This window comes from Noviherbaspirillum pedocola (assembly GCF_016632335.1).
GTDB classification, from domain to species: Bacteria; Pseudomonadota; Gammaproteobacteria; order Burkholderiales; family Burkholderiaceae_D; genus Noviherbaspirillum_A; species Noviherbaspirillum_A pedocola.
In genome coordinates, this window is record NZ_JAEPBG010000007.1 from 1 (window position 1) to 230686 (window position 230686).

Annotated in this window: 212 protein-coding genes, 4 tRNA genes, 1 pseudogene and 3 riboswitches (1 of these 220 cut by a window edge); of the genes and pseudogenes, 109 read left to right on the plus strand and 108 right to left on the minus strand. The window is 61.8% G+C overall.

Annotated elements, in window-relative coordinates:
• The first annotated feature begins 550 nt into the window (after positions 1-550).
• Complete coding sequence (locus tag JJB74_RS16510; RefSeq protein ID WP_200593490.1) at positions 551-1465, plus strand: flagellar brake protein; 915 nt, start codon at positions 551-553, stop codon at positions 1463-1465.
• 3 nt (positions 1466-1468) lie between these two features.
• Here the strand turns inward: JJB74_RS16510 and JJB74_RS16515 are convergent, their stop codons facing one another.
• Positions 1469-1804: a hypothetical protein gene (locus JJB74_RS16515; protein ID WP_200593492.1), complete on the minus strand. Its 336-nt coding sequence runs from the start codon at positions 1802-1804 to the stop codon at positions 1469-1471.
• A gap of 621 nt (positions 1805-2425) precedes the next feature.
• On the opposite strand from JJB74_RS16515, the gene JJB74_RS16520 reads away from it, so the two are divergent.
• Positions 2426-2653 carry a hypothetical protein gene (locus tag JJB74_RS16520; RefSeq protein WP_200593494.1) on the plus strand — a complete coding sequence of 76 codons (228 nt, stop codon included), beginning with the start codon at positions 2426-2428 and terminating at the stop codon, positions 2651-2653.
• A gap of 95 nt (positions 2654-2748) precedes the next feature.
• Here JJB74_RS16520 and JJB74_RS16525 read toward each other — a convergent pair.
• Both JJB74_RS16525 and JJB74_RS16530 read right to left on the minus strand, forming a co-directional pair.
• Positions 2749-2825: transfer RNA gene (locus JJB74_RS16525), tRNA-Arg, on the minus strand.
• A gap of 93 nt (positions 2826-2918) precedes the next feature.
• The gene (locus tag JJB74_RS16530; protein WP_200593495.1) at positions 2919-3209 is read right to left on the minus strand and encodes a hypothetical protein; all 291 of its coding nucleotides are present in this window, start codon (positions 3207-3209) and stop codon (positions 2919-2921) included.
• Between the two features lie 163 nt (positions 3210-3372).
• Between JJB74_RS16530 and ompR the strand changes: the two genes are divergently transcribed.
• Positions 3373-4125 carry an osmolarity response regulator transcription factor OmpR gene (gene ompR / locus JJB74_RS16535; protein WP_200593497.1) on the plus strand — a complete coding sequence of 251 codons (753 nt, stop codon included), beginning with the start codon at positions 3373-3375 and terminating at the stop codon, positions 4123-4125.
• A gap of 20 nt (positions 4126-4145) precedes the next feature.
• Positions 4146-5525, plus strand: coding sequence for a sensor histidine kinase (locus tag JJB74_RS16540; protein ID WP_200593499.1), 1380 nt, complete (start codon positions 4146-4148; stop codon positions 5523-5525).
• Here the strand turns inward: JJB74_RS16540 and ispF are convergent.
• Together ispF and ispD are read right to left on the minus strand one after the other, a co-directional pair.
• The gene (gene ispF / locus JJB74_RS16545; RefSeq protein WP_200593500.1) at positions 5503-5994 is read right to left on the minus strand and encodes a 2-C-methyl-D-erythritol 2,4-cyclodiphosphate synthase; all 492 of its coding nucleotides are present in this window, start codon (positions 5992-5994) and stop codon (positions 5503-5505) included. The genes JJB74_RS16540 and ispF overlap by 23 nt on opposite strands.
• Positions 5987-6688 (minus strand): 2-C-methyl-D-erythritol 4-phosphate cytidylyltransferase, encoded by a 702-nt coding sequence (gene ispD / locus JJB74_RS16550; RefSeq protein ID WP_200593502.1) that lies wholly within the window; start codon positions 6686-6688, stop codon positions 5987-5989. Before ispD ends, ispF begins: the two co-directional genes overlap by 8 nt.
• Positions 6689-6817: 129 nt before the next feature.
• Here ispD and mfd point away from each other — a divergent pair, with 129 nt between their 5' ends.
• From mfd to JJB74_RS16570, 4 genes are all read left to right on the plus strand, one after another.
• Positions 6818-10264 carry a transcription-repair coupling factor gene (gene mfd / locus JJB74_RS16555; protein ID WP_200593504.1) on the plus strand — a complete coding sequence of 1149 codons (3447 nt, stop codon included), beginning with the start codon at positions 6818-6820 and terminating at the stop codon, positions 10262-10264.
• Positions 10265-10288: 24 nt separating this feature from the next.
• On the plus strand, positions 10289-11128 hold the full coding sequence (gene serB, locus JJB74_RS16560; protein ID WP_200593506.1) for a phosphoserine phosphatase SerB: 840 nt from the start codon (positions 10289-10291) through the stop codon (positions 11126-11128).
• Positions 11129-11160: 32 nt separating this feature from the next.
• The gene (locus JJB74_RS16565; protein ID WP_200593508.1) at positions 11161-11523 is read left to right on the plus strand and encodes a DUF4870 family protein; all 363 of its coding nucleotides are present in this window, start codon (positions 11161-11163) and stop codon (positions 11521-11523) included.
• Positions 11524-11679: 156 nt separating this feature from the next.
• Positions 11680-13197 (plus strand): putative bifunctional diguanylate cyclase/phosphodiesterase, encoded by a 1518-nt coding sequence (locus JJB74_RS16570; RefSeq protein WP_200593510.1) that lies wholly within the window; start codon positions 11680-11682, stop codon positions 13195-13197.
• Positions 13198-13384: 187 nt separating this feature from the next.
• On the opposite strand, the gene JJB74_RS16575 is transcribed toward JJB74_RS16570, so the two are convergent.
• The 5 genes from JJB74_RS16575 to phaC all read right to left on the minus strand — a co-directional run bounded on the left by JJB74_RS16575 (position 13385) and on the right by phaC (position 18877).
• Positions 13385-14557 carry a cystathionine beta-lyase gene (locus tag JJB74_RS16575; protein ID WP_200593512.1) on the minus strand — a complete coding sequence of 391 codons (1173 nt, stop codon included), beginning with the start codon at positions 14555-14557 and terminating at the stop codon, positions 13385-13387.
• 12 nt (positions 14558-14569) lie between these two features.
• Positions 14570-14983: a hypothetical protein gene (locus JJB74_RS16580; protein WP_200593514.1), complete on the minus strand. Its 414-nt coding sequence runs from the start codon at positions 14981-14983 to the stop codon at positions 14570-14572.
• Positions 14980-16344 carry a 30S ribosomal protein S12 methylthiotransferase RimO gene (rimO, locus tag JJB74_RS16585; protein ID WP_200593516.1) on the minus strand — a complete coding sequence of 455 codons (1365 nt, stop codon included), beginning with the start codon at positions 16342-16344 and terminating at the stop codon, positions 14980-14982. The genes JJB74_RS16580 and rimO overlap by 4 nt, the downstream gene beginning before the upstream one ends.
• Positions 16345-16418: 74 nt before the next feature.
• A complete protein-coding gene (phaR, locus tag JJB74_RS16590) occupies positions 16419-16985 on the minus strand; it encodes a polyhydroxyalkanoate synthesis repressor PhaR (RefSeq protein ID WP_200593518.1) in 567 nt (188 codons plus the stop codon).
• A 152-nt stretch (positions 16986-17137) separates the two neighbouring features.
• Positions 17138-18877 (minus strand): class I poly(R)-hydroxyalkanoic acid synthase, encoded by a 1740-nt coding sequence (phaC, locus tag JJB74_RS16595; protein ID WP_200593520.1) that lies wholly within the window; start codon positions 18875-18877, stop codon positions 17138-17140.
• A gap of 63 nt (positions 18878-18940) precedes the next feature.
• Here phaC and JJB74_RS16600 point away from each other — a divergent pair, with 63 nt between their 5' ends.
• Positions 18941-19180, plus strand: a complete 240-nt coding sequence (locus JJB74_RS16600) for a hypothetical protein (RefSeq protein WP_200593522.1) — start codon at positions 18941-18943, stop codon at positions 19178-19180.
• A gap of 41 nt (positions 19181-19221) precedes the next feature.
• On the opposite strand, the gene pgeF is transcribed toward JJB74_RS16600, so the two are convergent.
• Together pgeF and JJB74_RS16610 are read right to left on the minus strand one after the other, a co-directional pair.
• Entirely contained in the window at positions 19222-19977 is a 756-nt protein-coding gene (pgeF, locus tag JJB74_RS16605; protein WP_200594007.1) for a peptidoglycan editing factor PgeF, read from the minus strand.
• Positions 19977-21002: an RluA family pseudouridine synthase gene (locus JJB74_RS16610; RefSeq protein WP_200593524.1), complete on the minus strand. Its 1026-nt coding sequence runs from the start codon at positions 21000-21002 to the stop codon at positions 19977-19979. The genes pgeF and JJB74_RS16610 overlap by 1 nt, the downstream gene beginning before the upstream one ends.
• 45 nt (positions 21003-21047) lie before the next feature.
• Here JJB74_RS16610 and JJB74_RS16615 point away from each other — a divergent pair, with 45 nt between their 5' ends.
• On the plus strand, positions 21048-21854 hold the full coding sequence (locus JJB74_RS16615) for an outer membrane protein assembly factor BamD (RefSeq protein ID WP_200593526.1): 807 nt from the start codon (positions 21048-21050) through the stop codon (positions 21852-21854).
• A gap of 15 nt (positions 21855-21869) precedes the next feature.
• On the opposite strand, the gene yaaA is transcribed toward JJB74_RS16615, so the two are convergent.
• Positions 21870-22637: a peroxide stress protein YaaA gene (yaaA, locus tag JJB74_RS16620; RefSeq protein WP_200593528.1), complete on the minus strand. Its 768-nt coding sequence runs from the start codon at positions 22635-22637 to the stop codon at positions 21870-21872.
• A 32-nt stretch (positions 22638-22669) separates the two neighbouring features.
• On the opposite strand from yaaA, the gene JJB74_RS16625 reads away from it, so the two are divergent.
• Both JJB74_RS16625 and JJB74_RS16630 read left to right on the plus strand, forming a co-directional pair.
• Positions 22670-23125, plus strand: coding sequence for a putative toxin-antitoxin system toxin component, PIN family (locus tag JJB74_RS16625; protein WP_200593530.1), 456 nt, complete (start codon positions 22670-22672; stop codon positions 23123-23125).
• A gap of 35 nt (positions 23126-23160) precedes the next feature.
• Entirely contained in the window at positions 23161-24345 is a 1185-nt protein-coding gene (locus tag JJB74_RS16630; RefSeq protein WP_200593532.1) for a pyridoxal phosphate-dependent aminotransferase, read from the plus strand.
• 114 nt (positions 24346-24459) lie between these two features.
• Here JJB74_RS16630 and JJB74_RS16635 read toward each other — a convergent pair whose 3' ends face one another.
• On the minus strand, positions 24460-25116 hold the full coding sequence (locus tag JJB74_RS16635) for a glutathione S-transferase family protein (protein ID WP_200593534.1): 657 nt from the start codon (positions 25114-25116) through the stop codon (positions 24460-24462).
• A gap of 163 nt (positions 25117-25279) precedes the next feature.
• Here JJB74_RS16635 and JJB74_RS16640 point away from each other — a divergent pair, with 163 nt between their 5' ends.
• The 3 genes from JJB74_RS16640 to JJB74_RS16650 all read left to right on the plus strand — a co-directional run bounded on the left by JJB74_RS16640 (position 25280) and on the right by JJB74_RS16650 (position 28757).
• Positions 25280-26059: an oxepin-CoA hydrolase, alternative type gene (locus JJB74_RS16640; protein ID WP_200593536.1), complete on the plus strand. Its 780-nt coding sequence runs from the start codon at positions 25280-25282 to the stop codon at positions 26057-26059.
• 349 nt (positions 26060-26408) lie between these two features.
• Entirely contained in the window at positions 26409-27473 is a 1065-nt protein-coding gene (locus tag JJB74_RS16645) for a phosphotransferase family protein (protein ID WP_200593538.1), read from the plus strand.
• Positions 27474-27494: 21 nt separating this feature from the next.
• A complete protein-coding gene (locus JJB74_RS16650) occupies positions 27495-28757 on the plus strand; it encodes an acyl-CoA dehydrogenase family protein (RefSeq protein WP_200593540.1) in 1263 nt (420 codons plus the stop codon).
• Positions 28758-28867: 110 nt separating this feature from the next.
• Here JJB74_RS16650 and hemW read toward each other — a convergent pair whose 3' ends face one another.
• From hemW to JJB74_RS16675, 5 genes are all read right to left on the minus strand, one after another.
• Entirely contained in the window at positions 28868-30112 is a 1245-nt protein-coding gene (hemW, locus tag JJB74_RS16655; RefSeq protein WP_200593542.1) for a radical SAM family heme chaperone HemW, read from the minus strand.
• Complete coding sequence (gene rdgB, locus JJB74_RS16660; RefSeq protein WP_200593544.1) at positions 30109-30693, minus strand: RdgB/HAM1 family non-canonical purine NTP pyrophosphatase; 585 nt, start codon at positions 30691-30693, stop codon at positions 30109-30111. Before rdgB ends, hemW begins: the two co-directional genes overlap by 4 nt.
• 78 nt (positions 30694-30771) lie before the next feature.
• Positions 30772-31503: a ribonuclease PH gene (rph, locus tag JJB74_RS16665; RefSeq protein WP_200593546.1), complete on the minus strand. Its 732-nt coding sequence runs from the start codon at positions 31501-31503 to the stop codon at positions 30772-30774.
• An 8-nt stretch (positions 31504-31511) separates the two neighbouring features.
• The gene (locus tag JJB74_RS16670) at positions 31512-32453 is read right to left on the minus strand and encodes a PP2C family protein-serine/threonine phosphatase (RefSeq protein WP_200593548.1); all 942 of its coding nucleotides are present in this window, start codon (positions 32451-32453) and stop codon (positions 31512-31514) included.
• 3 nt (positions 32454-32456) lie between these two features.
• Entirely contained in the window at positions 32457-33473 is a 1017-nt protein-coding gene (locus tag JJB74_RS16675) for a serine/threonine-protein kinase (protein WP_200593549.1), read from the minus strand.
• A gap of 165 nt (positions 33474-33638) precedes the next feature.
• Between JJB74_RS16675 and JJB74_RS16680 the strand changes: the two genes are divergently transcribed.
• From JJB74_RS16680 to JJB74_RS16690, 3 genes are all read left to right on the plus strand, one after another.
• Positions 33639-34535, plus strand: a complete 897-nt coding sequence (locus tag JJB74_RS16680) for a YicC/YloC family endoribonuclease (RefSeq protein WP_200594009.1) — start codon at positions 33639-33641, stop codon at positions 34533-34535.
• 157 nt (positions 34536-34692) lie between these two features.
• Positions 34693-35268 (plus strand): biliverdin-producing heme oxygenase, encoded by a 576-nt coding sequence (locus tag JJB74_RS16685; protein ID WP_200593552.1) that lies wholly within the window; start codon positions 34693-34695, stop codon positions 35266-35268.
• Entirely contained in the window at positions 35265-37451 is a 2187-nt protein-coding gene (locus JJB74_RS16690; RefSeq protein ID WP_200593554.1) for an ATP-binding protein, read from the plus strand. The genes JJB74_RS16685 and JJB74_RS16690 overlap by 4 nt, the downstream gene beginning before the upstream one ends.
• 30 nt (positions 37452-37481) lie before the next feature.
• Here JJB74_RS16690 and JJB74_RS16695 read toward each other — a convergent pair whose 3' ends face one another.
• Positions 37482-38123 (minus strand): response regulator, encoded by a 642-nt coding sequence (locus JJB74_RS16695; protein WP_234484240.1) that lies wholly within the window; start codon positions 38121-38123, stop codon positions 37482-37484.
• A gap of 137 nt (positions 38124-38260) precedes the next feature.
• Here JJB74_RS16695 and gmk point away from each other — a divergent pair, with 137 nt between their 5' ends.
• From gmk to JJB74_RS16710, 3 genes are read left to right on the plus strand one after another with little or no spacing between them, the layout of a single operon-like run.
• The gene (gene gmk, locus JJB74_RS16700) at positions 38261-38905 is read left to right on the plus strand and encodes a guanylate kinase (protein WP_200593556.1); all 645 of its coding nucleotides are present in this window, start codon (positions 38261-38263) and stop codon (positions 38903-38905) included.
• Positions 38906-38943: 38 nt separating this feature from the next.
• Positions 38944-39147 carry a DNA-directed RNA polymerase subunit omega gene (rpoZ, locus tag JJB74_RS16705; RefSeq protein ID WP_200593558.1) on the plus strand — a complete coding sequence of 68 codons (204 nt, stop codon included), beginning with the start codon at positions 38944-38946 and terminating at the stop codon, positions 39145-39147.
• Positions 39148-39184: 37 nt separating this feature from the next.
• Positions 39185-41455 carry a RelA/SpoT family protein gene (locus tag JJB74_RS16710; RefSeq protein ID WP_200593560.1) on the plus strand — a complete coding sequence of 757 codons (2271 nt, stop codon included), beginning with the start codon at positions 39185-39187 and terminating at the stop codon, positions 41453-41455.
• A gap of 102 nt (positions 41456-41557) precedes the next feature.
• Here JJB74_RS16710 and greB read toward each other — a convergent pair whose 3' ends face one another.
• The 7 genes from greB to rraA form a co-directional block, all read right to left on the minus strand.
• Entirely contained in the window at positions 41558-42124 is a 567-nt protein-coding gene (gene greB, locus JJB74_RS16715) for a transcription elongation factor GreB (protein ID WP_200593562.1), read from the minus strand.
• A complete protein-coding gene (locus JJB74_RS16720) occupies positions 42121-43044 on the minus strand; it encodes a 23S rRNA (adenine(2030)-N(6))-methyltransferase RlmJ (RefSeq protein ID WP_200593564.1) in 924 nt (307 codons plus the stop codon). Before JJB74_RS16720 ends, greB begins: the two co-directional genes overlap by 4 nt.
• A gap of 75 nt (positions 43045-43119) precedes the next feature.
• Positions 43120-43479 (minus strand): winged helix-turn-helix domain-containing protein, encoded by a 360-nt coding sequence (locus JJB74_RS16725; protein WP_200593566.1) that lies wholly within the window; start codon positions 43477-43479, stop codon positions 43120-43122.
• A 62-nt stretch (positions 43480-43541) separates the two neighbouring features.
• On the minus strand, positions 43542-46217 hold the full coding sequence (locus tag JJB74_RS16730) for a bifunctional diguanylate cyclase/phosphodiesterase (RefSeq protein ID WP_200593568.1): 2676 nt from the start codon (positions 46215-46217) through the stop codon (positions 43542-43544).
• Positions 46218-46472: 255 nt separating this feature from the next.
• On the minus strand, positions 46473-46772 hold the full coding sequence (locus JJB74_RS16735; RefSeq protein ID WP_200593570.1) for a hypothetical protein: 300 nt from the start codon (positions 46770-46772) through the stop codon (positions 46473-46475).
• Between the two features lie 356 nt (positions 46773-47128).
• On the minus strand, positions 47129-48421 hold the full coding sequence (gene aceA, locus JJB74_RS16740; RefSeq protein ID WP_200593572.1) for an isocitrate lyase: 1293 nt from the start codon (positions 48419-48421) through the stop codon (positions 47129-47131).
• A 392-nt stretch (positions 48422-48813) separates the two neighbouring features.
• Positions 48814-49308, minus strand: a complete 495-nt coding sequence (gene rraA, locus JJB74_RS16745) for a ribonuclease E activity regulator RraA (RefSeq protein WP_200593574.1) — start codon at positions 49306-49308, stop codon at positions 48814-48816.
• A gap of 117 nt (positions 49309-49425) precedes the next feature.
• Here rraA and JJB74_RS16750 point away from each other — a divergent pair, with 117 nt between their 5' ends.
• Positions 49426-49833, plus strand: coding sequence for a PaaI family thioesterase (locus JJB74_RS16750; RefSeq protein ID WP_234484241.1), 408 nt, complete (start codon positions 49426-49428; stop codon positions 49831-49833).
• 105 nt (positions 49834-49938) lie between these two features.
• Here the strand turns inward: JJB74_RS16750 and JJB74_RS16755 are convergent, their stop codons facing one another.
• From JJB74_RS16755 to JJB74_RS16780, 6 genes are all read right to left on the minus strand, one after another.
• On the minus strand, positions 49939-50706 hold the full coding sequence (locus JJB74_RS16755; RefSeq protein WP_200593578.1) for an ABC transporter ATP-binding protein: 768 nt from the start codon (positions 50704-50706) through the stop codon (positions 49939-49941).
• A complete protein-coding gene (locus JJB74_RS16760) occupies positions 50706-51734 on the minus strand; it encodes a FecCD family ABC transporter permease (protein ID WP_200593580.1) in 1029 nt (342 codons plus the stop codon). The genes JJB74_RS16755 and JJB74_RS16760 overlap by 1 nt, the downstream gene beginning before the upstream one ends.
• A gap of 9 nt (positions 51735-51743) precedes the next feature.
• Positions 51744-53609 (minus strand): TonB-dependent receptor domain-containing protein, encoded by a 1866-nt coding sequence (locus JJB74_RS16765; RefSeq protein WP_234484242.1) that lies wholly within the window; start codon positions 53607-53609, stop codon positions 51744-51746.
• Positions 53610-53696: 87 nt separating this feature from the next.
• A riboswitch (cobalamin riboswitch) is annotated at positions 53697-53972 on the minus strand.
• Positions 53973-54059: 87 nt separating this feature from the next.
• Positions 54060-54416 carry a hypothetical protein gene (locus JJB74_RS16770; RefSeq protein ID WP_200593584.1) on the minus strand — a complete coding sequence of 119 codons (357 nt, stop codon included), beginning with the start codon at positions 54414-54416 and terminating at the stop codon, positions 54060-54062.
• An 89-nt stretch (positions 54417-54505) separates the two neighbouring features.
• A complete protein-coding gene (locus JJB74_RS16775) occupies positions 54506-55327 on the minus strand; it encodes an IclR family transcriptional regulator (protein WP_407672363.1) in 822 nt (273 codons plus the stop codon).
• 151 nt (positions 55328-55478) lie between these two features.
• Positions 55479-56555, minus strand: coding sequence for an acyltransferase family protein (locus tag JJB74_RS16780; protein WP_200593586.1), 1077 nt, complete (start codon positions 56553-56555; stop codon positions 55479-55481).
• A 224-nt stretch (positions 56556-56779) separates the two neighbouring features.
• Between JJB74_RS16780 and JJB74_RS16785 the strand changes: the two genes are divergently transcribed.
• The 12 genes from JJB74_RS16785 (at position 56780) to JJB74_RS16840 (ending at position 69975) form a co-directional block, all read left to right on the plus strand.
• The gene (locus JJB74_RS16785) at positions 56780-59032 is read left to right on the plus strand and encodes a hypothetical protein (RefSeq protein WP_200593588.1); all 2253 of its coding nucleotides are present in this window, start codon (positions 56780-56782) and stop codon (positions 59030-59032) included.
• A gap of 191 nt (positions 59033-59223) precedes the next feature.
• Entirely contained in the window at positions 59224-60387 is a 1164-nt protein-coding gene (locus tag JJB74_RS16790) for a DUF3182 family protein (protein WP_200593590.1), read from the plus strand.
• Complete coding sequence (locus JJB74_RS16795) at positions 60374-61180, plus strand: alpha/beta hydrolase family protein (protein ID WP_200593592.1); 807 nt, start codon at positions 60374-60376, stop codon at positions 61178-61180. Before JJB74_RS16790 ends, JJB74_RS16795 begins: the two co-directional genes overlap by 14 nt.
• 149 nt (positions 61181-61329) lie before the next feature.
• Positions 61330-61677 carry a hypothetical protein gene (locus tag JJB74_RS16800; RefSeq protein ID WP_200593594.1) on the plus strand — a complete coding sequence of 116 codons (348 nt, stop codon included), beginning with the start codon at positions 61330-61332 and terminating at the stop codon, positions 61675-61677.
• 167 nt (positions 61678-61844) lie between these two features.
• On the plus strand, positions 61845-63611 hold the full coding sequence (locus JJB74_RS16805; RefSeq protein WP_234484243.1) for a methanol/ethanol family PQQ-dependent dehydrogenase: 1767 nt from the start codon (positions 61845-61847) through the stop codon (positions 63609-63611).
• A gap of 213 nt (positions 63612-63824) precedes the next feature.
• The gene (locus JJB74_RS16810) at positions 63825-64367 is read left to right on the plus strand and encodes a c-type cytochrome (protein ID WP_234484244.1); all 543 of its coding nucleotides are present in this window, start codon (positions 63825-63827) and stop codon (positions 64365-64367) included.
• 4 nt (positions 64368-64371) lie between these two features.
• Positions 64372-65388 carry a cytochrome c oxidase subunit II gene (gene coxB / locus JJB74_RS16815; protein ID WP_200593600.1) on the plus strand — a complete coding sequence of 339 codons (1017 nt, stop codon included), beginning with the start codon at positions 64372-64374 and terminating at the stop codon, positions 65386-65388.
• On the plus strand, positions 65385-67301 hold the full coding sequence (ctaD, locus tag JJB74_RS16820) for a cytochrome c oxidase subunit I (protein WP_200593602.1): 1917 nt from the start codon (positions 65385-65387) through the stop codon (positions 67299-67301). Before coxB ends, ctaD begins: the two co-directional genes overlap by 4 nt.
• Positions 67298-67906, plus strand: coding sequence for a cytochrome c oxidase subunit 3 (locus JJB74_RS16825; RefSeq protein WP_200593604.1), 609 nt, complete (start codon positions 67298-67300; stop codon positions 67904-67906). The genes ctaD and JJB74_RS16825 overlap by 4 nt, the downstream gene beginning before the upstream one ends.
• Positions 67907-68026: 120 nt before the next feature.
• Positions 68027-68353, plus strand: coding sequence for a hypothetical protein (locus tag JJB74_RS16830; RefSeq protein WP_200593606.1), 327 nt, complete (start codon positions 68027-68029; stop codon positions 68351-68353).
• Entirely contained in the window at positions 68326-69198 is an 873-nt protein-coding gene (locus JJB74_RS16835) for a cytochrome c oxidase assembly protein (RefSeq protein ID WP_200593608.1), read from the plus strand. The genes JJB74_RS16830 and JJB74_RS16835 overlap by 28 nt, the downstream gene beginning before the upstream one ends.
• A gap of 132 nt (positions 69199-69330) precedes the next feature.
• Entirely contained in the window at positions 69331-69975 is a 645-nt protein-coding gene (locus JJB74_RS16840) for a hypothetical protein (protein ID WP_200593610.1), read from the plus strand.
• Positions 69976-70068: 93 nt separating this feature from the next.
• Here the strand turns inward: JJB74_RS16840 and JJB74_RS16845 are convergent, their stop codons facing one another.
• Positions 70069-71115: a GGDEF domain-containing protein gene (locus JJB74_RS16845; protein ID WP_200593612.1), complete on the minus strand. Its 1047-nt coding sequence runs from the start codon at positions 71113-71115 to the stop codon at positions 70069-70071.
• Positions 71116-71410: 295 nt separating this feature from the next.
• On the opposite strand from JJB74_RS16845, the gene JJB74_RS16850 reads away from it, so the two are divergent.
• Positions 71411-73117 carry a polyadenylate binding domain-containing protein gene (locus JJB74_RS16850; RefSeq protein WP_200593614.1) on the plus strand — a complete coding sequence of 569 codons (1707 nt, stop codon included), beginning with the start codon at positions 71411-71413 and terminating at the stop codon, positions 73115-73117.
• Positions 73118-73137: 20 nt separating this feature from the next.
• On the opposite strand, the gene JJB74_RS16855 is transcribed toward JJB74_RS16850, so the two are convergent.
• The gene (locus tag JJB74_RS16855; protein ID WP_200593616.1) at positions 73138-74934 is read right to left on the minus strand and encodes an ABCB family ABC transporter ATP-binding protein/permease; all 1797 of its coding nucleotides are present in this window, start codon (positions 74932-74934) and stop codon (positions 73138-73140) included.
• Between the two features lie 269 nt (positions 74935-75203).
• Here JJB74_RS16855 and JJB74_RS16860 point away from each other — a divergent pair, with 269 nt between their 5' ends.
• Both JJB74_RS16860 and JJB74_RS16865 read left to right on the plus strand, forming a co-directional pair.
• Positions 75204-76334 carry a protein kinase domain-containing protein gene (locus tag JJB74_RS16860; protein ID WP_200593618.1) on the plus strand — a complete coding sequence of 377 codons (1131 nt, stop codon included), beginning with the start codon at positions 75204-75206 and terminating at the stop codon, positions 76332-76334.
• On the plus strand, positions 76285-79545 hold the full coding sequence (locus tag JJB74_RS16865) for a tetratricopeptide repeat protein (protein ID WP_200593620.1): 3261 nt from the start codon (positions 76285-76287) through the stop codon (positions 79543-79545). Before JJB74_RS16860 ends, JJB74_RS16865 begins: the two co-directional genes overlap by 50 nt.
• Before the next feature lie 98 nt (positions 79546-79643).
• Here JJB74_RS16865 and JJB74_RS16870 read toward each other — a convergent pair whose 3' ends face one another.
• The 6 genes from JJB74_RS16870 to JJB74_RS16895 form a co-directional block, all read right to left on the minus strand.
• Positions 79644-81140, minus strand: coding sequence for a hypothetical protein (locus JJB74_RS16870; protein WP_200593622.1), 1497 nt, complete (start codon positions 81138-81140; stop codon positions 79644-79646).
• 388 nt (positions 81141-81528) lie between these two features.
• Positions 81529-81690 (minus strand): hypothetical protein, encoded by a 162-nt coding sequence (locus JJB74_RS16875; RefSeq protein ID WP_200593624.1) that lies wholly within the window; start codon positions 81688-81690, stop codon positions 81529-81531.
• Between the two features lie 39 nt (positions 81691-81729).
• On the minus strand, positions 81730-82089 hold the full coding sequence (locus JJB74_RS16880) for a hypothetical protein (RefSeq protein WP_234484246.1): 360 nt from the start codon (positions 82087-82089) through the stop codon (positions 81730-81732).
• 76 nt (positions 82090-82165) lie between these two features.
• Complete coding sequence (locus JJB74_RS16885) at positions 82166-83977, minus strand: glycoside hydrolase family 15 protein (RefSeq protein ID WP_200593626.1); 1812 nt, start codon at positions 83975-83977, stop codon at positions 82166-82168.
• 73 nt (positions 83978-84050) lie between these two features.
• Positions 84051-85361: a solute carrier family 23 protein gene (locus JJB74_RS16890; protein ID WP_200593628.1), complete on the minus strand. Its 1311-nt coding sequence runs from the start codon at positions 85359-85361 to the stop codon at positions 84051-84053.
• A gap of 376 nt (positions 85362-85737) precedes the next feature.
• A tRNA-Ala gene (locus JJB74_RS16895) sits at positions 85738-85813 on the minus strand.
• 151 nt (positions 85814-85964) lie between these two features.
• On the opposite strand from JJB74_RS16895, the pseudogene arsC reads away from it, so the two are divergent.
• A pseudogene (gene arsC, locus JJB74_RS16900) lies at positions 85965-86312 on the plus strand (arsenate reductase (glutaredoxin)); the annotation flags it as partial.
• On the opposite strand, the gene JJB74_RS16905 reads toward arsC, so the two are convergent.
• Together JJB74_RS16905 and JJB74_RS16910 are read right to left on the minus strand one after the other, a co-directional pair.
• Positions 86236-87447: an acyltransferase family protein gene (locus JJB74_RS16905; protein ID WP_200593632.1), complete on the minus strand. Its 1212-nt coding sequence runs from the start codon at positions 87445-87447 to the stop codon at positions 86236-86238. The pseudogene arsC and the gene JJB74_RS16905 sit on opposite strands and share 77 nt — an antisense overlap.
• Before the next feature lie 212 nt (positions 87448-87659).
• A complete protein-coding gene (locus JJB74_RS16910; protein ID WP_200593633.1) occupies positions 87660-88106 on the minus strand; it encodes an NUDIX hydrolase in 447 nt (148 codons plus the stop codon).
• A gap of 483 nt (positions 88107-88589) precedes the next feature.
• On the opposite strand from JJB74_RS16910, the gene JJB74_RS16915 reads away from it, so the two are divergent.
• Positions 88590-89981: an MFS transporter gene (locus JJB74_RS16915; protein WP_200593635.1), complete on the plus strand. Its 1392-nt coding sequence runs from the start codon at positions 88590-88592 to the stop codon at positions 89979-89981.
• A 96-nt stretch (positions 89982-90077) separates the two neighbouring features.
• Here the strand turns inward: JJB74_RS16915 and arfB are convergent, their stop codons facing one another.
• The 4 genes from arfB to JJB74_RS16935 form a co-directional block, all read right to left on the minus strand.
• Positions 90078-90482, minus strand: a complete 405-nt coding sequence (arfB, locus tag JJB74_RS16920) for an alternative ribosome rescue aminoacyl-tRNA hydrolase ArfB (RefSeq protein WP_200593637.1) — start codon at positions 90480-90482, stop codon at positions 90078-90080.
• 141 nt (positions 90483-90623) lie between these two features.
• Positions 90624-91910 (minus strand): 4-coumarate--CoA ligase, encoded by a 1287-nt coding sequence (gene pcl / locus JJB74_RS16925; protein WP_200593639.1) that lies wholly within the window; start codon positions 91908-91910, stop codon positions 90624-90626.
• Positions 91911-91913: 3 nt separating this feature from the next.
• Positions 91914-92417, minus strand: a complete 504-nt coding sequence (gene pyp, locus JJB74_RS16930) for a photoactive yellow protein (protein WP_325170137.1) — start codon at positions 92415-92417, stop codon at positions 91914-91916.
• A gap of 237 nt (positions 92418-92654) precedes the next feature.
• Complete coding sequence (locus tag JJB74_RS16935; RefSeq protein ID WP_200593643.1) at positions 92655-92849, minus strand: hypothetical protein; 195 nt, start codon at positions 92847-92849, stop codon at positions 92655-92657.
• Positions 92850-93278: 429 nt separating this feature from the next.
• Positions 93279-93449: riboswitch (yybP-ykoY riboswitch) on the plus strand.
• A gap of 131 nt (positions 93450-93580) precedes the next feature.
• Between JJB74_RS16935 and JJB74_RS16940 the strand changes: the two genes are divergently transcribed.
• Entirely contained in the window at positions 93581-94579 is a 999-nt protein-coding gene (locus tag JJB74_RS16940) for a sodium:calcium antiporter (RefSeq protein WP_200593645.1), read from the plus strand.
• A gap of 15 nt (positions 94580-94594) precedes the next feature.
• Here the strand turns inward: JJB74_RS16940 and JJB74_RS16945 are convergent, their stop codons facing one another.
• The 3 genes from JJB74_RS16945 to JJB74_RS16955 all read right to left on the minus strand — a co-directional run bounded on the left by JJB74_RS16945 (position 94595) and on the right by JJB74_RS16955 (position 99774).
• Positions 94595-96766, minus strand: a complete 2172-nt coding sequence (locus JJB74_RS16945; protein WP_200593647.1) for a putative bifunctional diguanylate cyclase/phosphodiesterase — start codon at positions 96764-96766, stop codon at positions 94595-94597.
• 114 nt (positions 96767-96880) lie between these two features.
• Positions 96881-98845 carry a methyl-accepting chemotaxis protein gene (locus JJB74_RS16950; RefSeq protein WP_200593649.1) on the minus strand — a complete coding sequence of 655 codons (1965 nt, stop codon included), beginning with the start codon at positions 98843-98845 and terminating at the stop codon, positions 96881-96883.
• Positions 98846-99051: 206 nt separating this feature from the next.
• Positions 99052-99774 carry a PIG-L deacetylase family protein gene (locus tag JJB74_RS16955; RefSeq protein ID WP_200593651.1) on the minus strand — a complete coding sequence of 241 codons (723 nt, stop codon included), beginning with the start codon at positions 99772-99774 and terminating at the stop codon, positions 99052-99054.
• A 434-nt stretch (positions 99775-100208) separates the two neighbouring features.
• Here JJB74_RS16955 and JJB74_RS16960 point away from each other — a divergent pair, with 434 nt between their 5' ends.
• The 3 genes from JJB74_RS16960 (at position 100209) to JJB74_RS16970 (ending at position 103580) form a co-directional block, all read left to right on the plus strand.
• Positions 100209-101222 carry a helix-turn-helix transcriptional regulator gene (locus JJB74_RS16960; RefSeq protein ID WP_200593653.1) on the plus strand — a complete coding sequence of 338 codons (1014 nt, stop codon included), beginning with the start codon at positions 100209-100211 and terminating at the stop codon, positions 101220-101222.
• A 387-nt stretch (positions 101223-101609) separates the two neighbouring features.
• Entirely contained in the window at positions 101610-102767 is a 1158-nt protein-coding gene (locus JJB74_RS16965; protein WP_200593655.1) for an EF-hand domain-containing protein, read from the plus strand.
• 261 nt (positions 102768-103028) lie between these two features.
• Complete coding sequence (locus JJB74_RS16970; protein ID WP_200593657.1) at positions 103029-103580, plus strand: hypothetical protein; 552 nt, start codon at positions 103029-103031, stop codon at positions 103578-103580.
• Positions 103581-103909: 329 nt separating this feature from the next.
• Here the strand turns inward: JJB74_RS16970 and JJB74_RS16975 are convergent, their stop codons facing one another.
• Entirely contained in the window at positions 103910-104497 is a 588-nt protein-coding gene (locus JJB74_RS16975; protein ID WP_200593659.1) for a hypothetical protein, read from the minus strand.
• A 353-nt stretch (positions 104498-104850) separates the two neighbouring features.
• Between JJB74_RS16975 and JJB74_RS16980 the strand changes: the two genes are divergently transcribed.
• The gene (locus JJB74_RS16980) at positions 104851-106116 is read left to right on the plus strand and encodes a hypothetical protein (protein WP_200593661.1); all 1266 of its coding nucleotides are present in this window, start codon (positions 104851-104853) and stop codon (positions 106114-106116) included.
• Positions 106117-106207: 91 nt separating this feature from the next.
• On the opposite strand, the gene JJB74_RS16985 is transcribed toward JJB74_RS16980, so the two are convergent.
• The 3 genes from JJB74_RS16985 to acs form a co-directional block, all read right to left on the minus strand.
• The gene (locus JJB74_RS16985; protein WP_200593663.1) at positions 106208-107485 is read right to left on the minus strand and encodes a tyrosine-type recombinase/integrase; all 1278 of its coding nucleotides are present in this window, start codon (positions 107483-107485) and stop codon (positions 106208-106210) included.
• 81 nt (positions 107486-107566) lie between these two features.
• Positions 107567-107657, minus strand: a tRNA-Ser gene (locus tag JJB74_RS16990).
• Positions 107658-107827: 170 nt separating this feature from the next.
• Positions 107828-109810: an acetate--CoA ligase gene (acs, locus tag JJB74_RS16995; protein ID WP_200593665.1), complete on the minus strand. Its 1983-nt coding sequence runs from the start codon at positions 109808-109810 to the stop codon at positions 107828-107830.
• Between the two features lie 302 nt (positions 109811-110112).
• On the opposite strand from acs, the gene JJB74_RS17000 reads away from it, so the two are divergent.
• From JJB74_RS17000 to JJB74_RS17030, 7 genes are all read left to right on the plus strand, one after another.
• Positions 110113-111657 carry a fumarate hydratase gene (locus JJB74_RS17000; protein WP_200593667.1) on the plus strand — a complete coding sequence of 515 codons (1545 nt, stop codon included), beginning with the start codon at positions 110113-110115 and terminating at the stop codon, positions 111655-111657.
• 13 nt (positions 111658-111670) lie between these two features.
• The gene (murI, locus tag JJB74_RS17005; protein WP_200593669.1) at positions 111671-112510 is read left to right on the plus strand and encodes a glutamate racemase; all 840 of its coding nucleotides are present in this window, start codon (positions 111671-111673) and stop codon (positions 112508-112510) included.
• Positions 112511-112585: 75 nt separating this feature from the next.
• Positions 112586-112661: transfer RNA gene (locus JJB74_RS17010), tRNA-His, on the plus strand.
• A 406-nt stretch (positions 112662-113067) separates the two neighbouring features.
• Positions 113068-113292, plus strand: coding sequence for a helix-turn-helix domain-containing protein (locus JJB74_RS17015; protein ID WP_200593671.1), 225 nt, complete (start codon positions 113068-113070; stop codon positions 113290-113292).
• Positions 113293-113722: 430 nt separating this feature from the next.
• Positions 113723-114316, plus strand: a complete 594-nt coding sequence (locus tag JJB74_RS17020; RefSeq protein ID WP_200593672.1) for a PEP-CTERM sorting domain-containing protein — start codon at positions 113723-113725, stop codon at positions 114314-114316.
• Positions 114317-114581: 265 nt separating this feature from the next.
• Positions 114582-115208, plus strand: a complete 627-nt coding sequence (locus JJB74_RS17025; protein ID WP_200593674.1) for a hypothetical protein — start codon at positions 114582-114584, stop codon at positions 115206-115208.
• Between the two features lie 416 nt (positions 115209-115624).
• Positions 115625-115999, plus strand: coding sequence for a hypothetical protein (locus JJB74_RS17030; RefSeq protein WP_200593676.1), 375 nt, complete (start codon positions 115625-115627; stop codon positions 115997-115999).
• A gap of 1317 nt (positions 116000-117316) precedes the next feature.
• Here JJB74_RS17030 and JJB74_RS17035 read toward each other — a convergent pair.
• Complete coding sequence (locus JJB74_RS17035) at positions 117317-117961, minus strand: acetyltransferase (RefSeq protein ID WP_200593678.1); 645 nt, start codon at positions 117959-117961, stop codon at positions 117317-117319.
• 601 nt (positions 117962-118562) lie between these two features.
• On the opposite strand from JJB74_RS17035, the gene JJB74_RS17040 reads away from it, so the two are divergent.
• Complete coding sequence (locus JJB74_RS17040) at positions 118563-119327, plus strand: N-acyl amino acid synthase FeeM domain-containing protein (RefSeq protein ID WP_200593680.1); 765 nt, start codon at positions 118563-118565, stop codon at positions 119325-119327.
• A 286-nt stretch (positions 119328-119613) separates the two neighbouring features.
• On the plus strand, positions 119614-122538 hold the full coding sequence (locus JJB74_RS17045) for a putative bifunctional diguanylate cyclase/phosphodiesterase (RefSeq protein ID WP_200593682.1): 2925 nt from the start codon (positions 119614-119616) through the stop codon (positions 122536-122538).
• Between the two features lie 130 nt (positions 122539-122668).
• Here JJB74_RS17045 and JJB74_RS17050 read toward each other — a convergent pair whose 3' ends face one another.
• From JJB74_RS17050 to JJB74_RS17065, 4 genes are all read right to left on the minus strand, one after another.
• Positions 122669-123706 (minus strand): fatty acid desaturase family protein, encoded by a 1038-nt coding sequence (locus tag JJB74_RS17050; RefSeq protein ID WP_200593684.1) that lies wholly within the window; start codon positions 123704-123706, stop codon positions 122669-122671.
• A 298-nt stretch (positions 123707-124004) separates the two neighbouring features.
• Entirely contained in the window at positions 124005-125390 is a 1386-nt protein-coding gene (locus JJB74_RS17055) for a 3'-5' exonuclease family protein (RefSeq protein WP_234484247.1), read from the minus strand.
• 114 nt (positions 125391-125504) lie between these two features.
• A complete protein-coding gene (locus tag JJB74_RS17060) occupies positions 125505-126644 on the minus strand; it encodes an extracellular catalytic domain type 1 short-chain-length polyhydroxyalkanoate depolymerase (protein WP_200593688.1) in 1140 nt (379 codons plus the stop codon).
• A 35-nt stretch (positions 126645-126679) separates the two neighbouring features.
• On the minus strand, positions 126680-127300 hold the full coding sequence (locus JJB74_RS17065) for a glycine zipper 2TM domain-containing protein (RefSeq protein WP_200593690.1): 621 nt from the start codon (positions 127298-127300) through the stop codon (positions 126680-126682).
• Positions 127301-127682: 382 nt separating this feature from the next.
• Between JJB74_RS17065 and JJB74_RS17070 the strand changes: the two genes are divergently transcribed.
• From JJB74_RS17070 to JJB74_RS17085, 4 genes are all read left to right on the plus strand, one after another.
• On the plus strand, positions 127683-128042 hold the full coding sequence (locus tag JJB74_RS17070; protein ID WP_200593691.1) for a DUF883 family protein: 360 nt from the start codon (positions 127683-127685) through the stop codon (positions 128040-128042).
• A gap of 32 nt (positions 128043-128074) precedes the next feature.
• Entirely contained in the window at positions 128075-128443 is a 369-nt protein-coding gene (locus JJB74_RS17075) for a phage holin family protein (RefSeq protein ID WP_200593693.1), read from the plus strand.
• Entirely contained in the window at positions 128440-128856 is a 417-nt protein-coding gene (locus JJB74_RS17080; protein WP_200593696.1) for a hypothetical protein, read from the plus strand. The genes JJB74_RS17075 and JJB74_RS17080 overlap by 4 nt, the downstream gene beginning before the upstream one ends.
• 167 nt (positions 128857-129023) lie before the next feature.
• Positions 129024-129164 carry an entericidin A/B family lipoprotein gene (locus tag JJB74_RS17085; protein ID WP_200593698.1) on the plus strand — a complete coding sequence of 47 codons (141 nt, stop codon included), beginning with the start codon at positions 129024-129026 and terminating at the stop codon, positions 129162-129164.
• A 206-nt stretch (positions 129165-129370) separates the two neighbouring features.
• Here the strand turns inward: JJB74_RS17085 and JJB74_RS17090 are convergent, their stop codons facing one another.
• The 6 genes from JJB74_RS17090 to JJB74_RS17115 all read right to left on the minus strand — a co-directional run bounded on the left by JJB74_RS17090 (position 129371) and on the right by JJB74_RS17115 (position 133449).
• Positions 129371-129859: a carboxypeptidase regulatory-like domain-containing protein gene (locus tag JJB74_RS17090; RefSeq protein WP_200593700.1), complete on the minus strand. Its 489-nt coding sequence runs from the start codon at positions 129857-129859 to the stop codon at positions 129371-129373.
• Positions 129860-129919: 60 nt separating this feature from the next.
• Positions 129920-130195, minus strand: coding sequence for a hypothetical protein (locus JJB74_RS17095; protein ID WP_200593702.1), 276 nt, complete (start codon positions 130193-130195; stop codon positions 129920-129922).
• Between the two features lie 155 nt (positions 130196-130350).
• Positions 130351-130662: a SemiSWEET family transporter gene (locus JJB74_RS17100; protein ID WP_200593704.1), complete on the minus strand. Its 312-nt coding sequence runs from the start codon at positions 130660-130662 to the stop codon at positions 130351-130353.
• Positions 130663-130691: 29 nt separating this feature from the next.
• Positions 130692-131960, minus strand: coding sequence for a cation:proton antiporter (locus JJB74_RS17105; RefSeq protein WP_234484264.1), 1269 nt, complete (start codon positions 131958-131960; stop codon positions 130692-130694).
• Between the two features lie 97 nt (positions 131961-132057).
• Positions 132058-132999, minus strand: a complete 942-nt coding sequence (locus JJB74_RS17110; RefSeq protein ID WP_200593708.1) for an Hsp20 family protein — start codon at positions 132997-132999, stop codon at positions 132058-132060.
• 120 nt (positions 133000-133119) lie between these two features.
• Positions 133120-133449: a PRC-barrel domain-containing protein gene (locus JJB74_RS17115; RefSeq protein WP_200593710.1), complete on the minus strand. Its 330-nt coding sequence runs from the start codon at positions 133447-133449 to the stop codon at positions 133120-133122.
• Between the two features lie 282 nt (positions 133450-133731).
• Here JJB74_RS17115 and JJB74_RS17120 point away from each other — a divergent pair, with 282 nt between their 5' ends.
• Positions 133732-134271: a hemerythrin domain-containing protein gene (locus JJB74_RS17120; RefSeq protein WP_200593712.1), complete on the plus strand. Its 540-nt coding sequence runs from the start codon at positions 133732-133734 to the stop codon at positions 134269-134271.
• A 194-nt stretch (positions 134272-134465) separates the two neighbouring features.
• On the opposite strand, the gene JJB74_RS17125 is transcribed toward JJB74_RS17120, so the two are convergent.
• From JJB74_RS17125 to dusA, 3 genes are all read right to left on the minus strand, one after another.
• Complete coding sequence (locus JJB74_RS17125; RefSeq protein WP_200593714.1) at positions 134466-134951, minus strand: hypothetical protein; 486 nt, start codon at positions 134949-134951, stop codon at positions 134466-134468.
• Between the two features lie 12 nt (positions 134952-134963).
• Complete coding sequence (locus JJB74_RS17130; protein ID WP_200593716.1) at positions 134964-135140, minus strand: hypothetical protein; 177 nt, start codon at positions 135138-135140, stop codon at positions 134964-134966.
• A 119-nt stretch (positions 135141-135259) separates the two neighbouring features.
• Complete coding sequence (gene dusA / locus JJB74_RS17135) at positions 135260-136327, minus strand: tRNA dihydrouridine(20/20a) synthase DusA (protein ID WP_200593718.1); 1068 nt, start codon at positions 136325-136327, stop codon at positions 135260-135262.
• Between the two features lie 387 nt (positions 136328-136714).
• On the opposite strand from dusA, the gene JJB74_RS17140 reads away from it, so the two are divergent.
• The 3 genes from JJB74_RS17140 (at position 136715) to JJB74_RS17150 (ending at position 138225) form a co-directional block, all read left to right on the plus strand.
• Positions 136715-136909 (plus strand): hypothetical protein, encoded by a 195-nt coding sequence (locus JJB74_RS17140; protein ID WP_200593720.1) that lies wholly within the window; start codon positions 136715-136717, stop codon positions 136907-136909.
• A 90-nt stretch (positions 136910-136999) separates the two neighbouring features.
• Positions 137000-137212 carry a hypothetical protein gene (locus JJB74_RS17145; protein WP_200593722.1) on the plus strand — a complete coding sequence of 71 codons (213 nt, stop codon included), beginning with the start codon at positions 137000-137002 and terminating at the stop codon, positions 137210-137212.
• A gap of 101 nt (positions 137213-137313) precedes the next feature.
• Complete coding sequence (locus tag JJB74_RS17150; protein ID WP_200593724.1) at positions 137314-138225, plus strand: hypothetical protein; 912 nt, start codon at positions 137314-137316, stop codon at positions 138223-138225.
• A 125-nt stretch (positions 138226-138350) separates the two neighbouring features.
• On the opposite strand, the gene JJB74_RS17155 is transcribed toward JJB74_RS17150, so the two are convergent.
• The 3 genes from JJB74_RS17155 to JJB74_RS17165 form a co-directional block, all read right to left on the minus strand.
• The gene (locus tag JJB74_RS17155; RefSeq protein WP_234484248.1) at positions 138351-138779 is read right to left on the minus strand and encodes a ProQ/FINO family protein; all 429 of its coding nucleotides are present in this window, start codon (positions 138777-138779) and stop codon (positions 138351-138353) included.
• Between the two features lie 190 nt (positions 138780-138969).
• Positions 138970-139575 (minus strand): chemoreceptor glutamine deamidase CheD, encoded by a 606-nt coding sequence (cheD, locus tag JJB74_RS17160; protein WP_200593728.1) that lies wholly within the window; start codon positions 139573-139575, stop codon positions 138970-138972.
• A 22-nt stretch (positions 139576-139597) separates the two neighbouring features.
• Entirely contained in the window at positions 139598-140446 is an 849-nt protein-coding gene (locus JJB74_RS17165) for a CheR family methyltransferase (protein WP_200593730.1), read from the minus strand.
• A gap of 343 nt (positions 140447-140789) precedes the next feature.
• Between JJB74_RS17165 and JJB74_RS17170 the strand changes: the two genes are divergently transcribed.
• The 6 genes from JJB74_RS17170 to JJB74_RS17195 all read left to right on the plus strand — a co-directional run bounded on the left by JJB74_RS17170 (position 140790) and on the right by JJB74_RS17195 (position 145310).
• A complete protein-coding gene (locus JJB74_RS17170) occupies positions 140790-141902 on the plus strand; it encodes a sensor histidine kinase (protein ID WP_234484249.1) in 1113 nt (370 codons plus the stop codon).
• Between the two features lie 14 nt (positions 141903-141916).
• Entirely contained in the window at positions 141917-142564 is a 648-nt protein-coding gene (locus JJB74_RS17175) for a response regulator (RefSeq protein WP_200593734.1), read from the plus strand.
• A gap of 179 nt (positions 142565-142743) precedes the next feature.
• Positions 142744-143217, plus strand: coding sequence for a flagellar protein FliT (locus JJB74_RS17180; RefSeq protein WP_234484250.1), 474 nt, complete (start codon positions 142744-142746; stop codon positions 143215-143217).
• A gap of 7 nt (positions 143218-143224) precedes the next feature.
• A complete protein-coding gene (gene fliK / locus JJB74_RS17185; protein WP_200593735.1) occupies positions 143225-144280 on the plus strand; it encodes a flagellar hook-length control protein FliK in 1056 nt (351 codons plus the stop codon).
• A complete protein-coding gene (locus JJB74_RS17190) occupies positions 144267-144560 on the plus strand; it encodes an EscU/YscU/HrcU family type III secretion system export apparatus switch protein (protein ID WP_200593737.1) in 294 nt (97 codons plus the stop codon). The genes fliK and JJB74_RS17190 overlap by 14 nt, the downstream gene beginning before the upstream one ends.
• A gap of 6 nt (positions 144561-144566) precedes the next feature.
• Positions 144567-145310: a flagellar brake protein gene (locus JJB74_RS17195; RefSeq protein ID WP_200593739.1), complete on the plus strand. Its 744-nt coding sequence runs from the start codon at positions 144567-144569 to the stop codon at positions 145308-145310.
• Between the two features lie 48 nt (positions 145311-145358).
• Here the strand turns inward: JJB74_RS17195 and JJB74_RS17200 are convergent, their stop codons facing one another.
• Positions 145359-145685, minus strand: coding sequence for a hypothetical protein (locus JJB74_RS17200; RefSeq protein WP_200593741.1), 327 nt, complete (start codon positions 145683-145685; stop codon positions 145359-145361).
• A gap of 370 nt (positions 145686-146055) precedes the next feature.
• Here JJB74_RS17200 and JJB74_RS17205 point away from each other — a divergent pair, with 370 nt between their 5' ends.
• Together JJB74_RS17205 and JJB74_RS17210 are read left to right on the plus strand one after the other, a co-directional pair.
• Positions 146056-146493 (plus strand): PaaI family thioesterase, encoded by a 438-nt coding sequence (locus JJB74_RS17205; RefSeq protein ID WP_200593743.1) that lies wholly within the window; start codon positions 146056-146058, stop codon positions 146491-146493.
• Between the two features lie 108 nt (positions 146494-146601).
• A complete protein-coding gene (locus JJB74_RS17210) occupies positions 146602-148788 on the plus strand; it encodes a hybrid sensor histidine kinase/response regulator (RefSeq protein WP_200593745.1) in 2187 nt (728 codons plus the stop codon).
• A 769-nt stretch (positions 148789-149557) separates the two neighbouring features.
• On the opposite strand, the gene JJB74_RS17215 is transcribed toward JJB74_RS17210, so the two are convergent.
• A complete protein-coding gene (locus tag JJB74_RS17215; RefSeq protein WP_200593747.1) occupies positions 149558-149767 on the minus strand; it encodes a hypothetical protein in 210 nt (69 codons plus the stop codon).
• Positions 149768-149856: 89 nt separating this feature from the next.
• Positions 149857-150504 carry a DsbA family oxidoreductase gene (locus JJB74_RS17220; protein ID WP_200593749.1) on the minus strand — a complete coding sequence of 216 codons (648 nt, stop codon included), beginning with the start codon at positions 150502-150504 and terminating at the stop codon, positions 149857-149859.
• Between the two features lie 139 nt (positions 150505-150643).
• Here JJB74_RS17220 and JJB74_RS17225 point away from each other — a divergent pair, with 139 nt between their 5' ends.
• Genes JJB74_RS17225 through JJB74_RS17235 form a run of 3 tightly spaced genes read left to right on the plus strand, consistent with a single transcriptional unit; the run spans position 150644 to position 153207 of the window.
• On the plus strand, positions 150644-152422 hold the full coding sequence (locus JJB74_RS17225; RefSeq protein ID WP_200593751.1) for a RecQ family ATP-dependent DNA helicase: 1779 nt from the start codon (positions 150644-150646) through the stop codon (positions 152420-152422).
• A 25-nt stretch (positions 152423-152447) separates the two neighbouring features.
• On the plus strand, positions 152448-152684 hold the full coding sequence (locus JJB74_RS17230; RefSeq protein ID WP_200593753.1) for a hypothetical protein: 237 nt from the start codon (positions 152448-152450) through the stop codon (positions 152682-152684).
• Positions 152685-152703: 19 nt separating this feature from the next.
• Positions 152704-153207, plus strand: a complete 504-nt coding sequence (locus JJB74_RS17235; RefSeq protein WP_200593755.1) for a CinA family protein — start codon at positions 152704-152706, stop codon at positions 153205-153207.
• A 59-nt stretch (positions 153208-153266) separates the two neighbouring features.
• On the opposite strand, the gene JJB74_RS17240 is transcribed toward JJB74_RS17235, so the two are convergent.
• Complete coding sequence (locus JJB74_RS17240; protein ID WP_200593757.1) at positions 153267-153473, minus strand: hypothetical protein; 207 nt, start codon at positions 153471-153473, stop codon at positions 153267-153269.
• 335 nt (positions 153474-153808) lie between these two features.
• Between JJB74_RS17240 and JJB74_RS17245 the strand changes: the two genes are divergently transcribed.
• The 3 genes from JJB74_RS17245 to JJB74_RS17255 are packed head-to-tail and all read left to right on the plus strand — an operon-like array spanning position 153809 to position 157295.
• The gene (locus tag JJB74_RS17245) at positions 153809-154201 is read left to right on the plus strand and encodes a PAS domain-containing protein (RefSeq protein ID WP_200593759.1); all 393 of its coding nucleotides are present in this window, start codon (positions 153809-153811) and stop codon (positions 154199-154201) included.
• A gap of 3 nt (positions 154202-154204) precedes the next feature.
• The gene (locus JJB74_RS17250) at positions 154205-155524 is read left to right on the plus strand and encodes a sensor domain-containing diguanylate cyclase (RefSeq protein WP_200593761.1); all 1320 of its coding nucleotides are present in this window, start codon (positions 154205-154207) and stop codon (positions 155522-155524) included.
• Positions 155525-155540: 16 nt separating this feature from the next.
• On the plus strand, positions 155541-157295 hold the full coding sequence (locus JJB74_RS17255) for a putative bifunctional diguanylate cyclase/phosphodiesterase (protein ID WP_234484251.1): 1755 nt from the start codon (positions 155541-155543) through the stop codon (positions 157293-157295).
• A 23-nt stretch (positions 157296-157318) separates the two neighbouring features.
• On the opposite strand, the gene JJB74_RS17260 is transcribed toward JJB74_RS17255, so the two are convergent.
• The 10 genes from JJB74_RS17260 to JJB74_RS17305 form a co-directional block, all read right to left on the minus strand.
• Positions 157319-157606, minus strand: coding sequence for a hypothetical protein (locus tag JJB74_RS17260; RefSeq protein ID WP_234484252.1), 288 nt, complete (start codon positions 157604-157606; stop codon positions 157319-157321).
• Positions 157607-157875: 269 nt separating this feature from the next.
• On the minus strand, positions 157876-158226 hold the full coding sequence (locus tag JJB74_RS17265; protein ID WP_200593765.1) for a hypothetical protein: 351 nt from the start codon (positions 158224-158226) through the stop codon (positions 157876-157878).
• Positions 158227-158376: 150 nt separating this feature from the next.
• Entirely contained in the window at positions 158377-160917 is a 2541-nt protein-coding gene (locus JJB74_RS17270) for a penicillin-binding protein 1A (RefSeq protein ID WP_200593767.1), read from the minus strand.
• A gap of 248 nt (positions 160918-161165) precedes the next feature.
• Positions 161166-164735: an indolepyruvate ferredoxin oxidoreductase family protein gene (locus JJB74_RS17275; RefSeq protein WP_200593769.1), complete on the minus strand. Its 3570-nt coding sequence runs from the start codon at positions 164733-164735 to the stop codon at positions 161166-161168.
• Between the two features lie 222 nt (positions 164736-164957).
• Positions 164958-165878, minus strand: coding sequence for a phenylalanine 4-monooxygenase (phhA, locus tag JJB74_RS17280; RefSeq protein WP_200593771.1), 921 nt, complete (start codon positions 165876-165878; stop codon positions 164958-164960).
• Between the two features lie 163 nt (positions 165879-166041).
• The gene (locus JJB74_RS17285; RefSeq protein ID WP_200593773.1) at positions 166042-166728 is read right to left on the minus strand and encodes a GNAT family N-acetyltransferase; all 687 of its coding nucleotides are present in this window, start codon (positions 166726-166728) and stop codon (positions 166042-166044) included.
• A 191-nt stretch (positions 166729-166919) separates the two neighbouring features.
• The gene (locus JJB74_RS17290) at positions 166920-168113 is read right to left on the minus strand and encodes a multifunctional CCA addition/repair protein (RefSeq protein WP_200593775.1); all 1194 of its coding nucleotides are present in this window, start codon (positions 168111-168113) and stop codon (positions 166920-166922) included.
• A 7-nt stretch (positions 168114-168120) separates the two neighbouring features.
• The gene (locus JJB74_RS17295) at positions 168121-168834 is read right to left on the minus strand and encodes a glutathione S-transferase family protein (protein ID WP_200593777.1); all 714 of its coding nucleotides are present in this window, start codon (positions 168832-168834) and stop codon (positions 168121-168123) included.
• A gap of 36 nt (positions 168835-168870) precedes the next feature.
• Complete coding sequence (locus JJB74_RS17300) at positions 168871-169830, minus strand: complex I NDUFA9 subunit family protein (RefSeq protein ID WP_200593779.1); 960 nt, start codon at positions 169828-169830, stop codon at positions 168871-168873.
• Positions 169830-171794 carry a lytic transglycosylase domain-containing protein gene (locus JJB74_RS17305; protein ID WP_200593781.1) on the minus strand — a complete coding sequence of 655 codons (1965 nt, stop codon included), beginning with the start codon at positions 171792-171794 and terminating at the stop codon, positions 169830-169832. Before JJB74_RS17305 ends, JJB74_RS17300 begins: the two co-directional genes overlap by 1 nt.
• Before the next feature lie 103 nt (positions 171795-171897).
• On the opposite strand from JJB74_RS17305, the gene JJB74_RS17310 reads away from it, so the two are divergent.
• Complete coding sequence (locus JJB74_RS17310; RefSeq protein WP_200593783.1) at positions 171898-172446, plus strand: 5-formyltetrahydrofolate cyclo-ligase; 549 nt, start codon at positions 171898-171900, stop codon at positions 172444-172446.
• Positions 172447-172469: 23 nt separating this feature from the next.
• On the opposite strand, the gene JJB74_RS17315 is transcribed toward JJB74_RS17310, so the two are convergent.
• The 9 genes from JJB74_RS17315 to gatC all read right to left on the minus strand — a co-directional run bounded on the left by JJB74_RS17315 (position 172470) and on the right by gatC (position 182292).
• Positions 172470-172940 (minus strand): type III secretion system chaperone, encoded by a 471-nt coding sequence (locus JJB74_RS17315; RefSeq protein ID WP_200593785.1) that lies wholly within the window; start codon positions 172938-172940, stop codon positions 172470-172472.
• A complete protein-coding gene (locus tag JJB74_RS17320) occupies positions 172941-175214 on the minus strand; it encodes a hypothetical protein (RefSeq protein ID WP_200593787.1) in 2274 nt (757 codons plus the stop codon).
• A gap of 182 nt (positions 175215-175396) precedes the next feature.
• Positions 175397-176245 carry a methylenetetrahydrofolate reductase [NAD(P)H] gene (gene metF / locus JJB74_RS17325; RefSeq protein ID WP_200593789.1) on the minus strand — a complete coding sequence of 283 codons (849 nt, stop codon included), beginning with the start codon at positions 176243-176245 and terminating at the stop codon, positions 175397-175399.
• Positions 176246-176247: 2 nt separating this feature from the next.
• Positions 176248-176586: a phage holin family protein gene (locus tag JJB74_RS17330; protein ID WP_200593791.1), complete on the minus strand. Its 339-nt coding sequence runs from the start codon at positions 176584-176586 to the stop codon at positions 176248-176250.
• A 95-nt stretch (positions 176587-176681) separates the two neighbouring features.
• Entirely contained in the window at positions 176682-178127 is a 1446-nt protein-coding gene (ahcY, locus tag JJB74_RS17335; RefSeq protein ID WP_200593793.1) for an adenosylhomocysteinase, read from the minus strand.
• A 37-nt stretch (positions 178128-178164) separates the two neighbouring features.
• A riboswitch (S-adenosyl-L-homocysteine riboswitch) is annotated at positions 178165-178244 on the minus strand.
• A 96-nt stretch (positions 178245-178340) separates the two neighbouring features.
• The gene (locus tag JJB74_RS17340; protein WP_200593795.1) at positions 178341-178943 is read right to left on the minus strand and encodes a hypothetical protein; all 603 of its coding nucleotides are present in this window, start codon (positions 178941-178943) and stop codon (positions 178341-178343) included.
• Between the two features lie 82 nt (positions 178944-179025).
• On the minus strand, positions 179026-180489 hold the full coding sequence (gene gatB / locus JJB74_RS17345; protein ID WP_200593797.1) for an Asp-tRNA(Asn)/Glu-tRNA(Gln) amidotransferase subunit GatB: 1464 nt from the start codon (positions 180487-180489) through the stop codon (positions 179026-179028).
• A gap of 15 nt (positions 180490-180504) precedes the next feature.
• On the minus strand, positions 180505-181965 hold the full coding sequence (gene gatA, locus JJB74_RS17350) for an Asp-tRNA(Asn)/Glu-tRNA(Gln) amidotransferase subunit GatA (RefSeq protein ID WP_200593799.1): 1461 nt from the start codon (positions 181963-181965) through the stop codon (positions 180505-180507).
• Positions 181966-181989: 24 nt separating this feature from the next.
• The gene (gatC, locus tag JJB74_RS17355) at positions 181990-182292 is read right to left on the minus strand and encodes an Asp-tRNA(Asn)/Glu-tRNA(Gln) amidotransferase subunit GatC (RefSeq protein WP_200593801.1); all 303 of its coding nucleotides are present in this window, start codon (positions 182290-182292) and stop codon (positions 181990-181992) included.
• Between the two features lie 243 nt (positions 182293-182535).
• Here gatC and JJB74_RS17360 point away from each other — a divergent pair, with 243 nt between their 5' ends.
• The 6 genes from JJB74_RS17360 to JJB74_RS17385 all read left to right on the plus strand — a co-directional run bounded on the left by JJB74_RS17360 (position 182536) and on the right by JJB74_RS17385 (position 189820).
• Positions 182536-183579 carry a rod shape-determining protein gene (locus JJB74_RS17360; protein ID WP_200593803.1) on the plus strand — a complete coding sequence of 348 codons (1044 nt, stop codon included), beginning with the start codon at positions 182536-182538 and terminating at the stop codon, positions 183577-183579.
• A gap of 106 nt (positions 183580-183685) precedes the next feature.
• Positions 183686-184852, plus strand: a complete 1167-nt coding sequence (mreC, locus tag JJB74_RS17365) for a rod shape-determining protein MreC (protein ID WP_200593805.1) — start codon at positions 183686-183688, stop codon at positions 184850-184852.
• On the plus strand, positions 184849-185364 hold the full coding sequence (gene mreD, locus JJB74_RS17370; RefSeq protein ID WP_200593807.1) for a rod shape-determining protein MreD: 516 nt from the start codon (positions 184849-184851) through the stop codon (positions 185362-185364). Before mreC ends, mreD begins: the two co-directional genes overlap by 4 nt.
• A 26-nt stretch (positions 185365-185390) precedes the next feature.
• Positions 185391-187394 (plus strand): penicillin-binding protein 2, encoded by a 2004-nt coding sequence (gene mrdA / locus JJB74_RS17375; protein ID WP_200593809.1) that lies wholly within the window; start codon positions 185391-185393, stop codon positions 187392-187394.
• 8 nt (positions 187395-187402) lie between these two features.
• On the plus strand, positions 187403-188515 hold the full coding sequence (rodA, locus tag JJB74_RS17380) for a rod shape-determining protein RodA (protein ID WP_200593811.1): 1113 nt from the start codon (positions 187403-187405) through the stop codon (positions 188513-188515).
• Positions 188516-188569: 54 nt separating this feature from the next.
• Complete coding sequence (locus tag JJB74_RS17385; RefSeq protein WP_234484253.1) at positions 188570-189820, plus strand: septal ring lytic transglycosylase RlpA family protein; 1251 nt, start codon at positions 188570-188572, stop codon at positions 189818-189820.
• A gap of 121 nt (positions 189821-189941) precedes the next feature.
• Here the strand turns inward: JJB74_RS17385 and rsmI are convergent, their stop codons facing one another.
• Positions 189942-190862, minus strand: a complete 921-nt coding sequence (rsmI, locus tag JJB74_RS17390) for a 16S rRNA (cytidine(1402)-2'-O)-methyltransferase (RefSeq protein WP_200593813.1) — start codon at positions 190860-190862, stop codon at positions 189942-189944.
• Between the two features lie 11 nt (positions 190863-190873).
• Between rsmI and JJB74_RS17395 the strand changes: the two genes are divergently transcribed.
• The 7 genes from JJB74_RS17395 (at position 190874) to JJB74_RS17425 (ending at position 196951) form a co-directional block, all read left to right on the plus strand.
• On the plus strand, positions 190874-192130 hold the full coding sequence (locus JJB74_RS17395) for a penicillin-binding protein activator (protein WP_200593815.1): 1257 nt from the start codon (positions 190874-190876) through the stop codon (positions 192128-192130).
• A complete protein-coding gene (locus JJB74_RS17400; protein WP_200593817.1) occupies positions 192127-192489 on the plus strand; it encodes a YraN family protein in 363 nt (120 codons plus the stop codon). The genes JJB74_RS17395 and JJB74_RS17400 overlap by 4 nt, the downstream gene beginning before the upstream one ends.
• 57 nt (positions 192490-192546) lie before the next feature.
• Positions 192547-193143: a phosphoheptose isomerase gene (locus JJB74_RS17405; RefSeq protein WP_200593819.1), complete on the plus strand. Its 597-nt coding sequence runs from the start codon at positions 192547-192549 to the stop codon at positions 193141-193143.
• Entirely contained in the window at positions 193136-193792 is a 657-nt protein-coding gene (locus JJB74_RS17410; protein ID WP_200593821.1) for a BON domain-containing protein, read from the plus strand. The genes JJB74_RS17405 and JJB74_RS17410 overlap by 8 nt, the downstream gene beginning before the upstream one ends.
• 58 nt (positions 193793-193850) lie before the next feature.
• Entirely contained in the window at positions 193851-194270 is a 420-nt protein-coding gene (locus JJB74_RS17415) for a DsrE family protein (protein ID WP_200593824.1), read from the plus strand.
• A 319-nt stretch (positions 194271-194589) separates the two neighbouring features.
• Entirely contained in the window at positions 194590-196311 is a 1722-nt protein-coding gene (locus tag JJB74_RS17420; protein ID WP_200593826.1) for a methyl-accepting chemotaxis protein, read from the plus strand.
• Between the two features lie 130 nt (positions 196312-196441).
• On the plus strand, positions 196442-196951 hold the full coding sequence (locus JJB74_RS17425) for a TlpA disulfide reductase family protein (RefSeq protein ID WP_200593828.1): 510 nt from the start codon (positions 196442-196444) through the stop codon (positions 196949-196951).
• A 66-nt stretch (positions 196952-197017) separates the two neighbouring features.
• Here JJB74_RS17425 and lipA read toward each other — a convergent pair whose 3' ends face one another.
• From lipA to JJB74_RS17445, 4 genes are read right to left on the minus strand one after another with little or no spacing between them, the layout of a single operon-like run.
• Complete coding sequence (lipA, locus tag JJB74_RS17430; protein WP_200593830.1) at positions 197018-197992, minus strand: lipoyl synthase; 975 nt, start codon at positions 197990-197992, stop codon at positions 197018-197020.
• 26 nt (positions 197993-198018) lie between these two features.
• On the minus strand, positions 198019-198681 hold the full coding sequence (lipB, locus tag JJB74_RS17435) for a lipoyl(octanoyl) transferase LipB (RefSeq protein WP_200593832.1): 663 nt from the start codon (positions 198679-198681) through the stop codon (positions 198019-198021).
• Between the two features lie 14 nt (positions 198682-198695).
• Positions 198696-198965, minus strand: coding sequence for an HP0495 family protein (locus JJB74_RS17440; protein ID WP_200593833.1), 270 nt, complete (start codon positions 198963-198965; stop codon positions 198696-198698).
• A 23-nt stretch (positions 198966-198988) separates the two neighbouring features.
• A complete protein-coding gene (locus JJB74_RS17445; RefSeq protein WP_234484267.1) occupies positions 198989-199804 on the minus strand; it encodes a D-amino acid aminotransferase in 816 nt (271 codons plus the stop codon).
• A gap of 248 nt (positions 199805-200052) precedes the next feature.
• On the opposite strand from JJB74_RS17445, the gene JJB74_RS17450 reads away from it, so the two are divergent.
• Entirely contained in the window at positions 200053-200862 is an 810-nt protein-coding gene (locus JJB74_RS17450) for a hypothetical protein (protein WP_200593837.1), read from the plus strand.
• 60 nt (positions 200863-200922) lie between these two features.
• On the opposite strand, the gene JJB74_RS17455 is transcribed toward JJB74_RS17450, so the two are convergent.
• The 3 genes from JJB74_RS17455 to JJB74_RS17465 all read right to left on the minus strand — a co-directional run bounded on the left by JJB74_RS17455 (position 200923) and on the right by JJB74_RS17465 (position 203130).
• The gene (locus JJB74_RS17455) at positions 200923-202080 is read right to left on the minus strand and encodes a D-alanyl-D-alanine carboxypeptidase family protein (RefSeq protein WP_200593839.1); all 1158 of its coding nucleotides are present in this window, start codon (positions 202078-202080) and stop codon (positions 200923-200925) included.
• A gap of 91 nt (positions 202081-202171) precedes the next feature.
• The gene (locus JJB74_RS17460) at positions 202172-202807 is read right to left on the minus strand and encodes an alpha/beta hydrolase (protein ID WP_200593841.1); all 636 of its coding nucleotides are present in this window, start codon (positions 202805-202807) and stop codon (positions 202172-202174) included.
• Between the two features lie 5 nt (positions 202808-202812).
• Positions 202813-203130: a (2Fe-2S) ferredoxin domain-containing protein gene (locus tag JJB74_RS17465; protein WP_200593843.1), complete on the minus strand. Its 318-nt coding sequence runs from the start codon at positions 203128-203130 to the stop codon at positions 202813-202815.
• A gap of 220 nt (positions 203131-203350) precedes the next feature.
• Between JJB74_RS17465 and JJB74_RS17470 the strand changes: the two genes are divergently transcribed.
• From JJB74_RS17470 to JJB74_RS17500, 7 genes are all read left to right on the plus strand, one after another.
• The gene (locus JJB74_RS17470; RefSeq protein ID WP_200593845.1) at positions 203351-205018 is read left to right on the plus strand and encodes an AMP-binding protein; all 1668 of its coding nucleotides are present in this window, start codon (positions 203351-203353) and stop codon (positions 205016-205018) included.
• 232 nt (positions 205019-205250) lie between these two features.
• Positions 205251-207275, plus strand: coding sequence for an AsmA family protein (locus tag JJB74_RS17475; RefSeq protein ID WP_200593847.1), 2025 nt, complete (start codon positions 205251-205253; stop codon positions 207273-207275).
• A gap of 284 nt (positions 207276-207559) precedes the next feature.
• Positions 207560-208834 carry a cytochrome-c peroxidase gene (locus JJB74_RS17480; RefSeq protein WP_200593849.1) on the plus strand — a complete coding sequence of 425 codons (1275 nt, stop codon included), beginning with the start codon at positions 207560-207562 and terminating at the stop codon, positions 208832-208834.
• Between the two features lie 33 nt (positions 208835-208867).
• Positions 208868-210262 (plus strand): hypothetical protein, encoded by a 1395-nt coding sequence (locus tag JJB74_RS17485; RefSeq protein ID WP_200593851.1) that lies wholly within the window; start codon positions 208868-208870, stop codon positions 210260-210262.
• A gap of 13 nt (positions 210263-210275) precedes the next feature.
• Positions 210276-210809 carry an FMN-binding protein gene (locus JJB74_RS17490; RefSeq protein WP_200593852.1) on the plus strand — a complete coding sequence of 178 codons (534 nt, stop codon included), beginning with the start codon at positions 210276-210278 and terminating at the stop codon, positions 210807-210809.
• A complete protein-coding gene (locus tag JJB74_RS17495; RefSeq protein WP_234484254.1) occupies positions 210806-211630 on the plus strand; it encodes an FAD:protein FMN transferase in 825 nt (274 codons plus the stop codon). Before JJB74_RS17490 ends, JJB74_RS17495 begins: the two co-directional genes overlap by 4 nt.
• Positions 211627-212091, plus strand: coding sequence for a DUF4405 domain-containing protein (locus JJB74_RS17500; protein ID WP_200593854.1), 465 nt, complete (start codon positions 211627-211629; stop codon positions 212089-212091). Before JJB74_RS17495 ends, JJB74_RS17500 begins: the two co-directional genes overlap by 4 nt.
• 108 nt (positions 212092-212199) lie before the next feature.
• Here the strand turns inward: JJB74_RS17500 and JJB74_RS17505 are convergent, their stop codons facing one another.
• Positions 212200-212982, minus strand: a complete 783-nt coding sequence (locus JJB74_RS17505; protein WP_200593856.1) for an exodeoxyribonuclease III — start codon at positions 212980-212982, stop codon at positions 212200-212202.
• A gap of 149 nt (positions 212983-213131) precedes the next feature.
• On the opposite strand from JJB74_RS17505, the gene pyrE reads away from it, so the two are divergent.
• Positions 213132-213797, plus strand: a complete 666-nt coding sequence (gene pyrE, locus JJB74_RS17510; RefSeq protein ID WP_200593859.1) for an orotate phosphoribosyltransferase — start codon at positions 213132-213134, stop codon at positions 213795-213797.
• A gap of 4 nt (positions 213798-213801) precedes the next feature.
• Positions 213802-214416: a DUF4124 domain-containing protein gene (locus JJB74_RS17515; RefSeq protein WP_200593861.1), complete on the plus strand. Its 615-nt coding sequence runs from the start codon at positions 213802-213804 to the stop codon at positions 214414-214416.
• 278 nt (positions 214417-214694) lie between these two features.
• Here JJB74_RS17515 and metK read toward each other — a convergent pair whose 3' ends face one another.
• Complete coding sequence (gene metK, locus JJB74_RS17520; RefSeq protein ID WP_200593863.1) at positions 214695-215852, minus strand: methionine adenosyltransferase; 1158 nt, start codon at positions 215850-215852, stop codon at positions 214695-214697.
• A gap of 171 nt (positions 215853-216023) precedes the next feature.
• Between metK and JJB74_RS17525 the strand changes: the two genes are divergently transcribed.
• From JJB74_RS17525 to hslU, 10 genes are all read left to right on the plus strand, one after another.
• Positions 216024-216899 (plus strand): lysophospholipid acyltransferase family protein, encoded by an 876-nt coding sequence (locus JJB74_RS17525; protein ID WP_200593865.1) that lies wholly within the window; start codon positions 216024-216026, stop codon positions 216897-216899.
• A complete protein-coding gene (locus JJB74_RS17530) occupies positions 216896-217777 on the plus strand; it encodes an LpxL/LpxP family acyltransferase (RefSeq protein ID WP_200594024.1) in 882 nt (293 codons plus the stop codon). The genes JJB74_RS17525 and JJB74_RS17530 overlap by 4 nt, the downstream gene beginning before the upstream one ends.
• A 43-nt stretch (positions 217778-217820) precedes the next feature.
• Complete coding sequence (gene dapF, locus JJB74_RS17535) at positions 217821-218672, plus strand: diaminopimelate epimerase (protein WP_200593867.1); 852 nt, start codon at positions 217821-217823, stop codon at positions 218670-218672.
• Between the two features lie 3 nt (positions 218673-218675).
• Positions 218676-219383: a DUF484 family protein gene (locus JJB74_RS17540; RefSeq protein WP_234484255.1), complete on the plus strand. Its 708-nt coding sequence runs from the start codon at positions 218676-218678 to the stop codon at positions 219381-219383.
• A gap of 6 nt (positions 219384-219389) precedes the next feature.
• Positions 219390-220361 (plus strand): tyrosine recombinase XerC, encoded by a 972-nt coding sequence (gene xerC / locus JJB74_RS17545; protein WP_200593869.1) that lies wholly within the window; start codon positions 219390-219392, stop codon positions 220359-220361.
• A 20-nt stretch (positions 220362-220381) separates the two neighbouring features.
• Positions 220382-221416 (plus strand): CobW family GTP-binding protein, encoded by a 1035-nt coding sequence (locus JJB74_RS17550; RefSeq protein WP_200593871.1) that lies wholly within the window; start codon positions 220382-220384, stop codon positions 221414-221416.
• A 308-nt stretch (positions 221417-221724) separates the two neighbouring features.
• Positions 221725-222177 carry an RNA polymerase-binding protein DksA gene (dksA, locus tag JJB74_RS17555; protein WP_325170134.1) on the plus strand — a complete coding sequence of 151 codons (453 nt, stop codon included), beginning with the start codon at positions 221725-221727 and terminating at the stop codon, positions 222175-222177.
• A 336-nt stretch (positions 222178-222513) separates the two neighbouring features.
• Positions 222514-223788, plus strand: coding sequence for an STAS domain-containing protein (locus JJB74_RS33945; RefSeq protein WP_200593873.1), 1275 nt, complete (start codon positions 222514-222516; stop codon positions 223786-223788).
• 170 nt (positions 223789-223958) lie between these two features.
• The gene (hslV, locus tag JJB74_RS17565) at positions 223959-224495 is read left to right on the plus strand and encodes an ATP-dependent protease subunit HslV (RefSeq protein ID WP_200593875.1); all 537 of its coding nucleotides are present in this window, start codon (positions 223959-223961) and stop codon (positions 224493-224495) included.
• A 46-nt stretch (positions 224496-224541) separates the two neighbouring features.
• Positions 224542-225876, plus strand: coding sequence for an ATP-dependent protease ATPase subunit HslU (gene hslU / locus JJB74_RS17570; protein WP_200593877.1), 1335 nt, complete (start codon positions 224542-224544; stop codon positions 225874-225876).
• A gap of 635 nt (positions 225877-226511) precedes the next feature.
• Here the strand turns inward: hslU and JJB74_RS17575 are convergent.
• The 4 genes in view from JJB74_RS17575 to gspD are tightly spaced (at most 24 nt apart) and all read right to left on the minus strand, a layout consistent with a single transcriptional unit that may run on beyond the window.
• The gene (locus JJB74_RS17575; protein WP_200593879.1) at positions 226512-227204 is read right to left on the minus strand and encodes a type II secretion system protein N; all 693 of its coding nucleotides are present in this window, start codon (positions 227202-227204) and stop codon (positions 226512-226514) included.
• Positions 227205-227223: 19 nt separating this feature from the next.
• A complete protein-coding gene (gene gspF / locus JJB74_RS17580) occupies positions 227224-228444 on the minus strand; it encodes a type II secretion system inner membrane protein GspF (protein WP_200593881.1) in 1221 nt (406 codons plus the stop codon).
• Positions 228445-228463: 19 nt separating this feature from the next.
• Complete coding sequence (gspE, locus tag JJB74_RS17585; protein ID WP_200593883.1) at positions 228464-229888, minus strand: type II secretion system ATPase GspE; 1425 nt, start codon at positions 229886-229888, stop codon at positions 228464-228466.
• 24 nt (positions 229889-229912) lie between these two features.
• Positions 229913-230686, minus strand: the end of a protein-coding gene (gene gspD, locus JJB74_RS17590) for a type II secretion system secretin GspD (RefSeq protein ID WP_200593885.1). 1581 nt of this gene lie beyond the right edge of the window; only the last 774 of its 2355 coding nucleotides appear in the window; the start codon falls outside the window, past its right edge; its stop codon occupies positions 229913-229915.

Here is a 230686-nt window from a genome sequence, read left to right on the forward strand (position 1 = left end):
AAGCCCGCACGCGCACCGCCCTCGACGAGGCGCTCAAACAAGCTATTGACCACATTACCGAGTCCGATGCCAAAAGCTGGTTCCAGCTCTGCGGTTATACCCTACATTAATTCGACAACCGCGCTAGCACTTACAGCGCGCATTCTTTGCGCGAGCAAACTCTTCATGTTCCTTGCCCATCGTCATCCAGTCGAATCGACCATGAACATAGGTCCGGAAGAATTTCCATGACATCGCACGATGCGCTTAAATAAACAGATCTGACAGTTTGATGCTGAAAAGTTACTGCACTCTTCGAGGCATATCGGACCGCCTAGAGGTTACACAGTCGTTTCTTTGGCGCATTACTGTCTCTGCGCTAAAATGCCAACTTGGCAGTGCTCGTTTCTATGTGATTCGAATTGAAGAGCTGTGTTAGCTTTTTATTTAATCTTGGTCAACTTTCGCAGCCAACCATCTTGTTGTTAGCGGGAAAGCTTCGGTGCGGAGCTTGTTCTAGAAAACTTCCGAAACGTGAAGTGCGTCCATTAGAAGGCCGATCGGCTGAAATATGCAAAATAGCAAGTTTATTCCTGTTCCCCGCACTGCACTGCAGCTTGGAAAGCCGCTCGCGCGTTCGATATATAGCGCCACAGGCGACCTTCTGCTATCACAAGGTTATGTTCTAGAAACAGAGGCTCAGATCGAATCCCTTCTCGAAAGTGGTTTTTTCAAACCTGGTACGGCGGGGGCAGCGGATCCGTTAATACAAGACACTAATGTGGTTCAAACGCGTGGACTGGGAAATGCCAGCACTGAGAATGAAGAAGCAAAGGAGCAAAGGGAGCAAAAAGTTGCGATGGATGAAGTACGTTGGCAAATCGGCGAGACCTTCTTCCTTCATCAGCAAGGTTCTGCCGTTCGCTATACTGCTCGGTTCATCGGATATATCAAAAATCGCACGGTACTTGTAACAATGCCACTTGTTGACGACAAGTATGTTTTAATCAGGGAAGGCCAGATGTTTATTGTCCGAGCCTTCTCTGGCAAAAAGGCTTATGCGTTCAGCGCACTTGTAAACAAGTCTGTACACACCCCACATCCTTACTTACATCTATCCTATCCCCGCGAACTTAGTTGTGCCACGATTCGCCACCGTGCGCGCATTCCTGTGAATGTTATCGCTAGTGTCAGTATCGAAGGATCTTCCGAGCCATGTAGCGCAGTCATTTTAGACATGAGTTTGGGGGGCGCCTCGGCAATTATCAAGTACCCATACGGCGAACTTGGTCAGAATGGGCGTATCAAGTTCAAGATCAATGCGGTGGGTGAAACAGTACTTATGGATATTAAGACAATACTGCGCTCAGTTGCTCCCGTTGAAGCGGGTAACGGATGCCGCCATGGATATGAGTTCGTCGACTTGTCTACTCATGATCGCTTGGTACTGTCTGCATTCTTCCACCAAGCCGAGGTTGAAAGATAACTGCTAGCGACAGACCGCCATCATTGAATCAGCAATCTGCTTCTGGTGCTTCGCCCGTTCGGGAAGCTGCGCACGACGCGACATGTCAAGCACCCCCCTGCGCACCAGAAGTCGTCGCAGTGCACGATGCGCACCTTCCGACTCAGGCTTTCCGTCAATAAAAGAATCCATGGCGGCCAGTGCTACATCATCCATTTCATCTTCATTCAACCCGTGATAAATAACCGTTGCCAACGTTTCGATTGACCGTCCGTTTGGATCGACCAGTTTGTCGTTATGTTTTTCAAGGACGATGCGGACATCGTCAGCAGTAATTCCAAAAGCCATTTGCAGCGGCATAAGAGCCTCCAATTCTCTACACAAGATTCTTGTGCAACTAGTGTGAAAAGATCATATCGCTCCGCATTACCTCGGGGCATAGGACAGACTCTTGTGATGATGTAGGAAAATATGAGGTGAACCGTAAGCTTTCCCAACCTCATTTTCGGGAGAACCCGAAAAATTTTGAAGATGGCGTTTGGATATTCGGGGGACGCCTACACCCCATTCAGAACCGTGCATTCACGAGTGATAGCTCTGCCAAGTATCGAGTAGGAACCCATCCCGAGTTGATGCGACTGCCCTACTGATTATGGTCCGCTTCCGGCTTGTCAGTCACGCTCGCTGCGGCGCCTAGTGAACCAAGTGTTGCCTCCTGAGGTCGAACATCTATGGATGAAGATGCACTCCAAGCTATACCGTACTAATCGGGAGAGGCTCGTGAAATTTGGAAACATTTCGCAAATCAATAGAGCGCGTACAAAATATTCGTTGAATGTCCCGATACTTTTATGGGTAGGCGGTCTCGGTGCGTTCTGGACAAGTGTGGCCTACTTCTTTCTCGGTTAGCATTTTTGCGTACCGCTGAACACATCTAAAACACGCCAGTAATTCGTCGCCGTCAGTTATCCGGGGACAAAGATGAGCTTGAACAAGTACGATTTCGACGTCCATCGACAGGCCAAGAAAATGCGTGCCTTGAAGATCGATTTCATCATCATCGTTATGAGTTTGCTTCTGGGCATCTGGATGATGACTGACCATCCACCGCCAGCGGCAAATGCGCCAGCCTTTCATAAAGCCAGCGCGGTCGAAAGAAATATCGACGCACGTAACGTCCAAGAAGTTTTGGCACGCTCTACACCCTGACAACTGATTTCTGCACGACTTAGAAAGTCGCACGCGCCGCGCATATCTAGAAACCAAAAAGGGTTAGATCTTTCGATCTAACCCTTCATGATGTATGGTGCGGCTGGCAGGAATCGAACCCACGACCCCTTGGTTCGTAGCCAAGTACTCTATCCAGCTGAGCTACAGCCGCGAAGCAGCAATTGTATCATCATTCCGAGCCAAGTGGAAATACAGCGACCGCCCTGCCCTACAGGTAATCTTTGAGGCAACTATTAACCACATTTCAATGCTTGCGTTTGTAGAGATCGTGCCCTGCTTCATCAATCTGCCGCCTAAGAGTCTGACGCTCTTCCGGAGTCAGTCGACCTTGCCGCTCATTTGACGCTGAAGCGCCCCGTTGATCTGGTGCCTGACTGCTCTCGGCACGAGAGTTTCGCGCATCGCTTTCAAAGCGACCATTCTCGACCGTAGCCGGTCTACGCGGCTCAGGGACACGATCGTTCTGCGCATGAACACTCATATCTCCTGCGAATAGCGCCAAGACGAGAACGAGCGTATCCAGCAGTTGTTTCATGAGCCTTTCTTTCCGAATAAGCGATGGCCGCGAGAGCACGGATAAAGCTAGTGTATGACGACCAACCCAGAGCCCGAAGCCGAATCCCGTAAAGTATGTAACACTTTGTAATGCCTTGCAGTGCTGGCCGACTGATGAAAGCGACAGACGTTACCATAGCAAAATGAATACGACAAACTCCCCCGGCAAAGCGCCTGCCCAACAGGCCAAGATACTTGTAGTAGATGACGATATCCGGCTCCGCGACCTGCTACGGCGCTATCTGACGGAACAGGGCTTCCAGGTCGTCACTGCAGAAAATGCGCAAGCAATGAACAAGCTCTGGTTGCGTGAGCGATACGACATGCTGGTTTTGGACCTGATGCTTCCTGGTGAAGATGGCTTGTCGATTTGCCGAAGGCTGCGCGGTGCGGGCGATCAGACACCGATCATCATGCTTACCGCCAAAGGGGAGGATGTCGACCGTATCGTCGGTTTGGAAATGGGTGCGGACGATTACCTTCCAAAACCTTTCAATCCACGCGAACTGGTCGCCCGTATCAGCGCGGTGTTAAGACGACGTGGCCCGGAGGAGGCGCCTGGAGCGCCGTCCGAAACACCACAAACATTCAGCTTCGGTGATTTCATTCTCGATCTTGGTACACGTACGCTGAAGAAAAACGGCCAGAACGTGCCCCTGACCACTGGTGAGTTTTCGGTATTAAAGGTATTCGCACGTCATGCGCGGCAGCCGCTGTCCCGAGAAAAGCTGATGGAAATGGCGAGAGGGAGGGAATACGAGGTTTTCGATCGCAGTCTTGACGTGCAAATTTCGCGCTTGCGCAAACTGATCGAACCTGATCCCTCGAACCCTCTGTATATCCAGACTGTGTGGGGCCTTGGCTACGTGTTCATTCCTGAAGGTCAGCCGCGCTGAGCACTGACATCCTGACACGCATGCTTCCGATTTCCGGGCGTTTCGCCTGGCTCCGCAGCGGCCTTTACTGGCGCACCTTCTTCATACTCGCCTGTCTGATTGCGGCGAGCATGGCGGTATGGGTTGAAAGTTTTCGTATTGTCGAACGCACGCCACGCGCTGAACAGATTGCCGCTCAAATCGCATCGATTGTGACGATTACACGTTCTGCTCTACTTCATTCGGCACCAGGTCAGCGGCGTGAGCTGCTCTTCGACCTTGCGAGCAACGAAGGCATTCGTGTTTATCCACGCGAGTCCACAGACAAGATCACGCCGCCCGAAGACAGCACCCTGATGCCTTTGGTCCAGGAGGCGCTGCGCTCGCGCCTCGGCATCGAAACCCGTTTTGCCGGCACCGTGAATGATATTCCTGGATTCTGGATCAGCTTCACCATCGACGACGACGACTACTGGCTCACGCTGGACCGCGAACGCGTCGAGCGCACTTCCGGCATACAGTGGCTGGGCTGGGTAGCGGCGACACTTCTGCTATCGCTGCTGGTCGCCGCGCTGATCAGTCGCCTGATCAATCTGCCGCTTGCACGACTGACGCAAGCCACGCGCGCGATCGGCCGCGGACAGCAGCCCGATCCGCTGCCCGAACGCGGTCCGACCGAGATACGAGAAGCAAACAGCAGCTTCAACCAGATGGTGCTCGACCTGAAACGTGTCGAATCCGACCGCGCACTGATCCTTGCAGGCATTTCGCACGACTTGCGCACGCCGATTTCGCGCATGCTGCTCGAGGTGGAAATGGCTGATCTGCCTCCGGAGGCGCGTAGTGGGATGCAATCCGACCTCGCACAGATGGACGCGATCATTGGTCAATTCCTCGACTACGCGAAACCGGCAAACAGCGAACGCTTTGTGGCGGTGGACCTGAGCGGGATGGTAGTCGACGTTTCGCGCGAGACAGCGCGTCTGCCGGACGTGGAAATCACGAATGACATTGCCGCTGAAATCGAAGTGCTTGGCAATCCGATCGATCTGCGCAGGCTGATCAACAACCTGGTTGAAAACGCGCGGCGTTACGGCAAGACTCCGGGCAGCGATCAAGCCCAGATTCATATCCGTTGCCGACGCGAAGGCGACCGAGCCATGCTCGAAGTCGGCGACCACGGCAGCGGCGTGCCGGAAAGTGAAATGGATTACCTGTTACGCCCCTTTACCCGCCGCGACAGTGCGCGCAGCCAGGCCAATGGCGCCGGGCTCGGACTTGCGATCGTCAAGCGCGTCGTGCAGCGCCATGGGGCCACGCTGTCGCTGAGCAATCGGGAAGGCGGCGGCTTGATTATCCGCATTTTCTTTCCGCCGCTGGCCACCGTGAAGCACGGATTCAGCGCCGGTACAGCAGCGTGACCGCTTCCGCAGCGATGCCTTCCTCGCGTCCGAGATAGCCAAGGCGTTCATTGGTTTTCGCCTTGATATTCACCTGAGTGGGTGCGAGTCCGAGATCGGCGGCGACATTAGCGATCATGGATGGGATGTGCGGCGCCATCTTTGGCGCTTGCGCGATGATAGTGGCATCGATGTTCGCAATCAGATAACCCGCCTCTCGCACCCGCGCAGCAGCCTCGCGCAGCAAAACACGTGAATCAGCGCCCTTGAATTCCTTCGCGGTGTCAGGGAAATGGCGGCCGATGTCGCCAAGCGCGGCAGCCCCGAACAGTGCATCCGTGACGGCATGCAGCAATACATCGGCATCGGAATGCCCGAGCAAGCCGGTGACATGGAGAATCTCAACGCCACCGATGATCAGCTTGCGGCCTGGCACCAGCGCATGGCAGTCATAGCCTTGCCCGATGCGAAACGGAGGAAGCTCAGTCATGCAGGCCTTTCAGATATAGCTCGGCGAGCGGCAGATCGCTCGGATGGGTGATCTTGATGTTGCGCGCGCTGCCGGCGACCATGCGCGGCGCAAGGCCCAGGGCTTCGATTGCGCTGGCTTCATCAGTGACGTCGGCAGCCTGTTCCAAGGCCTTGCGCAGCAGGCCGTAGCGAAACATCTGCGGTGTTTGCGCCGCCCACAATCCATCACGCGGCACCGTTTCCTGCGCCCGTCGTTCGTCATCGACACGCTTGAGCGTATCGACCACCGGCATTGCGAACAGGCCGCCAACGGGGTCTTCACTCAACTCGGCCAGCAGTCTGTCTATCATCGCAACGGTAAGGCCTGGCCGGGCCGCATCGTGTACCAGCACCCATTCGTCGTCAGCGATCTGAGGCCGCATCGCGAGCAAGCCGTTCAATACGGTCTCACGACGCGACGCGCCGCCATCACGCACGATGGTGACGCGACCCGCAAGCGAAGGTCCGCAGCCCATCATGTCATCGACATGGGGATCGGCGCCGCTGACGATGGCAAAGGTATGGGTAATCGCTGGGCAAGCGGCAAAGGTATCAAGCACATGCCGCAGCATGGGCTTGCCGGCCACATGCCCGTATTGCTTGGGCATGGCGCCGCCCATCCGCGCGCCGATGCCGGCAGCAGGGATCAAGGCAAAATAACGCGGAGGAATCATGAGTGGCGGAGATGATGCCGGGCAAACATCGCCGGCGGGAGGGTTCGGCTATAATCGCACCTTGCATTTTTGATGTCAATTCAGCCGCCAGCCGCGCCCTTCTTTCGGCATGCGAGTCGCCACTTCCCGATGTCATTCGACCTGAACACATTTCTCCCCAAACAGGGCACACGCTTTTCCATGCCCGCGGTTCACGGCTCTGCCGATGCCTATGTGCTCGCCCGCGTCGCGGGGCAATTGAAGAAGCAGGACAAGATGCTTGCCATTGTGGTGGCCAACGCCAGCGATGCGCAGCGCCTGCTTGCTGAAATTCCCTGGTTCGGCAACGAAGATCAGCCTGCGCTGCGCTGCCATCTTCTGCCCGATTGGGAAACCCTGCCCTACGATGCCTTCTCGCCACACCAAGACCTGGTGTCGGAAAGGCTCGCCACGCTGCATGAAGTGCGCAATGGTCATTGCGATGTGCTCATCGTCCCGGCAACCACGGCCTTGTACCGCATGGCGCCGCCGTCCTTTCTTGCCGCTTACACCTTCTTCTTCAAGCAAGGCGAAGCGCTCGATGAGGCAAAGCTCCGGGCGCAACTTACGCTGGCCGGCTACACCCATGTGACGCAGGTGATGTCCCCGGGCGAATATTCGGTGCGGGGCGGGCTCATCGATCTGTTTCCGATGGGCGCGGCCCTGCCCTATCGCATCGACCTGTTCGGCGACACCATCGAGACCATACGCACCTTCGATGCGGATACCCAGCGCTCGCTCTACCCGGTGCGCGAAGTGCGCCTGCTGCCGGGTCGTGAATTTCCGATGGATGACGCCGCGCGCACTGCGTTCCGTGGCCGCTGGCGTGAGCGCTTCGAAGGCGATCCGTCACGCTCGCCGATTTACAAGGACATCGGCAACGGCATCGCTTCCGCAGGAATCGAATATTACCTACCGCTGTTTTTCGAAGAGACCGCGACGCTGTTCTCGTATCTGCCCGATGACGCCGCGATCGCGATGATTGGCGACATCGATGGCGCGGTTCAGCGCTTCTGGAACGACACCAAGTCGCGCCACAATTTCCTGAAGCATGATCGAGAGCGGCCCTTGCTCGAGCCTGCGGAACTGTTCCTGAGCGGCGAGGAATTCTTTACTGCGGCCAAGCCGCATGCCCGCCTTGCCTTGCAGGCTGGAGATGCGCCTTCGGAAATGTCGTCATCGCTGCCGGATATCGCGGTCAATCGCCGGCGCGAGGACCCGATTGCAACACTGCGCGCCTATCTGCAAAGGACCGGCTGCCGCGTCATGATCTGCGCCGATTCCAGCGGTCGCAGGGAAACCTTGCAGGCCTATTTCACTGAATACGGCCTGCCGCTGGCGTTGTGCGAGGGCTACCAGGATTTCCTTACCGCGTCCGCACCAGTGATGTTGGGCGTGTCGCCACTGTATGCCGGCTTCGAATTGACGCAGGAAGCTGGTTGCCTGGCTTTCATTACCGAAAACGAGCTGTATGCCGGCAGTGGCCGACGCGCTGGCAAGAAACGCCAGGAGACCGCGACCCAGGTCGATGCGATGGTGCGCGACCTGTCCGAGCTAAAGATCGGCGACCCAGTCGTCCATGTGAATCACGGTATCGGCCGCTACATGGGCCTGATCACGATGGACCTCGGCGAAGGCGAGATGGAGTTTCTGCATCTTGAATATGCAAAGGACACCAAGCTGTATGTGCCGGTATCGCAGCTGCATGTGATCTCACGCTACTCCGGCGCCTCGCCGGAGGACGCGCCGCTGCACACCCTCGGTTCGGGCCAATGGGAAAAGGCCAAGCGCCGCGCGGCCCAACAGGTGCGCGACACCGCGGCCGAACTGCTGAACCTGTACGCCCGCCGTGCAGCGCGCCAGGGTCATGCATTCCAGTATTCCTTCAACGACTATGAGGCTTTTGCTGAGAGCTTCGGCTTCGATGAAACGCCGGACCAGGCGGCTGCGATCAATGCGGTCATCAATGACATGACCAGCGGCCGACCGATGGACAGGTTGATCTGCGGCGACGTCGGCTTCGGCAAGACCGAGGTCGCGCTACGCGCCGCCTTCGTTGCCGTCATGGGCGGCAAGCAGGTCGCGATTCTGGCGCCGACGACACTGCTGGCCGAACAGCATGCGCAGACCTTCGCCGACCGCTTCGCCGACTGGCCGGTCAGAATTGCCGAGCTGTCGCGCTTTCGCAGCGCAAAGGAAGTGTCGCAAGCGATCAAGGGCATGGCCGATGGCACCATCGATGTCGTGATCGGCACGCACAAGCTGTTGTCGGGCGACGTGAAGTTCTCGCGCCTTGGTCTGGTGATCATCGACGAGGAGCATCGCTTTGGCGTGCGCCAGAAGGAAGCGCTGAAGGCGCTGCGCGCCGAGGTCGATGTGCTCACGCTGACCGCCACGCCGATTCCACGCACGCTGGGCATGGCGTTGGAAGGCTTGCGCGACTTTTCCGTCATCGCCACCGCGCCGCAGAAGCGTCTCGCGATCAAGACTTTCGTACGTAGCGAATCGGAATCGGTAATTCGCGAAGCCTGCCTGAGGGAATTGAAGCGCGGCGGCCAGGTCTATTTCCTGCACAACGAAGTGGAAACCATAGAGAACCGCAAGGCCATGCTGGAAGCGCTGATGCCCGAGGCGCGCATTGCCGTGGCGCATGGACAGATGCATGAGCGCGACCTGGAAAAGGTCATGCGCGACTTTGTGTCGCAACGCTTCAACATCCTCTTGTGCACCACCATCATCGAGACCGGCATCGATGTGCCGACCGCCAATACCATCGTGATGCATCGCGCCGACAAGTTCGGCCTGGCGCAGCTGCATCAGCTGCGTGGACGTGTCGGACGCTCGCATCACCAGGCCTATGCCTATCTGCTGGTTTCCGATGTGCAGTCGCTATCGAAGCAGGCGCAGCGCCGGCTGGATGCGATCCAGCAGATGGAAGAACTCGGCAGCGGCTTTTATCTGGCCATGCATGACCTCGAGATACGCGGTGCCGGTGAAGTGCTCGGCGAGAGCCAGTCCGGCGAAATGCAGGAAGTTGGCTTCCAGATGTATTCCGACATGCTCAATGAAGCAGTGCGCGCGCTGAAGAATGGCAAGGAGCCAGATCTTGCCGCCCCGCTGTCTTCCACCACCGAGATCAATCTTCATGTGCCGGCGCTGCTGCCCAACGAGTTCTGCGGCGATGTGCATGAGCGGCTGTCTCTGTACAAGCGCTTTGCCAATTGCGAGACGCAGGAAGACATCGACCATCTGCAGGAAGAGCTGATCGACCGCTTCGGCAAGCTGCCCGACCCGGCGCGCGCATTGATCGAAACGCACCGGCTTCGCATCACTGCCAAGCCGCTGGGCATCGTCAAGATTGATGCGCATGCGGAATCGGCGCTGCTGCAATTCCAGCCGGATCCGCCCATTGATGCGATGCGCATTATCGAGCTTGTGCAAAAGAACCGGCATATTCGGCTCAACGGCCAGGACAAGCTGCGCATCACCGCGAACATGCCGGATCTTCCTGCCCGCGTACAGCAGCTCAAGTCCACGCTGCGCTCGCTGGCCGCCTGACACTTCCATCTTCCCAACCGACCAATGAACCTGATTCTGCAAAGCCGCACCGCGGAGCGCTCCGCCATCGAGAACATCGCAGCAAAAGCGCACGCCATGCGCATCGAAGCGATTCATGCGCACGCGTGGCGCTGCGTCGAAGTTGATCCGGGATCGAAGGAAGCCGTGGAAGCGGCCAGCCTGAAAGCCGGCGTCGACGCCACCTTCATCCGCGCCGGCATGCGGATGTCGGACTTCGGCCTGGTCGCCATGGACATGGATTCCACCGCGATCACGATCGAATGCATCGACGAGATCGCCGACATGCAGGGCTTGAAGCCGCAGGTCGCGCAGATCACCGAAGCGGCGATGCGTGGCGAAATCGAATTCCGTGAAAGCCTGACGCGGCGAGTTGCTCTTCTGGAAGGGCTCGACGCTGGCGCGCTGCAGCGGGTCTATGACGAGCGCCTGCACTTGTCGCCCGGCCTGGAAACCATGCTTGCCACGGCACGCGCGGTTGGCTGGAAAACCCTGCTGGTGTCGGGCGGCTTTACGTTCTTTACCGACCGTGTCCGTGAACGGCTGGGCCTGGACTACAGCCATTCGAACCGGCTCGAGATTGTCGATGGCAAGCTCACTGGCCGGGTCATCGGCGACATCGTCGATGCTGAGGAAAAACGCCGCACCGTCGAGCGGGTCTGTTCAGAACTCGATATGCCGACCTCCCGCGCCATTGTTATGGGCGACGGGGCGAACGATCTGAAAATGATGGCCGTCGCCGGCCTTTCGGTTGCCTATCGCGCCAAGCCCATTGTGCGGGCTCAGGCCGACGTCGCCTTGAATTTCTCCGGTCTGGACGGCATCTTGGCCCTGTTCGAGCAATAGTGCTGAACGTTTCCGCGGAAAGGAAAACCGTCATGGCTCAGGAACTGGTATTCGACGACTATCTGCAATCGCGCAAAGACCTCGCCTGGTGGCTTTACCTTTTCCACGCCGCGAGCCTGGTGTTCTCCCTCGGCGCATTCTCGTGGATACCGCTGATCATCAGTTACCTGAAGCGACCTGACACCGCCGGCACCTTTGTCTATAGCCACCACAGCTGGCAGATACGCTCGTTCTGGTGGTACCTGGTCTGGGCCGTGATCGGCGGTGCGCTGTGCGCTACCGTCGTGCTTTTGCCGCTTGGACTGATCATTCTCGGCCTTGCCTGGCTCTGGAAAGCTTATCGCTTGCTCAAGGGCTTTTTCGCCCTGAATGACAACCGGCCGATGCCAATGTGAAATTGTTAAGCGAGAAGAACATCATTTGCCCGCCCTGTGGCTGTTGCATTTAGAATAAATAACATTTTTGCAACTAATTCGCGCGCATCCTTAGCCTACCTTTCCCTTGGGTAGGTTTTTCACCTCGGTGATGCGCGTCACCGGGAAGCCAAACAGATGGTCTTCGATTTTCGCGGCAAGAGGCGCGCCGACAGCGGCGCGAATGGCATGGAACCGGCACGACGCCTGTCTCACGGTGCCATCGACTCACACGGCATGCTGCATCGCTGCCACGCGCAGGCGATATACAAGCAGTTGCACACCATGTTTCAGGAATGCTTCATTGGCCGGCGCAGAGAGCTGTCTCTGCGCCGAGAAGCAGGTCAGGCACAGTTCCATGCCGAACATGATCCACTGACCGGCCTGCTGAATCGTGATGCCTTTTTACGGCGACTGAATGAAGCCTTGAATCTCGCGCAGCAAGGGGGCGAGCGTGTCGCACTCGCCGTGCTGGACATCGACCGCTTCCGCACCTGGAACGAAGCACTCGGCCATGTCGCCGGTGATCAACTGCTTCGCCTGACGGCACAGCGGATGCAGGCATCGCTGCCGCCCGGAGTATTGCTTGCGCGTACCGGAGGTAATGAATTTGCCGCCTTGCTCGACGACGCGAAAACGCCGCAGCCCATGGTCAGGGCTCGCGCGCTGCTGGATGCGCTGCGCCAGGAATGCACGATCGCCGGAACGCTGGTTCAGCTGAGCGCTCGCATAGGCTTAAGCGTTTTCCCCGAAGATGCCAGTGACTGCGGCGAACTGTTGCGGCAAGCGATGGGGGCATTGCGTGATGCCAAGACCGCCGGGCGCGAACGCTTGCGGCGTCATGCTCCTGCCGCCGCAACCCGCACCGTGGCCTCTGCAGCGCTGGAAAGCAGCCTGCGCCATGCGGCACAGCGCGGCGAGCTCGAATTGCACTATCAGGCCAAGGTGGATGCACGCAGTCATCGCGTCAGCGGCTGTGAAGCGTTGCTGCGCTGGCGCCATCCCGAGCAGGGATTGATGTTGCCCGAGCGCTTTATTCCGCTGGCTGAGGAAACCGGTCTGATTGTTCCACTGACACGGTGGGTGTTGCATACCGCGTGTAGCCAGATGCAGCGCTGGCAAGCTGTGGGACTCGTGCCTGGACATGTGGCAGTCAATCTTTCTGCCGGACCCTTCATCGAGGCCGCTCTGCTCGACGATGTGCGCGAAGTGTTGACGGAAACCGGCATGGATCCAACGCTGCTGGAACTGGAAATCACGGAAAGCATGATGATGGGCTGCGCCGCAGAGTCGCGCGCCATCCTTATCGGATTGAAGACTCTCGGCGTGCGTATCGCCATCGATGATTTCGGCATCGGTTATTCATCACTGTCGCAGTTGAAGAACCTGCCGGTAGACATCATCAAGATGGACCGCTCTTTCATCAACGACGTGCCTGGGGATCGGGTCGATGAAGCGATTGCCACCGCAATCATTGCCATGGGCAAGAGCCTGCGCGCCGCCGTCGTGGCCGAAGGCGTGGAAGCGGTGGAACAACTTGATTTCCTGCGAGGGCTTGGCTGCGATCAGATTCAGGGCTACTACTTCAGCAAGCCATTGCCAGCGGTGGAATTTGAGGAACTGCTGCGCAGCGAGCTCATGCGCGGGGCGAAGTAAAAATTACTAGGCGGCCTCTTTACCCTGATGAATGCAGACTGCGCGGCGCGCTTCATCTAACGTCGAGCATCACACTTGGGTTACCGGCTCCGGGGGATCCGCCTGAGATCGAGCAGGCGCGTGGGCGGCGCCCATCCTACGCCGCTACGCCGTCGTCTCGCAAGATTCGGACGCCTTCACTTTCCGTTCAGGCAAGCTGCTCCAGGGCGCGCTCGATATCGGCAAGCAGATCCACCGGGTCTTCGAGTCCGATGTAAAAACGCACCAGTTGCCCACGGTGCGGCCAGTTTCTGCGTAGACCTGTCATCCGGTACGGCACGGCGAGGCTGGCACTGCCACCCCAGCTATAGCCGATGCCGAACAGCTCCAGGCTGTCGATGAAGCGGTCAACCTGCTCTTCGCTGTAGCACGCATTGAACACGATGGAGAACAGGCCGCCGGCCCCGCTGAAATCCCGCCGCCACAGCGCATGGCCCGGGCAATCCTCAAAGCCCGGATGCAGTACCGCGGCCACTTCCGGCCGGGTCTTCAGCCAGGCCGCCACTTGTAGCGCATGCCGGTCATGCGCTTCGAAGCGCAGTTTCAGTGTTGGCAGGCCACGCAGCACCAGATAAGCATCGTCAGCACCAACCCCGTATCCGAGCCGCATATGCGCGGCCTCGAGCCTGCGATGCAGTTCACGGTCGCGGGTGATCACCGCGCCCATCAACACATCCGATCCGCCGGATTGGTACTTTGTCAGCGCCTGCATCGAGATGTCGCAGCCATGATCGAACGCAGTGAAAGCAATGCCGGCAGACCAGGTATTGTCGATCGCAACCAGCACGCCGGCCGCATGCGCCGCATGGCAGATTGCCGGGATGTCGGGCACCTCCATCGACACGGAGCCCGGCGCTTCAGTCCAGATCAGGCGGGTGTTCGGCTGAATGAGAGCGGCAATGCGTTCCCCGATCAGCGGGTCGTAATAGCGCACCGAAATGCCAAAGGCTTGCGACAGCCAGTTGCCGAGTTCACGGCTCGGGTTATAGACGTTATCCGGCAGCAGCACATCGTCGCCGGACGACAGCAGGGCCAGATCGACCATCGCGATCGCGGCCAGGCCGCTCGGCGCCAGCACGCAGTGATGGCCGCCTTCGATTTCGGCCAGACGCGCTTCGAGCGTGAAGGTCGTCGGCGTGCCATGCAGGCCATAGGTGTAGCCACTCTTGTCCTGCCAGTTGCGCGAGCGCAGCGCGGCTACGTTCTCGAACAGCACGGTAGAAGCATGATGGATCGCGGTCGGAAACGCTTCGAAGCCGGCCGGCGCGGTGTAGTCGCTGTGTATCAGCGCGGTCTGCAGGGACTTGTCGCGTTGCTCCATCTGCGCTCCTGGTCAATGTGCCGGTTTCATCGCGATCGACTCGACCGCCTTGAGGCTGAAGGGTTTGCTGAGCTTGCCATCGCCCGAAGTCCAGGTGCCGGTTACAGTATCGCCATGCTGGCTGCCCTGCCATTGTCCGGAAACATCGACGCCGTTTTCCGACTCCTCCATCAGCAGCACATCGTCCTCGGTTTCACCAGCCAGCACGATCCGGCCGCTGCGACCAAAGGCGAAATACTCACCTTCCAGGCCTTCGTCCGGATCGGACTTCGGCTGCAGGCGCATCTGTATCTGCGCATCGCCAAGCGTGCCGCGCAGCACTACCGGATGCGAGAAGATGCCGTTGGCGGCATCGGACGCGAATACCGCGGGCGTAACGACGCCGAGCGCCAAGACAAAAACGATGCCGCGCAAGCGCCGCATCATGCCTTGCCCCATAGGTCATGCGCATCAGCAGCGGTAATGCTGACATCGGCAAACTCACCGACCTTCAGCTTCAGATGCGGCTCATACGGCGCCTTCACATGCACCACGCCATCGATCTCGGGCGCATCCGCGGCCGAGCGGCCCGTGCCGTTGCCGGCGCGATCAACTTCATCGATCAGCACGCGGAGGGTCTTGCCTATCTTCCGCTGCAGGCGTTCGCGCGAAATGCGCTCCTGCAGCTGCATCACGCGGCCGCGACGCTCCTCGCGCACTTCCTCGGGAACCGGGTTGGCCAATGCATTGGCGGTGGCGCCTTCGACCGGCGAATAGGCGAAGCAACCGAGCCTGTCGATCTGCGCCTCTTCCAGGAAGTCGAGCAGATACTGAAATTCCTCTTCCGTCTCGCCGGGGAAGCCGGCAATGAACGTAGAGCGAATCGTAATTTCGGGACAGAGTTCGCGCCATGCGCGGATGCGCTCGATATTCTTCTCGCCGTTGGCGGGCCGCTTCATGCGCTTCAACACATCCGGATGCGCATGCTGCAGCGGCACGTCCAGGTAAGGCAATACATGTCCGCCATTCATCAGCGGAATCACCGCATCCACATGCGGATACGGATAGACGTAGTGCAGCCGCACCCAGGCGCCATACGACTTCGCCAGTTCGCCGAGCGCTTCCACGAGTTGCGTCATGTGCGTCTTGATCGGCTTGCCGTTCCAGAAGCCAGTACGGAATTTGACATCGACGCCATAGGCGCTGGTGTCCTGCGAGATCACCAGCAATTCCTTCACGCCCGACTTGAACAGGTTTTCCGCTTCGAGCATCACCTCGGCAACCGGGCGCGACACCAGGTCGCCGCGCATCGACGGAATGATGCAGAAGCTGCAGCGGTGATTGCAGCCTTCGGAAATCTTCAGGTAGGCGTAATGCTTGGGTGTGAGCTTGATGCCCTGTGCCGGCACCAGGTCGATGAAGGGCTCATGCGGCTTGGGCAGATGCAGATGCACCGCGTCCATCACTTCGCCAAGCGCATGCGGACCAGTTACGGCCAGCACTTTCGGATGCGCCTTGGTCACGATGTCTTCGCCGCCGGCATCCTTCTTCACGCCCAGGCAGCCGGTGACGATGACCTTGCCGTTCTCGTTCAGTGCCTCGCCGATGGCATCCAGCGACTCCTGCACGGCGGCATCGATGAAGCCGCAGGTATTGACGATCACGAGGTCCGCGCCATCATAGGATTTGGCGGTCTCGTACCCTTCTGCGCGCAATTGCGTGAGGATCTGCTCGGAATCGACCAGCGCCTTGGGACAACCGAGGGAAACGAAGCCAACCTTCGGGGTTGGCGAGGAAACAATGGCCATGGGGGAGTATGCGGGAAGCGGGTGAAAAAGAGTCCGCTATTGTACCCGCAAGCCCATGTTCGCTGCGCCGACCGCTATTTGTCCTTGTTCTCGTTAGCGCCTGTCGTGCCGAAGGGGAAAGTGCCGAACATGGACTTGGTCTGGTTCTGCATCTGCTCCTGCATCTGGATGAACAGCATCTTGCTCTGTTCGATGTAGTTGCTCATCATGCCCTGCATGATCGGCCCCTGTACGCTCATGAACTGGGTCCACATTTCCGGGCTGAACGGTTTGCCTTCGTAAAGGCCCTTCGAGTTCTCGGTCAGCTTGTTCTGGATATCGATGAAAGCCTGGATATTCTTCTCCAGGTAGGAGCCCATCATGCCCTGCATCGCGTGGCCGTAGTAGCGGATGATCTGCGACAGCGCGCCGCTCGAAAACATCGGCACGCCATTGGATTCTTCTTCCAGGATGATCTGCAGCAGGATGCTGCGCGTTAAGTCTTCCTCGGTCTTGGCATCGACAACGGTGAACTCTTCGTTGTTGAGCACCAGCTGCTTCACATCGGCGAGCGTGATATAGGAACTGGTCTGAGTGTCGTAGAGACGGCGGTTCGGGTATTTCTTGATCAGGCGTTCCGCCGTCTTCTTGGCGCTGTTCATTGAATAAGCCACTTTGATACGCTCTTTCTCTCGCTGTATGCCGCTTGCGGACATTGGCCGCCCGCTATCGAATGGAGACCCTGTCGGCCCGGAAAATCAAAGGTTTATACCGTCTTCCCGGGCCCGCGTCCAGTGTTTTCAGCCCACTGCCATCAGGCTGCCTTCGCCTTGACATAGCGTCCCGGCGCCGGCTCGGTGGGCGCGTACTTCGCATTGCCGTACTTGCGCGGCGCGCTCGTTTCACCGCCGCCGTTTTCGGCCAGGAATCGCGCCCATTCAACCCACCAGCTTCCCGGCCTTTCTTCCGCCGAAGCCTTCCAGGCCTGCGCATCACCTGCGCCCTGCGGCGCCACCCAGTAACTGCGCTTGTTCTTCGACGCCGGATTGATCACGCCGGCTATATGACCGGACGCACCGAGCACGAAGCGGTTGTTTTCCGGCTTGCCGGGATTGATCAGATTCACACTGGCATAGGCGGCGGTCCAGGGCACGATGTGATCTTCCCTGGAGCCATAGATGAAGGCCGGTACATCGATGCGACCAAGATCGACCTTTTGTCCGGCCACGGTAAGCTTGCCCGGTTCGCGCAGGTTGTTCTCGAGATACATGTTGCGCAGGTAGTAGCAGAACATTGGCCCTGGCAGATTGGTTGCGTCGGCGTTCCAGTACAGCAGGTCGAATGCGGGCGGCTTGATGCCCTTCAGATAGCCCTGCTCGACATAGTTCCACACCAGGTCATTCGGCCGCAGGCTTGAAAATGCCGCGGTGAAATCCCGGCCCGGCATCAGACCATCCTTGCCGATCGACGCCTCACGCCGCGCGACCTGTGCTTCATCGATATACACCTCGAGCACGCCTGGATCGGAATAGTCGAGCAAGGTGGTCAGCAGGGTCAGGCTGGCCACCGGATTTTCGCCGCGCGCCTTGAGCACTGACAGCGCGGTCGAGATGATGGTGCCGCCCACGCAGAAGCCGAGCGCGTTGACCTGATCCTGCCCGGTGATGGCGCGCGCAACTTCCAGCGCCCGGATCGGTCCCTTTTCGATGTAATCGTCCCAGCCTGCATTACCCAATTCGGGACCGGGATTGACCCAGCTCATCAGGAACACCGTGTGGCCCTGCTCCACTGCATAGCGCACCAGCGAATTCGCGGGCTGCAGGTCCATGATGTAGTACTTGTTGATGCATGGCGGCACCATTAGCAGCGGCCGCTTGTAGACGGTCTTTGTCAGCGGCTTGTACTGGATCAGCTGGAACAGCTCGTTCTCGAACACCACGGCGCCTTCGGTGGTCGCAACATTCACGCCGACCTCGAAGGCGGTTTCATCCGACTGCGAAATGCGACCCTTCTGCATGTCGGCCAGCATCAGCGCAATGCCGTGCACCAGGCTTTCGCCCCTGGTTTCAATGAGCTTCTTCTGCGCTTCAGGATTGGTGACGAGGAAATTCGACGGCGACATCGCATCGATAGCCTGCTGCACCGCGAAGCGTATCTTCTGCCGGATCTTTCCGGTGGCCTTGACCGAGTCGACCATGGCCATCAGGAAACGCGCGTTGAGCAGGTAGGCAGCGGCGTTGAAGGCGTACAGCGAATTGGCTTGCCAGGCTTCGCCGTTGAAACGCTTGTCGCGGATTTCCGGCGGCTTCGCGGAAGCCATGGTCTGCCACAGTTCGCCGAACTGCTTCACATAATCGGCCTGCAGCTTGGTCAGCGTATCCGGCTCGATCAGCATCGCCAGGTCCTGCGATAGCGGTGGCGGCATCATGGCGCCATTGGCGAACTGCGAAAACTGCGTGATGTTCGGTTGCTTCAGCAAGTCCTGCCAGGCATTCGGATCGGCCATCTTCGCCAGCCATGCCGTGCCTGCATCCTGCATCGTCTGCGTCTTCATGCTTGACCCTCGTTTTTCGCGTATGGTTTATGGCTTTAACTCATCGACGCATGCGGGAATACCATGCTCATTGTCGCCATCGGCTGGATTTATGTAGTGCTCATGATGTCGGTCGCGGAAGACACCGCAGTGGCCGGCGTCATGACGTTCGTGTTCTATGGAGTGGTGCCGGTGGCGGTTCTCTTATACCTCAGCGGCTCAGGGCAGCGCAAGCGCAGGCGCGCCGCCCGGGAAGCCGAGCAGCGCCTTGCTTTGACGCAGTCCAAGGAAGATCCAGGTCAGAATGCGCGACCAGGTACGTGAAGTTTGGGAATCAGGAAATCCATGCGGCAGAAGAAAGCCTCTTACGCTTCGCCCGGTATCCAGATCAGCGTAGCCATGCGGCCGGTGACGCGGTCGCGGCGATAGGAATAGAAGCGGTCTTGCTCGGCAACGGTGCAGAATCCGCCACCGCTGATGCGTTCAACCCCGGACGCCTTTAGCGCCAGGCGCGCAAGGGCATAGATATCGGCCAGGAACTTGCCGCCTTCCCTCCGCTGAAAAGCCGTAGCCGCGCGGGCATCCTTCGCCGTGTAGGCTTCGCGCACTTCAGCGCCGACCTCAAACTGTTCAGGGCCGATCGCCGGTCCAAGCCAGGCCATCAACTCGGTGGCGCCCGCTTCGCGCATGCGGCGCACGGTATTCTGCAATATGCCAGCCGCCAATCCGCGCCAGCCGCCATGCGCAGCGGCAACGACCTTGCCGGACACATCGCAGAGCAGCACCGGCAGGCAATCCGCGGTCAGCACCGCGCAAACGACGTCGGGCTGATTGGTGAAGCTGGCATCGGCTTCAGGCACGCCGTCGACCTTCGCCGCATCGACGACTTCCGCGCCATGCACCTGGGAAAGCCATACCGGATCCGATGGCAACAACGAACGCAGCAGCACGCGGTTACGCTCGACATGCTCGCGGTCATCGCCTACATGGCCGCCGAGATTCAGCCCCGGTCCGCCAGCCCCATCGCCATATGCGCCGACGCTGACGCCGCCGGCGCGCGTGGTCGACAACGCGCCTACGGTCGGCGCAGCGCCCTGCCATTCGGGAAGAATGACATCGATCACACCGCCTCCTCGGGAACCGCTATGCCTGCGCGCAGCAGCAGCTGGGCGAAATCCTGCGGCGGCGGAGCGGTCCATGCGCACTCGGTGCCAGTTTGCGGATGAATCAGACCGAGTCGAAACGCATGCAGCGCCTGGCGAGGAAATACCGCGGCGAGATGCGGCTTGCCATACAGCGCATCGCCGACCAGCGCAAAGCCCAGCGACTGCATATGAACGCGAATCTGGTGGGTACGCCCGGTTTCCAGCTGGCATTGCAACAGGCTCACCGGCTTGCCATCGATCATGCCTGTTGCCAGGCGTCGATAATGCGTCAGCGCCGGCTTCGCACTCAAGTTGTTCAGCACCGCCATGCGTATGCGTTCGCGCGGATGACGACCGATTGCGGCATCAACCTTGCCCGATACATTCGGCGTGCCCCATACAAGCGCCAGATAAGTGCGGGAAACGCTGCGCGCCTGCAACTGGCGCACCAGCTCAGTTTGCGCCTCGATGGTTTTGGCCACGACCATCAGGCCGCTGGTGTCCTTGTCCAGCCGATGCACGATGCCCGCTCGCGGCACAGCGCCGATGCCGGGATAGCGATGCAGCAATCCGTTTTGCAGCGTGCCGGACCAGTTGCCCGCGCCCGGATGCACAACGAGCCCGGCGGGTTTGTTGATGACAGCAATGGCCTTGTCTTCATACACCACGTCGAGCTCGATTGCCTCCGGCTGATACGCGTTGGCATCCGCTGCGGCCTGCGGGCTAACCAGCAGCGTCTCGTCGCCATACATGGTGTCCTTGGATCGGGCCGGCTTGCCACTGACCAGCACATGGCCTTCCTCGATCCATTGCTGTATGCGGCTGCGCGAGAATTGCGGCAGGCGCGAAGTCAGCACCTTGTCCAGGCGCAAACCGCAGTCGCTGGTATCAAGCTTCAATTCGATCGGGCTGCTTTCGGCCGCCTCTTCAATATCATCGTCAGCCTCGAAGGCAAGGGCTTCCGAAATCAGTTCTTCATCTGGCGGCACGTCAATTCCCATCGGCTATAATCTGCGATCCGTCAGTTTCCCCGTCATGTGAGTCCCATGTACAAGCACTCGTTCAAGGCCCTGTTGATCGCTTTCATGCTGTCTTTGTCGGCCTGCAGTTTACTTCAAATGGACCCGATCGACGAAACCCGCGACTGGTCGGCGTCGAAACTCTATTCGGAAGCCAAGGATGAACTGAACGCCGGCGGCTACGACAAGTCGATTCAGTATTTCGAAAAACTCGAGTCGCGCTATCCGTTCGGCACCTATGCGCAGCAGGCGCAAATGGAAATCGCCTATGCCCATTACCGCCAGGGCGACCAGGCGCAGGCGCTGGCCGCGGTGGAGCGTTTCATCAAGCTGCATCCGAACCATCCGAACGTCGACTACATGTATTACCTGCGCGGCCTGATCAATTTCAATGACAAGCTCAGCATCTTCGATTTCATCGCGCACCAGGACTTGACCGAGCGCGACCCGAAGGCCGCGCGTGACGCCTTCGATTCCTTCAAGACCTTGATCGAGCGCTTCCCCAACAGCAAGTATTCGGCAGATGCGCGTGATCGCCTGGCTTATCTGGTCAACGCGATGGCGCAGCATGATGTGCATGTGGCCGACTATTATTTCCGCCGTGGCGCCTATCTCGCCGCCGCGAATCGCGCGCAGGTGGTCGTAAAGGATTACAGCCAGACGCCGGTGGTGGAAGATGCGCTGGTCATCATGGTGCGTTCCTACGACGCGCTCGGCATGCCGGAATTGCGCGACGATGCCAAGCGGGTGCTCAAGACCAACTTCCCCAACAGCGATCTGCTTGCCAGCGGCGGACGTCGCAAGGATAAGAATCCCTGGTGGAAATTGTGGTAATCGCAGCGCGGCGCTTCAGCCGCGCCTGAACACCCAGCGATTGCTGTCTGAGGCCGCCGCATCGAAGGCATACCCTTCGGCATTGAATGCCTTCAGGTCTTCCGGATGCTCGATGCCACGCTCGGCCGCATGGCGCGCCATCAGGCCCCGGGCGCGTTTGGCGTGAAAGGAAATGATCTTGTACACGCCGTTCTTGCGCTCCTCGAAAACCGGGGTAATCACTGGCACCGGCAGCAGTTCCGTCCGAACCGCCTTGAAGTACTCCTCCGAAGCCAGATTGATCAGCGCACCCGCTTCCACCGCGTGTACATCCTCAACGATCCTGTCGGTGATGCGACGCCCCCACCAGGCATACAGCGAATCGCCGCGCGCGGTTTTCAGCCGCGTGCCCATTTCGAGGCGGTATGGCTGCATCAGGTCCAGGGGACGCAGCAGTCCGTACAGCCCGGAAAGAATGCGCAGGCGCGACTGCAGGTAGCGCATTGCCTTCGCATCCAGCGACTTCGCCTGCAGACCTTCATACACATCGCCGTTGAAGGCGAGTACCGCCTGGCGCGCATTGGCCGTGTCGAAATGCGGGGACCAGGCGGCATAGCGTTCATGGTTCAGCGCGGCGAGCGGGTCGGAGATCTTCATCAGGCTGGCGATTTGCGCCGGCGAGTGGCGGCGCAGCACGTCGATCAGCGCGGCGGATTCATCGATGAAATCGGGAGTGGTGTGCAGCTCGGCAGTAACCGGAGACGCATAGTCCAGCGACTTCGCTGGCGACAGGACGATCAGCATGGTAAAACAATTTCCTTGGAAAAACGGTGCGTATGATACAGAAACGCCTTGTTCTTGATACGAATGTCGCGCTCGATCTGTTCGTGTTCCATGACTTGCCCAGCAAAGCCCTGCTGGACGCGATCGAGACCGGCGCGGTGGAAGCGGTGACGCGCGCGGACTGCCGCGATGAATGGCTGCATGTGCTGCACTATCCGCATCTGCCGCTGGACGACGAGAAGCGTGAACAGGCGACGATGCGCTTCGATGCACTCATCCGCATTCATGCCGAGGCACCGGGCACAACTTGCCCTCCGCTTCCCAGCTGCAGCGACACGGATGATCAGAAGTTTCTCGAGATTGCGCGCGACAGCGCGGCCGGCGTGCTCATCACCAAGGACAAGGCGCTGCTGAAACTGGCGCGCCGCGTGGCCAAGGCTGGCATGTTTCGGATTCTGACGCCGCAAGCCTGGCTGGCCGAATGGCAGGCAGAGGCTACGCTCCGATAGAATATGGTTTTCATAACAATCGCTTCCGCCCGCCCATGGCCCATCCATCGACCCTTCCGGTTCTCGATTATTCCCGCCTGACTTCGCGTCTGCCCGATGTAGGCACCACCATCTTCACCGTCATGTCCGCCCTCGCCACCGAGAAGGGTGCGGTGAACCTGGGACAAGGTTTCCCGGACTTCCATTGCGATCCGGCGCTGGTGGATGCGGTCGCCGATGCGATGCGGCAAGGCCTGAATCAGTATCCGCCGATGACTGGTGTCCCGGTGCTGCGCGAGGCGGTTGCGGCAAAGGTAGAAGCCATCTACGGGCATCGCTACGACGCCAATACCGAAATCACCATCACTGCCGGCGCCACGCAGGGCATCCTGACGTCGGTGCTGTGCTGCGTGCATCCGGGCGATGAAGTCATCGTCATCGAGCCGGCCTACGACAGCTATGTGCCGGCGATACAGCTGGCCGGCGGCGTGCCGGTGTATGTGCAGATGGAAGTCTCCGCCGCCGGCTATGCGGTGCCCTGGGATGCGGTGGCCGCGGCAATCACGCCGAGAACGCGGATGATCATGATCAATTCGCCGCACAATCCAACCGGCACCGTGCTGCGCCGCGCGGACCTCGACAAGCTGGCCGCCATCGTCGACGGCACCGACATCCTGCTGCTGTCGGATGAAGTGTATGAACACATGGTTTATGACGGGCAGCGCCATGAATCGGTCTGCCGTCATCCCGCGCTGGCCGCGCGCGCCTTCGTGGTATCAAGCTTTGGCAAGACGTATCACGTCACCGGCTGGAAGATCGGCTATGTGGCCGCGCCCGCGGCGCTGATGGCGGAGTTCCGCAAGGTGCACCAGTTCAATGTGTTTACCGTCAACACGCCGGTACAGTATGGCATTGCGCAGTTCATGAGCAATCCGGCGCCCTACATCGAACTGCCGGCCTTCTACCAGAAGAAGCGCGACCTGTTCCGCAATGGCTTGTCGAATACACGGTTCAGGCTGCTGCCTTCGGACGGCACCTACTTTCAGTGCGTGGAGTATTCGGCGATCTCGGACCTGCCGGAAGCGGAGTTCGCCAAGTGGTTGACGACGGAAATCGGCGTGGCCGCAATACCGGTATCGGCCTTCTATCATGAAGCGCGCGAATCGGGCATCGTGCGCTTCTGCTTTGCCAAGCGCGATGAAACGCTGGAGCTGGCGCTGCAGCGATTGGGACGGCTATAAGAATGTGGGGCCTGCAATGTATGCAGGCCCGCTCGCATCGACGCGCCGTCCTCGCATCCCGGGCTTCCATGGCCGCACCGTATCAGGACAGCATCATGGAATACGCCAGCGAATTTATGCCTTGCCTGCGTTCATCGCTTCACGCAGAGCCTGATTGGCCTTGCGGTCGGCATTGACCTTCTGCACCGTGGCGCGCTCGCTCAGCATCTTCGCGTAGTCGCGCACCGGATAATCGGCCAGCACATCCTCGCCATACACCAGCTTGGTCGCCATGCCGATCAAGGGCAGGTGCGCCAGCGCAGCGCAATCGGCCATCGTGAAGCTGTCGCCAGCGATGAAGGGACCGAACTTTGCGATCTTGCCGAAGGCTTTCGCATTGCGCTTCAACAGCTTCTGCACCCGCTCGCGGGTTTCGTCGCTGACGCTGCCGCCGAAGAAGGCCTGCGCATAGATCTCGCGCGCCACCAGTTCCAGATGCAGTTCCATGAAGATGATCAGCTCGCGCACCCGCCCTGCTTCATACGGATCGGCCGGCAGCAGCGGTTGCTGCGGATAAGCGCTCTCGATGTATTCCATGATCACCTGCGACTCGAACAGCGGACCGCGCTCGGTGAGGATGTAGGGAATCTTGCCCAGCGGTGAATTCTGCAGCAGCGCTTCCGAGCGGTCCGGCCAGACCAGTTCTTCCTCGAACGTCACGCCCTTTTCCAGCAGCGCCAGCTTGACCTTGTTGTAGTAGTTGCTGATCGCAAATCCGCACAGCTTGAGCATCGTCTTCTCCTTGCATTGGTATGGTTCTCCGCATTCGTCCAGGGAATGCGAAAGCAGCGCATGGTAACTGCTGCTTTCGCGAAGCACAATGCAGGCAGGCCGCCGGCTTTCCAGTCGCTTGCAGCGCGGTATATGATCCACGCACCTCAAGGAGACCCCCATCATGACCGCAGAATTGCGCGCAACACGTCGCGACGCGACCCTCATTCTCACGCTATCCAATCCCGGCGCCATGAATGCGCTGCACCCCGACATGTATGCCGCCGGCATCGAAGCGCTGTCCACCGCTGACCGGGATGCATCGGTGCGCGCAGTGGTGCTTACCGGCGCCGACCATGTCTTCTGCGCCGGCGGCAACCTGAACCGGCTGCTGGAAAACCGCGCGAAGGATAAATCGGTGCAGGCCGACTCCATCGATCGTCTGCATGCATGGATCGACGCGATCCGCGCCTGCGACAAGCCGGTGATCGCGGCAGTCGACGGTCCTGCTGCCGGCGCTGGCTTCTCGCTGGCGCTGGCCTGCGACATGATCGTCGCGGCGGAAACTGCGAAGTTCGTGATGGCTTATGTGAAGGTCGGACTGACGCCGGATGGCGGCGGCTCCTGGTTCCTGTCGCAGGCTTTGCCGCGCCAGCTCGCTACGGAAATCATCATCGAAGGCAAGCCGGTCGCCGCGCCGCGTCTGCATGCGCTCGGGCTTGTCAACCGCCTGACGCCGGAACGCGGCGCGCTCGATGCCGCGCTGGCCTGGGCCGATGAACTGTCCCTGCTGTCGCCGAATGCAACCGCCCGCATCAAGGGCCTGCTGCGGGATGCGCCCGGCAACAGCCTGCAGCAGCATTTCGAAGCCGAGAAGCACAGCTTCGTCGAGAGCCTGCATCACCGCGATGCTGCCGAAGGCATAGGCGCGTTCCTCGAGAAGCGCAAGCCGAAGTATCAATAGATCGGGGTAGTCGCGGTACAAGAGCATGCGTCGTCTAGCCACTTCACGCGGGCTGTGAAAATCCACGTAGGGTGGGCGCAGCCCACGCGCCTGCTCGATCACCTCGCAATCACCGCGTGGGCTGCGCCTACCCCAAGGATGCGGTACCAATGGATCCATGCGCTAAAGCTTGCAAGCTGTCCCATACACAAGAGAACGGTATCGCGTAGCTCGCATTACCGCATTACCTCTTACCTCAGGAAATCGCGCCCGCCACCAATGATGAAATATCGCCATTGAATAGTACGGCCGTACGATTTTATCGGGTAGAATGGCCCGAAAAATTCTCGACGCAATCCCAGGAGACAGGATGTACGAAGAGTTCATGGGCACCAAGCCGGTGTCGGAACAGCAGCGATTTGATGCCGGCGCGCTGCAGGCCTACCTCAGTCAGCACGTTCCCGACTTCACCGGCGACATGACGGTGGAGCAATTCAAGGGCGGCCAGTCCAATCCCACCTTCAAGCTCACGGTCAACGGCAAGAGCTATGTGCTGCGCACCAAGCCCGGACCGGCGGCGAAACTGCTTGCCTCGGCGCATGCGATAGATCGCGAATTCCGCGTGATGGATGCGCTGAACCGCGCCGGCTTCCCGGCGCCACGGCAATATGTGCTGTGCAACGATGAAAGCGTGATCGGCCGCGCCTTCTATCTGATGGAGTTCGTTCAGGGTCGCGTGCTGTGGGATCAATCGCTGCCCGGCATGACGCCGCAGGAGCGCGCCGCGCACTACGATGAAATGAACCGGGTCATCGCCCAGTTGCACAGCATCGATTACGCGGCCATCGGTCTGGAAAGCTATGGCAAGCCGGGCAATTACTTCGCGCGCCAGATCGATCGCTGGACCAGGCAATACCGCGCTTCAGAAACCGAGCGCATCGAGGCGATGGACCACCTCATCGAATGGCTGCCGCAGCACATCCCGCCCGGCGATGAAACCTCAATCGTGCATGGCGACTATCGTCTCGACAACATGATCTTTCACCCCACCGAGCCGCGCATCCTTGCGGTGCTGGACTGGGAGTTGTCGACGCTGGGCCATCCGCTCGCCGATTTCTCATATCACCTGATGAGCTGGCACATCCAGCCGGGCCAGTTCCGCGGCATCGCCGGGCTGGACCTGAAGGCGCTGGGCATTCCTTCCGAAGAGGAATACATCGCAAAGTACTCGGAACGCACCGGCAAGACGATACGACGCGAGGATCTCGGCTTCTACCTCGCCTACAACATGTTCCGCTTGGCAGGCATTCTGCAAGGCATCATGAAACGCTATGTCGATGGCACCGCCTCCAGCGCCCAGGCGCTGAAGGCAGGCCAGGCCACCCGCCCGATGGCGGAGATGGGCTGGGCCTATGCCTCGGGCACGCGGACTTAAATTACGACCACAGGAGACAACATGGAATTCGACTACTCGGACCGTTGCAAGCAACTCCAGGACAAGCTGCTCAAGTTCATGGACGAGCATATCTATCCGAACGAAAAGGCGTACAAGGCCGAGATCGACCGCAACGGCGTGGAAAAGGGCAACCGCTGGCTGCCGACAAAAATCATCGAGGACCTGAAGCCGCTGGCGCGTGAACAGGGCCTGTGGAATTTGTTCCTGCCGAAATCCAAGCGCGCGCCGGAAGGCTTGTCGAACCTGGACTATGCGCCGCTGTGCGAGATCATGGGCCGCGTCAGCTGGGCGCCGGAAGTGTTCAACTGCTCGGCGCCGGACACCGGCAACATGGAGACGCTGGAGCGCTACGCCACCGAAGAGCACAAGCAGCAATGGCTGGAGCCGCTGCTGCGCGGCGAGATCCGCTCGGCGTTCGCCATGACCGAGCCTGCAGTGGCATCGTCGGACGCGACCAACATCGCCACCCGCATCGAGCGCCAGGGCAATGACTATGTAATCAACGGCACCAAGTGGTGGATCTCCGGCGCTGGCGATCCGCGCTGCAAGATCTTCATCCTGATGGGCAAGACCGATCCGGAAGCGCCGCGCCATCAGCAGCAATCGATGATCCTGGTCCCGGCCGACACCGCGGGCGTGGACATCAAGCGCCCGCTGCCCGTGTTCGGCTATGACGATGCGCCGCATGGCCATTGCGAGATCGTGTTCGAGAACGTGCGCGTGCCGGCGTCGAACATCCTGCTTGGCGAAGGCCGCGGCTTCGAAATCGCGCAGGGTCGCCTTGGACCGGGCCGCATCCACCACTGCATGCGCGCCATCGGCGTGGCGGAACGCGCGCTGGAACTGATGTGCAAGCGCCTGAACAGCCGCGTGGCCTTTGGCCGTCGCATCTCCGAGCAGAGCATCTGGCGTGAGCGCGTGGCCGAGGCCCGCATCCAGATCGACACCGCGCGCCTGTTGACGCTGAAGGCCGCGTACATGATGGACACCGTCGGCAACAAGATCGCCAAGGCCGAGATCGCGATGATCAAGGTACTGGCGCCGAACGTAGCGCAGCAGGTGCTGGACTGGGCGATCCAGGCCTACGGCGCAGCAGGTGTTTCGGATGAGACGCCGCTGGCGACGATGTGGGCGCACAACCGCACGCTGCGCATCGCCGACGGTCCGGACGAAGTGCATCGCAACGCGGTGGCCAAGCTGGAACTGGCCAAGCATATGAGCCTGCCGGGCGAAGACCTGGAATTGCCGGTCACCCGTTCCTGATCGCGGCATCACACCAAAAAAAAATCCCGGCTGCATGCCGGGATTTTTTCATGCGCATTAGGCAATGCCTCGGCACCCTGTCGATGCGCGCTGCATTGCCTTCGCTGTGACTATGCCTGCCCGGGCTCTTCATCCGGCAGAAACATCTCCTGCAGATCGTTCAGAAAGCGCTGCCCGAGTTCTGTCGGCCGGATCAGCTTGTGGTCGCGGTACAGCAGCCCTTTCGCCTCCGCTTCGTTGAGGCCCGCTTCCACCGCATTGATCGTCAGCCCGGTGCGCTCGATGAGCAGGCGCGGATCGAAGCCCTCGGTGAGCCGCAGCGCATTGAGCATGAATTCAAAACCGAGCGCCTCGCGACTGACCTCGGTCTCTTCATGCACCGCATTGCCGGCCATGGCCTTTTCCATATACGTCGCCGGCATCTTGAAGCGTGCCTGCCGGATCACCCGATGCGGAAACGACAGCTTGCTGTGCGCGCCGGCGCCGATGCCGAGGTAATCGCCGAACTGCCAGTAGTTGAGGTTGTGCCGCGCCTGCCGCCCCGGCTGTGCATAGGCCGAGACTTCGTAATGCCGGTAACCTGCCGCAGCCGTTGCCGCGGCGATCATGTCCTGCATCTCGGCCGAGGCATCGTCATCGGGCAGCGACGGCGGATATTTCGCAAACTCGGTATTGGGCTCCATCGTCAGGTGGTACAGCGACAGATGCGGCGGCGCGAAGGACAGCGCCGTGGCGAGGTCTTCGCGCGCTTCGGCCAGCGTCTGCTGCGGCAGCGCATACATCAGGTCGAGATTGAAATTGTCGAAGTTGGCCTGCGCGATCTCGACCGCGCGCTGCGCCTCACTGCCGTCATGAATGCGGCCCAGCGCCTGCAGGTGGCGCGGATTGAAGCTTTGTATGCCGATGGAAAGCCGGTTGATGCCGGACTCGCGATAGGAACGGAACTTCTCCGCCTCGAAGGTGCCGGGATTGGCTTCCATCGTGATCTCGGCCGCGCCATCGAGCGGCAGCAACGCGCGGATATCCGACATCAGGCGGTCCAGTCCCGCGGCTGACATCAGGCTGGGCGTTCCGCCGCCGATGAAGACGGTCAGCACCTTGCGGCCCCAGATCAGCGGCAGCGCGGTTTCCAGGTCGGCACGCAAGGCGTCGAGATAGGCTTGCTCGGGCAGTTCGCCGCCTGCCTGATGCGAATTGAAATCGCAGTACGGGCACTTGCGCACGCACCAGGGGAAATGCACGTAGAGCGACAGCGGCGGTAAGGCGGACAGATTGATGATGCCGGGCGCAAGGTAAGCGTTTGCGGCGCGCGCGGCTTGCTGGCGCACATCGCCGGCTGGCCGTATCGGGATCATCGCAGCTTCTCCACCAGTTGCCGCAGCGCCTGGCCGCGATGCGACCTGCGGTTCTTTTCCTCGGCATCGAGTTCCGCGACAGTTCTGCCGAGTTCAGGCAACAGGAAGAACGGATCGTAGCCAAAGCCGCCCTGCCCGCGCGGCGCATCGACGATCTCGCCATCCCAGCGCCCGTCCGCGATCACCGGCTGCGGATCATCGGCATGGCGCACATAGACCAGCACGCAGTAGTAATACGCAGACTTGTCTGCATGCGCCTTCAGGTCTTGGATCAGCTTCGCATTGTTGCGCGCATCCGATTTCGGTTCGCCGGCATAGCGCGCCGAGTACACGCCCGGTGCGCCGCCCAAGGCATTGACGCACACGCCCGAATCATCGGCCAGCGCCGGCAGGCCGGTCAGCCGCGCTGCGTGGCGCGCCTTGGTCAGGGCGTTTTCAACGAAAGTCGCATGCGGCTCTTCCGCTTCGGGCACATCGAAGTCGCGCTGCGGCTTCAGGTCGAAACCCAGCGGCGACAGCAGCTCGGCGAATTCGCGCAGCTTGCCGGCATTGTTGGAAGCAAGGATGAGAGTCTGGGTCATGATGAAAACGGATAGGGAAAGGGGGCGGAATCACGCATGCCGGGCCATCCGACCCGGCATGATGAAGCGCCGCGGCAATCAGGCGGAAAGGCCGAGCGCGGCGCGCTGCTTGCGGATCAGTTCGGCGATGCCCGATTGCGCCAGGTCGAGCAGGCGGTCCATCGTTGCGCGGTCGAAGGCCTCGCCCTCGGCGGTGCCCTGCACTTCGATGAACCGGCCGGCTTCAGTCATCACCACGTTCATATCGGTGTCGCAGGCCGAATCTTCAAGATAATCGAGATCCAGCACCGGCATGCCCTGCCAGACCCCAACCGATATCGCGGCAACGAAATGCTTCAGCGGCATCACCGAAATCAACCCGGATTCGAGCAGTTTCGTGAACGCATCGTGCGCGGCGACCATGGCGCCGGTGATGGAAGCGGTGCGCGTGCCGCCGTCGGCCTGCAGCACATCGCAGTCGATCTGCAGCGTGCGCTCGCCGAAGGCTTGCAGATCAAAGGCGGCGCGCAGCGAGCGGCCGATCAGCCGCTGGATTTCCTGGGTGCGACCCGACTGCTTGCCGCGCGCCGCCTCGCGGTCCATGCGGGTATGGGTCGAGCGCGGCAGCATGCCGTACTCCGCAGTGAGCCAGCCCTGCCCCTGGCCTTTCAGAAACGGTGGCACCTTTTCCTGGATGCTCGCGGTGCACAGCACGCGCGTGTCGCCGGCTTCGATCAGCACTGAGCCTTCGGCATGCCTGGTGTAATGGCGGGTGATGCGCACTTCGCGCAGCGCATCGCTGGCGCGGCCGCTGGGGCGTGGTTGCAACATGGCTATCCTCATGGTTTCGATGTCAGGCGCGACGTTCTTTCGATGGCATCTCGGATTTCCGCGATGGCCTGCTCGATGTCGCCGTCGTTGAAGCTGTCCATGCTTTCGGCGGCGTCAGGCTCGCCCTGGCGCGGCGCATGGATGGTCGTGGTCACCGCACCGAGCGGCACCAGCGCGGTGGTAATCACGCCGGCCTCGCCGTGCGCGGGACCGGCATCATCCCACATCATCGCCAGCGCCGTCACATTGTCGCTGCTGGCGCCGGCGACGGCTTCGGCCTGTTGCACCAGCTTGGGCACGGCGCGCACCACGCCTTCGGCGGCCAGATGCAGGGCCATCGCTTCGTCGGGCAACGCGTTCCACAAGCCATCTGAACACAAGAGGATGACGTCGCCAGCCTCGAGCCTGGTCGGCTCGCTCATCTCGATGCTTGGCACGCCGGGCGCGCCGAGGCAGTTGAACAGCTTGTTGCGGTCGGGATGTGTGCGCGCGGCGGAGGCGTCAAGCAGGCCTTGCGCGATCAATGATTCAACCCGCGTATGGTCGCGGGTGCGGCCTTGCACGCGGCCGCCGCGCATCCAGTAGAGCCGCGAATCGCCGCAATGCGCCCATTGCGCCACGCCATGCTGCACCAGGCAAGCAACGATGGTGGTGCGCGGCGTTTCGGGCAAGGCATGCAGTGCGCGGTAGCGATGGATTTCACGATGCGCCGCATACAGCGCGTCCTCGAGAAATCCTTCCGGCTTTTTCACATGCGGCACCGCGACTTCCTGAAACAATGCCGACACCGTCTGCAGCGCAATCGTGGCCGCAACCTCGCCCTGGATATGGCCGCCCATGCCGTCGGCCAGCAGCATCAGCAAGGCGTCGCGCGTATAGCAATAACCCATGCGGTCCTGATTCGCGCGGCGCGCGCCTATCGCGGTTTCCTGGCAGATGGAGAATCGCATGGCTTACCTCGTGTCTTCAGAGATGGTCACGGCATCGGGGTCGCGGCGCGATGTGAACAGCGCGCGCAGCCTGCGGGCGAAGCGTCCCAAGCCTTCGGCTGCTTCGGGCGTGGCCTCGGCCTGCGGCACGCTGATGGGCTGTTGCAGCGCGCGCTGCACCTCGAATACGCTCTGCGGCCGCGCCAGCGGATCGAGCATCAGGCACCAGCGCATCACGGCGATGAGCTCCGGGCTGTAGACGCCGTCGAGCTTGCCGAAATGCGCATCCATGCGGTCGCCCTTCTGGCGCACGTCGGCGGGCTGCGGCGGTGCGCCCACCATGCAGGCGAACATCGAGGCGCCGATGGAATAGATATCGGTCCAGGGGCCAAGGGCGGCGTTGCGCTGATACAGCTCGGGCGCGGCGAAGCCGGGGGTGTACATCGGGTACAACTTCGGCGAGTCGGCACGCAGCGTCTGGCGCGCGGCGCCGAAGTCGAGCAGGATCGGCGTGCCGTCGGTGCGCAGATAGATGTTGGCCGGCTTCAGGTCCAGGTGCAGCAGCTTGTTCGCATGCACTTCGCGCAGGCCCTGCATCATCTGGCTGAACACGGCGCGGATGAAACGCTCGGACACCAGCGGCTTTTCACCGCGCTCGCGCCGGCGCAGGATGTGGTCCTGCAGCGAGCGGCCCGATTCATAAGCCATCACCATGTACACGGTGTCGTGCGCGCGAAAGAAATTCAGTACCGACACCACATTCGGATGATTGATGCGCGCCAGCGCCCGCCCTTCCTCGAAAAAGCATTTCAGGCCAATGCGGTAAACCGGCAGGTTCTCCGACGCGATCGCCGGCGCCAGCTCGCCCGGCAGGCGCTGCGCCAACGCGCTCGGCAGATATTCCTTGATGGCGACCGCTTCGCCGGCTTCGTCATAAGCAAGATAGACGATGGAAAACCCGCCCGAGGCAATCTTCTTTACAATGCGGTATCCCGCTACATCCAATCCTTCCGGAAGCGGTGCATTGTTTTGCGCGGCCATTGTTGTCCTGTGGTTCGTGTGTCGATGCGCCGGCCCGATGCTGTCCGGTTCGGCTTGCTGCGGCATGATGCAGATTGCATCGGGCCGTGTCGGCAGGCAAGCAGGATTGTGTGGAGAAAACCCCTGTTTGTAAAGAATCGAGGCCCCAACTTGACCATCAGCAGCATGACCGGCTACGCAAGCGCAACACGCGAATTCGATGCCGGCACCCTGACCCTGGAACTGCGCAGCGTGAATTCCCGCTTCCTCGACTTGCAGTTCCGCATGAACGATGAATTGCGGTCAACCGAGCCGGTGTTGCGCGAAGCGATCATGGCGCGCATCACGCGTGGCAAGGTCGAATGCCGCCTGAGCTTCGGCCGCAAGGCCCCCACCGGCGGCAATGGCATACACATCGAACTGTTGAACCGTCTGATCGAATTGCAGGAACAGGTGTTGTCGCGCCTGCCGCAGGCCGCGCCGATGTCGGTCAATGAACTGCTGCGCTGGCCGGGCATGATGGATGAAGCCGCCGGCGCCGACAATCTGCAGGCCGATGTGGCTGCCCTGGGCCGTGATGTGCTCGACGCCTTCGTCGAGAGCCGTCGGCGCGAAGGCGCTGCGCTGGAAGCGATGCTGCTGTCGCGCATTGATGAGATGGAAGCGATTGTTTCGCGCATCACACCACTGGTGCCGCAGGCTGTGGAGCAATTCCGGCAGAAGGCAACCGAGCGTATGCAGGAAGCGCTCGGCATCGCAGTGCAGAATGGCCAGGCGGGTGCGCAGCCCGCGCTGCCCCAGCAGGAAGTGCTCGAACGCATCCGACAGGAAGTCACGCTCTATGGCATCCGCGTCGATGTGGCCGAGGAACTCGGCAGGCTGGCCGCGCATCTCAGCGAAACGCGTCACATCCTGAAGAAAGGAGGCCAGGTCGGCAAGCGCCTGGATTTCATGATGCAGGAACTGAACCGTGAAGCGAACACCCTTGGCTCCAAGGCCGCAGTGAAGGAGCTTGCCGATGCTTCCATGGCCTTGAAGCTGCTGATCGAGCAGATGCGCGAACAGGTGCAAAACCTCGAATAAGCGTTCTCGTTTGCGGGCTCTGCGCAGGAATCATGCGCAGACGCAATAGCCGGCGCGATCGCGCCGGTCGTTTTCCTTCCCACTCGGATAATCTTTTTCAAATTTGCAGAGGCGCTCCATCCACGTTGCGCCCCTGCCCGCTATCAACTTTCCATACATGTCCGAAGCCTTATCCGCCTTGAGAAACGCCACCCGCGACATCCACGATGAATTCGAGCAGGGACTGAAGCTGGCACGGCCTGACGCCGGCCAGGCCGAATACCTGAATTTCATCAGCGCGATGTGGGGCTGGCTCAAACCTTTCGAACAGGCGCTGTGGCGCGAAGACTGGCCTGCGGATATCGACGCCGCGCAGCGCGCGCGCAAATCCGACTGGCTCCGGCGCGACCTGCTTGCCGCCGGCATGGACGAGCAGGCAATCGCCGCACTGCCGCTATTACAGGAGTCGCCGCCGCTGGATACACCGGCGCAGCGTTATGGCGTGGCCTATGTGCTCGAAGGCGCACAGCTTGGCTCGCAGCTCCTGTCGCGCACGCTGGGCCCGCGCCTGGCGCCCTGGCCGGCGCATTGGCTTGCCGGTTATGGCGATAAGGCCTCGCAGCGCTGGTTATCCTTTCGCAAGCTCGCGGAACGCGATCTCGCCGGCCCGACCGAGCGTGAAGAAGCGGCGCAGGCGGCGCGCTGGGCATTCCGCACGCTGTCATCCTGGTTTCGGGAGCGAGGCGCGGCATGAACGACAGCATGCGTCATCACATGGCGGTGGATCTGACGAACTGCGACCGCGAGCCGATCCACACCCCCGGCTTGATTCAGCCGCATGGCGCGCTGCTTGCCTTTGATGACGAAGGCTGCATGGCAATGATGAGTGCCAATGCGTCGCAGCTGCTGGGCGATTTGCCTGCCATTGGCATGCCGCTCGAGGCTGCGCATCTCAATGAAGAACTGCGCGCCGAAATCCGCGCCGGTCTGGATTCCTTCGACAACATCCTCGGTTCGCTGCACACGCATTTGATGGGGCAGGATTTCGATGCAGTGCTGCATCGCTCCGGCCCTTATCTGGTGCTGGAATGCGAGCGCTCGCCAAGCGGGCAACGGCGCCTGGAAACCTTCGCGCTGTCCGCTCAGAAGGCAATCGAACGCATTCAGCGCCAGCCAGGCATAGAGCAGGTGCTCGAGTTGTCAGTGCGCGAGATTGCCAGGCTCTCCGGCTTTGACCGCGTGATGGCTTACCGCTTCCGCCACGATGACAGCGGTGAAGTGGTGGCCGAGGCGCGCCGCGAAGATCTGGCGCCCTATCTTGGGCAGCGCTATCCGGCCAGCGACATTCCGAGCCAGGCGCGACGGCTGTATGTGCTCAATCCCCTGCGCCTGATCGCGGACGTCAACTATGACCCGGTGCCGCTGCTGCCGAACGCAGGCCCGCACGCCGCGCAGCCGCTGGACATGTCCTCCAGCATCCTGCGCAGCGTCTCGCCCATCCATACCGAATATCTGCGCAACATGGGCGTGTCCGCTTCGATGAGCATTTCCATCGTGGTGCGCGGCCGCCTGTGGGGTCTGTTTGCGTGTCATCACATGCAGCCGCTGCGGGTACCGTATCCAGTGCGCATGTCCTGCCAGGTGCTGTCCCAGATCGTCAGCATGCTGGTGGACCGGGAGCTTACCGCAGGGCATGCAGCGGCGCTGCAGCGCTCGGAAGCGCTGCGCCAGAAAATCCTGCAGCGCGCTGAAGCTTCGGAAGACATCGTGCAGGCCTTGGCCGACGATACCGATCTATTCATGCAACTGCTGGAAAGCGACGGCGTGGCGGCTTCCTTCGAAGGCACCATGCACATCGGCGGTTGCGGCCCAAGCCGCGAAGCGCTGGGCGCGCTGATCTCGTGGCTGGGCGAAGACGACCGGCCTGAAATTTTCGAGAGCAGCAGTCTGCAGCGCGATCTGCCCCACCTGGCGCAGCGTTTCGGCGGCACCTGCGGCGTGCTGGCGCTGCGCATCGATCGCGAGCAGAACGGCTTTGTGTTCTGGTTCCGCAATGAGCAGATCGAACAGGTACGCTGGGGTGGTCCGCCACACAAGGGTGTCACCATCGGACCGCTTGGTCCACGCCTGACGCCGCGCGGCTCCTTTGAGGAATGGAAGGAAACCGTGCGTGGCCAAAGCCTGCCGTGGAGCGAGACCGACATCGACATTGCGCGCAACTTGCGCGGCGGCCTGCAGGAAGTGGCGATGGCGCAGGCCACCGCGCTACGCAAGACGCGCGAGATGCTGCTGGCGACGCTGGGGCATGATCTGCGCGATCCGCTGCAGGCCATCATGATGGCTGCGCAGCTGCTGCACGCCGACGACAACGGCGACATGGGCAACCGGCTTTCGCATCGCATCAGTTCTTCGTCCGGCCGCATGCAGCGGCTGATCGATCAGATGGCCGACCTGAGCCGGCTGCAGGGCGGCATCGGCCTGACGATGCGTGTGCGCGAAGTCGAGCTGGAACCGCTGGTTCAGGAAGTCGTCGAGGAAATGAGGCTGTCGCAGCGCGGCGTGGACTTGGTCGTGAAGACCGAGTCGCTCGGCGTGGCGTGGCTGGATCCGGACCGCATTGCACAGGTGCTGACCAACCTGGTAGGCAACAGTTGCAAGCATGGTTTGCCCGGCTCGCCGGTGACGCTGTGCGCGCGGCAGAACGAGCGCGGCGTGTGCTTTTCCATCGCCAATCGCGGTGCGCCGATTACGCCGGAAAACATCGCTCAACTGTTCCAGCCCTTCAAGCCGGGTTCATCGCACAACAGCCGCAATCGCGGCGGGCAGGGACTCGGCCTGTATATCGTCCATGAAATCGTCAAGGCGCATGGCGGCAACATCTCGGTACGCTGCGGCGACGGCATGGTGGAATTCGAGGTATGGCTGCCGCGGCGTTGAAGGCGGCAAGGGCTGCTTCTGCCCGCCGCGCTACATCAGGATGCCGGTCTCGAGCGCATAACGCGTGAGTTCCACATTGCTGCGGGTGCCGGTCTTGGAAAGTATGCGCGCGCGGTAAGTGGTGACGGTGCTCGGCGACAGATGCAGCATCTCGGCAATACGCACCAGGCTTTCACCGGCAGCGAGCAGCTTCAACACTTCCAGTTCGCGATGCGACAGCGTCTCATGCGCCGCGACCGTGCCATCGGCGATCATGCTCGCAAGCTGCTCGGTCAATGTCGAGCTGACATGGCGGCCTCCAGCCGCCGCCTTGCGCACCGCTTCGGCGATGGTGGCGGCCGGTGTGTTCTTGGTCAGATAACCTGCGGCGCCCAGCTTCAACGCGCGCACCGCATACACCTGCTCGGCATACATCGACAGCATCAGCACCGCGATGCGCGGCTTGGCATTGCGTATGGCCTTGAGCAGATCGAGGCCGTTCTTGTCCGGCAGCGCGATGTCGATCAGCGCGACATCGATGGCCTGGGCATGAACCGCGGCCATCGCCGCTTCCGCGGTCTCGGCTTCGGCAACGACTTCGATGTCGTCCGCAGTGCCGAGCATCAGCCGCACGCCGTTGCGCACGATGATGTGATCGTCCACGATCATGACCCTGATCTTGCCGTTGCGCATTGCTTCGTCTCCCCATGCTCCGCGTATGTACTAGGAAGCCAGCATCATACCTTGCCCAGGCATAGCGAGCCGCCCTCTGGGCAACGCGCTGTTACAATGTCGGCCTGCGTTTTCCGCGTACACATCAAGGTTTTCCCATGCCCCTCAATCCAGCCCCTTCAGGCAGCTTGTTCATGGTGGTCGCGCCTTCCGGCGCCGGCAAATCCACGCTGGTCAATGCGCTGCTTGCGCAAGACGATGCGATTCGGCTGTCCATCTCCTACACCACCCGCGCGCCGCGGCCCGGCGAGCAGGATGGCCGCGAGTACCACTTCGCTTCGGTGGAAGACTTCCTGCAGCGGCGCGAGGCCGGCGAATTCCTCGAATCGGCCGAAGTGCATGGCAACTATTACGGAACCTCGCGCCTGTGGATCCAGGAACAGATGAAAGCTGGCACCGACGTGCTGCTGGAAATCGACTGGCAGGGCGCACAGCAGGTGCGCAAGCAGTTCCCGCATGCGGTCGGTATCTTCATCCTGCCGCCATCAATTGCGGCACTCGAGGAAAGGCTGCACAAGCGCGGGCAGGACGATCATCAGGTCATTACCCGCCGCATCCTTGCTGCAGGCGGCGAGATCGCCCATGCCGCCGAATTTGAGTATGTTATTATCAACCGCGAGTTTGCCATTGCGCTGTCCGAGCTGACTTCCATCGTCAAAGCAACCCGCTGCAAATTCCCGCAGCAAGCGGCACGCAATTCATCCCTGTTCGCCCAGCTGGGCATTCATGCGAATCTCAGCTGAGCAACGCGCCGAACCAAAGAGCATTTTCAGGAGCAACCATGGCCCGTATCACGATCGAGGATTGCCTCGAACAAATCCCGAACCGTTTCCAACTCACCCTGTCCGCGACCTACCGCGCGCGCCAGCTGGTGCAAGGCCATACCCCGATGGTCGAAGCCAAAGACAAGCCGACCGTGCTCGCGCTGCGTGAAATCGCAGCCGGCAAGGTCGGCATTGAAATGCTGAAGAAGGTCCCGAGCTAACACACTGTCATGGACTCGAACGCGCTGATAATCCTTTATGAACCTGAATCCCGCCGATTCGACCACCTTATCAGCCGCTAATCCCAAGCGGGCGGATGCGACGCGTCCGCCCCTGCCGAGCTATCCGCCAAAGACGGAACAGCCGGCTCCCGTACCGGGCGTCGCCTCGGTCACGCATCTCACCAACAAGCTCGCCGAATACCTGACGCCTTCCGAGCTGAAGAAGGTCAAGGAAGCCTACCGTTTCTCCGATGAAAAGCATCTGGGCCAGATGCGCAAGTCGGGCGAACCCTATATCTCCCATCCGATCGCGGTCGCGGAAATCTGCGCCGACTGGAAGCTGGATGCGCAAGCGATCATGGCGGCATTGCTGCACGACGTGATGGAAGACCAGGATGTGGCCAAGGATGAGTTGATCGAGCGTTTTGGCGCGCCGGTCGCGTCGCTGGTGGATGGCCTGTCCAAGCTCGACAAGATCGAATTCCAGACGCAGGTCGAAGCGCAGGCCGAGAACTTCCGCAAGATGCTCCTGGCCATGGCGCGCGACGTGCGCGTCATCCTCGTCAAGCTGGCCGACCGGCTGCACAACATGCGCACGCTGGGCGCGATGGATCCCTCCAAGCGCCGCCGCATCGCGCGCGAAACGATGGATGTGTATGTGCCCATCGCGCATCGTCTCGGCCTGAACAATATCTATCGCGAGCTGCAGGATTTGTCCTTCTCGCATCTGCATCCGCTGCGCTATCGCACGCTGGGCAAGGCGGTGAAGGCTGCGCGCGGCAACCGGCGCGAAGTCGTTGGCAAGATTCTCGAAGCGGTGAAGAACACGCTGGTCGCGACCGGCATCCCGGCCGAAGTCTATGGCCGCGAGAAGACGCTGTTCGGCATCTACCGCAAGATGCGCAACAAGCATCTGTCCTTCTCGCAGGTGCTGGATGTCTACGGTTTCCGCATCGTCGTCGACAGCTTCGCCAACTGCTATGTCGCGCTCGGCACGCTGCATGCGCTGTACAAGCCCATGCCCGGCAAGTTCAAGGACTACATCGCTATTCCGAAGCTCAACGGCTATCAGTCGCTGCACACCACGCTGATCGGCCCGTACGGCACACCGGTGGAATTCCAGATCCGCACCGCCGACATGCACCGCGTGGCCGAGTCCGGCGTCGCGGCGCACTGGTTGTACAAGGACAATGAAGGCAATCTGACCGATTTGCAGCAGCGCACCCACGCGTGGCTGCAATCGCTGCTCGACATCCAGAAGCAGACCGGCGATTCAGCCGAGTTCCTCGAGCATGTCAAGGTCGACCTGTTCCCCGATTCGGTCTACGTGTTCACGCCGAAGTCGAAGATCATTTCGCTGCCGCGCGGCGCCACCGCGCTGGACTTTGCGTACACGATCCACACCGACATCGGTGACCATGCGATCGAAAGCATCATCAATCATGAGCATCAGCCGCTGCGCACCGAATTGCGCAACGGCGATATCGTCGAGATCGTCAGCGATCCGGACTCGCGCCCGAGCCCGACCTGGCTCAGCTTCGTGCGCACCGGCAAGGCGCGCTCGGCGATCCGGCATCATCTGCGCACCATCAATCGGTCCGAGTCCGTGGAACTGGGGCAGCAGTTGCTCGCGCAGGCGCTGACGGCGCACAACCTCAGCCCCGAACTGCCGCAGTTGCTGGCAGACCGACTGCTGAAGGAGTCGAGCGCGCGCTCGCTTGAGGAACTGTATGCCGATATCGGTGTGGGCAAGCGCATGGCCACGCTGGTGGCGCGCCACATCTTCGGCCTGGCGGAAAATGCCACTGGCACCGCGCCGGCGATCAATGCGCAGGGCGAGCTGCTGCCGTCCAAGCTTGATCCGGTGGTGATCAATGGCAGCGAAGGTTCCGCCGTGCATCTGGCGCAATGCTGCCTGCCGATACCGGGCGACAGCATGTACGGCCATTTCCGCCGCGACCAGGGCCTGACGGTGCATGCGGCCGATTGCGATCTGGCCAAGCGTCAGCGCAGCAAGGAGCCGGAGCGCTGGATCGAAGTGGTATGGAGCGGCGAGATCAACCGCCGCTTCGACTGCCGCATCAAGGTGCTGGTGCACAACGAGAAGGGAGCGCTGGCGCGTGTCGCAGCCGAGATCGGCGAATCCGACGCCAACATCGTCTACGTCGTCATGGACGACGAGAAGGATGGATCGATGCAGCAGATCCGCTTCACCATCCAGGTCGAAGACCGGGTGCATCTGGCGCGGCTGATGCGCAATGTGCGCGCGTTGCCGAGCGTGGCGCGGATATTGCGGGAACGGTCCTGATCAGCGTCGGCGCCGACATGGCGCCCGAACAGCTTGCGGCCTGTTTCGCAAGCCGTACGAAGGTCGCAAACACGGCGCAAATGAAAGTTTCAGCTTGGCCGTTCAGGCCTCGCCGGGAAGGGGATAACTTACGTCGAGGATTTCGAGCTCATCCTTTCCCGCCGGCGTGACCAGCGTCACCGCATCCCCAATGCGCGCCTTGGTCAAGGCCCGCGCCACCGGCGACACCCAGCTGATCTTGCCGTGCAGCGGATCGAGCTCGTCGATGCCGACGATGGTCACCGTATGCTCCTCGCCGGCGGCATTGGCATACGTCACCGTCGCGCCGAAGAAGACCTGGTCGCTGCCGTGGTGCACCGAAGGATCGACCACCTCGGCCAGGTCCATGCGCTTGGTCAGAAAGCGGATGCGCCTGTCGATCTCGCGCAGACGGCGCTTGCCGTAGATGTAGTCGCCATTCTCGGAGCGATCGCCGTTCGACGCGGCCCAGTGCACCACCTTCACCACTTCGGGCCGCTCGACATCGATGAGCTGCAGCAATTCGTCCTTGATGCGGCGATACCCGGAGGGCGTGATGTAATTTTTCGCGCCCTGCGGAATCTGCGGCATCGCTGCCGACAGATCGTCATCCTCATCGCCCTCGCCTTCCTTGACGAATGCCTTGTTCATCGTGTCCTCGCGCCCGGTTCACGGCGTATCGCCTGGCCCGTTACCGTCTGCCCCGATTCCAGGGTGAAGCTCGCCTGCGCATCCTGCCCGAGCGCCGCGACCAGCCAGGGCATCAGTTCGCGCAGCATCGGCTCCAGGGTCCACGGCGGATTCAGGATGAACATGCCGCTGCTGCGCAAGCCGCCGAATGCATCCGGCGCCGGCGCAGCAACGGTAAGCCGCACGTCGAGCCAGCCGTTGGCCGGGACGCGCTTCAGGCGGTTCGGCATCTCGCGCGACTCCATGCGCTGCAGCATCGGATACCAGACCGCGTAGATGCCGGTGGCGAAGCGCTTGACCGCATCTTCCAGCGTGTCCTTCACCCGGCGGTAATCCTCCTTGACTTCATAGGGCGGGTCGATCAGCACCAGGCCGCGGCGCGATGGCGGCGGCAGAAGCGCCTTCAGTCCAAGAAAGCCGTCGCCCTGCTGAATCAACACGCGCTTGCCGCGAGCGCCGCCGCGTCCCTCCTGCTCCTCGAGCTTTCTGAAGTTCTCGGCGAGGATGCGGCCGTCGGAAGGGTGCAGCTCGAACAGTCGCAGCCGGTCCTCCGGTCGCAGCACCTGGTTGGCACAATACGGCGAGCCAGGATAGAAACGCAGCTTGCCGTCCGGGTTCAGCGCGCGCACCACGCCGACATAGTCCGCTACCGGATCGGGCAGATCCTTGCGTTGCCATAGCCGCGCAATGCCGCTTTCGAATTCCGCGTTCTTGGTCGCTTCCTTGCTGGCCAGCGCATACACGCCGGCGCCGGCATGGGTATCGATGACCATGTAGGGCGCGTCCTTCTGGGCCAGGTAACGCATCAGCTGGATGAAGACGACGTGCTTCAATACGTCGGCGTGATTGCCCGCATGGAACGCGTGGCGGTAACTGAGCATGGGCTGCCTGATCGTGGATGTCGGAAAGGCCGCCATTGTAGCAAGCGACCCTCGCGCGCATGTCCAGCGTGAGGCCTAGTCTTGCGGCGCTTCGGCCAGCAGCGATTGCAGGTACGCCATGTCGGAAGCCACTGCTTCCTCGGCCCGGCGCTCCATCGCCGCATAGCGCGCCAGCACCCCATGCCCGATCTCGGTGAGCCGGCTGCCGCCGCCATGCGCACCGCCGGTGCTGGTTTCCACCAGCGGTGAACGGAAGCAGCGGTTCATGTCCTCGATCAGCAGCCAGGCGCGCCGGTAGGACATGTTCATGGCGCGCGCCGCGGCGGAGATGGAGCCTGTGTGTTCAATGCCCTGCAGCAGCGCAGCCTTGCCGGGCCCAAAGGCAATTACGTCGTCGACATGCAGCCGCAGCCGCACGGTATGTCTGATAGTCATGCCGGGATTCTAGAGGCTATTGATCCGCATGGCGCTATCGATCGATTTCGGCCAGAACGCCTTCAGGAAGGAAGCCGGGCTTCCCTATGACAGTGCTCCGCCTGCGCACGCAGACGCTCCGGCACCGCCTCGGCGGCCAGCGCGACGCCCACCGCCTTGCCCTGCGCGATGACGCCGCCCATCTCGGCGCGGGCAACGAGCTGTTGCAGCTGGGCGCGCTGCTCGACGCTGTCGACGCCATCAACGATGCTTGCCAGGCCGAGCCGGCTAGCCATGGCGATGATGGCTTCCAGCATCAGCAATGTGCTGCCGCGGGCAGCGGGCATGCTCACCCCGAACGCTTCGACTGGGAGACGCTCCACTTGCCGCAGCGATGCCGCGCCGGCGTCGAAGTCATCGAGGTAGAAGCGCAAGCCCAAGGCAGCGAGCGAACCCAGCTGCGCTTCGCCGCATTCGTCCAGTTGTCTTTGCGGAGTCTGCACGACGCCGAGCTGCAGCCATCCCGGATGCACGCCATGCCGCAGCAGGCAATTCGCGATCCGGCCGTGTACCGCGGCATCGTTTAGATACGGCGCCGGCAGGTTCAGGGCAACGGTAACGATGGGCAGATCCATGTCCTGCCAGCGCGCCAGGCTTGCGCAAACCAGATCCAGCGCGATATCGCAGAATGCGGCAAGCGTATCGCTCGTCTGCGCCTGCGCGTGTATGTCCTGCTCTTCCAGCAGCCCGCGCCATGGATGATTCCAGCACAGCCGCGCCTGCAGTCCCTGCAGCGCGCCGCTCGACAGTTCAACGCGCGGCAGGAAACGCAGGAAAAACTGGCTGCGCTCGGGGGCCGTGCGCGACTCGGCATCCACACTCGCCTCGATAGCACCCTCCTTCTGCATCGCCGCCTGATACAGCTGTTCCCCACTGGCGCCTTCAGCCTTTGCCGCATACATCGCCAGGTCGGCGTTGTGCAGCAGCCGGTCCGCGTCCTGCCCATCGCGCGGGAACAGCGTGATCCCGGTCGACGCGCCGACGCTGTACTGCGCGTTATGAATCAGGTATGGCTCGCTCAGGCTGCGACCGATGCGTCGCGCCGCCTGACGGGCCTCTTCCTCGGTTTCGAGCGTTTCGAGGATGACGGTGAATTCATCGCCGCCAAGGCGGGCCACATGATCTCCCGGCCGTAGCGCAGAACGCATGCGCTGCGCCGCAATGCGCAGCAACTCATCGCCGACATGATGCCCGGCGCTGTCATTGACCTGTTTGAATCTATCCAGGTCGATGAAGAGCAGACCGAACATGCCGTGCCGCCTGTTCGCCCTGTCTATCGCGGCAGGCAAGGCATCATTGAACCACTGGCGGTTGGGCAAACCGGTGAGCGAGTCCTGATTTGCCATGCGCAACAGCTGCTGCTGATGCAGCTTGTTTTCGCTGATATCGCGCACCGTCATTGCGAGGCCGGCATCAGTCACGGCAAGTCGACGATGCAGCCATTGCTGCCGCAGTGGATCGTCGGATGGCACCGGCACATCGGCTTCACGAAAGCCTTCGCGTGCCGCCGCGTCGGCATCGATGAGCAATGCCGCGAAGTCTTCCTCGGGATGCACCACGGACAGCCGGCTTCCCAGCAATCGCTCGCGCACGCCGCGGTACATCGCCGCGCCGCGCTCGTTGCAATCGACAATTTCGAAATCGATTACCTCGACGCCGCTGCGCACAGGCTTGAGCATGTAGAAGCCTTCGTTTGCGCCTTCGGTCGCAAGCCGGTAAGTGCGTCGCACCGCTTCGATCTGCTTGGTGCGCAATCCAAGGCGGGCAGTCATCAGCGCCCATATCGCGCCGAACACGAGCAACACGAGGCTCGCCATCCAGGCAAACAGGCGATAGGTTCGCTCCGATGCGCGATAAGGGGCCATGACTTCCGCCTCGGACAAACCAACGATGGCAATGAACGGATATTCAGGCAGCTTGTGCCAGCCGACATAACGCGGCTTGCCATCGGCAAAGACGCGGCCGTCATCCATGTGCATCGATCCCTCGACCGAGGCAAAGCGCAAGGCGTGGCGAATTGCCGGCGCATCCTGGGTATGCACCGCATCGCCGACACGCGCCGTCCGGGCCAGACCGTCCATGCCGATCATGGCCACCATGCCATCGTTGCCAAGGCTGACATCGTCATAGAACTCGGAAAAATAACTCGCGCCTATCGATACCGCGACTACGCCGCCAAAGCTACCGTCGGGCTGATTCAATCTGCGAGTGAACGGCAGGCGCGCCAGACCGGTGCCGGGCCAGATCACCGGCATGCCCACGCGCGCTGCAGGGCTATCGTTGTCACGGTGATAGATGAAGTAATCGCGCGTGGCCGCGGAAGGCCGCATCGTCAGATTGACCGTGGATGTTACCGGGTAAGCGTCCGCGCCGAGGATGGTTACCGTGATCAGTTGCGGCGCGATCAGCAGACCCTGGCGGCGGAATTCCCGCAGATCCAGCTGGCCCTTCTCGCGCCGCCAGTCGTACTGCACCTGCATGGCGATCTGGTCCATCTGCTCGATGGTGCGGGTCAGGAATTGCGCATAAGCGCCTGACAGGGAAGCCACGGACTTCAGCGCATTCGATTCCAGCGTGTGCCGTTCCTCGGCCAGACGTGACAGCGTGCCCCACCAAAGCAGGATGACAAGCGCCAGACAACATAGCGGACCGGCAAGAATCTTGGCCAGGCTTTTCACGGGAAACTGCGGTATGGACATCGTAGGATCGGGCTTTCTTGACACAGATACGGCAACACTCGTCACGCCATGGCTTGTATCGCGTTAGATATCCGATAAACGTGCCGATACCTTGCGATATGGGTTCGATATTCGACTATTGGAATCCGGGAAAGAGCATAACACGTTGCCAAAAATAAATACTTACCGGAAAGAAAAAAGGACGGCGAATGCCGTCCTTTTTCAGAAAAATTCTCTGGATGCAACAATAAATCGAATGAGACGGCCCGAATTAGATCAGCCTGTCCTATCGTCTGGCTTGGCTGCGTCGAGTATGCAGTGCGGATCACGAATCAGTGGCTGGTCGATGCCCAAACCCACGAGATCCCTCACCATGAACCCCATGCCCTCAAAGCGCCTCGCCCAGCTTTTTATGGTTTCAAAGCCTCCCGGCACAGGAATGTCGGCGTCATGCAGCAAACGATTGTAGAAATAGTCATTCAGGAAAGTTAGCGGCAGGTTTGCCTGGGCTTCCTGTTCCGTCGCGCCGAGAGGCACGGTTTCGATGACGACAGCACGCCCCCCTGGCTTCAGCACCCGTCATCCTTGTGGCCCCGGACGACGCGACGGCAACTCTGCCCTTCGAAATGATGTTTCTGGTATGACTCTGCTGAAGGCGAACCCTGGTGGCGCGGAGCATCAGTTACCTCGCAAAGCAACTGGTGCCGGAGAACCAGCGCAAGTTAGAGATAGGAAGAAAGTAAATCCGAAGATTTCACTTTTTGTTGCAATCGGCACTTCAACCATGTTTCTCGGCAATGCAAGCCTTAACCATTTGATGCAGCATAAATTCACTGAGGCACTCTTCACTCCGGTAAAGCACAGCGCAAAAAAATCCCGCGGCCATGACAGCCGCGGGACCCTGTGCGAAAGCTTTGCGAAGCCTGGGAGGCTTACTTGGCCGAATCGAAGAATTGTTCGTCTTCGGTCGAACCGTGCAGCGCCGTCGTGGACGATTGTCCGCCCTGGATGGTCTGGGTGACTGCATCAAAGTAGCCGGTGCCGACTTCACGCTGATGCTTGACCGCGGTGAAGCCACGGTCGGCGGCGGCGAATTCCGATTCCTGCAGTTCGACGAAGGCGCTCATGTTGTTGCGAGCGTAGCCGTAGGCCAGGTTGAACATCGAGTAGTTCAGTGCATGGAAGCCGGCCAGCGTGATGAACTGGAACTTGTAGCCCATCGCGCCCAGCTCGCGCTGGAATTTTGCGATGGTGGCGTCGTCCAGGTTTTTCTTCCAGTTGAACGACGGCGAGCAGTTGTACGCCAGCATCTTGCCCGGGTGCTTGGCCTGCACTGCCTCGGCAAAGCGCCTGGCGAATTCCAGGTCCGGCTTGCCGGTCTCGCACCACACCAGGTCCGCCACCTCTGCATACGCCACAGCGCGCGACACTGCTTGCTCGAAGCCGGGCTTGACGCGGAAGAAGCCTTCCACGGTGCGCTCGCCGGTGCAGAACGGCTTGTCGGTGTCATCCACGTCCGACGTCAGCAGGTCGGCGGCTTCGGCATCGGTGCGGGCGATCACGAGCGTCGGCACCCCCATTACGTCGGCGGCCAGGCGCGCTGCGGTCAGCTTTTCAACAGCTTCGCGGGTCGGCACCAGCACCTTGCCACCCATGTGGCCGCATTTCTTCACCGAGGCGAGCTGGTCTTCGAAGTGCACGCCAGCGGCGCCCGCTTCGATCATCGCTTTCATCAGCTCAAAGGCATTCAGCACGCCGCCAAAGCCGGCTTCAGCATCCGCCACGATGGGCTGGAAAAAATCGATGTCGTTCTTGCCTTCGGACCATTGAATCTGGTCGGCGCGCTGCAGCGTATTGTTGATGCGCTTGACCACCTGCGGCACCGAATTCACCGGGTACAGCGATTGATCGGGGTACATTTCGCCGGCGGAGTTGGCATCGCCAGCGACTTGCCAGCCAGACAGGTAGATCGCCTTGAGGCCGGCCTTGACCTGCTGCATCGCCTGGTTGCCGGTCAGCGCGCCGAGGCTGTTGACAAAGGGCTCGGTTTCCAGCGACTTCCACAGCTTTTCCGCGGTCATGCGAGCAAGGCTGTGCTCGATTTGCACTGAGCCGCGCAGGCGCACCACGTCTTCGGCGGTGTAATTGCGCTTGACGCCTTTCCAGCGCGGATTCTCGGCCCAGTCTCTCTTCAATGCCTGGATTTGCTCTTCACGGGTTGCCATAGTGATTTCTCCTTTTGCTGAGTCTATCGATGAATTTGCTGCCAAAGTGAGAACCATGGTAAGACCGATTTTGCGGAGCAACAAGGTCTTATATAAGACATGAGACTAAATTTTATTCATTTAAATTCAATTGCTTAAGACATGCATATCGCGATACGCAATGAAATTCCTCTTCATGAAACGCTTCGCTGGTGCTTTGCACAGCCAGCTTTTCATGATCCGAAATGCGGTTTGCAGATAATGAAAATCGAACGAAAGAGCATGAGAACGCACGCGTTCGTCTGCCATAGCGTTATGGCATCGTGCCGCGATGGCGGACAGTGCAATGCGGAGGAGGCATCCGGATACCGGCGTTCAGGTACCCGGATACCGTTCGGAAGGGAAAGAGCGGCTCAATCGAGCTTGTCGCGCGACACCAGCACGCCATCCGCGTCGGCATAAATCCAATCGCCGGGCATCACGGCGACGCCGGCGATCATCACGCGCAGATCGCGCTCGCCGATACCCTTGCGCACGCTGCGCTGCGGATGCGTGGCCAGCGCCCGGATGCCGACATCGCAGGCATCAAGCTCCTCGCTATCGCGCACGCAGCCATGCACAAGGATGCCGGCCCAGCCATTCTTCTCGGCCAGCACGCCGAGATTGCCGCCGACCAGCGCGCAGCGCAGGCTGCCGCCGCCATCTACGACCAGCACCCTGCCGTTTCCCGGCGTCTCAAGCGTGGAGCGCACCAGTACATTGTCTTCAAAGACTTTCAGCGTCGCGGCCGGCCCGCAAAAACGCCGGCGCTTGCCGAACGCGCGCCACACCGGCGGCAGCACGTTCAGCGTGCCGGCGGCAAGACGGTCTTCGTTGGCATCGCACAGATCGCAAGTCGCAAATTCCATGTCAGCTCCGTAATGGGGGTGGAAAAAAAGCCGGCGCCAAACCTGTGCGGTCAGCGATCGGCAATTCATGCCAGAATAGCACGCTCGATTTCTTAACAAACCGACATGGATGCAGGCATGCTCACACCGGCACATTTCAACCAGAAGCAGCAAGGCAGTCTCCCCGGCGAACTCGGGGTGCAAGTCACTGCAGTCGACGAAGTCGGCATCGCGGCGACGATGGAAATCACGCCGCGCCACATGGCGCCGAATGGATTCCTGCATGCGGCATCCGTCGTGACGCTGGCCGACAGCTGTTGCGGCTATGGCTGCATGTCGCGGCTGCCCGAAGGCGCGATCGGCTTCACCACCATCGAACTGAAAAGCAATCACCTCGGCACCGCGCGGGAAGGCAGCATTGAATGCCGGGCAACGCCGGTGCACCTGGGCCGCACCACCCATGTCTGGGATGCCACGGTGACGGCGAACGGCAAGACCATCGCCCTGTTTCGCTGCACGCAGATGATCCTGCGGCCGAAGTCCTGACTGCGCCGCGCAGCGGCGGATGTTCGTAGATGGATTGAAAGTTTGATAGTTGCAGTTTTGCGGGGGGCGGAGCCGCCCGCGTGGAGCCAGCCAACGCTGCGCAACTCAATCCCTGGCCGGTAGAAACACGGTCCGTCCGCCATGCCGCAGCACATCGATGCAATGCCCGAGGCAAGCCGATACTAGCTCCGGCCGCATCATTTCGGCGAAGGTCCCGGCGCGCCATGCGCCATCGCCCATCAGCAGCAGTGCGTGACTGGCCACGCCTTCGACCAGGTTCAGGTCGTGCGCAACCATCGCCACCGCCCTGCCCCGCTCCCGGCACAAGCGCGCCAGCAGCGACATGATGCCGACTTGGTGCGGCAAATCGAGCGCCGCGGCCGGCTCATCGAGCAGCAGCAGCGGCGTGTCCTGGGCCAGCGTCGCGGCAATCGCCACCCGTTGTCTTTCCCCGCCGGATAGCGTGCGCAAATCCCTTTCCGCAAGATGGGCGACGTCAGTCAGCGCGAGCGCCGCCATGCCTCTGGCGCGATCCGCGTCGCTATCCCAGTAGGCCGCTTCCCGGTACGGATGGCGCGCGACCAGCACTGCGTCCAGCACCCGGAAACCGAAAGCATCGCCCTGCGATTGCGGCAGAAAGGCGCGCCGCCGCGCCAGTTCGAGCGCCGGCCAGGCATCGATCGCCCGCCCTTCCAGCTCCACCTTGCCCGCGCGCGGTGGCTGCAGGCCGGCAATGGTGCGCAGCAGCGTGCTTTTTCCGGCGCCGTTCCTGCCCAGGATGACCCAGCATTCGCCAGGGGCCATGCGCCAGTCGAGGCCGCGCACCAGGTCGTGTTCCGATACGCAAAGACGCAGATCATGCGCGCGCAGCATCAGCGTCTCCGCACCTGGTGCAGTTGCGCCAGAAAGGCCGGCACGCCGATCAGTGCGGTCACCACGCCCACCGGCAACTGCTGCGGCGCGACGAGAGTGCGCGCCAGCGTATCGGCAAGAGTCAGAAAGGTGCCGCCGGCCAGCGCTGCGGCTGGCAGCAGCAGCCGGTGATCCGGGCCGAGCGCATAGCGGCAGGCATGCGGCACCACCAGTCCGACGAAACCGATGGCACCGGCGTTGGACACAGCGCCGGCCGTCAGCAAGGCTGCGCAGAAGAACAGGCCCTGGCGCAACCGCGCTACCGGCACGCCCAGCGAGGCCGCATTGCCGGCATACAGCGCCGCCACGTTCATCGCCGGGGCGGCGCGCATGCCCCAGGCGAGCGCTCCCCCCAGCAAGAGCCAGGGCAGCAAGCGGTTCTGGCTGCCCGACAGATCGCCGATCATCCAGAACACCATGCCGCGCAGGGCCGCATCCGGCGCCAGCGACAGCATCAGCGTCACCATCGCGCCGCATCCGGCCGCCACGATGACGCCGGTCAGAATCAGCACCGTGGCGCTGGCATCGACGCCAACGCGCAAATCGCGCCAGGCGAACAGGTACAGCAGGAAGGCCGCGGCCAGCGCGCCGCCGAAGGCCGCCGCATCCACCGCCCAGGCGCCGGCCGCCAGCAGCAGCGCCAGCAGCGCGCCGACCGACGCGCCGCCGGACACGCCAAGCACATACGGGTCGGCCAGCGGATTGCGCAGCAGCGCCTGCATCATCACACCGGCCAGCGCCAGCATCGCGCCAGTAGCAAAGCCGGCCAGCGCGCGCGACAACCGCAATTCGAGCAGGCTTGCCGCCAGCGATGCGTGCTCGCCATGCGCGAGTTCATTGATGCCGGCCAGCCATTGCCGCGGCGCGAGCATCACCGAGCCAACCGCGCCGCCTATGACGAGGCTGGCCAGCGCCGCCATGGCGAGCAGCAGCAGCACGCGCCTTTCCCGTGCGCCCGGAGGCAATGCGGCGCTGGCCAGCCTGAGCATGACTGCTTCCTAGCGCCAGCCGTAACGCAGCGCGACGAAGACGTTCGAGCCGGCGGTGGCGTAGTCCTTCACCAGCTCGTAGTCCTTGTTGAGCACATTGTTCCAGCGGGCGACGACGGTCCAGTCGCGGTTGATCGCATAGCTGCCGACCAGGTTCAGCAATGCATAGCCGCCCAGGCGGACCTGGTTGTCGGGATCGTCGTAGCGCTTGCCGGAAAACTCGGTCTCGACGCCGCCGCGCAGCTTGCCGGACGCATATTCGAACGCGACCACGCCATGCTGGCGCGAGCGGCGCGCGAGCTGCTTGCCGGTGTTCGCATCATGCGGATCCTGCACGTCGAGCGAGCCGCGCACGGTGTACGGACCGAAGCCGGTCGATGCACCGAGCGTGATGCCGGTGATCAGCGCTTCGTTGACGTTGTAGGCGCAGCCGTAGGTGTAGGCATCGGAGATCACCGGGCATGGGAAGGCATTGACGATCAAGTCGGATACCCGGTTGCGGTAGATCGTCGCCGTAGCGGTGTTGCGGCCAGACGCATAGCTCACGCCGGCTTCCAGGTTTCTGCCCGATTCGGGCTTGAGCGTCGGCAGGCCGTAACCCGGGTAGTACAACTCGAAGAAAGTCGGCGCGCGAAAGCTGGTGCCGTAGCTGGCATTGGCCTTCCATGCCTCGCTGAACTTGTAGCCGTAGGCGATGCTGCCGGTGGTCTTCGAGCCGAACTGCGAATTGTCGTCGTTGCGCAGGCTGGCGCTGGCCAGGTGCGCGCCGCGTCGCAGCTGGTAGATCGCCGCGAAGGCATTCGTACCGCGGCTGGCGACAACGCCGCTGGTCGGATCGGTATCGACATGCTCGACACGGCGCTCGGCTAGCAACTGCAGCAGATCGGTGCCCAGCGTGATGTCGTTCTGCCAGGACAGCTGGTCCTGTCGGGTATGGGCGGCGCTGTCGCCGAACGCCAGCGCCTGGGTATCGGTCCGGTCGGTGCTGCGCGCCAGCTGCAGCGTGCTCTTCCAGTTCGGCAGGAACTGGTTACGGCTGGTCAGCGCATACACGCCAACCTTGCTGACGGTGCGGTCGTCGCCATACGGCATGCCGGCGTCGAATTGCCCGTTCAGCCGGCTCTGCAGGAAGGAAAAGCCGAGTTCGTGTCCGGCGGCCAGTCCCAGCGCGAAGCGTCCGCTGGCGCTGTCGCGGACATAGCCATCGCGATCGGGATTGAACGAGGAATACGGGTTGCTCGAAGGCTTGGTTGCATTGAAACCGTCGGAACGCTCGGTGCCGACCTGCAACGCGTAGCTGAACGGATGATCGCCGCCGGTGCCGCCGGACAGGCCGCCACTCAGTTCACGTGTGCGGTAGCTGCCCAGGCCAGCGGAAAGATTCGCTTGCGGCGCGCCCTCGCCGCGCTTGGTGAAGATCTGAATGACGCCCCCGACCGCATCCGCGCCGTAGAGCGTGGACAGCGGGCCGCGCACAATCTCGATATGGTCGATCTGCGTCAGCGGCAGCGCCTGCCAGGTGGCGCCGCCGAAGGCCGACGAACCGACGCGCACGCCATCGATCAGCACCAGGTTCTGATTGTTCGCGGTGCCGCGCAGAAACACCGAAGACTGCGTGCCGGGTCCGCCGGACATGCTCACTTCGATGCCGCGTTGCTGACGCAGCAGTTCGACCAGGCTGGTCTGGCCGGATGCCGCGATCTCGTCGGCGCTGATGACGCTGGTATCGGCGAGCGCGTCGCGCACCGGCTGCGGGGCACGGGCGGAAGTCACTTCCACCCTGGAGAGGGCGGGTTCGGATTGGGCAAAGGCGTGGCAGGACCATGCCGCAGCGACGGCCACGGCCAACAGCCGGCGCGAAGCGACGGCCTTCATTGTTATCGTTGAAGTCATTTCGAGAAGTGATGGAGTCAACCGGCCTGCCTCCCCGCGAGCCGGATGGAACGGAAGGCGGGCTTGCGCCCTCTTCCCCCTGTTCTGGCCGGTATCCGGGCTGACAAGCAGGAGCGTCGCCGCTCTCAGACCTTCCCGCCTTCCCATGCGAACACAGTGGCGTGAATGGATGGTCGGCCGCATTGCTGCGGCGCTTGCCTTACCGTTGCGGGGGCAGCACACGTTGGCCCGTTACCCGGTTTCCCATGCCTGATTGGCTTGCGAACCGAAAGCGCCGGGCGCCGTGTTTCCCGTTTAACTGCGGACGTGGACACATCCGCGGGCACCAGAACGGCGCCATTGTACGGAGGGGATGCGGTTCGGGCAATGTGGAGTTTTTCGCCCGGAGGAAGGGAGCCCGGCGCGAGCAGATGTGGCCGCGCCGGGTTGATGCTAGGCCGCCGTGCCGCCGGCGGCGTGTTTGGCGACAAGATGCGCGATCCGTTCGGCTGGCCCTGGCATCTCGTCAATAGCAGAGGTCGACTGCGGAGCGCCGCTGGAAGTCGCATTGCGCTCGGCACGCTGCTCGGCCGCATACTCGTTCCAGCCAGCGTTGTCTTTCAGATCGGCGGGCTCACCGTTGATATTGCGGATGATTCGCTCCATGACCTTCTTGATCACTCTTTCGGCCTCGATGCCGAGCTCGGCCAATTCAGGGTCCTGACTGTTGGACTGCGGGTTTTGCGCCGGCAACGGCGCCGATACCGTCGATGCGGCCGGGGAATGTGGCATGGAAGCGGGAATTTTCATGGCTGATCTCCTGGATGGCTACCATCGGTTCGATAGGCAGCAGGTTGCGAGTTGAAGCAGCCTTGTGTGACACAGCGCCGTGCCGAGGTTCAACGCAGCGCGCTGCCTTCCAGCCGCTGGGCCAGCTCGATCAATCGCGGCCGCACCTGCTCGAGCAGGAACTCCTGCGACAGATCCACCGACGGCCCGCCGCAGTTGATCGCCATCGCATGATTACCGGAAACCGGCCGAAAACCCACCGCAATGCCATTCACATTCTTTTGCCAATCGCCGAACGAGGTGGTGCAACCGTATTCGCGGTAATCCTCGCGGCCACGCTCGATACCGGTCTCGACAGCGGCATACGCATGCTCGTCGAGATGGCGCGCCCGCTCGAGGATGTCATCGAGTTCCGCCTGCGGCGCGCGCGCCAGGTAAGCGCGGCCTATCGCCGAGGTCGCCAGCGGAATGCGCGAGCCGACCTGCAGCGTCAGCGCCAGCGCGGCCTGGCTGTGGGCGACTTCGACATAAATCATCGACAAGCGGTCGCGAACCGCGATCGCCACCGTCGCATTCGCAAACTCGGCGAGCTCATGCATTAGCGGCCGTGCCAGCTGGCGAATATCCATGCGCGCCAGCGTTGCGCTGCCCAGCGCCAGCGTCGCGTTGCCCAACGCATAGCGACCGCCATCGGGCAACTGCACCAGGTAGCCGAGCCTGGTCAGGGTATAGGTAATGCGGGTGACGGTGGATTTCGGCAGCGCGCAGCGTTCGGCAATCTGCTGATTGCTCAGCGAGCGGTCGCCCGAACGAAAGCAGGCGAGCACGTCGAGGCCGCGCGCAAGCGCCGTAATGAAATAACGGTCTTCGCCGCTGCGCTCGGCGTCGGCGAGGCCGTCTTCGGCATGCGTCGGCATATCGGATGTGGTCATGGCGGGATGGTGCTGCGGCATGGATGCGCGCCTTTAGCGCGGCATGGCCGGATGGGCCGGGTTGGTGACGCACGGAACTTAACACATCGCCAAGCCGCACGGAATAGCGCCCGGAATGCCAATGAGTAACAACATCGTCCACGCGCCGCACTCAAACCGTATTGCGCGCCAGCATCCTGCGATAAAACGGCAGTTGCCGCTCGGTGCAATTGCCGAGCACGAACAGTAGAAACAGAAGCGCCAGCGCGAAAAATGTGGCCGCATGCAGGCCGAGGCCATTCCACAGCAGCACCGCCAGCGGCATATGAAACAGATACGCGGAATAGGTGTACGAAGCCAGTCCGCGCAGTGCCGTGCCTGCCACGCGCAGCGCGGCGAGCATGTCGCCGAGCGCGGCCGCTGCCAGGAAATGCGCCGCCACCGCCAGCCCGAGCAGGTAATCGCCGCCGAAGCGCGCCGATTCCAGTAAGGCCTGCTGCGCGTTTGGCCAATGCGGCTGAAGAAGGGCCAGTGAGGCGCGGCCGAGATCGCACCAGAACACCAGGAATGCAGCCAGCGCGCTGCCCCAGAACAGCGCCAGCGCCGCGTCGCGCGAAAGCCGCAGCGCCGCGCCCTGCGCATGATAGACCGCCACGCCGAGTAGCCAGACCGGCATCAGCAGCAGCGCGCGGGGACCGGCGCACAAGGCCGCGCCCAGCGCCAGGGGCACACGCCAGCGCCGCGGACCCAGGCGCCAGAAACCGTAGATCACGTAGTACCAGACCTCATAGCACAGCGACCAGTACGGCGGATTGTAGGGAGGCAGCAGATCGAGCTTCCAGGACTGGCTGATGAAGAACAGGCTGGCGAAGAGACGCTGCGCGAACTGTGTCGCCGAAAACGTCATCGGTCCGCTGCTGTGCAGGGAATGATCACCTGCCAGCGGCGCGATCACAGCCGACAGCAGCAATGCCGGCAAAGCGACCGACAGAATGCGTGCGGCGCGCTGCTGCGCATAGGTTCGCAGTGTTGCGCCGGGACGATGGGTGACATGCGCAATCATGAAACCCGAAAGCACGAAGAACACGATCACCGCGGAATGGCCGGGCCAGGGCAAGGGGAAACCGGGAAACATCTGCGGCCACAGGTGGTAAAGCAGTACCGCGAGAGCGGCCAGGATGCGCAGCAGATCGAGATACAGCGACAGGCCAGCGGACATCGTCAGCACCGTGTGGTTGGGCCGCGGCATGCGGCATCGCGAGATCATAACGTATTGTTAAGTTTTCTCGGCCGTTCATCGCCCTTAAATGGATAAAACACCTGGGTTCGTGCCCGACAAGTTCCATCCGGCGTTCCCGTCGGCGCGCGCACACGGCATTTGCGGCAAGACAAATTTCCGAAACAGCAAGCTGCAGACGTCGGCAGCACGCCGTATGCTCGCCGCAAGCCAACGATCCAAGGAAAAGACGAACGATGCGACGCAGAGAATTTCTGATCAGGGGTGTGGCGCTGGCCGGCGCCGCGGCCGGCACCGCCCATGGCGCTGAAAAACTCGCCGACAAACTCGTCGGCAAACCTGCCAGCAAGCCCGCCGGCCCGGCCGCACCGGCGCTGACCGCCGATGCGCCGCACAGCTTCGAAGTCTGGGACTGGAGCAATGCGAGCAAGCCCAAGCTCGCCGGCAACGTCACCCTCGACAAGCGCATCGACGACTTCGTGTATGAGGATGCCGAAATGGCGGCCGAGAACGGCGCCATCGCGGTGGTGCAATCCACCGAATCGGCCATGCTTGGCGACATCGAAATCGGCTTCACGCTGCTGGCCGCGGACCGGAGCAACACCGAAACCCGCGACCGCCCGCTGTACCAGGTGCTCGGCGCCTTTGCGCACCGTGGTTCCTGGAAAACCTATCCCGCCTCCGACACCTTCGATTCCAAGAACCACATCACTTTCCCCCGCCCGTTCAAGGTGGTGATGAAGAATGCCGCCGGCAAGACGCTGCATGTGTTCCAGCTGCACGACGGCAAGCCGATCAATGCGCCGGGCCTGAACCAGACCCGTTCCGAAAAGGAGCCGCTGCGGCCGAAATTCACCGTGTTCATGATGCTGCCCTGGCAGAACACCCGGCCGCGCGCCTCGAAGAACCGCGCCAAGTACTATGCCGGCATGACCAAGGACGGCATGCGGCCGTCGATTGCCAAGCAGCATTACAGCGTGCTGTCCTGCGAGCCGCTGGTCACCGGCGGCTACGGCCGCAACTCCTCCAACGGCCTGGCTAACATCTACGGCGCGCCGCAATGGCCACGACCGCTCGCGGTCTACTGGCCCAAGGTACAGGACCCGTATCTGCACAACAGCGAATTCAACCGCAACGGCGGCTCGGCCTTTGGCGCGGCCTGGGTCGAAGGCTGGGATTACGAGCCCGGCTCGTTTTCCTGCCACAACTGGTACACCGGCCCCGGCGGTCCGCGCTTCGACCGCAGCGCGATTCCATCGGTGGTTGCGATCTGGGCCAGCGATCCGAATGGCCGCCGGCTGCAGGAAAACGTGGCGCACCGCGATTGGCTCGATGCCTGGGGCATGGCCTACTTCAATCACGGCAACCACTGGGTGCGCGATGTGAAGACGATGACGCTGATGACCAGCCGCGAAACCATGACCACCCCTTGGGGCACGGTCGGCAATTATTACGGCGGCGGATCGATCGGCCCGCGCTCGATCCGCGTCAATGGCGACCAGCGCGACGGCACCACCGACGCCAATCGCGACAGGAACGGCGACATCTGGGGCAACGGCTGGGCCCGCGACGCGCTGCATTCCTATTGCAACGCCGGCTGGATGGCGCTGCTGTTGAACAGCCCGATGCACGCGATCGGCAGCCGCTTCGATGTCGCAGTGCAGATGATGATGAAAGGCGATCCGCGCGGCGACGTGCGCGAGGAATACATGGTGCGCAGCCAGGCCTGGCACTGGCTGCACTATGTGTTTGCCTGGAAGCTTGCATCACGCCATCCGCTGGGCATTGCGCGCGAGGATGTCGAGGACAGCTTCGCGATGCATTGCGAGGCAATCTATCGGCAGATCTACGTGCCGCAGCTCGTCGAAAAGAAAGACGACCCCTACTTCAACGGCCTGCGCAATCTCGGCCAGCCGATGACGCCTTCCGGCGATGGCAGCAAATGGGTGGCACAGGGCGGGCATCTCGGCTATTACATGGGCCATGTGCTGCAGCTGATGAAACAGACCGGCATGTGGTCGGCGATGATGGACCGCGGCGGCCATGTGCGCGACGCGCTGCTGCTGCAGATCCGGAACATGGATCACTACGCCTTCGGCCTGCATGCCGACACCACCGCTACCGTGGCCGACTACCTGTCCTTTCCCGCCAAGGGCGAATTCCCGAAGAGCATGGCGCATTTCCAGGAACTGTACGGCTCGAAGGACGAGGACATGTACCACGATGCCAAAGGCAACCCGGTCGGCGACCGCGACGTGTCGGTGCATGCGGTGGCGCAGTACATCTATATCCGGCGCGACTATTTCCCCGAGCTGCCGCATCCGAAGCTCAAGGCCGCTGCCGCCGCGCTCGATCGGCGCCTGGCTTCCGTCACCGCCCGCGTCGCCGCGGCCAAGGACCCGGAACAGAAGCGCGAAGCCGACCACACCTACCGCTACCCCGGCCTGGCGCCGATACGGCCGCCGGGGCGCTCGCAGGAAGTGGGCTGACGTTGCAGATATAACGTAGGGCCTGCTGCGCCCACGCGGTGAGCGTACAACCGCGTGGGCGCAGCAGGCCCTACGCACGTCCGCCCCGCTCCCCCCACCAGACCTTGTCCGAATCGAAATCGGCGCTGTAACGATTGGCTAGAATCCTCCGACCGTCAGCACGACGCTGACCGTAACCGGCGAGGAGCGCGATGAAATCCGAGTACCCCGGCGCAATTCAGGCCGCCACCAGCGCTCCGCCGCGCGCCGCCCGACGCGCCGTCGTCATGTATTCGAAGACACCACCCACCAACCCGGACGGTCATGAAAGCTGCAGCCAATCGCGCATTGCCGCCAGGCTGGCCGAGTTGCTGGGCCATGAGTTCGCCGGTGAGCATGAACACGGCCGCGATTACGGCATGCCGCTCTTCGTCGTTCCGCGCGCCACGATTGACGATCCCGGCGAACTGCAAGGGCTTGGCATCCGCGATGAAGCGGATATGTTCGGCGGCGTCGTGCCCTACCCCTTCGTGGCCAGCAAGCTGATCACGCATCCGCTGCCGCATCCAGTCGCCGATGCGCCCACCGGATGGTCGCGCGAATTCGGTGAACGGGTGCGCGAGGTGGTGCTCCCCGGCTATTCGGCCTTCAGCCTGCGCGACGCGCTCGCCGCCGGCCGCGCCCTGCTGTCGAGCGGCGCGGTGCGCGTCAAGAAGCCGAGCGGCATTGGGGGCATCGGCCAGTCGGTCGCACGCAATGAGGATGAACTGCGAGAGCAGCTCGAGGAAATCGGCGAGGACAAGCTGCATGAAGAAGGCGTGGTGCTGGAGCGCAATCTGGATGCGGTGATCACCCGCAGCGTCGGTCAGATTCGGCTCGGCCCTCATCTCGCCACCTATTGCGGCATTCAGCATCTGACTCCCAACAACGCAGGCCGCGAAGTCTATGGCGGTTCCGACCTGCTGGTGGCCAGGGGCGATTTCGAAGCGCTGCTGGCGCTGGATCACGACGACGCGGTGCGCGCCTCCATCGCCCAGGCTGGCGTCTACCATCGCGCCGCGCTGGAATGCTTTCCCGGGCTGATGGCCTCGCGCGCGAATTACGACGTTGCCGAAGGCGTGGATGAGTCCGGCCACAGGCTTTCGGGTGTGCTCGAGCAATCCTGGCGCATCGGCGGCGCCACCGGCGCCGAGCTCGCCGCGATCGAAGCCTTCCAGTCGGATCCATCGCTGCGCGCGGTGCGCGCTTCCACAAGGGAAATCTATGGCGAGGCAGTGAACATACCGCCGGGCGCCACGGTCTACTTTCAAGGCGACGACCGCTTTGTCGGCCTCATTACCAAGTACACCACCCTGGACACCCATGCCCACCCGTGACGATGCCATCGACATTCATGTGGAAGACCGGCAGCTCGCCGGCACCCTGGTCAGCCCTTCGAAACTGATACCCGGCGTGCTGCTGGTGCACGGCTGGGGCGGCAGCCAGGAGCAATACCTGGCGCGGGCGCGGGAAATTGCCGCGCTCGGCTGCATCTGCCTGACCTTCGACCTGTCCGGCCATGCGGCGACCGCGCCGCTGCAGGGAAGCGTGTCGCGGGAAAACAATCTCGCCGACGTGATTGCCGCGTACGACCTGCTGGCAAGCCAGCGCGGCATCGATCCAAGCGGCATCGCCGTGGTCGGCAGCAGCTACGGCGGTTACCTGGCGTCGATACTGACCAGTCGCCGGCCGGTGAAATGGCTGGCGTTGCGGGTGCCGGCCTTGTACAAGGACAGCGGCTGGGAATTGCCGAAGCTGCAGCTGCATCGCGACCAGGACCTCGGCGCCTACCGCAGCCATTTCGTGCCGGCCGAGGACAACCGCGCGCTGCGCGCCTGCCGCGCCTTTCGCGGCGATGTGCTCGTGGTGGAGTCGGAGCATGACGACATCATTCCGCACGCAGTCATCGACAGCTATCGCGAAGCCTTCGTGCAGCCGCGCTCGATGACCTACCGCGTGATTCATGGCGCCGACCATGGGCTATCCGATGAAGCCAGCCAGCGTTCGTACACCACGGTGCTGGTGAGCTGGCTGTCCGAGATGATCATGGGCGCCAGAAGCGGCGACCGGGCGCCTTCGCCAATGACGATTGCGGGAGGAGCGCCTGAAGCGCCGCCGAGGCCTGGATGAAAGTAACGCAGGGTTTCGCGGCGCATGCGTCGCGAAACCCCGCTCCACTCTTGCTCCTACTCATCCCCACCTCATTCCACGCTCGCTTTGGGGAATTTCCCTCTCCCACCCGCGCTCCAACTTCCATGCCACCAACCAAGGAGCCATCCATGAACACCAAGGACGACGCACCGTTGCCCAAGCGCAGCGAGGAAGACCATCATTTCACCAACGATGGCGGCAAGGTATGGCGTGAATCCGGCACCCGTCCGTTCACGATCGACCACAAGCAGGCCAAGGGCAAGGAAGGCGCGCCCTGGCAGCCGAACGACCAGGATGAGGCGGTGGATGGCACGCAGCAGAGCGGCGAGCGGCAGGTAATGCGCCAGGCCTACAAGGACGTCGCCCAGGGGCAACAGGATACCGATGCGCGCGAACAGCGCGGCGTCGAAGCCACCGTCGACAAGCCGTTCGAGCCAGCCAAGGAGCCGCCGGAACAGAAGAACGGACGTACCTGATCCGAACATGCCGCGCGCCAGCGCTTCAGTTGCATGAAATACAAGAAAAACCTGTAGTTCTTACAAGCATGCCGCCCGAACGACGGCGGCATGCGCCCCCCGCCCCGGCACGGCTTTTGCACCGATGTGGAGCAATAGAGTTCGATACCGCAGACGGGGACGGCAGCTTGAAAAGACATGCGGAATACGTGGCGCTATTCCTGTGCGCCATCACATGCGGCACGCCGCCTTGCGCGGCGCAGGACAGGGACGGCGACTGGCCGATGGCGGCGCGCGATTACGCCAACACCCGCTACAGTCCGCTGGACCAGATCAATGCGTCCAACGTCCGGGACCTGAAGCCGGCCTTCACCTTTTCCACGGGCCTCGTGCGCGGCCATGAAGCCGCACCCATCGTGGTCGGCAACACGATGTACATCGTTACGCCCTATCCGCATTACCTGTATGCGCTCGACCTGACCCAACCCGGCGCGACGATGAAATGGCGCTTCGACCCCAAGCCCGACGCCAGCGCGCAGGGCGTAGCCTGCTGCGACGTGGTCAACCGCGGCGCCGCCTATGCCGACGGCAAGGTCTTCTTCAACACGCTGGACGACCAGACCATCGCCGTCGATGCGCAAAGCGGCAAGGAAGTCTGGCGCGCCAAGCTGGGCGACATCAACAAGGGCGAAACCATGACCATGGCGCCACTGGTGGTCAAGGGCCGTGTCCTGGTGGGCAACAGCGGCGGCGAACTCGGCGTGCGCGGCTGGATCACCGCGCTGGATGCGGGTAGCGGCAAGCAGGTATGGCGTGCCTACAGCACCGGCCCGGACCGGGATGTGCTGATCGGCGCGAACTACCAACCCTACTATGCGCAGGAACGCGGCAAGGACCTGGGTGTGTCGAGCTGGCCAGCCGGCGCCTGGAAGATCGGCGGCGGCAATGTCTGGGGCTTCATCTCCTATGATCCCGACGCCGACCTGATCTACTACGGCACCGGCAATCCCGGGCCATGGAATCCGGAACAGCGTCCCGGCGCGAACAAGTTCACCTCGGGCATCTTTGCGCGCCGCCCGGATAACGGCGAAGCGCGCTGGTTCTATCAACTGAGTCCGCACGATCTGCACGACTACGACGGCATCAATGAGAACGTGCTGGTCGACCTGGACATCGCCGGCAAGCCGACAAAGGCGCTGCTGCACCCGGACCGCAACGGCTATGTGTATGTGATGGACCGCGGCAGCGGCCAGGTGCTGTCCGCCACGCCCTTCGTGCCGGTCACCACCAGCACCGGCGTCGATCTCGACAGCGGCGCGCTGAAGTACGACCCGGCCAAGGAGCCGCGCACCGGCGAAGTCATCCGCAACATCTGCCCGGTTTCGCCCGGCGGCAAGGATTGGCAGCCTTCGGCCTGGTCGCCGCGCACGCATCTGCTGTACCTGCCGCACCAGAATTTATGCCAGGACGCCGCGACCTATCAGACCAGTTACATCGCCGGCACGCCCTTCATCGGCGCCGACCTGAAGATGTATCCCGGCCCCGGCGGCAAGCGCGGCAAGTTCAGCGCCTGGGACCCGGTGAACAAGCGCGCGGCCTGGGTCGTCGATGAAGACTTTCCGGTATGGAGCGGCGCGCTGACTACCGCTGGCGACGTGGTGTTCTACGGCACCATGGAAGGCTGGTTCAAGGCGCTGGATGCGAAGACGGGCAAGGAATTGTGGCGGTTCAAGACCGGCTCGGGAATCATCGGCCAGCCGATCAGCTATCGCGGCCCGGACGGCAAGCAGTACATCGCGGTGCTGTCCGGCGTGGGCGGCTGGGCCGGGGCCATCGTCTCCGGCGAACTCGATGCACGCGACGGCACCGCGGCCAAGGGCTTCGTGAATGCGATGGGCGATCTGCCGCAGAAGACCGGCAAGGGAGGAATGCTGTATGTGTTCGCGCTGCCGTGATCCGCGAAAAAGCATGTGGCACGTAGGTTGGGGTGCCAAGCCCAACATCGAACACCTGTCAACCGCGAGGATGCGAACATTCGTAGGTTGGGCTGACAAGCCCAACATCAGGCGCTTGCGGTCCGCGAGCATGTTGGGCTTCCTTCGTCAGCCCAACCTACGCGGCCCTCTGCGTGCATGCGCGCTCGTTGCAGTTCCGATAGGGCCCGCGCAATGAAGCCCCTGCTCCTCGCCATCTCCCTCGCCCTGTTCCTCGCCGGCTGCTACCGCGAAGAACGCCCGCTGCCGACCTCACCACCGGGCGCTTCGCCGCCCGCACCGCTGCGCATGAGCAGCGTGCAGCCGGGCGAAGCGCTGCCCGGCGCCGCGACCTCGAACCCGCTCGAAGAAAACGCCTACGCGACCTCACAGGGCAAGCGCCTGTACAAGCAATACAACTGCAACGGCTGCCACGGCGGCGCCGGCGGCGGCGATTCCGGGCCGGGGCTGATGGACGATAAATGGATCTATGGCCATGAGCCGGCCAACATCTTCGCCAGCATCATGCAGGGCCGGCCCAATGGCATGCCTTCGTTCGGCGGCCATATCCCGGAAGAACAGGCCTGGCAGATCGTCGCCTACATCCGCTCGATGAGCGGGCAGCTGCGCTCGGATGTCGCGCCGTCGCGCAGCGACAGCCCGTCCGCAGGCAAGCCCGAGCAGCGGCATGAGAAGGAAACACCGAGGCCGGTGTCGCAACCGCAGTCGGACAGGTGAACCGATGAAGCGCGCGTTGCCCCTCCTGCTCCAGCTTGCCGCGCTCGGCGTGCAGGCCGCAAGCTTTCAGAGCGCGCTGGAGCCGGCTGGGCCGCAAGCCGAGCATGTGCATCGGCTATGGCATCTCACGCTGGGCCTTTGCACGGTGGTGTTCGCCGCGGTGCTGGCGGCGCTCCTGATCGCGATCTGGCGTGCGCCGCGTAGCAATGCCACTACGCCAGCCGATGCCGGCGCGCTGTCACGCCCCGAACCGCGAGTCCAGCGCAACATCATCATCGCGCTCGGCGCATCGATCGCCGGGCTGTTCGTGCTGATCGTCGCGGATTACCGCACCGACCGCGCGCTGATGCGGCTGCCATTGAACGATGCGGTGCATATCGAGATGACCGCGCATCAATGGTGGTGGGAAGCGCGTTACGACGATGCCGACGCCTCGAAGATATTCAATACGGCTAACGAATTGCACATCCCGGTCGGTCGCCCGGTGATCATTACGCTCAAGGCTTCGGATGTGATCCATACCTTCTGGCTGCCGAACCTCGCCGGCAAGAAGGACATGATCCCGGGCCGCACCGCGCTGATCCAGTTCCGCGCCGACAAGGCCGGCACCTATCGCGGCCAGTGCGCCGAGTTCTGCGGCTTCGAACATGCGCTGATGGCCTTCGAGGTCGTGGCCGAGCCTAACGACCGCTATGAATCCTGGGCCGATGGACAACGCCGCGAAGCCGGCAATGTGCTCAATGCCAGCCAGAGCCACGGCCGGCAGGTATTCATGGAGCGCAGCTGCGTGATGTGCCACACGATCCAGGGCATCGGCGCGAACGCGAGCTTCGGTCCGGACCTGACCCACATGGCCAGCCGCGGCCTGCTCGCCGCCGGCGCGATACCGAACGAGCGCCAGCGGCTCGCGGCATGGATCGTCTCGCCGCAAACGATCAAGCCCGGCACCAACATGCCGCCCACGGACCTGTCAGTGCAGGACCTGAATGCGCTGCTCGATTACCTGGCCACGCTGCGATGAGGAACATGCCAAGCACTCGCGAACCTTACTCCGTCGAAGCGGAACGCCTGGCTCACACCTGGCGCGACAGAACCGGCTTGATTGGCTGGCTGTCCGCGATCAATCACAAGACCATTGCCATCCGCTTCATCGTCACCACGATGGGCTTCTTCCTTGCCGCCGGCGTGCTGGCCTTATTGATACGGCTGCAGCTGACGCGGCCGGACAACCACCTTATGGGCCCGGATTTTTACAACCAGCTGTTCACCATGCATGGCAGCACGATGATGTTCCTGTTCGCGGTGCCGGTGATGCAGGCGGTCGCCTCCTACCTGGTGCCGCTGATGGTCGGCGCGCGCAGCCTGGCCTTTCCGCGCATGAATGCCTTCGCCTGGTGGATCTTCCTGATGGGCGGCCTGATGCTGTACATCGCCTTCTTCCTTAACATCGGCCCAGACGCCGGCTGGTTCGCCTATGTGCCGCTGTCCGGCCCCGACTACTCGCCCGGCAAGCGCGTGGACTTCTGGGCGCAGATGATCACCTTCACCGAGCTGTCGGCGCTACTGGAAGCGATCATCCTGATCACCACCATCTTCAAGCTGCGCGCGCCCGGCATGGCTTTGAACCGCATGCCGCTGTATGTATGGACCATGCTGGTGACGTCCTTCATGGTGCTGTTCGCCATGCCCGCGGTCATGCTGGGCTCGACCGCGCTGATCACGGACCGCCTGGTCGGCACCCACTTCTACAATCCGGCCGAAGGCGGCGACGTGCTGCTGTGGCAGCACCTGTTCTGGTTCTTCGGCCACCCCGAGGTCTACCTGATCTTCATTCCGCCGCTGGGCTTCATCTCCTCGATCATCGCCACCTTCTCGCGCCGGCCAGTGTACGGCTATCCGGCCATGGTGCTGGCCGTGATCGGCACCGCCTTCTTCGCCTTCGGCCTGTGGGTGCATCACATGTACGCCACCGATGTGCCGGAGCTGGGCAAGAGCTTCTTCACCGCCTCCAGCGCGCTGATTGCGATTCCGACTGCGATCCAGATCTTCTGCTGGATCGCCACGCTATGGACCGGCCGTCTCAGCTTCAAGACGCCGCTGATGTTCTGCCTCGGCTTCTTCTTCATCCTGACGCTGGGCGGACTGACCGGCGTGATGCTGGCCTCGGTGGCGCTGGATCTGCAGGTGCATGACACCTACTTCGTGGTGGCGCATCTGCACTATGTATTGATCGGCGGCGCGGTCTTTCCCCTGTTCGGCGCCTTCTATTACTGGTTCCCGAAGTTCACCGGCAGGCTGATGAACGAGCGCCTGGGTCACTGGAATTTCTGGCTGTTCTTCATCGGCTTCAATGTCGCGTTCTTCCCGATGCACCTGCTTGGATTGCAGGGCATGCCGCGCCGGGTCTGGACCTACCCTTCCGGCATGGGCTGGGATGGCATGAATCTGCTGGCGACCATAGGCTCCGGCATCATCGGCGTGTCGGTGCTGCTGTTCCTGATCAATGTAATCATCAGCCGCAAGCATGGCACGCTGGCGGGTGCCAATCCCTGGGGCGCGGGCACACTGGAATGGCTGGCCCACTCACCGCCGCATCCGGCCAACTTTGTCGAGCCGCCGGTGTGCGGCGGCCGCTATCCGCTGTGGCAGCCCGACGGCATCCCGGCCACGGTACGCGGCTTGGCCGCGGACCAGCGCCAGGTGCTGACCACCACCGTGATGGATGCCGAGCTCGACCTGCGGCCATTGCTGCCGAAACCGAGCATCTGGCCCTTCCTGGCGGCACTGGCGGTGACGACGCTGTTCATTGGCACCATCTTCACTCCCTGGGCGCTGATCTGGGGCGCGGTGCCGGTGGCCATTACGATGACGGCCTGGTTCTGGCCGAACCGCCGGGTCACTGAAAATGCAAAGCGGTCGGAGGTGCGGCCATGAGCGCGATGCTGGAAAAGCCGGAGCTCGATGTCAGCCGGCTGCCGACCTACGGCTTCGGCCACCGCAGCCTGATGTGGTGGGGCACGATGGGGCTGATGATCATCGAGGGCACGGTGTTCGCGCTGACGCTGGCGGCCTACTTCTATCTGCGCAGTCATTCGGCGCACTGGCCAATGAATGCCGCGCCGCCGGAGCTGTTGTGGAGCACGGCCAATACCGTGCTGCTGCTGCTGAGTCTGGCGCCCAACCATTTCGCCAAGCGCGCCAGCGAGCGCCAGGACCTGCGCGCGGTGCGCCTGTGGCTTATCGTCTGCCTTGTCTTCGGTTTGGCATTCATCGGACTACGGGCGATGGAATTCGGCAGCCTCAATACCCGCTGGGACAGCCAGGCCTATGGTTCGGCAGTGTGGATGCTGATGGTGATGCACACGATTCATATCGTTACCGATGTGTTCGACACCGCGGTGCTGACCGTGCTGATGTTCACCGGACCGCTGGAGGGAAAGCGCTTCGTGGATGTCAGCGAGAACGCGCTGTACTGGGTGTTCGTGGTGTTGTCCTGGCTGCCGATTTATGCGGCGGTGTATTGGGTGCCACGGATTTAATTGCCGTAGGGTGGGCGCAGCCCACGCGTCTCTACAACTGCCGGCAAAACGCGTGGGCTGCGCCCACCCTGCGAATGACATCCTGTCCGCATACAGCCAACGCACGAGGAGCTTTCATTCATGCCGAACTGGCCTGCCCTCATCCTGTCACCCAGCCTGGCGCTGGCAAACCTGTCGCTGCTGTATGCGCTGGTAACACCGACCTGCATGCGGCAAACCACCGCGCCGCTGCAATGGAGCAGCGCCGCCTGCCTGGCGCTGTCGCTGCTGTTTACCGCCTGCGCCTGGCGCAACCGCCATCGGGCGATAGCCCCGCCGCAAAGCGATGCGTTGACCAAGCGACCGCAATTCCTGTCCACGGTGGCGACGATGGTCGGCGCGCTGTCTTCGCTGATCATCTTCGGCATGTGGATACCCCAATGGTTTCTGTCGCCCTGCTATTCCTGACGCTGCTGCTTGCGCCGCGCACGGCACAAGCGCACGCGATAGACGCGGCCGATGCGGGATGGATCTTCGGCGCCGAACCCTGGGTGCTGATCCTGCTTGCCGCCTCGCTGTGGCTGTATGCAGCTGGTTATCTGCGTTTGCGCAAGCGCTCGCGCGCCGGCCGGCCGCGGCTCGCGCGCCATGCGCTGCTGTTCGGCTTCGGCTGGCTTGCGCTTGCCATTGCGCTGGTCGGGCCGCTCGATGCGCTGGGCGCGAAGCTGTTCTCGGCGCACATGCTGCAGCATGAAATGCTGATGATCGTGGCCGCGCCGCTGCTGGTATTGGGCCGGCCTCTGGCGGTATGGATATGGGCGCTGCCTTCGCGGGGCGCGCTGTCGGCGGCGACGCTCAGTCCGCTGGTGAAGCTGCCGTGGACCTTTCTGACGCGGCCGGCGGTGTCATGGCTGCTGCACGCGGTCGCGCTATGGGCCTGGCATGTGCCGCGCTTCTTCGAAGCAGCGCTGGCCTATCCCTCCATCCACGCCTGGCAGCATGCGAGCTTTCTCGGCTCGGCATTGCTGTTCTGGTGGTCAGCACTGGGCGATGGCATCGACCGGCCCGTGCGCGCTGGCGCAATGCTCTACCTGTTTACGACGATGCTGCACACCGGCGCGCTCGGCGCGCTGCTGACCTGGTCGAGCGTGCCCTGGTATCCGGTGTATGCGGCGACCACCGCCGACTACGGCTACTCGCTGCTCGAAGACCAGCAACTCGGCGGGCTGATCATGTGGGTGCCGGGCGGACTTGCCTATGTGCTGGCCGGGCTGGCGCTGGCGGCGCGCTGGCTGCAGCGGGCGCGGGCATAGGCGCCGCACGGTATCTGCACCAGCGCCGGACTCAAGTGCGGCATCCGCGCCCGGATGGAACAATAACGCCGCTGGCCCTACATATGGCCTTGTCTTCAAACGGAAGGCAAGCTCACTCAATCGGAGAAAAACATGGCAGATCCAGCATCCAATGCAGCACAACGCCCCGTAGCGACGACACTGACAAATGTTCACGCGGCCACCACCAATGCGCCCGGGGCCGCTTCGGGAGCGCCGCCGCAGCCGCGGCTCCCATCACTAACAAGCGTCGTCGCGAATTCCCGCCTGCTGTCCCACGCCACCTCGATATCAGTCGCACGCTCGTTTGCATCCTTTCTTGCGTTGTCCGGCATCAGCGCCAAATCGTTGGACACCTTGTGCACAGTGGGAACGGCAATCGACATGATATTCCTCACCAACGAGAATCTGAGGACTGCCATCACCGAACGTTCCGACAAGCCGGGGAAAATGTATCCGCCCGCGTTCGACGTCAAGCTCAAAGCCATAGTCGGCACTTTCTCGGGCGAGTTTTTTGACGCGATCACTCGCACATTGCACGAAATAGCGGCTCTGAATTTCAGGGAAGAATTGACCGGCGCTGATATCGCGCGCATGGATGCGTTGATTGCGTTCGTGAAGAGCGCCGATATGCTTAGTGACTACCTCCATCCGATGAGCAGCCTGAACAATTCAAGCGAGCATACGCTCGCCAGAATCAAGATGTGCAGCCATCAGATTCTGGATGCGATCCGCGCCTTCCACATGAACAACCAATAGGCGCGGGGCCGTGCACGGCCTGCATCTCGCACTTCCGTTCAATCCCGATTCGGTCCCGCAGGCAATCATCCTGTGTCGCAAGCTTGCCGCGCGTCAGAAAAGCTCCATCGTCTGGTTGCTCAAGCCGTGAGAGAGTGCGCCGGAAGACACCAGTTCATCGTAGAACCGAACCTGGTTTCTTCCATGCTGCTTCGCGTAGTACAGCGCCTGGTCGGCATGCCCGAGTATCTCCACCGGGCTGTCATTGCCGATACCAGTAAAACCGATGGACAGCGTCACCCGCCCAACTTGCGGGAAGGAATAGTGCTCCACGTTTTCGCGAAAACGTTCCAGTGCCCGGCGCGCACTGGCCAGGGTAACCGAGCGCAACAGGATCACGAATTCCTCGCCGCCGAAACGGAAGATGCGGTCCTGCGCGCGAAACGACGCACGCAGGATGTTGGCGATCAGGATCAGCACCTCGTCCCCGTACAGATGTCCGTAGCGATCATTGATGCGCTTGAAGTGATCGATGTCCACGACCGCAAGCCAGTGCGATTCATCGCCCGCATGGCGTCGCCTTTCTTCTTCCGCCGGATTCTTCGCCGCTTCATGCGCCGTTACCTGGCATGCCATGCGCGCGAAGCGGGTGTCGAAGGTCTTGCGGTTCAATAAGCCTGTCAGCGAGTCGCGCTCGCTGTAATCGATCAATTGGCGGTGGTTGGTATAGATCTGCAGCAGCCTGTCGAGCGCCGGGCGGGTGGCGGCATCGAGCGGCGCGATGTAATCGATGCGGAAAGCGGCGGCCAGGATGTCTCCAAGCCAGACCGGCAGCCATAGCGTGTAGACGCCTCGTTCCGCCACTTCGGTCAGCCTGCCGCTCTTGTCGCGCATCCACGCCGCGAGCACCGGATAGCGCGCAATCGGCAGCCGCTTCGGTTCTGCCTGCATCGCGGCAACCGATTGCACCTGCCCATGCGCGCTCATCCATGAACGCGGCTGGACAAAGCCCTGATCCTTCACATGCAACAAGTCGAGCATGACGCAGTGCCGTGCATGCGTCAGCCGGCACAGGGCGGCGAGCATTGCCGCATCGAGCGTTTCATGCTCGCGCGCCGCGGTCATGCAGACGATGTCGTCAAGGAGCTTGTCGAGGATCATTTGCAGCTCTGTGCCAGAAAGGTGGATGGAACGGCAGGACAGGATGCTTGCGCGGCGTCCGTGGGCCTGCGTTTCCTGCAAGCTGCGCCGAAACCTGCTCGCAAACTGGCCGATTGTAAAGACATGCAAGAGACATGTCATCCCGGCGGCGCGGCATGAGGCGACACCGAAAACCGGAGACCGGAGACCGGAGACCGGAGACCGGATGCGACTTGGCCGCGGAACAGAATGTATTGCGCGGGCACAAAGTGCCGCGCTCCGCATCCCTTCGCGGGGGCATTCCTGTCCTGACATCATGCAATCAACGAACCCTAGCCTTCATCAATATGCATCGCCCTACATCGGCCCTGCACCGCAGCCGATGGCGGTTTCAAATCCGGCCAATCAGCAGCCCGTCCCGCATGTGCATGCCGTCGCCTATCCATCCGGCAGCTGGTCGCGCCAATCGCTCGAAGGACAAGTCCGCAGCGAGCTGTATGCAGCCGGCGTTTCTGCCAAAGCCACGGAAACCCTGGCCGGGCTCGCGGCCGGGCTTGATGCGGTTCTGTTCGAGCCGGATGCCCTGATCCCGCTACAGCTCACTGCATTGAGCCCGCAATTGAACGCAGTGGTAGCTGCCAGACTTGCCGCCAATCTTTCCAACCCCTTCAAGGGTATGCCGACAGTGAATATGGCGGAGCTTAACCAAGCCATGCGTACGATCAGCGACCTGGAGAAAGCGCTGCGCAATGCAAGAAGCGCCCAGGCGGAGACGGTGGGCGCTATCTGGATGACCATCGAAAACCTTCTGGAATTTCTTGAGCTGAGCAAAAGCACGGCTGTCGCAGGAACGGATCGCCTCATCGATCTGGACGGGGACAACCTGGCTGGGGACGATCCGGAAACACTGCAGCAAGCCCGCTCCGCGCTGCTGGACAACGTGGCCACGGGCGTCATCAGGATTGGGGTCTCGACGGCGGCAAAGCTGTCCATGCTGTCGGCCATGCCGACGCCGGGAACGGCGGGCTTTTCCGCGATGCGAGCTCCGTGGCTCGACCCGGCGCCTCGCATCGTGGCGCCGGGCTCGGCGCCGCAATTCCCCGGCGCTGCGGTGGGCATGCAACACCAGGCCGTGCCTGTTGCCTATCCTGCGCCGCAGCCCATGCCCTATCCGACAGGGGTGCACGCCCAAGTGCGCAACGATTTGATCTACCAGCAGCAACCCTTGCCCATGTCGACCGACGCCGCCACAAGCTTCCTGCCTTCGTCGGCTCAAACCTGGCAGAGCGTAGGGCAACAGCCCGTCGCGTTCGCAACCCCGACAGTGCAAGCACCGGATCCCGGAACAAAAGCTGAGCCTGCCACGCCGGTGCCGGACCCGGCGCCGCAGCTCACGCCGCGATCATCAAAAAAGCCCGGCCGCCTCAAGCAGCTGATGCAAAAGCTGTCGATCTCCAAGCCCAAAGGGAGCGCCGACGCCAGGCAGGGAACGCAGCCGGACAAGAAGAACGTGGGAGATGCCGGCGGACACGATTCCTGGGATTCCGATGACGCCGATTCCGATCACGACGAGAACGACGATGGCGCAAAGGCATCGCCCGCATCGGCGCTTGTGGAGTCAGAAAACAGGCATGACAGCGTCAGCGAAGATTCGATTGATGGCGACGCAACGCCTGGAGTGCCACATGATCAGGTAGAGGGTGGTGGCATGGCGCTTCAGCAGCACAAGGACGGCGTTCCGATCTTCTGCACGCCCGGCATGTTGCTGAATCTGCTGCGCGCATACAACTATAAAAAACAGCGCAGCGCCCTGAAAAAGGTCATCGCCCTATTGGAGCTGCTTCCACCGAACCAATCCGCGCTCATTCCCGACCTGATCGAAGCGATGGTATCCAAAGCCGGCACATCGCGGATTGATCGCGCAGCGCTGCGCAAGGCCGCGCAAACTTTGCTCAAACATAATTATCAAAATCATCCACTGCATATTTTGGCTAGCGAAATTCTGGAGGCTTTGAAGAAATAGCAAACAGGTATCGGGCGCGCTCACAAGCGGGATTCAGCGCGCTGCTGGAGCGACCACAAGCGCGCATAAGCGCCGTGATTGGCCAGCAATTGAAGATGGGTGCCGCGCTCGACGACGCGGCCGTGGCGCAGCACCATGATTTCGTCGGCATTCGCAATCGTCGACAGCCTGTGCGCAATGGTCAGCACCGTGCGGTTCGTCGCCAATCGGTCCAGCTCCTGCTGTATCGCCTGTTCGGACTGTGAATCCAGCGCTGACGTTGCTTCGTCGAAGATCAGGATCGGCGGATTCTTCAGCACCGCGCGCGCCACGGCCAGGCGCTGCCTTTCGCCGCCGGACAGTTTCACGCCGCGCTCGCCCACCGGCGTGTCATAGCCCTGCGGCAGCGAGTTGATCAGCGCGTCGAGCTGCGCCGCCTTGGCCGCGCCGACTATCTCCTCGCGCTGCGCGCCGATGCGGCCGTAGGCGATGTTGTAGCCGAGCGTGGCATTGAACAGCACCGTGTCCTGCGGCACTACGCCGATGGCCGCGCGCAGGCTGTGCGAGCTCACCGCATCGATGGGCTGGCCGTCGACCAGAATGCGTCCCTCGCTCGGCTCGTACATGCGCAGCAGCAACCGCGCCAGCGTCGACTTGCCCGAGCCGCTGCCGCCGACCACGGCCAGCGTCTTGCCGGGCGCGATGCGAAAGCTCACGTCATGCAGCACCGTGCGCCCCGGCTCGTAGCCAAAGCTCACATGCTCGAACACCACCTCGCCGTGCACCGGCGCAGCCAATGCTGGCAAGTCCGCCGGTTCATCGATCTCCGGCTTCTCGTTGAGAAGCGTCAGCAGCCGCTCGGCATTGACCCAGGCATCGCGCGCTTCGCGATAAACGAAGCCGAGCGCATTCAATGGCAGACATACCTGCAGCACATAGGCATTGATCAGCACCAGGTCGCCCACCGTCATCGCGCCATTCTTCACCGCCTGCCCGGCCATCAGCATGATCGCGCCCACGCCCAACGCGATCACGCCGCTCTGGCCCACGTGCAGCGAGAACAGCGCCCTCTGGTTGCCGACCGCGGCTTCGGTCCACTGGCCCATGATCTTGCGAAAGCGCGAGGCTTCCAGCGCTTCGTTGGTGAAGAACTTCACGGTGTCGTAATTGATCAGGCTGTCGGCCAGCATGCTCTTGGCGTTGGAGTCGAGCCGGTTCACCCGACGCTGGTGCATGGCGCGGCGCGCGGTAAAAGACAGCGTGAAGCCGGAATACAGCAGAAAGGTCAGGCCCAGGATGCCGGAATACCAGGCACTGTAGCGGGTCAGCATGATAGCCAGCACCAGGCCGATCTCGATCAGCGTCGGCACGATGGTGAACAAGCCCACGCCGAGCAGAAAGGCAATGCCTGCGGTGCCGCGGTCGATGTCGGGCAACAGGCCGCCCATGTGCCGGCTTGCATGAAAGCGCGCGCCGAGGCGATGCAGATGCACGAAGGTGTTCTCGGCGAAGATCGACACCGTGCGCTGCGTGACCCGTGAAAACACCAGGTCGCGCAATTCATTGAACAGCGTGCTGGCAAAGCGCAGCAGCGCATAGCCGGCCAGCAGATAGATCGGCAGATGCGTGATCAGCTGCGGCTGTGACAGCGCATCGATGATGCGCTTCAACACCAGCGGCACGACCACATTGGCCACCTTGGCCAGGATCAGGAACGCCATCGCCGCGACGATGCGGCCGCGGTACGGCGAAATCACGCGCAGCAGGTGGCTGAAGATGCCGTCGCCCTGTGGGGGCGGATGCGCGGCGGCGGGATGCGGGCTGTCGGACTCGGTCATTGGCTCGGATGTTCAGGGCAGCAAGCTTTCAGAGCGCCAAAGCGGGCAATTGTTCCGCGGCTTGTCGCGACTCACCGCGCCGATGACTGCACAGCAGCAAGCAAGCGCATGCGCGATATCAGAGCCGCAAGATTTCCTTTAGGAACTCTTTTCCACGCCATGCCACCCAGTGCCGCTTCTCGTGCCGGGGTTCGGCATCGCTATCCGGATCGTCACGAGCGTTTGCCATCCTTCGCCTAATCTCATCGACTTGAAAACTGGAGCTATACATGGCTGTTTCTTCCTCCATGACCGGCTACGTTGGGCCGACAGACATTGGCAACACGCCGGCAACGGACGCACCCGCGTCGACGCTATCAGCCATACCCGGCTTCGGCCCGGCAGCTGAGCGCAGCGCGATGCTGCATGCCGGCGCAAGCGCCGCTCCTGTAGCCGCCAATGGCATGCGCATCTCGGCGCGTCAGTACGTCATACAAACGCGCAACGAATGGTCCACCCGCGCTAACGAAGCAGGCGAAAGCGCCGATGCGCTGGAAGAAGATCCGCAGTTCAGCGAAGCGGATGAAGACAGCGTCGCCGACGACAACGAGGCCGACCTGTCCCCGGAAGCAACGGATACGAACCGGAGTGCCGACGCGCATGCCGAAACCGCTTCCGTACCCACGCCAGCCTTGGCGCAGCAAGCGGCGCAGCAACAGGACCCGAACCGCTCCCCCGACTCCCTGTTCGCCGGCATAACGCTGATTCACGATGACGAGCTCAGCGTCGGCAGCTATCTCGCCAGCGGTGCCTTTGGCCAGGTCTTTCGCGGCAAGTGGAAAGAGGAAGCGGTCGCCTTGAAGGCGATCGACTTTGAACATGCCAGGCGCAAGCTGCCCTTGTCGGAAGAAGACATCGCCGAAGCGCTGCAATGGGAAGTCAGCCGGCTGGCCGCCACCTCGCATCCGAACCTGGTCCAGTTCCACGGCCTTTGCCGCAAAGGCGGTGACACCTATCTCGTGCTCGAGTTCTGCGATGGCGGCAGCCTGCAGCATGCGCTGGAGCAAGGCAATGTATCCGATGCGCGGCTGTGGCAATGGATGCGTGAAATCGCCGAAGCGCTCGCTTACCTGCATGGGCAAGGCATGCTGCACCGCGACCTCAAGGCCGAGAACATCCTGATCGACCGCCATGGCCGCGCCAAGCTGGCCGATCTGGGCGTGGCCCAGGTCGATGCGCTGCTGCAAGACAGCGAAGCCAAGGCAGTCAACATGGGCTTGCAGGATATGGGATTTCCTGCGCGATCACCTGAAGGAACGGACGGAAGCCGGATTCGACAAGGCCTATGCGGCGCTGGCGGCACGCTTCGGCTTGCAGCCGAACACGACGCAGCCGGTGGTATTTGTCGATGCCTTCGATGAATGCCTGCTGCAAAAGGGCACGCCCGAGAACCTGGCCGAACAGCTCGGCTTGCCAGACCATGCAAAGCTCATCGTCACCTGCCGTCCGTACGCCATCACCGACGAAGACTTGCCGAAGCGCTTCTCCTGCAACGGTAGCCTGCTCATACGTCATGCACTGCCCTTTGCTGTGCATGACATGCTGCGCTACTTGCAGGCGCAGCTGGGCTGGGATGCAGCCACCGAAGCGCAATACCGTGCGCGCCTGACGCAATCGGGAGAATTGCGCGAGACGCTGCGCAACCCTTTCGTGTTGTACCTGCTCGCACAAAGCTGGGAAGCGCTGAGCAAACAGCCGCTCGAAGAGCTTACGCGCTCGCAGGTATACGCCAGCTTCATCACGCATCTGATCGACAAGGGCGCCAGCCTGCTTGCGCCTGAAGTGCGCTCCCGGCTGCAGGGCAATGCCGCAAGCCTGGCCGACAGCTATACGGCGTTCACCCAGAGCATCGCGCTGCTTGCGGCAAAAAGAGGCATGAGCGATTTGCCAGAAAACCTGGCGCACCGTGCCGCCTCGCCGTGGAGCCGGCTGCAGGAGCTGGTGCGGCAGGACGCAAGGCAAGCCTATGCGAAGCGTGAAGTCCAATTGGCCCAGCTGGACGATGGGGCAAGAACCGAACGGAAGCGGCGCATGGTGCTTACCGAAGAGGACTACGTCGCCATGCGCAGCCAGGCAGCGGCGCAACTGGCCGCAACGCTGCCGCTGCGCCTGCGCGGTGGCCGATACGACTATGTGCACAAGTCGGTGTACGAGTACTGCGCCGCGCGGCGTCTGCTGGCCGAGCTCAGGGACAAAGTTCGGGGAATAAGCAAATACGACATGAAGGAACTCGTGGACAAGATGCTCGCAAACTCGCAGCAAAGCCTGGTGCTTGTTGATGAACTCCTGCGCGCAGAAAAGGCGGCGCCGCAAGTCCAGGCACAAGCCGCAACGCCCAAGAATTCCAGCGTAGCGCCGGATTACCGCATGTTCATTGTTTATGCCGGCGTGGCAAGCGCGCTGAAATCCATGGAACGGTATACGGATGCGCTGGCCTACCGACGCGAGGCGCTCGCCATCTGCGAACAGACCGTTGGCCCCGAGCATGCCGCCACGGTGGATTGCCGCGCCAGGCTCAGCGAGCTGCTCTACCATCTCGACAACTATGAAGAGGCCTTGTCGCAGTTCAGGAAAGTATTGGCCATCGAAGAAAAGCGGCATGGCATCGACCACGAAAACACGGCGCGGGCCTACAACAATGTCGGAAGATTGCTGCAGGAACTGGGGCGGTACGGTGAAGCCTTCACGTACCTGACCATAGCGATGGAGATACGCGAAAAGGTGCTCGGCGCCGAGCACGCCGATACGGCCACCGCGTATGAGCACATGGCCAGAATTCTTCATGATCTTGGCCGATACACCGAAGCCTTGCCTTACTTCGACCGGGCGATGCCTATCGTTCAAAAGCACTTTGGCAAAGATAGCGTCGAGATTGCCTATACCTGCAACAACCTGGCGACCTTGCTGAGCGATCTGGGTCGCAAGGACGAAGCCTTGCCCTATTACAGGAGGTCGCTGGCGATTCTCACGAAAATCTACGGCGACGAACATACCGCGACGTCGTCAGCCTACGGCAACATGGCGCTGGTGGCGCGAGACCTCGGCCGCAACGATGAGGCCATGATGTACTACACCCGCGCGCTCGCCATCCGCGAGAAGGTGCTGGGCAAGGAACATAGCGACACGGCGGCGGCCATGCTCAACCTCGGCATGTTCCTCGAGGACCTGGGCCGATATGAAGAAGCGTTCGGGTACATCGGCAAAGCGTTGGAAATCTATAAAAGCGCGCTCGGCGAAAACCATGTCGAGACGGCGGCGGCCTGCAACAGCATGGGCGTGCTGCTGCAGAAGATGGGCCAGGGCGAGAAGGCGTTTTCGTATCACTCCAAAGCGCTGGCGATCGTGGAAAAGGCCTTGGGCCGCGCGCATCCCATGTTCGCGCAGACGCTCGGCTACCTGGCTGTGCTCTTCTACTCTCAGGTTAAGCTTCAGGAGTCGCTGCAGCATGCGCGCGATGCGCTGGCAATCCGCATCAAGTCCTACGGCGACGACCACATTGAGACTGCCGAAGGCCACCGTGAGGTCGCCACGGCCCTCAGACCGTCCGACCAGCATGAGGAGGCGCTGTCGCATCTCAGCCTGACGCTGCCGATCTATGAAAGGGAATACGGCAGCGACGACACCAGAACCGCAACCATCTGCAATGAAATGGGACTGGTTCTGCACGAACTCGGGCGGCATGACGAAGCGCTGGCCTGCCATCGGCGCGCCCTGGCGATACAGGAAAAGCTTAACGGCGCGGACCACGTCGACACCACCATCTCGCAGATCGGCATCGGCGCTGCATTGTGCTCAAAGGGCGACATCGACGCGGCGCTTGCGCTGCATCGCCGCGCGCTGGCCATTCGGGAACAGGCGAAGGGCAAGGACAGTTTTGCCATCGCTATCGCCCATGCCGCGCTGGGAGACAGCCTGCATGCTGCCGGCCAGATGCGCGACGCGCTGCAACACTTCCACGCGGGCCTGAAGGTCGGCACGCCCGATGCCGCCACGCATTACCACTGCGCCCGCTACTGGCACCGCGCCGGCGTCGTGCTGCAGGCGCTGGGCGATATGCAGAGTGCGCACATCCATTCCCTGAAGGCGCTGGAGTTCCGCGAGAAGCTGGTCGGCGCGGCGCACCCTGCAACAGCAGCGGCGCACCACACCATAGGCAAGCTGATGCAGAGCATGGGACGGCAGCGCGATGCGCTGGCGTCATACCGTGAGGCGCTGGCTATCGCCGACAAGTTGAGCCATCCGGATGCGCAAATCTATCGCGCGGCGATCGCGGCGATTGGCGCCGCTGGTGCGAATCCTGCCGCTGGTGCGACGGGTGCGGCCAATTCGGCAGGCGCCGCGAGGCCAACGCCTGCAGGCGCACCGACGTCCATGCCTGTGCCCGGGAGCGCCGTCTCCGGCGACGCCGACAAGACCGTACCAGCTCGCACGCATGCGCTTTCCTCGGCAAGCTTGCTGCCGCGCTCGATGACGATCGACGACGCTGGCGGGGACGAAGCCGAAGACGATTCGTCGGATGCCGAAGGCACAGAAGCCGGGCGACGCTCGCGCCAGAAGTGCGCCGTGATGTAGGGCATAAGCCACTACGGACAGGGGCCGGCAGCTTCACTGCGGCGCCTGCCGTGCGCAAAGTATGGCGGCAACGCGCGCTTTTGCCGCGCTTTCGTCCCTCAGCGCATCAGCGCCGCCGCGCCAGTGAGCACCGCGCACGCCACCAGGGAATTGACCAGCGCAAAGCGCCAGTTGCGTCCCAGGCTGATCTCGGCCAACCCGACCTCGGCATAGCGGCTGGCAGTGAGAGACAACACCGAAAACGGCGTGACGCTGGTCGAAATGCCCCAGCCGGCGAGGATGGCCGCCATGTGCGTGATCGGCGGCAGGTCGAGCGCCTGCGGCGTCAGGCTCGACGCCAGGAATACGGCCGACAGCACCGGGTGGATGCCTGCCAGCGCCGTGGCGAGTATGGCCGCGATCAGGAAGGCCAGCCCGAAGAAGGCATGGCCGCCGAGCGCGGCGCCGATGGCGGCGATCCATGATTGCGGAAAGGCTGAGGCGAGGATGCTGCCGGCGCAACCCGCCGCCATGAACAGCAGCGCTTCGCTGGCCAGGGCCGGAAAATACGACATCGCCCCGGCCACGCCGGCAAGGCCATCGGCAACCCGGCGGCGCGCGCGGCCGTTGGCTGCATGAAAGCCGAAGGACACCAGCGGCGCCAGCAGAACGATGGCTGCAGAGATCACGATATGCAGGGCGCGGCTGACGAGCATGATCGACGCCAGAAAGCCAAGCAGGGTAATGAGCAGCGGCAAGGCATCGATGAGCAGCGTGGACGTGCTCGTGCGTGGCATTGCCGGCGCGTGGTCCGTTCGCGCGCGTGCGTCCAGCAGCGCGCCGATGAGTATGGTCATCTGTCCAACCGCCAGTCCGACCGGGAACACCTCGATCCAGTGCAGCGTGGGATACAGCGCCAGAAGAATCGCCATGTTGCCGAACACCGGGCTCCAGCAGCTCGCCGCAGCAAAGCCGCGCCCGACGGCGACCACGGTCGCGGTACGTGTTTCGCTTTTGGGCTCGGTGGAAGGCGCGGCCATGACGAACATCAGGTTTGCGCCGGCCAGGCCGAGAATGCCGGAGAAGAATTGCGAGGTCAGCGTGAAGGACAGATAGCGGGCCGGACCGTCGCGTTCGCGCAGACCGCCGCCGAGCTGGCCGATGCGATGGCTTTGCATCGCGCAGCGCGCGATCAGCATCACGCTGCCGGTCAGCGAGACCAGCAGCGCCGCGACGAACACGCCGCGCTGCAGCGCCTCGAGCGGAGCGCGCGCGAAGGGCAATACCGCCAGTCCGACGCAGAACAGGATGAGTGAAGTGCCACGCAAGCGCGCGTTGATGCGGCGGTAGCCGGTGGCGATGAGTAGCAGCGCCGCCGCTCCCGCCAGCCAGAACAGCGCAGCGCCCGCGCCGAAGGCACGAGCGAGAGTGACAAGGATGAGCACCGAGACGGCCAGCATGCCGGCGATGCGCGGCGCGGCCGGCTCGAGAACGGCGTTGGTGCCTATGGTGGTGTTGGTGGCATTGGCAGCGTTGGCGGCCTGCGCGGAGATGGCCGGAGCGTCGTCGGCCAAAGGATCGGGAAGCGTTGCGGCCTTGGCCGCAGAGGGTGGCATGTCGTTGGGCATCGTGTCGAAGCGGGCTTGCGCGCGCCTCGGGCATGGCGGGCAGGCCGCCATTGTAGTGCTCCCTGGTGGCAAGGGGATAGCCCGCTTAGCGGAACAAGGCTAGCAATCGGCTCATGCATGCGCTGCGGCCGCGGGACGGAAGTCGATGCATGCGGTCACTACCGCTTTCCGAGGGCGGCCTTTCGAATCGTCGTAGCGCGGAGCTACCAAGCCAGCCTCCGTTCGATTCACGCTGATGCACGCGCATCGTCCATAAGCACATCCGTCCCGGAAGCCGCATCGGCGTCGTTTCATTACGTTCCACCGTTCGGCGACCTGGCACGCGTCCATATCGGGTTGATGAACACATTGAACGCGCGTGCCCGTCGCCGGAACATTACGGCGACGCCGGATCATCCGGGTCCGGGTCGGCCGGCGCTTCGTGGTCCAGTTGTTCTCGGGGAATTTCCTTGGGCTTCGGTACGCTGGCGGGACGCGTCGGCTCTGGCGCCGGCGCGTTGCTCGGGGTTTGCTCAGGTGGGATATTGGGAGATGTCATCGTTGTCTTCCTCCTCTGTCGAAAGACGCCGCGTGCCGCTTATTGGTTCCCTTCGCTCCCCTCGCCTTCGTCCAGACGCGTACGGCGGCGGCGGTCGCCAAGGATATTGCGCAGTCCGGTAATGCTGATGTCGGTCATTTCATGCAACCGGATCAGCAATGAGGCATCGACGTCGCGGCGCATCTCGCGCACATCGGCAAGCAGTGCCGGGTCGACATCGATGGCGCGGGCCAGCGCGGCATCATCTGGCAGATGCAGCTGGTCCAGCACGGAATCAAGCAAATGATTGGAATCGTAACTCCCCAGATCCATGAAGTCCGGATCCAGGTCTTGCCTATGGCCGCTCGGCATGTATTCAGCCATGTCATGTTCTCCTGCTAACAACGGGATGTTCCACATTGGGGCATCCCCGGAAAACACAAGCTGCGGCGCAGCATTGCCTTGCCGCATTGCTCTGCAGTATGGCAATTGAGCATCAGCTCTCGGCCCTGGTGCGCGCCGGGCTTGCCGATGCCTGCGCATCGCGCGCGAGATTCAGCGCGGAATTGATAATGCCGATATGGCTGAAGGCCTGCGGAAAATTGCCGAGCATGCGGCCTGCGACCGGATCGTACTGCTCGGAAAGCAGGCCAACGTCGTTGCACAAGGCAAGCAGACGCTCATACAGCGCGCAGGCCTCGTCGCGCCGGCCCAGCAATATCCAGGCATCCACCAGCCAGAACGAGCAGATCAGAAAGCGCCCTTCTCCCGGTGGCAAGCGGTCTTCATTACAGCCGCTGATATAGCGCAGCAGCAAGCCGTCATGCATCAATTCGCGCTCGATGCGCAGCACGGTGCCGCGCAAGCGCGCATCCTCGGCGGGCAGAAAACCGGTCAGCGCGATCTGCAGCAGACTTGCATCCACATCCTTCGCACCGTAGTACTGCACGAAGCTGTTCGATGCGGCATCAAACCCTTCGCGGCAGACCTGCGCATGAATTTCATCGGCAATGCTGCGGCAACGCCGCGCCAGCTCCGCGCCGATCTCATCCTTCCTGTGCTCGGCGAACCAGCGCGCATAGCGATCGAACGCGGCCCAGGCCATGACCTTGGAATGCACATAATGGCGCGGCTCGCCGCGCACTTCCCAGATGCCGTGGTCCGGCTCGTACCACACTTTTTCCAGAAAATGAATGATCTCGCGCGAGATCGCGAAGCCGCGGCTATGCGCCGGCATGCCGCCGCGCAGCGCCTGCGTCATCGCATCGACGACTTCGCCATAGATATCGAGCTGGCGCTGGCCCGCCGCGGCATTGCCTATGCGCACCGGCCGCGAATGCGCATAGCCATGCAGCCAAGGCAGGTCCATCTCGGGCAGCCGGCGCTCGCCGGAAACGCCGTACATGATCTGCATCTGTTCGGGATTGCCCGCGATCGAGCGCAGCAGCCAGTCGCGCCAAGCCAGCGCTTCGTCGTAGTAGCCGAGCTTCATGAAGGCCATCAGCGTCATGGTTGCATCGCGCAGCCAGCAATAGCGGTAGTCCCAGTTGCGTTCACCGCCGGGCCATTCGGGCAAGGAACTTGTCGGCGCAGCGACGATGCCGCCGGTGGGCCGATAGGTCAGCGCCTTCATCGTCAGCAGTGAGCGCTTCACCTGCGCGCCATAGGGTCCCGGCGCGCAGCGGTCGGAAAACGCGCGCCACCAGGCTTCGGTGTCGTCCAGCGCCTCCTCGACATCGATGGCACCAATCAGCGGCAAGTGCGAAGGCTGATGCTGCATGCAGAAAGCCACGCGTTCGCCGGCGCGCACGGTAAAGCGGCTCTCGGTGTGCTGGTTCACGCCATGCAATGGCGCGCGGGTACGCAGCACCAGCATCTCGGGGCCGGCCACTGCGGTCAGCGTGTCGCTGGCGACATGCTCGACCCAGGGCACGATATGACCGTAGTCGAAGCGCATGATCAGACTCATGGCGAATTCGACTTCGCCCTCCACGCCTTCGACGATGCGCACCACAGCCGGACTGCCGCTGGTGATCGGCATGAAATCGATCAGCGTGGCGCGCCCGCTCGCACCGGCATATCGCGTTTCCAGAATCATCGTGCCGTCGCGATAGGCGCGGCTGACCTCGCCTTCCTCAATCGGCGCAATGCGCCAGCGGCCATTCTCGTTATCGCCGAGCAGCGCGGCGAAGGGCGTAGGGGAATCGAAACGCGGCAGGCACAGCCAGTCGATCGATCCATCCTTCGCGACCAGCGCAGCGGTCCTGCAGTCGCCCAGCAGGGCATAGTCTTCCAGCGGCTTGGACATCCGGCATTCCTTCGAGGCAGCATCTACTCTCGACCGCTGCGCGACGGTCGAGTTCCATGCCGCTTGCCGGGCATCAGGCGCGCGGTGCGCGCTCGCCAAGGGAAAGCAGCGCGTTCAGAATGATCGCGCCGAAGGTCGCGGTGCCGATGCCGCCTAGCGAAAAACCGCCGAGCTTCAGGGTGAAGTCGCCGGCGCCGAGCACCAGGGTGACGGCGGCGACGATCAGGTTGCGGTTATCCGAGAAGTCGACACGGTTCTGCACCCAGATGCGCGCGCCGGCCACCGCGATCAGACCGAACACCACGATGGACACGCCGCCCATTACCGGGCCCGGTATGGTCTGGATCATCGCGCCGAACTTGGGCGAGAAGCCGAGCACGATCGCCACCAGCGCGGCGACGATGAACACCAGCGTTGAGAAGATGCGCGTGACCGCCATCACGCCGATGTTCTCGGCATAGGTGGTCAGGCCAGTGCCGCCGAGGCTGGCCGAGACCATGGTTGCGACACCATCGCCGAGAAAGGCGCGGCCCATGTAGGCATCGAGGCTCTTGCCGGTCATGGCGCCGACGGCCTTGATATGGCCGAGGTTTTCTGCCACCAGGATGATCGCCACCGGCGCGATCAGCGCCATCGCATCGCCGCGGAACACCGGCGACACGAAATGCGGCATGCCGAACCAGGCGGCGTTGGCGACGATGGAGAAGTCGATAGGCTTGCCCAGCCCGGCGCCGTTGGTGGCAAGCGCGTACAGGAAATAAGCCAGCACCACGCCGATCAGGATCGGCAGGCGCTGCAGCATGCCGCGCGTGAAGACCGCCACCGCCGCCACGCACAGTACGGTGACAAGCGCCATCCAGGAATCGAAGGAAGCGCCCGAGACGCTCTTGACCGCGATCGGCGCGAGATTCAGGCCGATGACGGCGACCACCGCGCCGGTCACCACCGGCGGCATCAGCGCTTCGATCCAGCGCGTGCCGATGCCGATGACGATCAGCCCGATCAGCGCATACACCGCGCCGCAGGCGATGATGCCGCCCAGGGCCACGCCGAGATTGCCGTTCGGCCCCTGCCCGCCATAGCCCGACACCAGGATCACCAGGCCGATGAAGGCGAAGCTGGAGCCGAGATAACTCGGCACCCGGCCGCCGACGAAGAGGAAGAACAGAAGCGTGCCGATGCCGGACATGAAGATGGCGAGATTCGGATCGAAACCCATCAGCAGCGGCGCCAGCACGGTCGAACCGAACATCGCGACCACATGCTGCAAGCCCATCGCGATCGTCTGCGGCCATGGCAGCCGCTCGTCGATGGCGATGATCTCGCCCTTGTCTTGGTCGACGCGTCCCCTGACGCGCCAGTTCGGGAAATAGCCTTCGGCCATGACAGCTCCATTGCTCGGTGGTTGATGACGGGCATCAAGTCTACGTGCTGTGCGAAGGCGGCGGCAATGGCGATGTGATGAAAATTGTAGCGATGCGCCAGCGTGAGGCGAAGGGTTCGGCGCTGTCATGACGGCGGGCCCCGGGATGGCGCTTTGATGCATGAATACGGTGCGAAAACGGCGATGAAATCGTCATGCGGGTCGACATACCCGTGTGTCAAATCCATCGACCCCGAGCCCAGGCGGGCATGCGCGCCAGCGAGAACTTGCCACCGGATCGCTGCAACGAAAACAGGACTGAAAGTGTGGCGATGATGGAGGAGAAGTCTCGCGAAAAAGAAAAAGGCCCGAAACGTATCCGAGCCTTTTCGTATCTTGGTGGAGCGGAGGAGGATCGAACTCCCGACCTTCGCATTGCGAACGCGACGCTCTCCCAGCTGAGCTACCGCCCCAATAGGGCGCGATTGTAGCGGGATAGCGTCAAGGCTTGCAAGTAGCCGGAACGCAAATCGATGAAATGTTCCTCGCCGCGCTTTCGGCTAACATGCCGCAGCCGTCGCCGACCTGGCGGCGCGTGATCCCTCTTCTCAACCGCCAAGCACCATGGACATCACCATCTATCACAACCCCGCCTGCGGCACTTCCCGCAATACACTCGCCATGATTCGCGCAGCCGGCTTCGAGCCGCGCATCGTCGAGTATCTGAAGACGCCGCCTACGCGCGACGAGCTACGGACAATGATCGAAGCCGCCGGCCTCACGGTGCGCGGCGCGCTGCGCGAGAAGGAAGCGCTGTTCCGGGAACTCGGCCTGGATGCGGCCGACGTGAATGACGATGCGCTGCTCGACGCGATGCTGGCGCACCCGGTGCTGATCAACCGTCCCTTTGTCGTCGCACCTGGCGGAACGCGACTGTGCCGGCCTGCTGAACTGGTGAAGGAAATCGTTCCCGGAACCTGATCCCTACAGAAGCGCCTGGTTCGCTTGGCACGCGTTGGCTGAGGGCACGGCTGAAGCAGCGCGCAAGCGGCATTTCCACCGCACGATGAAACAGCGCGCCTGCGGCAATGCTCGCAGTCCAAGCGCACAGCATGCCAACGGCTTGCGTTGCCGGATCATGCGCCGCGTATCGGAAGAAGGCGGCGTTGACTACCAGGCTTACCGGGAAGTGCACCAGAAATTCGGCATAGGAAATTCGGCCCGCCACATACAGCGGCGTCAGCCAGCGCGCATGGGGATGGGCGATGCGTCCTCCGGTAGCGGCCAAGGCCAGCGCAGTGATAAGCGATAACGCGATGCGAGCGCGGAAATCGATGGCCAGCGCGCCGATGCCGAGCAGCAGCATCAACGCGAACAGCTTGCGCCGCTCCGCGCCTCGCGCGCGGCTGCACCACCATGCCAGCATGCCCAGGCCATAGCTGCCGAAGAAGTACATGCCCCAGGCATCCCAGGCGGCGTCGCGATTGAAACCGAGCAGCGAAAGCGCCATGGCCAGACATACCAGCGGCAGCATGGGCTTGCCCAACTGCGCGCGCAGCCAGCGCAGGCGCGACAGCGCCAGCAGCAGCGTGGCAATGACGAAGAGCTGGAAGTCGATGGCGACATACCAGGCGCCTGCGGAAAGCGATTCATAGCGCAGCACACCGTGCAGCAGCAGCGCGTGCGCGGCCAGCTGCGACCATCCTGGGGGCGGCGAGATTGAATCGTGAATCATCCACGCCGAGGCCCATGCCGATGCGCCGACCGCGATCAGCATCGCGACGACGAATGGCGGCGCCAGCTTCTGGTAGCGGCGCACGATGCCCATTCGCAGTCCATGTTGCGCGGCCTCGCCCGCCGGACACAGGCTTTTCGCGGCGAGGAAGCCGCCAATGACGAGAAAGATTTGCACCGCCATGCGCGCCGGGTCGCCCAGCCAGTTGATTAGGCCTGGCGCCAACGGCCGGGCATAGTCCGACATCGGGCCATAGAACGCCAGGTGATGCAGCACGATCAGCTGCGCGGCAATCCCCTTGCAGATGTCGAGTAGGCCGAGATGGGAGTTGTTGCCGCTTGGCGCGCGTGGCGTCCCCGTTCCGGCGCTCATGCCGCGCCACCTTGCCACGGTGGCATGGATACGTGCGGGTGACGGAACGAAAGACTACGCATGGCGGGACGGCGTCGGAAAGAATGAGAAGGCGCGCATTATGCCTTACCGCAGGGAAAATAGCATTTCGGCAAGGCATGCGCGTACGACGCGGTCAACGTGGATGAAGAAGACTTTGCTTGCAGCGAATGCTCGAGTACGGGGTTGGAACGCTACCAATCCAGCGCCAGCAGCCGCTGCGCCATCCTCGGCCAGCACTTCGTGCGCACTTCTTCCCTGCTTGCCCAGCAGAAGCCGTCGACCTCGGGTGTCTCCTTGCCGGTGATGTGATGGGTGAAATGGCTGCGGCAGATCAGGTGGCCGAGACTATCGAAATCTTCCTTCAGACGAATGCGGTAGAGATGCAGATCCTTGTCGGGACGGTAGGCGAAATGGCCGATTTCCTCGAACAGATCTTCGTCGAACTCCAGTCCGGTTTCTTCCCAGAGCTCGCGCCTGGCCGCCTGCAATGTCGTTTCGCCGGGGTCCTGCAAGCCTTTGGGTATGTCCCAATGGCTGGTGCCGGTGACATGACAGAGCAGGATGCGCCCGGCACTGTCAATGATCAGGGTGCCGCAGGATACGGCGAGCGGCTTGCGGCGGCGGGGATCGGCTGTCATGGATGAGGGAGTTGTTGCGCTGCCGGTAATCGTAAAACGCGCAGTTACCGAAAAGGAAAGCGACGAGTATAGCTGGAATGCCAAGCGATTTTCTGTGCGATTATCGGATGTTTGGTACGTATACGTAACGCTATCTGAGAAAAGTACAGCTTTCGCGGCCAAATGTGCATGTTCACAGGTCGGACGCAGTGCAAGAATGCGGCGAAAAAGCGTGTGACATATTCATCATCCGCGCCCGGTCCGGCGGAGAAGAATGCGCTCTCAAGGCCCTGAGCGGGCTTTAACGACAGGAGATTCATTGCTGGCCGTCGCCAAGGACTTCCGCGCCTCAGCAACCCTTGCATTTTCAGTGCATCGCGTCGCGCAGCTCCTTCGGCCAGTCGGGTCGAGCAGCGCCGCCCGCGCTTCCAGAACTTTCCATTTTTGCCAACGGTATTCCGAGCGCCCCTTTTCAGCCCGGATTGCCGCCCAAGGAGACAAACCATGGCCAATACCACTTCCGAGCTGCCGCGCGGCGATCGCTCCGGCGTCGTCGATGTGCAGGAATTCCTGAACAGCCACCGCTTTTCCGGCTTTCAGTGGACCATCTTCTTTCTGTGCTTCGTCATCGTGCTGCTTGACGGCTTCGATACCGCGGCAATCGGCTTCATCGCGCCGTCACTGATCAAGGAATGGGGCGTCAGCCGCCCGGCCCTGGCGCCGGTGCTGTCGGCGGCGCTGTTCGGCCTGGCTGCCGGCGCCCTGCTCTCCGGGCCCCTGGCCGACCGCATCGGCCGCAAGCGGGTGCTGATTGGCTCCGTGCTGCTGTTTGGTGGCGCATGCGTCTGGTCCGGCTCGGCGGGCAGCCTGTCCGAGCTGACAGTGCTGCGCTTCATCACCGGCCTTGGACTGGGCGCGGCAATGCCGAACGCGGTGACGCTGATGAGCGAATACTGCCCGGACCGCCAGCGCTCGCTGCTGACCAACGCCATGTTCTGCGGCTTTCCGCTCGGCGCGGCCTTTGGCGGCTTTCTCGCCGCATGGATGATTCCGCATTGGGGCTGGCGCAGTGTGCTGTATCTGGGCGGCGCCGCGCCGCTGGTTCTGGCGCTGCTGATGCTGGCGCTGCTGCCGGAATCGGTGCGCTACATGGTGGCGCGCGGCATGCCGGCTGCGCGCATTCGCGCCGCGCTCGAACGCATCTCGCGACGGCCGCTGCAGGCGCAAACCTTTGTGCTGACCGAAAAGAAGGCTGTTGGTAATGCCGGCAGTGGTGCCGCGCTGGTGCTGTCGCGCGCTTACCTGGTCGGCACGCTGATGCTGTGGCTCGCGTATTTCATGGGCCTGGTGATTTTCTATGCGCTGATCAACTGGATGCCGGTGTTGTTCAAGGACGCCGGCCTCGATCCGCAGACCGCAACGCTGATCGCCGCGCTGTTCCCGCTGGGTGGCGTCGGCGCCGTGTTCTCCGGCTGGCTGATGGACCGCTTCAATGCCAATCTGACGATCGCCATCGGCTATGTGGCCACCGCGGCCTGCGTTTATGCGATCGGCCAGACCATCGGTTCGGTCGGCCTGTTGATGGTCATGGTCTTCGTCGGCGGCACCATCATGAACACCGCGCAATCCTCGATGCCGGCGCTGGCCGCCGCGTTCTACCCGACCCAGGGACGCGCCACCGGCGTGGCATGGATGCTGGGCATCGGCCGCTTCGGCGGCATCGCCGGCTCCTTCCTGGTCGCGGAACTGACCCGGCGCCAGCTCGGCTTCGGTCACATCTTCGCGGTTGTCGCGGTCGCCGGTCTGGTTTCGGCACTGGCGCTGCTGGTCAAGCAATTCCGTCATCCCGAGGATGGCGGAGCGCGGCCGATGGCTGGCGAGGCGTTGGGACATTGACGCTTTACAGCCTGCATCAGGGCGCGCAGCTAGCGCGCCTTTGTCGGAAACGGGGGCGCTTCTCCCTTGCGGGCGGCCTCAGGCTGCCGCTTACCCTCAGTCGATGACTTTTCCCCGCGCCGCCTTTAGCCGCCCGCGCGTTTGCTTGGATTCCAGCCGCTTCTCGCGCGAGGCGCGGGTCGGCCGCGTGGCTCGCCGCACGCGCGGTGGCGCGGCCACGCTATCTACCATTTCCTGCAGTCGCCGCAAGGCTTCGGCGCGGTTGCGCTCCTGGCTGCGCTCGGTCTGCGCCTTGATGATCACCACGCCATCATCGCTGATGCGGCTGTCGCGCAAGGCGAGCAGCCTTTCCTTGACCGCTTCCGGCAGCGATGACGCATGGATGTCAAAGCGCAGGTGCATCGCGCTCGATACCTTGTTGACGTTCTGGCCGCCGGCGCCCTGTGCGCGGATCGCGGTAAATTCGACTTCGCTTTCTTGAACCTGGGGCGAATGCAGCATGGTTGGGTCGGGAAAATTGTTTGGCGGTTGCGGGAAGGCGCTCAGCACGCATGATGCCATCCGCGCCGCCCTGCCGCAGCAGGCGCACCATGTTGCGCGACGCGAATCAAAGCGCGACAGCGCGCGCCCGACTCTTGGGCGTTATTCCAGCGGCAACGCGGGTGCGATCGGCGGTATCGGCCAGTCGCGCGGCTTGCCGGTTTCGGAAACCGGGAGCGACTCGCCGAAAGAATAGGCCTTGGGCAGCGCCGGCGCCGGCAGGCGGGTGCGTATCCAGGCGGCGAGCGCCGCGGCCAGGGCTGTCGTGTCGCAGGCGGCATCGCGCGGGACGATGAAGGCTTTCAGGCGCGAACCTTCCTCGGGACGCATCAATCGCACCGCGGCATCACGCACCTGCGGATGGCGCAGCAGGACTTCCCTCACCCGCTCGGGAAAGACATTGATGCCGCCGACCTGCACGGCCTCATCGATGCGCCCGGCCGGCAGGAATTCGCGTTCGCCGCGCCAGTCGATGCGGTCGCGCAGGACATGGGCAAGCGCACTGCCGTCCTGCAGCAACCGCGTCAGGCTTTCGCCATCGTCTCCGCGGCTCCAGTGCGGAAACAGGCGATACGCGGCGCCATGCCGATCGCGCCAGCCGATTCCCGCGGTTTCCGAACTGCCGTAGATCTCCACCAGCCGGACCATGCCTGCGTCAAGAATGCCCTGCGCCAGATCGTCCGGACACGGCGCGGTGGAAGTGACGCCGACCACGTCCGCGTCGAGATGCGCGCCGGAGCGCAGCATGCTGCGCCACCAGTCGGGAAAGCCGATCACTACATCGCCGTCGCGGGCTTGCCGCATCAACCCGCCCGCGCCGCCGCCACGCAGGTCCAGCACCGGCAGCGGTGCACCGCCCTGCTGCTGCGCCAGCGCCTGCGGCAGCAGGATGGTGAACAGGAAACCGTAGATGTGATGCGCAGGCACTGCCGACAGAACGCGCTGACGGCCGGGAAACAGCATGGCCAGCGCCTGCGCTTCCTGCCACAGCGTCCACAGTGCGTGGCTGCAGCGCTTCGGTTCACCGGTGCTGCCGGAAGTGCGGAAGGTAAGCTGCGCACTGTACTGCTCAAGCGCATGCCTGGCGATCTCAATCCAGTCTCCGATCGTCGGCTTGACCAAAAGATAGTCTTCGATGCCGCTCTCATGCATGTGCGTGCACTCGGACATCGCACCAGCCAGCGTCATCATTTCCAGCGAATCCGCATCGAGATCGTTGATCAGGTTGCAGTCAAGCGGCAACAGACCGGAGAACGGCAATGCCGTCCCGGGACGCTGCGCCGCCAGTTCGGCACGCACCAGGTCGGACACCAGGCGGTGCACAGAGGCGTCGTCCCGCCACCAGGCGCAGGATTGCTGCGAGTTGCGGGCAACGGGCGACACGTCCATCGCTCAGATCCGCTTGACGAAAATCCAGAAGGTATCGCCAGACAGGGCCTTCTTCATGTGCACCTTCACTTTGGTCGGCTTCATTTGATAGTCGAACACATATTCGAACAGGGAATTCAGGTCGTTCGCGCGGACGCCGGCGTCGAACACACCCTTGAACGCGGGCTTGGAAGTGCATGGCGCGACATCGCGGAAGAAATTCTTGCCTATGACGCTTTTCGGGTCGCGACCGGTGATCGCACCCTCGGCAGCATTGTATTTCAGCACAGTACCATTCTTGTCCAGTTCCACCGCGCCGAATGCGAGCTTGTCGATGTCGCCGGTTTTCATCTTTGCCAGCACATTGTCGATATCTGCCTTACCGAAAGCGATCAGATCCATCGTATTCATTCTTACCCCTTGAAAGTTGTTTTGAATGCCAGAGGCTGACACGCGCGTCGGCTTACCGGCTCGGCTCAAGTATTTCTCTAGAGCAATCAAATCATACCATCGGTTTGTCCAGGACACCAATATTTATTTCTTTGCAGAAATTTTTTATTGTCGGCCTATGAGCAACGGGATAACGTGAAAGTGCGACCGTCTAACGCGATGCATAAAAGCTGCTTGCAGCGCTGTTGTTATGGACAACGGAGAAACGGGTAGAGGGATGGCCGCCTTGGATGCATGTTTCAGGCGTGATCGGAAGAGGCATCGGTGCAGGCAGGGTTGGCGGCTATGCGCCTGCAACGCGATGCAAAGCGGACGTTAAAGAGAAGGTTCTATGGTTTCGACATCGAGCACCACGAAGCGCTTGTCCGTGGCCCAATGCTCGATTTCGCAATACTTGACGCCGACCTCGGCAACGCATTCCTGGAATTCGGTTGCTTCGCTGGGATCACGAAATTGGTAAATCACATCACCGGCTTGTACTTCGGTGGCAGATACGCGATTGGTATGCATACGGAATCCTCGCTATCGATAGCTTGCGGTATTGGACGCTTGGGGAAGTACATCAAAACACATCCCAGCGGAACGGGATTGCGGCGCATCAGCAATCCATCGAGGCCAGACCGTCTGCGCAGTCCTTGATGCCGTAGTCCCGTGGAAGCCAGGAAGTTAGCATTGTGCCAATATAGCTTGATGAGGAAGCGAGCACAAGACCGTCGAATAAAGCTGCTCGGATTGCTTCCGCATCAGGCACTTAGTTAAGCTGAGCTTTGCGCAAGTTCCCGCATCCTGCTGCTATTTTCAAGTTATTGCCTATAGACACGCCTATTCCGTTCCATTAAACAATTTGTTCGCGCTTCTACCGCATGCTGCTTGCGAAGTTTGCAGAGATGCCAGACGGCAAGGCTTCGCATGGACCGGTGGCGCGATGTGCAGTACAATCCGCCGCGTCATTGGGGAGTAGCCGCCCTTCACCACCGAAGGGGCTTGCGTCAACACACTTGGCCGTTCGGCCATGGCGCCAGCGGTTCCAGAACTTGGCAAGACCTTTGACCATATGCCTGCATTTGGCCGGACGGGCATATGGTCATTGGTGAGTTCCGGCCAGGAACTGAATGCATGAAATACCTCCGCCCTCCGTACAAACACGCCTCACGCCCCCCCTTCTCCGTTGATTTCGACCCGGTCGCCGCAGGGCCGGCATTGTGGCTACCGACGTCGTCGGCTGTTTGCAAGGACCGGCCATGATGCTGACCGTCGTGCTGCTGCTTGTCTCCGCGCTGGTGATCTATCTGTCCTGCGAATATTTCGTCAACGGCATTGAGTGGGTCGGCCATCGTTTCGGCATGACCCAGAACGCGGTCGGCACGGTGCTTGCCGCTTTCGGCACGGCGCTGCCGGAAAGCGTTGTCACCTTTGTCGCGGTGGCTTTCGGTAATGCACCGGATTCCAAGCAGATCGGGGTGGGCGCGGCCCTTGGCGGACCGCTGGTATTGGCCACTGTCGCCTATGCCGTGGTCGGCATCACTTTCCTGCTGTCGAAGAACCGCTTCCCCTGGCCCACGGTCATGCGTTCCGTGGAAGGCATGCTGGCCCGAGACCAGAAATGGTTCATGGCGGTCTTCGTGTTCAAGATCGCCCTTGGCCTCGTCGTCTTTGCGTACAAGCCGTGGCTGGGCATTCCCTTTCTGATCGCATATGGCTTGTACGTGCGCAGCTCGATGACGCAGGAGGGAGAGTGTGCAGTCGCCGAAGATCTTGAGCCTTTGAAGTTGCGCCCTCGTGATGCCGAGCCGTCCACTGCCTGGGCGCTGCTGCAGACCGGCGCGGCGCTGATAGTGATCTTTTTCGCGTCTCAGCTTTTCGTGCATCAGCTCGAGGCCATTGGTCCCTGGCTGGGCATTCCACCGCAGCTGGTTGCTTTGTTGCTGAGTCCGGTGGCCACCGAGTTGCCGGAAACCTTGAATGCGGTGATCTGGGTCAGGCAGCAAAAGCCCGATCTGGCGCTGGCCAACATCAGTGGCGCAATGATGATCCAGGCCACGATACCGAGCGCTCTGGGCATATTCTTCACGCCCTGGCTGCTGGATAAGTCGCTGGTCTGGGCCGGCGTGGTGACGATGATGTCCATCGCCGGCATCTACTTCGCATTGCGCAGCAAGCGGCTTTCGGCGCGCGGCTTCGCATCGTTTGGCCTGCTTTACGGCGTGTTCGCGCTTGGACTGCTGATTACCACACGCTGAACGTTTCCATCAGTTTCAGCTGACTAGCGTGTCGAGCGCCTTCTGCTGCTCGAGCAGAGCGAAGAAGGCCTCGGGCGATACCGGTCGGCTGAAAAGGAAACCCTGGAACTCATCGCAGTCGCATTGTTTCAGGAAATCGACCTGTTCCACGGTTTCCACGCCTTCCGCCACGACGCGCAAATCCATCACCTTGCTCATCGCGACGATGGCATGCGTGAGTGCATTCGCATGCGTATCGCCCGGCATGTCGCGAATGAAGGAGCGGTCGATCTTGATCGCATCCACCGGCAATTGCTTCAGCATGGACAGCGAAGAATAGCCGGTGCCGAAATCATCCAGCGCGATGCGCATGCCCTGCTTGCGCATCGCCTTCAGCAAGGCGATGGTTTGCTCCATATTTTCCATCGCAGCGCTTTCGGTCAGCTCGAACTCCAGGCGCGCGCAATCAATGCCGGTCCTGGCGATGACAGATACGACATCGTTGTAAAAGCTGCTGTCCGCCAATTGTCGGGCGGAGAGATTTACCGAGACGTTCAGCTCACCGAAACCATGTCTGGCCCATTCGTTATGCTGCAAGCAAACGGTTTCGAGCACCCATCTGCCGATGGGAACGATCAGACCGCTGTCTTCAGCAACCGGGATGAAGTCACATGGTCCCAGATTGCCGAAGCCCGCAGGCTGCGCATTCCAGCGCAAGAGGGCTTCGGCGCCAATGATGCGGCCACTGGCTGCGCAAACCTTTGGCTGATAGGCCAGCGTGAATTCCTGCCGTTCCAGCGCCTGGCGCAAGCTCGACTCGAGCATGAAGCGACGCTCCATGTGCGACTGCAGTTCTTCGCAATACAGCTGGCAATTGTTCTTGCCATGGCGCTTGGCCTGGTACATCGCCATGTCGGCATTCTTCATCAGCGAGGTTTCATCTTCCCCATCGTCCGGGAAGATGCTGATGCCGATGCTTGCGGTGATGCGAAACTCCGCGCCGGCGATGCGATGCGGAAGCTGCAGCGCATCGAGCAGTTTCGCCGCCAGCGCTTCCAAGTGGCTTTTCTCGCGCAAGTCCTCCACGAGAATGACGAATTCATCGCCGCCCAGGCGGGCCGTGGTATCGCCCACGCGCACGCATTCCTTCAAACGCGTCGCCACGCTCATGAGTAGCTCGTCGCCAGCGGCATGGCCAAGCGTGTCATTGATGTGCTTGAACTCGTCGAGGTCGATGAAGAGCAGGCCGAGCGCAGTCTTGCGCGCCGAAGCCTGCGCAATGGCAGCGCCGAGCAGGTGGCTGAACATCCTGCGGTTCGGCAGCGTGGTCAGATGGTCGTAGTAGGCGAAGTATTCCGTACGCTCGGCGCTGAGCTTGTGCTGCTGCACCTCGTCGGCGAGACGAATGTTCATCAGGCGCAGCTGCTCCGCGTTCGCCGCGAGACGCTCTTCCTTGTCACGAAAGCTCGCTTCCATCTTGTCGGCAAGGCGATTGATGCAACCGGCCAGTTCCGCCACCTCATCTTCGCTGGCGATATTCACCCGGGCATGATGATTGCCTTGTATCAGCGCTTCGATTGCTCCCTGCAGGCGCTTGAGCGACGCAATGATGGAGCGGCTGATATGGCTGCTCAGCGCATAGGTGATAGCGAGGAACAGCGCCAGCAGCACGACGATGAACCGGATAAAGAGATGCACGCTCTCCATCAGCTCGTCATAGATGGCGGTGTATTCCAGTGCCAGGGCGCCGACGATTTCCGAATTCGAACGGGATTGATCGCGCCGCAACGGGATGACCACCAGCTTGTTCGACTCCTTCAGGCTGGGATTGTCTTCGACGAATTTTCCGGGGCGTCCTTCGTTCATCGTCGTGGCAATCACGCCCGCACGATCGTAGGTGAATCTGGAACCGATTTCGTCGGCGTCGGAATCGGCGACGATGCGCATGCTGCGGTCGACGACGAAAACATCGCGCTTTTGCAGCGCGTGTACCTTCATGATGTGCTGCTGCAGTTCATCGACATGATCGAGCGGATCGACGATGCCATTGTTGGCGATCATCTCGGCCACATGCTCGGCTTCCAGGACTGCGGCATCGGTAGCCATCCATGCATTGAGCAGAATGGTCGCAAGGCCGAATGCGCAGGCAAGGCCGGTGAAAGCCGCGAAGTTGATGATCAGCTTGTCCCGTATCGTTCTCTTGCCCATGTCGTTTCTACTCAGATGCCATTACGCATCGCTGCCAGTAATAGGCTTGGTATCGACAAATTGCAAAGATTCTTTAACGAGCAGGATTTACAAATCGTCAGCTTTCGCGAACTCTCAGGACAATCGGAACACCGCAATCGCATGCACGAGTTCATCAGCCTGTTCCCGCATCTTCGCCGAAGCCGATGCGGCCTCCTCAACCAGCACGGCGTTCTGTCGCGTGACGCCTTCCATCTGCATGACCGCGTCGCTCACCTGGCCAATACCCTTGCCCTGCTCCGCCGACGCGGTCAGGATGCCGGCCATGATGCCGGTCACGCGATCCACGCTTTCCACCATGTCTTGCATCGTCGTGCCTGCCTCGGTGGCAAGCTGCCTGCCGGCGTCGATTTGCGCATTGGAGGCGCGAATCAGCTCGCCGATTTCCCGGGCCGCCGTGGCGCTGCGTTGCGCCAGGCTGCGCACTTCCTGCGCCACCACCGAGAAGCCGCGACCAGCCTCGCCGGCGCGTGCGGCTTCGACCGCGGCGTTCAGCGCCAGGATATTGGTCTGGAAGGCGAAGCCGTCAATGATGCTGACGATTTCGCTGATGCGCCGGGAAGAGTCGGCGATGCTTTCCATGGTGCGCACGACTTTGCCAACCGCTTCGCCACCGCGCGTAGCCACGCTGGATGCCGACTGCGCCAGACCGTTCGCCTGCCTCGCGTTCTCGTCGTTGCGGCTGACCGTCGAGGTGAGCTGAGCCATGGCTGACGCGGTCATCTCGAGTGCGCGAGCTTGCTGCTCGGTACGCGTCGCGAGTTCCATGTTGCCGCCCGCGATCCGGGCCGATGCCGAGCCGATCTGCTCGCTGCCTGTCTTGATGCGGCTGACGACTTCACGCAGGTAGGCGGTGATCCCATCCATGGCCTTGAGCAGTCTGCCGACTTCGTCATCGCTCGCGCTTGACAGCCGCACCGTCAGATCGCCATGCGCAAGACGCTCGGCTGCTGTCTGTGCCGCGGCGAGCGGTCTGCTGACCATTGCGCGAATGAGGAAAAACAGCATTGCCGCCAGGCCAGCCAGCGCAACCAGGGCCAAGCTCAGGTAGAGATTGCGGGTTTGGTGCGCTTCGCGCGTCAGTTCATCCACATGCGCGGCACCAACGACGAGCCAGTTCCATTCCTTGTACAGATCCAGGACTGCGATATCGTCGCGCTCCCTGCCATCCGGACCGGTAGAGGTGTAGCGCATCTCGCCCGACTTTTGCGCAAGCATTTCCCTGGCTGCTTCGGCTGCCTTGCCCTTGCTGGCTGCCAGCGCATTCGCGCCTTCCTCCGTTGGATGCACCAGGTAATTGCCCGCATCCTTGCCTTCCCTGGCATTGAGCACATAAAAGAAGCCGGTGTCACCGATGCGCAGCGCCTTGATCTTTTGCTTGAGGGCGTTCATGTCAGCCGAGATGTCTCCGCCGACATAGAGCGCGCCGATGACCGCGTTCGATGCGTCGCGCACCGGCGCGTATTCCGCGATATACGGTTTGCCAAACAGGCTGATGATGCCGCGGTAGGTTTGGCCGGCCAGCAGCTTCGCATAGGCCGGGCTGCCATGGTCAAGAACCGTGCCGACCGCGCGCTCGCCGTTTTCCTTCTTGACGGAAGTCGAAACCCGGATGAACTCATCGCCCTTCCTGACGAAGACTGTCGCGGTCACGCCGGTCATCGAGGTATAGCGGTCTGGAATGTCGTAATTCAGGTTGATGTCTTGCGGTCCGCTGCGCAGCATCGGCACCGTATGCTCCCCGACGCGCACGCTGCGCGAGGTATCCAGCGAGAAGCTCGCGGGATAGGAGGCGGCAAATACCTTGCCGAAGCGCTCCACGTTGCTCATTGCCGAGCGGTGGAACATGTCCATCATGTTGACGACGCTATGGGTTTCCTGCGTCAGTGTCGTTACCGCGGATTTCTCCAGCATGCGCGAGTAAGCCGCTGTCTGCGCCAGCACGAAGCCGAGGAACACAAGGCTGGCTGCGACAAAAGTGCAAAGCGTGGTTTTCGCTCCGAGGCTCATGGCACGGAAACGCATGGAGGCGTTGAACATAGAAAGCTTCCGAGATGATGAATGGAAAGGAAAGCGAGAGCGGCTTGGCCATCTACCGGGCATTTTGCGAAAAAACTTGCCCGAGATCAACACATTTGTGAGGACTTTCTGTTAGCGACGCGCAACAGTTAATATGCTGCAACATATTGATGGTGATCGCTTGAAACAACGGAGGGGCGTGCTCTCGCCGGCACCATTTCCACGCTTCAGTCAAAGCGACGCAGTTCAAACACTTCCGCATACGGCAGTGCGCTGCCCATTGCCTGTGCTGCCGCACGATTCACCGCGAGGACGCGCTGATCGAAGCCGTGACCGCGAGTCTTCAAATTGCGCTCCTGTTGCGAGCGATGCAGCCTCAACAGCTCCGCTTTCCAGGCCGCCTCTTCCTCGTCGAAATCTGTGTGCAAGTCGATGCGCATCTCCAGTGTTTTTGCATCCTGAGCCAGAAAAGCGAGTACTTGCAGACGATGCATGTGCGCGATCGTGACAAAGCGTTCATACGTTCGACGATGGGTACGGTTGCTATCGTTGCAGTGTGGAAGAAAGACAAGGTCGGGGCGACGCTGCAGCAGATAGGTTTGGAGTCGGTCCAGGTCGACCGCGTCCCGGTCGGGATCGTCTTCGTTTTCCCACAGGTGCAGAAACTGCAAGCGTTCCTCGGGTAAGCCGAAATGGGCGCAACTGCTGCGCTGCTCCGCTTCACGGACCTGTGCCTTTGCTTGCCGATCTGTGATGCCATTCCATCCATCCTCGATGCCATTGGCGCCGGTGGTCAGCACCGCGACATGGATGGCATGCCCGCAGGATTGCAGTCGGCGCAGCGAGACAGCAATTGCGTCGAAATCATCGGGATGCGGTGCGAGAACGACAACCGTTTGCGGCGTCGCGAATTGCAGTTCTTCGAGGGTGCAGGGTTTTTGGACAGACATGGTCGCTAATCTTTTCCCGGTTGATTCAAGGGTCGAACGATTCTATCAACCGCTTTGCGCGCACGTCCCTGCTTTGCCGGCATTACCTTACTGAAATCGCATGGCGTCCTGGCAAGCGCCCCGCACCGGAGCAGCAAATGCCGGCAGCGCGTTTCTGAAACGGTATATGCGCAATCTGCCTAACGAGATTTGAGCTCACTAACCCAAAGTTTCGGCTCTTTCGTAACGCAAGAAGAATGCTCACCAACCATCCGTTACCAAATGCAAATGCAAAAGCAGACGCCAGCAAAATATTTCACAAAAGAGAACTTGTTAAAAAGTGCAACAATTGGTTAATATCGCACACACTCAATATGAGGAGCAGCTAGCGCGCAAGTTTCATTCGTTGTCTTGAACATGGATTACAGCGTCATACGGCAGGCATAAAAATAATAATGCAAATCTCCAATACGCTTCTTCTTGATATTTACTACAGTGCGCAGCACGCTTCTTCCCGAGATTTCAGTATTCATGCGTTGAACGAATTCAGAAAAATCGTTCACTTTGATTCCGCAGCGATTGTCGACTTTTCGAAGACACCCGAATCGCTGATCTCGATCAATGGTATTCATCTCCACGATGCGCCGAAGGAAAAGCTCGTCGAACGGCCAAAAATCTTTGGCTCAGAGAAGCTCAATGCGAATGGTCGCCTTTCCAGTGGCGATTTCGTGCTGAGCAAGGCGCTCAGCCAGCGCAACCAAAGCGTCGCAGCCGATCTGACCTCCATAAGCGATCAGACTATTGCGAACTACTGCAGGAAATACGATACGTGGCATTCGCTGACTTTCGTGTCGAATACCTCCGCGAACGGCTTGATTCCGACTATTGCATTTTGGCGCGCCAGCAAATCCGGTTCGTATTCTGCGAAACATCAATATCTCGCCAATATCGCGCTGCCTCATTTGCTGCAGGCTCGCGAGATCAATCGGCGCCTAATACCGCATTCCTCGCCAGACACGACTACCAGCGCAATGGCCCTGGCAACCGAGGATGGCTGTCTGGACTTCGTATCGCCGCAGACGCTGCGGCTGCTGCAGCTCGAATGGCCTCAATGGACACCGCCACTTCTGCCAGGCACCCTGCTCAATACCATCAAACAGACAAAAAGCTTGTCTTTTCGAGGACGGCGCATTGATGTCAGGGCGAATATTCAGGGCAATATGCTTTGCCTGATGATTCGTGCTCGCTCCCCGTATGCGAGCCTTACCGAGGCTGAGCGTCGTATTGCGAAATGCGCCGCGCTAGGCATGCAATACAAGGAAATCGGCAAGCAATTCGACATTTCTCCCGCGACTGTGCGCAATCAATTGCATGCGGTTTACAAAAAGCTTGGCGTCGCGAACAAAACTGCGCTGGCCGTGGCATTGCGTTCTACGGGCTTTTCCCCCGAAGACCAGGAACGCTTCTGAAAGCCCCTTGCCACACACTGCAACACCAAACGCAAAATGCGGCGAAACGAATGTCATTTCCTGCCGGTTGATGCGCACGCACGCCCAATTGATTTGCGCATAAATTGAAGCTCATGCTGGAAAACGAATAATCCATTCCCTCGCCTTCCGACGGTCACTCACTAAGCCGATGTCTTTCTTCACTGGATTCACTGGCTTCTACGGAATTTCGTCTTCCCAGCTTTGCATGGCGTGATACTTGGCGTGTGTTATTCAAGTATCCGCGTGGAACATCTGTTCCATGGAAAGCGGTATCCCCACGACTTAATATCTGCTCGAAGAGAAAGCCACGGCGCTGAGTCATGCCGGCTTTTCTGCCATTTCCATTTCCAACCTCGAACAGAAGCCATGCGTAAAACATTGACGATTGCCACAATTCCTTTCTTGCTTGCCGCATGCGGCGGAGGCGGCAGCGACAACTCCACGACAGCCTCAACGGCTGCAAGCTCTGTAGTGCTGAACGGACAAGTGTCGGACGGGCCGATCGCCGGCGCGAAGGTTTGCCTGTTTTCTGATGGCACACAGGTCCGCGATGCGAGCGGCGCGGCAATCTGCTCCGGCAATACGGATGCGCAAGGCAACTACAGCATGACGATCCCAGGCAATCTTCCGAGCGGACTTTTGACCCTGGTTGCCAGCAATGGCGCGAGCATCAAGCTGACTTCCACGTTGGGCGCATCCACCAGTGTGCTGCAATCTGCGGACAGTACAGGAAATGTGACATCCACTAAGCTGCCCGCCATCCGCATCACGCACTTCACGACAGCTGACTCAGTGCTCGCCGATACCAACAACGATGGCGTGGTCTCGCAAGACGAGTACAAGGCCTACGTCGCGAATTACAGCCAGACCCGGCAAGTCGCCGCCATCATCAAAGCCGCCATCGATTACAACCAATCCGCCACGCTGATCGGTGGTCAGACGGGCGATACCCTGTTGCTGGCGCGGGCTGCCGCAAGAAACGGCACGCTGGGAACATCGAACAAAACAGCGGCGCAATGGCTTGCCGATCCGGCCAACGCCAACATCATCGCGGCTGTCGATAGTGACGTCGCTACAGAGTTGGCTGGAAAATTCGCGAATTACCAACTGTCCACCGTGGTAACGGGATTCAAGATTCCTCCCGCAGTGAGCGCGAATGGCGGCAGTGCGACCATCCACTGCGAAATCAATACGAACAATGAGTCCGCAACCGTCCAGCTGGTATTCGATGCCGCACGTGGCATCGTTATCCTGCGACACGACGGCATCGACGTCACGGGCAGCTACAACGCTCAGACAGGCGCCATCAACCTGACGGAAAACGATGCGTTTGCGCCGACGATGACAACTCCCAGCGGCATTACCTACTACTCCGAAGGCTATTTCAAACTGAACGGCACACTGAATGCGTCAACGGGAAACATCGCCGGTTCCTACTCCGAGTTGACCGCAAACACCTGGTCGGTGGATTCAAGTCGTGAGGAATGCAGCGCGACGGGAAGCGTGACGCTTACCAAGCTGTAATCGGCAACGAGCCTGTGCCGGCGCCGGGACGCCGGCACGGGTTCCCGAAACTGCGGTGCTTGTGACTGCGGCCGGCTGTTTCACGCGATGCGATAGGCCGACCTCATAAAACTTGAGGGTGCTACATCGCCATCGCTGGAGACGAGAAATGTACAGCACAACAGCGGCTCAAAGACATCAGGAGCACAAGGCGATCGCAGCATCAAGGAATAGGCGGTATCGGACGTGCGCTTATCAACGGAAACATACCGAGACTGGACCGTGAACCTGGCAATGCGTTTGAAAAGGAAAGCGACGCGTCACGGACTGCCACTCCTGCTCGCGGCCGTGGCTATCGGCTTCACAGCAGTAGCGCACCGCGCGACAGGTAGCGTTCCACAAATTCGCTACGCTAGCGAACTCGCCATGGCGCGCTCCCATTCCTATCAGACCACCAGCACCGATTTGCACCCGAATGAGATTCCATGGGTTTTCGACGGTAAATACCCGATACGCGGCACGGTGCTGGATAGCTGGATCGCTGATACCCCCGCCAACAGGAAGTCCTGCAATACGACCTGGGCGAACGAAACGTCGTACATCGGTTTTTGCCGAGGGCTCGCCACCAACCAGATCGCGGCGGTACTGCTAACGGGGATCGATGGCAAAAGCTTGGCCTTTGTACCGGTGAATAGGATTGCCGATCTGCACGCGGGAGATGAAGTGATCATCCGCATCACTGCGGTTGCGCCCGACGGCAGGCTCGAGAAACTGCCATCACTGTTGAATGTGGTGCGATGGGATAAGCGTACGCCGCGCAAAGCGCCGACTTAGCGCGTCTTCGCCGCTCGCAGGTAAGCCAGCGTGAAAGCTTGCGTTGTTTGTGAAGCAAAAAAACGAAAGCCCCTGACGGGGCTTTTTGTCTTTGGCGGAGAGAGGGGGATAGACCTTCCTTCTCTTAAAACCCGTTTAAAATCAAATGGTTGGTAGCTGGTTGACGAAAAAACTCCGCGTTTTTTGCTACCAAATATGCTACCACACATCAAACCACGAAAAACGATATAAACAGTTTATACGATTGATTTAATGCGAAGCGTAGGTCCCTTGGCGGGTATGGAAGGCGAAAGCCTTCAAAAAGGAGAGCGAGAAGCGCTTGTATAAATTCAACCTTCATTATTTGCGTTTGAAACCCCATCATAGGTTTTTTTATATAAATCGTATTTGACTTTATCGCCACGAAAGAAAAGGTTATAACTTAAGTATAAAGCCCTGCCTTTTCTTACCAAAACCTTCTTTTCTTCTAATGATTTAATCACTTTTGAAATATTTGAAGGATCTATTTTGGTCTTTTCGGATAGTGTTTTATTATCGAAAGTTAGCAAAACATTGCCGTAAGTATTACTTTCATTCAAAATAGAATAAATAGCCAAACACAACTTTAACTCATTCTGAGTTAAGTTGTTGCTATTCAAAAAATCCAGAAAATCATTGAAGAAAGTTTGAACATATGGTTTATTATCGTATTTGGAAGTTTTAACTTCTAGCCCCTTCTTTTGATAAATAACTTCCAAGAAGTTCATAAATTTGACTTTTTGCTCAGGAGTATACAAGTCATTCAAGATAATATAATCACGGCTTTTAATATAGCCCTTATTAATATTTAAGATTTTATTAAATTCTAAAACATCACTTTCAGAAGTTTCCTCATCGGTGAAAGTTTCAATAGTTTTTTCAATGTCCATAACTTCCATCTTTAATCCCCTAGTAAAATTTACCCAAATATAGTAAATATAACTAGAAAGTCAAGCCTTCTACTAGGTTTTTGATTTACTAGATTCTTGCTTAATCTAGTAAAGATTGACTAATCCAAATTGCGAAGCCGTTTAATATAATAAGAGAGAAAAAAGAAACTCAATAAACATGAGGGTTTCAAAGAGTCGGCCTAGTAGAAATCTACTAGAATCTAGTTAGTTGCTACTAGATTACTAATTTCTAATTCGACTTAGTAGAAAGTTACTAGCTTTTGCCTGTTGCTTTTGATTTTTATTCTGTTTTAATAAATATAGTACCGACTATATTTACCTGCGGTAAATGCGGCCACTGCGTGGAGCTAAAACCAAAGGCAAAAGTCAAAAACAAAAAGGACAAAGGCAGAAAAATGACAGCGCAGTTTATTCATGTGGAGACTTATTCACTCGTTGAAAGCAAAAAAACACGAGTGAAAAAAGTCAAAGGCAGTGATGGAAATTTGGTTAACGTAGAACAGAAAAAAACCAAAGGCACCATTAGTTCAGTTGTTGCCGAAGGCATGAGACAACCTGATTTTTGCCTGCATATTTCAGATCCCCAAGACGAAATTATTTACCTTTATCAAAATGAGGAAACCCTTGGCCGAAAATTCGGCTTAGGTGATATCGAAAGCTACTGCCAAAAAGTCAGAGATGAGAACAAGGACGAACTGGGCAGGAAGCTCCGCACCGACGCAAGCATGTTGCTTGCTGGCGTGGCGAGCTTCAAGAGAGAGGAAGATCAAACAATGGAGGACTGCATACAGTCCGACCGCTTCCAGGTCTGGATGCATGAAACCCTGGAATTCTTGGAAGAAGAATATGGGAAAAACCTGAAGGTTGTGAAGTTGGATTTTGACGAAGGCCATCCTCATTTGCATTTTTACGCAGTAAATGACAATGGCTCAGCCAAGAAACTTCATGATGGTTTTTCAGCTACTGACAATTTTAAAAAGGAAAATAAGGAAGAATATAAAACCACCGACAAAGAAAAACTGAAAGCTTTAAAGCTGAAAGAAAACTATGTTTATAAAAGTGCTATGAAAGGCTACCAAGATAGATACCAAGCACATATGAAAAAGGTTAAATACCTAAAATATGGACCGCGAAGATCAAGAGACTCAAGGGACGGATGGCTGACAAAGTCAGCCAATAATAAAACTTCATTTGCAAATGAAATGATGGCAAATAGCCTATTGGCTGAAGCTACCGAAAAACATGCAGAAGCAAATAGCATGGTTCAAAAAGCCAAAGCTTATAAGCAGAAATATAAAAGCCTTTACAACCAAATTAAAGATAAAGCCATTTATCACATTGCGTTATTTTTCGCAAAAAATGAAGCAAAAAAAGCCATTGAAAAAGCAGAAGCTGAAGTGGAAAAAATAGACAAAGAAAACCAAAAGCTTATGCTTGAACTGCAAAAATTGCAGATAGAAAAAGAAGACTCTTATAAAGGCATGAAAGAAAAGCTTGACAAAAAGGAAGAGGAAAAAAAGAAGCTTGAAGAAGAATTGGAAATGACAAAAGCACAGCTAACAGCTAATATTGGCAATAGTTTGAAAAAAGAAATCAAGCCAAAATGATCGGATCAAACCGCCTGCGGCAGCCGGGTCATTAATTTGTTCCAAATTAAAGACCAAAAAAAAGACCCCACAGGGTCTTCGGTGTATTTATTTAAAATTTTGTCCTTATCAGTCCTGCCATCATCTCAAGCTGAAATAAAGACTTTTTCAAAATCTCCGCCAACATCTCTACAGTAAATTCATTACTATAAAAAGTATTGTTAATATCATCGATTTCGTGACCGATATATTGGCAACGAGCCTCGTAAGGAATTCCCGTATTTTTCAGAAAATCATTGCAGAATTTTCGCAATGAGTGAAATACTAATTTTGGGCGATCAATTCCCAACTCTTCCAAATGTCGCTTGAATTTCTTGCCAACAGCATTGCCTGAACCTTTGCCTAAGCGAAGCTTATATTTAAAAATTTGCTCTTCTTTATCGGCAATAAAATCCTCAAGGCCATTGATGAACAATCGATCCGAAATGGGAATCGATCTCACACCTGCCTGAGTTTTACTGTCGTTGATTTTGATATAACGGATACCCGATTCTGTCACTTTAAACTGTTGTTTAGTGAGAGAAGTAATCTCGGAAATTCGGCATCCCGTGATCAATCCCAACACAAGAGTCCAATAATAATCAGGATCATCTTGCTTGGCAGTTTTCAGAAAAGCGCTGTCAAAGATTTCTGTTATTTCTGACCTTTGAAAAATAGCATAACCTGTCCGCTTTTTTTCTTTATTAGACAACAATTTTCTTTCCTTGGCAGGATTGTCCGAAAACATATAGCCTTGCGTAACAGCGAAGTTGAAAATACTCCCAAGAACCGAAATTTTATTATCAATCGTTCTTGAAGTATTTCCTTTGTTTGCCAAATATTCTTGGTATTTTGTTACATCAATTTTCCCAATATTTGAGATCATTGGATTCTTGAGAAACTGCGAAAACTCAGTAACAGCTTTTCGATACGATAAAATTGTAGCTTGTGAAAGATGGGGTTTCACTAAAAACAATTTTTCTAAAACTTCAGGCATAGTCAAACCAGTCTTTTTCTTTTGCTGTGGCTTTTCCGTAGAAGTTTCAGGTTCAACTTGGCTAATCCCGATACCTTTAATACTTTTTAGAGCTTCCATCATCATCTGATGGTCCTCAGGACCGTCAGCCCGATAAATGCCTTTAGAGATATCTATCTCATATTTCCGAACATTGCTGAGGTCAAAGCTATCGGGGTTGACAATTTTAGACAAAATAAACTCCATCATGCGCACGGCACGAATTATTGCAGTTTTCTTGTCTTTTGTCTGAAGGGAACGCTTGAGTTGCTTGCCAGCAACCCGTGTATGAAGGTAGTAAGAACTACCTCGGAGGTAGATCGGAAGGTTTAGCATTTTGGGCTTGCTACCAAAAATGCTACCAACCTCGACGCCGTTTTTCTTAAAAACTCTTTAAAATCAACGGCTTAGATGACCTGGCGGAGAGAGGGGGATTCGAACCCCCGATAGGCTATGAACCTATACACGCTTTCCAGGCGTGCGACTTAAACCACTCATCCATCTCTCCTGCATCGAACATGCGGCGCGTGCGCTGCCGTGTTCAAAGAAGGCGCGATTATAGCAAAACTTCCCGGAAACACACGAGCTTTTGTGCGAGGTTCTGTCACGATGTTTCATTCGATCGCGCGACGCCGATGCTAGGCTTATCGCTCCAGTATCGGCGTCGCGTCCTTCTGCTTACTGCGCCTGCTTGAGCTGATCGAGGATCGCCGGGTTCTCCAGCGTGGAAACGTCCTGCGTAATTTCCTCGCCCTTGGCCAGCACGCGCAAAAGTCGGCGCATGATCTTGCCCGAGCGGGTCTTCGGCAGGTTGTCGCCAAACCGCAGTTCCTTCGGCTTGGCGATCGGTCCGATTTCCTTGCCAACCCAGTCGCGCAACTCCTTGGCAATGCGCTTGGCATCCTCGCCGGTCGGCCGCGCCTGCTTCAGCACGACGAAGGCGCAGATCGATTCACCAGTGGTTTCATCCGGCTTGCCGACCACGGCGGCTTCCGCCACCAGCGGATTGGCCACCAGCGCCGATTCGATTTCCATCGTGCCCATACGGTGCCCCGAGACATTCAGCACGTCATCGATGCGGCCCGTGATCGTGAAATAGCCATTGTCCTTGCCGCGCACTGCGCCATCACCGGCCAGATAGGTCTTGCCGCCCAGCTCCTCGGGGAAATAGCTCTTCTTGAACCGCTCCGGATCGTTCCAGATCGTGCGGATCATCGAAGGCCACGGACGCTTCACCACAAGGATGCCGCCCTGCCCGTTCGGCAGATCGTTGCCGGTCTCGTCGACGATCGCCGTCGTGATGCCCGGCAGCGGCAGCGTGCAGGAACCCGGCACCATAGGCGTGGCGCCCGGCAGCGGCGTGATCATGTGGCCACCGGTCTCGGTTTGCCAGAAGGTGTCAACGACTGGGCAATGCTCGCGGCCGATGTTCCGGTAGTACCACATCCAGGCTTCCGGATTGATCGGCTCGCCGACCGAGCCCAGCAGGCGCAGGCTGGACAAATCGTACTTGCTCGGATGCACGTTCGCGTCGGCGTCGGAAGCCTTGATCAGCGAGCGGATCGCGGTTGGCGCGGTATAGAAGATGGTGGCCTTGTGGCGGGCGATCATGTCCCAGAAGCGGCCGGCGTTCGGGAAGGTCGGCACGCCTTCGAAAATGATTTCGGTGGCGCCTACTGCCAGCGGACCGTAGGTGATGTAGGTATGACCGGTGACCCAGCCGATGTCGGCGGTGCACCAGAACACGTCCTGCGGCTTGATGTCGAAGGTCCATTTCATTGTCAGCATCGCCCACAGCAGGTAACCGCCGGAGGAATGCTGCACGCCCTTGGGCTTGCCGGTCGAGCCCGAGGTGTAAAGGATGAACAGCGGATGTTCGGCGCTCACCCATTCCGGCTCGCAGGTCTGTGGCTGGTTGGCAGTGACATCCTGCATCAGCAGGTCACGACCCTCCACGCGGTTGATATTGCCGCCAGTGCGCTGGTAGATCACCACATTCTTCACTGCTTCGCAGCCACCCATGGCGATCGCTTCGTCAACGATGGCTTTCAGCGGCAAATGTTTGCCGCCGCGCACCTGTTCATCGGCGGTGATGACAGCGACCGCGCCGGCATCAATGATGCGTTCCTGCAGCGATTTGGCCGAGAAGCCGCCGAAGACCACCGAATGCGTTGCGCCGATGCGCGCGCAGGCCTGCATCGCGACCACGCCTTCGACTGACATCGGCATATAGATGACGACCCGGTCGCCTTTCTTGATGCCGAGCGACTTCAGGCCGTTGGCGAACTGGCAGACCTTTGCGTGCAGTTCGCGGTAAGTCAGACGCGTGACTTCTCCGCCGTCGGCTTCGAAGATGATCGCGGTCTTGTCGGCATTGCCGTTTTCCAGGTTGCGATCAAGACAGTTGTACGAGACGTTGAGCTCGCCGTCGGCGAACCACTTGTAGAAAGGCGCTTCGGATTCATCCAGAGCCTGAGTAAATGGCTTGTGCCATGCGAGGTTTTCACGGGCCATGCGGCTCCAGAAACCTTCATAGTCGCGCTCGGCTTCATCGCACAGCGCGCGGTAGGCATCCATGCCCGAGATCGCGGCATTCGCGACAAACTCCGCCGGCGGATTAAAGACGCGATTTTCCTGTTTCAAGCTTTCGATCTCTGCCATGAGTGTCTCCTTGAGAGTTAAGTTATTCCGGCGAAGATAAAGCGCCTCACTTACTTCGCCCTTACATTGTCCGAAGCATAATATCGAAGCTTGGTTCGCGAAGCCATGGCCGAGGACGCATCGCGGCTTGCGGTGTAGAATGCCGGCTGCTTCACTGCCGCGATGGCGCTGCGGTTTCCCGCGGCGCACTTCCAAACCGAGCGTAGCGGCGCCGGCGCGAAAGCCGCGACGGCGACACGGCTTTCGCGCAGGACCGCCATCGCCCGCAGCGACCAGCATCCCTTCAAAACTCCGAAGCCATCATGACCACCATCATCAAGCAAGACGACCTGATCGAGTCCGTTGCGGCGGCACTCCAGTACATCAGCTATTACCATCCGGTCGATTACATCCAGCACCTGGCGCGCGCCTATGAATCCGAGCAGAGTCCGGCAGCCAAGGATGCGATTGCGCAGATCCTGACCAATTCGAAGATGTGCGCCGAAGGCAAGCGTCCACTGTGCCAGGATACCGGCATCGTGAACGTCTTTCTCAAGATCGGCATGGACGTTCGCTTCGAGGGCTTTGCCGGCTCGATCGCCGACGCTGTCAATGAAGGTGTGCGCCGCGGGTATAACAACCCGGACAACATGCTGCGCGCGTCCATCGTGGCCGACCCCCAGTTCGAACGCAAGAACACCAAGGACAACACCCCGGCCGTCATCCACATGGAAGTGGTGCCCGGCAATAAGGTCGACGTGCAGGTCGCGGCCAAGGGCGGCGGCTCGGAGAACAAGACCAAGTTCGTGATGCTGAACCCGTCCGATTCGCTGGTGGACTGGGTGCTGAAGACCGTGCCGACGATGGGCGCCGGCTGGTGTCCTCCTGGCATGCTCGGCATCGGCATCGGCGGCAGTGCCGAGAAGGCCATGCTGATGGCGAAGGAATCGCTGATGGAAGACATCGATATGTATGAACTTCTGAAGCGTGGGCCTCAAAACAAGACCGAGGAACTGCGTATTGAGCTGTTTCAAAAGGTCAATGCGCTGGGCATCGGTGCGCAGGGCCTGGGCGGCCTGACAACGGTGCTGGACGTGAAGATCCGCATGTATCCGACACACGCGGCGTCCAAGCCGGTCGCGATGATCCCGAACTGTGCCGCAACCCGCCATGCGCACTTCGTGCTCGACGGCTCGGGTCCGGCTTACATCGAACCGCCTGCGCTGTCCGAATGGCCGGAAGTACGCTGGACCCCGGACACCGAGAAGTCCAAGCGCGTGGACCTCAACACCTTGACGAAGGAAGAAGTCGCTTCGTGGAAACCGGGCCAGACCCTGCTGTTGAACGGCAAGATGCTCACCGGCCGCGACGCCGCGCACAAGCGCATTCAGGACATGCTGGCTCGTGGCGAGAAGCTTCCGGTAGATTTCACCAACCGCGTGATCTACTACGTCGGCCCCGTCGATCCGGTGCGCGATGAAGTCGTTGGCCCGGCGGGCCCGACCACCGCGACGCGCATGGACAAGTTCACCGACATGATGCTTGAGCAGACTGGCCTGATTTCGATGGTAGGCAAAGCCGAGCGCGGCCCCGCGGCAATTGAGTCGATCAAGAAACACAAGTCGGCTTATCTGATGGCTGTTGGCGGTGCGGCTTACCTGGTGTCCAAGGCAATCCGGGATGCCAAGGTCGTCGGCTTCGAGGATCTCGGCATGGAAGCCATCTATGAATTTGATGTGCGCGACATGCCGGTCACGGTGGCGGTTGATTCCAACGGCGTGTCGGTGCATAACACCGGCCCGCAGGAATGGCAGAAGCGCATCGCTTCGGATACCAGCCTGTCCCGCATCCCGGTGACCGTCGCTTAAGTTGCAGCGGGAAATGACGCAAACCCTGCCCACCATGGCTTCTGCCCCGGTGGGCATTTTTGATTCGGGGTTGGGTGGACTGTCGGTGTTGAAGCATGTGCGGCAGCAGTTGCCGCATGAGCCGTTGATCTATGTAGCCGATTCCGCGCATGCGCCATACGGCGGCAAGTCTGAAGATGAAGTGCTGGCGCGCACACTCGCGATCGGCGATTTTCTTGTGGCGCAAGGCGTAAAAGCCATCGTTGTCGCCTGCAATACTGCGACGGCAGCCGCGATTGCCGCGCTGCGCCAGCGTTATCCGGAATTACCAGTGGTTGGCGTTGAACCCGGACTGAAGCCAGCCGCTCGAGCATCGCGAAGCCGCATTGTCGGCGTACTGGCTACCGAGCGCACCTTGGCGAGCGCGCGCTTTCGCGCCCTTGAAGCCGGCATCGCCGCCGACACCGGCGTCCGCTTTCTCGCCCAGCCCTGCCCCGGTCTTGCAGACCAGGTAGAAAAAGGGGAACTGCGCTCAGCCGCCACGGCGGCGTTGGTGCAGCGCTATGTGGCGCCGTTGATTGTTTCGGGCGCCGATGTGCTGGTGCTCGGTTGCACTCATTACCCGTTCCTCAGCGAGACCATACGTAATGCGGCGGGGGCGGCCGGAGCAGGCGAGCTTGCCATCATCGATACAGGTGATGCGGTAGCCCGTCAGCTATGCCGACGTCTTGATGAACACGTATCGACACAGAGTCTGGTCATTCAACCTGTGCTGGGCTTCACCACTGGAAGCGTAAGCAGTCTGCAATCGGCATTCAAAAAACTGCTTGATATGGAGATAGAGATTGGTCAGCTGAAGAAAGTAGCTGATTAAGTTTGCAAGGTCGGGCCGTTATTTGTATAATCACGTGCTGTCTCGCAAGCAACAGGAGACAGCGAAGTATCAGTGGTGGCCGTAGCTCAGTTGGTAGAGTCCAGGATTGTGATTCCTGTCGTCGTGGGTTCGAGTCCCATCGGCCACCCCAAGAAATTCAAGCACTTAGCCCAGTTTTCGGACTGGGCTTTTTGCTTTTAGAAACTCCGCCGGCTTCCGTGTAACCGCGGTGTAACCCAATTCCTTCTATCCTCTGGCCTAATCTGCGTTTCCTACCCCATCAGAGGTGCCTTATCCTTTCTGGATAAGGGCTTGCTAGAGAACTACATCCGGGTATTGCTGGCTGGGATTTACCTCTGTCAGAGGAAGCGCGGCAGTGGGGCGAAGCAGCAGTAAGCACGGTCGGTTGGCGACTACTCGGGAAACGAAAGATTGTCAAAATGCAATAACCATTTGATACGACGACAGCGTTCGATTGATCGTCGTAGAGCTGCGAAATCTCAATCTGTCCTCCCGAACCGCAACTTAATGCTGACTATGCGGGCAATATAGGCGCGATGGAACGCTATCTGCTTGTCGAGCGCACACAAGCCGGCTTGCAGATCGGGAAGGCAGTAGGCAAAGAGCTTGACCGCCAGAAGAAAACCACGAATACGCAGCGCGCCGAAATCATCGCGAAGCACGAAGCCGGCGTCAGCATCAGCGAGCTGGTGCGACAGTTCGGCATTTCCCGCCTGAGCATCGCCCGGATCGCAAAACCAGAGGCGTACAAGCCTAGTTAGCGAGCGTGGGCCGAAGTCCTGCGTCAACTTGGCGAAGGCATCCCGGTGGCGCAGCTTGCCCGCCAGCTCAACACGACACGACACGACACGACACGACACGGCAGACAATCATGCGAGTACGAGCTTCGCAATCGAAAACCGCCGGAGCGTGATGCCAATTACTTCTCCATACCAGGTGCAACGCGAAGTGCACCTATTGCTGGCCTCGGCCGCGGCGGCATAGAACAGTGTGACGAGATATCGGAAATTTTGACCTAAACAAAGGCGGCTTCAGACCGTGACAAACCCGCTTCGGCAGGTTTTTATTGTCGGAAAAATTTACATTAAATCAATTATAAATGTTATAAAAAATACAAGTCATTGATTTATATAAACATTTCTTTTAGGTACGATCCTTGCTTGTTATATAGAAACTTCCAAAAGGGACATAATGAAAAACTTTCTGAAAACTTCAGCCATTATTGCTGCCGCTTGCTTCGCTTCCGCAGCCCATGCTTCCATTGTTTTTTCTATTGAGCGCACTAGCGACACAACTGCCGTATTGACTGCAACTGGATCACTAGATGCCGGGATTTCCGCGCCGCTGAATGGCAATGAGCATTTTCTAACGTTCCAAAATCCATATGGCAATGCACTTTCTACTTATCAAAATGACGGCGCGCTTCAGTCGTCGACACTGACCGCTGGTGGTCAAATAATCGATTTCTCTTATACGGTCGGCCCAGGCTACAACTTCAGTGGAGTTGGTACGCAAGGCCTATATATGGGCAACAGCAATTTCAACACACTATTTTCGAATGGACAGACTGTTACTGGCAGCGCTTATCTATCCTTGCCTGACGGTGACATTTTTGCTGATGTAGGCAGTAGTGGAAATGTCTATTGGGGAACCGGTCCCGCAGATGCGATTGGGTCTTATCAGATCGTAGACCCTAATGCAGTACCTGAGCCGACAACTGTTGCCCTGCTTGGCCTAGGCCTGATGGGCGTTGCGGTATCGCGCCGCAAGTCGGCAAAGAAGTAAGCGCACGCGCCGTTTGATGAAGCCCGCCAAGTGCGGGCTTTTTGCGTCTATAGCGTTCAATTTTTCTGTCTTTTAGTACAGTAGAATGCGCCCGCGGTGCGCTAGTCGGGCGCTGAAGCCGCCGGGATCAAGTGCACACCGTAGATGTGTAGCGATGCATTCCGGCGAATACAGCCTAGGATTGGCTCCAGGCGCCGCGCCATCGCTGTCTTCCAACGCAGCATGCTGATTGCAAAGACAGAACGTGGAACGGTATAAGCATTGCATGGAACCTACACTATTCGGCATCAGCAAAACGGAATGGGACCTCTACAATTCCTTTTCCAATTGGGTATCTGCATTTGCGACTACGGCGGCCGTTATTGTTTCGCTATACCTAGCAAGAAAGGCAGGAAGGCCGAGAGCTAAAAATTTGGTCGGACATCGGGTAGTCATTACTCCCGGCGATACGGGAAAGCCGCCTGAAATTATCGTCTTCAAGATCGTGAATACTGGAGACCGGCCAATCCGGATTACCAGCATTGGTTGGCGAGTCGGGCTCAGGAAAAAGCGCTATGCCGTGCAAATGTACGAGGCACACGGAAGCAGTCCGATGCCAATCGAATTGGAACACGGTCAAGAAGCGCAATGGGTCGTACCGCTTGACCAGCGAGAGCAAGGGTGGCTCGAATACTTCGCACAAGGCATGCTCCGCCCGAACCTGTGGTTGTCATCATGGACCCTAGGAGCACAATTCCTTACTTCCGTTGGTGAAATCCTTATGGCCAAACCCGAACCAGGCCTACTCAATAAACACAACAGGTTCAGAAGATTAACTACGCTTATGAACAAACCCTTAAGCATCGCCACGCTTGAACTAGCCAGACCATTCAACATCAGAGCATTATCGTGACCAAAAAACGAAAAATTATCTCCGCCTATCTCTTTATCTCTCTGCTGTTCGCGATCTGAGTTCGGCACTTGCGCGCCGCAGGGCGACTTCAACCAAAAAGGAGATCGCATTACACTTCCGTTACCGCGCATGGGCGGCAATACTCTATAGGTTTTCGACGGAACGAGTGTGACCGAAGACGGCAAATCCGTCGATCTAACGAACAGTGACGGCCCTACAAAATAGCGTTCCAAAAAAATTCCAAGCAAACTGCCTCGATAAAATTCAGTGAGAAGACCTTATTCTTGTCAGCGAATGTCGAGCAATTCATACCTGCGCAAAATAAAGAATCTGCAATTTATATTGTTGACACGCGCCAGTACTAGAACAGTGCGTTTTAGACTGATCAACATCACCTATATCATTCATTTAGCGTTATGACCGAAGAACAAACCAAGAAATGCCATGCGATAATTCACGCCCATGCTATTGCTGCAGCGGCCGGGAATGCTGTTCCCGTCCCAGGACTGGGTATTGCAACTGATATGGTTGCAATGACGACTATGACAATGACCCTATGTGGGGTTTTCGGTGGCAGCCTAACGGACGAAGCAGCAAAAGCACTCGCAATCGCAGCGATTAAAAACACGATGCTGAAGCAACCAATCAAAACCCTCACAAAAGAGCTATCGAAATTGATCCCAGGCCTTGGCCAAATCGTCGCCCCAGGTATTTCTATTGTCATGTTCGAGGCCGCAGGCTGGACAATTGCGAAAGACCTTGAAAGCAAATTTGCGCGGAACGATAAATAACGAAGCGTCCTGATCGTACTTCGCCGCCTCATACCATTATTTATCCGGCAATTCGTTTCGCCGCACATCTATCAGAGAGGCAAGCCGTCGGGGCTCGGTCAGGCTTTTCATTAGATCTTTTGCTGTTCACCGCGGCGGACCGCATATTCGCGATCACGAATATGCGGCTCAGTCACTGCTCGCGTCGACCTCGGTGTAGATGAGCCAAGCGTTAGGTTTTTTCCAGCTTTCCTAACTGCCACAGCGGCTGCAGTTGCCTGCAGGTCGGCATCTTGTTGCCATGGATCGCATCCTTTGACGGTCAGCGCTATAAGGGTCGTTGCTTCAAATTGCACTTGGCCGGGTCGGTCAAGTCCGGAGTATGAAGTATGGCTTTATCGCACGCACTGGGAACACTATTCGACACGCGTCCCGCGAATAACAGAAGTTCTCCTGGTAACGTCCGCCCCTCTCCCAGCCTCAAATAGAACGCCGCGCAACTATGTCGGATAGCGATCCCGCCGACGACGCTCCAAATTTGGTTGATAAGGTGCGGGCGGATGTTTGCGACGCTCCACTCTGGCCATGTACGCGGTTGACCACGCATTGACCCATTTGGCCACCAGCGCCTTTCCCTCGGGAGAACTTGTATTGACCAACCGGTCTATCGCCCGACACATTCGTTGCACTGCATAAACTTTTCTATCCCGTCTGCCTGATCTACCCATGCAATGCATTATGGAGAGGCCTAAGACACAGATGCGCCATATCGCTTCCATGAGACCGAAGCCATCAATATGGCGGTTGTGAGAAGCCTTTTGCGTTCCTGGGCTCTCGCAGTTGAGCCATGATCCCCGCAATTCTCCGTATTGCTACCATCCAAGCACGGCAGCGTTAATCATTGACGCGAAATATTTCATACGAGCAATCTCTACCCGTCGAGGTACAACATACACTCGATGAGCTAAACAGTAGCCTGACGTAAAAAATCCCGCGGACCTTTCGGTACGCGGGATAGAAGACAGTTTTACCTACTTATGAAGTCGGCAATTCAAGAATAATTGATTCGCCTGACAAATCACTGACAGCACAGCAAATAGCTGTAATTGGATCCGTTTAGAAACATTCTGGCTGGGCAGACGTGGTGAGATGCAGAACGCAGAGCTTATTGGTGGCAGACACTCCCTTGTGTAGGCATCTTTGACATTGCCATCGTTGGTCAGTCCCCTGACGTTTCGGCCGGTTCCAGCCTTATCCATTGCGCCATAGCGGGCTTGACGGCACGTCTGAAATCTACCTATGCCTACGAGCACGGTAGCGGATGCATCCTTCAGAGGTTCATGCGTGCCGCGCCGGCATACCCTTGGCGACTACATTTTCCGGAATATGCGAAGTCACCACAGCGCCAGCACCAACAGCAGCCCAGGCGCCCACCGATAAACCTTCGAGCACGGTGGCATTCGCCCCAATCATGCAACCATCACCCAAGCTCGCATTGCCGCTGATACAAGCGCCGGGCATGACGCTGACGAAGTCTGCAATCCTGCAATCATGGCCAACAATCGCACCATTTGAGATACAGGCATGCGCACCGATGGTTACGCTGGCGCTTATACAAGCGTTTGCCAGGATAACGGCGCCTGCACCGATCACCACATCTGAAGAAAGCCAGGCTCGTGGGTGAATCACCGTAAACGGCGCGAGCGCATGGTCATTAGCACGATCTACCACCGACTTGCGTCCCTTGGGATACCCCACGCAAGCAATGTAATGGGTGGCATCGATGTGTCTTAGATCATCGATATTGCCGATCTGCCTGATACCACGATGCCCGAATCGCTCAGGCGCAACGTCATCGTCCGCAAGAATGCCCGCCACCTCAATGAAGATGCCGGGACCGTTGCACGATTTTGCATTTAGCGCTTCAAGAGCCCCGAGCACATCACTCGCATGACCTCCGCCTCCTAACAAGACGATACGCATAGCCACTCCCAAGCGAACGCATACTGCAAATCGATATCTTGAAGCCACGGTCTGCAGTTTGTTCCACCACTGCAAGTGGGGCATTTTAACCGGCAACATCATGTCATTAAGTAAAACCATGTAAAACGAGCCACATTGACGTACTGTACCGATTCCTTCCGCCTAAGCAGCTGGCGAAATGTCTGTGACAGTTGAGCAAAACCCTTCGCCGTTGGCTATGAATGGAATGCAAGTGCGTTTGCCACCGATAGACCGAAACAGGAAGTGTCCATACCGTGCCGGGGGACAAGCGGGTCCCACGTGGTGGCTCGACATCTCGATGGCCCGACCACCACTCGCTAGATCCACCATCGTTGTGAAGTTTCTGTGATCGATTGGCGCCATTGCCTTTCGACTTTTTCGTTCTTCTTGCACTGAACGATTGATGCTGAAATGAGCGAATCCGCGAAAAAAATTTTCCGGTAGACAACATACGTTGTTTCCCCGGAAAAATAGTTCGTCAAAAGAACATTTCTATTGCATGTTTCCAATAATGAAATACCATAGCTGCGTGGCAATTCGAAGTCATCCCGACTTCGGCATTCAAGTGGAAACGTGCACGATGTCCATTTCTTCCCTTTCTTTCGATATCCAGCCGCTAGAATCCCAAACGCCAGGCCGGGATAACTTTTCCATAAAGAAAGAGTCACTTCCCTTCACGATTCGTGTCGTCAGTAATGCGGCGGATCTGGAAAAGGCCGTCCGTATCCGCCATGCGGCATACATGCGTCATGTGCCCAATTTTGCTCGTGACTTGCGCAGCGCGGAGTCCAGCGATTCCGACCCCGGTGTCATTGTGCTGCTTGCCGAATCCAAGCTGGATGCAAGCCCGGTAGGAACGATGCGTATACAGACCAATGAATTTTCTCCGCTGGCGCTGGAAGAGACGATCGCGCTGCCGGACGAAATGCAGGGCAAGCGCCTGGCCGAAGCCTCACGGTTGGGAGTAACCCACGAACGCGTTGGCCGCATGGTCACCATGGCATTGTTCAAGGCTTATTTCCTGTATTGCCAGCGTCAACGCATCGACTCGATGGTAATTACCGCCCGCTTTCCGGTGGATCGACACTACGACCGACTGCTGTTCCAGGATATTTTCCCGAATCTTGGATATGTGCCTATCAAGCATGTCGGCAACATGCCGCATCGAATCATGTCACTCCAGGTTGGAGCGGCGCACGATCTCTGGCTTGAGGCGAAGCATCCGCTGTTCGACTTCATGATTAATACCTACCACAAGGACATTAATGTCGGCAGCACGACGGTATATCAGCCTCAGGTGCAGCCGCGGCCCCAAACTGCCGCGCCAGCGGCAATGACGGCTTGAAAAAGAGCAACATTTGCATTGTTTGGCGCTTTAAGTTACCCTGTGGCAATAAATAAGCGTTAACAGGGTATGTGGACTAGTGCAGCATGAGGAAACGAGAGTCGGCAAGCGAAGTTGCGCATGGAGCAGGATAAGCGCCGCTGCCTCCATCGACACCTGCTTAGTTCTCAAGTCCCTGTTCATGATGGTCTTGCCCATTGCTGGCTGCACAGGGAAATAAGAGATGCCCATTCATTCGTGGTATCGCGCTTTGCGCAATAGGTGCCCGCGGATACACCTATACAGTGTGCTGTATTGGTTGTCCGCCTATATCGTCCCCATTTCCATTGGTGCCCTGTCGCTGATCGTGCTGGTGTATGGTCCGGACCAGTATCCGGCCGAGTCCGGCAAGCCACTCGCATTCCGCGCCTACGAAGAGCAATCGGAAAATCTCGCCCCGCAGGAAGCGCTCGCGCGACTTGCGAAGCAGCCCGCAGCAAATTTTCGAGATACGCATCTGTCGGAACAGCCGTTCTGGCTTGCTTTCGAAATCACTCCTGAAGCAAGAGAAGCGATAAGCCACATCGACTTTCCGTCGCGGCATACGACCAGCCTCGCCTGCTGGGATGCAACGACGATGCGCGAACTGGGCGCAGCGGATCGCAGAGGCACAAGCGGCGGATTTTCCCTATTCCGCGCGGGCTTTGTCCTTTCCCTGCCATTAAGCGCGGATGGCATGAATATCTTGTGCCGCGAAATGTTCAAGGGACCGGCGCGCGCCGAGCTGGCCTCATGGACCGCGCCCAGTATGGCTTATGCCACCCGGGCTTTCGAACGCTATTCAGGCTTGCTCGATGGCGGCCTGATTGTTCTCGCGCTGTTCGTGCTGATTACCGCGATGATCAATCGCGAAAGCACTTATCTGCTCTTTTCCGCATGGCTGCTGGTCAACCTGCGGCTGGCTGGCCTGTCGACGGGCTGGGATGTGCAATGGCTGGGACACACCGTCTCTCCCGACTGGGTGTACCGGATAAGAGGTCTTTCGGCGGGAATGTATTACGTGCTGACGTTCACGCTGTTCCGGGCGCTGTTTCGTGATGAACTGGCGCGTCTCGGATACAGGCCGCTGCTCAAGGCCATGGAGTATTTGTGTGTGCCGCTGATCATCGGCGCGCTGCTGCTTCCCTACAAGATCTTTCTGCCGTTTCTCTGGGCTTCAACGGCATTCGCAACCTCAGGCGCAGTATTTTTCCTGACCCGAATTCTGCTTCATGCAATCAGTCCGGTTGCGCTTCTGTATGCGGCGTCGCTGTCGATCACGCTGATGTCCAGCCTGTACGAAGTGATATCCGCCTCGTTCGGACTCAAGGGACTCATCGGCACCGTCAACTTCGTGACCGCAGCGCTGTCCTCGAGCCTGCTGGCGGCGCTTGCCATCGCCGCGCAACTGCGCACGAAGCATCTCCAGTGGATGGCCGCGCAGGCCGAGCTGCAGCACACCTACAACGCGATGCCTATCGGCCTGTTCACGCTGGATCTGAGCGGACATTTCATCGCCATCAACCCGGCCATGTGCAGTATGCTCCGCGTTTCCTCGATACAGCCGGGCAAGGATGCATGGTCCTCGTTCTTCGACGCCGACGCATGGCAAAGGCTGGAAGACGTGGTTCGCAACAGTGGTGGAGAACTGGAGATCGGCTGCAACAGCGACGCCGAAGGCGAAAGAAGGCGCTTCCTGGTCAGAGCAGCGCTTTCCAACGGCAAGATCGAAGGATCGCTTCAGGACATCACGGCGCGCGCCAAGGCCACCGAAGAATTGCAGTTCATGGCTCACAACGATCCATTGACGAAGGTACTGAACCGGCGCGGCATCGACGCCTTTCTGGAAAAGGCCCTTGGCGGCCTGTCGCCCGAGACGCCGCTTCTGCTCGCCTACCTGGATCTGGATCGCTTCAAGCTCATCAATGACCTGTATGGCCATCCCGCTGGCGATGAAGTGCTCAGGCAGGTATGCGAGCGCATCAAGTCCATGCTCACCGGCGAGCAGCGTGTCGGACGCGTCGGCGGCGATGAGTTCGTCATCGTGTTCCCGGACATCCCGCCTTCGGTTGCAAGCTGGGTGTGCCGCGGCATCGTCGAAAGCATAGGAACGGCGCCGTATCACTACGCCGACAAGGCATTTCAGGTGCGCGGCTCCATCGGCCTGATCGAAGTTGATGCCGGCACCAAGCTCAAGGACGCCATCTCCACCGCCGATCGCGCCTGCCGGGAAGCGAAGTCATCGACAACCGGGCTGGTCATATATGAACACAGCGACAAGGCATTCCGGGAAAGGGAAGCCGAGCTGAGCCTGGTAGAAAGGATAGCCAGCGTCGGCGCGCCTGAAGGCCTCTTTATCGACATGCAGCCGATCATGTCACTGCGCGATCCGCACAGCTCGCTCAATTTCGAAGCCTTGCTGCGCATGCGCGACCGCGACGGCAGCGTGATTCCGGCCGGCCGCATCATCGCCGCTGCCGAGTCGAGCGGACGCATCGGCATCATCGACCGCTGGGTGCTCAACTGCGTGCTCGAGTGGGCCGATGCGAACCATGCGCAGCTGGACCGCACCCAGTTCATCTGCATGAACCTGAGCGGCGCCTCGCTCAATGACGAGCGCTTCGTTCTGGATGCGATCGAGATGCTGGAGCGCAAGCGCAGCGCTGCCAGCCTGCTTTGCCTGGAGATCACGGAAAGCGTCGCCCTGCACGATCTGCAGAACACGCGTCGCTTCATCGATAAGGTGCGCGAGTACGGCGTAAGGATTGCGCTCGATGATTTCGGCGCGGGCTATACCTCGTTTTCCTATCTGAAGGACTTGCCAGCCGACGTATTGAAGATTGACGGCAGCTTCATCGTCGACATGAATGCGCATCCGGCAAACGTGGCCATCGTCGAAGCGATCGTGAATCTGGCCGGCAATCTTGGCATGAAGACCATTGCCGAATGGGCTGAGGACAATGCAACGGTGCAGGCGCTGGTGGAAGTCGGCGTCGATTATGTACAGGGCTACGCCGTTTCGCGTCCGCAGTCGCCGACCCGAATCCTAGCGGCGAACTCCGCAGCAAGCTTCATCACGGACAGCGAGCTTGCTGCCTATGCGAAAACCCTCAGTCTGCTTACCGATGCGCCGACCGAGCTGCCGCCCGGCATAGCGCTGGTTTCCTCAGACGGGATGCTGCTGACGAAGTAGCTCGAAAAGCTGCCTGCCCTATTGGCAGGCGCTTCTTCGTGCCGACACTGAAAGCTCGCCCGCGGCGCGAATAACCGCTCTGATCGACCGCTTTGCTCCGCAAGCTTCGCGCTTGGCAAATGACACCCTGCTATTGCGTCTCCGGCCGTATCGGCGGACCGCTCGGGCGGCCGTCGAAGTCCAGCCATTGATGGCGATCGTAGTCATACAGCTTGCAGATGCGCATGGTGGCCAGAATGTTTCCCAGCGTAGCCTTCTGCACCACCAGCCGGTCTCCAATCAGAGCATTCATGTGCAGTTGCGCTTCATACAGCCGATAGCATGGGATGCCGGCATGCGCATGGTGTACCGCATGCGAATACACATGATTCACCATCGTCGATGCCCAGCGCGGCAGCACCAGGTGCGTCGAGCAGCGCTCCGGAGGAAAGCCGCTGCGGTCCTGACCGACGCGGAACCAGGGAATCAGCGGATGGTTGTGCATCAGGTACAGCGAGGCGCCGCTCAGCATGCAATGCACACACAGCGGCAGGAACCATCCGATCAGCACGGTGGCGACGGGTGACAGACCGCTGTAGCCACGCCGTCCCATCTCGTAAAGAAAGCTCGCCAGCGCGAAGTGGTAAGCCGCCATCAGGTAGAAATACAGGCGTGCGCGGCGCCGATTGCCTGGCAATGTCGCCGAGGTTGGATGGATGCGCAGCGGCAGCAGCCAGCGGAACATGAAGTTGATCCAGAAGCCGACAAGGTTGGGCGCGCGCACGAAACGTTCGAGCCACTGGCGCGGCCGCGACAGGCGATCGAACTCGGCCTTGCTCAGCGGACGATAGAAATCCACCGGCTCGCCATTGGTCTTCGGATGATGTCCGCCGTTATGGTCCGCCACCCACATTCTGTAGTTCTGGCACGAAGGCACGCCGAGCAGCAATGCCAGAATCCAGTTCAGCCGCCTGCTCCTGACCAGCGCGCGATGTGCCGCGTCATGCGCCAGCGTGTAACTGCTGGAAAGACGAAAGCCGGCAAGGGCTGCGGCCAGCAGCTTCAGCGACAGCCAAGGGCTGGCAATCAGCACAGCAATGCATACCCAATAGATCAGAATGTCGCGCACGACCAAGAGCGTGCCGCGAAGATTGCTGGACTGCGCGTAGCAATCCAGTTCGCGCAGCATCGCGGTTCTTGACAACGCGGGATGGGAAGCAGCGGGACGCGAAACGGTTGAAACCGGAGCCGCGGCGGACGGGACTGCGGAACTCGGCAGGACGGGAGTCTGGGTAGCAATCATTGCGATGACGAAATAGTGTGCGCCGGAAAAATATTAGCACACAGTCAATTATTTCAATCACCGTTTATCGCACGTTTATTCACTAAACGCTTATGACTTTCTTCAAACTGTGCAAGTCCCCAACAAACCATGCGAAATATTTCCAATAAGAAAACATGGCATGCGCAAGTTGGTATTCCACGCCTCAGGAAGACAAGCGCACGATCTGCCCGTCCATTCGTGGCAGCCACTTGCGCAGGATCTGATACACATCGCGATCAAAGCGCCGCCGGCCGCGCGCAGTAAGAATCGTTGGATCATCGCGCGCATCGATCGTGCCGAGGTAAGCCCAGGCATCGATCACGTGCAGGCTCTCGCCTTCGCGGATACCGATTGCCCCCGCATACGGCCAGGCCTGCAGGCGCATGTTCTCGAGCGCCGCGCGCACTCGGGCATTGTGTTCTTCCACCGGTTCGCGTCCGGCGCATACACCGAGGCATTTCTTCACCTGGCTGGCGAAGCAGGCCTTGCCCGCGCGTCGCTTTTCCAGGCCCAATTCCTGATGGCATAGCGCATGCGCATCGGCGATGGCTTTCATCGCCTCGGTCGCCTTGCGGCGGCTGGTGTAGAGCCCGTACAGCTCGGGATCGTGGCCAAAGAACAGGTCCTCGGTATCGGCCAGTGCCAGCTTCACACGACCGTCGCGCTGCAGCAGCCGCCAGGAACAGATTTCTTCGTTCTGGCGCAGCTTGACGTTTTGCGCCGGCATCAGGCGCTTGACCAGGTCGGCCTCCTTCAACAAGGCGCCCAGCTCGCCAGCCGCATGGATCCACTCGATGCGCTCGACCTGCTGCGACAGCGCCTGCTCCTTCGACGACGAATGGTCGGTGCTGAAGTGCGCCAGCACGCGGCGCCGCAGATTGTTTGCCTTGCCGATGTACAGCGGCAGATCGTTTTCGCCATAGAACAGATAAACGCCATGACTGGAGGGCAGCGCGTCGATCTGCAGCGCATCGAGTCGCGACGGCGCGGTCGGACGGCTCAGCAGCCGGTCCACCGCATCCTGGATCACTTCGGCACTGTGCTCGTCACCGAGCTTTTGCCAGAACTGCCAGATCAGTTGCGCGTCGCCGAGCGCGCGATGGCGCTGGCTTACCTGCAGCCGGTGCCGCTCCACCAACGTATCCAGGTTGTGCCGCGCAAAGCCGGGAAACAGCTTGCGCGACAGCCTTACCGTGCACAACACCGCCGGGCGGAAGTCGTGTCCGGTGCGGCGGAATTCATTCTTCAGGAAACCATGGTCGAAGCGCGCATTGTGCGCAATGAAGATGCGGTCGGCGAGGCGTTCATGGACCTGCTCGGCCAGTTCGGCAAAAGTCGGCGCGTCGGCGACCATCTCATTGGTAATGCCGGTCAGCGACTGGATGAATGGCGGTATCGGCATCTCGGGATTGACCAGGCTGCTCCATTCGCGCACGCCGGCTTCATCGACCTCGATGATGCCGATCTCGGTAATGCGATCGCTAGTGGCGGTGCCGCCGGTGGTCTCGAGGTCGACGAAAGCCAGGCGGGAAAGAGAGGACTTGGGCAAGGCGGGTACCGGAAAAAATGGCGGGCGGATGACGAACTGTATGCCCACACAGTATGCGGGCATGCCCCCGGTTTCACAAGACTGTGCAAATGACAAGCTGCGACGTTGCAGGTTTCATGTGCCGCGCCGATGCCGGGCGAAGAAATCCCACATCATCGCGCTGGCATCGGGCCCGATGCCAGAATGGTATTTGACATGAGCATCGCCGCCGCTCCACGCATGCTCGAGGCCGTGGATCTCGCATACCCGCAGCAGCAGCTTGCGGCCGCGCCAGCCATCCTGCAACCGATACGCATGCGCGGCGCGCTGGCCGCCGCGCGCGGCCTTTTCACTGAGTCGCATAGCGTCGGGTTCGATCGCGTTCAACACGCGGAACTGCGCGGCGAGCTGTTCCAGGTTGACATGGCGTACCACCCTGTCCTCTCGGCCATGAATCAGAATGGCAGGCATGCCGGGAAAGCCGGGCTTGCGCTGCAGGAGTTCCGCGATCGCCGCCTGAGCCTCGCGCGCGCCGCCGAACTGCATGACGCCCATGGCCGCGGCGCGGTTGCGGCTGGCCCCGAATACCGCGCCGGAATGCAGGCCGACCGCCGCAAACAATTCCGGATGATTCAGCGCGACGATCTGCGCCATGCCGGCCCCCGCGGACAGGCCGGCGATATAGATGCGGCTGCGATCAATGGCATAGGAAGCGCAAGCGCGCGTGACGATGCCAACGATACGCTCGGCGTCCTCGGCCCCTTCCTGGGTATGGCGTTCATACCAATGCCAGCAGCGCTGCGGATGGCCACGCGGCGTCTGCTGCGGATACAGCACGGCAAAGCCTTCGCGTTCGGCCAGCCAGTTCATGCGCGTGCCTTGTGCGAAGCCGGGTGCGGTCTGCTCGCAGCCGTGCAGCATCACCACCAGCGGCAATGGCGGGCCGGCTGCGCTTTTCGGCAGATAGAGCCAGTAAGGCATGCGCCGCAACGGCGCGCGTGGCGAGGACAGCGCGTAGGTGTAGGCCATCCACTTGCCGGGCAGGCGACTCGCCTCATCGACCGGGAAAGCCGGTCCCGGCGCCGGTTTAGCCGCAGTTCTTGCGGATTTAGCCGCCACGCCTGACACGCTCGCCGTTTTGGCAGCCTTGCGTCGCGGCGTTGCCGGCTTCGGCGCCTGCGGCAGCAGACTGTCGAGGAGCCGCTTCTGCGTCTGGCGCTGTGCCTTTGCGGCCACCTTGAAGCTGGCCAGCCAGAGCTTGGTGAAATTCTTCATGATGCCGGCAAGCGGGAGGACGCGGCGCTCTGGCCTCAGTAGGCCGGCGTCACCGACACATTGACGCGCAACGTCGAGCCCGGATCCTGCTGCATCACGGTGGAATAGCTGCGACCGTTGTACTGGTAAGCCACGTCATAGCCGGCGGCGCGCTCGACGGTGCGCTCCACCGTGTGGCAGCGGCGCACCTGACGTTCGATCGGGCCCGGCGGCATCGGCGGATTGGCATTGTTGGCCACACTGTCGCCGACCAGCGCACCGCCGACGGCACCGATTGCGGTAGCGGCCGCGCGGCCATTGCCGCCGCCGACCTGGTTGCCGAGTATGCCGCCGGCCACGCCGCCGATGAGCACGCCCGCCAGATTGCGCTGCTGCGGCGCGGGGGCCGCCTGCACTTGCTCGACTTCCATCCGGCATTCCTCCTGTGGCGTTCTGACCTGCTCATACCTCGGCGTGACCCGTGTCACGCGCGCGGTGTCCTGATAGACCGCTGGCGGCGCATATCCGCCCTGCGGCGCCGCCGGTGCGGGCATGCGCTCATCCTGCCCATAGCGGTAATCCTGCCCATAGCGATAGTCCTGCGCGTCGGCCTGGCTGCAGGCCAAGGCAAAAGAAACGGCAGCGCTGGCGAGCGCGATGACGGTAGCTGATTTCATGAATGTCCTTTGCGTGCGAAATGAAAAGTCTGTTGCCCGGAAAACATAACTTGGTTCCCGGAAAAACTTTCCGGCTTTTACAAACGCATACAGATCACTGATGCATACAAGCTGCCTACGGGACCCTTCATCAACGGATGAAGTTCCGCACTGCACAAAAGAAGGGGAAACCCTCTTCCCGTTTAATCTTGCATGCCAAAAATGATGAAAAAAATACAGGTAAGTTGTGCAAACTCCACATCGCAACAGATGGTCTCCGCTACGCTGCATTCATTGTTTCTATATCAATATCAACTTCTTAGCTGCCATGCCCTTGTCTGGCATGCCACTTGCAGTGCGGAAGGAAATATCAACAAATACGAGCACGCAGGAAGGAGCGATCATGGAAACCAGTTATCCGGCAGATCTGTCATCGAGCGTTGAATCCGAAGCCGAAGACGCGGCGAATTCCGGCAACGAGGCGCAATATCTGCGCAGCGAACTTGCCGACCTGAAAAAAGATCTGAATGCGCTGCTGGCAAAAGCCAGCGCCCTCGCGGACCGCGAGATTCGCAATGCCTGGAGCCAGCTCAATGGCCAGTTCGGCAATGTGCAGGGCACAGCGCGCGACATGGCGGGGCAAGCGGGAGATCAACTTTCGCGCGGCATCGACTTCACCAGCGACTACGTGCGCGACAAGCCGATGCAATCGCTGGCCATCGCCGCCGGCGTTGGCCTTTTAATCGGCATGCTGCGCCGCTGAATGCGGACCGACGAATCCACGCGGAGCCTTATGTGTTCGAGAAGCTGAAAAAATCCAAGCAACTGTCCCTGATGATGTTCGAGCGGGCCAGCGATTACCTCTCGCTGGTCGGCATCGAAGCCAAGATCCAGGGCACGCTCCTGATCAAGCAAGTCGTCGGTTATGCAATCGCCGCCCTGTTCGGCCTGATCTCGCTATTGTTCCTTGGCGCGGCGGTCATCATCACATTCTGGGAGACGGATTACCGCATCCTCGTGGCCTGGCTGGTGTTCGCGGTCTTTCTGATCGTGGCCGGCATAGGCGTATTCATCGCGCGCAAGCATGTATCGCCGCAAGCGCCGTTCAACGCGGTGCGTAATGAGCTGCAACGCGATATCGACCTGGTCAAGGAAAGTCTATGAAGGAAGCAAAGGCGCCGCAGGACATGTCTCTGGAAGAGCAACGCGATGCGCTGCTCATGCGCATCCATGCCAGCAGGGAGGAATACCGGCAGCAGATGCATGCGGTGGACGCCGGCCGGCCAACGCCGACCATGAAGGAAATGATGCATCAGCCACAGCAGCATCCGTTTCCGCAGAGCCAGACCATGCGCTGGGTGCTGGCCCATCCGGGGCTGGTCGTGGGCGCGCTGGCGGTGATGGTGCTGATCGGTCCGCGCCGCGCCATCAATGGCTTGGCGCGCACCGGACCGCTGATCAGCAGCGCCACCGCGGGCCTGACGATGCTGTTGCAGGACCCGGCCAAGATGCGCATGGCCGGACGCGGCATCGCGGCCATGCGCGAAGTCATGCGTGGGCGGCAGCCGTTCGTCTGAGCGACTGCTGCAAGGCATGCCGCGGCTTTCCTGGCGGCGAAGATCACACAGGAAAGGCGTTCGGAGCATTCCGGCGCTGCAGCGACCGCATTGGCCAAGGCGCTCCGTGAGCTGAGGGCCGTGCGTTTGCGCTCAACTTTATTTACATACTAGAAAGGGGAAACATCATGAAAAAACTGTACGCGACCTTCGGCATGCTGATGGTGATCGGTCTGGCTGGCTGCAACACGATGAAGGGCATGGGCCAGGACGTGGAACGCGGCGGCGAGAAGGTTCAGGACGCGGCCCAGAAGCAGCAGAACAAGTAAGTCGCTTCGGCCTGTTTCCGCAAGCGGATCAGGCTGGATCAAGCCGGGTCAAGCCGGATCAAGCCATATCGAAGCCCGGGGCACGGGTCGTTCGATTGTCTTGATCCGGAAGCAGCCCGGCAATCGTCACACCGGATTCCAATACCTACCGCATTGCCTCGTGTGATATCCGCGCAAGCCGCCCTGCATGCAAGACAGATGCGAATTCATTTGCCGGTCTTCTCGCCGGCACTTCCCTCACCTGAGTTTCCGGCGTCATTGCCGCCGCCATTGCCGTTGTTTGCAGTCGGCCAGACAAACACGGCGCGCCCTGCCTCTTTCCCGCCCGCGGCAACCGAGCGGGTCAGCGTCTTGCCATGGTAGTCCGCCTTGACCTTGTAGCTTCCTTTGCCGGACACGTTCACCAGCATCATCGGGCCGTCGCAATCGGTTTGCAGCACTGATTTGCCATGGGCGTCATTGATCTCCACATGCACGCCCGCCAGGTAGCTGCCGTCGCGCGCGGCGAAGGTCAGCAGCAGGCCGCCCTTGGCCGCTTCCTGCTTCAGATAATTCGATTCATCGAGGCCGACGCCGCCGCACAGATAGCTCACGCCGTTCTCGGTCTTCGGTTGCAGCGGCTGGGCCAGCGCCGTGGCGCTCGCGAGCAGCAGGGCCAGTGGCACGATGCGTCCTCGCAGTCCTGTCCGTGTCATCGCTCTATCTCCTTCATGCTTTTACCCTTATGCGGCGCGGCTGAAAATGCTGCGCGCGCTTCAGGTACGAATTACAAGCCGCGGCGCCTCATCGGCCTTGTCAACTCCCTCTCCTTCGACGAAGAACGCGCGCTGGCGCGAATCTGACTGATAGATCGCATGCATCAGCTTCGCGCCTCCAGCGGCTTCGGCATGCGGCCTTGGCGGCTGCGGCGCCACGGGATTGTCCATGGATTTGCTGCAGGCGCTCACTGCGCCGGCGACAAGCGCCGCAATCGCCATGGTGCGCAGCAAGGCGCGCGGGCTCAGCAAATCGTCCTCTTCAGTGTCCGGCATCGAAACTCCTGGTATCGGTGTAGCGGGACAAGGTAGCGCCTGTCCCGGCATGGATGATCAATATTCCCTGACCCATGCAAAGCGCATGCCGAGCCTTGCACCGACGTTCAATCGGGCGATTCACCAGGCCTGCATCGACCAGCGCCTCTCAACAATCACAATTCAAGAGCGGCCTCGGTCGTATTGCCCTGCTTCTTCGCGCGCCTTTCCTCGCTGCGCTTGTTGCGCCGATAGATCAGCTGGCCCGTGATGGCCACCAGCAGCATGAAGCCGTTTGTAGCGACGAATACCCAGTTATCTACGAGAAAGCTGTACAGCACGAAACCGGCGGAAGCGGCGAGCTGCCCGATGAACAGCCATTTCGACACGCCGGCCGTGCTGCGCGTCTTCCATTGGGTATAGACCTGGCGCGAAATCGTCAGGATCAGAATCAGCGCGCTGATCCAGCCGGTGAGATCAGTCAGCATGACGCAACTCCTTCATCAATTCTCCTCATTCATGTGGGCCTGCGCCCGAAGCGACTGCGCTTGGCATACAGCTCCATCAAGGGCGTAGCGGAAATGCCGTGGATGACGATGGACATCGCGATCACCGTCAGCACGATGGATGTGAAGCGTTCATTCAGATCCGGCAGCCATGGAAACTGCAGCGCATACAGCAGGTAGTACAACGAGCCGATGCCACGTATGCCGAACCAGGCCATCAGGCCGTTCTGCAGCCGTGTACACCCGATGCCATAAAGTGCAGGTAGCACCGACAGGGGTCGCACCACCACGAAGATCAGCGCGGCCAGCGCGGCGCCCTCGGCCGACAGTCCGGTGCCCGACAGCAGCACGCCGATGATCAGCACCATCGCGAATTCCGCCAGGTGTTCGAGCTGCTGATTGAAACCGAGCACCACCTCGGTCATGTAGGCCGGCGCCTTCTTCGGATCGACCGCGACCTCCTCGCGCTGGCTGACCTGTATTGCGCCCAGCACTTCGTCCGGTTTTTCCGGCCCACTCGTCTGCGATTCCACATTGCGTACCGCAACCCCCGCGGCAAACACCGCGACGAAGCCGATGCCATGCACCAGGTGCGCAAGCCCATAGGACACCGCGATCAACCCCAGGGTCAGAAACTCTTCCATGCCGACCGCGAAGCGGCGCTTGCGGCGCAATTCGATGACGACCTTCGCCGTGATCCACCCGGCCAGGCCACCGATGGCCAGGCCGGCCGCAAAGCCCCACATCGCATCGAGCAGACCGCGCAGGCTGGCGTAATCGACGGCCTGGTCCACGCCGCACAATGCCAGGCCCAGCATCACGAACGGATAGGTCGTACCGTCGTTCATGCCGCCTTCGCCGGACAGGCCAAAGCGGATGCGGTCGCGGTCGCCTACGTCATGGATCTGCACGTCCGACGCAAGAATCGGATCGGTAGGCGCGAGGATCGCTGCCAACAGCACCGATGCGCCCAGCGGCAGGCCGAGCAGATAATGCGCAGCCAGCGCAATGAGCAGAATCGTGATCAGCATTGCCGCGATGCCAAGCCGCAGCGGCAACAGCCACAGCTTGTCGGCAAGCGGCACCCGCAGCTTCAGGCCGACAGTGAACAGCGAAACGAGCAGGGCCACTTCGGTGATCGTGGTCAGGAACGTCGCGTGCCGCACCGGATCCAGGCGCAGCAGACCAAAGCCGGAAGGACCAATTGCATAGCCGATAGGAAGGTAGAACATCGCCGGGCTGACCGGCCAGCGCCGCAGCACCGATTCGATCAGTCCCATGGAAATCAGCAGCGCGCCGATGAGCAGGTACCAGATAACGGTGGTATCGATAAAGACTCCGTGGAGGTGTTCCTGTGTGATTGAAATGCGTGCCGCCTCATCCGATGTCGACGCGCCGTCCGCCGACGGCCGACGGATCGGGCATGGCGAAGGAGATTTCGAGTACGCCATCGCGCATTGCCGCTTCGGCGGTGTCGGCATTCACGCCCTCGGGCAGAGGAATGCTGCGGTGAAACGGTCCATAGCTGCGCTCGGAGCGCCGAAAGCCGGGGACCTCGGGCCGCGCCGGGGGCTCGCGCCGTTCTCCTTCGACGGTGACCTTGTCGCGCTGTATCAGCAGCTGCACATCCTGGCGCGGTATGCCAGGCAGATCGATGCAGATCAGTAGCCGGTCGTCGCGCTGCGTAATCTCCACCGCCGGCATCCACTTGCCGGCGACACCGCCTTCGCCGAAGCGCGCAGCGATCGGACGGCCAATGTAACGGCTGAACAGCCCGTCCATCTCCTCGGTCATCTTCTTCACCAGCGCCATCGGATCTTCCCAGCCGGCGAACTGGCTGCGCAGCCAGGCTTGCGCGCCGCTTCTGCTTTCGCTGCGCGCATGCGCCGAATCGCCCTGCGCCTCCTGTGCCGTATCGGAACCGTTCTGCGCCTCCACCATCTGCCTGAAGCGCGCCAGGTCCTGCGCGATGCGCTGCGTCATTGCGCCTTCCTTGTCGATTGGAATCGCATCGAATTCCATGTGCATGCGCAGGCGCGTCACGTTCGGCCGCAGCGGCTCGAACGCCAGGCTGCCGCGATGCCGGCCATCGATCTCACGCCAGCTGATGAGCTGATCCGGTATGCGTTCGATGAATTCGGTGTCCCACTCCACTTCCTGCTCATGCCGTTCGGCGCGCCAGTGCAGATGCGAGGCATCACGCTCCTGCACTTCGCGCACGCCCTCCATGAAGCGTGGATAGTCCTCGAAGCGCAGCCATTGGTTGTATGCCGCATGCACCGGCACATTCACATCGATCGTCTGTTCCAGGGTAGCCATGTTCCTCTCCCGCTAAGCTTGGCAGACCGCGCCGCATGCACGGTCAGAGCCGCATCGATGGCATCGGTTCCGCTCGACTAGCACGGCGGCAATCGCATTGCCGCAGCAGGCAGGGGCACGCTACACGCAGGTGAAGTACACCAGGCGCGACAGCGCCGAGTCGAAATACAGCGCATGCCAGGGAATGGCGATGAGCGCATTGCCCGGACGCGACAGCAGCATCACATAGCGCAAACGGCGGCTGCGGGTGTCGATCAGGATGGAGCGCACCGCGCCTATCCATTCGCCCGCGGCAGTCACCACCGGGCAGCCCTGCAGCATCTCGGTGGCGCTGGCATCGCGGGCAAACAGGCTGGAGAACCGCGGTTTGCACGAGCGCGCCGGGTTGGCATCAGAACCGCCTTTCAGGATGCGCAGCATGCCGCGCGCTCGTTTCCTGTCCGTTTCCATGCTGCTTTCCATGGGTAAGCTCTGCAGAAACCCGATTGCCTCGATACCCACTCACAGGCAACAAACATGCCCAGCGACAGCTCGGCCGGCTTGATGCATGGGCATGCGGCAAGCCGGTAAATTTTGCGCGCAATCGCGGTAAAGACTGCAGGTATGACAAGACTGTTTGTGCGAGCACCGGCTGCTCACGCCGACATCACCAGCAAACAAGCGTCGATATCATGCCTTGCGGCGCTGGCACGAAGCTTGCGGGAATACTGGTTTTATCTTCAGGAGACAGGCATGGCGCGACCGGCATCCGTGATCATCGACATGCTCAGCGAAGATCACGACCGGCTGCTTGTGCTATTCACCGCGTTCCAGGGAATGCGGGAAAGCGCGAGCCCGGAATCCAAGCAAACCTTAGTGGAAATCACCTGCACCGAGCTTGTCATCCATGCGCAAATCGAGGAGGAGCATCTCTACCCGGCACTGGCGCAAGCACTCGATGATGACTTCCTGCTGGAACTGGCCGAAGTCGAGCACTCTCTGGTACGCCGGCTCGTGGGAGAACTGGAAACCATGCAAGCGCAGGACAGGCTCTACGACGCCACCTTCACGGTGCTGTCGGAAACGATGCGCCGCCACATCGAAGAGGAACAGACACGCCTGTTTCCACGCATATTGCGCATGGATATGCCGATGGAAAGGCTGGCGCAGGAAATGGCTTTCCGGCGCACCGAACTGCGCAGTGAATTCGGCATGCTCGACCCAGAAGGCGATGATGAGGACGATGGCTTTCGCTTTCGCGTCAACCGCAGGAGCCAGTATCGGCATCACTGATTGCACCGCTGATTACGCCGCCAATCGCATCGCAGAGCGCACTTCCGCGCTTCTCAATACGTGTGCATCGCTTGCGCGCCATAGGAAGCCGATTCGGGAAATGCCCGCATGACAGGCTAGGCGCAGACGATAGCAGTGCGCACAGTCTGCACCAGGTCTGGCGCGGCCCGCTTGGCCGCGCCAGGTTGAAGTGCTTAGTGGCCGGTTCCGCCGCTCGAACCCGACGTGCCGCCGGTCGTGCTGCTGCCGGTTGCGCCCGAGGTGCTGGAGCTGCCCGAAGTGCCGCCGGCGCCGGTGCTGCCCGTGGTGCCGGTATCGCCGCTGGTGCCGCCCGCACCGGTGGTGCCCGGCGCCGCGGCGCCACCCGAAGCGCCTGCGCCCGGTCCGGCTCCAGTGCCTGCGCCGGCATCGCTGCTGGTGCTGCCGGTCGCGCCCGTGCCGCTGGTGCTACCCGTGCTGGCGCCGCCGGTCGCCCCCGCGCCGCCAGCCGTGCCGGTACCTGTTCCGCCCGCGGACGAACCGCCGGAGGTGCCGCCGGTCGAGCTGGAACTGGTTGACGCAGCCGGGCCGGTGCCGCTGCCGGCGCCGGTATCAGAGGATTTCTTCTCACAGCCTGCGACAAGAACGGTCAGCGCGGCGGCTGCCAGCATGACCTTGGACACTTCGGAGAACGATCGCATTTTTCTCACCTCTCAAAAAGTTTTCAGAAACGACATCGTTGACTGCCTGCTGCCATAGAAGTTTCTCAAGCAGATCGCCGCGACCGGTACGGTCATGACCAGCTCGCCGGCATGGCGACCCGGACGCGGCGAGCGCTCCGACATATGCATGGAAGATGGCGCACGGCCACGCTCCATGGCTGCCAGCAAGGCAGGTTTCATGCCAAGTGTGAAATCAAGCCCGAAATTCGGATTTGCAAACTATTGAGGGTTTTGTCGCGGGGAGATGCAGCCGCCGGGGTAAAACTTACCGGCAGCGCAGGCAGTGCTTACACTGCCGCGGCCGGCAACGCCGCCAGGGCTTCGAGCAGCAGATCGGGATCATTCGCGGCAAGCCGACGCGGGTCGGAGAGCCTCTGTCGGAACAGCCGCGCGCCGGGCATGCCGGCGGTCAAACCGAGCATATGCCGGGTAATGCTGTTCAGGCGCAGGCCCTGGGCGCGGCCATTGCTGCCATCGCCGCCATGACGCGCGAGCTGAGCAGCACAGTAATCGCGCATGGCTGCGATCACTTCTTCGCGATTCGTTTCGCGTGTGGCGTCGCCGTAGTAGCGCGCATCGAATGGCGCCATCAGCCAGGGGTTGTGATAAGCCTCGCGCCCGAGCATGACGCCATCGACTTCACGCAGATGGGCATCGATCTCTTCGAGCGTGCGCACGCCGCCGTTGATGATGATTTCGAGATCCGGGAAATCGCGCTTCAGGCGATACGCATATTCGTAGCGCAGCGGCGGTATCTCACGGTTTTCCTTGGGCGACAGGCCCTTGAGGATGGCATTGCGCGCATGGACGATAAAGGTACGGCACCCCGCATCGGCAATGGTGCCGACGAAATCGCGCACGAAGTCATAGGCTTCCTGCTGATCGATGCCGATGCGGTGCTTGACCGTGACATCGATATCGACCGCGTCGCGCATGGCCTTCACGCAATCGGCCACCAGCCGTGGTTCGGCCATCAGACAGGCGCCAAAGGCGCCGCGCTGGACCCGCTCCGACGGACAGCCGCAATTCAGATTGACTTCGTCATAACCCCATTTCTGTGCCAGGCGCGCGCACTGCGCAAGGTCTTCCGGCTCGCTGCCGCCGAGCTGCAGAGCGACCGGATGCTCTTCTTCATTGAAGTCGAGATGGCGCGCGACATCGCCATGGATCAGCGCGCCGGTGGTCACCATCTCGGTGTAGAGCCAGGTATGGCGCGTGATCTGGCGGTGGAACATGCGGCAATGACGGTCAGTCCAGTCCATCATCGGCGCGACCGACACGCGCCTGCCGCTGTTGATTGTGCTCACCTTGCTGACCACGTCGCCCTGAGCCGCTTGCTGTATCGTTGATTGCATCTATCTTGTTCGCCTGCGCGGTCCCCGCTGCGTGACGCGCGAAGACAGCGCAGGCCTGTCCCTGAAAAACATGAGAACCGTCGGCACACTGCCGCTTGCGGCCGCGAGGCCGGCGTATCGATCACAGGAAACATGCCGGGATGCCGCGGGTTGCGGCCGGAGATGCGGGGGAGTCGACGACGGATGAAAGCCGAATTCTATAACGGCGCGCCGTGTGCGGCACTTTGCACGCCATGTCGGGAGATGCAGGAGTCCCCTACTTCCTACATCGGATTAAGCGTTTCTCTGACTAACAGCGCCTGCGCGAGCGAGTAAGCTCCAGTTGTGTCGCGAGCCGGATGCAGCATACCGGCGACGGCCGACGACATTATGTAACAGGAGACCACCATGCTGACAGTGCGGGTATCGCCGACGGAAGTCCAGATCGATGCGATGGTCTATACCTTTGCAGACGCCGATACCGCCGATCGCTTCTTCATGGCGGATACGCGGGGCGGCGCGCAGGCGATCCTCTATGAATTGCGCGCGATTCGATCCCGGCCGATCGATTGCGACCATGAACTCGGCCGCTTTCCGGAATGAGCGACAAGGGCGCCCGGTGAGCTTGAAACGGCGCCACGGCGCCCTGCCCTGCAACACGATCCATTTCGCTTGTTTATCTGGATGGAAGCAATGAATCTGAATGAACTCGAATCTGCGGTAGCAACCGCCTTCCCCATCTTCAAGAAGTATTCGCCGAACCCGGCTGTCACGCTGTCTTCCGGACCGGCGCCGATCTGCCTGCAAGACTTCCTGTTCACCGCGATGTCCGAAAGCGATCGAAATACACTCAAGGCCGCCGGCTGGCGAACCAATGGCTACGTCGCCTGGTATTACCAGCCATAGCGCCTTTGCGCTGTCATAAGCAAATGTGAATCGCTTGTTTAACAACGCCGCTGCGACTGCCTAGAATCGACGCTCCTCGATCACCACAGGGAGCACGATGCATGGACAGCGCGACAGATAGCCGACCCACCACAACAGCGCATACGACGCCGGCCTGGCTCAGCACCTCTTTTCAGCCGACGCCTTCACTACTGCTCAGAAGCCGCTCGGCGCCTACGCTGCTCATACGCCACGATGCGGCAAGCCAGGCCCGTGCGCGGCTGCTCGCGCACCCTCTGGTGCGCGGCGTGGGCGGATCCGGTGAAACCTTTCATGCGTTGCGCGCGATGGCCGCTGGCCGAAAGGTCGTGCTACCGCTGTTCTGGGGTTTTCGCAAGCTCGACGACGCCAGGCCGGGACTGCATGGCGCCGAACGGCACACCATGCGCGCCTATATCGATCTGGTCGCGTCGCTGGGCCAGCAGTGCCAGAGCGTGCTGATCCTGGCCGATGAACATGCCAGGCACAACGGCATCGATGAAGCGACCTGGCGTCCGTATTACGCGGCGGTGGCCGAGCATGCGGCGTCGCTGGGGCTGCAGGTACGCTATCTGTCGGACATCTTCAAGTCGCTCGGCATCTGCCGCGCCGGGCTCGAGGAAGCCGGCCGACTCCTGGTGGAGCGGCCCAGGGGAGAGAAGAGAGAGGGCGCGATCCGGCTTACCGGCGGCGAATGGTCGCAATTGAAGCGGCACGCAGAGCACCTGTGCAAGCGCTTCCCCGAGCAGTTTCCGCCACCGCGGGGCGAGTCGAAGAAGCGCGCGCTCTACGATCCGCGCGCACTGGCCTATGCGCGGTTCCGTGCGGCCGAGGGGCAAATTCTGCTGCCGCGACTGACGAGAGCATTTGATGGCGCTGCGGTGCTCCCGGTACACGTGACCGGCCCGGAAAGCGAGCGCATCGGCGTGCGGGGCCTGGCGATCATGGCGAAGGATGAACACGGCGCCAACACCGTGCATATTCCATGGAAATGAGATGGCGGCCCGGCACATCGGCATCGGACCGCCATCTCAAGGTATCGAACTGCGCGAGGCGAAGACATCGATGATGTCCGCGCGACGCGCTGGATGCAGCCCGGGTTGCAGCAGGCTTAAGGGCTTCAACGGCCGCGGGAAAACTTCTGCGCCAGCTGGTTCAGCTTTTCCATGCTCTGCTTCTTCACTTCCTCGGCGCGCTCGGCCTCGCGCTGGGCGCGGCGCTGTTCGGCTTCGCGCTTGAAGCGCTCGCGCAGCGTTTCGGCCGCATGGTTGCGATGGGTTTCACTGACCTCGCCTTCCGGGCTGCCATCGAGATTGAAGCGCTCCTTGGCCTTCTCCAGCGATTTCAGGTAGCGCAGCGAATTCGTGTGTATGCCGAGCGCAATGCGCAACACCTTGCGGTCCGTGCCCGGCAGGCGGGACAAGAGCTGCTTGTCGATGCCTATCGACAGCGGCAGCGCCTGCTTGAACACAGGGAAGTTCGCCTGCAGTTCCTTCAGCAAAGCGCGGGCCGACTGGGCCGGGGTGGGAGCGGGATTCGGTGCGTTCATGGACATCCGGGCAGAGTGGAAAATTGCGGGAGCATAGCACGTTGGAGCTTATGCACCCTGGCCAGCCTCACGGTGCCGGGCGCAGTGCCGCCGGCACTGCGTTGCGCCCCTGCGGGGAGGGCAAAGGCTTGCGTGCCCGGGCCGGCGACGATCGTCAACGGCACAGCGGCATGGCAGCGATGCGACCGACTCAGGAAAACAGTTCTACGTCGCCGCCTATCCTGCCGCCGGACAGCGTGCTTGCATAATCCTGCTCGCGATTGACCAGCGTATTGTTGTTGAGTTCACGCAGCTTCTTCACCAGCACGCGGCCGGTGCGCGGGAAGTAATACACCTTGCGCGGATGGATGTCGTTCAGGTCTTCGGCGAGGATGGGAATGTTTTCCGCGCGCAGATACTGCCGCACGAAGCTTGCATTGCGCTCGCCGACATTGAGCGCGGTCAGGCCGCGCAGCACATTGCCGCCGCCGAACACCTTCGCTTCCAGGTTCTCGCGCCGCGCGCCGGTTTTCAGCAACTCGTTGATCAGCACTTCCATCGCATAGGTGCCGTAGCGGGCGGACGCGGACACAGGACCGTCTTCATTGTTCTCCGGCAGCATGAAGTGGTTCATGCCGCCGATGCCGGACACCCGATCACGGATGCAGGCCGCCACGCAGGAGCCAAGCACGGTGACGATCATCATGTCCTTCATCGTGCAGTAGAACTCGCCGGGCAGGATCTTGGCGGCATCGCAGTCGAAGCTGCGGTCATAGTAGACATTGGTGGCGAAATGCTCGCGAGCGGTCTTGTTCATGAATTCTCGAATGCTCGGATGCTCAGGGGCGGTTCGCGGCGAGCTGGTAGACGGTCTTGGCGCGCAGTTTGAACGCGTTGGTCACGTACAGGAAGTTTTCGGAATGCCCCGCGAACAGCAGGCCATCGCTCTTCATCAGCGGCGCAAAACGCTCCAGGATGCGACCCTGCGTCGGCTTGTCGAAATAGATCATCACGTTGCGGCAGAAAATGACATCAAACGCGGATGATACCTGCCACGAGGCGTCAAGCAGGTTGAGCTGACGAAAGGTGATGAGTTTTCTCAGCTCCGGGCGCACCCGAACCAGGCCTTCCTTGGCGCCGGTGCCCTTCAGGAAGAAGCGTTTCAGCCGCTCGGGAGACAGCCGCTCGACGCGCTCCATCGGATACACGCCCGCCTCGGCGGTGGCCAGCACATTGGTATCGATGTCGGTGGCGAGAATCTGCGCCGGCGGCGTCAGGGTGCCGAAGGCTTCGCACAACGTCATCGCGATCGAATACGGTTCCTCTCCGGTGGAGCTGGCGCAGCACCAGATCTGCACCGCATCGCGCTGGCGCACATGGTCGGCCAGCACCGGGAAGTGATGCTCTTCGCGGAAAAAGGATGTCAGGTTCGTGGTCAGCGAATTGGTGAAGGCTTCCCATTCGGCGTCGTCGCCATTGCGCTCGAGCGCGTCGAGATAGCCTTCGAACGAGTTCATGCCCACCGCGCGCAACCGGCGCGCCAGGCGGCTGTACACCATTTCCTGCTTGCCCGCGGCAAGCGCAATGCCCGCGCGCCGGTAAATCAGCGCGCGCACCCGCTCGAAATCGCGCGGCGTGAAGTCGAATTCCTTTAGTCCATCAGGGCGCGTCTGGCGACCGGGTTTCATGCGTAGTCCTTTTGGCAGCGTGGTGAAGGAAGCGAAGCGCAAGCCGGTCCGGAGTCGGCTCGATGCGCCCGCGATGCTGCGATGGCCCTTTAACGGCAGCGCCGGCGGCGACTTTAATCGGCTCGCCGCCACGCCGCATCCGAGCCTGCGAGCAACATCGGTTGCGAATTGTCACATCGCAGTGCGCGTGGGGCGTAACAGCTTCAGGTTTTGGGGCAAAAATGGTATCGTGCGGCAATCGAAAAATCCTTACGGAAATTTTTTCCCAGGAAACTCTGCCGAGAGCATATCGAAGAACAAATCCATGAAACATGGCTCAGTAAGCGGCGAGATCAGGCGTTCAATGCATGCAACAGACAGCGTGCCCAAGCCGCAGCGCAGGCCGACGGCGACTGCAGCGCCTGGCGCCAGCCCGGATGCGCCGGGATTGGTCTACCGTTTCCTGCTGCGCGATGACGGCAGCCAGGCTTTTCCCCATCTTTCCCGCGGCTGCCAGGCCCTGCTCGGCGTGTCGCCGCAATGGCTGCGCCGTCAGCCGGAAGGCCTCGCCGCATTGATCGTCGAGGAAGACCGCGCCTCCTTTGCTGCCGGCATGCGCGAATCGGCGCGTCGGCTCTCCATCTGGAACTGGGAGGGCCGCATCCGCATCGAGTCCTGGCACGACATCAAGTGGATCAATCTGCGCGCCGCACCGCGCCGGCTCGCCGGCGTCGGCGTGCAGTGGGAAGGGCTGATGACCAACATCACCCACGGCAAGCTGGCCGAGCAGGAGATTCTGCAATCGCGCCGGCAGCTGGCCGAGCTGAGCGCGCATGTCGACCAGGTCAAGGAAGAGGAAAGAAAGCGCATCGCGCAGGAAATCCATGACGACCTCGGCGGCAACCTGACCGCCATCAAGATGGCCGTGGCCCAGCTTCGCCGCCGCCTCGCGCAGGGCGCGCCGGAACTGACCGAACGCCTGGACTATGTCGACGCGCTGGTGGACCGCAGCATCGAGGCAGCGCACCGCATTTCCCGCGATCTGCGGCCCGGCATCCTGGACCTGGGCATCGTCGAGGCGATCGCCTGGCAGGCGCGGGAGTTCGAGAAGCAGTCGGGCATCCGCTGCGAACTGCATCTGCCGAGCGGCGATGTGCCGCTGCCCTCTTCCCGCGCCACGGCGCTGTTTCGCATTTTCCAGGAAGCGCTGACCAACATCGGCAAGCATGCTGGCGCCAGCGCGGTGCAGGTGCGGCTGGATGCGGCGCAGGACCGTCTGCATCTGAGCATCGCCGATGACGGTCGCGGCCTGGCCGAAGGCGAGCGGCGCCGTCCGGACGCTTTCGGCATACGCGGCATGCGCGAGCGCGCCCATGCGCTCGGCGGCGAATTCGACATCGGCAACGGCGAACGCGGCGGCTGCGTACTCTCGGTACTCCTGCCCAGGAATGACGCGCGCCTTGCTGCGCGGGATTGAACGGAAATGGCGGCATGAAAGAAAAAGAACATATCCGGGTATTGATCGCCGACGACCACGCGATCGTGCGCGAAGGCCTGAAGCAGATACTGGCCGACACGCCGAACATCGTTGTCACCGGCGAAGCGGAACACGGCGCGGCCGCGGTGCAGCTGGCGCGCCATGCGCAGGCCGAGGTGCTGCTGCTGGACATCTCGATGCCGGACCGCAACGGCATCGACGTGCTCAAGCAATTGCGCAAGGAAACCCCGGCGCTGGCGGTGCTGATGCTGTCGATGCACCGCGAGGACCAGTACGCGGTGCGCGCCCTGAAGGCCGGCGCGGCCGGCTACCTGAACAAGCAGAGCGCGCCGGCGGAACTGGTTGACGCGATCCGGCAGGTGGCATCGGGCCGCAAGTATGTGAGCCCGGAAGTGGCGCAGGAACTCGCGAACCAGGTCAGCGATGACCGCGACGCGCTGCTGCATGAAACTCTGTCCGACCGCGAATTCCAGACGCTGCGCATGATCGCCTCGGGCATGGCGGTCAGCGAAATCGCCGCCGAGCTGATGCTGTCGGTGAAGACGGTGTCGATGTACCGTTCGCGCCTCCTGGCAAAGATGAAGCTGCGGCACAACGCGGAACTGACGCATTACGCGATCAAGCACCGGCTGGTGGAGTGAATGCGTAGGTTGGGCTGACGAAGGAAGCCCAACGGAAGTCCGCACGGGATCGAGCTTCATGTTGGGCTTGCCAGCCCAACCTACGCAAAAGCGATCATTTCCCAAAAGAAATTCCTCCAGTTTCCACCCGTTTTTCGCTCGCACCGAATAAACCCCTTTTCCTCCCTCTAAATTCCCGATTGAAGCTGCCGTTATCCATCTACAGTGACGACTTCGCGAAAGGCGGCGACAAACCGCGGCCGGCGGCTCAGGACAAGGAGAAATCAGATGTTGCAATCGAGGCACGACAGCGCCAGGGGAAGGCGCGGACGATGCGGGAGTGCCTTTCGATGACCTGCGATGATGTGATTTCCCTGTACGAAAACCTGTCGCTGCTGACCCGGCAGATGCTGGAAGCCGCCCGCGGGCGAAACTGGGATCGGTTGCGCGAGTTAGAGGAGGCTTGCGCAGCCGAGATCGGTCGCCTGCACGACGATGCGCCGTTGCCGCCCCTGTCGGGCGAGCTGCGCGCGCGCAAGGTGCGCATATTGCAGCGCATCCTTGCCGACGATCGCGAAATCCGCACTATCACCGAGCCCTGGATGGAGCAACTCTCGCTGCTCCTGAACAGCGGCTCGGCGCGGACCTCTTCCACCTGCCGGCGCTCCGGCTGAAAACCGCATGGCAGGCGGCATCTCCAACCCGAGTCCCATTCTTGGCCAGGTCTCGCAGATCGCGCCGGCGCGCGCCGTTGCCGCGCTCGGCGACACCGGCGGCGAAAGCCTGCGCCGGCTCATGGGGCTGGAAGTCGGCAAAGCCTTTGCCGCGCAGGTGCTGTCGCGCCTGCCGGGCGGTGAATACCTGGTCGGCATCGCCGGCACCGTCGCGAAAATGGCCTTGCCGCAGGGCGCAGCCGTCGGCGACGCCCTGTCCCTGACCCTGATCGGCCGCGAGCCGCGACCGGTCTTCCTGCTGCCGAACGATGCCGCCCCTGCTGCCGGCGCCACGTTCAGTCCGGCCGCGCAACTGATCGACAGCCTCATGCGCCAGGAACGCGGTGATGCCGTCATCGCCCGCAGCCCGCTGCTTGCCGACACCGCTGCCGCGCAGGAAGCGGCGCCGCCGCTGGCCGACGCGCTGCGCACGGCGCTGGAACACAGCGGCCTGTTCTATGAATCGCATGTCGCGCAATGGGCCGCCGGACAGCGGACTATGGAAGCGCTGCTGCGCGAGCCGCAGATGCAGATGCAGTCGGCTATATCCAACGCGGCTGCCAACGCCGCTGCCGGCGTCGGCGCGCTCGTCGACCCGAGCTCCGCCGATAGCGCGCTGGCGAACGCGAGCATCGCGTCCCAGGCAGCGCCCGATGCCGCGATGCTGGCCGCCATGCAGCTCGACACCCTCGACAGCCACCGCGTCGCCTGGCAGGGCGAACTGTTTCCCGGCCAGCCGCTGCACTGGGAAGTGCGCGCCGAGGACGAAGGCACGTCCGCCCGCCAGGAAAGCGGCGGCACGCCAGAGCGCGCCTGGCACAGCGCAATACGCATCGATCTACCCGAACTCGGCGCGGTCGAAGCCCGGCTGGCGCTGCGCGGCAACCGGCTGCAGCTGCAGGTCGACGCCGCCGATATCGACGCCGCCGACACGATGCGTCGCGCCGGCGCGTCGCTGGCAACGGCGCTGGAAGCGGCCGGCATCACGGTCGAAGGCCTGACGGTGCGGCATGGACAGGCCTGATCCGCGCAAACGCGCCGCCGCGCTGGCCTATGCCAAGGGCGATGCCGCGCCGCGCGTGGTCGCCAAGGGCTATGGCCTGGTGGCAGAACAAATCATTGCGCGCGCCCGTGAGCATGGCGTGGCGCTGCACGAATCCAAGGAAATGGCCGCGCTACTCATGGGCGTAGACCTGGATCGGGAAATTCCGCCCGCGCTGTACCGCGCGGTCGCGGAGCTGCTGGTCTGGCTCTATCGCATGGAAAAGGCGCGGTCGAAGATAGAAAAACAAATCGGAAAGTAACCCCCCATGAGCACCCAATTCGATATCGGTGTCGACGACGTCGGCCCGTACCAGATCCATGGCCGCCGCGAGATCATCGCGCTGCTGCGGCGGCTGATAGAGCAGCGCCAGCTGGTGCGCATGATCTTCTCCGAAGGCGGCGAAGCCATCGCCACGACGGTGCTGGCCGCCAACGAGGATGGCGTGATCATCGACACCGTGCGCGATGCCGCGCAGGTCGATCGCATCCTGAAGAGTCGCTCGGTGTCCTTCGATACCACGCTGGACCGGATCCGCATCGCCTTCTTCGCCGCGAAGCTGCAAACCGCTTCCTGGGAAGGCACGCCGGCACTGTCCATGACACTGCCGGACAGCATGATCCGGCTGCAGCGTCGCGAGAATTACCGTGTGCTCACGCCGCGCTGCACGATACAGATGCCGGCCGAAGGCAATGACGATGCGCGCCGCCTGGCCTTCCCGGTGCAGAACCTGTCCGCCGGCGGCGTGGCGCTGATCGACGACAAGCTCAAGATCAATGCAACGCGCGGCCATCAGTACGAGGAGTGCGAACTGCAGCTGCCGGGCACGCAAAGCTTTCACGCCAGCCTGCGCGTGATGAACAGCCAGGACATCACACTGTACGACGGCAGAGTGGCGCGTCGCATCGGCTGCGAATTCGTCAATCTCGGCGGCGCGACGCTGGCGCTGGTGCAGCGCTATGTCAGCAAGGTACAGCGGGATCAGAACGCGAAGATGAACGGCATGGCCTGAACGGGGGCCGGCGTTCCAGGGCCTGCAGACAACTTCAGCTCGCAGCGCTCAATGCGCCACGGCCCACAAGGCCACCACGATCGCCACGCCAGCCACCGCCAGCGCAATCGCGCTCAGACGCTGCTGGCGCTCCAGCCGCTGTTCCAGCTCGGTCAGCGCCGCCTCGCTGCGCTCGGCCAGTTCGCGCAGCGCCGCGGCCTGCGCGGTCACGGCCTGCTGCAGTTCCGCAATCTGCAGCGCCTGCACGCGTTCATGCTCGACCGGCGTTTCCTCCTGCGCCGGGCGCGACGCGGTAAACAGCGGCAAAACGCCCTTGGCAAGATCGAGCAGATGCGGCGCGAGAGCGCGCATGGCGGCGGAAGTGAAGATCGACATGTATGGACCCGTGATTGCAAAAGCGTCAAGCATACGCGATCGCAGCGGGCGGCGCCCCACCGTCGCAGCGCGGATACAGGAGCGCGCAAGCCCGTTTCCCGGCCTGAAACATCGTTCAAAAAAGCATCGCTCGATGCTATGATCGCCCACCTTGCCCGCCGGGCCAGCAAGTGGACGAACACAAGTTGGTTGAAGGACAAAGGAGCGGAAATCGCGTCGCAAGAGGAAGGAAGCGCAGCAAAGGCGCTTCCGAATGCGGGCATGGTTCCCGCGCTTCTGCCCGTCCCGGGCGCGATTTTCACCACTCCTGCCTTCGCCGACCTGCAGCTCGAAACACTCGCCTTACCGCTTTCCTTGCGCTTCGAAGTCCATGCCAGCCAGCCATGCCACGCCTGCAGCGTTTCCCGATGTCCCCGACGGTTTCGAGCCGCTACAGCGCGGCGGACCGTGGTTCGGCCAACTTGGCCCGGTGTACGCCAGGCCGGCCGGCGAGACTGCGATCATCATCGGACTGCGCCTGGACGAACGCCATCTGAATGTGCGCGGCGTTGCGCATGGCGGCATGCTGATGACGCTGGCCGACAGCGCGCTCGGCATCGCGGTTCATCAGGCTGTAGCGCTCAAGGGCCTGGCCACGGTCAGCATGTCCTGCGACTTCCTCGAGCCCGCCGGCCCTGGCGCCTGGATGGAAGCGCATGTCGAACTCGGCCGCATCGGCGCGCGCATGGCCTTTGCCAGCTGTCATCTGGTCGTCAACGGCCGGCGCATTCTGCGCGCCAGCGGCGTATTCGCGCTGATGCGCAAATAAGCCGGCTGCAACGCGCATGCATACCGCCTGCGATCACGCAACACACAGCCGCGCCCTCCTCCACGTTCTCACCGGTCGGCGACATGTCGCCCGCTTCATGGATGCGAAATGAAATTCGACGACGATTCCGGCGCACCGGCGCTCGATGAGGTCCTCATCACCACCGAGCTGGCGCGCCGGCCGCAACGCGCGCACGACCATGCGGCGGAAAACCGCGCTCTCACCATGCTGGCCCACGAACTGGCCAGCCATCCGCACCGGATGCTGCAGACTTTGTCCGACCTGGTCCTCGCGCTGTGCGGCGCCGAGTCGGCCGGCATCAGCATCCTGGAGGCGGGCGATGGCGCGCACGTACTGCGCTGGCATGCGACCTCGGGCGCTTTTGCCTCCTACGTCAATGACGTGATGCCGCTGGAAGCAAGTCCTTGCGGCGTGGTCATCGAGCGCAACAGCATGCTGCTCTTCGACGACGCCGAGCGGATGTTTCCCGCGATGCGCGGGCTCGAACCGAAGTCGCGCGAATGCCTGCTTGCGCCCTGGGCCGTTGACGGCGTCGTGACCGGCACCGTCTGGGCCGTCACGCACGATCCGGACCGGCACTTCGATGCCGAGGACGCGCGCCTGCTGCAGAGCCTGGCCGCCTTCGCCGCTTCGGGTTACAAGACCATGCAGTCGCTGGCCGAAGCCGAGTCGGCCCGCTCCGATCTCGAGCGCCGGGTGCAGGAGCGCACTGAGCTGCTTGCGCGCAGCAATCGCGACCTGGAACACGAGATCGCGCAGCGGCGCCAGGCCGAGGCCGCGCTGCTCGCCAGCCAGGAAGAACGCTATCGTCGCCTGTTCTCGATGATGGACCAGGGTTGCTGCGTGCTCGATCGCCTGCCGCGCGCGCCGGGACAGCCGGTCGACTTCCGCTATCTCGAAGCCAACGAAGCGATGACGCGGCACACCGGATTGCGCGACGTGATCGGCAAGACCATCCTCGAACTCGTGCCCAATGCCGATCCGGCGATCATGGCGATCTATGACCGGGTCGCATCGACCGGTGAGTCGCAGCGCTTCGAAAGCTATCTGAAAACACTGGACCTGTGGATCGATGCGCAAGTCTATCCGGCCGAGGCGCCGGGACAGGTCGCGGTATTGTTCAGCAATATCTCCGAGCGCAAGCGCGTCGAGCAGGCCCTGAAGGATGCCGACCAGCGCAAGGACGAGTTCCTCGCCACGCTCGCGCATGAACTGCGCAACCCGCTGGCGCCGATCAGCAACGCGGTGCAGATCCTGCAGCGGCCGGACGGCCGGCGCAAGGCGGACCGCATGATCGAAATGATCGGTCGCCAGGTGCAGCAGATCATCAAGCTGGTGGACGATCTGCTGGAAATCTCGCGCATCACGCGCGGCAAGATCGCGCTGCAGCGCGAGCCGATCCGTCTGGAAGACGTTGTCGCCAACGCAATCGAAACCAGCCGCCCGCAGATCGACGCCGGCCATCACCAGTTATACGTGAGCCTGCCCGAAGAAACGATCGTCCTCGATGCCGATGCGGTGCGGCTCACGCAGGTGCTGTCGAACCTGCTCAACAATGCCGCCAGGTACACCAATCCGCATGGCCGCATCGAGCTCTGCGCGCGCATCGAAGACGGCCAGGCGCGCATCGCGGTGCGCGACAACGGCATAGGCATACCTTCAGCGCAGCTGCCGCATCTCTTCGAAATGTTCACGCAGGTGCACCGGGGCCACGCCTCCAGCCAGAGCGGCCTGGGCATCGGCCTGGCCATGGTGCGCAAGCTGGTCGAGCTGCATGGCGGCGTGGTGACGGCGCACAGCGATGGTCCGGGCCGGGGCAGCGAATTCATCGTGTGCCTGCCGCTGGCCGCAGCGGCGCATGCCGACGACGCGCCGGTCCCAATCGCTGCGGCAAGATCACCGCTGAGCGGCGAACGCATCCTCGTCGTCGACGACAACCGCGATGCCGCCGATTCGCTGGCCATGCTGCTTGAAGCCGCCGGTGCTGAAGTCAGTACGGTCTACGACGGCGAATCCGCGCTGGCCGCGCTCGCGGCGAGTCAGCCGCGGCTGTTACTGCTCGACCTAGGCATGCCCGGCATGGATGGCTATGCGGTCGCGTGCGCGGTGCGCGCCGATGCGCGTCTTCGTGAACTGCGCATCGTGGCGCTGACCGGCTGGGGTCAGGAGAGCGAACGCGTGCGCACGCGGGAATCGGGCTTCGACCATCACTTGACCAAGCCGCTGGATCTGCAGGCATTGGAAGCCTGGCTGGCAGGTATGCGCAAGGATTGATGCAGCAGCCGCTCGCGCAACCCAGACTCCGGCAGCGCGCAACGTGCAGCCAGCTACGCGGTGCCGCCCTTGTGCTTCCGGGGCTTTTACCCCGAGCGCAAAATTCGAACGCCCCCTGACGCGCCGGTCGCCAACGAGCGCGTGCTGTTGCAGTTGCAGTTGCAGTTGCAGTTGCAGCTGGTTTTGGCTTTTGTCGTTGTCGTTGCCGTTGCCGTTGCAGTTGCTTTTAATCCCGTTGATCGCGCCGTGTCGCCGGGCCCTGAAGCGGATAAGGTGCGGCGTCTGTCTGAGCGAAGCGCAGCGTAGCGAGTTTAGCCGCGCCCCGCTTCAGGGCCCGGCGACACGGGAACCCCGCGCAGCGGGGCGCGATCTCCGGGTCGCCTTTTCTTGGTTACTTCTTTTGGCGAATGCAAAAGAAGTGACCCGGCTGCCGGGCCGGGACCCGGCTTGTTCGCCAAGCGCGATGGCCGTTTCGGGTCACCGGGCCTAGAAACTTCGATCGGGCGGGCCTTTCAATCCAAACCTCAATCAACGCGACGACGACCAAGGCAAGAGCCTGCCCCCTCAACGACATCACTCCGGTGATGCAAAACGTTCAGCGCCCCCTCGACCTAGCCGGGTCCCGGCCCGGCAGCCGGCCTACTTCTTTTGCGCGCCAAAAGAAGTAGGCAAGAAAAGGCGCCCCGGAGATTGCGCCCCGCTGCGCGGGGTCCCCGTGCCGTCGATGCCCGAAGCGGGGCGCGGCTAAACTCGCTACGCTGCGCTGCGCTCAAACAGACGCCGCACCTTTTCCCGCTCCGGGCATCGCCGTCACGGCGCAATCAACGGGGGTTAAAAGCAACGGCAACGGCAACGACAGAGGCAACGGCAACGGCAACGGCAACGGCAACTGCAACTGCAACTGCAACTGCAACTGCAACTGCAACTGCAACTGCAACTGCAACTGCAACTGCACCGTACCCTTATCTCGCCCAGCCAACCTTATCTCGAACTACCGACGGCCTGAACGACAACTTGACGCCACCTTGAAAGGGCTGGCTTGCCGGCCCAACCTGCGTCACCGCCGCCTCACCCCTGCGCCGCAATCTGCCGCAGCGCCTGCGCAAACACCTGCGCCGGCTGTCCGCCCTGGATCAGGTGCCTGTCGTTGACGATCACCGCGGGCACCGAGTGAATGCCGGCATCGAGATAGAAGCGTTCACGCTCGCGCACCGCGTCCGCATAATCGCCGCTCTCCAGCACCTGCCGCGCACGCTCGGCAGGCAGGCCGGCACGCTCGGCGGCGGCCACCAGCACCGCCTGGTCGGACGGATTTTCGCCGCGGGTGAAATAGGCGTCGAACAGCGCATGCTTGAGCTCGCGCTGCCGGCCCTCTTCCTCGGCCCAGTGCAGCAGGCGGTGCGCATCGAAGGTGTTGTAGATGCGCCGGCGCGCATCCATGCTGAAAGTGAAGCCGACTTCCGCGCCGCGCTGCCGTATCGTTTCCTGGGTGCGCGCGGTCTGCTCGGGCGAGGCGCCGTACTTGCGGCCGATGTGCTCGAGGATGTCTTCCCCTTCCGCCTCCATTTGCGGATTGAGCTCAAAAGGCTGGAAATGCATCTCGGCGCGGATTTCCGGCGCCACTTCGGCCAGCGCCTGCTCCAGGGCGTTCAGGCCGATGGCGCACCACGGGCAGGAGATGTCGGAAACAAAATCGATTTTCATGTTGGCGCTCATTGCGGCGTCGCTCCACGGATGATGGAAAACATGCATATGCCTGCGCTTGCCGGATATTCAATGACGCGGTGATTTCACGCAATCGCATTGGCGTCGAATCACCGCAGAATTGTTTCAGCAAACAGGCAGACAACCCGACATGGATTTCACAAACGGCGCTACGGCGCTCCCCTCCTTCGATACGCAAACCGTCCCGTCCAGCGACAAGCGCTACCGCGCCGCGCGGCCCACGGGCGCGAAAAAGCCAGGCAATCTCGATACGCTGCTGCGCAATACCTTCGGCCTGCGCCGCCTGCGTCCCGGCCAGCGCGAAGTCATCTCCAGTGTGCTCGGCGGCACCGATACCTTCGCCATGATGCCCACCGGCGGCGGCAAGTCGCTGTGCTATCAGCTGCCCGCCTTGTGCCTGTCGGGAATGGTGATCGTGGTGTCGCCGCTGATTTCCCTGATGCGCGACCAGCATGCGAAGCTCGTGGAACTCGGCATTGCCGCGGTGCAGTTGAACAGCGCGATTCCACGCGAGGAAGAGGAGGCAGGCCTGGCGGCGATTGCGTCAGGCCGCTGCCGCATCGCTTTCGCCACGCCGGAGCGCCTGACCCATCCCGAGTTTCTCGACGTGCTGCGCAGCCAGACCATCGCGCTGTTCGTGGTCGACGAGGCACATTGCGTGTCGCAATGGGGCCATGACTTCCGCCCGGCCTATCTGGAACTCTCCGCGGCGATCGAAGCGCTGGGTCATCCGCCGGTGCTGGCGCTGACCGCCACCGCGACCGAGGAAGCGGCGCAGGACATCGTCAGGCAGCTCGGCATGCGCCGGCCGCGCATCGTCGACACCGGCATTTATCGCGACAACCTGGTCTACGAAGTCGTGCAGGTCACCAGCGAGGACGAAAGGCTGGCCGAACTGCTGCGTGCGGTGGACGCGCAAGGCGGGTCCGGCATCGTGTATTGCGCTACCGTGGCCGCGGTCGAGGCGGTGCATGCGGCGCTGGCCGAGCGCGGTGCGAGTGTGTCGCTGTACCACGGCCGCTTGTCGGCCAAGGACAGGCAGCAGAACCAGGATCGCTTCATGGAAGGTGCAACCCGGGTGATGGTCGCCACCAATGCCTTCGGCATGGGCATCGACAAGGCCGACATCCGCTTCATCATCCATTTCCAGATGCCGGGCACGCTGGAAGCGTATTACCAGGAATCCGGACGCGCCGGACGCGACGGTGAAGACGCCTGCTGCATCCTGCTGTTCCATTACAAGGACAAGCGGCTGCAGCAGTTCTTCCTGGTGCGCGACTATCCGGGCGGCGCCGATGTGCGCACCGTGTATGCGGCAGCACTTGATCTGGTGCGTGAAGGGCCGATTGCGCTGGCCACGCTGTGTGACGCGCTGCCCGAGCTGCATGAATCGCGGGTGCGGGTGACGGTGAAGCTGCTGAAGAGCGCCGGGCTGCTGGCGCAGGACAAGCGCCTGCGCGTCCGTGCCGGGAAGAAGGCGGCCGCGACCGAGGGTTTTGATGCGCTGGCCGCGGCCTATGCCGACAAGTCCGAGCACGACCGCGAAGCGCTGGAGCAGATCGTTGCCTATTCGCAGAGCGGTTATTGCCGCTGGCGACTGCTGCTGGACTACTTCGGCGCGAACGAGGATGAAATTCGCGACTGCGGCCGCTGCGACAATTGCCGCCGGCTGCAGGCCGGCGACCTGCCGCCGGCGCCGATCGAAGTTGCGGAGCCGGCGCCGGCGGCCAGCGAGCCGGTTGCGCCGCTGTTTGCCGTCGGCAGCCGGGTGCGGGTGCCGCAGCACGAGGAAGGCGAAGTCATCGCGATTGCCGGCGACAAGGTGACGATCGCTTTCGCCGATGGCGAACCCAGGATCTTTCTAGCCAGTTATGTGCAGCCGAGCGATAGCCCGGCGAGCCTGGCCTGACATGCAATCGCAAGGAATGACGACCATGAATGAAACGCAAGCCTGTTCCGAAGAGGACGATGTCTCGATGTGGCTCATCTTCGAGGAGCCGCCGGCCTTTCCGAACCAGTATGTGGCGCGGCGCTATTGCAGCTGCATGGAAACCGGCGAATTCGTTGTCGGCGACACGCTGGCAGACGTGCGCGCGAAGCTGCCGCCGGGCCTGATGCGGCTCGAGCGCAGCAGCCACGACGAACCGAGCCTGCGCGAATCCTGGCTATGAGGCTTTTTCGGAGAGTTGCATGAATCAGGGCTTGCAAAGCGTGCTGCGCTATCTGCAGGACAACAGCTTGAAACTCGTCACCGCCGAATCCTGCACCGCCGGGCTGATCGCATCGATGCTCGCCGACGAGCCGGGCAGCGGCAGCTGGCTGGAATGCGCGTTCGTCACTTATTCGCCACAGGCCAAGATCGCGCTTCTCGGCGTGCGCAAGGAAACGATAGACCGCTACAACCTGACCAGCGAGGAAGTGGCGCGGGAGATGGCTGAAGGTGCGCTCAAGGCATCGCGTGCCAATGTCGCCATCGCCGACACCGGCGTAGCCGGCCCGGGCGATGGCGAAGGCGGCATCCCCGCCGGCACGATTTGCTTTGCCTGGGCATTCGAGCGTGACGGCGGCGTGCAGGTGTTTTCCGAAACACGCAAATTTGACGGCGACCGCAACGCGATCCGCCAGGCCGGCGCCGAATACGCGATCGGGCGCATCTGGCAGCACCACAACGAGGCGGTGCGGGACGAGCAGTAGCCAGCCCGGCAATCGGCCAGGCATCGACCGCGAAGCGCGCCGCGCCTGGTCAACAGAATTCAGCGCTTCTGTTCGATGCGCTGAAATTCCTCGCTCGTATCGACCACACCTTCACTCATCTGCTGCAGCGCCCGCGCATCGTCCAGGGCCTCGGCGCCTGGCTCGGCCCGGGCTTCGCGCTCGCGCGCGGCGCGTTCCGCTTCTTCCCGTTCTTCCCGTTCTTCCCTATTGCGACGCTCGGCCGCGCTTTCCGATGGCTTTTCCATGATCGTCTCCACGATGGTCATCCTAGAGCGTATTCGCCCTGACTGGACTCAACGAGGCCGAGGTGCATTGTCGTCGGAACAAGGCGCGACGACGAGCCGTACCGGAAGTACGGCGAGGAGCCGCAACGCAGTGCCGGCGGCAATGCGGCCGGCGTCGTGAGGCTGGTCAGGGTGAATACGCTCTAGGCGCATGCTGTTTTCGACCATAACAACGAACGACGATTCCCAAACACAGTAATCACGGCATTGCATGACGGAAATACGTTATGATGAGCCAAAATATTGCCGTTTGAAAACTTTTTATAACAAAGTAGCGATAACCGTCGGTTACTCCCATGCAAACTCTTGCTCTACCTTATTTCGAACAGGCCGATTTGCTGAGCGCATTGGCCGACTGCACCCAGGACCAACTCGATGCGCTGGGGTTCGGCGTGATTGGCTTCGACGCCGCAGGCGTGGTGCGGCGATACAACCGTTTCGAGTCGGTCGCTTCCGGACTGTCGCCGCAGCGCGTGCTGAACGCTGAACTGTTTTCTACGGTGGCGCCGTGCATGAACAACTTCATGGTGGCGCAGCGCTTCGAGGATGCTGCGGCAACCGGCGCGGCGCTCGACGACACCATCGCCTATGTGCTGACGCTGCGCATGCGGCCCACGCGCGTGAAGCTGCGTCTTCTGGCCGATCCCGCGCAGGAGATGCGCTATGTACTGGTTGAGCGTGCAGTCTGAGCCATGAACCACGCCAACGGCATCGAAGCGGAATACGAGGCGCTACTGCAATTTCTCTATCTGGCGCCGGTCGGTCTGGTACAGATGACGCCGGACGGCGGCGTCACGATCATGAACCCCCTGGCGGCGCAGCTGTTGATGCCGCTGTCGCGCGACGGCGGCCTGGACAATCTGTTCCGCGTGCTCGAGCCGGTTGCGCCGGAGTTGCGCAACCTGGCCGAATCCTTTACCGCTGACAGCGGCACCATCTGCGACTCGCTGCGGGTGCAGCTCACCGCCGGCATTCCGGGTCGCGTCGATCCGCGCATGCTGTCGGTGTCGCTGCTGCGCCTGGATGCGGCGCGGACCATGGCGGTGCTCACCGACATCACCGTGGCCGTCAAGCGCGAGCGCCAGCTGCGGCAGAGCGAAGCCTGGTTCAATGCGGTGCTCAACGACGTGACCGACTATGCGCTCATGGCGCTGGATACGGCCGGCCGCATCGAAATCTGGAACCCCGGCATCGCGCGGCTGACCGGCTATGACGCCGCCCGCGTGACCGGGCAAAGCCTGGCGCTGTTCCATGCGCCGGGCGCGATCACGCCGGAGCGTATCGCCGACCGGCTGCATGAAGCCGATTGCAATGGCTGGAGCCTGGACGAAGGCTGGTGCGTGCGCGCTGATGGCAGCCGCTTCTGGGCCAGCACGATGATCGCTCCGCTCACCGGCATCGACGATGAACCGAATGGTCAAACGGAAGAGGCCCGCGGCTATGCGCTGATCATTCGGGACATCAGCGACCGGCGTGACAACGCCGAGCGGCTGCTGCGCGAAAGCGAATGCGATCACCTGACCGGCATCGCCAACCGCCGCAAATTCTTCCAGGTGGCGGAGCTCGAGCTGCAGCGCTGGAATCGCGCGCCGCGGCCGCTGGCGCTGTTGGTGATCGACGCAGACCATTTCAAGCGCATCAACGACACCTGGGGCCATGCGGCCGGCGACGCCGTGCTGCGCAATCTGGCGCGCACGCTCACGTCCTCGCTGCGCGATATCGATGCGGTCGCGCGCATCGGCGGCGAGGAATTCGCCGCGCTGTTGCCGTCGACCGATTTGGCCGACGCAATGAACCTGGCGCAGCGCCTGTGCGATGCGGTTGCGGCGCAGCGCGTGGACATCGGCGACAGCAGCATCGGCTATACCGTCAGCATCGGCGTGGCGGTGATGCACAAGGGCATCGCCGGCCTGGATTTGTTGCTGCGCGAAGCCGATGCCGGGCTGTATAGCGCCAAGCGCGCCGGCCGCAATCGCATCGCCCATGCGGCGCCCACCCTGGAGAACGCGTGAAATCCGGCGCGCGAGCATGAGCGAGAACACCATGCCGCACAACGATGCCGATGCTGCGCGCCAGGCGCGGCTGATCAGCCTCGGCCTGTACGAACGCTCGGTAGAAGCCAGCGCCAACGCCATGATGATCACCAGCGCCGAAGCGCCGGAGTATGCGATCGAATATGTGAATCCCGCCTTCGAGCGCATCACCGGCTATAGCGCGGGGGAAGTCATCGGCCGCAACTGCCGCTTCCTGCAGGGCGATGACCAGGATCAGCCGGGACTGCAGGAAATCCGCAGGGCGCTCGCCGAGCAGCGTGCCACCAACGTGGTGCTGCGCAATTACCGCAAGGACGGCACGCTGTTCTGGAATCACCTGTACGTGGCGCCGGTGGAGGATACGGATGGCGCCGTGACCCACTTCGTGGCCTCACAGTACGACATCACCGAGATCAAGAGCTACGAGATGACGCTGCGCCACCTGGCCACGCATGACGAGCTCACTGGCCTAGCCAACCGCAGCCTGCTCAATGACCACTTGCGCGGCGCCATGGCGCGGGCCGAGCGCAGCGGCAGCCAGATCTGGGTCGTGTTTCTCGACCTCGACCGTTTCAAGGTATTCAACGACAGCCTCGGCCACATGGCCGGCGATGTGTTCCTGATGACGATCGCGCAGCGGCTGCAGGCCTCGCTGCGCGCCACCGACCTGGTCGCGCGCCTGTCCAGCGACGAATTTGCGCTGGTGCTGTGCGAACAGCCGGGTCACCGCCTGAATTTTCTGCTGCTCGAGCGCATCGCCAATGCGGTGCAGCAGGCGCTGCAATTCGACCGCAAGGATTTCTTCCTGACCTGCAGCATGGGCGTGGCGATTTATCCGGCCGATGGCGTGGATGCCGAACAATTGATCGAGCGCGCCGACATGGCGATGTTCCAGGCCAAGGAACGCGGCCGCAACAACTACCAGTTCTATACCGACGCGATCAACCAGCGCGCCCTGGAGCGCATGCAGATCGGCAGCGCGCTGCGCGCCGCCATCGAGCGCGAGGAATTCGTGCTGCATTACCAGCCGCAGCTCGATCTCGACAGCGGCCGCGTGATCGGCACGGAGGCGCTGATCCGCTGGCGGCATCCGGAAATGGGCCTGGTCTATCCGGACCGCTTCATCGGCATTGCCGAGGAAACCGGGCTGATCGTGGCCATTGGCGACTGGGTGCTGCGAACCGCGTGCCAGGAAACGAAACGCTTGCAGGGCTTGGGGCATCCGGACTTGCGGGTTGCGGTGAATCTGTCGGCGCGCCAGTTCGCGCGCAGCGATCTGGCGCATGGCATCGAAGCCGCGCTGCAGGATTCCGGGCTCGAACCCTGCTGCCTGGAAATCGAAATCACCGAGAGCCTGATGATGCATGACGTCGATGGCGCGATCGGCTCGCTCCGGGCATTGAAGGATTTGGGCGTGCGCCTGTCGATCGATGACTTCGGCACCGGCTATTCGTCGCTGGCTTATCTGAAGCGCTTCCCGATCGACAATCTGAAGATCGATCGCTCCTTTGTTTCGGACATCGTTTCAGGGCACGAGGAAGCGGCGATCGTGTCATCGATCATCTCGCTTGCGCACAACCTGAGATTGCAGGTCACGGCCGAGGGTGTGGAGACCGAGGAACAGCTTGCCTATCTGCGCAATCGCCGCTGCAACAAGATGCAGGGTTATCTGTTCAGCAAGCCTGTGCCGGCCGAGATGCTGCCGGCCCTGCTGGGCGCGTGTTTGCCTGCGCCGGCAACCGCGCTCTGACGGTTACCGACGCAGCGATACGATTACCGATTCGTAGCTGGCGCGGTCGAGGTATTGGCCGCGCCGTTCTGGCCGACATTCTGCGTTTGCTGCGCATTCGCATTGGCCTGCTCGGCTTTCTTCTTGGCGTGATGATGACCGATCGCGCAGCCAGCCGCCGCGCCGACCATGCCATGCTTGCCGGCAACATGGCCGGCCGCGCCGCCCACAGCCGCGCCAGTCAGACAGCCTTTGGCCGAAGCCGCGCCTGACGCGCCGGCAATCGCGGTAAACAGGCAAAGCGCCAGCACACGGGTTTTGAGGGTGTTCATGAGCATCTCCTTCTTTCTCTGAGTGAAAACATTGCGCCGCAGCCTGCCGGTATGCCCTGACTGCGGCAGCGAATGCGGGATCTGGTTACCGTAAGGCTGATGATGCACGGTTGGTAAGGAAGAGGCTGTGCGCTGGCGAACACTCGGTGCAAGATGGATGAATCGGCAAATGCCATGCCAAAAGCTCGCAGGGCCTGCGGTGCATCCCTGCACCGCAGGCCCTGCGTATTGCCGGCGCAGCGCTGCCGGCAAGCGTAGCAGCGTCAGACTTAGTCTTGCGATTTGGCCTTGGCCTGCGCATCGGCGGGCTTCGGTTTGCCCTGGGCATCGCTCAGGCGATACTTGGTACGACGATCGCCCATCAATTCACGCAATTCCCGGATGTCCATGTTCGACACTTCATGCATGCGTATCAGCATCGACGCGCCGACCGGCAGACGGCGGTGACGGATCTTGCTGATGACTGGCGGCGCGACTTCAAGCGCACGCGACAGGGCCGCATCATTCTTGAGATTCAGGCGCTCGATCAACGAATCCAGCAGATTGTCCGGGTTGTAGGTGACCTGGGATGTGAGTTCATGCGATTGCTGCGGGTCTTGCGATTGCGGTTGCTGTTCCATGACTTCTCCATCAATTCATGAGTTGATCACTTGCGCACAGGATTGCCGCAGTGCATGACAACTATCCTCAGAAAAAAGTGCACCAAGAATAGCACTTTGGCAACGCTTAAACAAAATTTTCATAAGATTTTGCCAACTTCTTGCGCCAGCTCAGCGGATTTCATCCGATGTGGCTGCCGGCACTTCTTCGGCATCGCCGGATGAGACACTGCCTGCGCCGGATGAGCCTGACATTCGATTGGACTGGGGCGGGTTGGTTTCCACCGCCTGCCGCGCGGCGAGCCGCGCACCGGTCACCGGGTCGCGCCCCATGCCGGCAAGCAACTGCGACACCTGCTCATCATTCAGCGGCGGCTTGTCACGCGGGCCTGCCGGCATGCCATGCGTGGCCGTCGTGATGCGAACATCGTCCGCTTCGTCTGTTATTCCGGAGGCAGATTCGACTGTCGTCGCGCCCGCCTCCGGCGTTTCGGCGGTGATGAGTATGCCGGGGTGCTCATCCGGTTCCCCGGCCTGAGGCAATGCGGCGATGACCGGCTGGCGCGGCAGTTGCGGGAAGCTGGCGCCGACGTCGACGAGTCCGGCCTTGGCCGCGGCCTGGAAGAAGTCGCCGGCCAAGAGCAGCGCATTGTGGCCGCCCTGCCCCCAGTAGGCGCTGCGCATCGTGACACGGGCATCGTTGAAGCCGACCCAGCTGCCAACGACGAGCTGCGGATGCATCAGCATGAACCAGCCGTCGGTATTGTTCTGCGTAGTGCCGGTCTTGCCGGCGACGTCGGCGCCGGTGGCGAAGCGCTTCTTCAACAGCGTGCCGGTGCCGCGCCGGATCACGTCGCGCATCATGTCGATCAATTGCACATCGGTGCCTTCGGAGAGCACCCGCGTCGGCGGCGCATCGAATTGCGCGATGACCGTGCCATTGCGGTCGGTGATGCGACTGACGACGATCGGCTCGCGATAAACGCCGCCGCGCGCGATGGTCGCATATGCGCCAGCCATTTCGAGCAGCGTCACCGGGCTGGTGCCCAGTGCCAGCGAGGGCACCGGATCGAGGCGGCTGCGCCGGATGCCGGCGCGGCGGGCGAGATCGGCGATATCCGGCACGCCGACATCGCGCATCACCTGCGCGGTAATGCTGTTGCGCGAGAAGACCAGACCGTCGCGCAGGGTCATGATGCGGCCGGTCGGACCGCCCATGTCGGTCGGGCGCCAGATCTTGCCGTCCGGCAGGCGGATTTCAATCGCCGCATCGGTGTACGGGCGCTCCGGCGCGAAGCCGCGCTCCAGCGCCGCGCCGTAGACGAAGGGCTTGAACGTCGATCCCGGCTGGCGCGCGGCCTGGGCCACATGGTCGTACTGATCGGTGGCGAAGTCACGGCTGCCGACCCAGGCCTTCACTTCGCTGCTGGCAGGGTCGATGGCCACGAAGCCGGCTTCGAGCCGCGTCTTGGCCGCGCGCACCTGTGCCAGCAGGCGCTTGTCATGGCGTACCGCGCGCAGCGCGGCGGCTTCGCCAGATGTCTTCGCTTCCCTGCGGAATTCCGGCGTCTCCTTCAGGAAGCTGTCTTCCAGCGCCGGGTTGTCGCGCCAGAAGTTGCGGAAGGGTTCCACCTTCGACGCCATGCTCAGATACGGGCCGATCTCTTCGGACAGCGGCCGGTCGGTCGGCCGCGCCCATTCCACGCCGGCCACTGCCTGCAGCACGGCGGTCTGCCGCTCGACCGATTTCACCGCCAGCGCCTGCAGTTTCGGATCGAGCGTGGTCTGGATCACCAGGCCTTCGGCGCCGAGGTCATGGCCGTTGCGCTCGGCCCAGTCCGAGGCGAAGCGGCGCACGTATTCAACGAAATGGCTGGCATTGCCGGCATCGTCCACGGGCCGCTGAAAGCGCACCCCAAGCTCCTGCGCACACAGGTCCTGGTAAACGCCTTGCGCGAGATAGCCATGGCGCAGCATCTGCCCCAGCACCACGTTGCGCCGCGTCTTCGCGCGCGCCGGATTGACGATGGGATTGTAGTAGTGCGTGCCCTTCAACATGCCGACCAGGGTTGCGGCTTCGCGCGGTCCGAGCTCGGCCGCGGATTTGCCGAAATAGGTGCGCGCAGCCATCTCGATGCCGTACACGTTGTACAGAAAGGGCACGGTATTCAGATAGGTTTCCAGGATCGCGTCCTTGCCGTAGCGCTCTTCAACGCGCAGCGCGGTGACCATTTCCTTGAGCTTGCGCGTGACGGTGCGCTGCCGGCCGACTTCCTGCGGATACAGGTTGCGCACCAGCTGCTGCGTGATGGTCGAGCCGCCCTGGGTCTCGCCGCCGGCGGTATGCAGGACGGCGGAAACGGTGCGGGCAAAGTCGACGCCATGATGCTGGTAGAAGCGCTGGTCTTCGGTGGAAATCAGCGCATGGATCACGTCCGGCGACACCCGCGACAGCGGCACCCATTCGCGTTGCAGGCTGCGCAGCACGGCGAGTTCGCTGCCGTCGGCAGCGCGGATGACGCTGGGCTTAATGGCCCGCACCTCGGGCAGACGGTCGGTAAAAGGCATGTCCCGGATCATCGTCCAGGCCAGGACGGCAAGTATCAGCGCGCTGGCGAAACCGGCTACGGCAATGACTTTGACGGCATGAAACAGCGCGCCGGCCGCCGCAGGCAGCCAGCCGCGCCGACGGGGAGGCTTCTTGTTCTCCACGATCTTCCTCGGCGGCAGTTCGAGGCGTCAGTCTGCCGCGTCAGCGAATGGCGGGTATTGCGGATTTCGTTGTGGGGAGGGGCTGGAATGGCGCCGGCTTGCGCGTTGTCGAAGGAATTGCGGATCGCGGCGCGACGGTTTGGACGGAAAGATGCCGGGAGGAATGGGTAGGGTGGGCGCAGCCCACGCGGTTCGTTGATCGCATCACCGCGTGGACTGCGCCCACCCTACGCTACGACACAAGCAGCTTACGCCGCTTGCTTTTCCCCTGCCCCGGCGCGCAACTGCGCCAGCAGCGCCGCTTCCTTCGCCTGCGCCGCCTGCAGATGCCGCGCCTTCACATGGCCGTAGCCGCGGATGTCGTCGGGAATCGACGCCAGTTGCACCATCTGCGCCAGATTGCCCGTCGACAGCGCCGGCAGCAGCGCCGACAGATTGTCCCGATAGCGAGCGATCAGCGCGCGCTCGGTCCTGCGTTCTTCGGTATGGCCGAACGGATCGAACAGCGTGCCGCGCAGGCTGCGCAGCCTGGCCAGGATGCCGAAGGCCGAGCGCATCCACGGACCGTACTCGCGCTTGACCAGCCGGCCCTGGCTGTCGCGTTTTGCCAGGATCGGCGGCGCCAGGTGGAATTTCAGCTTGTAATCGCCCTCGAACATGCCGGCCACCTTCGCCGCGAACGCCGGGTCGGTATGCAGCCGCGCCACCTCGTACTCATCCTTGTAGGCCATCAGCTTGAACAGGTTGCGCGCGACCGCCTCGGTCAGCCGCAGCGGCGCGCCGTCGGCGACCCCGGTCTCGGCAGCGCGCACCTGCGCGACGAAGTCGCTGTACTGCCGCGCATAGCCGGCATTCTGGTAGGCGGTAAGGAAGGCGACGCGGCGCGCGATCACATTGTCCAGCGACGGCGCGCGCTTGAATTCCACCACCTGCGCCGGCGCCGCCGCCCGCGCCAGCGCTTCCACCGTCGCCGGGCTGTGCGCCGCGATGCGTCCCCAGACGAAGGCCTGCTGGTTGAAGTCCACCGACACGCCGTTGAGCACGATTGCCCGCGCGATCGACGCTTCCGACAGCGGCACCCAGCCCTTCTGCCAGGCATAACCGAGCAGGAACAGGTTGGTGGCGATGGTGTCGCCCATCAGCGCGGTGGCAATGCGGCCGGCATCGATCACATCGACCCGGTCCGCGCCGCAGGCCCGGCGGATTTCGCCTTCGGCGGCGCCGGCCGGATATTGCCAGTCCGGATTGCGCACGAAGGCAGCGGTCGGCGAACCGGTGGCATTCACCACCGCATGCGTGCGACCTTCGGCCATGCGCGACAGCGCGTCGCCGCCGGCAGTGACGATTTCATCGCAGCCGATCACGAGATCGGCGCCGCCCGCGCCGACGCGGGTCGAGAACAATTGTTCCTGCCGGTCGGCCAGGCGCACATGCGACAGCACCGGCCCGCCCTTCTGCGCCAGGCCGCTCATGTCGAGCACGGTGCAACCCTTGCCTTCGATATGCGCGGCCATCGCCAGGATCTGGCCGACCGTGATCACGCCGGTGCCGCCGACGCCGGTGACCAGCACGCCGTAAGGCTCGGCCGTGGTCGGCAGCGCCGGATGCGGTAAGTCGGCCGCAGTCGGCACCGGCTTGTCGCTGGTCGCCGTCGCCTTCTTCGGCTTCTTCAGCTGCCCGCCTTCGACGGTGACAAAGCTCGGGCAGAAGCCGTTGACGCAGGAATAGTCCTTGTTGCAGGACGACTGGTTGATGGTGCGCTTGCGGCCGAACTCGGTTTCCAGCGGCTCGACCGACAGGCAGTTCGATTGCACGCTGCAGTCGCCGCAGCCTTCGCATACTGCCTCGTTGATCACGACGCGCTTGGCCGGGTCCGGAAATTCCTTGCGCTTGCGGCGGCGGCGCTTCTCGGAGGCGCAGGTCTGGTCGTAGATCAGCGCCGACACGCCAGGACACTCGCGCAATTCGCGCTGCACGTCGTCGAGTTCGCTGCGGTGGCGGATGGTGACGCCCGGCGCCCAGTTGGTGACCGGCGGATATTTTTCCGGGTCGTCGGTGACAACGATGATCGGCTTCACGCCCTCGGCGGCGATCTGGCGCGAAATCATGGCCGGGTCGAGCGGGCCGTCGACATGCTGGCCGCCGGTCATCGCCACGGCGTCGTTGTACAGGATCTTGTAGGTGATGTTGACCTTGGCGGATACCGCGGCGCGGATGGCCAGGATGCCGGAATGGAAATAGGTGCCGTCGCCGAGGTTGGCGAACACATGCTTTTCGCTGGTGAACGGCGCGCAGCCGAGCCAGGTCACGCCCTCGCCGCCCATGTGGGTGAAGGTGGCGGTTTCGCGGTCCATCCACAGCGCCATGTAGTGGCAGCCGATGCCGGCCAGCGCGCGGCTGCCTTCGGGCACCTTGGTCGAGGTGTTGTGCGGGCAGCCCGAGCAGAAATGCGGCATGCGGTCGCGGCTCGGATCGGGCGCGGTCACCTTCAGCGCCGCCTCGCGCGCTTCGAGATAGGCGATGCGTTCGCGCACCCGCGCTTCGATCGGATGGCCGGCGAAATAACGGGAAATACGGCTGGCGATGGCTCGGGCGATCAGCGCCGGGTTCAATTCATAGGTTGCCGGCAGCAGCCAGTGGCCGTGGCCTTCGCGATGCGCATTGCTCCATTCGCCGGTGTCGTCGAACTTGCCGACCACGCGCGGACGCACATCGTCGCGCCAGTTGTACAGCTCTTCCTTGAGCTGGTATTCGAGGATCTGGCGCTTTTCCTCGACCACCAGGATTTCCTCCAGCCCCTGCGCGAATTCGCGCACGCCCTCGGCTTCCAGCGGCCAGGTCATGCCGACCTTGTACAGGCGGATGCCGATGTCGCGCGCCACCTCTTCATCGATGCCGAGGTCGGCCAGCGCTTCGCGGGTGTCGAGATAGGATTTGCCGGCGGTGATGATGCCGATGCGCGCGCGCGGGCTGTCCCAGACGATGCGGTTCAGGCGGTTCGCGCGCGCATAGGCCAGCGCCGCGTACCACTTGTAATTGTTCATCCGCGCTTCCTGCGCCAGCACCGCGTCCGGCCAGCGGATGTTGAGGCCGTCGGGCGGCAATTCGAAGTCCTGCGGAATCGTGATCTGCACGCGGTTCGGATCGAGGTCGACCGAGGCGCCGGATTCGACCAGGTCGGTCACGCATTTCATCGCTACCCACAGGCCGGTGTAGCGGCTCATGGCCCAGCCGTGCAGGCCATAGTCCAGGTATTCCTGCACCGAGGACGGATACAGCACCGGGATGCCGCAGGCCTTCAGGATGTGTTCGCTCTGGTGTGCGGTGGTCGAAGATTTGGCCGCGTGGTCGTCGCCAGCCAGCACCAGCACGCCGCCGTGCGGGCTGGTGCCGGCCATGTTCGCATGCTTGAACACATCGCCGCAGCGGTCCACGCCGGGCCCCTTGCCGTACCACATGCCGAATACGCCGTCGTATTGCGCGCCCGGGAACAGGTTCACCTGCTGCGTGCCCCAGATGCTGGTAGCGGCCAGGTCTTCGTTCAGGCCGGGATGAAAACGGATGTGCTGCGCTTCGAGATATTTCTTCGCCTTGAGCGCGGTCAGGTCGATGTTGCCCATCGGGGAACCGCGATAGCCGCTGACGTAGCCGGCGGTATTGAGCCCGGCGCGCGCATCGCGCATGCGCTGCGCCATCGGTAGTCGGACCAGCGCCTGGGTGCCGGTCAGGAAGGCGCGCCCGGTCTCCAGGGTGAATTTGTCATCGAGGGAAATATCGGCGGATGGCGGCTGCCGGTCTACGGGAAGCGGGGCGTTCATGCTGTCTCCTGTCCAAAAATCGTGTCTTTGGTTGCGAGGTATTCTCGGCCAACGACCCACCTTGTGGGCGGGCCGTCTCGGGCGACCAGTGTACCGCAAACAGTAGCGCGTTTTTCTGCGGCCGGACTTGACGGTTCCGGCCGTCATGTTGTCCTCGCGCGCTTGTGTTTGCAAAGCGACGGTTGTGACGACACGATGCATCACGCTCCGTCGCGCAGGCCCTCATGCGCGGTCCTGCGCCTGATGCGCAGCGCTTTTCTCTGCCGGCAGATTGGTTTCACCGGGCAGGAGCGTATCGGCGGGAAGCGGCGGCAATTGCGCCAGCCGCGCATAGATCGGGGTGAAATCCGGCGTCGTATCTTCGAACAGTTGCTCGAAGCTGCGGATGACGAAGTAGGTGTCCTGGTAATCGTCGATGCGGTACAGCGTGCGCATGACGCGCTCGAGCTCGAAGGGGATGCGGCGCGGCTTGTCACTGGACAGGCAATGGACGATTTCGCCGCCCGAGGACAGGATGCCGGCGCCGTAAGCGCGCAAGCCGTCGCTGTCCTGAATCAGGCCGAATTCGATGGTGTACCAGTACAGCCGGGCCAGGTAAGGCAGGCCGTCCAGGCCCATCGCCTTCAGGCCGCCGCGGCCATAGGCTTGCAGATGGTCGGCGAAGGTGGGGTTCGACAGCAGCGGCACATGGCCGAAGAAATCATGGAACAGGTCCGGCTCGACGATGTAGTCGAATTCTTCCGGCTTGCGCAGCCATACCGTCACCGGAAAGCGCCGCTCGGCCAGATGTCCGAAGAACACCGCGTCCGGCACCAGGCCCGGCACCGCGACCAGGCGCCAGCCGGTGGCGCGCTGCAGGATTTCCGAGATCTGGTCGAAGCGCGGTATGCGTTCGCGGGCATCGAGCCGGGCCAGGCTGTCGATGAATACGCGCGCCGCCCGTCCCGGCAACAGCCTTTCCTGGCGTTGGTACAGCCGGCGCCAGAGCGCGTGCTGCGCCTCCGTGTAGCTGTCCCAATCCTGTTCGACCACGTACTGCGCATCGGCGCGGCTGTAGTCGCCGCGCAGCTCGCCGCCCGCTGATTTCTCTTTCAGGGATTGCAGGAAGGCTTCCTGCTGCGCCGGATAGGAAGACGTTGTCATGCGGGCCAGTATCCCACTTTTCAAAGGCGGATGCCGGCGGTTTGGTCGTTATTCGCACGGGCCGTGCAAACCATCGGGAGGGGAAGTGGTGCCTGGCGCTTGCGATGCGTCAGGAAGAGCGGGCGCGGGGTCCGGCAGCGGTTGCGCCCGCTCCTTGCTGGTATCAGCGCTGATGCGTCTTTGACAGGCTGGCCAGCCACTTGCTGGCTGCGCGCGCATTGGCTTTCAGGGTGTAGTCGAACACTGCGACCTGTTCCTGCATTGCTTCCTGCAGCACGCTGGCCGCATCCGGCGGCGTGAGCTTCAGGTAGGCGTCGGCTTCGCCATAGGAACGTTCGATCTTCATGCCGGACTTCTTCGCGATATGCATCATGACCCGGTTCGACGCCAGGCAATGCATGTACAGCGTATCGACGTCCGCATTGCGGCAATGGATGGCGGCGCGTTCGAACAGCCGGCTGCCCACGCCCATGCCACGCGCTTCCGGCAGCACCGACACGCCGAATTCGGCGACCCGCTCCTTCGTGGTGGCATCGCGCACCGCCGGCAGCGCTTCGCGCGGCGCAAAAGCCAGATGACCGACGCCGACAAGACGAAAGTTGGTGTCATAGACGCCGAAGATGCTGTCGCGCGCAAAATTCAGTTTCTGCACATAGCGGGTGATCAGCTCATCGGGCAGCACCGAGCCGAAACGCAGAAGCCGGTCCGAATCGGGAAGCGCAAGGAAATGATTCAGCAGCCGGCGGCGGTCGCGTTCGGCCAGTTCCTTGACGCGAACCGGGAATTTTTCCGTCCCCTTTTCCGGCTCGCGTGCGGTCCAGCGGGAAAAAGCATTGGTGATCAGATTCATAGTGACTCCTGGGCGCGCATGGTGCAGCGCACAAACCATTCTAGGACAATTGCATAGATGGGGCTTGAACACCCTGTCTAAAGCGATAGGGGTTGATGACTATCAAGCAGAAAGGCCGCCGCGAAACCGGGATTTTCGAGCACTTGGACAGGAAATGCGATGGAGGAAATGCAAGCGGGAAAAATTTTGGCTCATGCGGAGAAATGCATTAACGCATTTGCAACTGCAGCAATTCGCGCCTCGCGTACGGCTTGCGGTATGCGTAGCGGTTCGCTTGGCCAACGTTCCCTGGTTTCGCCGGCAATCGCACCAGCGTCCACGCTGCGTGCTGCGTCAAGTGCGATGTGCAAGCGCTGTGCTTGTGGGAAAGAAGACAGCTCGCTGGTGGACGCCAATTGCGCACAGCGCGCCGCTTCCAGGCATTCCAGGAAACGTTCGGGCTTGCGGAAGGCGTCGCAACGCTCCAGCAGGGTGACCAGTTCAGCCGGCGTCGCGCCTGAAGAACCCGTGATTTGGCCGAATTCGCGCGCGGTCATCACTGCGAGGTCACGGCATTCATTCGGCGCCTTCAGGCGGCGGTTGACCGAGTCGACGGCCTTTGCGCCTTCCGGCAACGCGCCCAGCGCCTGCAGCATCGCGGCGTAGCGCACAGGCAGGGGCTCGGACAGCTGCGCCGCGACATCGACCACGCGCAGCATCTGCTCGCCGGCGCTGCCCGCTTCCTGGTCCGCATTCGAAGCGGGAAGCTGCCATAAGGATTCCACTTCCGGCAGCAGGCGAGCCAGCGCGCCGCAGCCGCGCAGCACCGCGAACATGCGCGAGGGTTGTTGCTCCATCAACCCGCGCGCCACTTCCTGCCACACCCGTTCCGGCACCAGCGCATCGACTTCGCCGGCCTCGACCATCGCGCGCATCAAGGCATTCGTTTCCGGGGCGACCAAGAAATCGGTGAAACGCGCCGCAAAACGCGCCAGGCGCAGGATGCGCACCGGGTCTTCGGCGAAGGCGTCGGACACATGGCGAAACAGGCGCGCCTGCAAATCGCGCTGGCCGCCGTGCGGATCGATGAGAACACCGTTCTCGTCCTCGGCAATGGCATTGATGGTCAGGTCACGCCGCACCAGGTCCTGCTCCAGCGTCACGTCCGCCGCGGTATGGAACACGAAACCCTTGTAGCCGGGCGCGGTCTTGCGCTCGGTGCGCGCCAGCGCATATTCCTCACTGGTTTGCGGATGTAGAAAGACCGGGAAATCCTTGCCGACCGGACGAAAGCCGGCGCGGATCATGTCTTCCGGCGTGGCGCCGACGACTACATGGTCGCGATCCTGCACCGGCAAGCCCAGCAGGCGGTCGCGCACCGCGCCGCCGACCACGTAGGTCTTCATTCCGGCTTCACTCCATGTCGAGTTCGAAACGCTCGATCACCTCGGTTTCAGCTTCGGCTTCGCGTATCCACTGGTCCACCGCCGGATGATTCAGCAGGCGGTCGACATAGGCGCGCAGCGCCGGCGCGAGGAAGACGTCGTAGGTGATGAAACGGGTCGCGACCGGCGCGAAATAGGCGTCGGCAATCGAAAAATCGCCGAATAGGAAATCGTAATGGCCGAAGTTCGCCAGGCAGGATTCCCAGATTTCACAGACCCGGCCGATGTCGCCCTGGGCTTCCGGCGTGCGTCCGCGCCCGGGCAGGCGCGCGCGGATATTCATCGTCATCGCGCTGCGCAAGCCCGGGAAACCCGAGTGCATCTCGGCGCAGATACTGCGCGCCAGCGCGCGGCCGACCATGTCCTGTGGCCACATATTCTTTTCCGGGAATTGCTCGGCCAGGTATTCGCAGATCGCCAACGAATCCCAGATGCTGGTTTCCCGCGTCACCAGCACCGGCACCCGGCCTGACGAAGAATAGATGGCGATCTTGTTGCCGGTGTCCGGCTGGTCCAGCGGAATGCGGATTTCCTGGAACGGGATACCAAAGGCCGTCATCGTGACCCAGGCGCGCATCGACCAGGACGAATAATTCTTGTTGGCGATCACCAGCTTGTAAGCGGAATTCTCGGCGGCAGAAAGTGTGGCGGTCAGGGTCGGATCGAGTACGGTGGATTGCATGGCAGGGTCGAGGCTGGAGAAAATCGGTGCGGCGCCTCAGGCGTGGTGCCTGGTGTGCTCGTAGCCGGTCGGGGAAACTTGCGGGCCGATATAGAAAGGGGCGACATCTTCGATGGCGGTCGGCATGGTCACGGTGCCGGGCGCGGCGACATTGTCCACGCGCATCGAATCGAGATTGTCACGGCTCATCACCGGGCCGCCCGGCGCATGCTCGAGGAACCAGGCCTGCAAGCGCGCCAGTCCGTTCGGCAGCCCGATCACCGGCCGCGAATGGCCGCTGTACTGCCCGGCCAGGCGCACCAGTTCGCGCAGCGTGTAGACCTTGGGCCCGACCAGCTCGATCACGCGGCCATAGCTGTCATGGTCTTCCAGCGCCTCGACAAAGGCGCCGACCACATCCTCGACATACACCGGCTGGAATTTCGCATCGGCGCCGCCCAGCGGGATGAAAGGGAAACGGCCCTGCAGCTGCGCGAACATGTTGAGAAAACTGTCGCCCTCGCCGAACACCACCGACGGCCGGAAGATCGTCGTGCGCAGCATCGGATCGGACAGGGCGGCCAGTTCGCCGGCCGCCTTGGAACGCAGGTACATCGACGGTCCGTTATCCGACGCGCCCAGCGCGCTCATGTGCAGATAGCGCCGCACGCCGGCCGCGCGGCAGGCGGCTACCACCTTGCGCGGCAATTCCACGTGCGCGCGCGCGAAGTCGGGGCCGTAAGGATGGCCGCGCCGCGAATGCAGCACGCCGACCAGGTTGATCACTGCATCGCAGCCCGCGGCCAGCCGCGCCAGCGTCGCCTCATCGTGAATATCCGCCTGCAGCGCTTCCACGCCCGGCAGCATGATCAGATGCCGCGCATGGGTTTCGCGCCGCGTCGGCAGCAGCACGCGCCGCCCGTCGTCCACCAGGCGCGCCACCAGGCGGCTACCGATGAAGCCGGTGCCGCCCAGCACCAGCAACTTGTCGCAACGGGAAGCGGTGAGCAGTCGCATCAGAAGGCGTCTCCGTTATTGCCGCCGTCATAGCCCTTCGGCGCGACTGTTCCCAGCCTGGCCTTCAGCGATTGCGGCTTGTTGTCGAACAGTGCGGCGTAGTAGGTGGCGTTGGACATCACGTTCTTCACATAGCCGCGGGTTTCATCGAAAGGGATGGTTTCGGCAAAGATTGCGCCTTCCACCGGCCGGGTCAGCGTCGCGCGCCAGGCTTTCGGACGTTTCGGACCGGCATTGTAGGCCGCAGTCGCTAGCGGCTGCGAACCATCCAGCGATTGCAGCACGAAATTCAGGTAGTTCGTCCCCAGCAGGATGTTGGTGTTGACGTCATTGATCTGCCCGGCGCTGAAGCCAGCCAGGCCGATCTTGCGCGCCACTTCCCTGGCGGTGCCGGGCATGATCTGCATCAGGCCGGAGGCGCCGACATGCGAACGCGCCGCCATCACGAAACGCGATTCCTGGCGGATCAGGCCATACACCCAGGCTCGGTCCAGGCCGAGCATTTGCGTGTTGCTATGCATGATGTCGTTGAACGGCGCCGGGAAGCGCTGCGTGAAGTCCACCTCGATCTTGGTGCGGTCAGAGGTATTGACCATGCGGTCGAGCAGATTGTTCTGCCGCGCGAATTCGGCCGCGGCCAGATGCTGGCGCTCGTTCATCCGGCGCAATTCCCAGTTCCATTCGCGATAGCCTTCGAAGCGCATGTTCATGTCGAAAAACTGCATCGCGCGCCGGAATCCGGCGTTCTGCGCCATCACGGCGACTTCCTCGTCGGTAGGCGCCACCGCGCGCGGCGGGATCGTGATCTTCTGGCCGAGTTCTTCCAGCGCGAGCTGGCCGTAGAAATTGGTCTGCTTGGCGATGCTCTGGAATTTTTCCTCGGCGCCGGTCTTGTCGCCTTGTGCCTTGAGGGCGCGGCCGAGCCAGTAGGTCCATGCCGGATCTTTCTTCAATGCGGCCGGCATCGCCTCGATGCCGGTGCGCACCATCGTCCAATCACCGGCGCGCAGCGCACTGCGCACCCACCATTGATAGCCTTCCGGCGACAGCGGCGCGCCGGCCGCCTTTTTCCAGTATTCGAGCGCCACCGGCTGCAGCGACTTGGCCGATTGCAGCGCGATTGCCGACCAGCCGATTGCCACTTCCTGCGGTGACAGGTACGACGAGCCGCCGAGCAGCGCCGCGCCGGCCGCGTCGATATCGTTGCGCGCAACCCGGCCGACCGCGAGCAGGAAGGCTTCATGCACGGCGCGTGGACCGCTTGCGCTGCGCGCGAAAATCGCCGCCGGCTTGTCCAGCGCCTGCGCGACCAAGCCTTCCGGCGCATCGGTGGCCAGCGACAGCTTGCGCGCCGCGCCGAGCTGATTCGATTCCGCCGCCAATCGCACCTGGTACCAGGCATCGTCGGCGCTGAACTGGCCGCGCTCGACCAGCGCCAGCACCAGTGCCGGGCAGGCGTCGCCGTACTGATTCGGCGAGACCAGCAGCGCGCGCGCCTCGGCGGAGACATTCTGGCCGCGGTCGAGCTTGGACATCAGCGCGTAGCATTTGACCTGGGTGTCGTCATCGAGCGCGAATTGCGGATACTGCTCGTCGAAGGTTTCCCAGTCGCCCACGCGACCGAGTTCGAGTAGCCAGTCATTACGCAGCCGGTCGGCGATCGCAGTGCCGTCGTAGCGCTTGAGGAAATCGCGGATGGCGGCCGTCGGCAGCGGCGTGAGCTTCAGCTGCGGCTTCAGGCGGTAGTACTCGATATACGAAGGAATGGAGAAATTGGACAGGCGCGACGCCAGGTCCAGCGCCTTGGTCGCATCGTCGCGGCGGGCGGCGTCGCGCAGCGCGCCGAACATATCCTCGTCACTGGCATAGAGCTCGGCCTTGCGCGGCGGCTGCGCCTGCGCGGCGGGAATCGAGGCGAAAGCACAAGCGGCCAGGAATGCGGCGCTCCATTTGCGGGGGAACATCGGTTTTTGCCTTCTTTTTCAACGAACTTCGGGGCCGACTAGAATAGCATGCCGCCATGCATGAAAAACCGCGGTTGTTGCACCCAGGCACAGGAAAAATCGGATGTTGTCAAAAGCGGAATTAAGGAAATTTTTACTGGATGCGCGCATGCGCTTAAGCATGGAAGAGCGCACGGAAAAGGACTTTGCGATCGGTCAGCGGCTGCTGGCTTTGCTAGAGGCGAATCCGGTGAGCAGTCTGGGCATTTACTGGCCGATCATGGCCGAGCCGGACTTGCGGCCGGCTTACGAGGCTTTAACGGCGCGTGGCGTGGAACTGGCCTTGCCGGTGGTGAAGGAGAAAAATGCGCCGCTGCTGTTTTGTGCATGGAGGCCGGGGGATGCGCTGGAACGGGATGCGCACAAAATTCCGGTGCCGGCGAATCAAAGTCGTTTGGTAGAACCTGGAATGCTGCTGCTTCCCTGTGTCGGCTTTAATGCGCGACGCTTCAGGCTGGGTTATGGCGCGGGGTATTACGATCGGACGCTGGCTTCTTTGTTAAACCCGCCTCGCACGGCGGGGATCGCTTATGCGCTGTGCGAGGCGGGGTTTGTGGAGGATGCGCATGATGTGGCGATGGATTGGGTGATTACCGAAGATGGTCTCGAATAGATTGAGCATCGATAAAATCCGCTTCAACCAGGCAATAGTCCATTTGCAAGAACTGACAGACGGTTCTCTGCAAAACCGTCGGAGGAACGGCTTAGTCCATCGAGTTCTTCGCGAATTTTTTCCACCGCTGCAGCCATTCTCTCAACGTGCGTCACAAGTCTTTGTCCGTTCAAGGTTTCCAGTTCCAGTCGCGCACACGCCATGAACTCTCCAGTTCCGCTGTCAAGTGCAAATGCCGTACCCAAACTCCGGTCTTGAAAGAGATTTGCCTCCAGCAATAATCGCAAAGCAGTCTCTCCACCGGCAAAGGGAGCTGGCCCAATCGAAGAATAAAGGTGAAGAACATTTTGATTAGGGTCGTGCTCGAAGTCGATCAGCATCGCGCCATCAAGTTGAAGACGGGCCATGCCTCGTTCATCCAGAGCGAAATTTGGCAAATTGGCTAAAGCGGCGAAATCAGAAATCACATCCATGGCATTCACCTTTTTCTTCATTTAATCTTCTATTGTTTGGACCTGTTTTATCGGCCCCTTATTTTTTTCGCTTGCATTACGCAAACGGTGATATCCACCGACTTCGGGCTCACGCTCAGTTATATGCCCCGAAAACTCATATTCCCCCAATATAGGCGCACTTACATTACCACTTTCATCCACCAGGAATTCCGCCTCGAGAAAGAAGGATGAAGTATTTTTATCCAAGTTGAATATCCCCCCACCTATGACTTCAAGCGCCTGACTCAATTCCTCGTTACACATTGCAAATTTCACCGAAACCTGTCCATTTTCAAGGCGGGAAAGGTTAAAAACAAAATCCGACTTCGTCGGCACCAAGCTAGATTCATCCGGTGATGCGACACTCATCGATTCCGGCTTCTTCAATTTATCAGAAGACAATTTGAGGAGCGGCTCGCGTATAAACACCTCTTGTATTGAATTGCTGGGGGCTTGATTCAAAATCATCATCAACGATCCAGCCTGATCGTAATTATTTTTGGTGATATTCAATATTTTCTTGTGTGCGCGACTTATCATGGCTTCACGACTGTAACCGCTGGAACCCAAGAATGGTTTCCCATCAAAAAATATACTGAGATCCCGAGGCACATCTTGAGCAAACGCTTTATGCGTATCCTCCACTTTCCTGGCATCAAGCGGAGCGCTTTTTATCGCTCCGACTCTTTGTTGAATGGATGCAGACCAAGACTTCCCAAAATCGTCCAGGTTAACTCCATCATCGCCACTGTCTTTTGTTTTTAGTTGCTTCCCGCTCAAAAACTTAAAAACTCTCTCGGCTTTTCTAAACGCCATCGGAGAAATTTGTTCTTGCGCAGACGTACTTTCAATATCAACCTCAAACACCTCGAACAAGCAATTCAACAACTTGACGAATTCATTACTATGTCCCCCTCCCTCTTTCAGCAACGCAGCACGAAGAGTAATCAGACGCCGAACACAGCCATCTGACGTCAAATTTATCTTTTCAATAGGGTCAAAACCATCAAATAATTTCTTAAGAATTTCGGATGGGCTGGACTGCGGGAACATTAATTGTTGTTTTCCGACGTAGCTCTTCAATTTGAAAATTCCTTCATACATACGCATAAAACTATTCTCAGAGCAACTGAATAGCAGCGCATTTCTCACTGCATGGTCAGGCATGAAAGGTTTTTTTATCGCATGTATTGGACTTCTTTTTTTATATTCGTCAGCTAGTTTTTTGGTGAACGGGGATTTTGGGTAAGCATCTTTGCCGAGCTTCATCAGTTCCGTCAGCTCATCATCGTAAAGGCGCTCGGGGAGCTTGCATTTGGCATTGAAATCAGCTTCACGCTGCTTCTGGCGCATTTTTAGCTTTTCAGTAAGATTTCGCGAAAGATCCAGCTTGATCTGTTGACTGGCCTCTTCCCACCAATTTTTCTTACTCGGATTCATCCCAAGAGTACTAGCCAACATAGATTCACATTTACCAAAAACAGTATCATTCCCAATGCTAGCTTCAAGCAAAGCAAACTTTGCTTTTACGCTTGCTTGACTCCAAAGTATATCGAACTGCTGTTTGATTTCAGAGGAGATATCAAACCCACCATGGACCTTAAGCTCCATAACGACATCTTGTAAAAGATCGCCATTCACATCTCCATTCGATGCAGCACTAAAAAGATATTCCAACGGTTTTCGCATGGATTGAGCAACACAGCTTTTCACTGCATTTTCAAGGTGATCTACGACGCCATGACTTCTACAGAAAAGCTCATTGTCCTTTTTTATCTTCGTGAGCGCATTCCGGACGTTTAACTCCTGCTCCGCACTCAGACCAGAAAAATGTTTGGCCAATATTTCAGGAAACAATTTTGCTTTTTCACTTGTATAGCCGCACAAAGCTGATGCCGCCTCAAAACTGTGCTGCAGCTTTTTCCAAAGCCGTGCATCCTTTTTTGGATCAAACTTTCCCTGCTTCTCCATCAAGAATCGGATCACTTCCCCAATGTCACGGGACAGGTCCGCTATTGCATGTCTCTCATGCATGGAGCGACGCGCTTCGGTACGCAAGGTCGTCAGATTTTCGAAATGTCTTTCAAAAAAGCTGCGGATATAGGACAAGCGACTCGGCCTGAAAATCGCTCTGGGTTGCGGCGCGGATTGCTGAACGAGCGTTCGCGTTCCAATAAATCCAAGCCTCTCTTCATTGTTCAATGCAGGCGCAATGGAATCGGCGAAGGATTGCGCAGGAATTTGGCTTCTTGCTTGTATAACGGATGAGCTCATGATGGGAAGCGGACTTGGTCCTGAGAAGAGTGCTTCCTTGAGTATCAGCGTCGAAAAAATGGTTCGCGATTTCGCAATCGCTCGGACCTGAAGGCTGGCCGGATAAAAAAACCGGACTTAGGCAGGAAATGGAAGGGATCGCGACATCCGGCAGATATCGCGATCCTTGATGAAGAGGAGAATCAGCCGCTCAAACCCAGCCGCTGCCAGATCTCGGTCGTCGGACCGGCCTGGTTCAAAGTATAGAAATGCAGGCCCGGCGCGCCGCCCGCCAGGAGGCGTTCGCACAACTGCGTCACCACATCCAGCCCAAACGCCTTCAGCGACTCGACATCGTCGCCAAAACTCGCCAGCTTCAGCCGGATCCAGCGTGGAATCTCGGCGCCGCACATGTCGGAGAAGCGCACCAGCTGCGCGTAATTCGTGATCGGCATGATGCCGGCCACGATGGGCACGTCCACGCCCTGCTTTCTCGCATCGTCGACGAAACGGAAATACGCGTCGGCGTTGTAGAAGTACTGGGTGATCGCCGCATCCGCGCCGGCACGCACCTTGCTGACGAAATGGCGCAGGTCATCCTCCGGCGATTTCGCCTGCGGATGGCTTTCCGGATAGGCCGCGGCTTCGATGTGGAACCAGTCGCCGGTTTCCTGGCGAATGAAGGCGATCAGCTGTTCCGCATACACAAATTCGCCGGACGACGCCTCCAGCCGGCCGTAGCCGCTCGGCAGATCGCCGCGCAACGCCACCACCCGCCGCACATCGTGCGCCTTGTACTCGGCCAGCATCGCGCGCAATTCATCGCGGTCGCGGCCGATGCAGGACAGGTGCGGCGCGGCGTCGTGGCCTTCGGCCTTGATCTCGAACACGGTGTCACGGGTGCCGGCCTGGGTAGATCCGCCGGCGCCGAAGGTCACCGAGAAATAGCGCGGCTGCAGTTCCGCCAGCTTGGCGCGAGTGGCGCGCAGCTTTTGCGCGCCTTCCGGCGTCTTCGGCGGAAAAAGTTCGATGCTGTAAATCTTGTCGGACATGGTTATCTCAGCAACAGGGAAGACAGTCCCCAGGAGATGATGCTGTAAATCAGCGCGCCCAAGATCGCCGAACCAAAGCCGGCCACCGCGAATCCGCCCACCAGGTTCGCCACCAGCCAGAACATCAGGCCGTTGATGATGAAGATGAACAGGCCCAGCGTCAGTACGGTCACCGGCAGCGTCAGCACCACCAGGATCGGCCGGATCAGGGTGTTGACCAGCGCCAGGATAGCGGCGGCGACGAGCGCCGTTCCTATGCTCTGGATGTACACCGAGCGCAGCAGGTAAGGCACCAGGAACAGGGCGATGGCATTGATGATCCAGGCGAGCAGCAGGCGCATGCATCCTCCTTGAGGGACGACGAACAGGAAAACGGGGCGAATCTTCGCCCCGTGCCCAGGAGGCGGGCGATACGCCGCCCGGCCCCCTGCCCTACTCAGTAGCGGTAATGCTCCGGCTTGAACGGGCCTTCCTTCTGCACGCCGATGTAGGCGGCCTGCTCCTGGGTCAGCTCGGTCAGCTGCGCATTGAGCTTCTTCAGCTGCAGCCTGGCGACCTTTTCATCCAGGTGCTTCGGCAGCGTGTACACGCCGACCGGGTACTTGTCGGTGTTGGTGTACAGCTCGATCTGGGCGATGGTCTGGTTCGCGAACGAGGAGCTCATAACGTAGGACGGATGGCCTGTGCCGCAGCCCAGGTTCACCAGGCGACCTTCGGCCAGCAGGATGATGCGCTTGCCGTCCGGGAAGATGATGTGATCCACCTGCGGCTTGATGTTTTCCCAGGTGTACTGGCGCAGCGCGGCGACTTCAATTTCATTGTCGAAGTGGCCGATGTTGCAGACGATGGCCTGGTCTTTCATCTTCTTCATGTGCTCGTGGGTGATCACATGGTAGTTGCCGGTCGCGGTGACGAAGATGTCGCCATGCTCGGCGGCGTAGTCCATGGTCACGACGCGGTAGCCTTCCATCGCGGCCTGCAGCGCGCAGATCGGGTCGATCTCGGTGACCCACACCTGCGCCGACAGCGCGCGCAGCGCCTGGGCCGAACCCTTGCCCACGTCGCCGTAGCCGGCGACCACGGCGATCTTGCCGGCGACCATCACGTCGGTGGCGCGCTTGATGCCGTCGACCAGCGATTCGCGGCAGCCGTACAGGTTGTCGAACTTGGACTTGGTGACCGAGTCGTTGACGTTGATCGCCGGGAAGGCCAGCTTCAGCTCGCGGTGCATCTGGTAGAGGCGATGCACGCCGGTGGTGGTTTCCTCGGTCACGCCCTTGATCTGCGCCAGGCGGGTGGAATACCAGTTCGGCTGGGTCGCGAGGCGCTTCTTGATCGAGTTGAACAGGCAGATTTCCTCTTCGGAACCCGGATTGTCCAGCACCGACGCGTCCTTCTCGGCGCGGGTACCGAGGTGCAGCAGCAGGGTGGCGTCGCCGCCGTCGTCGAGGATCATGTTGGCGTACTGCGGACCCTCGGCGGTGTCCGGCCATTCGAAGATGCGGTGCGTGAATTCCCAGTAGTCGTCCAGCGTTTCGCCCTTGAACGCGAACACCGGGGTGCCGTTGTCGGCGATTGCGGCGGCGGCGTGGTCCTGGGTCGAGTAGATGTTGCAGGAAGCCCAGCGTACCTTGGCGCCGAGCGCTTCCAGGGTCTGGATCAGCACCGCGGTCTGGATCGTCATGTGGATCGAGCCGGTGATGCGGGCGCCTTTCAACGGCTGGCTGGCGGCATATTCCTCGCGGATTGCCATCAGGCCGGGCATTTCGGTTTCGGCGATGCGGATTTCCTTGTGGCCCCAATCGGCCAGGGACAGATCGGCGACGACGAAATCTTGCTGGTTCTGGGAAGTGTTCTGGGAAGTTTGTGGCAGGGCGCTCATCACGCCTCCTTTCCTTGAAAAATGAATTAAGAAAAAGTGAACGTGAGCGCGGTTGAATCAGGAAGTTCCGTCAAGCCTGGCAGGATGGGGAATCCTGTCGCAACGCTCCTTGACGAACCGGGGATTGTAAAGGAATTGGCGGGGAGTGTCAGCGGGGATCGAAGGAAGCCCGGTTCGGTTGTGCTACTTTGTCGAACCGGCGGCGAAAGCAAATCAACCTTTAAATTTCCTCATGGAAGCAAGGATTTCCGTGGCGATTTCGACGACCTCGTCGCAAAACATTGGCAGCGCATTCTTTCCATCCGCATCCTTTTGGATTGACTGTTGCAGCGCTGAGTAAAACCCGGTTTCTTTCTGGAGCTCACTGAGCAGCACCGCTCTTTGCTGCAGGTCTCTTCCCTTGAAACCATCAGTGATGATTTGCTCGAGCATTTGCTCCCTGTCCGGCGCATCAACAATCAAGGCTTGAAAGCGCGCAAACGCTTTAACCGCCTTGGTGAAGTCCCTAGGCGCCTTGCCTAGCGGACCAGCTTCCTTGATGTGATTGAGCGCTTCCTTGAATGCTGCTGTGGCTCGCCATCGCACCAGTGTTCTCGGCATTGATGGTGTAAGGGATTGCGGCAAGCGAAACCGCAAGCTGAGCATGTTGAACCAGTTTCGGGAGGAGTGGTGGCTTGCTTTGGGCGCGGGAGCGGGAACAGCATTGGCTGCAAGCTGCCTATTGCCCAGCTTGCCTACCCTCTCATCCTGCTCGTGCCCCGGGGTGGAGAAAAAGCTTCTTACATTTTCGACAAAGTTGGCGGCGATGCGGTACATCCTGACCTCCATGCGTTAGGGAACGGCCCTTACGTAACCGCATGAAAGCCAGGGTTCGAGACGTTTTTTCCGCAGAATCGCCTTACGCCGTGGTCAGCTTCTGCTTCAGCAACTCCGTCAACTGCCCCGGATTCGCCTTGCCGCGCGAAGCCTTCATCGCCTGGCCGATCAGCGCGTTCAGCGCCTTTTCCTTGCCGGCGCGGAATTCCTCCACCGATTTCGCGTTCGCGGCCAGCACCTCGTCGACGATCTTTTCCAGCGCGCCGGAATCCGAGATCTGCTTCAAGCCCTTGGCGTCGATGACTTCATCGGCCAGGTTTGCCGATGCAGACTTCGCTTCCCACATCGCGCCGAACACTTCCTTGGCGATCTTGTTGGAAATCGTGCCGTCGGCGATGCGCTTCAACAGCAGCGCGAGCTGCTCTGCCGACACCGGCGCCTCGGCAATGTCTACGCCTTCGCGGTTCAGCGTCGAGGCGACGTCGCCCATGAGCCAGTTCGCGGCCGCCTTGGCCTGCTCGCGGCCGGCGGCGGCCACCGCGGCTTCAAAATACGCCGCCATCGCCTTCGACTGCGTCAGCACCATCGCGTCGTATTCGGGCAGACCGTAGTCGGCGACGAAGCGCTCGCGCATCGCGCCCGGCAGTTCCGGCATGTCGGCCTTTACGCGGTCGATCCAGGCTTGCGAAATCGCCAGCGGCGGCAGGTCCGGGTCCGGGAAATAGCGATAATCCTGTGCATCTTCCTTGCTGCGCATCGAACGGGTTTCGCGGCGATCCGGGTCGTACAGCCGGGTTTCCTGCACCACGCGGCCGCCATCCTCAATCAGCTCGATCTGGCGGCGCACTTCGATGTTGATCGCCTCTTCCAGGAAGCGGAACGAGTTCAGGTTCTTGATTTCGCAGCGGGTGCCGTATTCCTTCTGGCCGACCGGGCGCACCGAGACGTTCGCATCGCAGCGGAACGAACCTTCCTGCATGTTGCCGTCGCACACGCCCAGCCAGGTCACCAGCGCATGCAGCGCCTTCGCATAAGCCACCGCCTCGGCGGCGCTGCGCATATCCGGCTCGGTGACGATTTCCAAAAGCGGCGTGCCGGCGCGATTCAAATCGATGCCGGTCATGCCCTGGTAATCCTCGTGCAGCGACTTGCCGGCGTCTTCCTCGAGATGGGCGCGGGTCAGATGCACGGTGCGCATCTCGGGCTTGCCGTCGCGCTCGAGGATGAAGGAGAGCGTGCCGCCCTGCACTACCGGAATCTCATACTGGCTGATCTGGTAACCCTTGGGCAGATCGGGGTAAAAGTAATTCTTGCGCGCGAACACCGAGCGCGGCGCAATCGTCGCGCCGATGGCCAGGCCAAATTGAATCGCACGCTCGACCGCGCCACGATTCAGCACCGGCAGCACGCCGGGCAGCGCCAGGTCCACCGGGCAAGCCTGCGTGTTCGGTTCGGCGCCGAAGCGCGTCGATGCGCCGGAAAAGATCTTCGATTGGGTCGTGAGCTGCGCATGCGTCTCCAGACCGATAACGACTTCCCACTGCATGTTTTCCTCGCTCTCTTACTGTTGCCCAGGCTGGCGCAAATGCCAGTCGGTCGCGCGCTGGTACTGGTGCGCGATGTTGAGCAGTTTCGCTTCGCCGAAATAATTGCCGATCAATTGCAGGCCGACCGGGCGCTTGCCATTCTTTTCGCCCTGGCCGAAGCCGCAGGGAATCGACATGCCGGGCAAACCGGCCAGGCTGGCGCCGAGGGTGAAGATGTCGGCCAGGTAATTGGCGACCGGGTCGTCGGCCTTCGCGCCCAAATCCCAGGCCACGGTTGGTGCGACCGGCCCCATGATGACGTCGCATTGCGTGAACGCCTGCCGGAAATCGTCGGCGATCAGGCGGCGGATCTTCTGCGCCTGCAGGTAATAGGCGTCGTAATAGCCGTGCGACAGCACATAGGCGCCGACCAGGATGCGGCGCTTGACTTCCTCGCCGAAGCCCTCGGAGCGGGTCTTGCGGTACATATCGGCCAGGTCGGTGTATTGCGCGGCGCGGTGGCCGTAGCGCACGCCGTCGAAGCGCGACAGATTGGACGACGCCTCGGCCGGCGCGATCACGTAGTACACCGGAATCGACAGCTCGGTCTTTGGCAGCGAGATCTCGACCAGCGTTGCGCCGAGCTTTTCATACTCGGTAAGCGCCGCGCGAATTGCAGCTTCGACGTCGGCGGACAGGCCGGGACCGAAATATTCCTTGGGCACGCCTATGCGCAGACCCTTCAAATCCTTTTCCAGATCGCGGGTGTAATCCTCGCGATCGCGCTCGACGCTGGTGGAATCGCGCGGATCGAAGCCGGCCATGGCGTTCAACAGCAGCGCGCAATCCTCGGCGGTGCGCGCTATCGGGCCGCCCTGGTCGAGCGACGAGGCGAAGGCGATCATGCCGTAGCGCGACACCCGGCCATACGTCGGCTTGATACCGGTCACGCCGCAGAACGCGGCCGGCTGACGAATCGAGCCGCCGGTATCGGTCGCAGTGGCTGCCGGCGCCAGGCCGGCGGCAATCGCCACCGCCGAGCCGCCGGAAGAGCCGCCGGGCACGGCGCTCGTATCCCACGGATTCTTCGCCGGGCCGAAATACGAATTCTCGTTGGACGAGCCCATCGCGAATTCATCGCAGTTGAGCTTGCCCAGCGTCACCATGCCGGCCGCCTGGAAAGCTTCGACGACGCTCGCGTCGAAGGGGCTGACATAGTTTTCCAGCATGCGCGAGCCGGCGGTCGAGCGCCAGCCGCGGGTGACGAAGATGTCCTTGTGCGCGATCGGAATGCCGGTGAGCGGGGCGGCATTGCCGGCGGCGAGCCTTTTATCCGCCTCGGCAGCCTGCGCCAGTGTCAGTTCGGGTTGGATATCGATGTAGGCATTCAGGTCGCTCGCCTGGGCGCGCTCGAGATAGCCCTGCGCCAGCTCGGTTGCGGAAACTTCCCTGTCGCGCAGCAGCGCCGACAATTCCTTGATGGTCTTGGTATGCATGAGTTCGGTATGGACGATGACGGCTTATTCGATGACCTTGGGCACGAGGTACAGGCCGTCCTGCACTGCGGGTGCGGGAGCCTGGTAATCGTCGCGGCGATTCGGTTCGGAAACTTCATCGTTGCGCAAACGCAACGAAAAATCCGCATCATAAGCGGTGATCGGTTGGGACAAAGGTTCGACGCCGGAGGTGTCCACCGCCTTCATCTGCTCCACCAAAGCGAAGATGCCGTTGAGTTTTTCCAGGGTGCTTTGCGCCTGGTTTTCATTCAGATCCAGCTGCGCGAGCTGCGCCAATCGTTTTACGTCGGACAGGGCTAGGGACATGGTCAAAGCGCGCCGTCAGGGCGCGTTGGGGTGAGTTGACGGAATGATCAAGATGATTGATTAGACGACAAAAAATCTGACAAAACTTGCAATGGGGTATTGATTTTCCAGAGTTTCCGCGTCTATTTGAGCGCGAATTATAAGGTAGAATGTCGCGCTGATTCTGCGGATCCCTCCCGCAACGCCTCCTGCGGCCCCCCACTAACTCTCAAGCGAAGCGCACTCGCGCATCAGGACGAATTCATGTTTGGATTTCTACGCAGCTACTTTTCCAATGACCTCGCCATTGACCTCGGTACTGCAAACACGCTGATCTATGTCCGCGGCCTGGGCATCGTGCTCGACGAGCCTTCGGTCGTCGCCATCCGCCAGCAGGGCGGCCCCAACGGCAAGAAAACCATCCAGGCGGTCGGCAAGGAAGCCAAGCAGATGCTGGGCAAGGTGCCCGGCAACATCGAGGCGATCCGGCCGATGAAGGATGGCGTGATCGCCGACTTCACCGTCACCGAGCAGATGCTGAAGCAGTTCATCCGCATGGTGCACGACACCAAATTGTTCAAGCCTTCCCCGCGCATCATCATCTGCGTTCCCTGCGGTTCCACCCAGGTCGAGCGCCGCGCGATCCGCGAATCGGCGCTCGGCGCCGGCGCATCGCAGGTATTCCTGATCGAAGAGCCGATGGCCGCCGCGATCGGCGCCGGTTTGCCGGTGTCCGAAGCCACCGGCTCGATGGTGGTCGACATCGGCGGCGGCACTACCGAAGTCGGCATCATTTCGCTCGGCGGCATGGTCTACAAGGGTTCGGTGCGCGTGGGCGGCGACAAGTTCGACGAAGCCATCGTCAACTACATCCGCCGCAACTACGGCATGCTGATCGGCGAGCAGACTGCCGAAACCATCAAGAAGGAAATCGGTTCGGCCTTTCCGGGCTCGGAAGTCAAGGAGCTCGAAGTCAAGGGCCGCAACCTGTCCGAAGGCATTCCGCGCTCGTTCACGATTTCGTCGAACGAAATCCTCGAAGCGCTGACCGATCCGCTGAACAATATCGTCTCGGCGGTCAAGAACGCGCTGGAACAGACGCCGCCGGAACTCGGCGCCGACATCGCCGAAAAGGGCATGATGCTCACCGGCGGCGGCGCGCTGCTGCGCGACCTCGACCGCCTGCTGATGGAAGAAACCGGCCTGCCCGTCATCGTCGCCGAAGATCCGCTGACCTGCGTGGTGCGCGGCTCGGGCATGGCGCTGGAGCGCATGGACAAGCTCGGCTCGATCTTCTCCTACGAGTAATTCGCTGTTGCGCGGCCGCCCCCGGCCGCGCCAGCCATGCGCACTGTCCATGGCTTCTCTACGATGTGAGTCCGGCCAATGTGGCCGGCACAGGTAACTCTCGGCAATGGAATACAGTCCTCCGCCACTCTTCAAGCAGGGCGCATCGGCGCGCGCGAAGGTGATCATCTTCTCGCTGATTGCAATCAGCCTGCTGGTGGTCGACGCCCGCATGAATGCGCTGACCATGGTGCGCCGCGTGGTCGGCACCGCGCTGTATCCGCTGCAGGCGGCCGCGCTCGCGCCGCGCGATGCGCTGTTTGCCGTCGGCAGCTACTTCACCACCATCGGTTCGCTGCAGCGGGAAAACGATGAGCTGCACCGGCGCGCTGTCGCCAATGCGCAGTCGCTGCAGGAAAACAGCTATCTGGCCAATGAAAATGCGCATCTGCGCCGGCTGCTGTCGGCCGACGTCAGGGTGCCGGTGAAGTCGATCATGGCCGAGATGCTCTACGACACCCGCGACCCGTTCACCCGCAAGATCGTCCTGAACCGCGGCTCGGCGCACGGCCTGGCGCTCGGCCAGCCCGTGATCGACGAAGCCGGCGTGGTCGGCCAGGTGACGCGGCTCTTCCCCTACACCTCCGAAGTGACGCTGTTGACCGACAAGGACCAGGCGATCTCGGTGCAGGTGGTGCGCAGCGGGCTGCGCAGCGTGGCCTACGGCCGCGGCCAGTCCGGCGTGCTGGAACTGCGCTTCATCGCGGCCAATGCCGACATCAAGCCGGGCGATGCGCTGGTGACTTCCGGCATCGACGGCGTGTTTCCTGCCGGCCTCGCGGTGGCGGCGGTGACCACGGTCGAGCACAAGTCGGGCGACTCGTTCGCCCAGATCGTCTGCCAGCCGGCCGCCGGCATCAGCCGCAACAAGCAATTCCTGGTGCTCTTGAATGAATTGAAGCCGCCACCGCCAATGCCGCAGGAAGAGCCAAAAAAGGACAAGTCGAAGAAGAAGATGAAGGACCCGGGCAAGGAAGCGGCCAAGGATGCCGCGAAAGACGGCGCGAAGGCCGCACCGCCGGAAGGCGCACGCGACAGCGCCGGTGACGCCAAACCGGGCGCCGACAAGGATGCCGCAAAGAGCGCGGCCGCTGCCAAAGCCACTCCGCAAGCCGCTGTCAAAACCGCTGCCAGAGCGGATTCCGCGGCCCCACCTGCACGTTCAGGCGCCCCAGCGAATGCGACCGAAAAACGGGCCGCGCCAGCCCATGCCAGTGCGGGACCGAAGCCATGAGCAGCCGCCCGCAATACATTCTGCTGCCGGTGAACCCGCTGTTCATCGCCGCCACGCTCATCCTCGCCTTCCTGCTCGACCTGCTGCCCTGGGGCGACATCATGGGCGTGCCGGACTTTCTCGCGCTGGTGCTGATCTTCTGGAGCGTGCATCAGCCGCGCCGGGTCGGCATCGGCCTGGCCTTCACGATGGGCATCCTGATGGATGTGCACGAAGCATCGCTGCTAGGCGAAAACGCGCTGGCGTACACGCTGCTGTCGTATTTCGCGATCATGATTCACCGCCGCCTGCTGTGGTTCCGTCCGGCGACGCAGGCGCTGCATGTGCTGCCGCTGCTGTTCCTGATGCAGACGGTGCAGATGCTGATCCAGGTGATGGTCAGCGGCAAATTCCCGAGCTGGTTCTATTTCCTGCAGAGCGTATCCAGCGCTGCGCTGTGGCCGCTGGTGACGTGGATGCTGCTCGCGCCGCAGCGGCGCGCGGTGGACCGCGATGACACCCGCCCGATCTGAAAGATGCCAGGCGCCGGGGCAAGTCCATGACTGAATTCAAGAATACCGAAAGGGAACTGCACCGCTTCCGGCTCAGGCTATCGGTGGCGGGCATGTTCGTGTTCATCTGCTTTGGCCTCCTGGCGGCGCGCTTCGTCTGGCTGCAGGCTTATCGCCACGACCATTACGCCGCCCAGGCCGAGGAAAACCGCATTTCGGTAGTGCCGGTGGTGCCAAACCGCGGCCTGATCGTCGACCGCAAGGGCGTGGTGCTGGCGCGCAATTTCGCCGCGTACACGCTGGAAATCACGCCGTCGAAAATACGCGGCGACCTCGACAGCCTGATCGATGAGCTGTCCAAGGTAGTCGACATCCAGCTCAAGGATCGCCGGCGCTTTCGCCGCCAGCTCGAGGAATCGAAGAACTTCGAAAGCCTGCCGATCCGCACCCGCCTCTCCGACGAAGAAGTTGCGCACTTCACCGCGCAGCGCTTCCGCTTTCCGGGCGTGGACATCCAGGCGCGGCTGTTCCGCCAGTACCCGCTGGGCACGGTGGCCTCGCATGTGATCGGTTACATCGGCCGGGTCAGCCAGCGCGATGCCGAGCGCATCGATGAAATGGAAGACGCGGCCAACTACAACGGCACCACCTACATCGGCAAGGAAGGCCTGGAGAAGAGCTACGAGAAGCAGTTGCACGGCGTTACCGGCTACGAGGAAGTGGAAGTCTCGGCCAGCGGCCGCGCGGTGCGCACGCTGTCGCGCACGCCGGCCACGCCCGGCTCGAACCTGATCCTGTCCATCGACATCGAATTGCAGAAGGTGGTCGAGCAAGCCTTCGGCAACCAGCGCGGCGCGCTGATCGCGATCGAGCCTTCGACCGGCGACATCCTGGCCTATGTGTCGATGCCGAACTTCGACCCGAACCTGTTCGTCGAAGGCATCGACCAGCAGAGTTGGGACGAGCTGAACACCTCGCCGGACAAACCGCTGGTGAACCGGCCGCTTTCGGGCACCTATCCGCCCGGCTCGACCTACAAGCCCTTCATGGCGCTGGCCGCGCTTGAACTGGGCAAGCGCACGCCGAACCAGGCCATCGCCGACCCCGGCTACTTCAACTTCGGCAATCACAAGTTCCGCGACGACAAGGAAGGCGGCCACGGCACCGTCGACATGTTCCGCTCGATCGTGCAGTCCTGCGACACCTACTACTACATGCTGGCCAATGACATGGGCGTGGACACGATGCACGACTTCATGCAGCCCTTCGGCTTCGGCCGCCTGACCGGCATCGACCTCGATCATGAGAAGGCGGGCGTGCTGCCATCCATGCAGTGGAAGCGCAATGCGTACAAGAAGCCGGCGCAGCAGAAGTGGTATGCCGGCGAAACGATTTCGCTGGGCATCGGCCAAGGTTACAACTCGTTCACGCCGCTGCAGCTCGCGCACGCGGTGGCTACGCTGGCCAACAATGGCGTGGTGATGAAGCCGCACCTGGTGAAGATCGTCGAGGATGGCGGCACCCGCGCGCGCACGGCGACGGTGCCCAAGGAAAGCTTCCGCATCCCGCTGCAGCAGAAGAACATCGACGTGATCAAGAACGCCATGGTCGGCGTGACCCGCGAAGGCACGGCGGCCAAGGTCTTCGCCGGCGCGGCCTATCTGTCCGGCGGCAAGACCGGCACCGCGCAGGTGGTGTCGATCAAGAAGAACGAGAAATACAATGCCAACCGCATCGACGAACGCCATCGCGACCATGCGCTGTACATCGCTTTCGCGCCGGCCGAGCAGCCGAAGATTGCGCTGGCGCTGATCGTGGAGAACGGCGGCTGGGGCGCCACCGCGGCCGCGCCGATCGCCCGCGCCGCGCTCGACTACTACCTGCTCGGCAAGCGCAATGCGCCGGCTGGCGACGCCCCCGCGGCCAAGGATGCGATCCTGGCCAGAGACGATGCCGACGCCGACACCCATGCGGTGGCGGCGATGCGCGCCGAACAGGATTCCGAAGGCGGCCCCAAGGCTGGCGGCGAAAGCCAGGGCAATCAGGAATAAGACCCACCATGCGACTCACCGAAAAACGCTCCATCTGGCAAATCATCAAGCCGCATCTGCTGGTGTTCGATGCGCAACTGACCCTGATCGTGTTCCTGATCGTCTCCACGGGACTCATCACGCTGTACTCGGCGGGCATCGATTTCCCCGGCCGCGTCGAGGACCAGATGCGCAATGTGCTGGTGTCCTTCGCCATCATGTGGATCTTCGCGAATGTGCCACCGCAGACGCTGATGCGCTTCGCGGTGCCGATCTACACCGTGGGCGTGGCGCTGCTGGTGGCGGTGGCGGCCTTCGGCATGATCAAGAAGGGCGCGCGGCGCTGGCTCAATGTCGGCGTGGTGATCCAGCCGTCCGAGATCATGAAGATCGCCATGCCGCTGATGCTGGCCTGGTTCTTCCAGAAGCGCCAGGGCATGCTGCGCTGGAAGGAGTTCGCAGTTGCGGCGGTGCTGCTGCTAATTCCGGTGGGCCTGATCGCCAAGCAGCCGGATCTGGGCACCGCGATCCTGGTCGGCGCGGCCGGCTTCTATGTCATCTTTTTGGCCGGCCTGTCGTGGAAGGTACTGGTTGGCCTGGCTGTGGCCGGCGGCGCGAGCCTGCCGGTGGTGTGGTCGCTGCTGCATGATTATCAGCGCGCGCGCGTCATGACGCTGATCGATCCGTCGGCCGACCCGCTCGGCAAAGGCTTTCACATCATCCAGTCGACGATCGCGATCGGCTCCGGCGGCGTGGCCGGCAAGGGCTGGCTGCATGGCACCCAGGCCCATCTCGAATTCATTCCTGAACGCACCACCGACTTCATCTTCGCGGTGTTTTCCGAAGAATTCGGCCTGATCGGCAATTGCATACTGCTGGTGCTGTTCCTGTTGCTGATCGGCCGCGGCATGATCATCGCCGCGAATGCGCCGACCTTTTTCTCGCGCCTCTTGGCCGGCGCGATCACGCTGATCTTCTTCACCTATGCCTTCGTCAACATGGGCATGGTGAGCGGCATTCTGCCGGTGGTCGGCGTGCCCCTGCCCTTCATCAGCTATGGCGGCACCGCGTTGGTGACGCTGGGCTTGGGCGCGGGCATCCTGATGAGCATTCAGCGGCATCGCAAGCTGGTGCAGACCTGATCACGCGAACGAGAGCGCCGGCGCGGCGCGCCATGACAAGAAGGAAGAACATCCATGGATGACAAATCGCGAACGATGGCAATCGCGGCAACGCTGAGCCGACAAGCCTGCGCGGCGCTTCTGGCCGGGGCGACCTTGATCATCGCCGGTTGCGGCAGCGTGCCGAAGAGCCCGGAACGCGGCGCCGACGCGGCATCGAGTCGGCAGCGCAATCCGAACGCGCCCGCGCTGCCGCGCGCGGGTTCGGGACGCGGCGGCTATTACCAGGACGATGGCCCGGCTGATGTGATTCCGGAAAACCTGCTCGCCATTCCCGATGCCGAGCCAAAGATCGAGCCCTACCTGCGCAGCAAGGCGAACCAGCCCTACGTGGTGTTCGGCAAGACTTACACGCCGATCATGGACGACCGGCCGCTGGTGCAGCGCGGCCGCGGCAGCTGGTACGGCCGCAAGTTTCATGGCCAGCGCACGTCATCCGGCGCGCCCTACGACATGTTCGGGATGACGGCGGCGCATCCGACGCTGCCGATTCCTTCGTATGTGCGGGTCACCAATCTGGCCAACGGCAACCGCGTGATCGTGAAGGTCAATGATCGCGGCCCCTTTCACTCGGACCGCATCATCGATCTGTCCTACACCGCGGCTTACAAGCTCGGCTATCTCGGCAGCGGCAGCGCCAATCTGCAGGTCGAGCGCATCCTGCCGGATGAGATCCGGTCGATGGAAGCGGCGCGACGCAATGGCAATGGCAATGGCAATGGCAATGGCAATGGCAATGGCAATGGCAATGGCAATGGCAATGGCAATGGCAATGGCAATGGCGTGCAGCTTGCTTCGAGCGGTGTCGTGCCGTCCGCCGCGATGGTGCCGGTGGCTGCGTCCGCCGCGCAGATCGCGGCGCCGCAGAGCGATGCGGGCAGCGCCAACGTCAGCGGCGCCAGCGGTGTGATCGCGCCCGACACACCCGCGGTGATGACTGAAGCGGTGCCGACGCCGCAGGCGATGGTCAGCGAAGCGCCGGCGCCGCAACCGGTGGCGCCGACCATGGCGCCAGCGCCGGCTACAGCAGCAACACCAGCCGCAACAGCGGGTTTCTATCTGCAGCTCGGCGCCTTCTCCCGGCCCGAGAATGCGCAGGCGGTGCAACAACGCTATGCGCAGTCGGGCCTGCCATCGGTGGACATGGCGCAGACCAATGGTCTGTACCGCGTCTTCGGCGGCCCCTATGCCAGCCGTGCCGAAGCCGAAAGCGCGGCACGGCGCCTGCAGCTGGGCGGCGCAATGCCGGTCATCGTGCAGCGTTGAGCGTTCACCGCGGAATGCAGCGCAGCTTTCGTGGGGTGTGTGCAACCCACGCGTTTGGCCGCATACCGTGGACCGCGTGGGCTGCGCCCACCCTACGCATTGCCTCCATCGCTGCAGCCGATCAGCCTTTCTCGTCCCGCTCCGCCTTCCTCCGCAAGGCCATCTCGTACAGCGCATTCTTCTTCAAGCCGGTGATCTTCGCCGCCAGCGCCGCGGCGCTTTTCACCGGGCATTCCTCGAGCAGGAGGCCGAGGATGCGCTCGGCATCAAGCGTGTCCTCGCCTTCGTCGGCGCGCGCCGGCATGCCTTCGATGAGCAACACGAACTCACCGCGCTGACGGTTCGCATCCGCGGCCAGCCAGGCCGGCGCATCGGCCAGCGCGCAGCGATGCATCTGCTCGAACAGCTTGGTCAACTCGCGCGCGAACACGATGCGGCGCGCGGGGCCGAAAACGCGCAGCAAGGCATCCACCGTCTCGACGATGCGGTGCGGCGCTTCATACAGCACCAGCGTCGCATCGAGCCGCGACAGGCGCGCCAGTTCGCTGTCGCGCGCTTTCGCCTTGGCCGGCAGAAAGCCGTGGAAATGAAAGTGATCGTTCACCAGTCCGGACGCCGACAGGGCCGTCACCGCGGCCGATGCGCCCGGCACCGGGATCACGCGCATGCCCGCTTCGAGCGCGGCATCCACCACACGCGCGCCGGGGTCGGACACCGCCGGCGTGCCGGCGTCGGACACCAGCACGATGCGCTCACCCGCGGCCAGCCGCGCGATGATGCGCTCGGCCGCTTCGCGCTCGTTGTGCTGATGCGTGGCGATGAGCTGCTGCTGTATGCCGTAACGCGAGAGCAGTTGCGCGGTGTTGCGGGTGTCTTCGCAGGCCACCGCGTCGGCCATGGCCAGCAACTGCAGCGCACGCAGCGTGATGTCGGCCGCGTTTCCGATCGGCGTAGCCAGCACATATAATGCGTGGGCCGGATAACTCTGGGAAACGAGCTCCTGCAGCATGGTGGGGGCAAGGCTGAATGCGTGTTGTGTCATTGGGAGTCCAGATGCTGTGCCGAAAAATGAAGAGCGGTTTGCTGGCGGTGGCGATGGCGGCGTTCGCGGGATTGTGCGTAACAGCGCCGGCAAACACAAGCGCGGCTCCCCTCATGCTGGCCCAGAACGATATCACCCTGATGCCCGGCGGCCTCGAACAGCCGGAAACCGAAGAAGTGCCGATGCCGGATGTGGCTCCCTCTCCGGGCTCTTCCATTCCTTCTTACCCTTCCGCGGGCGCGCAAGGCGGCGCGCCGGTGACTGGCGCGGCGCGCATCGCGTTGCTGCTGCCGCTGAATTCGCCATCGCTCGGCACCGCCGCAGCCGCGGTGCGCGACGGCTTTCTGGCTTCCTATGAAAAGGAACACGATCCCAACATCAGCCTGACGGTGGTGGAAAGCGGCGACGCGCCGCAGCAGGTCGTCGATGCGTATCGCGTGGCGGTGCAGGACCATGACATCGTCGTCGGCCCGCTGTCGCGCAGCGGCGCGGCGGCCATTGCCGCAAGCGGGCAGGTCGCGCGGCCCACGATCGCGCTGACCCAGGCCGATGCCGTCGGCGCGGCGCTGCCGCAGCTGCTTACCATCGGCCTGTCGGTGGAAGACGAAGCGCGCCAGGCGGCGGGCTGGGCATCGATCGAATATCCCGGCGAGCAGGCGCTGGTGGTATCGACCACGACCGCCTGGCAACGCCGCGCGGCGCGGGCATTCCAGGCGGCCTGGCAGGCCCAGGGCCTGGGAGCGGACAGCGTGGAACTCTCGGCCAGCGAAGGCAACCTGAGCCCGTCGGCGCTGCTGCAATTGATCGACCGGATACGCGCCAGCAATCCCGGCCTGGTGTTCGCTGCGCTGGACGCGGTGCAGGCCAGGCAGCTGCGCGAAGCGCTCGGCCAGGACATCGCCATCTACGGCACGTCGCAACTCAATCCCTACTCGGTCGCCGGCTGGGCCGCGGCGACGCGCCAGCCGAGCATGGATGGCGTGCGCTTCATCGACCTGCCGTGGATGGTGCAACCCGATGCGCCGGCGGTGGCCAGGTATGCGACCGGCACCGGGCGTGGTGGCGATCTCGAGCGGCTGTATGCGCTCGGCATCGACGCTTACCGCGTGGCGCGCCAGGTCGCCCAGGGGCGGGATAGCTTCGAACTCGACGGCGTCACCGGCCGGCTGCGCATTCGCTTCGGCGGTGGCGCTTCGCGGTTTGCCCGCGTCGAATCGCAGGCGGTGTTCCAGGACGGCGCCGCCGCGCCGCTGGCGGGAGCGCGATGACGATGCCACCGCATGCCACCGCGCGCCAGGTCATCGGCGCTGCGGCCGAGGATGCGGCGCTGGCCTATCTGTCGCGACAGGGCCTGGCGCTGGCGGAACGCAATTTCCGCTGCCGCGGCGGTGAAATCGACCTGATCATGCGCGATGCCGAAACGCTGGTCTTCGTCGAGGTGCGCCGGCGCGCCAGCGCGCGTTTCGGCGGCGCGGCGGCCAGCATCGACGCCGGCAAGCGCGCGCGGCTGACCATCGCCGCGCAAACCTATCTGCAGCGTTACCGCATGCCGCCAGCCTGCCGTTTCGACGTGGTGGCCATCGACGGCGACGCCGTGTCCTGGATCAGGAATGCCATCGAGGCCTGAACCGCTTCCGCGCGCAGCGGCAAATGCAAGCTCTCACCCATATATAATCGCCCGACCATGATCAACGAACGTATCCAGACCCAGTTCCGGCAAAGCGCGGAACTCAAGATGCAGGCTGCCGAGCAGCTTGCCCAGCCGATCTCCCAGGCGGTGGAACTCATGTTCCTGGCGCTGTCGAATGGCAACAAGATTCTTGCCTGCGGCAATGGCGGATCCGCCGCCGACTGCCAGCATTTCGCCGCCGAACTCGTCGGCCGCTTCGAGCGCGAGCGCCTGCCGCTGCCGGCGCTGGCATTGACCACCGACACCTCCATCCTCACCGCGGTCGGCAACGACTACAGCTTCCGCGACGTCTTTTCCAAGCAGGTGCAGGCCTTCGGCCAGTCCGGCGATGTGCTGCTGGCGCTGTCGACTTCGGGCAATTCCGCCAACGTCGTGGCGGCGATCGAAGCCGCGCTCGAACGCGACATGCGCATCGTCGCGCTGACCGGCAAGGGCGGCGGCGTCATCGCCGAGCTGCTTTCCGAGACCGATGTCCATATCTGCGTGCCGCACGACCGCACCGCGCGCATCCAGGAAGTCCATGCCTTGACCATCCATTGCCTGTGCGACGGCATCGATGTGGCGCTGTTCGGGGAGGAAGGCGATGAATAAGCGCACTTCGACTTTGCGCAGCGCGCTGCGGCCGCTGGCGCTTGCCGCGGCCCTTGGCGCAATGACGCTGTCACTGTCGGGCTGTATCGGCCTGGCGATGGGCGGCGCGGTGGTCGGCACGATGGCCGCTACCGATCGCCGCACTCTGGGCGCCCAGACCGAAGACAAGTCCATCGAGCTGAAGGCCACCAACCGCATTTCCAACATGCCCGGCGGCGCCGGCCACGTCGATGTGACCAGCTACAACCGCCGCGTGCTGTTGACCGGCGAGGTGCCGGATGACGCGACCAAGGCCGAAGTCGAGCGCCAGGTGATGGATATCGAGGGCGTGCAAGGCGTGGTCAATGAGCTTGCCATAGCGGGAGCATCCAGCCTCACATCGCGCTCGAACGATACGCTCATCACCGGCAAGGTGAAGGCCTCGCTGATCGATGCGCGCGACATCTCGGCCAACAACTTCAAGGTAACCACCGAGCGCGGCATCGTTTATCTGATGGGTCGCGTCACCCAGTTCGAAGGCAACCGGGCCACTGAAATCGCGCGCGGCGTCTCGGGCGTGGCGCAGGTGGTGAAGGTGTTCGAATACATTGATCCGAGCGAAGCATCACCGATGAGCAATCCGCCGGCGCAGACCTCCTCCGCCCGCTGATCCGTTTCCCTCTTTGTGCGCCGGCACGTGTGTGCCGGCGCTTTTTCGAGGACTATCCATGCGACGCGTCTTCCTTTTCCTGCTGCTGGCGCTCTCCTTCCTTGGCGCGGCGCATGCCGAGGACCGGATCAAGGTCGTCTATCACATGGCCGATGGCATCGACCAGGCATCTCGCGGACTGGCCAGCATCCGCAACCATCTGCGCGCGGCGCCGGAGTCGAAGATCGTCGTTGTCGCGCTTGGCGAAGGCATACGCTTCCTGCTGCAGGGCGCCACCGACCGCGAGGGACGGCCGTTCGAACCTGCGGTCCGGGCGCTGGCGGCAGAAGGCGTCGAATTCCGCGTCTGCAACAACACCTTGCAGGCGCACGGCGTGCCACGCTCGGACCTGCTGCCGCAGACTACACTCGTACCGGCCGGCGTAGCCGAACTGGCAAGACTGCAAGCGCGTGAGGGCTACGTCTATATCCGGCCTTAAGGTGTGCGACCGTGCGGCTTCTCGCTGGAAATGCAATTTTGTTGCTGGCGGCACACATCGTGTCGTTGATTATTTACCAAAAGAAATATTTCCCTGTGTAAATTAAAGTAATATCGCCATGACTGGAATGGGAAACGCTTTCCAGACATGGCGGTAAGCGGACAGGAAACCCGCTTTCTCTCCGCGATTGCCCATACGCTTCTCCGAAGCGTCGGCGTAACCCGGTCACCATCTCTTTCCCATTTCATGATGTTCCAGCGCTGCGACGCACGTTGCGCGCCGGAACGATTGCAATCTCGCCAAACAGACATGAGACACCATGAAACTTTCGGATTGGAAAATCGGCACACGCCTGTACCTGAGCTTTGGCATCGTCATTGCGATGCTGGTTGCGCTGGTCGCAACTGCCTACGTGAATTTCGCCCGGCTTGGCACGGCCAATGGCTGGAATGTGCATACCTATGAAGTGCTGCAGGAGGTCGACGGCCTGCTCACCGCGCTGGTCAACATCGAAACCGGAGAACGCGGCTTTGCGCTGACCGGCAAGGACACCTCCCTGGAGCCGTTCAATGCCGGCAAGACTGAATTCGCCGCGCATCTGCAAAAGGCCAAGTCGCTGACCGCCGATAACGCGAAGCAGCAGCAACGGCTCAAGGAACTCGAAGCCAACCAGCAGCACTGGGTGTCGAGCGCGCTGGACCCGGTGATCGCTGCCCGGCGCAAGGCGCTGGAAGGCAATGACGATCTCGATCAGGTCATCAATTTCGAGCGCGCCGGCAAGGGCAAGGCTGACATGGATGCGATGCGCGCGTTGCTGGCGCAAATCGGCGCTGACGAAAAGTCGTTGATGGAAACCCGCAGCCGTGATGCCGCCGCCCTGCAGTCCTCCACCGGCAATATCCTGATCATCGGCGGCGCGATCACCGCCATGATGGCCATCCTGATGGCCATCTGGATTGCGCGCAATATCACCCGCCCCTTGCAGCAGGCCGTCGGCCTGGCGCGCCGAGTCGCACAGGGAGACCTCACCAGCAGGCTGAGCGCGCAATCGAAGGATGAAACCGGCGAGCTGATTGGCGCGCTGATGGAAATGAATGAAGCGCTCGTGCGCATCGTCACCGAAGTGCGCAGCGGCACCGACGCGATTTCGACCGCATCAAGCGAGATCGCCAGCGGCAACATGGACCTGTCCGCGCGCACCGAGCAGCAAGCCTCGTCGCTGGAAGAAACCGCTTCCTCGATGGAGGAAATGACCTCGACGGTAAAGCAGAATGCCGACAATGCCCGTCAGGCCAGCCAGCTGGCGGCGAATGCATCGGATACCGCGGCCCGCGGCGGTGCGGTGGTCGCCGAAGTCGTAACGACGATGGGCTCGATCAACGAGTCTTCGAAGAAGATCGTCGACATCATCGGCGTCATCGATGGCATCGCCTTTCAGACCAATATCCTGGCGCTCAATGCCGCGGTGGAAGCCGCACGTGCCGGCGAGCAGGGACGCGGCTTTGCAGTGGTGGCTTCCGAGGTCCGCAGCCTGGCGCAGCGCTCGGCCGCAGCCGCCAGGGAAATCAAGGGCCTGATCGACGATTCGGTCGGTAAGGTTGATACCGGCAGCCGCCTGGTTGACCAGGCCGGCGCGACGATGACCGAAGTGGTGGAAAGCGTGCGTCGCGTCAACGACATCATCAGCGAGATCTCGGCCGCCAGCGAAGAACAGCGCGCCGGCATCGAGCAGATCAATGGCGCAGTCACGCAAATGGATGCGGTCACGCAGCAGAACGCGGCGCTGGTGGAAGAAGCGGCAGCCGCGGCGAATGCGATGCGCGAACAGGCTGCCAGCCTTGGACATGCCGTCGATATTTTCCGCCTGGATGCGCGTGCGCCGGCTGCCAATGCGGCCACGCTTGCGCCGAAGGCAGGCACGTCAATGCGCATTGCGCCAGCCGCATCGTCATCGAAAACGGCGCTTGCACCGAAGCGCGGCGCCGCGCTGCCGGCATCGCGTACCGAACCGACTGCGGCAGGCGATTGGGAAGAGTTCTGATCTGCAAACCGTAGTACAGCGTGGCAATCAGCGGCCCGGCTTGATGCCGGGTCGCTGCTTTTGCAGGTGGCGCGACTATAATGAGCCTGCATTTAGTCGCTGACCGCCCACTTCTTTCATTCTTCCCAATATGTCAAACGCTAGCCGCCTCCCCGTCAAACTGCTGGCCGCCGTAATCGTCGCCGTCGTTGCGGCCTTCGGCTGGTACTCGCTGAATGCGAAACAACCCGCGCCGAATGTGACCTTCACTGGCCTCGATGGACAGAAATTCACGTCGGAAAGCCTGCGCGGCAAGGTCGTGATGGTCAATTTCTGGGCCACCTCCTGCGCCACCTGCGTCAAGGAAATGCCGGACATGGTCCGCACCTATGACAAGTACAAGAGCCAGGGCCTGGAATACGTCGCGGTGGCGATGAGCTACGATCCGCCGAACTATGTGCTGAACTATGCGAAGACGCGCAGCCTGCCGTTCAAGATTGCGCTCGACAGCAGCGGCGAACTGGCCAAGTCCTTCGGCGACGTGAAGCTCACCCCGACGACTTACGTCATCGACAAGCAGGGCAACATCATCAAGCGCTATGTCGGCGAACCGGAGTTCGCGCAGCTGCACAAGCTGCTGGAGAAGGCGCTGTCGGCCTGAACGATTTCAGGCCCGCAAACAAAAATCCCGGCGCGCAGCCGGGATTTTTTCATTACGGAAAGCGCTTCACACCACGCCGGCGCCATGCGCCTGCACGTCGGCGTGATACGAGCTGCGTACCATCGCGCCGACTGCCGCATGCACGAAGCCCATCTTGTAGGCCTCTTCCTCGAACATCTTGAAAGTGTCCGGATGCACATAGCGGCGCACCGGCAGATGGTCGCCCGACGGCATCAGGTACTGGCCGATGGTGAGCATGTCGACATTGTGTTCACGCAGGTCGCGCATCACCTGGAGGATTTCCTCGTCGGTCTCGCCCAGGCCGACCATGATGCCGGACTTGGTCGGCACTTCCGGATGCAGTTCCTTGAAGCGCTTCAGTAGGTTCAGCGAATACGCATAGTCCGAGCCGGGACGCGCTTCCTTGTACAGGCGCGGCACGGTCTCCAGATTGTGGTTCATCACGTCCGGCGGCGCGGCTTTCAAAATTTCCAGCGCCCGGTCCATGCGACCGCGGAAGTCCGGCGTCAGGATCTCGATGCGGGTAGCCGGCGACAGCTCGCGCACCCGCTCGATGCAGGACACGAAATGCCCGGCGCCGCCGTCGCGCAGATCGTCGCGGTCCACCGAGGTGATCACCACGTAGGAAAGCTTCAGCGCGGCAATGGTCTTGGCCAGGTTTTCCGGCTCGTTCGGATCGAGCGGGTCCGGGCGGCCGTGGCCGACGTCGCAGAACGGGCAGCGCCGGGTGCACTTGTCGCCCATGATCATGAAGGTCGCGGTGCCCTTGCCGAAGCATTCGCCGATGTTGGGGCAGGACGCTTCCTCGCAAACGGTGACGAGTTTGTTGGCGCGAAGGATGTCCTTGATTTCGTAAAAGCGGGTCGTGGGAGAGGCGGCCTTGACGCGGATCCAGTCGGGCTTGGCCAGGCGTTCGGCCGGCACGATCTTGATCGGGATGCGCGCGGTTTTGCCGGCGCCTTTCTGCTTCACGGTCGGGTCGATGGACGGTGCAGCGGTTTCAAGCGGGTTGATTGCCATGGTGTCGGTGCGCGGGTTGCGCGCAACTATCCTTTCAGTCGGTCTATCAAGCGATGGGCCAGCAGTTGCCGCACTTCCTCCAGGGGAGCAGTCACGCCAAGAGTGCGCATGTCCACGGTGGCCATGCCGGCGTAGCCGCAGGGATTGATCCATCCAAAGGGAGCGAGGTCCATCGCCACGTTGAGCGAGACGCCATGATAGGTGCAGCCATTGCCGCGGATCTTCAGGCCCAGCGCGGCGATCTTGGCGCCACGCCATTGGCCTTCCGCGATGTAGATGCCCGGTGCGCCGGGCCGGCGCTCGCCGGCGAGATTATACGCCGCCAGCGTATCGAGCACCGCCGACTCGATGTTGTGCACGAATTCGCGGGCGTAAAGCCGCGCGGCTGCGGCTTCGCGGCGCGCGCGGCGCAGATCCATCAGCAGGTAGATAACGGCCTGGCCGGGACCGTGGTAGGTGACCTCGCCGCCGCGGTCGGTCTGGATCACCGGGATGCCGTGGGCGTCGAGCACATGAGACGGATCGGCCGCCAGGCCCAGCGTGTAGACCGGCGGATGCTCCACCATCCACACCTGGTCCGGCGTAGCTTCATTGCGGGCATCGGTGTAGGCGCGCATGGCCTCGAAGCTGTCGGTATAGGCTTCGAGGCCACGGTCGATGAGAAGAGGCGCTTCCTGCGTCGATGACATCGATGACACTGGCCTTACAGCACGACCTTGACCATCGGATGCGAGGACAGCGCCCGATACAGGTTGTCGAGCTGCTCGCGGCTGGTGGCGCGCACCGTCGCCGTCAGCGACAGGTAATTGCCCTTGCTGGACGGGCGCATGTCCATGCGGCCGGCATGGAATTCCGGGTCATGCTGCGTGACGACCTCGACGATGGTCTGCGCGAAGCTGTCATGCATCGCGCCCATGATCTTGATCGGGAAATCGCTCGGGTATTCGATCAGGGTATCGGTTTGCTGGTCCATCTCGGCTCCTTGAAATCGGCCTCTCAAGCGGCCGCTTTCGCCGCCTGGTAAGCCTCGTGCAATGTGCGATAGATGGGGCCGGGCGCGCCGTTTCCAATGGGCTTGCCGTCCAGGCTGCTCACCGGAACGATTTCCTTCGTGGCCGAGGTCAGCATCACCTCATCGGCGGCGAAGACTTCCTCGCGCGCAATGCGCCGCGCCTGCAGCTCGATGCCGCATTGCGCGCACAGCTCTTCGATCAGGCCGTAGCGTATGCCTTCGAGGATCAGGTTGTCCTTCGGCGGGCCGGCCAGCACGCCGTTCTTCGCGATCCACACGTTGGACGACGAGCCTTCGGTGAGGAAGCCATCGCGGAACTGTATCGTCTCGGTCGCGCCGCTCTCGGCGGCGTATTGCGCGGCCAGCACATTGCCCAGCAGCGACACCGATTTGATTTCGCAATGCAGCCAGCGCTTGTCATCCATGGATACGCAGGCAATGCCGCGCTCGCGCACTTCGGCGCTCGGCAGCACCAGCGGATTGGTCATGATGAACACCGTCGGCTTCACCTCCTTCGGAAACGCATGGCCGCGCTTGGCCACGCCGCGGGTGACTTGCAAATACACCATCTGGTCCTCGGCCGGATGCGCATCGACGACCTGCGCGATCAGCCGCATCCATGCATCGAGCTCATGCGGATTCGGTATGGCGATCGCGTCCAAGCTGCGAAACAGCCGCGCCATGTGCTGCTTGGCGCGGAACATGCGCCGGCCATAGATGGGGATCACTTCATACACGCCGTCGCCGAAGATGAAACCGCGGTCGAGCACCGGGATCTTCGCTTCGGAAAGCGCAGTCATTTCGCCATTTAGATAGACCAGGGGATCGTTTGCGTCGTACACGTCGTTGTCCGGGAAGAAGTGGAAAGGCGCCATTGTTGCATAGCGATGCGATGCCGCCGATGCCGATTCGGCATGGGTTCAAACAGCGCAAAGGCAATGCTATGCGCCCTGACGTTACTCATCGTTTCCACGCCCACAGCAATGGACGAATCGCCATCATGCTATCGGCGCGCCGCAATTCCTTCCCTCATCCAGACAAGCCATCCATGACGCTTTCCTGCCCGACATTGCGCTACAGCGTGCTCGCTCGCCTCTTCCTTGCCACATGTGCCCTTGCATCCGCCCTGCCCGTCCACGCCGAATGGAAGCATGCGCTCGGCATTGCCGAGCGCCAGTTCACCGTCGACGAATATGCGCCCTCGGGCCGACGCATCGTGCGCGAGCAGGGCTGGATGCCGGGTGTCGAAGCACGCACCACCTATCTCACCGGCGCCTGGGCCTGGTCGGCCGAAGCCGAATGGCATGGCGGCGACATCAGTTACCGTGGCCAGACGCAGTTCGGCGCACCAGCGTCTTCCTCCACCGGTACCGGCCTGCTGCAACTGCGCAGCAAGCTGGCCTATGCGTTTGCCGACGCCTGGTCCGCCTTCGCCGCGCTGGAATGGCAGCGCTGGCGGCGCGACATCCGCGGCACAGCGAATGCGGCCGGCCTGAACGAGCTGACCCGATCGCAGCGTTTACTGCTCGGATTGGAATGGGGTGAGCGGCACAATGCCTCGTCGCCCTGGTCCGCGAGCGCGGCGTTGGTGCTGGCACGGCCGGAGCGATTGGGGGTGCGTTTCTCGGGTTTGTATGACGACGCCGAATTCGATACCCGCTCCGCCGTCGGCGCACGGCTGGGAACGGCATGGCGCATCGGCAAACAGTGGCAATTGCATGCGGACTTCGATTGGATGCGCGTGCCGCGCAGCGATGACGCGCCGCTCACAAGGAACGGCGCGTTCGCCGGCATGGTCGCGCAGCCAGAACACAAGATGCGCAGCATCACGCTCGGGCTGCGCTATTTGTTTCCGTAGAGTGGGTGCAACCCACGCGTCTCTCCGACCCACCAGACGCGTGGGCGCAGCAGGCCCTACCTACTTGATCCACAACCGCAGCGAATCCCACGCACGGCCGAAGATGGTGGCTTGCGACACCGGCTCCAGCGTCACCAGCGGCACCTCGGCGATGGTCTTGCCTTCATCCATCAGCTTCATCGTGCCGACCCGCATATGCTCCGGAATCGGCGCGACCAGCGGTTCACGACGCTCCACCACCGGTTTGATACGCTCGGCCGCGCCCTTGGGCACGGTCACATACACATCGTGATCGAATCCGAGCTTGACCTCGCTCTGCGAACCCTTCCACACCGGCGGCGTCAGCACCGGCTGCCCCTTCGCATACAGCTTGACCGTGTCGAAATTGAGGAAGCCCCAGTTCAGCAGCTTCTGGCTTTCCTGCGAGCGCACCGAGTCCGAGGTCGCGCCGATGACGACCGAGATCAACCGGCGCTCGCCGCTCTTGCCATTGGGACGCCGGGCCGAAGCGATCAGGCAATAGCCGGCGGCCTGGGTATGGCCGGTCTTGACGCCATCGACCGACGGATCCAGCCACAGCAGACGGTTGCGGTTCTGCTGCGTGATGCGGTTGTAGGTATAGCTCTTCACCGCGAAGATCTTGTAGTACTCGGGAAAGTCGTTGACCAGGCGATCGGTGAGCAGCGCCAGGTCCTGCGCGGTGGAATAGTTTTCCGCGCTGGGCAAGCCGTGGGCATTGGCGAAGCGGGTGTTCTTCAGGCCCATGTCCTGCGCGGCCTTGTTCATCTGCGCAACGAAAGTGTCTTCGCTGCCCGATACCGCTTCGGCCAGGGCCACCGCGGCGTCGTTGCCGGAGGACACGATCAGGCCATACAGCAAGTCCTTGATCGTCACCGGCGTCTTCGGGTCGATGAACATCTTCGATCCGTCCGATGCGGTCTTCCAGGCACGCGTCGATACGGTGACGCTCTGCTCCATCGTGATGCGCTTGTCCTGCAGCGCCTGGAACACCAGGTAGGTGGTCATGATCTTGGCCAGCGACGCCGGCTCGATGCGCCGCGCCGGATCCTGCGCGGCAAGCACCTGGCCGCTTCCGGCATCGAGCAGCAGCCAGGACTTGGCGGCAATCGCCGGCGCCGGCAGGCTTTGCGCAACGGCGACGGAAACAAGCGACAGGGACAAAAGAAAAGCGGCAAACGCCGCGACTGGTCTTTTCATCGAATCACCGGCGGAATGCGAACGCGCGCCGGGATGGCGCGCGCTATGAGGGAAGCCGATTATAGCGTTGGCTCAAGCGGGAAAAACCGCTTCAGCGCGACCACAGGGCAACGACGAGATTCTTGATGTGATGCAGCTTGCGATGGAAGAAATGATCCGACCCGGGAATCACTGTCACCGGCACATCCTGCGGCCGCGCCCAGTCGAGCACGTCGGCCAGCGGGATGGTGTCGTCATGCTCGCCATGGATCAGGATGGTGTCGGCCGGTATCGTCGGCATGGCCCATTTGCCGGCGGCCGCGCCGACCAGCACCAGGCGCTCGGGCGCCTGGCCCTGTTCTTCGAGCCGCTTGCACAACTGCGCCTGCACGAAGCTGCCGAAGGAAAAGCCGGACAGCGCCACCGGCAGGCCCGGATACTGCTGCTGCATGTGCGCCAGCAGCAGCGCCATGTCGTCGGTCTCGCCGCGGCCTTCGTCATAGGTGCCGGCGGACTTGCCGACGCCGCGGAAATTGCAGCGCGCGGTGACATAGCCGAGCGCGACAAAGGCGCGTGCCAGCGTCTGCGCCACCTTGTTGTCCATCGTGCCGCCGTACAGCGGATGCGGATGCGCGACCAGGGCGATGCCGCGCGGGGTTGGAAATTGCGACGCGTCGGGCAGATCGAGCGCGCATTCCATGTCGCCGGCGCCGCCGGCGATGGTGAAGCGTTGGGTATGGACGTTCATCAGGTTCAGATCTTCAGCCTGTCGACCACCTTGCCGTTGACCAGGTCGGACTCGATGATTTCATCGATGTCGCTGGTGTCGACATAGGTGTACCAGGTGCCTTGCGGATAAATGACGATCACCGGGCCTTCCTCGCAGCGGTCCAGGCAGCCGGCCTTGTTGACGCGGATCTTGCCCTGGCCGGACAGCTTCAGCTCCTTGATGCGTCCCTTGGCATAGGCATGCGCATCGACCGCGCCGGTATCGGCGCAGCAGGGGCGGCCTTCGTCGCGGTGATTCGTGCAGAAAAACACGTGCTTTTCGTAATACGGTTTGTCGCTCATGGGGAGTCGCTTCGGAAGGTGGGCAACGGCGGAACCGGGATGATACACCCCGACTTGCGCTCCTGCAGGCGAGCGCCGTCAAGGCTGTGCCAGAATGACGGGACCGCCGACGCGCAGGCCGACAGCAATGCCTGCGCGCGAGGTCTCCCTCCAGCGGCCCGGCCTTTTTGCCTGTATGACTGCCGGGCTCCTTATGCGCATCTCTGAGGCAAGGTGACACATGAGCATGAACCAGGCATTCCTTGACGCACGCGATTTCCTGCAACGCCACCGCACGGACTACGACGCCGCCCGTGCGGGTTTCACGGCGCCGCGGCTGGACCGCTTCAACTGGGCGCTGGACTTCTTCGATCACCAGGCGCGCGGCAACGACACGCCGGCGCTGTGGGTGGTGGAGGACGACGGCAGCGAGCAGAAGATCTCGTATGCCGAAATGGCGCGGCGCTCGGATCGCATGGCCAATCACTTGCGCGCGCTCGGCGTGGGCCGCGGCGACCGGGTGATGCTGATGCTGCCGAACCGCGTCGAGCTGTGGGAATTGATGCTGACGCTGATCAAGCTCGGCGCGGTGATGGTGCCGACCACGATGCTCGTTACCACCGACGATCTGGCCGACCGCATCACCCGTGGCGAGATCCGGCACGTGGTGGCGCAGTCTTCCGAGGCCGGCAAGTTCACATCGCTCGACGGCTTCACCCGCATCAGCGTGGGCGGGCGCATCGACGGCTGGCACGCGCTCGAAGACGGCGCCGCGGCCGATGAAGCTTTCACGCCGGATGGCGAGACGCTGGCCACCGATCCGCTGCTGCTGTACTTCACCTCGGGCACCACCTCGCGGCCGAAGCTGGTGCTGCACAGCCATCAGAGCTATCCGGTCGGGCATCTGTCGACGATGTACTGGATCGGCCTGATGCATGGCGACGTGCACTGGAACATCAGCTCGCCCGGCTGGGCCAAGCATGCATGGAGCTGCTTCTTCGCGCCCTGGAATGCCGGCGCCACCGTCTTCGTCTACAACTACGCGCGCTTCTCGGCGCGGCATGTGCTGGACGTGATTGCCGGCTGCAAGGTGACGTCGCTGTGCGCGCCGCCGACAGTGTGGCGCATGCTGATCCAGGAAGACCTGCCGGCCTGGAAGACCGCACTGCGCGAACTGGTCGGCGCGGGCGAGCCGCTGAATCCGGAAGTGATCGAGCAGGTGCGGCGCGCCTGGGGCATCACCATCCGCGACGGCTATGGCCAGACCGAGACCACCGCGCAGATCGGCAACACGCCGGGCCAGCCGGTGAAGCCCGGCTCGATGGGACGGCCGCTGCCGGGCTATCGCATCCTGCTTGCCGACCATGACGGCAAGGATGCCGACGAAGGCGAGGTGTGCATCGCGCTCGATCCGCCGCCGCAGGGCCTGATGCTCGGCTATGCCGGCGACGAAGCCAAGACCGCGGATGCGATGCGCGAGGGCCGCTATCACACCGGCGACATCGCGCAGCGTGATGCCGACGGCTACTACTTCTACGTCGGCCGCAATGACGATGTGTTCAAGTCCTCGGATTACCGCATCAGCCCGTTCGAACTGGAAAGCGTGATGATCGAGCACGAAGCGGTACTGGAAGCGGCGGTGGTGCCGAGCCCGGATGCGCTGCGGCTGTCGGTGCCCAAAGCGTATCTGACGCTGCGCCAGGGCCATGCGCCCGACCGCGCAACCGCGGCCTCGATCTTCCGTTTCGTGCGTGAAAAGCTTGCGCCCTACAAGCGCATCCGCCGCATCGAATTCGCCGAACTGCCCAAGACCATCTCGGGCAAGATCCGGCGCGTCGAATTGCGGCGCCAGGAAGAGTCGCGCGGCGAAGGCCGGCCGATGGAATTTCGTGAAGAGGATTGCGGCTGAGGCGGTAGTGCTACCGCGACGGACACGAAAGCGAGCGCGCCAAGTGCATGCATCAGGGAAAAGCAGTTTTCCCTGATGCACCGAAGACGCTCAATCATCGGGATAAGGGATCGAACCGGGCTTGCTTGCCCGGACTTTCCCAAGGGCGATCCGTTTCCGCCCATGGAATTGACCACAATTAATGCCTCCCGCATTAATGCGAACCCGTTGAAAAGAATGCAGTCCCATCTGCATGAACAAGGCTTTCAAAATCATTGGCTATACCCTGGGCGGCATCGTCTGCCTGCTGGCATTGACGCTCGCACTGCTGTCCTTCGTCGACCTCAACCGCGCCAGGCCGTGGCTGTCGGAAAAGGTCAGTGACGCCACCGGCCGCAGCTTTGCAATCAATGGCGATCTGTCGCTGAGCTGGGAGCGGCCGCCTCAGGAAAAAGGCTGGCGCCGCTTCGTGCCGTGGCCGCATCTGCGCGCCAAGGACATCGAACTCGGCAATCCGGACTGGGCCACCACCGGCCCCGACATGGCGCGCATCGCGCAGGTCGACTTCAACATCAATCCGCTGGCGCTGCTGAAGAAGACGGTCAGCGTGTCGTCGCTGATCATGACCGAGCCGAACCTCGCGCTCGAGGAAGACAAGAAAGGCCGCACCAACTGGAATTTCGCAAAGAAGGATGACAAGGAAAGCCCGAAGGGGCAGTCCGGATGGAAGTTCGAGCTGCATGACCTGGCGATCACGCGCGGCACGATCCGCTATGTCGACGCCGGCAAGAAGGCCGACATGCGCATACGCATCGATACCAACGAGGACAACAGCGTGTCGTGGAAACTGGCCGGCAGCTTCAACGGCGAGAAGATCACAGGAAAAGCGCAGACCGGCGAGCTGCTGTCGCTGCAGGCGCAGGGCGTGAAGTATCCGGTGAAGGCGGAGGTCGAGGTTGGCGAGACCGTGATCACCGCGGATGGCACGCTGACCGATCCGTCGCATCCGAGCGCGGTCGATGTGAAGGTCAACATCCATGGCGCCAGCATGGCCGACCTGTTCCCGATTTCCGGTGTGCTGCTGCCGCGCACGCCGAAGTTCTCGACCGAGGGCCGCCTGGTCGGCACCCTGGGCCGCGGCAATCTGAACCTGCGCTATGAAAACTTCAAGGGCCGGGTCGGATCGAGCGACATCGGCGGCACGCTGGCCTATGAGCAGAAGCAGCCGCGACCGCTGCTGCATGGCGAAGTGGTATCGAACCGGCTCGATATCCGCGACCTGGAAGTGCTGGTCGGCAGCGGCGACAAGAAGCAGAAGCCGGGCGAGCCGAAGCAGCCGCCCAACAAGGTGCTGCCGGTGGCGCCTTTCAATACCGACCGCTGGGGCAAGATGGATGCGGACGTCACCTTCAGCGGCAAGGAAATCATCCATGGCGACCGGCTGCCGCTGGACAACCTGCGCACCCATGTGCGCATGGACAACGGCGTGCTGGCGCTGGCGCCGCTGGACTTCGGCATCGCCGGCGGCAGGCTTACCACCGAGCTCAACATCAATGGCGGCAGCGATCCGGCCAAGGCGCGCATGAAGGTGTCGGCGCGGAGCATCCGCATCAAGGAACTGTTCCCGAAAGTCGAATCGATGCATGCCAGCGTCGGCAAGATCCAGGGCGACGCGCAATTGTCCGCGACCGGCAATTCCTTCGCCGCGCTGGCCGCGTCGGCGAACGGCGAAGTCAAGGCGCTCATCAGCCAGGGCACGGTCAGCGAATTCATCATGGAAGCGATCGGCCTGAACGTGGCACGCGCCGTCACCGTCAAGCTCTTCGGCGACAAGCAAGTCAAGCTCAACTGCATGGCGGCCGATCTGGATGCGAAGAATGGCGTGCTCACGCCGAAAGTCTTCCTGCTCGACACCGAGGATGCGATCGTCAACGTCGACGGCAACGTCAATCTGGCCAAGGAAACGATGGACCTCGACATCCGCCCCAAGAGCAAGGGCCTGCGCTTCATCACCCTGCGCTCGCCGCTGTATGTGCGCGGCACCTTCAAGGACCCGGACGTCGGCGTGAACAAGGGCGTGCTGGCACTGCGCGCCGGCGCGGCGGTGGCCCTGGGCGCAATCGCCGCGCCGCTGGCTGGCCTGGCCGCATTGACCCAGCCGGACCGCGACGAAGACGCCGCCTGCAACACCCTGCTGGCTCAAGCAGGCGAAAAGCCGGTGGCGCCGCCGCCCGGCAAGACGGCTGCCACACACCACAGCGCAAAATCCGCACGCTGATCCACGCTGCGGCGTGGCATCCGATGCCGCCGGCGCGCCATGCGCCGGCCGGTCCTCTCCGGCCCCTCCTGATCAATACTCTCCTTTCCAGTCGACATGCGGCGCAAACACCGCGCCGTGCTGCACGCGAGCAAGAAGTTAATTGCCATCGCTTGCGATGCAAAATATAATCGTTCTCATTTAGATTCGTACCCAGCCATCAGCGCGCGCGGCCGCCGTGTGTATCTGGCCAACGAGTCCGTCGGTAACAGCGCGTGGCCGCCGCTGCCCCTGCCCCATCACACATGTCCAGCACCATGCTCACTCGCCGCTCTGTCGGCGTCACCGTCCATGCCTTGCGCGCGTTTGCGCTTTCCCTGCCTTTCCTGCTTGCAGGCTGTGGCGGCGGTGGCGGTTCGGACTCCACGGTGACGGCCAAGACTTCTTCCGATGCGGCAACGACGCCAAGCGCCACTACGGCGCAGACGAGCGTGGCGCTGAGCCAGCCCGCGCAACTCGGCCAGAAGATCTTCAGCGATGCGTCGCTGTCGGCCAGCGGCCGGCAATCCTGCGCGAGCTGCCACGATCCGGCCAGCGCGCATGCCGCGCCGAACGATCTGTCGGTGCAGCTCGGCGGCCCGGACATGACCACGCCCGGCTTTCGCGCCTCGCCTTCGCTGCGCTACCTGAACAGCACGCCCGCCTTCTTCTTCGCCGCCGACGGCACGCCCACCGGCGGCTTCAACCACGACGGCCGCGCGCAGACGCTGGCAGTGCAGGCGCAGCGCCCTTTCCTGGCACCGCATGAAATGGCCAATGCCAGCAAGGCCGATGTTATCGACAAGCTCAAGCGCACTGCATACGCCGAGGAATTCCGCACCGTCTTCGGCGCGGCCATCTTCGACGACGCCGACGCCGCCTTCGACCGCGCCACCTTCGCGCTGCAGCAGTTCGAGAAGGAAGATCCGGCTTTCCATCCCTTCGATGCCAAGTACGACGCCTTCCTGGCCGGCCGGGCGCAGCTCTCCGACGCCGAACTGCGCGGCCTGGCGCTGTTCAACAATCCGGCCAAGGGCAATTGCGCCGCCTGCCATCCGAGCGCGAAGGGCGCGGACGGCTCGTCGCCGCTGTTCACCGATTTCACCTACGACAACCTCGGCGTGCCGCGCAACGCCGCCATTCCCGCCACCGCCGATGCTGCGTATTTCGACTTCGGCCTGTGCGGCCCGGACCGCACCGACCTGACGGCGCGCCAGGACCTGTGCGGCGCCTTCAAGGTGCCGACGCTGCGCAACGTCGCCACGCGCCGCGCCTTCTTCCACAACGGCGCCTTCCATACGCTGCGCGACGCGCTGCGCTTCTACGTGCGCCGCGACACCAATCCCGAGGAGTGGTATCCGCTGGCCGCCAACGGCAGCGTGGACAAATTCAACGATCTGCCGCCTGAACTGCGCGGCAACGTCAACACCAGCGAAGCGCCGTACAACCGCAAGCCCGGCATGGCGCCGGCCTTGTCAGAGGCCGAGATCGACGATCTGATCGCCTTTCTCAACACCCTGAACGACGGCTACCGGCCCTGATCCCCTTTCCGCTCTTTACACAATAACGACACCATGAAAAAAACCCTGCTGGCCCAGGCGCTGCTCTGCTCGCTCGCCATCGCTCCCGCCGCCCATGCCGACGAAGCCGCGCTGATCAAGCGCATCGACGCGCTCGCCGCCGAACTGGAACGGGTCAAGGCCGAGCTGGCCGCAACGAAGCAGAAGACCGAGGCGGTGGAACAGCGCCAGCAGGCGGCAGCACCTGCAGCTGCGCCGTCGACCACGCCGGCATTGGCCGCGCAGCCGGTGCCGGTGCCGCCCGGCGCCAGCCAGGCCGCGCCGACCGCCGTCGTCACCAGCCCGGCATCGCCGGCCGGCAGCACCTATGCCGCCACCGACAGCGCGCCACAGCGACCGCAGACGGTGTTCTCCGCCTACGGCGAAATCAATTACAACCGTCCGACGCGCAATGCCAGCGAGGCGCAGGCCGATGTGCGCCGCACAGTGCTCGGCTTCGAGCATCGCTTCGACGAGCGCACCAAGGTCGTGGCCGAACTCGAATGGGAGCATGCGATTGCCTCGGCCAGCGACCAGGGCGAAGCCGCGGTCGAGCAGGTCTATGTCGAGCGCGAATTCGGCCTCGGTCTGCGCGGCAAGGCCGGCCTGTTCCTGGTGCCGGCGGGTCTGTTGAATCAGAACCATGAACCGACCGCTTACTACGGCGTGGAGCGCAACTTCGTCGAAACCGCGATCATCCCGACGACCTGGCGAGAAGCCGGCGTGGGTGTGAGCAGGACGCTGGATAACGGCCTGACGCTCGAAGGCGGCCTGACCACCGGCTTCGACCTGAACAAGTGGGATTCCACTTCCAACGAAGGCCGCGAATCGCCGCTGGGCAGCATCCACCAGGAAGGCCAGCTGGCGCGCGCCCGTAATCTCGCGGTGTATGGCGCGGCCAACTGGCGCGGCGTGCCGGGGCTGCTCGTGGGCGGCTCGGTATTTACCGGCACCGCCGGCCATGCCACCGCCGGCTTCGCGGCCAACAATGCGCGCGTCACGCTGTGGGATCTGCATGCGCGCTACAACCCGGGCCGCTGGGATCTGTCCGCGCTGTATGCGCGCGGCACCATCAGCGATACCGAGGCACTGAACCTGACCTTCGCCGGCAATCCGACGCCGGTGCCTTCGTCCTTCTACGGCTGGTATGGCCAGGCGGCGTATCGTTTGTGGCAGCACGGCGATTACACGCTGTTCCCGTTCGCGCGCTACGAGCGCTTCAACACCGCCAAGACCTACGCGGCCATGCCCGCCGGCCTGGGTGTAGCCACGCTGCCGGATGAGCGCGTGGTCACCGTCGGCGCGAATCTGCGCATCGGCGACGGCGTTGTGCTCAAGGCCGATTACCAGAAATTCGCCGAGGACAAGAGCCGCGACCGCGTCGACCTTGGCGTAGGCTTCTCCTTCTAAAACCGATATCGACATGAAAACCCTGCAATGGACCGCGATCGCTGCCACGCTGGCAGTCAGCCCTGCCTTCGCCGCGCAATACCTCACGGCGCAGCAGGCGCAGGCGGTGATCTTCCCCGAGGCCACCGCCTTCAAGGACGCCAGCCTGCAACTGACGCCTGATCAGATGCGCGCGATCGAAACGCTGGCCGGTCTGCCGGCGCGCTCGGCGAACTGGCGCATCGTCTCGGCCTGGCAGGGCGACAAGCTGCTCGGCCACATGGTGCTGGACGATGTGGTCGGCAAGTTCGAGCTGATTTCGTATGCGGTCGGGCTGGCGCCGGATGCCAGCATCAAGGATGTGGAAATCCTGACCTATCGCGAAAGCCATGGCTTCGAGATCCGCAACGCCAACTGGCGCCGTCAATTCGTCGGCAAGACCGCGGCCGACAAGGTCACGGTCGGCGACAACATCGCCAACATCAGCGGCGCGACGCTGTCGTCGCAGCATGTAACCGACGGCGTGCGCCGCATCGCCGCGCTGGCGCAGGTGGCGCTGAAGAAATGATGCGGCGCGCGCAGCCCTGGCTCGGCACCGTGGTCGACATCACGATCGCGGACGGTGACTCGTGCGAGCCAGCCATGCGCGCCGCCTTCACCGTCATTGCCGATGTTCATCGGTTGATGAGTTTTCATGACGCCCACAGCGATGTCTCGCGCATCAATCGCGCCGAAGTGGACGAGCAAATCCTCGTCGATGCGCGCACGGCAGAAGTGCTGGAAGCGGCTCTCGCGCTGTGCGCCGACAGCGGCGGCCTGTTCAATCCGTTCTGTGCGCCGCTGCTGGTGGAGTGGGACTATCTGCCCGCACCCGACGCCCGCAATGCGCCCGACTGGCGCGCCGGCACTCTGCCGCTCGTCATCGACGGCTGCCGGGTGAAGAAGCTCGCGCCGGCCTGGATCGATCTTGGCGGCATCGCCAAGGGTTATGCGGTCGACGCGGCGACCGAAGCGCTGCGCGCGCATGGCGTGCGCGCCGGCTGCGTCAATGCCGGCGGCGACATGCGTGGCTTCGGCGACATCGACTGGCCGGTGCTGCTGCGCGATGCGCAGCGTCCGCAGATGCCAGCCTTCTCGACGCAATTGCGCGACGGCGCGCTCGCCACGTCGGCGATCTACTTTTCCGGCAGAACGACGCGCGGCCAGGCCACCAGCGCGCTGGTGCATGGCGCCAGCGGCAAGCCTTTGCTGTCGGGCGGCAGCGTGTCTGTTGCGGCGAGCCGCTGCATGCTGGCCGATGCCTTGACCAAGGTGGTCGCCGCCAGCGGCAATGCCGAACATCCCTTGCTGGCCGCGCATGCAGCCAGCGCCTTCGTGGTGGCCGCATGAAACGCCGGCACGAGCATCCGCATGTGAACCTGCGCATGGAGCGCTGGCACCGGCGCTCGCTGTATGGCGTGACGCTGCTGCTGGTGGTCTCCGGCATCGCCTGGCTCATTGCGCATTTCTTCCTGCGCCGCGCCGGCGAATTCGGCGAGACCATCCATCCGCTCGAACCCTGGTCGATGAAGCTGCACGGCGCCGCGGTGCTGGCGATGCTGTTCTTCGTCGGCAGCATGCTGAACAGCCATATCCGGCGCGCGGTGCGGGCCGGACGCAACCTGGCGCAGGGATGGTCGCTGCTGGTGTCGCTGGCGGCGCTGACGCTGAGCGGTTATGGCCTGTGGTACCTGGCCGGCGAGGAAAGTCGCGTGGTCTGGTCGACGACGCACTGGATCATCGGACTGGCGCTGCCGGCGCTCCTGGTCTGGCATATCGCCAGCGGCAGAAAGCTGCGGCGCGGCGGGTGAGATTGATGTTGCGGGTTGTGTAGGGTGGGCGCAGCCCACGCGGTTCAACGTTGATTGACTGAAGACCGCGTGGGCGGAGCAGGCCCTACAAGCGAACGCCGACGGCACTCAGGAATGCGCGTGATCGTAATGAATGATCAACGGCGCATGATCCGAGAAGCGTGCTTCCTTGTAGATCGATGCCATCTTCGCCTTGGCCGCGATGCCGGCGGTGGCGATGTGGTAATCGATGCGCCAGCCGACGTTCTTGGCCCAGGCCTGGCCGCGGTTGCTCCACCAGGTATAGGCGTCGCCGGTCGTATCCGGATGCAGCAGCCGGTACACATCGCGCCAGCCAGCTTCGTCGAAGACCCGCGACAGCCAGGCCCGCTCTTCCGGCAGAAAGCCGGAATTCTTCTGATTGCTCTTCCAGTTCTTCAAATCGATCTCGCGATGCGCGATGTTCCAGTCGCCGCAGATCACAATCTCGCGGCCGCAGGCAGCCAGTTCCACCAGGTGCGGCAGGAACACTTCCATGAAGCGGAACTTGGCCAACTGTCGTTCCTCGCTGGAGGAACCGGACGGGCAATACACCGAGATCACCGACAGATTGCCGTAATCGCATTGCACATAGCGGCCTTCGCTGTCGAACTCGGGATTGCCGAAGCCGATGCGCACCGCGTCCGGCTGCAGTCGGCTGTAGACGCCGACGCCGGAATAACCCTTTTTCTCGGCGTAGTGAAAATGACCGGTGTAGCCGCAGGGCGCGAGGAATTCCTCGGTCATGTCGGCGGACTGGGCCTTCAATTCCTGCACGCAGACGAAGTCGGCGTTCTGGGCTTCGAGCCAGCTGAAGAAACCCTTGCGGGAGGCGGAACGGATGCCGTTGAGGTTGGCGGAAATGATTTGCATCGCGAATCGATAGATCAGTGGAAATGGAGCGGGCGACAGGATAACCGATTGCGGCGCAAGGAGTTCACCAAGGTTTATGGGCTCGGCAGGCCTGATGGATCGCGCTAGAATGGCGGCCTCTTTCACAGCCCCTTCCCCAAGGTCCCATCTTGGAAAATCTACGTCAGCAATTCATCGCCTTTTCGGTCGACGCGGGCGTGCTGCGCTTCGGCGAATTCATCACCAAGGCCGGCCGCACTTCGCCCTACTTCTTCAATGCCGGCCTGTTCAACGACGGCGCCATCCTCGGCCGCCTGGCCGATTTCTATGCGCAGACGCTGATCGATTCCGGCGTCGAATTCGACATGCTGTTCGGCCCGGCCTACAAGGGCATCACGCTGGCCTCGGCCACCGCGGTCGCGCTGGCAGCCAAGGGCCGGAACGTTCCCTTCGCCTTCAACCGCAAGGAAGCCAAGGACCATGGAGAAGGCGGCACCATCGTCGGCGCGAAGCTTGCCGGCCGCGTGGTGATCATCGATGACGTGATTTCCGCCGGCACTTCGGTGCGCGAGTCGGTCGACCTGATCCGCGCCGCCGGCGCCACCCCGGCCGCGGTACTGATCGCGCTGGACCGCATGGAACGCTCGGGCAAGGACGATGCGCTATCGGCCGCCTCCGCGGTGCAGGAAGTCAGCAAAACCTATGGCATGCCGGTGGTGTCGATCGCCAATCTCGACGATCTGCTGGCCTATCTGCCGCAAGGCGGCGACAGCGAACTGGGACGCTACCGCGCTGCGGTCGCGGCTTACCGCCAGCGTTACGGCGTAACCGCCTGAAGCGATGCGCGCGGCGATCGGACTCGGTGCTGGACTCCTGCTCGCAGCCCTGGCTGCTTCATCCGCTTCCGTGCAGGCGCAGCGCATCTACCTGTGCCGTGACGCCGCCGGCCGCACGCTGACCTCGGATCAGCCAATCGCGGAATGCAGGGAACAGGCGATACGCGAGATCGACCGCAACGGCATTACCCGCCGCGAGATCGCCGCGCCGCTGTCAGCGGAGGAAAAGGAGCGGCGGCGCGAGGAAGAAGCGCGCGAGCGCACCGAGCGCGAAGCGCGACTCGAGCGGCAGCGCGCGGACCGGGCGCTGCTGGCGCGGTATCGCAGCGAGGCGGATATCGAAGCGGAACGACTATCCCATATCAACCGGGTGCGTGAGAATGCCGGGCGCGAAGCGCAGGCGCTCGATCGCGCGCAGGGGCAGCGCGCCGCACTGGAGGCGCAACTGGCGACAGGCGGCAAGACGCGTCCGGAATTGCGGCAGCAATTGCAGGAAGCCGATCGCGCGGTGGAAGAAAGCAGGCGCCGCGTCGACGATCACGAGGCGGAAATCATGCAGATCAATGCCAGGGTTGATGCGATGCTCAGGCGATACCGGGAGTTGAAGCCGGGGTCGTAGGTTGGGCTGGCAAGCCCAACATCAGGCGTTTGCAGACCGCGAGCATGTTGAGCTTCCTTCGTAGTTGGGCTGGCATGCCCAACATCGAGTGCCCGTGGCCTGCGAACCTGTTGGGCTTGACAGCCCAACCTACGCAAAAAGGCCATCGACCCGCTTGCCGGATCGATGGCCTTTATCTTTGCAACGCGCTACCAGTCTTCGTAGGTTGGGCTGACAAGCCCAACATTAGGCGTTTGCGGACCGCGAGCATGTTGGGCTTGTCAGCCCAACCTACACCGTTACACCGCGGCGCGCAGCAGCGCGGCCTTGTCGGTGCGCTCCCAGCTGAATTCCGGCTCTTCGCGGCCGAAGTGGCCGTAGGCCGCGGTCTTGCCGTAGATCGGGCGCAGCAGGTCGAGCATCTGCACGATGCCTTTCGGACGCAGGTCGAAATGCTCGCGCACGAGTTCGACGATGCGCTCGTCGCTGATCTTGCCGGTGCCGAAGGTAGTGACCATGATCGAGGTCGGATGCGCCACGCCGATTGCATACGAGATCTGGATCTGGCAGCGCTCGGCCAGGCCGGCGGCGACGATGTTCTTCGCAACGTAACGGCCGGCATAGGCGGCGGAACGGTCGACCTTGGACGGATCCTTGCCCGAGAACGCGCCGCCGCCATGGGGCGCCGCGCCGCCGTAGGTGTCGACGATGATCTTGCGACCGGTCAGGCCGCAGTCGCCCTGCGGGCCGCCGATGACGAAGCGGCCGGTCGGGTTGATCAGGTAGCGGGTGCCATCCAGCCATTCGGCCGGCACCACCGGCTTGATGATTTCCTCGATCGCGGCTTCCTCGATCTGGCTGTGCTGCATCTCCGGCGCATGCTGGGTCGACAGCACGATGGTGTCGATGCCGACCGGGCGGCCGTCGACATAGCGCAGCGTGACCTGCGATTTCGCATCCGGACGCAGCCAGGGCAGGCGGCCGTCGCGGCGCAGTTGCGACTGGCGCTCGACGATGCGGTGCGCGTAGTGGATTGCGGCCGGCATCAGCTCGGGCGTCTCGTTGCAGGCGTAGCCGAACATCAGGCCCTGGTCGCCGGCGCCCTGGTCGAGGTCGATGCCTTTTCCTTCATCGACGCCCTGCGCGATGTCGGGCGACTGCTTGTCGTAGGCGACCAGCACCGCGCAGCTCTTGTAGTCGATGCCGTAGTCGGCGTTGTCATAGCCGATGCGCTTGATGGTGTCACGGGCGACGTTGATGTAGTCGACGTTGGCCGTCGTGGTGATTTCACCGGCGAGAACGACCAGGCCAGTGTTGCACAGGGTTTCGGCGGCCACGCGGGCTTTCGGGTCCTGCTCGAAGATGGCGTCGAGGATGGCGTCGGAGATCTGGTCGGCCACCTTGTCGGGATGGCCTTCGGAGACGGATTCGGAGGTAAAGAGGTATTCGTGTGCCATGCAGGCTCCTGAATGATGTTGGGCGAAAGTCGCAGCCTGTATCGAAAGAGCCTGCGACGCTTTAGCGAAATTTATAAGCCGCCTCGCAAGTTGTCTGTTAACTCGGCGGAGAAAACGCGTGCTATTTTACGCGTCTCGCAAAATTCCGCAAAAGTTGAAGCACTGTTATCAATGTTAGTGAATCTGTTTCGCCTGTTGTCGCGGCTTCCCCTGCCGGTGCTGCATGGATTCGGGGCCGCGCTCGGCTGGGTGGTGTATGCGGCATCGCCTTCCTATCGACATCGACTCAATGAGAACATGCGCCTGGCCGGGCATCAGCTCGCGCGCCGCGCCGCCATTGCCGAAGCCGGCAAGGGTGCGCTGGAACTGGCTTTCGTCTGGTGCGCCGATGCGGCCCGGGTGCGTCCGACCGCGCGCATCGAAAACCTGGAGCTCGCGCAAGGCCTGCTGGCACAGGGGCGCGGCCTGATCTTCCTGACGCCGCACCTGGGTTGCTTCGAGATCCTGGCGCAATCCGTTTCCGAACACATTCCGCTGACGGTGCTGTACCGTCCGCCGCGCAAGGCGGCCTTGAAGCCGCTGGTCGAAGGCGCGCGCGAGCGGCCGACGATGCGGCTGGCGCCGGCCAATCTTGCCGGCGTGCGCATGCTGCTCAAATCGCTGAAGGCCGGCGGCGCGATCGGCCTGTTGCCCGACCAGGTGCCGCAGCAGGGTGAAGGCGCCTGGGCCGACTTCTACGGCAAACCTGCCTACACGATGACGCTGCCGGCCAAGCTGCATCAGATGAGCGGCGCGCCGGTGCTCCTGGCCTATGCCGAGCGCCTGCCCTTCGGGCGCGGCTATCTGCTGCGCTTCGTGCCCTTCGAGGAACGGCTCGAAGGCAGTCCGGAAGAGCAGGCGCGCGCCATCAATGCCGCGATGGAAAAGCTGATCGCGCGCTGCCCGTCGCAATACCTATGGAGCTACAACCGCTACAAGACGCCGCGCGGCGCGCCACCGCCTTCCGCAGCATCCGCATCCGCCGCTACGGCCGGGGTGGCGCAATGACGCGGCTTCTGCTGGGCCTGATGTGGCTGCTGCACTGGCTGCCCTTGCCGATCCTGGGCCGTCTCGGCAAGGGCATGGGATCGATGCTGTTCCTGATCATGAAGCCGCGGCGCCACATCACGCTGACCAATTTGCGCCTGACCCAGCCGCAGCTCGACGACGCCGCGCGCGAGCGCCTGGCGCGCGAACATTTCCAGGGCTATGCGCGCAGCGTGCTCGAGCGCGCGGTGCTGTGGTGGGCGTCGCCGCGGCGCCTGGCGCGGCTGATCGAGGTCGATCCGGCGGTGCCGATCGAGCAGATGACCAAGCGGCCGACGATACTGATGTGCCCGCATTTCGTCTGTCTCGAAGTGGCCGGCGTGGCGCTGACCATGGCCGTCGAAGCCTGCTCGGTCTACAGCCGGCAGAGCGACGAGGTGTTCGATGAAGCGCTGCGCCGCGGCCGGCTGCGCTTCACGAAGGACGAGTCCAACCTGGTCGCGCGCGAAGCCGGCATCAAGCCGATCATCCGCATCATGCGCGGCGGCAAGCCCTTCCTGATGCTGCCGGACATGGACTTCGGCCCGCGCGAATCGATCTTCGTGCCCTTCTTCGGCGTGCCGGCGGCGACGCTGACCGCGCCGGCGCGGCTGGCCGCGACCACCGGCGCGCAGATCATCCCGGTGGTGGCGCGCTTTCTGCCGAATTACCGCGGCTGGAAGGTGAGCTTCTATCCGGCATGGGAAGACTATCCGGGCGAGGACATGGAAGCGGCGACGCGGCGCATGAATGCCTTCATCGAAGACCGGGTGCGCGAGGCGCCGGCCGAGTATTTCTGGTCGCACAAGCGCTTCAAGACGCGTCCGGAAGGCGAGCCGGGCTTCTACGACCGCGCGTGAATCGCGCCGGCCGCATGTACGTCCCCACTTATAATCCCGAGCCATGAAACTCAAATTCACCAAGATGCACGGCGCCGGCAATGACTTCGTTGTCATCGACGCCATCAATCAAGCGATCGATTTCACGCCCGAGCAATGGCGCTTCCTGGCCGACCGCCGCTTCGGCGTCGGCGCCGACCAGATGCTGGTGGTCGAGCGGCCGCAACAGGACGACGTCGACTTCCGCTACAGGATCTATAACAGCGACGGCGGCGAGGTCGAGCAATGCGGCAATGGCGCGCGCGCCTTCGTGCGCTTCGTCACCGAGAAGGGTCTGACCGACAAGCGCGCGATCCGTGTCGAGACCATGTCCGGCGTGATTTGCCCGCGCCTCGAAGAGGATGGCGGCATCACCGTCGACATGGGCGCGCCCATTCTGCAGCCGCAGCGCGTGCCTTTCCATGCCAATGGCCTCGATGGCCGCGCCGAGGGCGAAGACACCCTGTGGCCGCTCGAGATCAACGGCCGCACGCTGTGGTTCTCGGCAGTGTCGATGGGCAATCCGCACGCGGTACAGGTGGTGGACGATGTCGACGCCGCCCCGGTGGCTGCGGACGGCCCGCAGATCGAGCATCACCCGCGCTTTCCGAAGCGGGTCAATGCCGGCTTCATGCAGATCGTCGACCGCCATGCGATCCGGCTGCGCGTCTTCGAGCGCGGCGCCGGCGAAACCCTGGCCTGCGGCACCGGCGCCTGCGCCGCGGTCGTGGCTGGCATCCGGCGCGGCCTGCTCGACTCTCCGGTGCGCGTCGATACCCGCGGCGGCACGCTGTCCATCGCCTGGGCGGGCGGCGCGAGCCCGGTGCTCATGACCGGCCCCGCCGTGAGCGTATTTGACGGCGAAATCGAGATCTGACCGATGACTTCCCATCCAACCGAACCCCATTCCACGATGAGCACTTCCCTTGATGTTGACGGCGACGCCGTTGCCGCCTATCTCGCCGCGCATCCGGCCTTCTTCGATGAGCATGCCGAGCTGCTGTCCGGGCTGCGGCTGGCCAGCAGCGTCTCGGGCCGGGCGATTTCGCTGCAGGAGCGGCAGATGGAAGTGCTGCGCGACAAGATCAAGACGCTGGAACTGAAGCTTGCCGGCCTGCTGCGCATCGGCCGCGAGAACGATTCAATCGCCGAGCGTTTCCATGAATGGACCTGCTCCCTGCTGGCGACGAAAAGCGAGCAGAGCCTGCCGCAGATCCTGATCGACGGCCTGCGCGAGCGCTTCGATGTGCCGCAGGCAACGCTGCGCTTGTGGGGCGTGAAGGATGAGTATGCGCATGCCTGGTTCGCCGCCGGCGTCTCGGACGATGTGCGCATCTTCAGCAATGGCCTGGATACGCCGTTCTGCGGCCCGAACAAGGAATTCGAAGCGGCGCTGTGGCTGCCCGATCCGGCAGCGGTGCGCTCGATCGCGATGCTGCCGCTGCGCGCGGCAAGCGGCGAGCCGGCCTTCGGCCTTCTGGTGCTGGGCTCGGATGAACTCGGCCGCTTCAGCGAAGACATGTCCACCGACTTCCTGTCCCGCTTTGCCGGCACCGCCGGCGCGGCGCTGGCCTGCCTGCGGACGTAACAGAACATGAGCGCCGCACAGCGCCAGGCCAGTTACGACGCCTACCTGCGCCATATCGAGACGCAGCGCCGGCTGTCGCCGCACACCGTCGAGAATTACCGGCGCGACCTGGCGCAGTTCGAAGCCCTGCTCGCCGCGCTGCCCGCGCCGCCCGAGCTGGCGGCGCTGGACCAGTTCCATGTGCGCCGTTTCGCCGCGCAGATGCATGCGCAAGGCCTGCATCCGCGCTCGATTGCGCGCCGGCTGTCGGCCTGGCGCGGCTTCTTCGGCTGGCTTTCGGAGCAGATGCCGCTGGCCGCCAATCCCGTGGTCGGCGTGCGCGCGCCCAAGCGCGGCAAGCCCTTGCCCAAGGCGCTGTCGGCCGATGACGCGGTGCGGCTGGTGTCGCAGACCACGCCGGGGCGCGATCCGCAGTCGCCGACCGCGCTGTGCGACCGCGCGATGTACGAGCTGCTGTATTCCAGCGGCCTGCGGGTGTCCGAGCTGGTATCCCTGGACCTGGCCCATGCGCGCGACGGCGATTACGCTTCCGGCGGCTGGATCGATCTCGACGCCGCCGAGCTGACCGTGACCGGCAAGGGCAGCAAGCGGCGCACGGTGCCCATCGGCAGTGCCGCGATCGAGGCCCTGCGCGCCTGGCTGCCGGCACGCGCCGCTCTGGCGCTGCGCGCGGCGGACCATGATGTTCATGCGCTGTTCCTGACCGAGCGCGGCCGGCGCGTGACGCCGCGCATCGTGCAGACGCGCATCAAGGCGCATGCGCTGGCGCTGGGTATCCCCTCGAATGTGCATCCGCATGTGATGCGTCATTCCTTTGCTTCGCATGTGCTGCAATCCTCGGGCGACTTGCGCGCGGTGCAGGAAATGCTGGGTCATGCGTCGATCGCCTCGACCCAGGTGTACACTGCGCTCGATTTTCAGCGGCTGGCCCAGGTCTATGACGCCGCCCATCCGCGCGCGAAGAAGCGCGACGCCTGACGTCCTTTCGGAGCCCATCCATGATCCCGACCACCATCCTTACCGGCTTTCTCGGCGCCGGCAAAACCACCCTGCTGAACCGCCTGCTGAAAGAGCCGCATGGCCATCGGATCGCCGTGATCGAGAACGAGTACGGCGAGGAGAGCATCGACAACGAGATCCTGGTGCGGGACAGCACCGAGCAGATCGTCGAGATGAGCAACGGCTGCATTTGCTGCACCGTGCGCGGCGACCTGATCCAGGCGCTGTCGGCGCTGGCGATCAAGCGCAATGCCGGGGAAATCGCTTTTGACCGCGTCGTCATCGAAACCACCGGCCTGGCCAATCCCGGCCCGGTGGCGCAGACCTTCTTCATGGACGAGGAAGTGGCGATGCACTACATGCTGGATGCGATCATCACCATCGTCGATGCCAAGCACGGCATGGCGCAGCTCGATGCGCGCGAGGAAGCGCAGCGCCAGGTCGGCTTTGCCGATCGCATCCTGCTGTCGAAGACCGACCTTGCCACACCCGAAGAAACCGATGCGCTGATCGCGCGCATCAAGCGCATGAATCCGCGCGCGCCGATCAGCCGCAACGATCTGAACGGCGAGCCGATCGCGTCACTGCTCGACCTGCGCGGCTTCAATCTGAACGACAAGCTCGAGATCGACCCGGATTTCCTGAAGGCCGAGGAACACGATCACGACCATGATCATGACCATGCGCACTGTGACCATGGTCCCGAATGCGACCATCATCACCATCACGGCCACACCGACGACATTTCCGCCTTCGCATTTCGCAGCAGCCGCCCGTTCGATGCGGCCCGGCTGGACAATTTTCTCGGTCATCTGATCCAGGTATTCGGACCGCGCATGCTGCGCTACAAGGGCATCCTGTACATGCAGGGCGCTGATCGAAAGGTGGTGTTTCAGGGCGTGCATCAGACCATGGGCTCCGACCTCGGCGCGCCGTGGCTCGAAGACGAAGAGCGCGGCAGCAAAATGGTCTTCATCGGCGTGAATCTGCCGCGGCAGACTTTTATTGATGGTCTCGAACAGTGTTTGGTATAAACTAGCGCGGTTTTTTTGCGCAGGATCACGGGCAAACAGACGGGGACAGGCACAATCGCGCGGCTCCACGAGAGCCGCAGACGCGCCGGTGCAAGAATGCATGCGGTGCCGTGCCGAGTGGAAGGCCATCTTTGCAGCGACACCTGCCCGATGTCTCCCGGAAATCCAACACCATTCTTGATGAAAGACGTGTCAGAGTATTAATTCTTTGACAGCAACGTTCAATACGGCATACTACTGACCGGCAACAAGGTTATTGTTCGTTCATCGGATATATTGATCAACCCGTAGTTTCGAAAGTCATCGAAGTGGCAACCAAAACACACCAATCGACTGCGGCCAGCGATGAAAAGCCGCTGCTCACCGAAGAAGCAATTCTGAAAATGAGCGACGAAGATTACATGAACGACGCCCAGCTCGCGTTCTTCCGGCATCGCCTGCAGCAACTGGAAAAAGAGTTGCTCAAGAATGCCGGCGAAACCACCGAGCATCTGCGGGAAACGGTGCTGGTACCGGATCCGGCGGACCGCGCCACCATCGAGGAAGAGCATGCGCTCGAGCTGCGTACCCGCGATCGCGAACGCAAGCTGCTGAAGAAGGTGCAGCAATCCATCGCCGCGATCGACGCCGGCGACTATGGCTGGTGCGAGGAAACCGGCGAGCCGATCGGCATCGCCCGGCTGCTGGCTCGCCCGACCGCCACGCTGTCGCTGGAAGCGCAGCAGCGCCGTGAACTGAAGCAGAAGCTGTACGGCGATTGATCGGTTCGTGTCCGCCGCTGCCCGGGACTGCATCCCGGGCAGCGCGACATTCCCGATGGTTCTGATCGTCATCCATCGCCGCCGTCCGTTTGCCAGCACTGACAGACGATTTCCAGCCGGTTTTTCGGCACCGCAGCCGCGTCGCGGCGCATCCGCATCTCCCAGATGCGCAGCCTTGGCGGCTCCGTTCATGGAGCGCGTTACATTCCTGCAAGAAATCTTTACAAGTCGCGGTCAGGCACATGCATTGCCGCGTGATATTCTTCACGCTCTTCATGCATCCCGCCGCCAAGACGCAGAACGCAACCTCCCCATAACGCAATCCGGATCATCAACGTGGCACTCTTCGGACTTTTCGGCAAAAAGGGCAATCCGCCGGCACCGCCGGACCCGAGCGACGCGCGTACGCAGAACCGCGGCAGCGGCTCGGTCCAGCGCCGCGCGCGCGGCGAGCGTTCCTTTGATACCGAGAAAAAGATCGATGCGATCGAATCCGAAATGTCTTCGGAATTCGTGCCGTCGCGCACGCTGACCGGGGCTAACACCATCGCGCCGGGCGAGACTGGCGCAGGCGAAGCCGAACTGGCGCCCTCCACCGACGTGCTGCTCGGCGTGGAAGGCAAGGCAGTGCCGGCCGAACTCGGTCTCACCGAGGCCGCGCCCGCGCTGCAGGAAGCGGCGATCCTGTTCGCCGACGAACAATACGAGCTTGCCGAGCAGATGCTGCGCATCGCCATTGACGCCGATCCCGAAAATGACCGCGAAGCCTGGCTGATGCTGCTCGACCTGTATCAGGCCACCGGGCGCCAGGACGACTTCGACCGCCTGTCCATCGATTACGCCACCCGCTTCGAAACCTCGCCGCCTTCCTGGCGTGAAACCGAGACCGCCGCGCCGCCGGCGCGTAGCGCCACGCCATCGGTCGCCTTGTCCGGCATGCTCGACAGCAGCATCATCAAATCCCTCGAGCGGCTGCAAAAGCTTGCCGAACAGAATACGAGTCTGCGACTCGATTTCGCCCGCATCACCGGCGTGGCCCCTGTCGGCTGCGGCCTGTTGCTGCGCAGCCTGAAGCGCCTGCATGAGCATGAGCTCGCGCTGTCCGGCACCGAGGAACTGGCCGCGCGCATCCGCGCCATACTCGAAGTCGGCCGGCGCGACGAAACCGAGGCGCCCTGGCTCTTGCTGATGGAATTGCTGCGGCTGCAGAACCGGCAGCAGGAATTCGAAGACACCAGCATCGATTACTGCATCACTTTCGAAGTATCGCCGCCGCCGTTCGTGCCGCCGAAGACCGCGGCAACGCGATTGGCGACCGAGGCACAGCCGGCAGGCGATGCCTTCCTGCTGCCACCGGTCATCGAGGGCCGTAACGAAATCCTGCTCGCCGACATCACCCGGCATGCGGCGCTGCACGATCCGCTGGTGCTCGATTGTTCGCGGCTGGTGCGCATCGATTTCACCGCTGCCGGCCAACTGCTGATGAGCCTGTCGCCGCTGGCCCGCGCCGGCGCCGCCATCGAATTCACCGGCGTCTCCCGCCTGGTACTGGCGCTGTTCGCGATGATCGGCATTACCGAAATCGCCCGCATTTCGCCGCGCAAGTCCTGATTCCCCAAGCTTGTAATCCCGCCATCAGGCCCCATACTCGAGATTCGGACCGGGCGCAGTCCGACTCATAGGCAGAGTGTCGAAACACGCAGCGAGCGAACCTCAAATTCGGCACGCGCGGCGATCATCCGACACCCTGCCCGCCCGGTCGATTCATTTCAGGGGCAAGCATGGAACAATTTCACGGCACGACGATTCTGTCGGTGCGGCGCGGCAACCGTGTCGCGCTCGGCGGCGACGGCCAGGTAACGCTGGGCAACGTGGTGGTCAAGGGCACCGCGCGCAAGGTGCGCAAGCTGTATCAGGGCAAGGTCCTGGCCGGTTTCGCCGGCGGCACCGCCGACGCCTTCACCCTGCTCGAGCGCTTCGAAGCCAAGCTGGAAAAGCACCAGGGCAATCTGATGCGCTCCTCGGTGGAACTGGCCAAGGACTGGCGCACCGACCGCATCCTGCGCCGGCTGGAGGCGATGCTGCTGGTAGCCGATCGCGAGACCACACTGATCATCACCGGCAACGGCGACGTGCTCGAGCCGACCGACGGCATCGGCGCGATCGGCTCCGGCGGCGTGTATGCGCAATCCGCGGCCAAGGCGCTGCAGGAGAACACCGATCTCGCCCCGGAAGACATCGTCAAGCGTTCGCTGACGATCGCCGGCGAACTCTGCATCTATACCAATCTGTCGCACATCATCGAGACGCTGGAATGAGGCGGCCCGCCTCTTCCACGTCCAACGCAAGCATTCGGGATAACCAATGAATATGACCCCACCGGAGATCGTCTCCGAACTCGACAAACACGTCGTCGGCCAGGGCCGCGCCAAGCGCGCGGTGGCCATTGCGCTGCGCAACCGCTGGCGCCGGCAGCAGGTGGCCGAGCCGCTGCGCCATGAAATCACGCCGAAGAACATCCTGATGATCGGCCCGACCGGCGTGGGCAAGACCGAGATCGCGCGCCGCCTGGCCAAGCTGGCCGATGCGCCGTTCCTCAAGGTGGAAGCGACCAAGTTCACCGAGGTCGGCTATGTCGGCCGCGACGTCGACACCATCATCCGCGACCTGGCCGACATCGGCGTGAAGCAGACGCGGGAAATGGAAATGCGCAAGATGCGCCATCGCGCCGAGGAAGCCGCGGAAGACCGCATTCTTGACATCCTGCTGCCGCCGGCGCGCGACTTCGGCTTCAATTCTTCCGGTCAGCAGGGCGACGAAAACAACAGCACCCGCCAGACTTTCCGCAAGCGCCTGCGCGAGGGTTCGCTGAACGACCGGGAAATCGAGATCGACGTTGCCGATGCGCCGCCGCAGATGGAAATCATGGCGCCGCCGGGCATGGAGGAAATGACCGAGCAGATCAAGTCGATGTTTTCCGGCCTGGGCGCGAACCGCAAGAAGTCGCGCAAGGTGAAGATCGCCGAAGCGCTGAAGCTGTTGACCGAGGAAGAAGCGGCGAAGATGGTCAACGAGGATGAGCTGAAGCAGCGCGCGATTGCCAATGTCGAGCAGAACGGCATCGTGTTCCTGGATGAGATCGACAAGATCGCGTCGCGCTCGGAAGTCGGCGGCGCCGATGTGTCGCGCGCCGGCGTGCAGCGCGATCTGCTGCCGCTGGTGGAAGGCACGACCGTCAACACCAAGTACGGCATGGTCAAGACCGACCACATCCTGTTCATCGCTTCGGGCGCGTTCCATCTGTCCAAGCCGTCGGACCTGATCCCGGAGCTGCAAGGACGCTTTCCGATCCGCGTCGAACTGGATTCGCTGTCCATCGAGGATTTCGAGCGCATCCTGACCGGCACCGACGCCTGCCTGACGCGCCAGTACGAAGCGCTGCTTGGCACCGAGGAATTGCAGCTGGAATTCCGCGACGATGGCATCCGCCGCCTGGCGGAGATCGCTTATTCGGTCAATGAAAAGACCGAAAACATCGGCGCGCGCCGGCTGTACACGGTGATGGAAAAGCTGCTCGAGGAAATCTCGTTCTCGGCTGGCAATAACCAGGACAAGGTGCTGTCCATCGATGCGGCGTATGTCGATGAGCGTCTTGGCGAATTGGCGGTCAACGAGGATTTGTCGCGCTACGTGCTGTAAGCGAGGATGCGATGGCAAACAAGGCGCTTGCCAAGCGGCAGAAGATGACGATGCGGACTGAACCTTCGCAGAAGGCGCCGCGCAGTCCGGCGGCCGTGCCGGCTGCCGCGTCTGCGAAGCACAGCGGCAGTGGCTCACGAAACGGCGCCCTGAAGCAAGCGCCATTGCTCCAGCGTTTGCTCGCAAAAAAATCCTCGGTCTGAGCCGAGGATTTTTGTATGTTGGGTTGCCAAACCCAACGCTCGCGGATCGTTGCAGGATGAAGCTCGCGAGGAGTTGCTTAATATGGAAGCATATTCATTAGCCCCAGTACATAGTCATTACCTCCGGAATGGTTATCACAAGGGCTCCTAACGCATCGGAGCTACTGGAGTGAATAACTCAAATTCCAGGTAACGTTCCAGTGAAGCGCTTTCCTCGCAAGAACAGGTTCAATGGCGCAACGGAAGGAGGGAGCAACATGCGTATGGCAGGATCGACGGCTGCATGATTCACCATTCGAAATGCGAAAGCCCGCTCGTCGCTCTAATGCCTTTTCGTCAAGAATGCCCAGGTTGGGCTGCCAAAGCCCTACCTGCTCGCAGGACCGCCATCCATAGGCTGTTGGGCCTTACTGCTCAAGTCACCATGCCTCATCAACCGCCCATTCCTCCCATCGCCGAACCAAAACTCGGCGGCGCCGGCTGACTCGTCGCCGGGGCGCCGATCTGCGGCGTGGGACGGTCGCCTTCGGCTGAAGGCGGCATTTGCGGATGCATCATCTCCTGTTGCGGCGCCGGCATCGCCGGCTGCGGCACGGGCATCCCCGGAGTCGGTGCGCCTTGCGGCCCGGGCATGCCTGGGGTGGGCGTGGGCGTCTGCACTGGCGTCTGCGACGGCATCGGCGGCACCGCGCGCGGCGGTGCATTGCCGGGCTGGGACACCCTCACGGTTTCTTCCGGCAATTCCACCCGCTTTTCCACGCCGCCTTCATTCAGCAGCACATAGCGCGGATGCACTTCCTTCACCGTCACGCCCGGCTGGATTTCGCGATTGGCCTGCACCGCCTGCGCCGGCTTGCCGTCGGCAGACAGGATAGCCACGCTTTCACCAGTGCGCCCGGAAGCGATTACGCCCAGCAGCTTGTAATTGTTTGCCACCACGACCTGACGATTTGTGCGGCCGAACAGCGCCGCAGCGGCGCGCAGGTCTGGCGCAGCCGCGGCGGCCGGCGGCGGTGCGGCGACCGGGCGCGCGGGCGGCTTGTACAACTGCATCGCCCAGTAAGCAGCGCTGGCACACAGCGCGATGAACAGCACAAAACTGGTCAGCAGCGGCCAGCGTTTCATACGGCTTCCTTTTGCGCCATCAGCGCACCATCTGGTTGATTTCGATAATCGGCATCAGCACCGCCAGCACGATCAGCAGCACCACCACGCCCATGGCCAGGATCAGCGCCGGCTCGAGCAGGCCGGCAATCGTCAGCGCGCGTCGTTCCAGGTCCTGCTCCTGGGCGCTGGCGGCGCGGTCGAGCATGGCCGGCAATTCGCCGGTGACTTCACCGGCGCGGATCATGTGGATCAGCATCGGCGGGAAATGCTTGTGCGCCGACAGCGCCCGCGCCAGGCCGGCGCCTTCGCGCACGCTGGCGGTGGCTTCCTCGACCTGGGCGCGCATGGCGACATTGGACAGCGTGTCGCGGCTGGTCTGCAGCGCGCGCAGAATCGGCACGCCGGAGCCGGTGGTGATGGCCAGCGTGCTGGCAAAGCGCGCGGTATTCAAACTGCGCTCGAAGCGGCCGTACATCGGCGCATTCAGCAGCCAGCGATGCCAGCGCATGCGGATAACCGGATTCTTCAGCGCCCGGTTCCAGAGCCAGGCCGCGACGACGACCACCGCCGCCACGATCCAGCCGTAATTGCGCACGAAGTCCGAGATCGCCAGCATGATGATCGTCAGCAATGGCAGCTTCTGCTTGGTGTTGGCGAACACCGAGACGATCTGCGGCACCACGTAGGTGAGCAGGAAAATCACGATCGCGAACGCGACCACGGTGACGATGGCCGGATAGGTGAATGCCAGCCTGACCTTCTGCACCAGCGAATTGCGGCGCTCGATGTAATCGGCCAAGCGCGACAGCACTCGCGACAACTGGCCGATCTGCTCGCCGGATGCCACCAGCGCGCGATAAATATCGGCAAAGTCGCGCGGATGCTGCGCCAGCGCGGCCGACAGCGACGAGCCGGCCATGATTTCCGAACGAATCGAAGCGATCAGGTCGCGCACATAGGTGCGCTCAGCCTGTTCCAGCAAGGCGGTGAACGCCTGTTCCAGCGGCAAACTGGCTTCGAGCAGGCTGGCGAGCTGGCGGGTGAACAGCGACAGTTCGACCGTGGACAGCTTGTCGCCGAAGCTGCGCTTGCGTGCCGCACCGGTCTCATCGACGCCGGCGGCGATGGCGTCCACCAACACCGGCACCAGGCCCTGGGTGCGCAGATCGGCGCGCGCGGCGCGGGCGCTGTCGGCATTGAGCACGCCCTTGCGGGTCGAGCCGCCGGCGTCCACGGCTTCATAGCGGAATGCGGGCATGGCGCTTAGTTCCTCTTCCTCAATCCTTGGTCACGCGCAGCAGTTCGGCCTGGGTCGTGGTGCCGTCGGCAAGCCAGCGTTCGCCATCCTCGCGCATCGTGGCCATGCCGTGCTTTTGCGCGGTGGCGCGAATTTCGGCTTCCGAGACCTGGTCGTGGATCTGCGCGCGGATGTCGTCGGTGGTTTCCAGCAATTCGTAGACGCCGACGCGACCGTGGTAGCCGGTATGGCCGCATTTGTCGCAGCCGACCGCGTGCCACATCTTGCCGTCATGCCGGCGGCAGTGTTCGCACAGCTTGCGCACCAGGCGCTGCGCGACCACGCCCAACAGCGACGACGACAGCAGGAAGGGCTCGATGCCCATGTCCAGCAGACGCGTGACCGCGGCGGCGGAATCGTTGGTGTGCAGGGTGGCCAGCACCAGGTGGCCGGTCAGCGATGCCTGCACCGCGATCTGCGCGGTTTCCAAGTCGCGGATCTCGCCGATCATGATCACGTCCGGGTCCTGGCGCAGGATCGCGCGCAGCGCCTTGGCGAAGGTCATCTCGATGCGCGGATTGACCTGGGTCTGGCCAACGCCTGGCAATTCATATTCGATCGGGTCTTCCACCGTGAGGATGTTGGTGGACGCCGCGTTCAGCCGCGACAGCGCCGCATACAGCGTGGTGGTTTTGCCCGAGCCGGTCGGACCGGTGACGAGCACGATGCCGTGCGGTTGCGCGATCAGGTGGTCGAACTGCGTCAGCGTTTTCTCGCTCATGCCGAGATGCTGCAGATCGAGGCGGCCAGCTTCCTTGTCCAACAAACGCAGCACCGCGCGTTCGCCGTGGCCGGTGGGCAGCGTGGAGACGCGCACGTCGACCGGCTTGCCGCCGACGCGCAGCGTGATGCGGCCGTCCTGCGGCAGGCGTTTCTCGGCGATATCGAGCGAGGCCATGATCTTGATGCGCGAAATCATCGAGGCGTGGATCGCCTTCTTCGGCCGCACGATGTCGCGCAGCGCACCGTCGATGCGAAAGCGCACCACCGACACCTGCTCGAAAGGTTCGATATGAATGTCGGAAGCGCCTTCGCGCAGCGATTGCGTCAGGAGCGCATTGATCATGCGGATCACCGGCGCGTCGTCGGCTGATTCCAGCAGGTCTTCGACCGCCGGCATGTCCTGCATCATCTTGGCCAGGTCGAGGTCGGACTCGTATTCGTCGATGACCTGGGCAGCGTCGTTGCCGGAGCCGGCGTAGGCACGGGCGATCGCAGCGTCCAGCGCCTCGCGCTCCATGCGTTTCAGTTTCACCCGGCCGAAACGCCGGCTGACTTCGGCGATCGCGCGCGGCGCGGTCGCTTCCGACACCCACACCTCCACGCCCGCATCGGGCGCGGCGCCGCGCTGCGCGAGCACGGCATGGTCGCGGGCGAAAGCGTAAGGAAGAAGTCGGTTTTCCATGTTGGTCCTCTGTGCGGATGCGCGCTACCGCGTGTTTTGCGGCGGCGCGGTGAGTTGCTCCGGCGCGCCGGTTGTCGGCGCAGCAGGAGTGCCGGGCGGCATGCCAGCGGCCGGAGTGGTGGCCTGCGGTGCGCCGTTCAGCGGCATGTTGGATGGGCTATTTCCCGGCTGTACGCCATTATTGCTGCGCGGCGCCACCGGCGCCGGCGGACGGCTCAGCGTATCACCGCTCATCGGCCGGCCATTCTGCAGCGCCGGCATCACCGGCGTGCCGATGCTCGGCAATACCATCGACCGATCCGGCTGGGCGGCGATCTGGCGGCCGCGGATGTAATCGTAGCGATCCGCCGTGAGATTCGAGCTCTGCTCGCCTGTACGCACGACGATCGGCCGCAGGAACACCATCAGGTTGGTCTTGGTGCGGTCACGGTTCTGGTATTTGAACAGGTTGCCGATCACCGGTATGTCGCCCAGGCCTGGCACCTTTTCCACCGCATTGTTGCCGCGGTCGTCGATCAGGCCGCCGAGCACGATGATTTCGCCGTCATCGACCAGCACATTCGTGTCGATCGAGCGCTTGGTGGTGATGATGCCGGCCGGATTGGTTTGGTCCTGAATGGCCGAGGTTTCCTGGTAGATCGCCATCTTCACCAGACCGCCCTCGGACACCTGCGGACGCACCCGCAGCATCAGGCCGATATCCTTGCGCTCCACCGTCTGGAACGGGTTCACGCCGGCCGCGCCGCCCGAGGCCTGTGTGGTGTACTGACCGGTGACGAAAGGCACGTTCTGGCCGAC

Bases quoted from the DNA above. Each gene is read 5' to 3' on its own strand.
- JJB74_RS17240 (WP_200593757.1), bottom strand. From the start codon at position 153,473: ATGGAAAAGCCATCGGAAAGCGCGGCCGAGCGTCGCAATAGGGAAGAA.
- mrdA (WP_200593809.1), top strand. From the start codon at position 185,391: ATGACTGAATTCAAGAATACCGAAAGGGAACTGCACCGCTTCCGGCTC.
- JJB74_RS16600 (WP_200593522.1), top strand. From the start codon at position 18,941: ATGCTCATTGTCGCCATCGGCTGGATTTATGTAGTGCTCATGATGTCG.
- JJB74_RS16870 (WP_200593622.1), bottom strand. From the start codon at position 81,140: ATGCCACCCTCTGCGGCCAAGGCCGCAACGCTTCCCGATCCTTTGGCC.
- JJB74_RS17105 (WP_234484264.1), bottom strand. From the start codon at position 131,960: ATGGGACTGATCGAATCGGTGCTGCGGCGCTGGCCGGTCAGCCCGGCG.
- JJB74_RS16750 (WP_234484241.1), top strand. From the start codon at position 49,426: ATGCTCACACCGGCACATTTCAACCAGAAGCAGCAAGGCAGTCTCCCC.
- JJB74_RS17255 (WP_234484251.1), top strand. From the start codon at position 155,541: ATGAGCGAGAACACCATGCCGCACAACGATGCCGATGCTGCGCGCCAG.
- JJB74_RS16955 (WP_200593651.1), bottom strand. From the start codon at position 99,774: ATGTCTGTCCAAAAACCCTGCACCCTCGAAGAACTGCAATTCGCGACG.
- JJB74_RS17140 (WP_200593720.1), top strand. From the start codon at position 136,715: ATGCTGACAGTGCGGGTATCGCCGACGGAAGTCCAGATCGATGCGATG.
- JJB74_RS16730 (WP_200593568.1), bottom strand. From the start codon at position 46,217: ATGTCCATACCGCAGTTTCCCGTGAAAAGCCTGGCCAAGATTCTTGCC.
- JJB74_RS16510 (WP_200593490.1), top strand. From the start codon at position 551: ATGCAAAATAGCAAGTTTATTCCTGTTCCCCGCACTGCACTGCAGCTT.
- JJB74_RS17275 (WP_200593769.1), bottom strand. From the start codon at position 164,735: ATGAACGCCCCGCTTCCCGTAGACCGGCAGCCGCCATCCGCCGATATT.
- JJB74_RS17485 (WP_200593851.1), top strand. From the start codon at position 208,868: ATGAAAAAAACCCTGCTGGCCCAGGCGCTGCTCTGCTCGCTCGCCATC.
- JJB74_RS16945 (WP_200593647.1), bottom strand. From the start codon at position 96,766: ATGGGCAAGAGAACGATACGGGACAAGCTGATCATCAACTTCGCGGCT.
- acs (WP_200593665.1), bottom strand. From the start codon at position 109,810: ATGGCAGAGATCGAAAGCTTGAAACAGGAAAATCGCGTCTTTAATCCG.
- JJB74_RS16695 (WP_234484240.1), bottom strand. From the start codon at position 38,123: ATGCGCAACGGCAAGATCAGGGTCATGATCGTGGACGATCACATCATC.
- JJB74_RS17465 (WP_200593843.1), bottom strand. From the start codon at position 203,130: ATGAGCGACAAACCGTATTACGAAAAGCACGTGTTTTTCTGCACGAAT.
- JJB74_RS16725 (WP_200593566.1), bottom strand. From the start codon at position 43,479: ATGACTATCAGACATACCGTGCGGCTGCGGCTGCATGTCGACGACGTA.
- rdgB (WP_200593544.1), bottom strand. From the start codon at position 30,693: ATGACCCAGACTCTCATCCTTGCTTCCAACAATGCCGGCAAGCTGCGC.
- JJB74_RS16540 (WP_200593499.1), top strand. From the start codon at position 4,146: ATGCTTCCGATTTCCGGGCGTTTCGCCTGGCTCCGCAGCGGCCTTTAC.
- gatC (WP_200593801.1), bottom strand. From the start codon at position 182,292: ATGTCCCTAGCCCTGTCCGACGTAAAACGATTGGCGCAGCTCGCGCAG.
- JJB74_RS17405 (WP_200593819.1), top strand. From the start codon at position 192,547: ATGATCAACGAACGTATCCAGACCCAGTTCCGGCAAAGCGCGGAACTC.
- JJB74_RS16800 (WP_200593594.1), top strand. From the start codon at position 61,330: ATGAACACCAAGGACGACGCACCGTTGCCCAAGCGCAGCGAGGAAGAC.
- JJB74_RS17095 (WP_200593702.1), bottom strand. From the start codon at position 130,195: ATGCCGGACACTGAAGAGGACGATTTGCTGAGCCCGCGCGCCTTGCTG.
- JJB74_RS17515 (WP_200593861.1), top strand. From the start codon at position 213,802: ATGCGCGCGGCGATCGGACTCGGTGCTGGACTCCTGCTCGCAGCCCTG.
- JJB74_RS16810 (WP_234484244.1), top strand. From the start codon at position 63,825: ATGAAGCCCCTGCTCCTCGCCATCTCCCTCGCCCTGTTCCTCGCCGGC.
- JJB74_RS17315 (WP_200593785.1), bottom strand. From the start codon at position 172,940: ATGAAGAAAAAGGTGAATGCCATGGATGTGATTTCTGATTTCGCCGCT.
- JJB74_RS16580 (WP_200593514.1), bottom strand. From the start codon at position 14,983: ATGATGCGGCGCTTGCGCGGCATCGTTTTTGTCTTGGCGCTCGGCGTC.
- JJB74_RS16785 (WP_200593588.1), top strand. From the start codon at position 56,780: ATGCGACGCAGAGAATTTCTGATCAGGGGTGTGGCGCTGGCCGGCGCC.
- JJB74_RS17065 (WP_200593690.1), bottom strand. From the start codon at position 127,300: ATGAAATCAGCTACCGTCATCGCGCTCGCCAGCGCTGCCGTTTCTTTT.
- fliK (WP_200593735.1), top strand. From the start codon at position 143,225: ATGGCAGGCGGCATCTCCAACCCGAGTCCCATTCTTGGCCAGGTCTCG.
- metF (WP_200593789.1), bottom strand. From the start codon at position 176,245: ATGTCCGACAAGATTTACAGCATCGAACTTTTTCCGCCGAAGACGCCG.
- rsmI (WP_200593813.1), bottom strand. From the start codon at position 190,862: ATGACACAACACGCATTCAGCCTTGCCCCCACCATGCTGCAGGAGCTC.
- JJB74_RS17145 (WP_200593722.1), top strand. From the start codon at position 137,000: ATGAATCTGAATGAACTCGAATCTGCGGTAGCAACCGCCTTCCCCATC.
- lipB (WP_200593832.1), bottom strand. From the start codon at position 198,681: ATGTCATCGACGCAGGAAGCGCCTCTTCTCATCGACCGTGGCCTCGAA.
- hemW (WP_200593542.1), bottom strand. From the start codon at position 30,112: ATGATCCCGATACGGCCAGCCGGCGATGTGCGCCAGCAAGCCGCGCGC.
- JJB74_RS17070 (WP_200593691.1), top strand. From the start codon at position 127,683: ATGGAAACCAGTTATCCGGCAGATCTGTCATCGAGCGTTGAATCCGAA.
- lipA (WP_200593830.1), bottom strand. From the start codon at position 197,992: ATGGCAATCAACCCGCTTGAAACCGCTGCACCGTCCATCGACCCGACC.
- JJB74_RS17120 (WP_200593712.1), top strand. From the start codon at position 133,732: ATGGCGCGACCGGCATCCGTGATCATCGACATGCTCAGCGAAGATCAC.
- rpoZ (WP_200593558.1), top strand. From the start codon at position 38,944: ATGGCCCGTATCACGATCGAGGATTGCCTCGAACAAATCCCGAACCGT.
- JJB74_RS16960 (WP_200593653.1), top strand. From the start codon at position 100,209: ATGCAAATCTCCAATACGCTTCTTCTTGATATTTACTACAGTGCGCAG.
- xerC (WP_200593869.1), top strand. From the start codon at position 219,390: ATGAGCGCCGCACAGCGCCAGGCCAGTTACGACGCCTACCTGCGCCAT.
- JJB74_RS16850 (WP_200593614.1), top strand. From the start codon at position 71,411: ATGCAATCAACGAACCCTAGCCTTCATCAATATGCATCGCCCTACATC.
- JJB74_RS17540 (WP_234484255.1), top strand. From the start codon at position 218,676: ATGACTTCCCATCCAACCGAACCCCATTCCACGATGAGCACTTCCCTT.
- JJB74_RS16680 (WP_200594009.1), top strand. From the start codon at position 33,639: ATGACCGGCTACGCAAGCGCAACACGCGAATTCGATGCCGGCACCCTG.
- cheD (WP_200593728.1), bottom strand. From the start codon at position 139,575: ATGAACAAGACCGCTCGCGAGCATTTCGCCACCAATGTCTACTATGAC.
- phaC (WP_200593520.1), bottom strand. From the start codon at position 18,877: ATGAAGACGCAGACGATGCAGGATGCAGGCACGGCATGGCTGGCGAAG.
- JJB74_RS17360 (WP_200593803.1), top strand. From the start codon at position 182,536: ATGTTTGGATTTCTACGCAGCTACTTTTCCAATGACCTCGCCATTGAC.
- JJB74_RS16570 (WP_200593510.1), top strand. From the start codon at position 11,680: ATGGTCTTCGATTTTCGCGGCAAGAGGCGCGCCGACAGCGGCGCGAAT.
- JJB74_RS17115 (WP_200593710.1), bottom strand. From the start codon at position 133,449: ATGGAAACGGACAGGAAACGAGCGCGCGGCATGCTGCGCATCCTGAAA.
- JJB74_RS16575 (WP_200593512.1), bottom strand. From the start codon at position 14,557: ATGGAGCAACGCGACAAGTCCCTGCAGACCGCGCTGATACACAGCGAC.
- phaR (WP_200593518.1), bottom strand. From the start codon at position 16,985: ATGAACAGCGCCAAGAAGACGGCGGAACGCCTGATCAAGAAATACCCG.
- JJB74_RS16835 (WP_200593608.1), top strand. From the start codon at position 68,326: ATGGTTTCTGTCGCCCTGCTATTCCTGACGCTGCTGCTTGCGCCGCGC.
- JJB74_RS17310 (WP_200593783.1), top strand. From the start codon at position 171,898: ATGTTGTCAAAAGCGGAATTAAGGAAATTTTTACTGGATGCGCGCATG.
- JJB74_RS16650 (WP_200593540.1), top strand. From the start codon at position 27,495: ATGGAATTCGACTACTCGGACCGTTGCAAGCAACTCCAGGACAAGCTG.
- JJB74_RS16530 (WP_200593495.1), bottom strand. From the start codon at position 3,209: ATGAAACAACTGCTGGATACGCTCGTTCTCGTCTTGGCGCTATTCGCA.
- JJB74_RS17060 (WP_200593688.1), bottom strand. From the start codon at position 126,644: ATGAAGAATTTCACCAAGCTCTGGCTGGCCAGCTTCAAGGTGGCCGCA.
- JJB74_RS17400 (WP_200593817.1), top strand. From the start codon at position 192,127: ATGACGATGCCACCGCATGCCACCGCGCGCCAGGTCATCGGCGCTGCG.
- JJB74_RS17445 (WP_234484267.1), bottom strand. From the start codon at position 199,804: ATGACTGCGCTTTCCGAAGCGAAGATCCCGGTGCTCGACCGCGGTTTC.
- ispD (WP_200593502.1), bottom strand. From the start codon at position 6,688: ATGATTCCTCCGCGTTATTTTGCCTTGATCCCTGCTGCCGGCATCGGC.
- serB (WP_200593506.1), top strand. From the start codon at position 10,289: ATGAACCTGATTCTGCAAAGCCGCACCGCGGAGCGCTCCGCCATCGAG.
- JJB74_RS16880 (WP_234484246.1), bottom strand. From the start codon at position 82,089: ATGTGGAACATCCCGTTGTTAGCAGGAGAACATGACATGGCTGAATAC.
- hslU (WP_200593877.1), top strand. From the start codon at position 224,542: ATGAATATGACCCCACCGGAGATCGTCTCCGAACTCGACAAACACGTC.
- JJB74_RS17165 (WP_200593730.1), bottom strand. From the start codon at position 140,446: ATGAAACCCGGTCGCCAGACGCGCCCTGATGGACTAAAGGAATTCGAC.
- JJB74_RS16615 (WP_200593526.1), top strand. From the start codon at position 21,048: ATGTACAAGCACTCGTTCAAGGCCCTGTTGATCGCTTTCATGCTGTCT.
- JJB74_RS17195 (WP_200593739.1), top strand. From the start codon at position 144,567: ATGAGCACCCAATTCGATATCGGTGTCGACGACGTCGGCCCGTACCAG.
- JJB74_RS17230 (WP_200593753.1), top strand. From the start codon at position 152,448: ATGAATGAAACGCAAGCCTGTTCCGAAGAGGACGATGTCTCGATGTGG.
- metK (WP_200593863.1), bottom strand. From the start codon at position 215,852: ATGGCACACGAATACCTCTTTACCTCCGAATCCGTCTCCGAAGGCCAT.
- JJB74_RS16760 (WP_200593580.1), bottom strand. From the start codon at position 51,734: ATGCTCAGGCTGGCCAGCGCCGCATTGCCTCCGGGCGCACGGGAAAGG.
- JJB74_RS17205 (WP_200593743.1), top strand. From the start codon at position 146,056: ATGCCAGCCAGCCATGCCACGCCTGCAGCGTTTCCCGATGTCCCCGAC.
- JJB74_RS17460 (WP_200593841.1), bottom strand. From the start codon at position 202,807: ATGAACGTCCATACCCAACGCTTCACCATCGCCGGCGGCGCCGGCGAC.
- JJB74_RS16940 (WP_200593645.1), top strand. From the start codon at position 93,581: ATGATGCTGACCGTCGTGCTGCTGCTTGTCTCCGCGCTGGTGATCTAT.
- JJB74_RS16855 (WP_200593616.1), bottom strand. From the start codon at position 74,934: ATGACCGAGTCCGACAGCCCGCATCCCGCCGCCGCGCATCCGCCCCCA.
- JJB74_RS17395 (WP_200593815.1), top strand. From the start codon at position 190,874: ATGCTGTGCCGAAAAATGAAGAGCGGTTTGCTGGCGGTGGCGATGGCG.
- gatA (WP_200593799.1), bottom strand. From the start codon at position 181,965: ATGCATACCAAGACCATCAAGGAATTGTCGGCGCTGCTGCGCGACAGG.
- JJB74_RS17500 (WP_200593854.1), top strand. From the start codon at position 211,627: ATGAAACGCCGGCACGAGCATCCGCATGTGAACCTGCGCATGGAGCGC.
- JJB74_RS17470 (WP_200593845.1), top strand. From the start codon at position 203,351: ATGAGCATGAACCAGGCATTCCTTGACGCACGCGATTTCCTGCAACGC.
- JJB74_RS16710 (WP_200593560.1), top strand. From the start codon at position 39,185: ATGAACCTGAATCCCGCCGATTCGACCACCTTATCAGCCGCTAATCCC.
- JJB74_RS16905 (WP_200593632.1), bottom strand. From the start codon at position 87,447: ATGAGCGCCGGAACGGGGACGCCACGCGCGCCAAGCGGCAACAACTCC.
- ahcY (WP_200593793.1), bottom strand. From the start codon at position 178,127: ATGAGCGCCCTGCCACAAACTTCCCAGAACACTTCCCAGAACCAGCAA.
- JJB74_RS16645 (WP_200593538.1), top strand. From the start codon at position 26,409: ATGTACGAAGAGTTCATGGGCACCAAGCCGGTGTCGGAACAGCAGCGA.
- JJB74_RS17490 (WP_200593852.1), top strand. From the start codon at position 210,276: ATGAAAACCCTGCAATGGACCGCGATCGCTGCCACGCTGGCAGTCAGC.
- JJB74_RS16565 (WP_200593508.1), top strand. From the start codon at position 11,161: ATGGCTCAGGAACTGGTATTCGACGACTATCTGCAATCGCGCAAAGAC.
- JJB74_RS16845 (WP_200593612.1), bottom strand. From the start codon at position 71,115: ATGATCCTCGACAAGCTCCTTGACGACATCGTCTGCATGACCGCGGCG.
- JJB74_RS17260 (WP_234484252.1), bottom strand. From the start codon at position 157,606: ATGAACACCCTCAAAACCCGTGTGCTGGCGCTTTGCCTGTTTACCGCG.
- JJB74_RS17210 (WP_200593745.1), top strand. From the start codon at position 146,602: ATGAAATTCGACGACGATTCCGGCGCACCGGCGCTCGATGAGGTCCTC.
- JJB74_RS17220 (WP_200593749.1), bottom strand. From the start codon at position 150,504: ATGAGCGCCAACATGAAAATCGATTTTGTTTCCGACATCTCCTGCCCG.
- JJB74_RS17035 (WP_200593678.1), bottom strand. From the start codon at position 117,961: ATGCGTATCGTCTTGTTAGGAGGCGGAGGTCATGCGAGTGATGTGCTC.
- JJB74_RS17450 (WP_200593837.1), top strand. From the start codon at position 200,053: ATGACGCTTTCCTGCCCGACATTGCGCTACAGCGTGCTCGCTCGCCTC.
- JJB74_RS17415 (WP_200593824.1), top strand. From the start codon at position 193,851: ATGCGACGCGTCTTCCTTTTCCTGCTGCTGGCGCTCTCCTTCCTTGGC.
- JJB74_RS17495 (WP_234484254.1), top strand. From the start codon at position 210,806: ATGATGCGGCGCGCGCAGCCCTGGCTCGGCACCGTGGTCGACATCACG.
- JJB74_RS16720 (WP_200593564.1), bottom strand. From the start codon at position 43,044: ATGCTCAGTTACCGCCACGCGTTCCATGCGGGCAATCACGCCGACGTA.
- JJB74_RS17100 (WP_200593704.1), bottom strand. From the start codon at position 130,662: ATGCTGACTGATCTCACCGGCTGGATCAGCGCGCTGATTCTGATCCTG.
- JJB74_RS16890 (WP_200593628.1), bottom strand. From the start codon at position 85,361: ATGGCCGAAGGCTATTTCCCGAACTGGCGCGTCAGGGGACGCGTCGAC.
- JJB74_RS16625 (WP_200593530.1), top strand. From the start codon at position 22,670: ATGATACAGAAACGCCTTGTTCTTGATACGAATGTCGCGCTCGATCTG.
- JJB74_RS17125 (WP_200593714.1), bottom strand. From the start codon at position 134,951: ATGCGATCGTTCTCCGAAGTGTCCAAGGTCATGCTGGCAGCCGCCGCG.
- JJB74_RS17190 (WP_200593737.1), top strand. From the start codon at position 144,267: ATGGACAGGCCTGATCCGCGCAAACGCGCCGCCGCGCTGGCCTATGCC.
- ompR (WP_200593497.1), top strand. From the start codon at position 3,373: ATGAATACGACAAACTCCCCCGGCAAAGCGCCTGCCCAACAGGCCAAG.
- JJB74_RS17385 (WP_234484253.1), top strand. From the start codon at position 188,570: ATGGATGACAAATCGCGAACGATGGCAATCGCGGCAACGCTGAGCCGA.
- JJB74_RS16825 (WP_200593604.1), top strand. From the start codon at position 67,298: ATGAGCGCGATGCTGGAAAAGCCGGAGCTCGATGTCAGCCGGCTGCCG.
- JJB74_RS16950 (WP_200593649.1), bottom strand. From the start codon at position 98,845: ATGTTCAACGCCTCCATGCGTTTCCGTGCCATGAGCCTCGGAGCGAAA.
- JJB74_RS17290 (WP_200593775.1), bottom strand. From the start codon at position 168,113: ATGAAGACCTACGTGGTCGGCGGCGCGGTGCGCGACCGCCTGCTGGGC.
- JJB74_RS17420 (WP_200593826.1), top strand. From the start codon at position 194,590: ATGAAACTTTCGGATTGGAAAATCGGCACACGCCTGTACCTGAGCTTT.
- JJB74_RS16775 (WP_407672363.1), bottom strand. From the start codon at position 55,327: ATGACCACATCCGATATGCCGACGCATGCCGAAGACGGCCTCGCCGAC.
- dapF (WP_200593867.1), top strand. From the start codon at position 217,821: ATGAAACTCAAATTCACCAAGATGCACGGCGCCGGCAATGACTTCGTT.
- JJB74_RS17330 (WP_200593791.1), bottom strand. From the start codon at position 176,586: ATGCGCCTGCTGCTCGCCTGGATCATCAATGCCATCGCCCTGTTCCTG.
- JJB74_RS17265 (WP_200593765.1), bottom strand. From the start codon at position 158,226: ATGGAACAGCAACCGCAATCGCAAGACCCGCAGCAATCGCATGAACTC.
- mfd (WP_200593504.1), top strand. From the start codon at position 6,818: ATGTCATTCGACCTGAACACATTTCTCCCCAAACAGGGCACACGCTTT.
- JJB74_RS16520 (WP_200593494.1), top strand. From the start codon at position 2,426: ATGAGCTTGAACAAGTACGATTTCGACGTCCATCGACAGGCCAAGAAA.
- JJB74_RS17550 (WP_200593871.1), top strand. From the start codon at position 220,382: ATGATCCCGACCACCATCCTTACCGGCTTTCTCGGCGCCGGCAAAACC.
- mreD (WP_200593807.1), top strand. From the start codon at position 184,849: ATGAGCAGCCGCCCGCAATACATTCTGCTGCCGGTGAACCCGCTGTTC.
- JJB74_RS17085 (WP_200593698.1), top strand. From the start codon at position 129,024: ATGAAAAAACTGTACGCGACCTTCGGCATGCTGATGGTGATCGGTCTG.
- JJB74_RS17155 (WP_234484248.1), bottom strand. From the start codon at position 138,779: ATGAACGCACCGAATCCCGCTCCCACCCCGGCCCAGTCGGCCCGCGCT.
- JJB74_RS17200 (WP_200593741.1), bottom strand. From the start codon at position 145,685: ATGTCGATCTTCACTTCCGCCGCCATGCGCGCTCTCGCGCCGCATCTG.
- pcl (WP_200593639.1), bottom strand. From the start codon at position 91,910: ATGGACGTGTCGCCCGTTGCCCGCAACTCGCAGCAATCCTGCGCCTGG.
- JJB74_RS16610 (WP_200593524.1), bottom strand. From the start codon at position 21,002: ATGGGAATTGACGTGCCGCCAGATGAAGAACTGATTTCGGAAGCCCTT.
- JJB74_RS16690 (WP_200593554.1), top strand. From the start codon at position 35,265: ATGAACGACAGCATGCGTCATCACATGGCGGTGGATCTGACGAACTGC.
- JJB74_RS16795 (WP_200593592.1), top strand. From the start codon at position 60,374: ATGCCCACCCGTGACGATGCCATCGACATTCATGTGGAAGACCGGCAG.
- JJB74_RS17235 (WP_200593755.1), top strand. From the start codon at position 152,704: ATGAATCAGGGCTTGCAAAGCGTGCTGCGCTATCTGCAGGACAACAGC.
- JJB74_RS17505 (WP_200593856.1), bottom strand. From the start codon at position 212,982: ATGCAAATCATTTCCGCCAACCTCAACGGCATCCGTTCCGCCTCCCGC.
- JJB74_RS16860 (WP_200593618.1), top strand. From the start codon at position 75,204: ATGGCTGTTTCTTCCTCCATGACCGGCTACGTTGGGCCGACAGACATT.
- JJB74_RS17480 (WP_200593849.1), top strand. From the start codon at position 207,560: ATGTCCAGCACCATGCTCACTCGCCGCTCTGTCGGCGTCACCGTCCAT.
- JJB74_RS17040 (WP_200593680.1), top strand. From the start codon at position 118,563: ATGTCCATTTCTTCCCTTTCTTTCGATATCCAGCCGCTAGAATCCCAA.
- ispF (WP_200593500.1), bottom strand. From the start codon at position 5,994: ATGACTGAGCTTCCTCCGTTTCGCATCGGGCAAGGCTATGACTGCCAT.
- JJB74_RS17150 (WP_200593724.1), top strand. From the start codon at position 137,314: ATGGACAGCGCGACAGATAGCCGACCCACCACAACAGCGCATACGACG.
- JJB74_RS16875 (WP_200593624.1), bottom strand. From the start codon at position 81,690: ATGACATCTCCCAATATCCCACCTGAGCAAACCCCGAGCAACGCGCCG.
- JJB74_RS17000 (WP_200593667.1), top strand. From the start codon at position 110,113: ATGACCACCATCATCAAGCAAGACGACCTGATCGAGTCCGTTGCGGCG.
- gmk (WP_200593556.1), top strand. From the start codon at position 38,261: ATGCCCCTCAATCCAGCCCCTTCAGGCAGCTTGTTCATGGTGGTCGCG.
- greB (WP_200593562.1), bottom strand. From the start codon at position 42,124: ATGAACAAGGCATTCGTCAAGGAAGGCGAGGGCGATGAGGATGACGAT.
- JJB74_RS16765 (WP_234484242.1), bottom strand. From the start codon at position 53,609: ATGAAGGCCGTCGCTTCGCGCCGGCTGTTGGCCGTGGCCGTCGCTGCG.
- JJB74_RS17175 (WP_200593734.1), top strand. From the start codon at position 141,917: ATGAAAGAAAAAGAACATATCCGGGTATTGATCGCCGACGACCACGCG.
- yaaA (WP_200593528.1), bottom strand. From the start codon at position 22,637: ATGCTGATCGTCCTGTCGCCAGCGAAGTCGCTGGACTATGCGTCTCCG.
- JJB74_RS16780 (WP_200593586.1), bottom strand. From the start codon at position 56,555: ATGCCGCGGCCCAACCACACGGTGCTGACGATGTCCGCTGGCCTGTCG.
- JJB74_RS16515 (WP_200593492.1), bottom strand. From the start codon at position 1,804: ATGCCGCTGCAAATGGCTTTTGGAATTACTGCTGACGATGTCCGCATC.
- JJB74_RS17320 (WP_200593787.1), bottom strand. From the start codon at position 175,214: ATGAGCTCATCCGTTATACAAGCAAGAAGCCAAATTCCTGCGCAATCC.
- JJB74_RS16685 (WP_200593552.1), top strand. From the start codon at position 34,693: ATGTCCGAAGCCTTATCCGCCTTGAGAAACGCCACCCGCGACATCCAC.
- JJB74_RS17530 (WP_200594024.1), top strand. From the start codon at position 216,896: ATGACGCGGCTTCTGCTGGGCCTGATGTGGCTGCTGCACTGGCTGCCC.
- JJB74_RS17050 (WP_200593684.1), bottom strand. From the start codon at position 123,706: ATGCTGCGCGAACTGGATTGCTACGCGCAGTCCAGCAATCTTCGCGGC.
- JJB74_RS16910 (WP_200593633.1), bottom strand. From the start codon at position 88,106: ATGACAGCCGATCCCCGCCGCCGCAAGCCGCTCGCCGTATCCTGCGGC.
- JJB74_RS17295 (WP_200593777.1), bottom strand. From the start codon at position 168,834: ATGCAATCCACCGTACTCGATCCGACCCTGACCGCCACACTTTCTGCC.
- JJB74_RS16640 (WP_200593536.1), top strand. From the start codon at position 25,280: ATGACCGCAGAATTGCGCGCAACACGTCGCGACGCGACCCTCATTCTC.
- JJB74_RS16790 (WP_200593590.1), top strand. From the start codon at position 59,224: ATGAAATCCGAGTACCCCGGCGCAATTCAGGCCGCCACCAGCGCTCCG.
- phhA (WP_200593771.1), bottom strand. From the start codon at position 165,878: ATGACAACGTCTTCCTATCCGGCGCAGCAGGAAGCCTTCCTGCAATCC.
- gspE (WP_200593883.1), bottom strand. From the start codon at position 229,888: ATGGAAAACCGACTTCTTCCTTACGCTTTCGCCCGCGACCATGCCGTG.
- rraA (WP_200593574.1), bottom strand. From the start codon at position 49,308: ATGGAATTTGCGACTTGCGATCTGTGCGATGCCAACGAAGACCGTCTT.
- JJB74_RS17575 (WP_200593879.1), bottom strand. From the start codon at position 227,204: ATGAAACGCTGGCCGCTGCTGACCAGTTTTGTGCTGTTCATCGCGCTG.
- JJB74_RS16630 (WP_200593532.1), top strand. From the start codon at position 23,161: ATGGCCCATCCATCGACCCTTCCGGTTCTCGATTATTCCCGCCTGACT.
- JJB74_RS17030 (WP_200593676.1), top strand. From the start codon at position 115,625: ATGACCGAAGAACAAACCAAGAAATGCCATGCGATAATTCACGCCCAT.
- JJB74_RS17340 (WP_200593795.1), bottom strand. From the start codon at position 178,943: ATGTACCGCATCGCCGCCAACTTTGTCGAAAATGTAAGAAGCTTTTTC.
- arfB (WP_200593637.1), bottom strand. From the start codon at position 90,482: ATGCTGCATTCGCCCCAGGTTCAAGAAAGCGAAGTCGAATTTACCGCG.
- JJB74_RS16985 (WP_200593663.1), bottom strand. From the start codon at position 107,485: ATGCTAAACCTTCCGATCTACCTCCGAGGTAGTTCTTACTACCTTCAT.
- JJB74_RS17455 (WP_200593839.1), bottom strand. From the start codon at position 202,080: ATGAAAAGACCAGTCGCGGCGTTTGCCGCTTTTCTTTTGTCCCTGTCG.
- JJB74_RS17440 (WP_200593833.1), bottom strand. From the start codon at position 198,965: ATGGACCAGCAAACCGATACCCTGATCGAATACCCGAGCGATTTCCCG.
- JJB74_RS17015 (WP_200593671.1), top strand. From the start codon at position 113,068: ATGGAACGCTATCTGCTTGTCGAGCGCACACAAGCCGGCTTGCAGATC.
- gatB (WP_200593797.1), bottom strand. From the start codon at position 180,489: ATGCAGTGGGAAGTCGTTATCGGTCTGGAGACGCATGCGCAGCTCACG.
- JJB74_RS17225 (WP_200593751.1), top strand. From the start codon at position 150,644: ATGGATTTCACAAACGGCGCTACGGCGCTCCCCTCCTTCGATACGCAA.
- rimO (WP_200593516.1), bottom strand. From the start codon at position 16,344: ATGGCCATTGTTTCCTCGCCAACCCCGAAGGTTGGCTTCGTTTCCCTC.
- murI (WP_200593669.1), top strand. From the start codon at position 111,671: ATGACGCAAACCCTGCCCACCATGGCTTCTGCCCCGGTGGGCATTTTT.
- gspF (WP_200593881.1), bottom strand. From the start codon at position 228,444: ATGCCCGCATTCCGCTATGAAGCCGTGGACGCCGGCGGCTCGACCCGC.
- JJB74_RS16830 (WP_200593606.1), top strand. From the start codon at position 68,027: ATGCCGAACTGGCCTGCCCTCATCCTGTCACCCAGCCTGGCGCTGGCA.
- hslV (WP_200593875.1), top strand. From the start codon at position 223,959: ATGGAACAATTTCACGGCACGACGATTCTGTCGGTGCGGCGCGGCAAC.
- JJB74_RS16975 (WP_200593659.1), bottom strand. From the start codon at position 104,497: ATGGAAGTTATGGACATTGAAAAAACTATTGAAACTTTCACCGATGAG.
- JJB74_RS17090 (WP_200593700.1), bottom strand. From the start codon at position 129,859: ATGACACGGACAGGACTGCGAGGACGCATCGTGCCACTGGCCCTGCTG.
- rodA (WP_200593811.1), top strand. From the start codon at position 187,403: ATGCGACTCACCGAAAAACGCTCCATCTGGCAAATCATCAAGCCGCAT.
- JJB74_RS17410 (WP_200593821.1), top strand. From the start codon at position 193,136: ATGAATAAGCGCACTTCGACTTTGCGCAGCGCGCTGCGGCCGCTGGCG.
- JJB74_RS16670 (WP_200593548.1), bottom strand. From the start codon at position 32,453: ATGCGATTCTCCATCTGCCAGGAAACCGCGATAGGCGCGCGCCGCGCG.
- JJB74_RS17305 (WP_200593781.1), bottom strand. From the start codon at position 171,794: ATGTTCCCCCGCAAATGGAGCGCCGCATTCCTGGCCGCTTGTGCTTTC.
- JJB74_RS16635 (WP_200593534.1), bottom strand. From the start codon at position 25,116: ATGCTCAAGCTGTGCGGATTTGCGATCAGCAACTACTACAACAAGGTC.
- aceA (WP_200593572.1), bottom strand. From the start codon at position 48,421: ATGGCAACCCGTGAAGAGCAAATCCAGGCATTGAAGAGAGACTGGGCC.
- JJB74_RS17300 (WP_200593779.1), bottom strand. From the start codon at position 169,830: ATGCGACTGCTCACCGCTTCCCGTTGCGACAAGTTGCTGGTGCTGGGC.
- dusA (WP_200593718.1), bottom strand. From the start codon at position 136,327: ATGCAATCAACGATACAGCAAGCGGCTCAGGGCGACGTGGTCAGCAAG.
- JJB74_RS16770 (WP_200593584.1), bottom strand. From the start codon at position 54,416: ATGAAAATTCCCGCTTCCATGCCACATTCCCCGGCCGCATCGACGGTA.
- JJB74_RS16965 (WP_200593655.1), top strand. From the start codon at position 101,610: ATGCGTAAAACATTGACGATTGCCACAATTCCTTTCTTGCTTGCCGCA.
- JJB74_RS17425 (WP_200593828.1), top strand. From the start codon at position 196,442: ATGTCAAACGCTAGCCGCCTCCCCGTCAAACTGCTGGCCGCCGTAATC.
- ctaD (WP_200593602.1), top strand. From the start codon at position 65,385: ATGAGGAACATGCCAAGCACTCGCGAACCTTACTCCGTCGAAGCGGAA.
- JJB74_RS16915 (WP_200593635.1), top strand. From the start codon at position 88,590: ATGGCCAATACCACTTCCGAGCTGCCGCGCGGCGATCGCTCCGGCGTC.
- JJB74_RS17020 (WP_200593672.1), top strand. From the start codon at position 113,723: ATGAAAAACTTTCTGAAAACTTCAGCCATTATTGCTGCCGCTTGCTTC.
- JJB74_RS17110 (WP_200593708.1), bottom strand. From the start codon at position 132,999: ATGGCTACCCTGGAACAGACGATCGATGTGAATGTGCCGGTGCATGCG.
- coxB (WP_200593600.1), top strand. From the start codon at position 64,372: ATGAAGCGCGCGTTGCCCCTCCTGCTCCAGCTTGCCGCGCTCGGCGTG.
- JJB74_RS16935 (WP_200593643.1), bottom strand. From the start codon at position 92,849: ATGCATACCAATCGCGTATCTGCCACCGAAGTACAAGCCGGTGATGTG.
- mreC (WP_200593805.1), top strand. From the start codon at position 183,686: ATGGAATACAGTCCTCCGCCACTCTTCAAGCAGGGCGCATCGGCGCGC.
- JJB74_RS17025 (WP_200593674.1), top strand. From the start codon at position 114,582: ATGGAACCTACACTATTCGGCATCAGCAAAACGGAATGGGACCTCTAC.
- JJB74_RS17245 (WP_200593759.1), top strand. From the start codon at position 153,809: ATGCAAACTCTTGCTCTACCTTATTTCGAACAGGCCGATTTGCTGAGC.
- JJB74_RS16885 (WP_200593626.1), bottom strand. From the start codon at position 83,977: ATGTCCAAGCCGCTGGAAGACTATGCCCTGCTGGGCGACTGCAGGACC.
- rph (WP_200593546.1), bottom strand. From the start codon at position 31,503: ATGTTGCAACCACGCCCCAGCGGCCGCGCCAGCGATGCGCTGCGCGAA.
- JJB74_RS16675 (WP_200593549.1), bottom strand. From the start codon at position 33,473: ATGGCCGCGCAAAACAATGCACCGCTTCCGGAAGGATTGGATGTAGCG.
- JJB74_RS17475 (WP_200593847.1), top strand. From the start codon at position 205,251: ATGAACAAGGCTTTCAAAATCATTGGCTATACCCTGGGCGGCATCGTC.
- JJB74_RS16840 (WP_200593610.1), top strand. From the start codon at position 69,331: ATGGCAGATCCAGCATCCAATGCAGCACAACGCCCCGTAGCGACGACA.
- JJB74_RS17525 (WP_200593865.1), top strand. From the start codon at position 216,024: ATGTTAGTGAATCTGTTTCGCCTGTTGTCGCGGCTTCCCCTGCCGGTG.
- JJB74_RS17170 (WP_234484249.1), top strand. From the start codon at position 140,790: ATGCATGCAACAGACAGCGTGCCCAAGCCGCAGCGCAGGCCGACGGCG.
- JJB74_RS17080 (WP_200593696.1), top strand. From the start codon at position 128,440: ATGAAGGAAGCAAAGGCGCCGCAGGACATGTCTCTGGAAGAGCAACGC.
- JJB74_RS17285 (WP_200593773.1), bottom strand. From the start codon at position 166,728: ATGAATCTGATCACCAATGCTTTTTCCCGCTGGACCGCACGCGAGCCG.
- JJB74_RS16755 (WP_200593578.1), bottom strand. From the start codon at position 50,706: ATGCTGCGCGCGCATGATCTGCGTCTTTGCGTATCGGAACACGACCTG.
- JJB74_RS17250 (WP_200593761.1), top strand. From the start codon at position 154,205: ATGAACCACGCCAACGGCATCGAAGCGGAATACGAGGCGCTACTGCAA.